This window comes from Micromonospora sp. LOL_024 (genome assembly GCF_048060415.1).
In the GTDB taxonomy this organism is placed as follows: Bacteria; Actinomycetota; Actinomycetes; order Mycobacteriales; family Micromonosporaceae; genus Micromonospora.
Genome location: NZ_JBHMIS010000008.1, coordinates 1 through 220941, shown reverse-complemented (window position 1 = coordinate 220941; position 220941 = coordinate 1). Strand labels below are relative to the sequence as shown.

The window sequence follows — 220941 nt, the reverse complement described above, 5'->3', positions numbered from 1 at the left end:
GAAGATCGGCGATATCGTCGCCGCAGCCCTGACCATCCTCCACATCGAGCACGGACGAACCACCTGAAACGGCCACTACCCACGGTTACGGCCCGTTACTCGGAATGGCTCAGTAACTGTTCGGACCCGCCAGGCGCGCTACCGACTTCGCCGATTGATCCGCCGGCAGAGTCTTCGTTCAGTGAACAGAGGAGGCGGTAGGCGCTTTCCAGATCTCCAACCAAGGCCTCGTCGTAGTTTTGCACCAACATGTCCGATATGACAGCTATCCAGCCATCTGTGCACCCGAGACGTAACGCGGCGTGTCTCGCGCACGCCACTCTGCTGCCGAAGGCGCCGATTGGTGCAAGCGCCCTCGGCGTGAGTCCCATGACCAACTTGCGAAGCGGCACCCGACCGCGACCCGGAGTGCCGGGGTTATTGCTCGGCCAGGTCCGGGCGCCACATCGTGATCTCGTCGTCGAGGTCGCCGTTGCGGATGTCGTTGAGGGCGACCATGTATCCGACCTCGGTGGCGTCGATGAGCATCCTCAGGACCTCGGTCGGTGCGTCCTGGTAGCCGTAAGCCGACCACACGTTGGCCATCGCCTCGTAGGCCCGCCGCACGTCGCCCGCGCCTTGAGCGGTATTGCCGTGGAGGTTCGTTACGGCCTCGGACCAGCCGATCACATCGCGCTCCGAATAGGACATGCATGAAGTATGCGCGAGGTGATCGCTGCGCGGGAGCCCGCCGTAAGCAATGGGCGAGCCTTCACCGCCGCGGCCGAAGCGGGGGGTTGCCAGGTCTGCCCGCCCCAACTGCCCGGCATGAGGGTTACCAGCCTCGCTGGGCCTGGTAGGGCGGTAGCTGGCCGCGGAGCACCTGCGCGAACTCTGCCCGCAGTCTCGTCAGGTCGATCGGGCGTCCGGCCATGCGTTCGCCCAGCTCGGCGATCGGCCATGTCGCGAGGTGGCCGAACCTCGCCGCGTATACCGCGACGGTGTGCAGCCCGTACCGGTCCGAGTAGTCCATCAGCGTGTACCCAAGTAGCTGGTCGAGGTCGGTGCGCGCCAGCGAGGCAGCACGAGTGCCATCCGCACGGGGCTTGCCTCCCTGGCCGGACTTGATATCGACCAGCATCCCACCAGCGATCAGGTCCGCGTCAGCCTTCAGGTCGGCACTGCCGTCGAAGGTCATGCCGGTCGTCACCGGCCCTGGCGGCAACTCCGACAGCAGCCGCTCGGCCGCCAAATCCCGCATCGCGACCAGGTCGGTCACCTCCGCGTCGGTGGCCAGCCCCAGCAGGTCCGCCGCCCTGCTCGACTCGCTCAGGTGCATGAGTCGGGAGTGCTCCACCGACGCCGCTCGATACAGCTCCACGAGAAGCGCCAGCGCATAGCACACCCGCGCCCACCATTCATCACCACGGTCAGCGAACCCTGCCGGCCGCATCCGCAGTTCCACACCGCCGCCTTCAACGCGGCGGGGTGTGTCTCCGGCCGCGAGTTCGCCAAGCAGTTCCCGACCGGCCCGCACGCACGGCGCCCGCCCCGACAACAGCCCCATCAGGGGCAGGGCGATCGACGGGTTCGGGTCGACGAGCATGCGCAGCCAGAAGTCGATCGCCGCGCCCTGAGTGCCTGGTGCGACTCCGGGCGGCATGGCCAGTCGCTGCGGGCCAGCCGCGACTCGGAACTCTGCCTGGATTTCCTTGTACGCCGGGAACCTCGTCCGCAACCAAACGGCCACCGGACTCCGGGCGTCCTTCACCTCATACGTCAACGCGGACATGACCGGAAGCTACAGAAAGCCACCGACAGAACGCCGAAGGTGATCGCCGATCGTATGCGAATGTGAACCCCATTCTTCGTCCTCACCACCTGCGGCTCCGCCAGCCCGCAGGGCTACGTCCATCCGACTCGCGCCGGCCCGCATCCTGTCGCCGCTCCCAAGATCACATCAAACTCACCATCCGCCCTGGTGTCGGAATTCGCTGTCGGACCTGCTCGACACAGGACTCATCGACTGCGCTGGAGAAAGTCTCCGGCTCTCAACGACAGGGTCGGCCGGAAGGAAGGTGGCTGGGATGGTTGCCGAACCGCCCGGCGGTCAACGGTGGACGCAGACACTGCCGGACGCGGCAGTCCGAGGAGTTGATCGGCAGCCGTCGAGCCAAGTACCTGTCTGCCCTCAACTGGACGTCGTAGGCCGCCACCGGCGAACAGTTGCCGCTGGCCGAAACCCGATGGCGGTGGGCGCGGCTCAGCATCTCGGTCGCATCCTGCTGGTGGTCACCGGTGACACCGCTGACGCGCTGGAGAGTCATAGAGGTCGTGGTGGCGACTCAACCGGGTTACGAATCATGACTATGACGAGCACCGCGGCATGTGCCGTCAACGCCGGCGTGCGGATGCCGATTCCGCCTGGCGTGGATGCGGTGCCCGGCGCGAGCCTGGCCAGCGACGGCGAGGACTTGCATGTCTGGTTCAGCGGCGTCAGCGCCGAGGGGCATCGGCGACTTCATCACGTGGTCCCCGCCCAATACCGTCGTCGGTCTGGAGCCTCTAGCTGGTCAAGTGCTCTCGCTTTCGGTGCTGCGACGGCGGGACGGCTGGTGGATGTGGTACGTCATCCACGGCAGTCGAGGGCGACGTGTGTTCGTAGCCGGCTCCGACGACGGGCTGGTGTGGCAGCGTCTTGGGGTAGCCCTCGACCATGGCGAACCAGGCAGCGCGGACGCCGACGGAGTCGACTGCCCAGCGGTTGTCGGCACCGCCGACGGCATCTTGGTCATGGCCTACGGTGCATGCAGCTCGCGCAGCGTCGCGGCGGCGGTCTCCCGTGACGGTGTCACCTGGCGCAAGCTCGGTCCGATTCTGCACCGCCGGCTCACCGGTCCGGACTCCCGCCGTGTCTGGTACCCAGTGTGGCTGCCCACCGGGCCGGACACGGCTGACTTGCTCTACGCAGGGCAGGACGATCATGGCCGCTGGAGCCTTCTCACCGCCGACCGGATCAACCCCGCGGCGCTGGCCTCCCGGCCCAGCCCTCTCCCCCTGGCCACAGCGGTCGACGCCGCGATCACCCACATCCGCGTCGCCGTCACCGCCGATTACCTGGTCGAGCCCGACTATCACCGGCCCGCTCTGGTCTACCGGTCGCCGGACGGCCGGGTCGAGCAGCTGCGACCCAGCACCAGTCCGGTGTTCGCCGTTCGAGACGGGCATGACCACCCCGCAGGTGTGGTGAAACTCGGCCGGGACCGGGCGAGCGCCGAGCGGGAGTTCTCCGGCCTGCAGACCCTTGCCCGCTTCTACCCGGTCCCTGCGGCGACACTGCACTATCGGCAGGGTCGGGCCGCACTGGTCATGGAGCACCTCGACGGGGTACCCCTTGCCGGGCTGGCCGCCACCGATCCCGACCGGTTCGAGACGGTCCTGGGCGACATTGCCGACCACCTGGCCACCGCCGCGCAGAACACCCTCATGCCGGCCTGTGACCTCGACGGGCCGCCGGATCACACCGAGGAGACCCCGGCCGTCCTCGCGGCCTGGGCGGCCGAGCTCGTCGCCCGACTCCGTCCGTGGGCCCGGCACCGGATCACTGTCGACGGTGACCCGCTCGACTCCACCCTCGCCGATCTCTTCCACCTCACCCACCACAAGCTCAGGCAGCCGCCGCTGTGGGTCGTCCACGCCAGCGGCGACCTGCATCTCAACAACGTGCTCGTCGCTCGCGACGGGCGCCGATGGTGGCTGATCGATTACGAGTACGCCGGGCTGCACGATCTCGAATACCTCCTGGCGAAACTGATCACCTCGTGTGTCAAGCACACGGGGCTGCTCATTGCCCACGCCGCGACCACTCACCATCATCTGCATCTCACCACCTGCCTCGCGCATCCGCTCGCCCGCCGGGTGCTGAGCATGGCGTGGCTGCTGGACCGGCTCGCCGGGCTTCCGGTGGATCGGGAGCGCCTGGCCGCCCATCTGCTGCCGCTGCTGTATTTCCGGTTCACTCCCGAGAACGACGCAGACCCGCCAGCGTTCGGTTTGGCCGCCCTTGTCCTGTCCGCCGACGCGATCCTCCACCGGAGTTGACCTGACGCTGCAGCCGGATCTGTCACGGGGGAAAGAGCATCCGGTTCGAGCATGCCCTCGGCCTGACCGGGTCGGTGGCCGAAGCGGGCGGCTCAGGAAACTCGCAGGTCAGGTCCTTGACTGCGGCCAGCGGCGGGGTGAGCATCAGGGGTGCGGTCCACGCATCGGGCCGTGTCGGGAGCCAGCGAGGTGATGGTCCGCGCGCTGGCCGGCATTCCCCGGCGGCAAGGTGGAACGCCCGACAGCGGCCGGGCCCGCCTCGACCGCAGACCTATCAATGAGACGTGTCGTCCCGAACCCCGTGCTGGGGCGGGGCGCGGCCACTTCCCCGGACGGGAAGTTCGAGGGCCTGCGGTGTACCCGCGTGCGACGTGGTCACCGCGCCGAGAAACGCCGCTCACTCGTGTCCCTGACGTGCGCGCACGCCCGTGAACCTCTGTCGGTAGCGCGACTGGCGTGCGCGCATGCCGGTGCTTCCCGGAGGGAGGTGCACACCATGCCGAAGGAGACCCCAATGACCCGCGAGGCGGCCGACCGGATCCGCGAGGCGGCCGAGCGAGACCCGCACTCGCCGACTGCGCAGGACGGATTCCCCGACCGCGCCGATCGGGCCGTCGACCGCAACGAGGACCAACAGGACCCAGAGGAGGAGTAACCCAACGCGTGTGGGCCCGGCCACCAGGCCGGGCCCACACCCGATGGACGCAGCGCTTACGTACGCCGGAGCACCGTGACCGTCCGTGAGCTCCGCGTCTTCTGCCCGCACGCGGCGCCTGTTGCAGCGACGATGGACGCATGATGCTGTTTCCGCCTGCGGCGCTGCTGCTGGACTTCGGTGGCGTTCTCGTCGAGTCGCCCCGCCACCAGCGGACCCTTCCACCCGACCTGGTTCAGCGGCTGCACACCCTCACGGGACACGCCGTCCCGGTCGACACGATTGTCCGGGACATCACCAACGGAGCCCGTCGGTATTCGCGCTGGCGCGATGACACTAGCCGGGAACGGGGTCCGCGGGAGGCGAGCCACGACCAGGTCTGGGACGAGTTCATCACCGTGGGCTGGCCGGAGGCGGCACGGGCTGCCGTGCGGGCGGAGGCGGTGTCGTTGAGCTACGCGTGGGCGTGGGGCGACAACTGGACCGTACGCGACGGCATCACCGAAGCACTACAGGCAGCGGCGGCGGGTGGGATTCCGATGGTCGTGGTGAGCAACGCGATCAGCGGGGCCGCTCACCGGGACTTCCTCGCCTCCGTAGGTCTCGGGGCGCTGTTCGCCGCCGAGTTGTACAGCGACGAGATCGGGGTACGCAAGCCGAACCCCGAGCTGGCCTGGCGCGCGGCGGACACGATCGCCGCACCGATCGGGAAGTGCTGGTTCGTCGGCGACATGATCGACCGTGACATCGCCTGCGCCCGCTACGCCGGAGCCGGGGCAGCGATCCTCATGCGGTCGTCCCGCACCGCACGGACGGTGCCCACGTCTGGGGTCGAGCCGGATGTCGTCGTGGACGACGGGTACGGGCTGCGAGACCTGCTACGCCAAGCTGGGCTGCGCTGACTGCCGAAGCCGCACGGGACTGCCGAGCCCACGAAACTGTCCGGCGGACACGTCGGCTACGGCGTGAGGCCGTGCAGCTCGCGGCGGGCCCGATTGAGTAAGCCCACGAGTGTGCACGTCACGTCGGCTGTCGCCTTGGGGACAGGTGGCAACGAATGGGCGTTGTCGGCTGTGGAAAGACGGTTGGCTAGGGGTGGCCGATGGTGTCCGTCAGGTGGAGAAGGAGAGCGCAGGCGAGTAGCAGGACCACGAAGCCCGTGAGTGCTCGGGTAAGGCGGCGTCGATACAGCGCCCACGTGAGCGGTGATGCGCCGCCCTTGATCAGTGCCGCGTACAGCACCAGCACCCCGACAGCTCCGGCGATCAGCTCACCCACGACCGCACCTGCTTGCTCCCAGCGGTGCAGCGAGGACGTGCACACCACCAAGGCTGGTGAGACAGCGTGTGGCGGCGGGGTGTTGGCAGCCGGCCGGCGGGGTGTCGGTGTCCGGGGTGCGGCGGCTGTCGGTGTAGAGCCGGTAGCTGTCGGCTTCAGCGGCGATCGCGTCCCGGGCGTGGGGCCCCAGGAGCGGATCTGCGGAGGGGACGGGACCGGTGATGGCGGTGAAGGCGGCGAGGAGCTGGCCGGTGTTCGGATCGATGGTGAGGACGTCGCGTCGTGCCACGCCGGAACGATCGGTGTACGGCAGGGCGAGATCAACGCCGGTCCGCCCGACGCGGTCGGTGACGCCGGTTTGGACGAGGAGGCCGGGTTGCTCGGCGAGGAGCCGGAGGAGCGCGGCACGGACCGGGCGGGTGAGGGCGTGACGTTCGTAGAGCATCGCGACGCCGCCGATGAGGTGCCCCGGGCGGTCCCGGTCGGGGCCGGCGGTGATGAGCAGGTGGGACCGCAGGTCGGTGGCCCTGGTCGGTGGTGGCTGGTCGAACCGGTCGCCCCCGCTCTGGCCTGTCCAGCTGTGGTCTGGACCGTCCGGGGTGCAGCCGGTGGTGCTGATCTGGGTGCTGACCTGCCGGCCGTTCGCGGCGTCGTCGGTGCGCCAGAGTTGGTCGACGCGGATGCGCTGCGGCCATCCGGCCGGTCCGGGTGGGCCGGTGATGTCGCGGTACCAGGTGCGGCGTTCGACGTACTGGTACCTGCCGCTGGTGGTGTCGGCGGGTGCGGTGCTAAGGCTGCTGGCCAGACGGGTCAGCACCGGGCCTGCCGGAACCCATGGCGCGCTGGTCGGGGCCGGAAGCATCGGCGACGGTGCGGCAATGTCCCCACGGTCGGAGGCCGCGTCCCAGCCTGCGGGGATCTGCGTCGCGTCAGCGGTGCGCTGGTGCGGGCCGGTGTGGATCAGATAGGTGAGGACTGGTGTCATGGCGACGGTGAGGGAGACCAACGCCGCCGTCAGTCGTACCGTTCGGGAGGTCCGCGGTCGTCCTGGCGAGGCTGGCGTACGGAGCGGAGTCACGGGGTGTTCCTCATCGTTGTTCTCGGTCGTGGTTATGGGAGTGGTGGCTCGCTGCTGCTGTGGCAGGCGTTGTCAGTCGGCCACGTCGTTCGAGAGGGTGGGCGGTAGGAGGTGAAGTAGGTCGCCGATGGCGTGGGTGACGGTGGGGTACCGGGGCACGGTCGCCGGGTGCGGTGGGATATCCGTCGGCTGGTGGGAGATCCAGATCGGAATCAGGCCGGCTGTTTGAGCGCCCTGGATGTCGGTCCGCCAGTTGTCGCCGATGTGCAGACATCGTGTGGGGTCGACGTTCAGTGCCCGGCTGCAGGCGTGGAAGGGAGCGGCGTGGGGTTTCGCAATCCCGCTGTCCGGAGCACAGATGACGGCGGTGACGAACTGGGTGAGGCCGGCCCTGCTCAGCTTCTGCTGGATCGAAGCGCGCGGCCCGTTGCTGCAGACCGCGATCGGTACGCGGTCTGCCAACGTCCGTATAAGGCGGTGGAGTTCCGGGTCCGGCTCAATTTTGGCGAGCTGGGTGGCGGCGCACGTGTGCGCCAGCCGGCCGAGGTCGATGCTGTCGAGCGTGACACCGATGCTCCGCAGCGCTGTGCCCCAGAACCGTCGACGCAGGTCGTGCAGGCTGTGGGTGCCGGTGTCGGCGGGATGCGTCCAGAAGGTTCCGAACGCTTGGTGGTAGGCAGCGGTCAGCTCGTCCGGATCGACCTGCGAGGACAGTTGAGCTGCGAGTTGGCTTCCTGCTCTGACGCCGTGGGCGAGGCTCGTACTGGTGTCGACGAGGGTGTCGTCGACATCGAAGCTGACGGCCACGGGCGGGCGCAGCGGCGGCGAACCGAGTCGCGTGCGGAGGTAGTCGGCCAGCACCGGCAGCGTGTCGGTGGAACGCCCGAGGTCGTGGGTGGGTGTAAACAGGCGACACGCTCTCGTCGCTAGCGTGGGTGTCATCGCCCCACGCTCATTGCGGATCGGCGGGGTGCGGGGGTTTTGAAGCGGGCGGACCAGGGTGGGGTGGTCGTGCCGAGGGCGTGTTCGGCGAGCCGGAGGAGTTGGATGTCGGAGGTGCCGGCCGGGGCGAAGATGTGCAGGGCGTCTCGGAGGTAGCGCTCCAAGGATGATTGCTGGGGGTGTAGGCCGTGCGCGGCGTGGATCTCCATGGCGGTGCGGGCGGAGTCGATGGCGTACTCGGCGTTGATGAGTTTGGCGTTGATGAGTTCGGCGTCGCAGGGTTGTCCGGTGTCGAGCAGGTGGGCGGCGTGGTAGACGGCCAGTCGGGCGGTCATCAGCCGGGATTGGATGGTGCCGAGGCGCTGTGTGACGACTGGTAGGTGGGCCAGCGAATCGCCGTATCGGTGCTGGCTGGTGGTGTAGGCGATGGTCGTGTCGAGGATCGCCTGGTGCAGGCCGAGGGCGACGGCGGCGAGGTTGGGTCTGCCGTACAGGATGCTGGGGGAGTAAGCGACGTCGAGACCGTCGCCGTCGGTACCGAGCCGGTTGGCCGCGGGGACGCGGCAGTTGTCGAAGACGATCTCGCCGAAGCTGAAGCCGTGCAGTCCCATCGCGGGTTGATGTGGGGTGAGGTGTACGCCGGGGCGGTCGGCTTCGATCAGGAACGCGGACAGGCCACGGGAACCGGGTCCGGTGCGGGCCACGACGCCGTGCAGGTCGCCGATGTGGCTGTTGCCGACGAAGGTTTTGGTGCCGGTGATGAGGTAGTCGTCGCCGTCGCGGACGGCGGTGGTGGTCATGCCGAGCACGTGGCTGCCGGATCCGGGTTCGGTGACGGCGATGGTGGGTAGGCAGGTGCCGGCGGCGATAGCGGGTAGCCAGGTCTGTTTCTGGTGGTCGCTGCCGAAGTGGATGATCTTCGCGGTGCCGAGGTGGGATGCCTGGATCATGGCGCCCATGGCTGCCGAGACGCGGGACAGTTCCTCAATGATGATCGTTTTGGCGAGGTGGCCGAGCCCGAGTCCGCCGTAGGTCGGGTCGATCGTGACGCCGAGCCAGCCCTGGCGGGCGATGTGTCGGGACAGTTCGTGTGCCACGGTCCGGGACGTCTCCAGGTGCGGGACGTGGGGTGCGATCTCGGTCTCGGCGAACGCGCGGACGGTGTCGCGCAGGCGGGTGTGACGGGGGGTAAGGCGGTAGCCGGTGACCATCTGCCGATCTCCTCGTGAGTCGCCCACGGCGTCCGCCAGTGGTGGCGGCGGGGTACGCCGCAGGCAGAAGGCCCGTGGTGGGGGTGCTGTCACAAGCAGTTCCGAACGGATGTGCCGCCGGTCGGGGCGGCACGACGAGGTGTGGATGTCCCGTGGGGTCGGTGGCGTGTTCGGGCTGGTGTCCCGGCTATCGCGGGTGGTGGTCGCGCCGGTTGATGTGGGTGGACAGGTCAGCGGCCCAGGCTTTGATGGTGGTGAGCCCTTCCTGGCCCCAGGTGCGGGGTTCGGGGCCGACGACGCAGATCGTGCCGAGGGTGGTGCCGGTGTGGTCGATCAGTGGAGCGCCCATGTAGGTGCGGATGCCGAGTTGGTCGACGACCGGGTTGCCGGCGAATCGGGGGTAGGCGCAGACGTCGTCGAGGACCAGGGCGCAGCGGCGGTGCACCACGTGGGGGCAGAAGCCCTGGTCTCGTGACATGCGGCGGCCCGGTTCGACTGGGGTGGGCGCCGACAATCCCGGCGGGGTGCTGCGGCCGGTGTAGAGACCAGCGAAGAACTGGCCGTGCTCGTCGAGGAAGTTCACCATCGCCCAGGGCATGTCGGTGATGTCGGCAAGGTTGCGGGCAAAGTCGTCGAAGTCGCGTTCCGGTCGGCCGAGGCCGAGCGCGCGAAGGCGCTGGAGTCGTTGTGGGGCCTGCGGGTCGGGCGGGGTGAGGGGTGGAGGTTCGAAGCTGTCGGTCATGTCGGGTTGCCTGCCTGTATCGGGTAGGTCCGGGCGGGGTGGGTGAGCAGGGTCTGCACGAGCGTCAGCAGCACGACGGTCGCGGACCGTTGGTGGCGGGCGTCGCAGGTCACGATCGGCACCTCGGGGCGTAACCCCAGGGCCTGGCGTACCTCGTGCGGTTCATAGCGGTGGGCGCCGTCGAACTCGTTCACAGCGACCAGGAATCGCATCCGGCGGGACTCGAAGAAGTCCACGGCGGCGAAGCAGTCCGGCAGGCGGCGGGTGTCGACCAGGACCACCGCGCCGAGCGCGCCGTGGCACAGTTCGTCCCACAGAAACCAGAACCGGTCCTGCCCGGGTGTGCCGAACAGGTACAGCACGGTGGCGGGGTCGATGGTGATGCGACCGAAGTCCAACGCCACCGTGGTGGTCGCCTTCGCCTCCACCCCGGCAAGGTCGTCGACGCCGGTGCCAGCGACGGTGAGCAGTTCCTCGGTACGCAGCGGCGTGATCTCGCTCGTGGCGGTGATGAAGGTGGTCTTACCGACCCCGAACCCGCCCGCGATGAGGATCTTGAGGGCATGCGGGAGGTGGTCAGAGTCGCTGTTGTAGGCCGGCAAGGAGTCTCTCCAGGATCGTTCGGTCGGTGGGGTCGGCGGCGGGGCTGGGTGGGCGGGTGCGGACCGCGCCGACCGCCACCAGGTCCGACAACACCACCTTCGTGACCGCCGCCGGCAGCCTCATCCGGGCGGCGACCTCGGCGACTGTGGTAGCCGCGCCGCACAGCCTCAGCGCCACGTCGTGGTCCGGCTCCAACCGGCCCCTGGGCCGTACGCCGGTGGCCACCACCCACGACAGCAACTCCATCGCCGTGGTGGGTCGGGTCCGCCCCGCGCTGACCGCGTACGGGCGCACCAGACGTCCGGCCGCCTCGTCGAGCCACGCCTCCTGATGCGCGCCGCCGGCCGTCATCGCAGGGCGGGGGACGGCAGTACGGTGCCCCGGGCGGGTGTCGCCAGGTACGGCCGCACGCTCTTGACCATCTGGGACATCTCGTAGCCGAGTACGCTGACGTCGGCCTGTCTGCCTGCCAGCACCGCCAGCACCGCGCCGTCGCCTGCGGCGGTGACGAACAGCAGCGTCTCGTCGAGTTCGGCCACCACCTGCCGTACGCCGGAGCCCGCGTCGAACCGGTCCGCGGCGCTGCGGGTCAGCGAGAACAGGCCGGAGGCGATCGCCGCCAGATGATCCGCGCTATCGTCGGTCATTCCGTGGGCCGCGCGAGGCAGCCCGTCGGAGGACAGCAGCAACGCGCTGCGGGTATGCGGCACCCTTTCCACCAGGCCGGACAGCAGCCAGGCCAGTTCCGATCCGGACGCACTACCAGTCATCGCACAACTCCTCTTCTCGACATCACACGGTCAGTGGTCATGAACCCGGCCGCCCGCTGTGCTGCTCGGCGTCGGCGGAAGCGGCGCCGCGCAGGAAGTCCGCCATCAGCGTCGGGCTGTGCTCACCGGACGGCTGGTTCACCGCTGCCGGACGGTGCTCCCGCAGCGGTGCCGCCAGATGCGCCTGCCGCTCGCGGCGAGGCAGCGCAGGGCGTGTCCCGCTCGCCTCCTGCATGTGCCCGGCAGTGGTGGCGTCGTACCTCGCCGGCAACGCGCCTCGGGGCGCCCCCTGCACCTGCCCCGCAGTCGGCGGCGAAGGGTGCAGTGCGCTGGCCGGGATGACCGCGACACCGAGCGTGGGTGATGAGATACCTGCCGGTCCCCCTCGCGGCGAGGGGCGGCCTGCGTCCGCGGCGGCCGGCTGGTCGGCCGTCCGATCCCCGAGCAGGTCCACCGGCAGGATGACCACCGCCTGCACCCCGCCGTAGACGTTGTTTTGCACCCTGACGGCGATGCCATGCCGGCGGGCCAGCGCCGAGACCACCCAGATCCCGATACGGCCGTCACGCAGCAGATCCGCGACCTCCACCCGGTCCGGGTCCGCCAGCAACGCGTTCACCCGATCCTGCTCCGCATGAGGCATCCCCAGGCCCCGGTCGTCGACCTCGACGGCCACCCCGGCCGCCACCCGTCGTGCGCGCACCGTCACCTCCGTATGCGGAGGCGCGAACGTGGTCGCGTTCTCGATCAACTCGGCCAGCAGATGCACCACGTCAGCGCCGGCGTGCCCGCGTACGGTGCCCTCCACCGGAGGCACCACCCGCACTCGCGCGTAGTGCTCCACCTCGACGATCGCCGAACGCAGTACCTCCATCAGCGGCAGCGGCCTGCTCCACTGCCGCCGTGGTACGGCCCCGCCCACCACCGCCAGGTTCTCGGCATAGCGGCGGATACGGGTCGCCAGATGGTCCACCTGGAACAGACCCTTTAGCAGATCAGGATCCTCGACTTGCCCTTCCAGAACGTCCAGCAGCTGAATTTCCCGATGCACCAGACCCTGCAACCGGCGGGCAAGGCCGACATACACTTCCTGCTGCGCCACCACCATCGGCAGACCCCCAGCAGGCGGGACAGCCACCACGTTGCGGGCAATGGACCGGGCCAGCCCACCAGCGCGCACCGTGGCGCCCGCGACGACCACGACGCAGGCACCGACCGCGACCATGAGCACCAGCCAAGCCACGACTGGAACAGGCCCTGCCGGCAGCGTCACCGCCCAGAACGCGACGCCCAGACCGATCACCGCCACCACCACGGCCGGTGCCACGGATGACCACAGCAACCCGCGCCGCGGGCCGTTATCGGACTGCCCGTTGGTACTGCCGAGCCGGACTCGCAACCCTGCCTCCCCCGGTAGGTGGTGAAAGCAGCTGCTCGCACCACCGGCTGCGACCGAGATCCTCCGGAGTAGCGGACCGTCCGCCGTACCGGTGGGTTCTGCCGTCGCAGCGATCGATGTCGGGTTTCAGTTATCGTCGAATCGCGTCGCCGCCGAGGAACACACCGATCGCTACGAGCACGACGGCGCCACCAGTGTGACCTGGGCGTGGCACGAGGCACCACGTCAGCCGGTCACCCACCACGTCCTCGCCCGGCTACTCGCCCCCGGCGAGCAGCCGAAACGGGTCACGCTGCTGTACCGCCCGATGACCGCCGGGCAAGCCGCCGGCGAGGTCGAGCGGCAGGTCAACGCGGCCCAGTTCCGGTCCGCCTACCGGCGAGCCCGCAAGCTCGATCCGACCGCCCGGGACATCGCCGACCACGAGCAGGCCGCTCAGGCAGCTCGCGAAGAGGCGCTCGGCGCAGGTGTCGGCCTGGTCAGCCTCTGGGTGACCACCACCGTGCTCGATCCGGCCGACCTCGGCCGGGCCGTCGCGGATGTGGAAAGCCGCGCGGAGACGTGCAAGGTGCGGCTTCGCCGCCTGTGGCGTTCCCAGGCGGCCGGGTTCGCCGTCACCCTCCCGGCCGGGATCTGCCCGCCGGTGCTGGCCCAGCAGTGGCCGAACTGACCTTCCTCCCTCTTTCAGGAGCATTCCCATGGCATTCGCAGATAGTGACGTGTCCGCGCTCGGCCCGATCCCCCCGGCCTGGGGATGGCGCCACCCGGGTGCCGGGCGCGCCGTGCATGTAACGGCCGGTACCGAGTACCAGGCCACGACCGTGCAGGCCGCCGGCTTGTACCCGTTCACCGCCGGCAGTGGCGCTCCCCTGCTGGGCGTGCCGATCGGCCGCCACCAGCTCTGGGGTGAGTCCGTGCTGCTCGACCCGTTCGAGTGGCTCAACGCCGGACTGATCACCAACACCGGGATCTTCGTGCTCGGCCAGCCAGGCGCAGGCAAGTCCGCACTAGCCAAGCGGCTAGTTGTGGGAATGGCGGCCACCGGCGCCCAGATCTTGATTCTCGGTGACACGAAGCCGGACTACAGCCGGGTCGTGCAGCACCTCGATGGTCAGGTCATTCGGGTCGGCAGGGGTCTGGACCGGATCAACCCGCTCGACGCCGGTCCGCTCGGCACCGTGCTGTCCAGGATGAGCGGACCCGACGCCGACCAGCTTCGCCTGGAGGTACGCGGGCGGCGGCTGACCCTGCTCATCGCCCTGTGCACGCTTGTGCGCGACGGTGGGCAGGTCAGCAACACCGAGGAGGTCGTCCTCGGCAGGGTCGTCGACCTGCTCGCCGAGCGGCGCACCGGAGATCCGGTGATCCCCGACGTGCTCGCGGTGCTTGATCAGGGACCGGACACGATCCGCGCCGCGGCGCGGGCTACCTCGGCGGCCGACTACCGCCGCCGGATCGACGACTTGGTCGCCACCCTGCGCCTGTTGTGCGAGGGCACGCTCGCTGGTGTCTTCGACTCCGCCACCTCCACCCCGATTGATCTGTACGCCAAGGCGGTCAGCATCGACATCTCCCGGGTGGCCGCCGCCGGCGACAAGCTGGTCGCCGCGGCGATGCTGTCCACCTGGAGTTACGGGTACGCGGTCATCGACGCTGCTGCCGTGCTCGCCGACCAGGGCCTCGCTCCCCGACGGCGACATCTGGCGATCATGGACGAGTTGTGGCGTGCGCTGCGGGGAGCGCCCGGGTTGGTCGAGCCGGCCGACGCGCTCACCCGGCTGTCGCGCAACCTCGGCGTCGCGCAGATCATGCTCACCCACTCTCTGGACGACCTGGAGGCGCTGGCCAGCGACGAGGACCGCGCCAAGGGACGCGGCATGGCCGAACGGTGCGCCATCAAGGTCCTAGCCGCGTTGCCTGGCCGGGAGCTGGACCGGATCAGCCAGATGGTCCGGCTGTCCGTGCCCGAGCGGGACATGGTCGCGTCCTGGGCCGCCCCGGAAGCAATGGTGCCTGGCGCCATGCATCCCGGTCGCGGGAAGTACCTCGTCAAGACCGGCGAGCGGGCGGGGATGCCCGTCGCGCTGCACCTGGTCGGCGAAGAACTCGCCCTCTACGACACCGACGCCGCCGTACGGGCAGGTGCCCGATGAGCGGCATCCGCAACCAGCAGCCGATCTACCCACGCGGTAACGCCGGCGGATATCCCCTAGCCCCGTGGCTGATCCTGGGAGCCTGCGCCGCCACCGCAGCCTTGACCTGGCTGGCGTGGATCGCCGGCCGCCTCGCCGCCCTGGCCGCCGGCCGCCCCTGGGACACCGGCCCATCCTTCGGCTGGGACTTCACGAAGCGCCTGCTTGACCAGGACTGGCAGCATCTGTGGCCCGGCGTGCCGCCGCTACTGGTAGCGCTGATCTACGCGCTACTGCTCACCATGACGGTCGTGCCCGGCTTCTGGGCGTGGGCGTGGTGGCAGGCCCGCCGCCCGCAGGCCGGAGACCCGCTGCCGTCCCTCGCCCGCACCCGCGACGTCGACGAACTCATCGGCGCGACCGCGCTGGCGCGGGCACAGCGGCTACGGCCAAGTCTCGCCGGACGTGGACCCAAGCAGGTGCAAGCCACCGCGATCGGCATCGCGCTGGGACGACTCGTGACCGGGGGCCGCCGCCGCGGGCCGGTCCTGCGGTCCAGTTGGGAAGACGTGCTCCTGGCCGTGATGGCGCCCCGGGCCGGCAAGACGACCAGCCTCGCCGTACCCCCGATCCTGGACGCCCCGGGACCGGTCCTCGCCACCAGCAACCGCTCCGACCTGTGGGCCGCCACCGCCCGAGCCCGCGAGCGGGTCGGCCGGGTCTGGACGTTCGACCCGCAACGGGTAACCCGTCAACCCCAAACCCTCTGGTGGAACCCCCTGGCCACCATCACCGGTGTCGAGGAAGCCGCACGGCTCGCCGACCATTTCATCCAGGAGATCCGGGGCGTCGGCTCCTCCGACCCGTTCTGGCCACTGGCCGCAGGCGACCTGCTCATGTGTCTCTTCCTCGCCGCCGCCAACTCCGGCGGCACCCTCACCGACGTGCAAGCCTGGCTGTCCGACGTGACCAGCCGCGAGCCGGTCACGCTGCTGCGGGCCGCCGGGTACCCCCAGGCCGCCCGGTCGCTCGCCGGCCGTCAAGGAGGGGCCCCGGAAACCAGAGACGGCGTCTACGAAACCGCGCGTACGGCCGCCCGGTGCCTGTCCGATCCGGAAATCATGGCCTGGGTAACACCGCCGACCAGCGCCCTGGACCGGCTCGACGTGACCACGTTCCCCGGCTCCCGCGACACCCTCTACCTCCTGAGCAAGGAGGGCGCGGGCGCCGCCGCTCCACTGGTCGCCGCGCTCACCGACGCCGTGTTCCGCACCGCTGTCGTCCACGCCGAGGCCGCCGGTGGCCGCATCGACCCGCCCGTCCTGGCGGTATTGGACGAGGCAGCCAACATCTGCAAGATCAATGACTTGCCGCAGCTCTACAGCCACCTCGGCGGTAGAGGGGTCATCCCGATTACCATCATCCAGAACATCGCCCAAGGCCAGGGCGTATGGGGCGAGCGCGGCATGACGGCCCTCTGGTCCGCCGCCACCGTCAAGCTCATCGGCGCCGGGCTCGACGACGCCCGCCACGCCGAGGACATCTCCCGCCTGATCGGCGACCACGACGTCGCGACGACCTCGATCAACCGCGACGGCAACGGTCACACCAGCTACTCCACCAGCGCCCAACGGCGCCGGATCCTCGAACCGGGCGACCTCCGCGCCCTCAAGCGGGGGCGGGCGATCCTGCTCGCGACCGGCGCCCGAGCCGCCATGATCGACCTGATGCCGTGGTATCGCGGCGACCACGCCGACATCATCGGCGCCGACACCACCGCCACTGTCGAGGCCATCACCCGCACCGCCCGCGAGGACCTGGGCACCGACCACCTCGGTCCGTCGGGTTCGGACTCAACGCCGTCCACCGACCGCGGAGACCTGTCATGAAGGGCCACTCGTCCCGGCTGTCGGCCGACCTGCGCTGGGTCGAGGCGATGCTCACCGACCTACAGCGGCAGATCGACGAGCTCGCCGGTGAGCTGCGGGCACTGTCCCACCTCGTACATGTGCACACCCTCGCAACGCTGCGGGCGGACACGGACAGCACGGTTGCGCCGGCCACGCCCACGGAGGCCGACGATGCCCGGTGAGCGGCCCGCCCCGCCGCCGGAACGCCTCTACGCGGTCAACGCCGCCGCCGCGCAGTTCTACGCCAGCCGGCTGCCTGTCTCGCGCAAGGCGGCCCGCTACCTGCACGGCCACGGCATCAACACCGCAGCGGACCCCACCGGCCCCTGGCAGGTCGGCTACGCCCCCGGACGGTGGACCGAACTGGCCACCCACCTGCGGGCAGCGGGATTCACCGACGAAGAGGTGACCAGCGCCGGTCTCGGTTTCATCCACAACAGGAGCGGACACCTACTGGACCGCTTCCGCGACCGGCTCATGTTCCCCGTCACCGACGTACACAACCGCGTCGTCGGATTCACCGCCCGCGACTTGGGCGGACGCGCCGAGGCCAAGTGGCTGAACACGCCGGAGACGGCCATCTACCGCAAACGCCTGCTGCTGTACGGTCTCGGCCAGCAGCTCGCGAACCGGCCCGCCGGTATCGGCGACCCGATCGTGTTCGTCGTCGAGGGCGCCGCCGATGTCCTCGCGATGCACCGCTTGGCCGCCGCGCACGCCGCCATCCCCGAGACGCAGCCGCTGTACGCGGTCGCACCGTGTGGCACCAACCTCACCCGAGATCAGCTCGACCTGATCCAACAAACCCTGCCAGGTGCCCACCTGATCCTGGCCTTCGACGGCGACGACGCCGGACGTCGAGCCGCCGACCGGGTGTACCCGGTCGCCTCTCGATGGCCCGGCCATGTCTCCGGAGTACGCCTGCCGGAGGGACAGGACCCTGCCGACATGCTCGGCGCCATGGATCCCGTCTGGGCGATCAGCGAAATCATCGGCGCCATCCAACCCCTCGCCCACGTCCAGATGACCAACACGCTCGACCGGCTGTTCGCCACCAAGCGGATCACCGATCCGGTCCGATTCGTCGAAGATCGGATCACCGCCTACCAGGCTATCGCCGAGCTGTTCGTCGACGCCCCACACGCCACCCGCAACATGGCCGAAGCCGCCGCCGAGCGGCTCGGCCTGGCCTCGACCGACGTCGCGCGTGGGGTCATCGAGGCATGGAGTGCCCGCACCGACACCCCCGGCGGAACCGACCCTCCTCCGGACACAGCCGCCCCGCCCTCCACCGCTGAACCGTCGGCAGGCCCACCAGCCGAGGTCCCAACGCCCTCCAGCCCTTCTCATGGCGTAGCCGAGACGGACATCACTGTCTCGGCCACAGCTCACAACACGGGGAGTCGCCGCGCCGGCACCACTGCCGCGATCACACGCCACGACCCGAGCAGCGGAATCACCGTCTGGGCACTTGCCGACGGCATCGGCCGCCACGCCCAGGCCGCGACCGCCGCGCAGATGGCGGCCGACATCGCGGCGACGGTCAGCCTGCGCTCCACGCCAGCGGCCGGGCTACACGCCGCGCGGGCAGCGATCAATGCCTTCTACAGCGGGGCCCACCCCAATCAGGCGGGTGACGCCTCCGTGCTCGTCGTCTCTGCGTACCCATCCCCGACACACCGTCACGGCGTACGGTGGGAGCTTGCCTGGGCCGGCGACTGCCGCGCCTACACCATCCGCGCCGGCCAACTTGCCCAGGTCACCGCCGATCACACCGCCGCCCGGCAACGCCGCGATCAGGGAGAGCACCCATCGCCCGGTATCGCGGACGTGCTGCTCACCTCCAGCATCCGCGCCGGCGATATCAGCGTGTGCCCTCTTGACGAAGGGCCGCTGCTGCTGTGCAACAAGGGCGTGCACCGCGCGATCCCCGAGCGCCAGCTCGCGGCAGAGCTGGCGGGCATGAGCGATGCCCAAGCCAGCGCCGACCGGCTCGCCCGCGGGGTCGGGCAGCACGACGCGCGAGATGCGACGGTCCTACTCATCCACGCCCGATCCGCACCACCGGCTCTGGTCACCACGACCAGAACCAACGCCCACGCGACGGTGACGGCGTCAGGATCCCCGGCGGCCCTGGCCAAGACCTCCTTCACAGACGCAGGAACCGGACCTGCGGCGGTCACGACGCCGCAGGCCGAGCCGGGGCGAGGGTTCGGTCAGCCGGCCGCCGGCCGGCGACGCTGACCGACTGCTGCCCTGTGAGTCCGATCGGAAAACGCAATCGGTCCCCGGGAAAGACCCGGGGACCGATTGAAAGCCTTGTTTCCGGCGTCGTAGCCGCCCTCCGCACCGCCCGCGCACCCGAGGCAGTGTTTACCATGCGTATGCAGGGAGACAACCGTGCGCGACTCGCACATCGTTCGGGCGAGCTGACAAGGCGACGGATGCCACGTTCAGGCGCCGAAGCAGGTGAACGGTGCCCACACCGATGCCGGTGCACCCGAGTCGAAGGCATGTCCGACAGCGGTACCAAGTGCTCGCGTAGGCGTGGCACTCGGTAGTTCTTCATGGAAGCGCTTCATCAGCCGGACTGTGCGTGGAGTGTCTGGCACCGGCCACAAGGCGGCGACGACGTTCCGGGCTGCCCCTGCCAGCAGGACCGCAGGGAAGCCCAGTTGCTCGCCAGGCAGATCAATGCCAATGCCCGCCAAGTCGCAGGCAGAGAGGACGACCGTGCAGCCAGGCAACAAATCCTCGGCCAGTACCGTCTCCAGGCTCAGCGCTCCGCCGAGAATCAACGCGGACTTCAGTGGTGCGTACGGGGCGATGACGCCGTGGCAGGCCAAGTGCACGACAGCGCTGCTACGAAGGCGGCTCAACAGCTCCGTGCCGGCAGATTCATCCGGCGGGCGACCGGAAACAGTACGCAGGCGACCATCCTGCGAAGCGAACACGGTCGACTCGCGAAAAATGGTGGGATCCGTGCCATAGACCGCAGCGACCGCCTTAGCCTCGTCGACAACGCAGGGCAATTCGTCGTCGCCCGAGGAAGGATCGGCTGCAACCAATACCTTCCCCTTAGCAGTTGGATACTCGCTAGCCATCACCAGGGACCGGGCGGACGGGGCAATCGTTAGATCAAGAACCGAGCAGGCAGGGCGTCCTTCCACCATGGCAGTATAAAGAGGAAGCTGAGCGAACTCGCCAAGCGGGATCACGGCTACGGGCCGCTGCGATAGATCGGGCCAGCGGTCCAGAATCGGCCGCCACACCGTGTCACCTACCCAGGCCAGCAGCTGCTCGATGTGCTGAGAAAACAGCCTTCCGCTGACCAACCGAGATCTCCGATCGGCGGCGGCCTTGTGTAGGCTAGCGACCTTACTCGCAACCACATCGACGTCGATTCCGGGCAAGCTAATGCTGCTGGATATCTGCCGAGTGGGATCGTTCAACGCGGACTCGTCGAGCAGGACGGCCACGCCCTCAAACAGCCCACCGCTCACATAAAGCAATGACCGCCCACTGAGTCGGATCGCCTCCAGGGGAGCGACAATACCGCCGACCATTGCCACTCGGCCGCCTCGCCGATCCTGGTCAATGGTGGCGAACTCGCGCCGCGCCGACTCCTCAAGCCAGCCGTTCATCTCCTCCGGTTTGCCGCGGAACTCCAGTGGGCCGAATGCAGCCGACGTCTGCGCGAGCCGCAGCCGGGTACCCATAAGGTCTTCCATATGTTCCAAGTCCGCCATGGAGCGAGAAGCCATGGCCATGAGGGACCGTTGCAGCGCCCGTTCTCCCAGGCGCAGAGAGGTGATTTGCTCCGCAATCACTGCGACGTTCATCGGTACGCCCGCCCGATGGGCGGCGTACGCAGTCATCTCCGCTCGCCGGTAGAGGTCCTTGGCGAGCACCTCCATCAGTTGAGGATCGGACTCCGGACCCTTCGCGGTCTCCAGAAACCCAATTGCGGTAGAGGCAATCCAGCCGAGCGCCATCACCCGGTGCCAGCTGCCCGACGCCATTTCTGGGACTATGGCGATCTTCGCCGTCGCATGGGCGATGATGGGCGCTTTCGGGTCGGAAACGAACAACGGTACAGCGTCCTTGAGTAGCTCCCACGCTCTGTCGCGAATCTGCCTCCACCGGTGGGTCTCTTGCGCGGCCACGGCGTGGTCGATTTGCTCCTTCAGCTCCAAATACCGGATTTCGAGCGACTTTTTGCGGCGGAAAAGTTGCATAGCTGCACCACCCCTGCCTGTCGGGTGAGGGAGTAATCACTGTACGGTTTGTTGGTGACCAAGACGCCCCTGCACCGCGAGGATGTCGACGATCTATCGGGCTTAGCGGCCCGGGTACTGCGGGCTCGGCTGACCGCCGCCGAGTGGCGCGAAGTTGCGGCGGCACTGACCAAGCTTCGATCGACACTCGACGATGGGTCCAACCAGGACGTGCTGCGGGCCGCAGGCGCGTTCGACGATCTGTTGTCCGTAAGGGTCCGAGCCGAGCCCGGCACGCCGCCAGTGGACGACCCTCCCGACGACGTGGTCGACCTAATACATGATGTAGACACGGCTGTGCGAGCGTGGCTCGCTGGCGTCCCGCCTAACGATGATCACTAAGCCCGCTCTCCTGCTCTACGCTTTCGTCGCGCTCGACGGGACACCCGAGGCGACGCGGCGTGGCTGGCACCGATTGAGCGAACTGTGGTCGGCGGCACGCACACTGGGTGCGATTACCGAGCCGAGCCTCGGTGAGTCTGCCCCAGCGCACCTTCCTGACCTTGCCACGGACGGCGGCGGGTTTCGGGTGGTGGCCTCGGCTCGGCGCGGCACCCCAGGACGGACCAGGTCGATGTTTGTGTTCACCGAGCATGGCGTGGCCGGTTTGATCGCCGCCGTCTCCGCTGACCGCGACGGCTTCGAGGGCTGGAATGACCTCGCCGACAGTTGGTCTGCTCTCGCCCAGCCCCACACAGACCTGCTCGGCACCACGGCGGTTCTGGTCGGACTTAGCTCGGACCCCAATGGCGTCGACCGGATAGGAGCCACGAGCAGACAGATTTCCAGCGTTTTCGGTGGCCTCGAACACGTCTCCCAAGAAGGAAGCGGTCCAGGTGGCGCAACCCTCTGGCGCTTCACGCCGGCGCTGGGCCCTACACAGGTGTATGCCCTCGCCGCACCGGAATCCGCCGAGGACCTGGTTGACGCCTGGGCCTGGGCCACGGACGGTAGACAGGGCCTCATGCCGTTCACCCGTTACTGCCTCAACCTCCACCGTGCGGGGCGCCAGCTCAGCATCTACCGCGCCCTTCGTCCCGCCGCGAAGCTGGTCGCCGATACCGACGAAGCCAGCGGAATTCTCCTGCGTGAACTCGGCCGCGAAGGCCGGCACGGACTGGATACCGCTGCCCTTGTCGCCGCTGATGAGCGAATGAGACTAGACCAGCTGGCCAAACCCGGCCTGGTCTGGCGAGTAACCCGAATCCTGGAAATGGCTGAGACCGTGCGTACGCTTCGGGGCAACGCACGTCGTCACCAGCTCAGCGAGCCCAGCGGCATGTTCGCCGACGACGACATGGAACTATCCCGGTTTGTCGACACACTCGAACGCGAGGTTGTCTTCCTCGAAGCCGTCAACCGCCGCATCGAAGCCGTCCACACCGCTGCGGTCTCCGCGATCACCATAGCCATGGAACGTCGCCGCGAGCGGGTCACGCTGATGCAGACCTCACTCCTTGGCGCACTGCTGATGGCCCTCGCCGCCATCCAGTCTTTTCAGTACACGGCTCCGATCGACGATCGGGCCAAAGGTCCACTTATTGGCACTCTCAGCGCCGCCGCCTTCGCGCTCCCTTTCCTTGTCGTCCGCTGGAGCGGGATGGTAACGCACCGGGACCCCTACCAGTGGGCGGATCTCCTCGCTGCCGGTCTCTTCGGCGGCACATTGGGCTGGCTGGCCACCACGATTCTCTGGACTGTCACCACCCGGGGAGTCGCTCCATTTTGGAGCACCGCGACGGCTAGTGCCATCGGTGCGGCTTTCGTTGCCTGGCTCACCTGGCAACTCCTTCGCCAGCGCCGGCCCGTCAGCAGCTCGTCAGGCTAGGCCAAGTTGACTGGTACGGCAGCTGCCATTAGCTGCCTGACCAGGGTGGACATCCGCAGGTGAGTGGGTGCAGCCGCCCTGATGGTCATGTGTTTGAAGACAACATGATCGATGGTGGCTGCGGCTGTTAGCATAGCGGCTGGTCGGGGTGCACGCGGTTGCGGGCCGAGTTGTTGGAGCGGCTGCGGTCGCGTTTCGTGTGGACGCAGACCTGACAGCAGGCAGGACAGTATGTGTGCACGGTGGTTGGTGGGTTGCCGAAACGCAACGGGTGGACTCGGACCACTGAGGCGAGCGGAACGTCACACCAACCTGTCCGGCAACATGGTCTCACCGGTGCGAGTGATCGTGGCGGCTCGGACGTGGCAGGGCCTCCCGTGCAGCCCGGTCAATCGGGCCTTTCGCCTGCTGGCTCGGTGCCGTGTGGGCGACCGCCGCAAAGGCGAGTTTCGCCAGGCGTGGTGCCGCGCGGGGTAGCTGCGACGGCGTCGATGTCAGTGCGGAGGCGCCCACAGCGGCGAGCGCTGACCTCAACCGGTAGACCTGCTCGTCGTCTGGCTGCGCAACGCACCATCGGGCGACAGCGTGGTATACGAGCGACCTGGGCACGCGTTCGAGTTGCCGGCGGCCGAGAACGAAGAAGTGGCGGTTTCGAGCGGCCGTCTGGGTTGCCACACGCAGAACCTCCGACAGTGACGGGAGCACCGCCGCCAGCTTGTCGATCGCTTCGAGTCGGGACCCACGGCTGGTGACATGGCCTGGTCGCGGTGGCCCGGGACGGACCCATCCTGTCACCAGATCAAGCTCACGCGCTGTCTGGGCTGCTGCCGGACCGTGTGGAGGCGTGCCGTGTAGCTGACCGGCCGCGTGGGCCGCTGCGCTCCACGATCGCCAGTCCGCTCCAACAGCGCCGGGTGAGGCGAGTGCGCTGACCGCGAGTGCCGCTTGGGTCGCTTTGGCCAGGTGCATGACGCGCACCTCGCCGGGGTTGCGGTGCATCCAGTCTCGCGCCGCGACCATCGAGCGCAGCGCCGACACGCCATCGCTGATCGCCCGGCGACCTGCCGGGACCGGTGGCGGCGGTTCCAGCAGGTGCAGCAGTGATGGAGCGTCGCCGGCGTCCGAGATCAGCTGGTGCACGACCTCGGTCAGGTAGCCGTTGCTGGTCCAGCGGGCCTCGTCCGCCACCGTCTCGAAAGCGCCGTACGCGAGTCGATGGCTGCCGGACAGCCACTCAGGTAGCCCTGCGTCGACGGCCAGCATGTCGGTGGTCAGTACGGCGATGTCGGCCAAGCCGGCTTTTCGCCCGGCACCGGCACGAATCGCCACGCCCTCCGCCGTCAGCGGCTCCCGGACCGGCGGCGCGTGACCGGCCAGGATCTCCCCGGCCACCGCGATCGCCTCCGCCGCCGACTCCAGATGGCGCCCGACCCGGCAGATCGGGGCCGTGGCGGGGGCAGCCTGCCGGTCGCTGCGAGCCGCGGCGGTGAGTCCCAGGTAGAGCCGTGTCGCGTGGTCCCCCGCCTGCATCCGCAGAGCGACATCGACGGTTCCGCGGTCGATGTCGGCACGAGCCGGTTGGCCGCCGACGACCAACTCCACGAGCTTGGCCAGCCGGGCATAGACCCGCTGCCGGGCCACGACGGTCGCTCCGACGTCGTCGAGGGTGACCGCCGGATCGGACGGTAGGCGTGCTTGCGCGCGGGTGAGCTCGTCGTGCGCCCGCGACAGCCAGTTTCCGTACGTCACACCAGACCTCGCACCGCAGCGTTCAATCGCTCGGCTGTCGCGGCGTAGGCGAAGCGGCGCTGGGCCGACACCTCCGGCTGCTGACTCGCCTGGTCGTAGCCGTCCCCCAGCACGGAGACGAGGCGGATGAGGGTCCGTTGCGTTGTGGTGGACGTGATCGAGGACCGCGCCGTGGTGACGGTGACGGCGATCGGTGCCGGTTCGGGGTACAGCTCGGCGAGCGCGGTGAGCAACTCGAACCCGAGCAGTGCCCACTGCTGGGAGGGCACATCCGGAGAGTCGAGGGCCAGACTGGCCAGTCGCAGGCCGGCTTGCGCCTCCGTCTCGTCGGCAATTCCCCGTTCCTTCAGAAGAGTGATGGCCTGCTGCAGCGCGGTGATGTAGTCCATTCCCGCATCCTTTCCACGGCCCAGAACTCTGTCCACAACGGCAGCGAAGCCCTGTGGATAACCGACCGAGGCGCGTCGCGTCCGCCCTCGGATGCTCGTACCGAGCAGTTGTCGGCACTGGTCAGGTGAAGCAAGAGCTGTTATCACAGAGGCCGTCGCCAGGTTCAAGGTCGAGCCCTGGCAGGGTTTGCTGCGCTTCGGGGATCGCTTCGGCGAGAGGGCGGTTGTACCGCGTCAGCCAGACCGGATCTCTGCCGAGCGTGCTCCGCCGCGCGTTCAGGAGAGTTTCCAGGTCGCAGGCCGAGTGGAAGAGGCTCGGCCGATCGCGCCGCATCTCGCCCCAGCCTCGGGGCGTCTTGAGAGGGCAGAACCAGCACGCGGACTTGGGTGGAACCGGGAGTTTCGCCCTGGCGATGATGCCCGCGCAGTCGTGGCGGCGTAGTGGAGGATCGTGGTCAAGCAGGGGGTACACCGGGATCTCGTACGGCATCGCCTGGCGTCTGTTGACCCGTTCGATCTCGTCCAGGCTGATGCCGATGCCCACCGTCGCAGGCCTGTCACGGCTCGCGCCGTGCTGCTTCAACCACTTTCCGATGACCTTGATCTTGAAGTCCGCGGTACACGATCTGGTGCCGGGTGCGCCGTTCGACATGCGAACCGGGATGGGCAGGCTTCGGGACCCTTCGCGGGTGAGTCGGCCCCACAGGGTCTCGACGGTGCCGTCGCGGCGTGTGCGGTGCAGCTCGTGAAGCTCGATGCCGTGCGCCGCCGCGTACGGCTTGGCGTACCGCTGGAGGTACTCCAGAGTTGCTGGGTCCTCCGAGTCGCGACCGGTGTTGGCGAAGAGGAATGTGGGAAAGTTAATCTTTCCGGTGGCAGCGAGGACCAGCAGCGCCGTCGACTGGACGCCGCCGCCGAACGCGACCGCTCGGATCGGGGCGGTCATCAGTCCCACCACCCGTCGGGGGCGGAGTCGGCGGTCGCTGACGGCAGGTCGATGTGGCGGGCAGCGCGGTCTTCGTCGGCGGCCCTGCACTGTTTGAAGGGTCCACTGTCGCCGAGTAGTTCGTGGATGTGTCGATCGACCTCGACCGACCAGCCGGACATGCCGGTCGGGGCGAGGCGGCTGACTTCCCAGGAGCGCCAGAGCAGTTCGAGGCGCCAGATGGCCTCTGCGTGGCGCCACCACTGCGGGCACCAGTGCCAGCGTTGCCCGTCGACGCGCCACGCGAACATCGGGAGGAACAAGCCGGTGACCCAGGCTTCGACGGTGGGAAACCTCAAGGCGGCTGGCGCCTCGGTGGCAGCGGGTGCCTGGTCGTCGAGCCGCTGAGTGAGTTCCGCGACCTGGGTCTGCAAGGTGGCGACCATTCCGGCCAGGTCCTCGTCACGGCGGCTGGTCACCAGGTCCTCCTCTGGGCGGGATGCGCGGTCGGGGTACGGGCTGGCATGGCGCTCGGGTGGGCGGTGAGTGCCCGCTGCGCGGGCAGGGCGAAGGACTCGGCTGTCAGCCGTGCCGCCGCTGGCGTGGTCGCGTCGTGGGCGCTGGCATCCGCGGCGAGGTCACCGGCGCGGCCGGTTGCCGCGGCGGCGGCGGCGCGAGCCGCCTGGTGTTCGTTGACCGCGGTGGCGGGGTCGTCAGGGGTGGCTGCGGTGGTGGCCGCGGTGCGCTGCTCGGCCTCGGCCCGGTCGAGGAGGGTCTCGATGTAAGCGAGTGACTGCGCGGACCAGCCGCTGTCTTCGAGGTTGCGCAGCAGTCGGGCCCGGCCAACCGGGTCCAGCGTGCCGGCGAGCCGGGTGATTTCCTGGTCGAGTTCTTCACCAACTTGGGTGAGAACGCCGGCGGTGGGCGCCCGGCCCCCATGTGGCCGGGCGGGGCCGGATCCGGACCAGACGTAGCGGGCCGCGTCCGCCATCGCGTCCTGGCGTGACAGACCGGCATCGCGGCCCCGGCGGTAGAAGTCGATCAGGCTCGGGGCGCGGCGGCGCAGTTCCTCTTCGGCGGCGGTCAGCACGGTGGCGTCGGTGGGATTGCGGTCGGCGTTCTGGGCCGCCTGTCCCCAGTGCCGCGCCACCTCCACGAAGGGCAGGTCCGCAAGGTAGCCGCGTAGCCGGCCCTCGTCCCCGGCGAGACGGGCCCATTCCCTTTTGCGTCGGGAGGCGTCCGCTGCGGCGAGCCGCTCGGCTTTCCGGTTCGCCTCCTGCTCGTCCTGTTCCCGGCGTGTCTGGTCACGTAGTTCCTGTTCGGCTCGGTTGGCTTTGGCGCGAGCGTTCTCAGCGGCCAGCCGCGACCCGGCCTCGACGAGTACGCCGAGGGCCATGAGCCGTTCCATCGCGCGCTGGTTGCCCTCGCTCCAGGGATCGTGATGCTCGGGTTCCATATCGGCGACGCTGAGGGGCACGGGTTGTCGGCGGCGCTACCGGGAGCGGCTATGGGCGGACGGCCGGGCCGACCGTAGCGGGGCTACGGGTAGCGGCTGGTCGGGTGCCGGTGTCGCGGGCGGACGACCGTGCCTGCCAGCCGAGGCGTGTAGGCGCGCGGCGGCATTGGAGGCCACCGCAGCTTGGCTACGGCGCTGCTGGGATTGCCGGAGAGCGGCGAGGTTGTCGGCGAAGCCGGCCAGCAGGTAGACGAGTTGCAGCGCGGTGGCGCCGGTACGGTCGCTGCTGAGTTGTCCCATCAGCCCGACCAGCCGGGCGAGGAAGCGAAGGTGCACCGCACGGGCATCCGCAGCCGGGAGCAAGGTTGGCCGCCGCCCACCGATGGCGCGGTGGAGAAGTTCTGCGGCGTCGGCCAGGCGGTGTGCCTGCGGTTGCGGGACGGTAATCGCGGTGGCGGTCAGGGTGTCGGCTACGGCATGGGCCATCTGTGCGGACAACGGTTGCGCTGGCCGGGCCAAGTCGTCGGCGGCGTTGGTGATCGCGTCGGCCGTTTCCTGCCACAGGTGTTGCCGCTGCTCCGCCGTCGTGGGCGTGGAGGTCCCGGACGGTCGGGGTGCCTGGGCCCAGCGGGCACGCAGGTGCGTCAGGGTCAGGTCGGGGGCGAGTTGACCGCCGCCGAACCAGGGCAGCGGATGGTCCCTGCCGGGCAGGGCGGAGAGGCTGACGGCGTAGCCGGTGACGCTGTTGTCGGCGCGGCTGCGCCGGAGCCGCACCCGCAACCCGGCGGCCCGTAGCCGGTGGACGAAGTCGTCTTCGTCGGCGGCGACGACCGCTGCTGAGCGGACCTGGCGGCGCAGCCGCTCATGGGCCGAGGGGGACGTGGCCCGGCGAGTCGCAGCGGCGCGCGGAGTGCCGGGCGTGGTGGTATCTGGTCCCGGCGGAGGTGTTGCGAATCCGAGTGGGTGTTCCAGGTTGCGGGTGGCGTGCGCGCAGCGGTGCCGGTCGTCGCTGGCCGGTTCGGTCCGGCCGTCCTAACGCACGAGAGTGGCGACGACGTCGACCCGTGCGTGTCCGTGCGCTACGGCGATCCACCGCACGGCGTTGCGGTCGCCGTGGGGCGCCAGGCCAGCCTCGTCGAGGAGATCCCTGACGGCGGCGGCCCACTCCTGGTGAGTGAGCCGCCGTTCGGTGGCGTCGAGTTCGAGGGTGCATCGCCAGACGGGCCGGGTCGGCGTGGTGGCGCCTGCCCTCATCGGTTCGGCGAGCAGTGCGGCCAGGCGAGTGGTGTCGTACCCGCCTGGTCGGGGCGCTGGCTCCAGATCGGCCAGCTCGCCGCTACCGGCCCACGCGGCGACCAACTGGGGTGCCGGGTCGGTCACAGTGCGGGCGGCGTACGCGCTGCGGATCGCGGCGCCTACGAAGGTGCCACGGGCGTGCACTCGGATAATCATCGAGTGATCCGGGTCGCGGCTAGTCAACCCCGAGGAGCTTGAGCAGGGCCGGGACGCTGACGAGGTAGCGGCGACCGATGCGCAGGATCTTCACCGGGAACTCGTTGGTCTTGGCCAGCTCGTACGCCTTCGTTCGGCCGATGCCGAGGATCTCCCCGGCGGTCTCGACGTCGGTGGTCATACCGAGGGCACGCACGGCCTGTTCGGTCCAGACCTGGGACTGCGGTGTGGTCGCGGTGCTGGTCGTCATCGGTGAGTCCTCCCGCTGCTGTCTGGTGCCGACCTGTGGGTCTGCGACAACAGCGACGGTGCCGATGACGGGGTGGCGCCAGGGCTACCCCCTGCGATGTCCTGCGCTAGGCGTAGCTAAGCCGGGCCAGGAGGCCCGGCACCCCAGCCAGCCGCGGTGTTACGGGCAGCTCGGGCTCATCCTCCGGCGTCCGGTTGCGCGTCCTGTTTCGGTCGACCGGTGCTCGACGCCGAACCAGTGCGGTTGTTGATCCAGCTTTCGACCCGGTGACGTTTCCAGGAGCGGATGGTCCCGCGACGGCCGGGCTCCTCCAGGTCTGGCTTGATCAGGTAGCCGTCCCGGTCCTCCTCCCAGGCCGGGACGCTCTTCTCCACGTACTTGGACCAGGCTCCGTGGGTGACTCGGATCAGGGTGCGGAATTCCTTGGCGTTGATCAGCTCGTCCGGGTCGCCCTCCAGGCTGACCTGGTGCACCCTCGCCATGCGAGCGGTCCGCTTGGCTTGGAAGTATGAGGCGTTGAACACGTCGAGATCCTCAAGCGCGTACCACTCCTGGCCGTCCACCACGTCGACCGGCTCGCGCCAGCCGGTGGTAGGACGATGCTTCGGTGAGGCGACCCGATTGATGGTCTCCAGGCTCCGGTTGAGGTACTCCGCGGCCCCGCGACGGTTCGTACAAAGGCGGTCGTTGACCACCCGTAGCTCCACGCAACCCCCTGCGTTCACGTCCCGATGTGCCCCGGCGTCGCCCGCCAGGCAGCCGTTTCCGCTTCCGCTCGCCGCAGCCGGGCGGCTCCGGTCGCGGGTAAGGGTCACTGTACCGGCAGCGACGTCACCGGTTGCTTCCGCTGCTTCCGGAAGCACCACGTCAGTACGCATCATGAACCGTCCTCTGCAAACGTGGGCAGGCGCGATAAGCATTCGCAGGAGCCCGGCGAGGTTCGGCCCTGGCCTGGCCGGGCGGCTGATCCAATGGGTCCAGCGGGGCTGTGCGGGCAGGAGATGGGGTCCGCGCTCGGTGTAAGTACGGGCAACGCCTCCCGGACTGACACCGGGAGGCGTTGCCAAAGTGCGGGGACTTGCAGATCAGGTGCCGGCGGTGACGAGTTCTTTCCGCGATGCCGCAGAAAGCACGCTCCGAACCGTCCGGTCGGTGACGCCCACCAAGGTCGCCAACTCCTGCTGCTTCGCGTCCGGGTGATCCCGGTGCGCTTCGAGCACCGCCAGCACGGTGGCCGGGCTGACCCGGTCGACCTGCGGTACCGGCCGCCCGTCGAACATCAGCGGCTCGCCCGCTGGCGCGTTCGACGTCGTCCGGCGACGGCGCGGCGACATCCGCTCCATGAGCCCGCGAAGCTGCTCCTCCGCGGCCTCGCGGCGCTGCTGTTCGTCAGCGAGGGCACGCTCAGCGGTTGCCGCCCGCACCTCCAGGTCCTTCTGTACCCGCGCCTGCTCCCTGCCCTTGAGCCGGAAGTTGGCGACCTCCGTTTCCGCCAGCTCGCCGCGCCGGCGCCACTGCTGAACTTCCGCTTCCGCCTGCCCCCGACCTCGGGCCGCCTGCTCCGCTTCCGCTCGGGCAGTCGCCGCTGCCTCCTCGGCCGCCGCCCGCAGGGCCGCTTCGTGCTCCGCCCGCCGCGTCGCTCGGTGCGCCTCCTCGGCTGCTTCCGCTCGCCGCGCTGCTTCCGCTTCCGCCGTCTGCCGAGCCGCCCGGGTTTCCGCTTCCGCCTGAGCGCGCCGCGTCGCTTCTGCGGCCAGCCGCGCTTCCGCTTCCGCCAGCGCCACGCGGGCCAGGCGGGCAGCCTCCTGCGCCGCTTCCAACTCTTTGCGCGCCGGCCCGGGTAGCGCCAGTGACGGTACCGAGGTGCCGGTCTGGGCGAGGTGCAGCAGTAGCGTCAGGGCCTTGCCGGTTTCGCCGGCACGGGCAGCGTTGCGGGCGGCGGTGCGCGCCTGCTTCCGCACGCCTGCCGCGAGCGCCTCCCGCCGTTCCCGGTCGCGCTCGACGGCGGCGACCCGGCGGCGCTCACGGCGAGCGGCATCGGCACGAGCGACCAGGGCAGCCGCGCCGGGGCTCAGCCGGTCCAGCACGTCCAGCCGCCAAGCCGTGAGGGTCGAGTGGGGGGACACCAGCCACCGCCGCCATCCGAACCGCTCCGGCGGTGGCGGCAGCATGCCCCGGTCGCGCAGCGTCGGCCTGTGCTTGGCTCCGCTGCGGACCTCGTACACGATGATGCCGAGCGCCGAAAGGAACGACAGCCCGACCGCCTTGACCGGGTCGGTGTGGTGGCCGATGGCGTTGATCGCGACCGCCGCCGCCGTGCAGATCCAGATCAGCGCCCGCGCTGCGAGCGCCCGCTCCCCGGCGAGGCGCTGCTGCTGTGCGGTCAGGGCCATCGCCAGGCCCGTGCCCTCGATGGCGACCGCCGCCACGACGCCGATCGGCGTGGGCAGACCGTTGATCCTGGCAGCGTCGACCTGCCCATACACGGCGCCAGCCACAGCGAGTCCGTAGATCACGCCGGAGTAGACCGAGGCGGCGTTGGCCCGCACGTACTCGACGCGACGCGCGTACCACGCCGCCGTGTCCTGCCGGCGGGCCTGCCGCCGCTTGCGCCTCGCCTCGCGCTTGTTCTCGCGTTCCTTGCGGCGACGCTCGGCGCGATCAGCTTTCTGCCGATCGCGCTGGTCGTCCAGGCGCAGCCGCCCTTCCTGCTCGCGCAGGCGTCGCTGCACCGCCGCGTCCTCGTCCGCGATCCGCTGCGCGCTGGCCAGCCGTTCCCGCTCAGCGGTCGCCAGCTCACGGGCGACCCGCCGGTCGGCCCTGGCCAGGTCGGTCAGGTCGGTGCTCATCGCGCCACCGGGCCTTCCAGCACCCCGCGCGCCGGCACCAACCCTGGCGGCAGGTGGTGAATCCGGGGCCGAGGGAACGGCGGTATCGGGGCCGTAAGGTCTGTCATCAGTCGGACCTCCGTTGTCCGATCAAGGTCCCGGCCGGTGGGTTGCCTCCACCGGCCGGGACCGCCTGCGTTTACGGGCCGGAAGGAGCACCAACGGTGGGTGATCATCCGGCTCATCGTGGGAGCTACGGGTTATCGGCAGCGCTACGGGTAACCCGTCTGGTGTACGGTGCCCGGATTTCCTCTCCCAGCCGGGACCGGCGGGTCGTCCTGACCGCACGCAGCGGTTGACGCCGCTCAGCGCGCCGGCGGCTGGCCGGGCGGGGGGTGGATCGGCGCGGTGAACGCCTTGACGCAGTAGCCGGAGCAGTGCTCCCGCCAGGTGGTGTCGTCGGCGTCGTCGGCGTCATCGGCGTAGAGCAGGTGCCCGGCGGCCCGGCGGGTGCCGAGCCGGTACCCGGCGGCGCGAAGCCGGGTGGCGGCGTCGGCGCGGCTGATGACGCGCCAGCCCTCCGCGTACAACACGGCTTCCACCTCGGCCGTCGTCCGCCGGGCGAAGGGATGCCCGGCCGGCAGCGGTACCGGCGTGGTCGCCGCCAGCAACCTGAACCCGCGGGCCGGGACCGGGCCGTTGTCGTGGTGGGGACGGATGCCGATCAGGCCGGCGGCCCCGGTCGGCAGGTGCAGCCACACCTCACCGAGGTCGGCGGCAGCGAGCGGGTCACCGGGCCAACCGCCGAGGCGGCCGGCCCCGTCGAGGTGGCTTGTCACGCGCGTTGTCATGAGGTCTCTCCCGAGGTCTTGACGTCGGGCACCGGCAGCACCGCCCCGACATGGCTTGTAATGATACCGCACTCAATCGGTATTGCCGCCCGGATCATCGAAAAGCGTGAGCTGGTCGGGGTGCGGAGTCCGGGGACGGGAGCGCCGGGGCGATGTTCTACGCCGGCCGCCCAGCGACGTCAGGGGCGGGACTGACGGCAGGTCGACCAGCGGTGTGGACGGCCCGGGCGTAGCGCGTGCGGCGTACCGCAGTGCGTCCATCACCTCCTCTCGGTAGGCCAAGGCGTAGCGGAAGCAGTTACGGCAGTCGGTGGGAACTCGGCAGCCGGTCAGCGGGTCCGGACGGCTCAGATGGGTGCAACCGGGCAGGCGGATGCGCTCTCTCCGGGCGGTGGCTGACCAGGCTTGGCTGTCGGAGCTGGCCAGCAGCGGGCCGACGAGCCGTAGCGCGTTGATGCTCACGCCGAATCCGTGCATCCGCATGCCGAGCGGCGCGAGGGTACCCAGGACGCGGGCCACCTCGCGCTGGGAGCCGCGCCGGCACAGGCTGCCGACGCCGACACGCATGCCGGCCAAGTCCACCCCCGTGGCCTCGTACATGCGATGGTGCTCGACGTACTCCCACGGATGCCACCCCTGCAACGTCGGCAGCCACGGGACGTGCGGGAACTGTTCGGCCAGGTAGAGGTAGTTGGCCAGGGTCGCTTCCTGGTGCTCCCGCACGGTGGCTCCGGTGCGGCGCAGGCACTGCGGTTCGCAGGGCCAGTCCTGGATGCCGACGACATCGGGCGGTCCCACGTCCTCCTGGAAGCGCGTCCACATGGCCCCGTACTCATCCGGGTGCGCGAACCAGGGGTGTCCCTCCGGGTCGGCGCGCAGGATCAGTGCGGCGTAGGCGCCGGAGTCGCCGGCCCACGGTGCCCCGTTCATCCGTACCGGAAAGTCGTCGCCGCGCCGCCGGTACCTGGACAAGGTGGTCGCCGAGAGGAACAGCGGCACAGGTGATTCGTTCAGCCGATTGGGATGCCCCACTCCGAGGTAGAAGGTGCTGCGGCGCGCGGCGTCGGGATGGAACTCGCTGATCGTCCACGGAGTGACCGGCCCCCAGGGCGTGTCCAACCGGTCGGGGCCGAGGCCGAACCGGGCCACGTGCGCGTCCCAGCGGGCGCGACGCTCCTGCGCCGTTGATGGTGGTGGGGGCCACTGCGTCAGGTTCTGCTTCCGCAGGAACGCCAGCAGTTTCGCAGCTCGTCGCGGGGACAAGCCGGAGGCTGGAACGGTGACGCGGCGGATCGTGTCGACGGTCATGCCGGCGCCCCGGCCGGCGCGTCGAAGAGCGTGAGCTGCTCGGTATCGGGCCGGAGGACGGGCACGACCTCGGCAAGAATGCGCCCCATGGTGAAGCGCAAGCTCTCCGCGTTCAGGTCCCCGCCATAGAAGCGTCGCCCGTCCTGAAGGGCTGCAACGGCGGTAGTGCCCGAGCCGAGGAACGGGTCCGCGACCAAATGGTCGAGGTCGGTGGTGGCCCGGATCACCCGGGACACCAGCGCCGGGTGTAGCGAGTTGTCGTAGCGCAGGAGGTTCCGGCGGCGCTGCTCGGGGATGTCGGTCCACAGGTCCGTGGCGTAGATCTGCCCGGTACGGCCTCGGGGCATCTCCGGCGGAAGGTGGAACACCCGGGCGGGGTCGGTGAGCGATCCCTTGCACAGCAGCGTCACCCGATGGTGTTGGTGGATGAATCGGCGCCGGGTGTAGAGACCGAAGCTGCGCGTGACGGCGATTGAGTTGACGTAGGTGAGCCCGGCGTCTTCGGCCGTCACCTGGACCCGCGCTGCCTGCTGGGCGCCGGTGACGACGGCGAGGTAGCCGCCGAGGCGAAGCGCCGCGCTGGCCGCCCCGATCCACTCCGAGGTGAACGCGGCGTACGCGGCCGGGTCAACGTCCACGTATCCCGGCATCACCTGGTCCTGGTTCCGGCCGTACGTGCGCCGGTAGGCAGAGCGGTGGTCACCTCGGCCCAGCGCCCACGGCGGGTCCGCGATGACGAGGTCGATCGGCTCGTCGGCCTCGCGCAGCACGGTGGCCGCCGCGCCGAGCACCAGCTCGACGTGCGACGGGTCGGCGGGGAGCCAGATCAGCAGTGCCCGGCGCGGCCGGGTGGTCGAGCCTTCGATCAGCCAGGCGGCTTTGCCGGTATCCGCAGGCCGGGCGCGGCCCTGCCGCTTGAAGGCGTGCAGCGCCGAGCGCAGCCGCCGCTTGTACTGGGCCTGCCCGTCCTGGATGATCCGCCGGCCGTCCGCCCGGTCGGCCAGGCCCGCCTGCTCAGCCAGCCGGTACAGCTCGGGCAGGGTGTAGCAGCCACGTTCCAGGGTGCGCAGCAGGTCGGCTTCGGTGCGCAGCGGGGTCACAGAGTCACCGCCGGGTCGGTGGCGAGCGGGTAGGGCAGTTCGACCAGGCCGATCGGGCAGCGCCTGCGCCAGCCCCTGTCCCCCACCGGCCAGGCGAAGCGGTGGCAGCCGCGATGACGGACCCTTCGAGCGCCGATCTGGGCGAGCGCGAGTTCCAGCCACTCGCCGGGGGCCAGGTCCGCCCCGGCCCGCGCGTACTCGGCCACCATCTCAGGCAGAGGTCGGGCGCCCAACGCCACAAGCCGAGCCCGGACGCCGCCAGCCCCGCGCTCCCCGGCACGCACCTTCTGCGCCGCTCGGGCTGTCAGTACGGTGCCGTCCGGCAGGATCGTGATGGTCCTGGCGGTCCCCCGCCCCAGGTACCTTCCGCGAGTCACGCGGTACACGTGCCCGACGTGGCCGGGCATGAGGACTTCCCCGCCTAGGATCCGGGGCATCGGGTCGGAGAAGGCGACGAGCCCGCGAATGCCCTGATCGGCGGCGAGCCGGAACAGCCGGCCCAGCAGCCAGCTTTCGGCGTTGGACGGCACCTCATCGAGCAGGACGAGGCGGCTGATCTCGGCAGCCCGGCCGGGGCCGAGGGTGGGGAACGGCTTGGTCAGCACGGCGGGGTGCATCGGCACGCCGAGCACGACCGCCCCGACCAGGTGGTCGCCTTCGAACAGCCCAAAGGACATCCGGGACGCGGGAAAGCTCCTGCTGTAGTGGTGCTCGGCGACGAACCGGCGGGCCGCAGCCTCCGGCACCGGTTCCAGCCGGTAGCGGCGGTGATCGAAGCCGCCCTCGTGCACCGGCCGCCAGGTGTGGTTCCCGCCCCGCCACCGCTGGCAGAAGGCAGGGTCGAACAAGGAAAGCTGTTCAAGCATGGTGTCCCCGTGGATCTGTTCGAGGGGTGTGAGCGGGCGGGTCGCCGCCCTGGGCAGGTCGACCTGGGCACCATTGGCGCGTCGCTGGTCGCCGGTTCCTCCGGCCGCCGCCATCCGGTGGCGGCCGGAAGATCGCGTCGGCTATGCCTCGTCGGCAGCGAGGGTTGCGGGGTTGGTGTCGGTGGCCGGCAGCGGTGACTCACCGCATGCCCGCAGCTCGACCGTGGACAGCTCGTACCCGTTGGCTTCGAGGTAGCGCAGGTAGCGGGTGGTGCTGTCGCTGACGGTGCGCCACGAGTTGCGGCTCGTCGCCTCCTCGTACGCGGCGAGCAGCAGGCCCAGCGCGACCATCTGGGCGCGCTCGTCGCTGGCCTTCCCGACGAGTTCGACCATCGCCGGGGCTCGCCGGCCGAGCGTGGGAGCCTGGTCCGGCAGCCCGAGCAGGTCATGGGCCAGCCGGTTGCCCCCGGTCAGCGCCGACGTGACGGCGTGGTCGGTACGGGCGAGACTGCCGGCGATGAAGCCGGCGGCCGTCTTCGGCGCGGCCTTGCGAGCGAGGAACGTACGCAGCCAGTTCCGGCGTACCGTCTCGGCGCTGTCCCACGCCTTGTTGGACTGGATCACGTCACGGCGCTGGGCGCGGGCTTCCTCCCGTTCGGCGTCGGTCATCTCCGCGACGGTCTTGCGCCCGCTGCCGGAGTCGTGCCCCCGCCAGCGCAACGCGTGTCTGTGCGCGGCGAAGTCGGTGCACACGTACTCAGGCACCCAGATCCGGTACGGGCGAGCATGCTCCGGCTCCTGCGCGTCCTCGTCTGCCTCGGTCGACGTGTCATCGCCCCACGGGTCCTCCTCCTCGTCGGCGTCGCCCTCGTCCGGGTGGACCCATTCGTCGTCGAGAAAGGCAGCGTGCCCGGGGCAGGATGCGTGGTTCTCTTCGGTGAGCTGTTCCTCGCCGTGCTTCAGCTCCGACAGCCGCTTGACCTTCTCGTCGTTCCACGCCGGCCGGTCAACCACACTGATCCCGGCAGCAGCGAGGGCAGCGGCAGTCTCGGCCTTCGCCGCCTCCTCCGCGCGAGCGTCACGCAACTTCTGCGCCTCGTGGTCGAACCCGCCGCGCTGAGCGGCGACCACGAGCCGCTTGACCGCCTCCGCGTCGTCCTCGAACTCCGCGACCACCGCGGCCTGGTCGATGGTGAGGAACTCCCACCGCTGCGTCGCCCCCCGAGCGAGCTTGCTGCGAGCCACCGACAGCGCCTTGTCGACCACGGGCCGGCTCGTGGACATCCGCTTGGCGATCTCCCCGGCCGGGACACCGCACAGGGCGAGCTGGTCGTACGCGGCCACACGTTCAGCGACGGTGAGGGGTTCCCGGTGATCGTTCTCGTTCACCTGGTCGGTCAGCCGATCGGCCTCGTCCGGCTTCGGAACGACCATCACCCGCACCCACGGGCGCTGGGCTTGCACGGCGGCCAGGGTCCGGCGTTGCCCGCGCAGCACCACCAAGCGGTCGTTGTCGTCGCGGTAGGCGATGACCGGCTCCAGAACGCCACGCTGGCGGACGTTGTCGACGTAGGTCTTGCGCAACCGGGGGTCCAGTCGCACGTTGGCGCCCACGACCAGGGTCGCGGGGTCGACGCGGAGTAGCTCCTCCTCGAACTCCTCGTCATCGAGGGCATGAGGTGCCGTGGCCGTGGCCGTCGTGGGAGCAGAGAGCGTCACGGTGAAGTCCTTCCAAGGGATGTACGAGCAGCGGGCACGGCTGGCCCACCGCGTCGGCGGCGGTTGGTGAAAGGGGGGTGGTGTGGCGACGAGCGGCGCTACGGGTAGCCGCAGCGGCTACGCTGGCCGGTGCGGACCGTCTGGCGGTACGTCGGGCTCGGGTTGTAGCGGCCTGGAGCCCCGGTGGCCGGCCCGCGTGTCACGAGACCGCGCGGGCCGGCGCTGTCACCTCCGGCGCAACGGAGTCTCCAGCTCGCACTGACTGATCAGTTGCTGTCCCAGCCACGTACGAATCTGGTACCGGGCCAGCCCGTCGACAGCGGGTAGCTCGATGGTCTCCACGTCGACCGGCACCAGTTCGTCGGCCAGCCGGACGTAGGCAGCGACCAGGGCGTCACGGCTGCTGGGGCCACCCAGCCGTCGAAAGATCTCCGCCTGGGCGACCGCCCGCACGCTTCCGAGGATCAGGCCGGAGTCGGGGCGCAGCGTGGTCAGGATGATGTAGGTCACGGACTGCCGGGTGGGCGTGGGATTCTCAGCCGGCACGAGGCCCGGCTCCCCGGCGTCGCCCGGCTGCTGGCCGGTCACTGCGCACCGCCGGGCTGTTCGCCACCGGTCATGGCATCCGCTGCCGCCTCAGCCGGCTCAGGTGAGTGGGCCGGCGGGGCGAGCAGGAACGTCTGTCCACCGGACAGGTCCAGGACCGTGCCGGTGTCGGTGACGACGTTGTACCGGGTGCGCCGGCCGGAGAGGGCCTGCTTGTCGAGGACGGTCGCGGCGGTCGCGCCGGTCTTGACCCGGCTCGGGTGCCAGGTGCCTGGGTTACGGGTCGATGCCTTGGTCGCGTCGTCGGTGATGAGGATTCGGTCGCCCCGCGTCAAGCGGGCCGTGGTCTTCTTTCCTTGGGCAGTCACGGAGCTTCCTTCGATCAATCTGGCGGTTGTCGATGACGACGTGCGCCGGGTGGTAGCGACACCCGAGGGCCACACGTCGAAGAGTCAGGGTCGGCGCGAGTCCGGCGAGGCGATTCGCCGGCAGGAGAGCCACGGGTCCGAGCGGCCGGGTACCCGTGGCCTCTCCTCGTCGCGCCGCAAGCGACGCTGGTCGTCGCCCACCCACCTCACTACTTGCAATGATGCCGCATTAAGTTTTCAGGGCTGGTCCGCGACGGTCTCGTCGGAGGCGGTTGCGGCCTCAGCTCGCGCACGGTGCCAGTCGAGGATCGCCAGCCGGCGCAGGCCGGTCGTCGTGGCGTCCCGCTTGGTGCGATGCCAGGTGGGAACACCGCCGCCCGGCAGCGTGAGCTGCCAGACCCCGGGCTCCCCATAAGGCATCTCCGCTCGGGTGCGCCTGGCGACGGAGACCCGTGCGTCCTTGCCCGGAATCGGAGTGTCAGCGGGGGCGACGCGCTCCGGCTCGCACTTGCGAACCGGTAGACCGCCGGCGAGCAACGCGAAGCTCAGGGTGGTCCAAGGGCCACCGTCACCCCCGCCGTACTCCACCAGGTCATCGTCGTACCACGAGATCACGCGATCACCGACGGCCGGCAACCCGGCGGCACCGCTGACGACACCGGCGTCGGCAGTCTCGAATTGATCGCGCAGGTCGCTCCCCCTCCCGCGATCGGAGGAAGGCAGAAGCTCCCCAGGCTCGACGTCGGCCGATGGGCCGGACACCCGAGCGATACGCCCCGGAAGCATCTCCAACAGCCCTTCGATGTGGTTGGTCCAACCAGGCACCGACTCGATGCGCGAACGGCCGGCGTTGATGAGCTGGTACCAGGAGTAGCAGAGTTCGTAGACAGCCACAGCAGCCTTCGAGCCGTGCGCGCATGCGGACCGCGCAGCAACCCAGGCCGCAGCCCTACTGCCATTGGCGGTGAAGAGGTTGGCATACAGCGCGGAAGAGGCGACAGCGAAGCCGTTGACGTCCGGCACGACCAGTTCGGGCATCGGAAGGCACTCAGCGGCAGCCGGGTGCACGGTTTCGATGGCAGTCGTGATCATGTGTCGAGCGTCGACCAGGACCGGACGGATGGCGTTGAAGCGCTCCTCGGGAGTCAAAGAGCTAGGGGGCACGTGAACCTCCATGAGGGTCTGGGTTCTATCCGGAAGGGGTTCGATCTCCTTCACTTGTAATGATACCGCATTAGCCTCGGAAATGGCAGCCACCGACCTACTTGGCCTGCAAGAACGGGGGGAGCGAGGACGCCATCGGCCCGCTGCCTTCTGGGCCGACAACCGAACTGCCCAGGAGCGCGGTCCAAGATCAAGATGATGAACGCTCACCGCCCTATCGGTGAATCGAGTCAACGCTGCCTCGCCCCGGTCCGGAGCCCGGGTGCGTGGAGGGGCAAGCAAGTTGTAGTACCGGTCACCGGATGTGCCGACCGAGCGCGGTCGGCACATCCGGCAACCGACAAGAGCACTGACCCAGCGGGGTCAGTGGACAAGGTAACGCGACCACGTCGCGCGCCGACAGCGGCCACGCCGACACTCCGGCAGGCTTCCGCCTTCGAGGGCGAGTTGCCACACCTCGCGCCCAAGCGGTTCCGACTGGTTCCGCTTCCGCAGCCGGCAGGTCCGGCACGTGTGCTTCCGGTCGCGGCTCTTGCTTCCGCCGTCACCGGCAACGGGAACCGCATGCAACGTCGCGCGGAGTCGCTACCCGTAGCGTCGCCGATAACCCCGCCGTCGCACGTTCGGACGCAGGAACAGGCGAAGCGGAGGCGACGACGGTGGACACCCGTACGCGAACAGCGACCAGCGGCACGCCAAGCCCACGTGGCGTCGACCGGCGTCACCAGTTCCCCGGCCGGCGGCAACGGATCAACCTCCGACTCGACGAGGCCGAGCACAACGACGTCGTGACCGCCGCGAACCGCGCCGGACTGACCCCGACCGGCTTCTGCGCCGACGCCGCGTTGGCCGCCGCCAGGAGCACCACCGCCCCCGGCGCCCTGATCGCCGGAACCGGCGTCACCCGCGCAGAACTCGCCGCCATGCAGCGGGAACTCTTCGCTGCACGGACCGCCATCACGCGCACCGGCACCAACCTCAACCAAGCCACCGCAGCACTCAACGCCACCGGCGAAGCGCCGGTCTGGCTCGACCACGCCGTCAAGCGGTGCGTGCAGGCACTCGACAGACTCGACGCCCTCGTGGCCGACATCGACCGGCGGCTACGCTGATCCCCGCCATCCATCCCCGCGGCACGAACGTAGGCGGCCTGCTCCGCTACCTGTTCGGGCCAGGGAAGGCTGAGGAACACGTCAACCCCCACCTCATCGCTGCGTGGTCCGGACCCAGCCAGCTACCTTCGCTGGAACCCCCAACCCACGCCTCCGGGCGCCACGACATCCGGGCCCTGGCCCGCCTGCTCGAACAGCCCGTACGGGCCGGCAGGAACCCGCCCCAGAAGTTCGTCTGGCACACCTCCGTCCGCAACCACACCACCGACCGCGTCCTCAGCGACAGCCAATGGGCGCACATCGCCGCCGAGATCGTCGCCGCCGTCGGCATCGCCCCGCACGGCGACCCGGACGCCGTGCGATGGGTGGCCGTCCGCCACGCCGACGACCACATCCACATCGTGGCCACGCTCGTCCGGCAGGACGGCGAGACCGTCTGGGCCTGGAACGAACGCCTCAAGGCACAAATGGCCGCCCGAGACCTCGAACAACGCTACAGGCTGCACCAGGTCGGCCCGGTTGACCACACCAGCCACCGCCGGCCCACCGCCGCAGAGCAGAACAAGAGCCACCGGCAGGGCCGCCCAGAAATCCCGCGCGACAGGCTCCGCCGCGAGGTACGTGCGGCCGCTGCGGCGGCCGTTGACGAGGACGACTTCCTCAGCCGGCTTCAATCCGCCGGTGTCCTCGTGCGGCTGCGGCACAGCACGATCAACCCAGACGAGGTCACGGGTTATGCCGTCGGACTCCCCGACCACCACACCAGTTCCGGCGACACCGTCTGGTACAGCGGTGGCAGGCTTGCTCCAGACCTCACCCTCCCGCAGCTACGACAACGCTGGGGCATGGTTCCCGGCACCACCTCACGCGCCGGGATGAGGCGCCCAGAAGCTCGACACCGGAGGGACACCTTCCGCCGGGCCACGGCAGCGGCGGATCGCGGGGCCCGTCTTCTCGCGGAGGACCCAACCGGCGGCGAAGACGACATCGCGTCCCTCGCCTACGCCGCTGCTGACGTCCTCGCGTCGACGGCGCGGGCCTTCGAGGGCCGCAGAGGCGGACCCCTCACCGACACCTCGGAAACCTTCGACAGAGCAGTCCGGGAACCGCATGGTCGACGCCTGAGCCAGTGGCACCCGGTCGCGGGTCAACTTCTATCCATGTCCCGACTGATCTCGGCTGCAGGCCGACTCAGCAACGATGACGACACCGCCGCAGCACTGCAACTGGTACTGCGTGTATCGATGATCGCGAACAACCTCGCGATCCTCCGCGAGGCACAAGACAGAATCCACCAGGCCAGCGCGGCGCGACTCGCCGCTGACCGACTACAGGCGATTGCTACCGCCTCACTTTCTCATGCTCCCGCCCCAGCGGTCACCGTCTCTGCAGCGACCGTACGTTCAACCGGTGAGCGGGCATCACGGCGGAATGCATGATCAATCGCGAGTCGAGGCACGAGAACGGAAACGGCAAGGGCGAGGTCCCATTCGACCTCGCCCAGCCGCCTTGTCGTCGCCCTACTCGTCGTGGCCGAGCGGCCCCAAGATCGTCTCTTCCATGATCTCAGCAGATCGCCGCTCCGACTCCGGTAGGACATGGGTGTAGATCTCGTCCGTCATCCGCGCCCGCGCGTGCCCCAGACGCTTCTGCATCGCATGTCGCGGCACTCCATGGTCAGCACCAACGGTCGCGGACGTGTGGCGCCCGTCATGCAGCACGATCACCGGTACGCCGGCCGCGATGCAGAGAGCCCGGAACCGGTCCGTGAAGTATTTCGGATGGTACGGCGCACCGTCCTCCTTACAGAAGACGTAGCCGAGCTCCTTGTACAGCAGACCAGCTTCGGCCATTTCCTTCTGCTGTCGGCGCTGGTGTTCCGACAACACCGTACTCAAGGCGGAGCCGAAGAGGATGGACCTCTTGCTCTTGCCCTTCGGCGCCTTTTCGACAACGCCGCCCTCGACTTCGCCGGATGCAACAGCGCGCTGCCAGTGGACGTGGAGGATCTTGCGATCTAGATCGATCTTCGACCACTTCAACCCGGCCACCTCGCCGCGACGCATGCCGCACACGACGACGAGCACCCAGGCCGCGTAGAGGCGGTCATCGGCGATGTGCGCCAAGAATTGACCACACTGCTTCGCCGTCCAAATCCCCTTTCGGCCATGCTCCTCACGGTCGTCGGGGCGAGGCTGCCGGACGCCATCGATGACGACGCCAAGGTCCTTGAGCGCCTTCATCAGTGTCCGGTGGACGTGCCTGACCGTCTCCGCCGACAACCCCGTGCCCCTCCGGCCGCCCTTCCTCAACAGATGACGGTAGAAGTCGTTGATCGTTTGCCTGTCCAGGTCATACAGTCGCCGAGCACCCAGCCGCGGAATGATGTACTTCATGATCGCGTTGCGGTAGTTGCTCAGCGTTGTCACCGCAACATCCAGTTCGCGCTCTTCCAGCCACTTCACCAGTTCAGCGGCCATCGTGCCGTCTGCCGCCAACTCGCTTTGGCCGAACTGCTTGCGAGCCAGTTCCTCGGCCTTTAGTGCCTCCTTCTCCGTCTCGAACCCGCGAACGAACTTCTGCTTACGCTTGCCGTCATCTCCACGCGGCAGATCGATGACGTAGTACCAGGTGTTCCGTTTCGGGTCTTGTCGGACGCTCATCGCCGGACGCCGTTCAGCGGGATTCGGGGCGCAGAAATGCGCATCCGTGCTTGCCCGGCAGGCAACGACCGGCCCTTCGCATACGATCGGCGCACAGGGCTCGTGGCCTCGCCTCTTGCGAGACGGCTCGCTTGGACGATCGCTAGCGCCACCGGCCGGGCAGGCTGCGATCGTCGGGTCTTAGGGTGGTTCATGGGTTGGACCTCCTGCGTCCAATCAAGGTCCCGGTCAAGTGGTGGAGCACGTGGCCGGGACCGCCATCCATACCTGGGCGCGACGATCCGGAGCACGGTGATCTCACCGCGCTCATCGTGAGCGGCCAGGGTTATCGGGAGCGCTACGGCTGAGAAGGCTGTCCCACGCAGGCACCGCAGAAGAAGCGGCGTGCAGAGGCGTTCCGGAGAGACAGACGGAAGTCTGACCTCGATGCGGCCCCACTCATCGTTGACGAGCGTCGGACCGTCGAGGTGCTACGCGTTGGGCACGGCAGGGCGTCAGGAACTAGCCCCACACCTGAATCGCGGACCGCCATCTTTTCCTCCCGTGCTCACAGCCGAGCGACATGGGAGTCAGCGTAACGGATCATTGTGAGCACAGCTGTGATCACAAGATCACGGGAGATCGGCCTCTGCCGATGAAATCCACCCTTCCACCTGCGGTGGAAGATGGTGGAGCCGAGGGGACTCGAACCCCTGACCCCCACACTGCCAGTGTGGTGCGCTACCAGCTGCGCCACGGCCCCTTGCTGTCGCACCCGGCATCCCGGGCACTTGGAGAACTATACACACGCCTGACGGCATGGTCATCTTGCGGGGGCCTACCGGCCCGGGGTCAGTTCAGGGCCACGTCCGGCGGGAAGTGTGCGACCGCGGCCATCATGCCGCCCTGCCGGCGCAGCACCATCGGCCACAGGTCGTCGGGCCGTTCGACGAAGGCGTCGCCGGGCAGCGCGTCCAGCACGAACCAGGAACCGCCCTCGATCTCCTGCTCCAGCTGCCCGGTGCCCCAGCCGGCGTACCCGGCGAAGACCCGGATGCTTTGTACGTTGTCCCGCATCCGTTGCGGGTCGACCGACAGGTCGAGCGTGCCGACCGCGCCGGAGACCTGCTGGAAGCCCCTGAGCCGGCGTACCGGGGGGCGCATCCGGGCCAGGCAGATCGCTGAGTCGGGCTGGACCGGGCCGCCCTCGAACAGCACCGCCGGGTGGCGGGCAAGATCGCCCCAGTCGCGCAGCACGTCCCCCACCGGCACTTCGGTGGCCCGGTTGAGCACCACGCCGAGCGCGCCGCCGGGCTCGTGCGCGACCAGCAGCACGACCGTGCGGTCGAAGTTCGGGTCCTTCAGCGCGGGCGTCGCCACCAGCAGCTTCCCGGTCATCGACTCTGTCGCCCGCCCGCCGATCGCCTGCCCCTCTCCCTGCATCACGCGCACCCGTCAGTCGTGTACCGGGCGGCGGAACCGGTCACACATACCGGCGGGACCAACCGGTGCGATCCGCGCTGTCATTGCCATGTCTGGCACCATAGCTTGCGTCCCCGACCCTGGCGAAGGGGTGAAGGCGGGTGATCGACTGACTCGGCGAGGGCTACCGCCGTCGCCTCGGGCACGTGGGTTCGAGCGCTGGGAGAGCCGCCGCCGGAACCAGGCCGAAATGCCCGCTACGCCCGGGTTACCCCGATACATTCAGTGGCGATGGCAACGGTCCGCGACACCACTTACGACCTGCTCCGGGCCCTGGGCATGACCACCGTATTCGGTAATCCCGGTTCCACCGAGGAGCCGTTCCTGCATGCCTTCCCGGACGACTTCCACTACGTGCTCGCGCTGCACGAGGCATCTGCCGTCGGCATGGCCGATGGTTACACCCAGGTCACCGGTGCGCCCGCCCACGTCAACCTGCACACGGCCCCGGGTACCGGCAACGCCATGGGCAACATCGTCACCGCCTGGCACAACCGGGCCCCGCTGATCGTCACCGCCGGCCAGCAGACCCGGGAGATGCTGCTGCTCGAACCTCGGCTCACCGCCCGACACCCCACCGAACTTCCCCGGCCGTACGTCAAGTGGGCCCACGAGCCGGTTCGGGCGCAGGACGTGCCGGCGGCGTTCATGCGGGCGTACGCGACCGCGATCCAGCCACCGGCCGGACCGGTCTTCCTCTCCCTGCCGCTGGACGACTGGGCGCAACCCGCCGACCCGCCCCCACCGACCCGTACGGTCGCCACCCGGTTCGCTCCCGACCCGGAGCGACTGCGCGAGTTCGCGGCGGCGCTGGCGACCAGTCGGTCACCGGTGCTGGTGTTCGGCGCGGCCGTGGACCGCGCCGGTGCCTGGCCGGCCGCGGTCGCCCTGGCCGAGCGACTGGTCGCCCCGGTCTGGTCGGCGCCCGCGCCCGAGCGCACCGCCTTTCCCGAGGATCATCCGCACTTCCAGGGGGTGTTGACGTTCGCGATCGGCCCGCTGGCCGAACAGTTGCGGGGGCACGACCTGGTGCTGGTGGTCGGCGCCCCGGTGTTCCGCTACTACCCGCACGTGCCGGGTGAGACGTTGCCGGACGGCGCCCGGCTGCTGCACGTGACCGACGATCCCGAGGAGGCGGCCCGCGCGCCGGTCGGTGACAGCCTGCTCGGCGAGGCCGGCCTCGCCCTCGCCGCGCTGGCCGACCTGATGCCCCCGGCGGACCGGCCGCCTCCGCCGACCCGGCCGGCTCCGCCGCCGGTGGAGGACACGGTACCGCTCAGCGCGGACGCGCTGTTCGCCGCGCTGGCCCGGCACTGGCCCGAAGACGGGGTGCTGGTGCAGGAGTCGCCGTCCAATCTGTCGGCGCTGCGCCGCCGGCTGCGGTTGAGGACGCCCGGCTCGTACTTCACCATGGCCAGCGGCGGCCTCGGCTACGGGCTGCCGGCTGCCGTCGGCATCGCGCTCGCGCAGCGCGACACCGGGCGGCACCGGCCGGTGGTGGCGGTGATCGGCGACGGTTCGTTCCACTATTCGGTGCAGGCCCTCTGGACAGCGGCCCAGTTGCGGCTGCCACTGGTCGTCGTGGTCCCGGTGAACCAGCAGTACGCCATCCTGAAGGCGTTCGCCGAGCTCAAGCACACCCCGGGGGTACCCGGGCTGGACCTGCCCGGGCTCGACATCGCCTCGATCGCCACCGGCTACGGTTGCGCGACCGGGGTGGTGGAGGCGCCCGACCACCTCGGCACTGCCCTGGCCACGGCTTTGCGGGCGGACCGGCCGACGGTGCTGCCGGTGCCGATCCGCACGGACGTACCGCCGATCCTCTGAGCCACCGAGGCGGTCAGCCGGCGGCGAGCCGCAGCGGCGTGCCACTGAGCACGTCCAGGACCGGGCGGACGCCCAGTGGAGCGCGCAGCGTCACCGTGACCGGTTCGAACTTCAGCATGTCGTCGCAGACGCCGCTGGACCGCTGGACCGAGCCGCCGACGACCACCAGGTGATCGTGCTCCTGCACCAACGGGGTGATTTCGGTGTCGCAGCTGCCTATGCCGAGCCGGTAGGTCAGCGACGCTCCGTCGATGGCCCCGATGTCCTGGGCACCGACCAGGTCCGGTGGTACCGGCGCGGTGGGCGCGACCGGCTCGGGCAGGGCACCGACCGAGTGCGGTGCGACCGCGGCGCGGGCAACCACAGCGCCGATCTCCTGGACGGTGAACAACCACGCCGGCACCTGTGCGGCCCCTCGGCTGGTGTGGACCGGCGCGTGGCCCAGTTCGACGCCGGTGACGGTGAGCGGGACGCACGCGGCCTGCGGTGCGCTGCTCACCGGGTCGTCCGGTCCGGCCGGCGCGTCCGGCGGGTTTGCCGGCGGCGGCGTGCCGGGCTCCTTGGGCCGGCCCGGGCAGGGCGGCGGGTCGCCCTGGTCGAGCTGCTGGTACGCCTCGGCTGCGGTGATCAGCGGGACGCGCAGTTCTCCGTCCGGGAAGCGAATCGTGCCGTCGTCGGGCTGCCCAGCCGGTAGGACAGCCTGCTCGCGGTACCAGCCGGCGTTGAAGGCCAGCTTGGTTTCGTCGGTGAACGCCGCTTCGCCGACGAGCACCGTGACCTCCTGGAGCGGCACGTAGCCGGTGGTCCACGCCGTAGGTGGCCGCCACCCGTCGGCGACCACTGTGGCCCGCTGGTCGAACGCCACGTGCCGGTCGAGCCGTGGGCCGGTGTCTGCCGGCTCGGTATCCACCTGGGCGCAACCGGCGACGATGATCAGCAGCGGCAGGCCCAGCAGGGCGGGAGATCGGCGCATGCCTGTTGGACGGGCCCGCGCCGCGGTGGGTTCCCGGGGACGTACCTCTCGTGGCCTGGCGGTCTGGCCCGCCCGTCGTAGGTGTGGGTGCAGACGACTGCGCGCCCTGGTCGGATGACCGGGGCGCGCAGTTCAGGTGGTGGAGGTGCCGGGAATCGAACCCGGGTCCTTCGCCGGTTTGTCAGGGCTTCTCCGAGCGCAGCTCGCTGTGCCTCTACTCGGCCCCACCGCTCACGCGAGCAAGTTGGTGTGACGGGCCCAGTCGCTGATTGATCTCGCCGCACGGACCCCGCGACCGGGTCCGATTGGCCAGCCTTCTAGCTGATGCCGGCTACTGGGTCGAAGGCGCTCCCAGGCCGACAGACTTAGCTACTCGCCTCAGGCGGCGAGAGCGAAGTCAGCGCGATTGCTCTTGGCGCTTATAAGTTTCCGACGACCGATTTTCGAGACGACGTCGGCTTCCTCGGCTCGCTTCCCCTGTCGCTGCGTACGAAGTCGAAACCAGTCACCCCCTCGACGGGCCGCCGGTGTGGCGGCACTGACAAGCCTAACGCCTGCCGCAACCGGATTCATCCTGAGCCTGAGTCGACCAGCCAGAATGAGGCAATCCGGACAAACGCTAATAGTCCATCCCCTTGCCTCGCCGTCCGGCCGCCCGGGCGATTTCCCGGTCGGCGTCCCGCTTGGCGAGGTCCTGCCGCTTGTCGTACGACTTCTTGCCCCGGGCCAGGCCAATTTCCACCTTGGCCCACCCGTCGGAGAAGTAGACCTGCAACGGCACCAGGGTCAGCCCACTCTCCCGGAGCTTGCCGACCAGCCGGTCGATTTCCAGCCGCTTGAGCAGCAACTTGCGGGTACGCCGAGGCTCGTGGTTGGTCCAGGTGCCCTGGGTGTACTCCGGGATGTGCATGCTGTGCAGGTAGAGTTCGCCGTCCCGCTCCTGGGCGAACGCGTCGACCAGCGACGCCCGCCCGGCCCGCAGCGACTTGACCTCGGTGCCGGTCAGCGCCATTCCCGCCTCGTAGGTGTCGAGGATGGCGTAGTCGTGACGCGCCTTTTTGTTGGAGGCGACGACCTTGCGCCCCTTCTCCCGTGGCATCGCCGCGCCACCCCCTTCCGGTTGCCGCCCTCGACCGGTGTGTGGGCCGCCGAAGAGCGAAGATCATGCTACCCGAATGACAGGGGCCCTCCCGCACCGTTTGTTCCGGCGATGGAAGGGCCCCTGACCGGCAGGCTAGACCCGCAGGTAGAAGCGGAGAGTGACCCAGGCGGTGACCGCACTGATCACACCACCGATGCCGGCCATCAACGGGAAGGTCAGGAACACCTCGCCCCAGCTCACCGGCGCGAACAGCCCCTGCAGGGCGCTCAGTGCGCCGTCGAACAGGAAGACCTTGAGGGCTATCAGGGCTCCGAGGCCGAGCACCGACCCGATCAGGCCGGCGACCACCGCCTCCAGCACGAACGGCGCCTGGATGAACCAGTTCGAGGCGCCGACCAGCTTCATCACCGCGACCTCACGCCGCTTGCTGTACGCGGCCACCTGGATGGTGTTCGCCACCAGCAGCAGGGCCGCGACAGCCATCGCGATCGCGGCGACCAGGGCGATGTTCTGCCCGGCGGTGAACAGGTTGAAGATCTTGTCGAGCACCTGGCTCTGGTCGACGACCTGATCGACCCCCTCGATCGCGACGTACTGGTCGGAGATGGTCTTGTACTCCTCCGGGTTCACCAACTTGAGCCGGTACGACTCGGGCAACTGGTCCGCCTTCACCGCGCTCAGCAGGTCCGGCGAATCCCGGAACATCTCCTGGAAACGCTGGAACGCCTCGTCCTTGTTGACGTAGGTGACCTGTGAGATCAGCGGATCGGCTTCCAGCCGGCCGGCGATGTCGGTGCGCTGCTCGTCGGTGACGTCGGCGTTCAGGAAGATCGAGACCTCGATGTTCTCGAAGTACAGCTGCTTCATGTCGGCGACCTTGGTGTAGATCAGGCCGCTGGCGCCGAGCATGGTCAACGAGACCGCCAACGTGATGATCATCGCGATGGTCATGGTCACGTTGCGCCACAGTCCGACCAGTACCTCGGACAGGACGTATTTCATCCGCATCGGGTTTTCCTCCGGCTCTCCGGCGTGCTGTGTTCGTCGTCAGATCAGGGTGCGGTGGGTCGGTCTCGTCACCCGTAGACGCCGCGGGCCTGGTCGCGAACGATGCGGCCGCTCTCGATCTCGATGACCCGGCGGCGCATCTGGTTCACGATGTTGGAGTCGTGCGTGACCATCACGACGGTCGTGCCGGTGCGGTTGATCCGGTCCAGCAGGCGCATGATCTCGATGGAGGTGTCCGGGTCCAGGTTTCCGGTCGGCTCGTCCGCCAGCAGGATCAGCGGCCGGTTCACGAACGCCCGGGCCACCGCCACGCGCTGCTGCTCACCACCGGACAGCTCGTGCGGGTAGCGGTGCTCCTTGCCGCCGAGGCCGACCAGTTCCAGCACCTCCGGCACGACCCGGCGGGCCACCGCCTTGGTCTTGCCGATCACCTCCAGCGCGAACGCGACGTTCTCGTAGGCGGTGCGGTTGGGCAGGAGCCGGAAGTCCTGGAAGACACAGCCGATCGACCGGCGGAAGTGCGGGCGCTTCCAGGACCGCATCGACGTGACGTCTTTGCCGTTCACCACGACACGACCCTTGTTGGGGATCACCTCGTGCAGCAGCATCTTGACGATGGTGGACTTGCCGGAGCCGGATGGGCCGATGAAGAAGACGAACTCGCCCTTGTCGATCGACACGGACACGTTGTCGAGCGAAGGCCGCGACGCCTTCGGGTACGTCTTCGTCACTTGCTCAAGCTGAATCACGGGTGGTGAGTCTACGCGGTGTAACTGCCGTGCCAAGTGCTACGCCCCGCCGTTGCGGGGCAAGTCGTTGAATCAGCACGTCAGGTGGAGATCCACGACGCGCTCCGCCAACAAGCGATCACGCACCGTCGCCGGCGAGTTGCTGCTGCTTGCGCCACCGGATCCCCGCCTCGATGAAGGAGTCCAGCTCACCGTCGAAGACGGCGCTCGGGTTGCCGGTCTCCTGCTCGGTACGCAAATCCTTCACCATCTGATAGGGGTGCAGGACGTACGAACGCATCTGGTCACCCCAGGAGCCGGCGGCGTCGGTCTTGAGGCCCTGAAGTTTGGCCTGCTCCTCCTGGCGCTTGCGCTCGAGCAGCCGGGCCTGCAGTACCCGCAGCGCTGAGGCCTTGTTCTGCAACTGCGACTTCTCGTTCTGGCAGGTCACCACGATGCCGGTCGGGATGTGCGTGAGCCGCACCGCCGAGTCGGTGGTGTTGACGCTCTGACCGCCGGGGCCCGAGGATCGATAGACGTCGACCCGCATCTCGTTCTCGGGGATGTCGATGCTGTCGGTCTGCTCCACCACCGGCAGCACCTCGACGCCGGCGAAGCTGGTCTGCCGGCGGCCCTGGTTGTCGAAGGGGCTGATCCGGACCAGCCGGTGAGTGCCGGACTCCACGCTGAGCGTGCCGTAGGCGTACGGCACCTTCACCGTGAAGGTGGCCGATTTCAGGCCCGCCTCCTCGGCGTACGAGGTTTCGAAGACCTCCGTGGGGTAGCCGTGCCGTTCGGCCCACCGCAGGTACATCCGCAGCAGCATCTCGGCGAAATCGGCCGCGTCCACACCGCCAGCGCCAGCCCGGATGGCCACCAGCGCCTCCCGGGAGTCGTACTCGCCGGAAAGCAGGGTGCGGACCTCCATGTCCTGGATGGCCCTGGTCAGCCTGCTGATCTCCAACTCGACCTCGGCGAGCACCCCCGAGTCGGATTCGTCCTCGGCCAACTCCAGCAGCACGTGCGCGTCATCCAGTCGCGAGCGCAGGCTGCCGAGCTTGTCGATCTCGCTGTTGACGTACGACAGTTGCGAGGTGACCAGTTGGGCCCGGGCCTGGTCGTCCCAGAGGTCCGGGGCGGACGCCTCCTGCTCCAGGCGGGCCTTGTCCGAGCGGAGGCGGTCGAAGTCGAGCACCGCCTCGATGTTGCGCAGGGTGGCGTCGAGTTCCTTGAGCTGTTCGGCGAAATCGGCAGCGGTCACGACAGACAAGGGTACTGCTCGGGCGAGGAGTGAGCTTGCGAGCCCCGCAGACCGAGCCAGGAAAGCCCAGGTGAGGCTCAGCCGGCGGGGGCGCTCTTGAGCCAGGAGAGCGCGGCACGGTGGTACGCCACGGCGAATTCGAGCGCGCTCGCGTCGTACGTGTCGCCTTCCTTCTTGGCGTTCTTGACCTGCTCGCGGACCCGGGCCAGCGCATCGGTGTGGTACTCGTTGGCTGCGGCCTGGAGGTTCTTGAGCTGGCTCGGGGAGTGTAGGTTTCCGAACGCGATGCGTAGGGCGATCGGGTTTCGGATGGTGTCCCGCCCCGGGTCCTCGGCCAGCCATCGGGTGAAGGTTCGTTTGCCGGCGGCCGTGAGCGCGTACGGTTGACTCATCCGCGGTCCGGGCTTACCCAACCGGACGAAACCCCGCTCGGCCAGCACCGGCAACTCCCGGTAGACCTGGCTGCGGGTCATTGACCAGTACGGCGCCAGTCGGCGCTCGGCGGCGGCCATCAACTGGCCACCTGTCATGGGACCCTCGTGGAGCAGCCCAAGCAGGGCCGCCGCCGTGGGGTTCACTCCGGTTTCCGCCATGCCCCTCACGCTGCCACTTTGCCGGGCCGGCGTCCAGGATTTCACCGTTTCGCCACCCAATGGGGTTTCCTATGTGCACTGTCGGTGCCCGACGGTGCGTCGGCCCTGCTCAGCCTGACGACGAGTTGAGAAGGGGCCCCTTCTGTACGCGAGGCGTTGACAAGGGGCCCCGCCTACCCTCAGCCCATGTGGGGGTAGGTGTGGTCGGTGGGCGGGACGAAGGTCTCCTTTATGGTCCGGGGCGACGTCCAGCGGATCAGGTTGTGCCAGGAGCCGGCCTTGTCGTTGGTGCCGCTGGCCCGCGCGCCACCGAAGGGCTGCTGCCCGACCACCGCACCGGTCGGCTTGTCGTTGATGTAGAAGTTCCCCGCCGCGTAGCGCATCTTCTCCGCCACCGCGTCGACCACCCGGCGGTCGGTGGCGAAGATCGACCCGGTGAGCGCGTACGGGGCGATCGACTCGGCCTGGGTGACGACCTCGTCGAAGCGGGCGTCGTCGAAGACGTGCACGCCGAGGATCGGCCCGAAGTACTCGGTGGTGAACGTCTCGTGGGCCGGATCGCCGCATTCGAAGATCGTCGGACGGACGAACCAGCCGATCGAGTCGTCGGCGGTGCCGCCGGCGACGACCCGGCAACTGTCGTCGTAGGAGATCAACTTCAACGCGGCGGTGTGCCGGGAGAACGCCTTGTCGTCGATCACCGCCCCGCCGAAGTTGCGGAAGTCGGTGACGTCGCCGTAGGCCAGCCCGTCCGTGGTGGCGGCCAGCCGGTCGCGCAGGCCGCCCTCCCAGAGCGAGCGCGGGACGTACGCCCGGGAGGCCGCCGAGCACTTCTGGCCCTGGTACTCGAAGGCACCCCGGATCAGCGCGGTGTGCAGGGCGTCGACGTCCGCGCTGGGGTGCGCGACCACGAAGTCCTTTCCCCCGGTCTCGCCGACCAGCCTCGGGTAGCCCCGGTAGGTCGCGATGTTCTCGCCCACCGTGCGCCAGAGGTGCTGGAAGACCTTGGTGGACCCGGTGAAGTGGATGCCAGCCAGGTCTGGGTCGGCCAGCACTACGTCGGAGACCTGTTCACCCCGGCCGGTGACCATGTTGATCACACCGGGCGGGAGACCGGCCGCCTCGAACAGTCGCATGGTGAAGTGCGCCGCGAACTGCTGGGTCGGGCCCGGCTTCCAGACGACCGTGTTGCCGAGCAGGGCCGGCGCCGAGGGCAGGTTGCCGGCGATCGCGGTGAAGTTGAACGGGGTGACCGCGTAGACGAAGCCCTCCAGCGGTCGGTGGTCGAACCGGTTCCACACACCGGCGGACGACAACGGCTGCTCGGCGAGGAGCCGGCGGGCGAAGTGCACGTTGAAGCGCAGGAAGTCGATGAACTCGCAGGCGGCGTCGATTTCGGCCTGCACCGCGGTCTTCGACTGGCCGAGCATGGTGGCCGCGTTGAGCGTGTCCCGCCAGGGGCCGGCGAGCAGTTCGGCGGCGCGTAGGAGGATCGCGGCCCGTTCCTCGAAGGGTAGCGCGCGCCACCCGGGTGCCGCGTCCTTGGCCGCCTTGACGGCGGCCCGCGCGTCGTCGTGGGTGGCGTGCCCGGTGATACCGAGCACCTCGGCACGCCGGTGCGGCTGCACCACCTGGATGGACTCGCCGCCGGCCATCCGCTGCTCGCCCGCGATGGTCATCGGCAGGTCGATGCGCTCGGCGGCCAGCTCGGTGAGCCGCCGCCGGAGCCGCTCGCGGTCAGCGCTGCCCGGCTCGTAGCTTCGCACCGCCTCGTTGTGCGGCTCGGGTACGGAGAACACGGCGTCCATCAGGGCTCCTGGCGATCTCGACGGCGATGGCGAAACCGGCCCCACGGTGGCGGGACCTCATCCCGATCCTCCCATGTCCGGCGCCGCTCGATCACAGCCAGGCCACACCGAAACCGCCGATCAAGAGGCTGTCGATGAACTTCGGCATGCATTCGTGCCTGAGATCGGCAAACACCCGAAGGAACGCAGGTGCCGCGGTTTTGGACCTCCGTGCAACCTGGCCGCGTACGCTGGGTTGCCGGTAACGTTCCGGCCCGGTCGGGCCTGGCGGCGAAGGGGAGACGATGAGCAACGAGCCCGGTGGGCCGACCGCCGCGCAACCCGACCCTCCGGTGACAGTCGACCCGTCGCCCGCGGGAGCCATCGACATCGGGCGACCGACACCCGCACCCGGGACGTTGGCGCTGGCGGTGCTCGCGGCGGGCTGGCTGGCGGCGATGCTCTGGTCGACCCGCGAGGCGATCAGCTCGGCGACCGCCGGCGTCACCGCGGTCAGCCTGTCGGCCTTCGCGCTGCCCGGCGTGATCTCGGCCGCGCTGGTGGCCGGCGCGGCGGTGGGGTTGGCCGTCGGCGAGCCGGTCGCCCGGCGAGGTGACCGGACGACCCTGCGATTCGTGGTCGCGGTCGGCACCGGCCTGCTGGTAGGGCTCCTTGCCGCGCTCGCGATCGACCTCAGCTACGCCGGCGACACGGTCACCCGGACGATCGCCGGTACCACCGCAGCCGCAGCCGTCATCGGCGGTGCGCTCGCGGGTGCCCGAAACGGGGCGGTGGTCGGGGCGGTGGCCTACGCCGCACTGGTCACCCTGCTCTTCGTGGTGGCCTTCAGCCTGGTCCGGGACCCGCTGTTCGACCTCTTCGGTGCCGGCGACAGCCAGCAGTCGCTGGTCGACGCGGCCAGCTGGGTCTCCCGGACCGAGTCCCTGCTGGCCGGGCTCGTCGCCGGCGTCCTGGCGTTCGGCTACCTCAGCTGGGCACGACGGCGGGCCGCCCACAGCGGCACGGGAGCCGAGCTGCGCTGGCCGGCCTACCTCGTCGCCGGGGCGGGTCCGGGGCTGCTGCTGTTGCTCACCGAGGTGATCATCAGGGTCGGTGGGCGTTCCCTGATCGACCTGGCCGCCGCGCTCAGCGAGGCGGACGCGGTGGCGCAGACATCCCTCGGCACCACACGGGTGGACAACGCCATCTGGGTGCTCTTCGTCGGCGCGCTGACCGCCATGGTCACCTTCGGTCGCACGCTCGCCTCGCCACCAGCCGAGGACGAGGCGTCCGAGCCGGACGACTCAGGCGTCGACGAGGCGAGCACCCGCAGCGCCGGCCGCTGACCGGGGCCGGGGCCGGGGCCGGGGTGGGTTCGCGTGGACCGGCGGTCACTCCTCGGCGGCGGCACCGGTACCGAGCAACGTCTCCAACTCGCTCGGGTCGTACCACTCCAGTTCGTGGTCCTCGGCGCCGTCGACGGTGAACTGCGCGTCGGGATCGCCGGCCAGCGCCTCCATCACCACCTGCGCGGCTGCGGCGACGTCGGTCGCGGCGTCCACACCGTCCACGTGGATGGCCGCCACGGCGGAGGCCGGCACCGGCCCGCGCAGCTCCACCGTGCTGGCGCCCAACTCGCCGTCGCCCCGACCGATCCTCGTCGCCGGCAGGTCCGCCGAGATCACCACCCGCCGGGGCGGCACGGCCGGGTCGCGGCCGATCAGTTGCAGGGCGTCCTGGGCGGCCCGGGTGAAGGCGACGTACTCCAACTCCTCCTCGTCGCCCTCCGCGTACCACTCGCGCAGCGTCGGAGTCACCGCGTGCGCCTGCGTCGCGGAGAGGCCCTGCTCAGGCAGCCCGGCCAGCATTGGCACGGTCGCCGGCACGTAGACCCGAACAAGCTCGTCAGTCACCGGTGATCTCCCCCGCTCTGTTCCGTTCGTCGGCTACGCCACCGGCCGGGCGTACGACCGCGTCGTGCGCCGTGACCGTCATACACCCCGGACCGCTCCGGTGGAAGTTCCGGCTACGTCCGGTGTGTCCGGCTGTGCCGGCGTGCCGCTCGACATCGGTGGCCTGACCACACCATCGATGGCAAACTGAGGCAAACGACATCAACCCTGGGAGTTTCCGTGGAGCCGAGGTTCCTGCTCCTGTCCGACGTGGCCACCGAGCTGAACGTGTCGGACTCGCAGGTCTACCACATGGTACGCAGCGGCGAACTACCCGCGATCAAGGTCGGCGGACGGGGCCAGTGGCGGGTCGAGCGGGCCCGGCTGGAGGAGTACATCCAGCACAAGTACGCGGAGACCGCCGAGTGGGTTCGCGGCAACCCGCTGGCCGAACGCGAGCCCGAGTAGCCAGGACGTCACGGCGGCATTGACCGATGCCTTCATCATGTCGGAGAATCGACGCTGTCGAAGGCAAACGAAGGCAAACGCACGCGATTGCGGTTGAGTGAGGGGCGGTCTGATGACGGATCTCCGGCGACCCGGGCCGGCACACCCGCCCGTGCGGCTGCGCCCCGTGCCCGCATCCGATCCACCCTTCGTGGACGAGGACACCGCTGGCTGGCCCGCCAAGACCGACGGGCAACTCGCGCTCGACCTATTCGCTGGCAACCCACGCTGGTCCAGCGAGCGCCCATCCGATCGGCCCCCCGCCCGGTGGAACGCCACCCGCACCGGCAGACGTGCCGGCGCGCCGGGCACCCCCACGGCGGACGAGCGACGTTCCCTCGGTCGACCCACGCCGGCCGGGCCCGGCGACGACGCCATCCGGCACCTGCCGCTAGAGGCCCTGGCGACGGCCACCCCGGCGGCCACCCGCGTCGCCCACCGGTTCGTCACCACCTGCCTCGAGGTGCTCAACGGCTTCCGGCCGCCGGTGCAGCTCCGGCAGCAACTCGACCCGGCCCGGTCCGCCCAACTGCTGCACGAACTCGCCCGCGCCGCCGCCCGCGGGGTGCCCGCGCGGCGCCGCTCGACCCGACCCGGCCTCCGGCTGCGTCGGCTCCGTGTCTGCGAGCCACATTCCGCCGCCATCGAGGCCGCCGCGGTGCTCACCGGAGCCGCCGGCCGCAGCTGGGCGCTGGCTCTACGCCTGGAGTACCGGCGTGGCAACTGGCTCTGCACCGACCTGCGGGTCCTCTGACCCGCCCTCGTCACTCACCTGCTCAAGGCTGACTGCCAGACCTGCCTGGCGGTCAGCCTGATGGCGGCCGGACGTACTCGATCCAGGATCGAGTGGCCGTGTTCGTGGCCGCTCGTTCCTGGACCGAGTGGTGATCCTGTGGGCGCGTCGGCCTAGCCGGCCGAGTTGCCGCCGGGGGCACCGTGGCAGCGCTTGTACTTACGACCCGAGCCGCAGGGGCACGGTGCGTTGCGGGACGGTCCGTTGCCGGCGCTCGCCTGGCCGGGCGCGACCTGGCGGGCCGCGCCCGCCGGAACCGCCGGGTCACGCAGGCCAGCGGCCGGGCGCTGCGACACCGGGCGTCCCGGCGCCGCCGGGACAGTCGGATCCGGCTGCCCGATGCCCAGCGCCGGAGCGCGCTGGTCGCCGCGTTGCACGGCGACTCCGCCGGCTCCGGCCTCGCCGTCGATGGTCGGCGCGGAGTACTGCAGCCCCTGCTGCTGCGGCGCCCTAACCAGGCCCTTGGCCCGGATCTCCACCGGCTTGTCCAGCAGCTGGACCTCCTCGGCCGCCTCCGGCTCGTCGACCTGCACCTCAAGGTTGTAGAGGAAGCCGACCGTCTCTTCCTTGATGCCGTCCATCATGGTGGCGAACATGTCGAAGCCCTCGCGCTGGTACTCCACCACCGGGTCGCGCTGGGCGTACGCCCGCAGCGAAATGCCCTCCTGGAGGTAGTCCATCTCGTAGAGGTGCTCACGCCACTTGCGGTCGATGACCTGGAGCAGCACCATCCGCTCCAGCTGCCGGGCGCCCTCGACGCCAAGCTGCTCCTCGCGCCGGTCGTACGCAGCGTTCGCGTCGTCCCTGAGCCGGGCGACCAGGAAGTCGCCGTCGATGCTAGCCCGTGACCCGCCGGCTTCCTCCTCCATCTCCTCGATGGTGATGCCCACCGGGTAGAGCTGCTTGAGGTTGGTCCACAGCTGGTCGAGGTCCCAGTCCTCGGCGTAGCCGTCGGCGGTGGCTCCCCGCACGTACTCCTCGACCACTGTACTGATCATGGTGCGTACCTGCTCGGAGAGGTCCTCGCCGTTGAGCACCCGCAGCCGCTCGGCGTAGACCACCTGGCGCTGCTTGTTCATCACCTCGTCGTACTTGAGGACGTTCTTGCGGATCTCGGCGTTCTGCCCCTCGATCTGGGCCTGCGCGTTCTTGATCTGGCGGGTGACCATCTTCGACTCGATGGGCACGTCCTCCGGAATGTTGAAGCGGTCCATGACCGCCTCCACCGCGCCGGAACGGAACCGCTTCATCAACTCGTCCTGCAGCGACAGGTAGAACCGCGACTCGCCCGGGTCGCCCTGCCGGCCGGACCGACCCCGCAGCTGGTTGTCGATCCGCCGGGACTCGTGCCGCTCGGTGCCGAGCACATAGAGCCCACCGGCGTCGGCGACCTCATCCGCCTCGGCGTCACACGCCTGCTTCCACTTGGGCATGACCTCTTCGAGGGCCTTGTCGTACTCCTCGGCGTTCTCCAGCGGGTCGAGCCCGCGCTGGCGCAGTTCACTCGCGGCAAGGAACTCGGGGTTGCCACCGAGCAGGATGTCGGTGCCCCGGCCGGCCATGTTGGTGGCCACCGTGACCGCGCCCTTACGACCGGCCTGGGCGACGATCTCCGCCTCCCGGGCATGGAACTTCGCGTTGAGTACCGAGTGCGGAATGCCCCGGCGGCGCAGCAGCGTGGACAGGATCTCGGAATTCTCCACCGAGACCGTGCCTACCAGCACCGGCTGCCCGGCCTGGTGCCGCTCGGCGATGTCCTCGATGACGGCGTTGAACTTGGCCTGCTCGGTCTTGTAGATCACGTCGGCCCGGTCCTCGCGGACCATCGGCCGGTGGGTCGGGATGGTCACCACGCCGACCTTGTAGACCTTGTTGAACTCGCCCGCCTCGGTCTGCGCGGTACCGGTCATGCCGGAGAGCTTGTCGTAGAGGCGGAAGTAGTTCTGCAGGGTGATGGTGGCAAGCGTCTGATTCTCCTGCTTGATCTCCACCCCCTCCTTGGCCTCGATCGCCTGGTGCATGCCCTCGTTGTAGCGGCGGCCGTGCAGGATCCGGCCGGTGAACTCGTCGACGATCAGGACCTCGCCGTCGTTGACGATGTAGTCCTTGTCGCGCTTGTACAGCTCCTTGGCCTTGATCGCGTTGTTCAGGTAGCCGACCAGCGGAGTGTTCACCGACTCGTAGAGGTTGTCGATGCCGAGCCGGTCCTCGACCTTGGCCACGCCACGCTCGGTGACCGCGATGGTGCGCTTGGAGTAGTCGACCTCGTAGTCGCCCTCGCCGTCCTTGCCGGACTGCAGCCGGGCCACCACGGCGGCGAACTCGCCGTACCAGCGGGCGGAGTGCTCGGCCGGACCGGAGATGATCAGCGGGGTGCGGGCCTCGTCGATCAGGATCGAGTCGACCTCGTCTACCACAGCGAAGTTGTGGCCACGCTGGACCAGCTCGTCCTTGGACCATGCCATGTTGTCGCGCAGGTAGTCGAAGCCGAACTCGTTGTTCGTGCCGTAGGTGATGTCGCACTCGTAGGCCGCACGGTGCTCGACGGACGGCCGGTTGGGCAGCACCACGCCGACGGTCAGCCCGAGGAACTCGTGCACCCGGCCCATCCAGGCGGCGTCGCGCTGGGCCAGATAGTCGTTGACGGTGATCACGTGCACGCCCTTTGCGGACAGCGCGTTGAGGTAGACCGGCATCACCGAGGTCAGGGTCTTGCCCTCACCTGTCTTCATCTCGGCGATGTTGCCGAAGTGCAGCGCCGCGCCACCCATCACCTGCACGTCGTACGGCCGCTGGCCGAGCACCCGCGCCGCTGCCTCCCGGCAGACCGCGAATGCCTCGGGCAGCAGGTCGTCCAGGGTCTCGCCCTCGGCGATCCGCTCCCGGAACTGCTCGGTCATGTCGCGCAACTCGTCATCGGTGAGATTGACGTAGTCGTCCTCGATCGAGCTGACGGCGGCGGCGATCGCCTTGAGGCGACGCACCATGCGCCCCTCGCCCGCACGGAGGACCTTTTCAAGAATCGACACGGATCAACGCTCCCCTAGACAGTCTCCGAACCATCGTAGGCGTTCCGGCGGGCCGGTGGTCACTGGTGGAGGTGGTCGAGTGCCGCGAACCTGACATAACACGCTCCATGCCTACCCGCGTCCCGGTTATCGGTTACGCCGTCGGCGAACGATCCGGCACGATGGTGCCGATGGAGCCCGTGGAGATCACCGAAGACGGCCTGCTGCTACGGCCATGGCGGGCCGCCGACGCCGACACCGTCCACCGCGCCTGCCAGGATCCGGACATCCAGCGCTGGACCAGAGTTCCCCGCCCGTACCGGCCCGAACACGCCCAGAAGTTCGTGGCCGACGGGGCGCGCCAGTGGGAACTCGGCACCGGCGCGCCGTTCGCGGTCTGCGACGCCGCCAGCGGCGAGCTGCTCGGCGCCTGCGGGCTGAACACGATCAACCGCCAGCACGAACTCAGTGAGATCGGCTACTGGACCGCGCCGTGGGCGCGCCGGCGGGGCGTCGCCGTGGGCGCCGTCCGGGCCACCGCCCGGTGGGCCTTCGACGAACTGAAGGTACGGCGGCTGCTCTGGACGGCCCTGGTGGGCAACCACGCCTCCCGGCTCGTCGCCCTCCGGGCCGGTTTCCACGTCGAGGGGCGACTGCGGGCCGCCGACCCGGAGCAGGACGGCTGTCACGAATGGGTCGGTTCGCTGCTGCCCGGCGACGTGCCGGCCCCCGCCGGGGTGAGCCCCGCCGGCCCCGGCACGCTGGCGGCCCGCCGGGCGGGCGTCTTCGGCCGGGAACAGCCCACCCTGTTCGCCACCGCCGGCAGGCACGAGCTGATCCTGCGCCCGATGGAGGTTCGCGACCTCGACCAGCTTGTCGCCACCTGCCGCGACCCGGAGACGCTGCGCTGGACGACAGTCCCGGAGAGCTACCAGCGCACGGACGCCGAACACTTCCTCACGTTGGTGCAGGGCACCTGGGCCGCCGGCACAAGCGCCAGCTTCGTCGTCGCCGACCCCGCCGACCGGTACGCCGGCTCGATCGACCTGCGGCTGTCGGCCACCGACCCGCTCCTGGCCGACGTCGGCTTCATGACCGCGCCGCACGCCCGAGGCCGGGGCTACCAACCGGCCGCGCTGGCCGCGGTCTGCGCCTGGGGCTTCACCACGCTCGGGCTGGCCCGCGTCGAATGGCGGGCCAACGTCGGCAACGTCGCCTCCCGCCGGGTCGCCGAGAAGGCCGGCTTCACCCTCGAAGGCACCGCCCGCAGGGCACTGCACCACCGCGGCACCCGGGTGGACGCCTGGCTGGGCGCCCTGCTCGCGGAGGACCTGACGTGACACCGCAGCCGGTCGAGGCGCCCGGGATCAGGCTGCGCGCGTTCCACCTGGACGACGTCGCCGACATCACCGCCGGCTGTGCCGACCCGCTCGTCCAGCGGTTCCTCGACGGCCTGCCCGACCCGTACACCGAGGCCGAGGCCCGGCGGTGGGTAACCGAGAGCGCCCCCGCCGCCTTTGCCAGCGGAGGGGCCGCGTACGCCGTCACCGACCCGGCCACCGACCGGCTGCTCGGCACCGTGGGACTGAGCCACCCGGTGCCGCAGCGCGGCCAGGCCGAGATCGGCTACTGGGTCGCGCCGTGGGCGCGCGGCCGGGGCGTGGCCACCACCGCCACCCGGGCCCTGGCAGAGCACGCCTTCGCCACCGGCACCGCCCGATTGGAGCTGCTCACCCACGTCGAGAACGCCGCCAGCCAGCGGGTCGCGTTGGCCGCCGGGTTCCGGTCGGAGGGGGTACGCCGCGGGGCCACGCCGGTACGGGACGGCCGCCGGCGCGACCTGACGCTGTGGGTACGCCTCGCCGACGATCCGCCCGGGCCGGTCGAGCGACCGTTGCCGGACCTACCCGACGGCCGACTCACCGACGGCGTCGTCCTCCTGCGTCGACTGGGTCCGCTGGACGCCGACCAGATGTACCGCCTGCACACCGATCCGGCGGTGGTGCGGACCCGGGTACCCCCGACGCCGGCCGGCTGCGACGAGATCGACCGGCGCTGTCGTGGCGCGGAGAGTCAGTGGCTGGTCGGCGGCGCCGCAGCGATGGCCGTCCTCGACGTGGCGTCCGGCGATTTCGCGGGCAACTGCATGCTGCTGTACGACCAGCCCGCGTCCGGACAGGCGATGGTCGGGTACAGCCTGCTGCCCCGGTGGCGCGGGCACGGCTACGCGACCCGGGCGGTTCGGCTGCTGGCCCGGTGGGGGTTCGACCAGGTCGGCCTGGCCCGCCTCTGGGCCGGCACCCTGCCGGAGAACGTGGCTTCCCAGCGGGTGCTGGAGAAGGCCGGGTTCCGACGGGAGGGGCTGCTGCGGGGGCGGCTACCCGGCACGGCCGGCGGGAGGGTCGACTCGACGGTCTTCGGGCTGCTGCCGACGGACCTTGCGGACTGACTCGGCGCGGGCGTCCGCCGGCGGGCTGGCGCGGCGCGCAGGGCAGGCGTGACGGCTCGGGCCGGGAGGACCCCGACCCGAGACGCCGGCACCGGATCAGATGTCCAGCGAGATGATGCCGTAGTCGTAGGCGTGCCGTCGGTACACGACGCTCGGCCGGCCGGACTCCTTGTCGTGGAACAGGTAGAAGTCGTGGCCGACGAGTTCCATCTGGAACAGGGCGTCGTCGATCGTCATCGGCTCGGCGGAGTGCACCTTCTCCCGCGCGATGTGCCACGGCTGGTTGTCCGCGTACTCCTCGTCGGGCCGCTCGGCCACGGCGGTGGCGGTGCCGTTCGGCGCGGGTGCGGTCAGCGCGGGCAGGTCGGTCACCGGCAGCCCGGCGGTCGCGGCCGAAACCGACAGCGGCGCGTGCCGGCCACGGTGGACCCGGCGCCGGTCGGCGGCGCGGCGCAACCGGGCGTCGAGCTTGGCGATCGCCGCGTCCAGCGCGCTGTAGAAGTCGTTCGTGCAGGCCTCCGCCCGGATGACCGGGCCACGCGAGACGCAGGTTATCTCCACCCGCTGGCAGTGATCGGCCTGGCGCGGATTGCGCTCGTGAAACAGTTCGACATCGACACGGATAAGTTTGTGGTCGTAGCGTTCGATCTTGGCGAGCTTGTCTGCTACGTGCACCCGGTAATGGTCCGGCACTTCGACGTTACGGCCCTTGACCACGATGTCCACGTGACCTCCCTCGTACGGACGGTCCTCGATCCGAAAACTCCGGTCGTGCCCGGGATGGCCCCGCTCGGCGTCGACCGGTCGATACGGCTACGCCTCCCTTCACCGCCGGGGACTGGCTGGGGTGACCTTCCTACCCCCGACAACCAAACGCTAACTCCTGTTCGCCCGGCCGTCACCCCCGGTCGCCAAGACCACCGGGGAATTTCCACACCACATACACGAAGGGGTTAAATGGAAACACAACCAGTCACCGATGATGTCTCTTCTCGGTCGCCGCCAGCACCGCCGCCACCGAAGGCGGCAACCCACGCGCGGTCAGCACCTGACTGACCGCCGCCAGGGTCGACCCGGTGGTGACGATGTCGTCCAGCAGCACCACGGTCGATCCCCGGGGTGCCGCGACGACACCCGGCCGGGCCCGGAACGCGCTCGCGGCCACCGCGGCCCGACCGGCGCTGTCCAGCGTCACCGAGTCCGGCCGCGGCAGGGCCCGCACCGGCCGGTGTACCCGCACCGGCCAGCCCGCCGTTCGCAGCCGTCGCGCGCAGTGCCGGGCCAGCCGGCCGAGATGGTCGCCGTAGCGGGCCCGCGCCGCCTCCGGGGTGTCCGGTACCGGCACCAGCAGCACCGGACGCACCGGACCGACCGCCGCCGCGACCACCTCGGCGAGCAGGGCACCGAGCGGCCCGGCGACGGCGTGCCGACCATGTTCCTTGTACGCCAGCAGCACCTCCCGCAACGGACCGCCGTACGTTCCGAGGGCGTGGCAGGGTGGCAGTCCCGGCGGGGCGGGAACGGGCCGCACCGGCCGGGGGCGCAACGCCCGCAGCGCGGTCACGCAGTCAGGGCAGACCCCGTGCCGTAGTCCCGACCGGCGGGCCCGGCAGCCGGCACACTCGGCGGGCAGCACCAGGTCGGCCAGGTCCGCCCAGATCCCGCCCAGCACGGCGACTCAGTAGAGGAAGATCGGCGCGGTGGGGTCGCCCGGGCGTACTCCCGCCGGCGGCAAAGTCACGTCCTGAACCTGCTCCCGGTTGATTCGCTCGAATGGGTTGAGGCGGTAGGCGACACCGTTGGCCTCGTACATGAACGAGCCGGCCAGCGGGGACAACTGGGTCGTGGGATACGCGGCCAGGTGATTGACCTGGGAGCCGGTGTCCTCCCGCAGCGGGGTCTCCAGGGCGCCGTCGACGCTCACGTCGTAGATCGCCGGACGGCCGGCCGCACCAGCCACCAGCAGCCGGTTCTCCGCCCACCACTCCACGGCCGTGACGTTGGTCAGGGAGGTGACCAGTCGCCGGGCCGGGCCGACCGCGGGAACCCCGGCCTCCCAGTTGATCGCGGCGACGTACAGCGCGCCGTCGACGACGAGCGCGACCCGCTGCCCGTCCAGGGCAGCCGCCACCGCACCGACCCGGCCGGGCAGGCCGAGAGGCACCTGCCGCATGGAGGCTAGGTCGTCGAAGCGGTACAGGCTACCGTCGGCGACCACCAACCCGGCCGGACGGCCACCGTCGATACCGATCCAGGCCGGCCGCCCGATGGCGGTGTGTGTGGTGGAACCGCGCAGCAGGTGCTCCACCATCGAGCGGCCACGGCCGATGGCCAGTCGCTGCCGCTCGTCCTCGCCGGTCACCACCAGGGCGGCCAGGGTTTCCTCACCGGCGCGGCGTAGCCCCGCGGTGACGATGTCGCGGTTGACCTCGGAAGCCACCGGCACCAGGCCGGCCGGCTCGTTGGCCACGGTCAGCGCGTGGATGGCCCCGTCGTAGACGCAGTACCGCCGGGCGTTCGGGTCGATCTCGTACAGCTGGTTCAACCTCCGCCGTTCGCCGAGGTCGACCACCTTGCGGGACTGGTTGAGGATCTTGATTTCGAGAGTGCCGTCCAGCTCCGGCAACGACCACGCCAGCTGGGTGGCGAGTTGCTCCAGCCGCTGTTCATCGACGCCGGGCATATCCAGGTTGACCTCCCAGCGCCCGTCCGAGCCGGTGGCATTGTTGATCATCTCGGTCCGGTCGGGCAGGCCGGACACCCCGACCCGCAACCACTCCGAGGGGCCGGCGGTCAACCACCGGACCACCTCGCTGACCCGACGCTCCGCCGGCACCACCGAGGAGAGATACCGCTGGTCCGGTACCAGCCGGGTGCGGTCCGAGGCCCAAAAGTAGATCGACTTCGACTGGTAGTAGCGGCGCAGGGCATCGTCGCTGAGCAGCAGCACGTTCGGCGGGTCGCTGACGAAGAAGCCGGCGTCCTCGTCACCCAGCGGACCGGCGCTGACCAGTCGAAACTCGTAGGTCGACTCGGTCGCGACCGGGGGCACCAGCACGCCGCTGGCCCGGAGCAGGCCAACCTGCTGCACGGCGATGGTCACCTTCATGCTGTCGACGTCCGGTTCGATCACCGGATCGTCGGTGAGCCGCACCACGGACAGCGCCACCTCGCTGCCCTGCTTCTCCTGCAACCCGGCCCGGTCCGAGGTCGTGATGAACCGCTTCACCCGCTCGTACGCCCGATCCGGCTCGCCCGCCGCCGCGGAGAGGAAATTCCGCACGAACGCCTCGGCGTCGCTGCCGGCGGCCTCCCGGGGCGGCGGTTCGGTGCCCCGGCCCAGCGAGAGGTTCGTCTCCGCAGCCGGTCCACGCTGCTCGATCTGCACCTCGCTGCGGTCGGGAATGCCGCAGCCGGCGGCGACGGCGACCGCCATCGTCCCGCCGAGCACACCCATCAGCAGCCGCCGCCTCACGAACCCACCTCCACGCGCGGCGGTGTCGCCGCCGGACCGACCGCGAGCGTGCCGTTCGGGCCGGGGCAGATGGCCAGCGGGCCGCCAGCCGGGGGAACGCCGAACGGCAGCGTCACGTCCGCCGGCACCAGCCGCAACGGCGAGGTGGTCAGCCGGTCACCGGCCCGCGCCGGCAGGGTCAGCCGGAACTGCGCGCCCTGACCCGGCGCGCCCCACGCCTCCAGCCAGCCGCCGTGCAGCCGCGCGTCCTCCACGCTGATCGACAGCCCCAAACCCGTCCCGCCAGTCTGCCGGGCCCGGGACGGATCGGCCCGCCAGAACCGGTTGAACACCAACTTCTCCTCGCCCGGCTTGAGCCCGACGCCGTGGTCGCGCACGGTCAGCGCGACGGCCGTCTCGTCCATCCCGAGCGTGATCCGCACCGGCCGGCCCTCGCCGTGCTCGACGGCGTTGCCAACAAGGTTGCGCAGCACCCGCTCGACCCGCCGAGGGTCGATCTCGGCGATCACCGGGGTGGCGGGGACGTCCAGCTCGATGTCCACCCCGACCCGCTCGGCCAGCCCGGACAGCCGGTCCACCACCCGATGGACTACCGGCACCAAATCGGTCGGCTCGGCGTCGAGCACCGCGAACCCCGCGTCGAACCGGCTGATCTCCAGCAGGTCGGTCAGCAACTCCTCGAACCGGTCCAGCTCGGCCTGGAGCAGTTCGGCGCTGCGGGCCACCGCCGGGTCGAACTCGGCACGCTCCGCGAAGATCAGATCGGCGGCCATCCGTACCGTCGTCAGCGGCGTGCGCAGCTCGTGCGAGACGTCCGAGGTGAACCTGCGTTGTAGCCGCGACATCTCCTCCAGCCGCAGGATCTGCCGTTGCAGGTTGGTGGCCATCTGGTTGAACGACGCGGCGAGCAGGGCAAGGTCGTCCTCGCCGTTGACGGCCATCCGCTGGTCCAGCAGACCGGCCGAGAGCCGCTGCGCGGTGCGGGCGGCCACCCGCACCGGGATCACCACCAGCCTGGTCACCAGCGCGGCGAGCAGGCCGAGCAGCAGCACCAGGGCGACCCCGGTGGCCACCACGGTGGCCCGCGCCTGGGCCGCCGTCGTGTCCTGCAGGGTCAGCGGCACGAAGTAGTAGAGCTCCACCTGACCGAACCGGGTCGGCACCGGTGACCCGTAGACCAGGTACTTGCGCTCGGACTCGCCGGTGAGCCGGCCGGTGCGGATCTGGTTGGCCACGTTGCCGCCGGCCACCGCGGCGCGCAGCTCGGGGCTGATCAGCGGTCGGACGTTCGCCGCCGGCGAGGTACGCGGCTCGATGACTCCGGGCCAGCTCTCCGCAGTGAGCGCCACGACCACCCCGCTGTTCTGCTGCGGGTCACCGCCGGCCAGGTAGTTGACCGTGCCGTCGATGGTCTCCTGGAGTTGGGCCTCCTGCGGCTGGCCGTAGAGGCTGAACTGCTTGGCCGCGTACTCCGCCCCGTTGAGCAGCCGGAGCTGGACGTCGGTCTTGGCGTTCTCCAGCAGGATATTCGTGATCTTGTCCGCGATCAGGTACGCGAAGCCGCCGACCAGCAGGCTGGACGTCACCAACGTGATGGTCACCACCCGGGCCTGCAGCGAGCGACGCCAGGTCTGGTGCAGGCCGGCCAGCAACCGGGCCGCCCGATCACCAACCGCATGCCACAGCTCCCGCGCGGCACCACGGCGGCGGGACGTCGACTCGAGATCCTTCAGCGGGGAGGTGGTCACAGTCCGACCAGGCTATCCGGTACCCGCCTTGTATCCCACGCCGCGAACGGTCAGGATGATTTCCGGTCGCTCCGGATCTGGTTCGATCTTGGCACGTAGCCGCTGCACATGGACGTTCACCAGCCGGGTGTCCGCCGCGTGCCGGTACCCCCAGACCTGCTCCAGCAGCACCTCCCGGGTGAAGACCTGACGCGGCTTGCGGGCCAGCGCGACCAGCAGGTCGAACTCCAGCGGCGTCAACTTCACCTCCTCGTCGTTGCGGCTGACGGTGTGCGCCGGGACGTCGATGGAGATCTGGTTTTCGGGCGGGCCGATGGTGAGCATCTCCGGCGCGGCGTCCTCGCCCCGCCGCAGCCGCGCCCTCATCCGGGCCACCAGTTCCTTGGGCTTGAACGGCTTCACCACGTAGTCGTCGGCCCCCGACTCCAGACCGAGCACGACGTCCACCGTGTCGTTTTTCGCGGTCAGCATGACGATCGGCACCCCGGACTCGCCCCGGATCGCCCGCGCCACGTCGATACCGCTCATTCCGGGCAGCATGAGGTCGAGCAGGACGATATCGGGACGATTCTCCCGGAACGCGGCCAGTGCCCGTTCTCCGTCCGCGACAAAGGAGGGCATGAAACCTTCACTACGCAGCACGATGCCGAGCATCTCGGCGAGCGCAGGGTCGTCGTCGACCACCAGTACCCGAGCTCTCATGGGGTTAATGTTTCCATCCCGTCAGTTCGGTGGGATCGGCGTCACCCGGCACGCTACTGCCGCCAGGCGGGCGCTGCCCAGCACCGGCCGGTTCCGCCCCCACATGAGCCGCCCCCGGAGCGGGACTGCACCCGGGAGGATCGCGCGTGTCAACATGATCCCCGGGTGCGCCGCAGCGCGCCACCACCCGCCGCTTCCCAGGAGTACGCGTGCCCGAGACCGGCCCGACCGTCGTGCTCCCCGGCCGCCCGCTCACCATCGGCGAAACGCTCGACTCCGCCGTCCTGCTGCTGCGCGGCCAGGCAGCTCTCCTGATCCCACTCGCCGCCGCCCTGGCTGCCGGCGAACAACTCCTGCTGCTGCCGCTGCGCGACGTCGCGGGTGCCACCCCGCCGCTGTGGTGGGCGCCCAGCCTGAGCGCCTTCGCCCCGTTCTGGGTCTTGCTGTCCGTTGGTGCCGCGACCGAGGCAATGATCATCCTGCTGCTCGGCAACCCGGCCGCCCGCGCCGCCGGCAACGCGTTGCTCGGCCAGCGGACAACCGCCCGAGAGCTGCTGCGTGCCCCCGATGGCCGCTGGGGCTCCACCGTCGGGCTCTGCGCGCTGGTCGGTGCCGTCATGCTGTTCCTCTCCCTGATCGGCCCCACCTGGCTCGTCGGCTTCGCCCTGCTCGGCGCGGTGGCCCCGGCACTGGTGATCGACCGCGTCGCACCGAGCCGCGCCATCCGCCGCTCCGCCACCCTCGCGCTGCGGGTCGACGGCCGCGGCGCCGCCCTGCGGGTGCTGGGTTACCTCGTCTGGTGGATCCTGCGGGTCGGGCTCGGCTGGGGTCTCCTCACCGCGCTGAGCACACTCGGCCTGGTCTCCGACCGCTGGGCGGCAGGCGCCGCCATGCTGGTCTGGGCGATGGTGAACGCGGGTGCCTACGCCGCGCTCGCCTGCCTGGACGCCGTGGTGCATCTGGAGACCCGGATCCGCAGCGAAGGGCTGGACATCCACCTTTCCCGGGCCGCCACCCCGCGTACCCCGGCAGACCTGCTGGCGGTCGGCGGATGAGCCTCAGCCGCTGGTGGACCGAGAGCACGGCGGCGCTCGGCGACCACCTGCCGCTGCCGCTGGCCCTGCTGCTGGTGGTGCTGGCGACGGCGCTGGCCGCCGCCGGCTGGTACACCTTCCCCGCCTGGCTGCCCCGGCGACGCCGCACCCGACCGGCCCGCCCGAAGCCCGGCGTCGCCGCGCCGGGACCGACCACGCCCACTCCCACACCGGACCAAGCACCCGCCGCCACCCGCACAGTGGCCGACCGGCTGGCCGCCGAGGGCCGACACGACGAGGCGGTCCGCGAACGCCTGCGTGTGATGCTCCACGACCTGGCCGACCGCCACCTGGTGCGGATTCGGCCAGGCATGACCGTCACCGAGGTCGTCGCCGTGGCCGCCGCCCACCGGCCGCCGGCCGGCCCGCCCCTGGCCGCCGCCGCCACCATCTTCTCCGAGGTGTGGTACGCGCAGCGCCCGGCGACGGCGGAGCACGACCACCGGATGCGCGAGCATGCCGACCGGCTGCGGCAGGTACTCGCCGACGGGCCTGCCGACGCCGACCCACCCGACGCGGGCGGGGCGGTGGCACGATGACGGCCCAACCGGCAAGGCGTCGTCACCGGGTCCTGATTCCGGTGCTGCTGGGCGCACTGCTGATCGCCGTCACACTGGTCAGCCGCGAGGTCGACCAACCGGACCAGGCCGACCGGGGTTTCCTATCCCCGGTGGTGACCGGTGACGACGGCGGCAGCCGGCTCGCCGAGAGCCTGGCCCGGCGCGGGATCGTGGTGCAGCGGGAGACCGACACTATCCAGGCGCTGCTGGCCACCCGGCCCGGGGCGGCCACCCTCTTCGTGCCGGCACCCGGGCTGCTACACCCACGGACCGTCAGCTACCTGGGCCTGTTGCCCGCCGGCACCCGACTGGTGCTGGTGGATCCGCCCCGGCGGGTGCTGGACGCCGCCGGGCTGTCGCTTCGGCCAGCCGGGCGGCGGTGGGCGACCAGGGCGCTCACCCCGCACGTCGGCGACCGGCCCTGTCCCCTGGCCGACGTCGCCCCCGCAGCCACGGCCGCGGTCGCCCGGCAGCGGTACGCCCCGACCGGTCCGCCGGGGAGCGTCGACCTCTGCTTCGCCGGCGGCCTGGCCCGCCTCCCCGGCCCCGCCGAGAGCATCGTGGTGGGAGCCAGCGATCCGTTCCGCAACGACCGGATCGGCGAGTGGGACAACCACGCCTTCGCCACCGGGCTGCTCGCCACCGCCGGCCGGGTGGTCTGGCTCGACCTCGACGGCCCCGCGCCGCCCCCACCCGAGCCCAGCCGCGCCCCGACCTCGCAACTGCCGGAGTCCTCTGGCGACGGCTTCGGCGAGCCCGACGACCAGGAGGAACTGGGCGGCGGCGAGCGTGAGCAGCCCACGCCCGACAGCCGGCCGGGCGGCGACGCGTCCGGTCCCGGCGGGCCGGACCGGGACGGCAGCGCCAACCCGCTCTGGTCTGCCTTCCCGCCCTGGTTCTGGGCACTGCTGCTGCAACTCGCCCTGGCCGTGCTACTGATCGCCGCCGGGTGTGCCCGGCGTCTCGGCCCGCCCACGCCGGAGCCGTTGCCAGTGACCGTGCCCGGCGCCGAGACGGTGCTCGGCCGGGCCCGGCTCTACCGGCGGGCGCGAGCCCGGAACAGCGCGGCGCAGACCCTGCGCGAGGCCGCCCGGTCCCGGCTCACGGGTCGGCTGCACCTGCCGGCCGACGCGCCACCGGACGACGTCGCCGCCGCGGTGGCCTCCGCCACCGGCGACCGCACCGACACCATTCGACAACTGCTCTACGGCGACGTGCCGGAAACCGACCGCGACCTGCTGGCGCTGGCCGGAGACCTGAACCGCACGGGCCGTGACACCACGCCGTCGTCCGCCACGCAACCGCCATCGCCCGCGCCACCGCAGCCCGCCGGCACCGCGACCGATCCGGCGTACCAGGCCCGGCTGCCGAAGCCGCGATCCGAAGGAGACACCCGGTGACCCGACCCGCCATGACCCTCGACCCGACCGCCGCCGATCCCGCCCGGGCCGCGCTGCACCGCCTGCGTTCCGAGGTCGCCAAGGCCGTCGTGGGGCAGGACGCCGTGGTCACCGGGCTGATCGTCGCCCTGGTCTGCCGTGGCCACGTGCTGCTGGAGGGCGTGCCGGGGGTGGCCAAGACCCTGCTGGTGCGAACGGTGGCCGCCGCACTCGACCTGACCGCACGGCGGGTGCAGTTCACCCCCGACCTGATGCCCGGTGACGTCACCGGCTCCATGGTCTTCGACGCGCGGACCGCGGCGTTCACCTTCCGCGCGGGGCCCGTCTTCACCAACCTGCTGCTCGCCGACGAGATCAACCGAACCCCGCCGAAGACGCAGTCCGCCCTGTTGGAGGTCATGGAGGAGCGGCAGGTCACCGTCGAGGGTGAGCAGCGGCTGCTGCCCGACCCGTTCATCGTCGCCGCCACCCAGAACCCGGTTGAGTACGAGGGCACGTATCCGCTGCCGGAAGCCCAGCTTGACCGGTTCCTGCTCAAGCTCACCGTGCCACTGCCGGCCCGCGAGGAGGAGTTGGGCGTGCTCCGCGCCCACCACGCCGGCTTCGACCCTCGGGACCTGACCGCCGCCGGGGTACGACCGGTGGCCGACGCGGCCGACCTGGCTGCCGCGCGGTCCGCGGTGGGCCGGGTGCACGTGGCCGAGTCCCTGCTGGGCTACGTCGTGGACCTGTGTCGGGCCACCCGTGCCACCCCGACCCTGGAACTGGGTGCCTCGCCCCGCGGGGCGACAGCCCTGCTCGGCACCGCGAAGGCGTGGGCCTGGCTGACCGGCCGCGACCACGTGGTGCCGGACGACGTCAAGGCGATGGCCCGGCCCACCCTGCGTCACCGGCTGCGGCTACGCCCCGAGGCCGAGCTGGAGGGCGTCGGGGTGGACGCGGTACTGGACACGGTGCTGGCCACCGTGCCGACCCCGCGATGACCTGGCGGGCGGCGGCGCTACTCGCGGCGGGCGCGCTGACCCTGCCCGCATGGCCGTCGCCACTGGCCGGAGTGGCAGTGATGACCGTCGCGGTCCTGCTGCTGCTCGCCGTGGATCTCGCGCTCGCCGCACCGCTGCGGGCGCTCACCGCGCAGCGCACCGGCGATCCCAGCGTCCGGCTCGGCGGCACCGCCACGGTCACCCTGCACCTGGGTAACGCCTCCGGTCGGCCGCTGCGGGCCCAGGTCCGCGACGCCTGGGTGCCGTCGGCCGGGGCCCAACCGGACGTACCGACGACCCGGCTGGTCCATGTCGCCGCCGGTGAGGTGATCACGCTGACCAGCCGCCTCACCCCCACCCGCCGTGGCGACCGGCCCACGGCGGAGCTGACCGTCCGCTCGTTCGGGCCCCTCGGGCTGGCCTTCCGGCAGCGTGCCGGCCGACCGAGAACCCCGCCGTGGACGCTGCGGGTGCTGCCCCGCTTCGACTCCCGCCGGCACCTGCCCGAGAAGCTGGCCCGGCTGCGGCTCATCGCCGGTACGCAGGTCGGCCACGGCCGTGGCCCGGGTACCGAATTCGACACGCTGCGTGAGTACGTGTCGGGTGACGACGTGCGCTCCGTCGACTGGCGGGCCAGCGCCCGCATCGCCGAGGTGCTGGTGCGGACCTGGCGGCCGGAACGGGACCGGCGCCTGGTCTGCGTGGTGGACACCGGTCGCACCTCGGCGGTGCGACTCGGGGACGAACCCCGGCTGGACGCGTCGATCGACGCGGCTCTGCTGCTCACCGCGCTGGCGGCACGGGCCGGCGACCGGGTGGACGTGCTCGCCGCCGACGTCGTACCACGTGCCTCGGTCGGCGGGGCCGAGCGGCCGGCGCAGTGGAGTCGGCTGGCGCACGCGTTGGCCCCACTGCAACCCGCGCTGGTCGAGACGGACTTTCGCCTGATCGCGGGCGAGCTGTTACGCCGGCACCGGCCACGAAGCCTGGTGGTGCTCCTCACCGCCTTGGAGCCCGGTGCGCTCGGCGAGGGTCTGCTGCCCGTGCTGCCTCGGCTGGCCGCCCGGCACCGGGTGGTGGTGGCCGCGGCCCAGGACCCGGTGCTGACGGCGCTCACCACCGAGCCGCCACGCCGCGCCGCGGACGCCTACGCCGCAGCGGCCGCCTGGCGTACGCTCGCCGAACGCGACCACCTTACGGCCGCCCTGGCCAGGCACGACGTCACCGTCGTCGACGTCACCGCCGCGCGCCTGGCCCCCGCCCTGGCCGACACCTACCTCCACCTGAAATCAACCGCTCAACTCTGACCATCCCCCACCCCACTCCCCAGTTCGATCGGTGGGCAGGGGTACGGGGGCCGAGGACCATGACGTAGGCGAGGAAGGCGAGCCAGGCGGCGGCACCTGCGGCGATCCTCACCGGCGCCGGCACCGGAGCCGGGGTCACGAACGCCTCGATCGCCGCCGACACGGCGAACAGCACCACCAGCCCGAGGGCCACCAGGACGGCTTCCCGCCCCGCACGGGCCACTGCCTGCCCTCGGGTGAGCTGCTCCGGTGGCGCGATCCACGCCCACCCGACCCGCAGACCCACCCCCGCGGCCACGAACACTCCGGTCAACTCCAGCAGCCCGTGGGGAGTGATCAGGCCGAAGAAGACATCCGCCCGACCGTAGGAGACCATCACCCCGCCGACCACACCGATGTTCACCACGTTCTGCCACAGCAGGTAGGCGACCGGCACGATCAGCACTCCCGCCGCCAGGCACTTGGCGGCCAGCCACGCGTTGTGCGTCCACAGGTGGAAGGCGAACGTCGGGGCGGAGAACTCCGTGTAGTAGCCGGCGAAGCCCGACTCCACCAACTCGGCCGCGTCCTCCTCGCCGATGAAGGCCGCCGCCGTCTCCGGGTTGTCCGACACGAACGCGATCAGGGCGAAGGTGAGCAGGGTGAAGGCGGTCGCCACCGCACACCACCACGGTGCCGCCCGCCAGACCGCACCGGGAAAATCCACCAGCAGGAACCGCCGCACCGTGGCCCAGGACGGCCGAGGTCGCCCGGTGAGCCGGGCCCGCGCCCGGAGGACCACCTGGGACAGCTCGCTGACCAGGGCCGGGTCGGGTGAGCGGCTGCGCAGCACCGACAGTTGGGTGGTGGCCCGCTGGTAGAGCGCGACCAATTCGTCGACCTCGGCGGTGTCGAGCCGCCGTTGGCGACAGAGCTGGTCCAGGCGACGCCACTGGCCGCCATACTCCGCGACGTACGCGTCGAGATCCACCGACCACCTCCGACCGGGCGATCATAGTGTTCACTGTCGGGGTGAGCACAGCGCCGCGACCGTGGGCCGCCCCGTCCTGGGGCGACGCCGGTCTGGTCAGCGGTGAAGCCGTGCAGTTGGACGTGCGGGCCGCCCGAATCGGCTCCCGGGTGCTCGCGCTGCTGCTCGACGTGCTGGTCCAACTGGCATTCGGCCTGCTGCTCGCCGCGCTGGCCGGCCTGACACTGGCCGTGCTGCCGTACGGAGTGATCGACGCGGCGCTGGAGCGGGCACTGCTCACCGTCGGGCTCGTCCTGCTGCTGGTCGGCTACCCGGTGCTCTTCGAACGACTCAATCAGGGCCGCACCCTGGGCAAGGCCGCGGTCGGGCTGCGGGTGGTGAGCGTCGACGGTGCGCCGGTCGGGTTCCGGCAGTCGGTGAGCCGGGCGCTGGTCGGGGTCGCCGTGGAGTGGCCGGGCCTGGTACTGCCACTGCTGTCCTGGGTCGCCGGGGTGACCGTGATGCTCAGCGACCCGCGTGGCCGACGGCTGGGCGACCTGGTGGCGGGCACCATGGTGGTGCACACCCGGATCGCGGCCAGGTGGCGACCGGTTCCGGACGTCGTGCCGGCGCTGGTCGGCTGGGCGTACACACTCGACCTGAGCCGCTTGGACGCACCGCTGGCACTCGCCACCCGGCAGTACCTGGCCCGGGCCCACCGGTTCAGCGAACCGGCGCGAGGTGAGTTGGCCCGGCGGCTGTGGCACCAGGTGGCGGCGGTGACCGCCCCACCGCCACCTCCCGGGCTACCGGAGCCGGTCTACCTGGCCGCCGTCCTCAGCGAGAGGCACCGGCGGGCCCGTGATCTCCTGGCCGGCGATCGCGCACTCGCCGCCGTGCTGTGGCCACAGCTCGCTTGCCCGCCGGTAGCGGGTCGACCGGACGAGCCGGTGACCGATCCGCTGGCGCGGGGCGGGGCGGGGCGGGAACGACCACCGACGCCGGTGGGCGGCGTCGAACGGACACCGGGGAGGCCGGTTTGAGGGGTTTCGGGCCATGGTTGGCCGTGCTCGCGTTGGTGCTGCTGCTCAGCGCGCTGCGGCTGCGTACCCTGGCGGCGCTGGTGTCGGTGGCCTGGCTGGTGTGGTGCGCATGGACCTGGGTCCGCCCCAGCCGACGCCGCGACCAACCGCGCTGACGGACCAGCCCTCGTACCGGGTGCGTGACGCACTGCCACTCCCGAGCGTGCTGTCACGTCGGCGTAACATGCCCGGTGACATCACGCTCGGGAGTGGCAGTGCTTCCCGAGGCGGGACTGGACAACCGTCCCCAGCCGGCCAGTTCGGTCAGTAGCGGTAGTGGTCCGGCTTGAACGGGCCTCCGGTGGAGACGCCGAGGTAGGCGGCCTGCTCCTTGGTCAGCGTGGTCAGCCTGGCGCCGAGCGCGCCCAGGTGCAGCCGGGCGACCTTCTCGTCCAGGTGCTTCGGCAGCACGTAGACGCCGACCGGGTAGTCGGCGGTCTTGGTGAACAGCTCGATCTGGGCGATCGTCTGGTTGGCGAACGAGTTCGACATCACGAAGCTCGGGTGGCCGGTGGCGTTGCCCAGGTTCAGCAGGCGGCCCTCGGAGAGCAGGATGATGGCGTGGCCGTCGTCGAAGCGCCAGACGTCGACCTGCGGCTTGATGTTCTCCCGCGTGACGTCCGAGCGCTTCGCCAGGCCGGCCATGTCGATCTCATTGTCGAAGTGACCGATGTTGCCGACGATGGCCTGGTGCTTCATCCGGGCCATGTGCTCGTTGGTGATCACGTCGAAGCAACCGGTGGCGGTGATGAAGATGTCGGCCTGCTCGACCACATCCTCCAGGGTGGCCACCTGGTAGCCGTCCATCGCCGCCTGGAGTGCGCAGATCGGGTCGACCTCGGTCACCACGACCCGGGCGCCCTGACCGCGCAGCGACTCGGCGCAGCCCTTACCCACGTCGCCGTAGCCGAGCACGACGGCCATCTTGCCGCCGATCAGCACGTCCGTGGCGCGGTTGATGCCGTCGATCAACGAGTGACGGCAGCCGTACTTGTTGTCGAACTTGCTCTTGGTCACCGAGTCGTTGACGTTGATGGCCGGGAAGAGCAGGGTGCCGGCGCGGTGCATCTCGTAGAGACGGTGTACGCCGGTGGTGGTCTCCTCGGTGACGCCCTGGATGTCGGCGGCGATCCGCGTCCAGCGCTGGTTGTCCTCGCTGAGCGAACGGTGTAGCAGGCCGAGGACGACCGCGTACTCTTCGGAGTCGGCGGACTCGACCGGCGGGACGGCACCGGCCTTCTCGAACTCGGCGCCCCGGTGGACGAGCAGGGTCGCGTCACCGCCGTCGTCCAGGATCATGTTCGGGCCGGCACCGTCGGGCCAGTCGAGCACCTGCTCCGTGCACCACCAGTACTCCTGGAGGGTTTCGCCCTTCCAGGCGTAGACCGGAATACCTGCGGGCGCTTCGGGGGTACCGTCGGGGCCGACGACGATCGCGGCGGCGGCGTGGTCCTGGGTGGAGAAGATGTTGCAGGAGGCCCAGCGGACCTGCGCGCCGAGCGCGGCCAGGGTCTCGATCAGGACGGCGGTCTGGATCGTCATGTGCAGCGAGCCGGTGATCCGCGCACCCGCGAGGGGTTGCGTCTCGGCGAACTCGCGACGAATCGCCATCAGACCGGGCATCTCGTGCTCGGCGAGGCGGATTTCCTTGCGCCCGAACTCGGCGAGCGACAGATCCGCCACCTTGTAGTCGCCCTCGGCGAGAGTGCGTGGCCGTGCCTCGGACGGCGTGCCGCTGGCGGACGCCGGGAGGGTGCTGGTCATGAAAGCTCCTGTCGGACGATGTTGCTGCGCAACCTCCCACCTTACGCGCGCACGCACGGTATGGCTGGCACGATTGCGGACAGCACACGGGGCGGCCGACCGTGGACGCGTACCGTCCATGGCCGTCCGCCCCGTGCATCCCCCCGGTTTGGTTCCCCCGCGCGCTCCCGGACCTTCGTCGCGTTAACGCTGCGCATCCATAGCGTCACACTAAGCAAGAAATGAGTCAAGCCATTTCGGGAAAGTCGGACTTGTCGGCCCGAGCGGTCCGGTCGACTCCCCCTCGCCAAGGCACTCGGATCAAACCGGTCGGGCTCAGATCTCGCCGGTCGAGGCAACGTACGCCGCACCGGCGCCGGCGAAGGTGAGCGAATCGACACCCGCCGGCCCCACCGCGGCCCGTCCCGAGCGCAGCGCCACCGGCGCCACCCCGTCGGACACCGTCACCTCGCCGGAGGTGCAGAGCACCACCCGGGGACCCGGCACCCTCAGCGTCACCTCGGGCCGGCGGTCGGTCACCGTCACCCGATGCAACGCGAAGTCGTTGACGGGTACCGGCCAGGTGACCACCCCGTCGGCGACCGTCCGGGGCGCGACCACCGGCTCGTCGAGCACCTCGAAGCGGAGCACGTCGAGCAGTTCGCCCACGTCCACATGCTTCGGGGTCAACCCGCCACGCAGCACGTTGTCGCTGGCGGCCATAACCTCGACCCCGGTACCGCGCAGATAGGCGTGCAGGTTTCCGGCCGGCATCCAGATCGCCTCCCCCGGAACCAACGTCACCCGGTTGAGCAGCAACGCCACCAGCACGCCGGGATCATCGGGGTACGCCTCGGCGAGCCGGGCGACCAACTCCGCGTCCGGGCCGGTGACCGCGGCCCCGGCCGCCGCCACCAGCCCCGCGCGGCGCGCCGCCGGCCATTCCAACAACAGGCGTACGGCGTCGGCGAGCCCCGCCGGCCCGGTGGCCAACGCGTGGAGCACCGGCCGCAACTCCGGGATGCCCAAACCGGCGAGCACCGGCGCCGAGATGTCCGGAGACCGGAATCCACACAGCGCCTCCATCGGCCCGAGCGCCACCAGCAGCTCCGGCTTGTGGAACGGGTCGGCGTAGTTGCGGTGCCCAGCGGCCCGGCCGTACTCGGCGGCGTAGCCGGCCCGGGCCTGCTCGGCGTCCGGATGGGCCTGCAAGCTCAACGGGGCATCCGCGGCGAGCACCTTGAGCAGGAACGGCAGCCGGGCCCCGAAGCGGTCGACCACCGGCTGACCGAGCCAGGCAACGGGGTCGTCCGCCAACACCTCGGTCAGCGCGACCGGCACGCCGCTCCGCTCCACGGCGGCCGGCGCGCCGGGATGAGCCCCGAGCCAGAGCTCGGCCTCGGGGCCGGCACTTGGCGTCGGCCGCCCCTGAAGTTCGGCGATCGCCGAGCGGGATCCCCAGGCGTAGTCCTTGGTCGGGCCGTACAGCGGTTCCACCGATCAGCTCCCAGGCTGCCCAGACACCGACGGCGGCTCGGTCCTGGCGTGGTAGATGTCCGGTTTCAGGTTGATCTCCGGTCCCAGGTGGACGGCCCGGGCCACCGACACCGCGGCCCGCAGCCGCACCTTGACCTCGTCGGCTCCCCGGGCCACCTTCTCGGCGCTGGCGAGCAACGCAGCGATGGTCGCCTTCGTGCGGCCCTGGACACTCACGCCGCCGCACCGCTCACTGGTTGGACAGCTCCTTCATCTCCGTGATCGCCGGCACCGCCATCGGGTCCAGGCCGTGCGCCAGCGCCAGGTAGATCGACGCGAAGTCCGGCACCGCCACCAGGGAGGCGAGCCGTTCCAACGCCGAACCGCCCTCAGCGGTGACCACGTCGCACCGCACGCCCCGCCGTTCGGCGAGGGTCTGCACCGCCTCCGCGCGCCGCTCCTCGACGGCGAGGGGCTCGTCGGCGTCGTCCTCGGCGTTCAGGCCGCCGTCGCGTAGCAGCACCAACCGCAGTCGGGTGCCCTCCGCGACCGGCTCCTCCGTGTCGGCGAAGATGTCGCGCTCACCCTCCGCCAGGCCGCCGAAGACGCCATCGAGCAGACCGACCCGGCCCCGGCCCGCCTCACCGAGCGCTCCGGTGACCACCGGATACCGGGCGTTCGCCGAGAGGGTGTCGCCGAACCGGCGGGCGGCCACCGACGCCAGCGGCGACGAACCCCACACGATCGGCACCGAACCGGCCAGGCCGAGCGCGAGGGACTTCGCCGGGTTGACGAAGGACTCGGCGGTCGGCCGGCAGCGATCCGCGTCGGCGTCCAGCCGGGCCGCCGTCTCCGCCAGATCCGCCTCGTTGACCTTCACCAGCCCGAGTGCGCGGGCCGCCAGCAGCACGGGCACGGTCAGCCCCCAGAGGCTGGCCCGGGCGGGGGCCCGTCGGGGCACCGGGATGAACGGGGCCCGCGCCCGCTCGGCCACCGACTGCAACTGCGAGTCCGGTGGGCCGACCGCTACCAGCCGCGCACCACGACGGTGAGCGGCCTCCGCGGCACCCAACGCCTCGGGGCTGCGACCGGAGGCACTGATGGCGATCACCATGTCGGCGGCACCGACCCAGCCGGGTACCCCCGCGCTGCGGTGCGCGATGACCGGCACCGGGCACCGCGGCCCGGCGACCGTTGCCAGCACGTCACCGGTACGCCCGGCCGTGCCGATGCCGGCGATCACGACCGCCCGGGGACGCCCGTCGTCGGCGAGCACGGACAGGTTGGCCTCGGCGGCCAGCGCTGCCGACTCACGCACCTGCGCCCCCGCCGAGGCGGTGTGCCGCAACATGCCGCCCGGATCACGCTCGACCAACGCCTGCGGGTCGTCGAGCAGCCGCTCGTCGGCGTGCCGGTGGCCGCTGACGCCGGCCGTCCCGTCGATCACGACTGCTCCGCGGGGTCACGGGCCTCGTCGAGCAGCAGCACCGGTACGTCGTCGCGGACCTCGAAGATCCGGCCGCACTCGGTGCAGGTCAACGTCTGCACCTGGGCGTCGTAGTCAAGTGGGGCATGATGCGTGTCCGGGCAGGCGAGGATTTCCAGCAACTGCGGGTCCAGGGCCACTGCGCGGCTCCTTCCACGTATGCGGCTTCACCGATCGGCGGTGCCGGCCGGCGCGAGCGATCTTATCGGCGAACCCGGTCGAGCACCTCGTCGCGCAGCTCGATCATCCGCTCCGCGGTGGGTGCCTCGACGTTGAGCCGCAGCAGCGGCTCGGTGTTCGAGGCGCGCAGGTTGAACCACGCCCCGTCGGGAAAGCGCAGGGTGAGGCCGTCCATTTCGTCGGCCTCGGCGTCCGGGTACGCGGCCCGCACTTCGGTCACCTTGGCCGCCTGGTCCGCGACCGTTGAGTTGATCTCGCCGGAGGCGGCGTACCGTTCGTACTCGGCGGCCAGCGTGGACAGCGGCAGCGGCTGCTCGCCGAGCGCCGCCAGGGTGTGCATGGCCGCCAGCATGCCGGTGTCGGCGAACCAGAAATCCCGGAAGTAGTAGTGCGCCGAGTGCTCGCCACCGAAGACGGCGTTGGTGCGGGCCATCTCTGCCTTGATGAACGAGTGTCCCACCCGGGCCACCACCGGCTCACCACCGTGCTCCCGGATGATTTCCGGCACCGCGCTGGAGGTGATCAGATTGTGGATCACCGTCGAGCCCGGATGCTTGGCCAGTTCCCGGGCCGCGACCAACGCGGTTATCGCCGACGGCGAGACCGGTTCGCCCCGCTCGTCGACCACGAAACAGCGGTCGGCGTCGCCGTCGAACGCCAGTCCGATGTCCGCGCCGTGCGCCACCACGGCACGTTGCAGGTCGACCAGGTTCGCCGGGTCCAGCGGGTTCGCCTCGTGATTGGGGAACGTGCCGTCCAGTTCGAAGAACAGCGGGACGATGCGCAGCGGCAGGGCCGGCCACGCGGCGTTGCCGAGCACGCTGGGCACGGTGTGCCCGCCCATGCCGTTGCCCGCGTCCACCACGACGGTCAACGGCCGGATGCCGGACAGGTCCACCAGCGTGCGCAGGTGTGCCGCATAGTCGGCCAGCAGGTCACGCCGCTCGATCGGCGCGGTCGGCGTGCCGATCGCCTCGTCCTTGTCGAGCAGGGCCTGTGCCCGGTCACGTACCTCCGCCAACCCGGTGTCCTGCCCGACGGGGCGGGCTCCGGCGTGGCACATCTTGATGCCGTTGTACTGCGCCGGGTTGTGGCTGGCGGTGAACATCGCCCCGGGCAGCCCGAGCGCACCGGAGGCGTAGTAGACCATGTCCGTCGAGGCGAGCCCGATCTCGACGACCGGGCGCCCCTCGGCGCGTACGCCGGCGGCGAAGGCGGTGGCCAGCGCCGGCCCGGATGCGCGCATGTCGTGCCCGATCAGCACGGCCTGGCCCGGCTCTCCGGCGCCGTCGAGCACCTCGGCGAAGGCGGCTCCCAGGGCACCGGCGACACGTTCGTCCCACTGGTCCGGCACCGTCCCCCGGACGTCGTACGCCTTCACGATCTGGGACAGATCAGACACCGGTTCCACTCCTCGGACAGCAGGTCGTCAACGAACCTGAGCGTATCGGAGTGGCAGGCGTTACCCCGGCTCAGCCGGGGAGCCCGCGCCCGTTCCCCGACTCGTCGGCCTCACCGGTGGCCGACGGCACGGCTGGGTGGACGTCGGGGCGGGGCAGTTCCGCTGAGTCGCCGGACCGCGCGCCGTACAGCCCGCCGGAGGTGCGGGCCGCCGGTGAGCCGCCGTAGACCCGGGGCGCACCGGGCCGGCCCGTCCCGTATACCTGACCGGGCGGCACGGCAGTCGCAACACCCGGCCCGGGCGGGACCGGCGCGGCACCATGACCACCACCGGCACGGTAGGTGGTACCGCCCGGACCACGCGGCGACGGAACCTCGCCGACGCCGGTGGGCTCCTTGCGGTCCTTGCCGGAACGGTGGACAAGAAGCCCGATGAGCAGGATCCCGCCAGCGACCATGGCGATGCCGAAGTACATCACCGGCGACCCGCCGGAGGACTCACCGGCGGTCTGCGCGAGATCACCTGACCCATCCACGGCCAGCGCCACGCTCGGCGTGGCCCCGGCCGCCGGCTCCTCGACCGCCTCCGCGCTCGGTGTCGACGACGGAGACGGAGACGGAGACGGAGACGCCGGGGCTCGTCCGCCGGCCACCCGGGACGGCACCGCGGCCCGCCCCAGCACGGTGCCTCCCGCCCCAGTGGCTTCGCCCGTCACCACCAGCCGGCCGCCGGGCGCCTCGGCGGCGAAGGCGACGCGGTACCGCACCGTCACACTCTTGCCCTCACAGAGTTGGTCCTTGGCCGGTGCGACCGGCGCGGTGGTCACCAGTCCGGCGTCGCCGGTGGCGGCCAGCGGCACCCAGCGGCCATCCATGTTGGCCTGCACCACCACCTGGTCGGCCCGCACACCGGGCAGGCTCAGACCCAACGCGCCGCGTACCCGCACGCAACCGTCGGTGCGCTTGCGTACCTCGATGGTCACGCCGGCGGCGGAACGGCCCGCGGTGAAGGTGCCCGCCGCGCGAACCCGCACCCGGTCCTCGGCTGCGTGAGCGGGCGTGCCGCCGAGCACCACCAGGCCGCCCAGGAACACGCAGACCGCCGCGAGAGGCGCCAGCTGGCGACGTAACGACATCACTACCCACCGTTCCTCCCCCGGCGGGGGACCGCCGGTCAGGCTACTACCGGTGCCGGACATCGGCTGGTCGTCGAAGCCCGGGTGCGTTCCTCGCCACCCAGGGCCGGCCTCGCCAGGTGGGTCACTGATCCCGGTGGCCGGCCCGAGGCCCAGCAGGATCGCCGGCCCATCAGTGGGTCTCCCGTGACGACGGCACGTGGTGACCGCTTATCGCGTGTCAATAGGGCCCCTGCTCTACCGGAGGCGCTGACAGGGGGCCCTTCCCTAGAGCTCGATGCCGGTGAGGACGGTGACGCGGGGGGCGGTGTAGTCGTCCATGGCGCTGCTCAACCCCTCCCGGCCGACGCCGCTGCCCTTCATCCCGCCGTAGGGCATCTGGTCGGCCCGGTACGACGGGACGTCACCGACGATGACACCGCCCACCTCCAGGGTCCGCGCCGCCGCGAAGGCGACGTCGAGGCGCCGGGTGAAGACGCCGGCCTGGAGCCCGTACGCCGAGTCGTTGACGGCGGCGAAGCCGGCCGCATCGTCCGCCACCGGGTCGACCACGAGCACCGGGCCGAAGACCTCCTCGGTGCGGACCCTGGCGTCCCGTGGCACTGCGCTGAGGACGGTGGGAGGGTAGGTCGCGCCGACGCGCCGACCGCCGGTCTCGATGGTGGCGCCGGCCGTCACCGCCTCGTCCACCCAGGCCGCCACGCGGCGGGCGGCAGCCTCGGAGACCAGCGGGCCGACGTCGGTCAGCGGGTCGGCCGGATCGCCGGTACGCAGTTCGCGCACGGCCGCGACCAGCCGGGGCAGGAAGCCGTCGTAGCGGCTTCCGTGCACGTAGACCCGCTGCACGGCGATGCAGGACTGCCCGGCCTGGTAGTTGGAGAAGGTGGCGATCCGGTGCGCCGCGAAGGTCAGGTCCTCGTCGTCGGCCCAGTCGTGGCAGATCAGGGCTGCCGCGTTGCCGCCCAGCTCCAGGGTCACGTGTTTCTCCGGCACCGACCGGCGGATGGCCGCGCCGACCGGCCCCGAGCCGGTGAACGACACGACCGGTAGCCGGGGGTCGGTGACCAGCTCGGCGGCGCGCTCGTTGGGCAGCGGCAGCACCGAGAACATCCCGGCCGGCAGCTCGGTCTCGGCCAGGATCTCACCGAGCAGCAGCGCCGACAGCGGGGTGGCGGGGGCCGGCTTGACCACGATGGGCGCGCCGACCGCGATCGCCGGTGCGACCTTGTGCGCCACCAGGTTGAGCGGAAAGTTGAACGGCGTGATGCCGAGCACCGGACCCTTGGGCACCCGGCGCACCAGGGCGATGCGCCCGGAGGCGGCCGGATCGGTGTCGAGCCGTTGCAGCTCACCGGAGAAGCGGCGGGCCTCCTCGGCCGCCCACCGGAAGGTGGCGATCGCCCGGCCGACCTCGGCGCGGGCCCACTTGACCGGCTTGCCGTTCTCGGCGGTGATGACGGCGGCGACCTCCTCGGCCCGCTCGGCGAGCCGGCGCGAGACGTGGTCCAGGGCAGCCGTGCGGGCGTACGCGGGCAGCGCGGCGGCCGTTGCGGCCACCCCGGCCGCCGCCGCCACGGCCGCCTCGACCTGCTCGGCGGTGGCGAGGGTGGTACGCCCGACGGTGCGGCCGTCGTACGGGTGTTGGACGATTACCTCGCCGGCACCGTGGCTCCGAAGACCGGCGACGAAGAACGGGGTGGGCTCCACATCCGGCAGCCTAGACCACCAATTTGCCCACGGAAACAGTCGCCTCAGCCCTTGTCTGCCGCGGATTCAGTAGCCAAGATGGCATACCGATTGCGATAACCGCCGCAGCGCACCCCCGGACCCCTCGGAGTGTTCCAGCCATGAGTGACCAGCAGAAGCTGCGCAACTTCGTCAATGGCGCGTACGTCGAGCCAGTCGACGGTGGCTACGCCGACCTGATCGACCCGTGCACCGGAGCGGCCTTCACCGCGGCTCCGGTCTCCGGCGCGGCCGACGTCGACGTGGCGATGAGGGCCGCCGCCGCCTTCGACAGCTGGCGGGACAGCACCCCGGCGCAGCGGCAGCGGGCGCTGCTCAAGTTCGCCGACGCGGTCGAGGCCCGCGCCGCCGACCTGGTCGACGCCGAAGTGCGCAACACGGGCAAACCTCGTCAGCTCACCGCCGAGGAGGAGCTGCCGCCCGCCGTCGACGAGCTGCGATTCTTCGCCGGTGCCGCCCGCCTGTTGGAGGGCCGCTCGGCCGGCGAGTACCTGGCCGGGCACACCTCGTACGTGCGGCGCGAGCCGATCGGCGTCTGCGCCCAGGTCACCCCCTGGAACTATCCGCTGATGATGGCGGTCTGGAAGATCGCTCCGGCGCTCGCCGCCGGCAACACCGTCGTGCTCAAGCCCTCGGACACCACGCCGGTCTCCACGTTGCTGTTGGCCGAGATCGCCGCCGTGCCGGGCACCCTGACCCCCGACCCGGCCCGCCACGGCGGCGGTGTCGGCGGCCTGCCACGCCGCCGGCCTACTCACCCTCACCTGCGGCACCTACGCCAACCTGCTGCGCTTCCCGCCCCTACTGGTGATCTCCGACGACGAGCTGAGCCGCGGCCTGGACATCCTCGACGCGGCCTTCGGCTGAGACACGGCCTTCGGCTGACCGGGCGGCCGGGTGGTTGCCGCGTCCGCACCGCGCGGCAGCCACCCGACCACGATCAGCGCAGCATCTCGACGGTGTTGTTGCGCACCAGGTTCTTGCCCGGCTCGCGAATCTGCTCCATGGCGGCGGAGTTGAGCAGCACGCAGCTTCCCGAGGGACCGGTGATCGTCACCGAGGTCGCCCTGCCGTTGTCCAGGTTGGTCACCCGCAGCCGGGTACCCACCGGGAACTGGTTGCTGGTGGCAGCCGGCCCGGCGGCCTCCTCGAAGAAGGTGATCGCGCCCCGGCAGGCCGATCCCTCGGCGCGGCCCGCCGGCGGCGAGGCCGATCCGGGACGGTCGCCGACCGTGCCCGGCTGCCCGGCGCCGGGTTGCGTCCGGGCGTCGCCCACCCGCTCGACCACGTTGCGTCGGATCACGTTCCGGCCCGGCTCGCGGACGAGTTCCATCGCGGCGGAGTTGAGCAGCACGCAACTGCCCGACGGCCCGACCACGGTCACCTCCGCCGACCTGTCGTTGTCCAGGTTGGTCACCCGCAGTCGGGTACCCACCGGGAACTGGTTGCTGGTGGCGGCCGGCTCGCCGCCCTCGGCCGAGAACGTGATCGAACCCGAACAGGCGCTCTGCCGCGTCGGCGCGCTGTCGGCGAATCCGAGTCCGGTGCCCACCGCCACGGTCGCTGCGGCGACCACCGCCATCCCCGCCGCCAGCACATGCTTACGCTGCAGCCTCACCTGGTGCCTCCTGTTCGTCCCAACCTGCCTTCACGTGCTGGTACGGCCTGGGAGCGCTCTCCAGTTCACCGATGTGACACGGTTCGTAAACAAGGATTCATAAAAGGTCGGCCGACCCTCAAACGGGTCCGTAACGGGTACGCGCCGCACCGGTCAGCAACGCCCAATAACGATCTCCGTACGACCAGTGCCACCACTCGGTCGGGTAGTTCACCAGACCCACGCGGGGCAGCGCGTCCACCAGGATCTGCCGGTGCTGGCGGACGGTGGCGCCGATCGACGGTGCGGCGGTGAAGCAGGCGTCGCCGCTGGCCTCCGGGGTGGCGTCCACGGCGGTGCCCATGTCCAGCTCGACACCGTCGGCGCTGCGGAGCGTCAGGTCCACCGCGCCGCCGGTGCTGTGCGGCGCCACCTCGACCGGTGAGACGAACTTGGTGGTCTCGACGAGCGGTTCACCGTCGTCCAAGCCGGACACCGCCGCGATGCGCGGATCGCAGAGGAGGATCATCGCCGCTCCGCCTCGCCGGCCGGGCGGGGTCGGTCCGCGTGCCGCGCGAACGCCAATGCGACCAACCGGTCCAGGATCTCCCGGTACCCGACGCCGGCTGCCGCCCACACCTTCGGGTACATCGAGTGCGCGGTGAAGCCCGGCATCGTGTTCAACTCGTTGACATACAGCTCACCGGCCTTCTCGTCGTAGAGGAAGTCCACCCGGGCCAGCCCCCAGCAACCGATCGCCGCGAACGCGCGCACCGACAGCTCCCGGATCCGCTCGGCCACGTCGTCCGCCAACTGCGCCGGGACGACCATCGGATCGGTGTCACCGAGGTACTTCTGCCGATAGTCGAACCAGCCACCGGTCACCCGCACCTCGCCGACCGCCGACGCCTCCGGCCGGATCCCGCCGAGTACCCCGCACTCCAACTCGCGGCCGGTCACCCCCTGCTCCACCACGGCCACGGTGTCGTACCGCAGCGCCACCTCGACCGCCGCCGCCAGGTCGTCGCCGTCGGCCACCCGGGACATGCCGATCGAGGAGCCCATCCGGGCCGGCTTGACGAACAGCGGCCGGCGCAGCCCGACCACCAGCTTCTCCGGATCCTCGGCCGCCCGGTAGGTTGCCGCGTCGAACGAGACCTGTGGCGTGATCGGCACCCCCTCGGCCCGCAGCGCCCGCTTCGTCGCCACCTTGTCCATCCCGAGGGCGGAGGCGAGGACGCCGCAACCCACGTACGGCACGCCCAGGGATTCGAGCAGCCCCTGAACGACGCCGTCCTCCCCGAACGGCCCGTGCAGCACCGGGAAGACCACGTCCAGCTCGGCATGTACCGCGCCGGGCGCGTCCGCCGCGGTGACCACCGCCGTACCCGGTCGCGGCCCCACCCGAAGTTCCACGGCCGGGCCGGTCACCGACAGCCGGTCGTCGATGGCCCGGGTGGCACCCGTGCCTTCGATGGCCCCGGACAGCGTCGCCTCCGGTACGAGCCGCAGCCCACCGGCCCGGCTGACCCCGATGGCCACCGTGCGGTACCCGCCGCCGGCCAGCGTCCGAGCCACCCCGAGCGCGGAGGCGCAGGAGACTTCGTGCTCTGCCGACGGGCCTCCGAACAGGACCCCGATCCGCACCGGCGTGCTCATACCGCCACCTCTTCTCTGCCTCGGACGGGGGCCGCCAGCCGGGCAACCAACTCCGCTTCCACGTTTCCGCCGGTCAGCACCACGCCAACCGTGCGCTGTCGCCGCGCCACCGCACCGAGCACCGGCGGTGCCCCGTCCTCGGCGGAGCGCGGTATCCCGCCCTCGGCCAGCCGGAGCGCGCCAGCCAGTCCGGCCGCTCCGGACGGCTCGGCCAGCAGCTTCAGCTCCATCAGGAGCAGCCGGAACGCCTCGGCGATCTCGTCGTCGTCCACCCGGATCACCCCGCTCAGGCGGGTACGCAGGATGGCGAACGGCAACTCGCCCACGCAGGACGGGCGTAGCCCGTCGGCGATCGTCGGCGCCGGCGACACCGAGGTGGGCCGGCCGGCGGCCAAGCTGCGGCCCAACGAGTCGCAACCGACGGGCTCCACGCCGTACACGCCGATCGGTCGGTCGGCCGCGGCCAGGCAGGCACCGGCCGCGCCGCCGCCCCCACCGACCGGCAGCACCAGCGCGTCCAGCGGGGTGCCGGCCCGCTCGGCCTGCTCGATCAGTTCGAGGCTGGCACTGCCCTGCCCCGCGATCACGTCCGGATGGTCGTACGCGTCGAGGATCGGATACCCGGTCTCGTCGCTGATCCGGCGGGCCACGGCCAACCGCTCGTCGACGCTGGTGCCGACCAGAACCACCCGGGCCCCCGCCGCACGGGCCCGGGCGATCTTCGTCAGCGCGGCGTCGACCGGCAGCACCACGGTCGCTGACAGGTCGTGGCACTGGGCCGCCAGCGCCACCGCGACGGCGTGGTTGCCGGTACTCTGCGCGATCACCCCGGCATGCCCGGCCGCCGCCAGCCGGCTCACCGCGAACAGCCCGCCACGCATCTTGTAGGAGCCCCCGAGCTGCAGGTTCTCCGCCTTCAGCAGCGTTCGGGCACCGACCAACCGGTCGATCACCGGCGAGTGCAGCACCGGAGTACGCAGCACCCGGCCGGTCAGCCAGCGAGCGGCTTCGGTCACGTCGACGAGTGCCGGGGCTGGCCCGGGTAAGTCGGTGCGGGACATGTCGTCTCCTTTGTCGAACAGCTCGGAGGTGGGCCGTTCCGGCGGCCGGCGGTACGCCCCACCGGCAGGTCGAACAGCCATGTCGCGCGGACCGCCAGCAGCACCCGGTGCACGCCCAGGCTGAGCGCCAGCACCAGGACGGTGAGCGAGAACGGGAGGCCGAGGGCGAGCGCCAACCGGGCGGAGTCGCCCAGGCCGGCGATCGGGCCGGCGATCAGCAGGTGCAGCAGCGCCAGCACCGGCATGTGGATCACGTAGATCGGGAGTGTCCGGCGGCCGAGGGCGGCGAGCGGCTCGGCGAACGTCGGCCAACTGGCGAGCCGGACCGCGATGGCGATCCCGAACAGCACCGCGACGACGGACACCAGCGGCGCCACGCCGGGCAGCCGCGCCGTGTCGGTCACCCCCACCACGCCCAGCACCACGACGTACACCGCAGCCATCAGCAGCAGGCGCCGCCCGGTCATCGTGTCCGCCCAGCGTTGGAGGTGCTGCCGCAGGTGCAGGCCGGCGAGGAAGAACACCAGATTCTGGTAGAGCCCGGCCCGGTTGCCGGGGGTGTCGAGCAACCCCGCCGCCGCGACGGCGCTCAGCACGCCCGCCGCTGTCAGCAACACCGCCGGGTGGACCCGGCGCAGCGCCTTGGCCAGGACGAAGTAGAGCGCCAGCGCGTAGAGGTACCAGAGGTTGGAGGGGCTGATCGTCAGTTGTGCCAGCAGGTCACCGAGGCTGGTAGCCCGGTCGGTCGGAAAGTCCGGGGCGAGGGCCAGGACGGCGGTGTGGATCAGCAACCAGACGCCGTACAGGTAGAGGAATCGGGCGATCCGCGGCCGGCCGACCGCACGCCAGGGGCGCTGCACGGCGCTCGCCGCGAACATCCCGGAGATGGCGAAGAACAGCGGCATCCGCATCGGCAACAGCAGCTCGCCGAGCGTCCCCCAGGCGCCGGGCACCGGCACGTCGAGCCGCCAGTCGATCTGAAGGTAGTCCTTCATGATCACATGCCAGGACAGCACCAGGACGATGCAGCCGCCCTTGGCTACGTCCGCCCAGGCCAACCTGCCGCCGGCCGGTTGCGTGCCACCCGTGCCATCGGCACCTGCCGGGCCGCTTCCGGAGGACCGACCACCGGCGGTAACCACGACCGCGGGCTGGTCACTTCCAGTCACAGAACCTCCTCTGTCAGTAGGATTTGCGGGCCGGACGGCTCTGTTCTGGGCACGCCGAGGACCGGCGTGCCGCTGGCTGCGACGTCGAGTCCGATGTGCCCGGTGGGCCAGGCCGGGGCAGCATGCCGGTACGGTCCGGCAGGTCAGTCTGTCGTGGGTAGCCGGACGTCCACCCGAAGCCCGCCACCGGAGTCGGCGGGCTGGGCGGCGATGAGACCGTCGTGGGCCTGGGTGATCGAGCGGGCAATCGCCAGACCCAGACCTGCGCCACCGCTGTGGTTCGTACGATCCCGGGTTAGTCGGCGGAACGGCTCGAACAGCCCGGCAACCGCCTCGGCCGGCACCGCCTGCCCGGTGTTGACCACGGTCAGCGTCGGGTCCCGGCCGACGCTCACGGTGACCGTGCCGCCGGGTCGGTTGTACTTGATCGCGTTTTCCACCAGGTTCGTCACCAGTCGTTCCAGCAACACCCGCTCGCCCATCACCAGCCGGGGTTCGAGGTGGCCCTGCATGATCACTCCGGCTGCCGAGGCCCGATCCTGGTAGGCGGCCAGCACGTGGGTGGCGATCTCGTCGAGGCGCTGCGGGATGCGGGAGCGCAGGCCCTGGTCACTCTCGCTGAGCGCGAGCAGCCCCTCGATGAGCCGCTCGTTGCGCTCGTTGGTCTCCAACAGCTGGCCGGTGAGCAGCTCCAACTGCTCGGTGGTGAGCGACCGGGCCATGCCGACCTCGATCAACGTCCGCTGCACCGCCAACGGCGTACGCAACTCGTGCGAGGCGTTCGCCGCGAATCGCCGCTGCCCCTCGTAGCCGGCGGCGATGCGCTCCATCATCTCGTCGATCGACCCGGCGAGCTGGGCCAACTCGTCCTTGCCGCGCGGCCGGATCCGGTAGCCGAGGTTCTGCGGCCCGACCTGCGAAACCGGTCCGGCAAGGTCGTGGACCGGCCGAAGGCACCACCGCGCGGCGGCCCAGGTTCCGGCTACGGTGAGCAGGAGTACGCCGAGCCCGGTCAGCGCGTAGAGCTGTCCGGTGAGCGTACGCGCCGACCCACACACGAGGCTGGCCCCCGGCACCCCGAAGTCACACACGCCTGGGCCGTAGAACCACAGCGTGCCGAGCACCGACCTGGTCAGGGTGGGCAGGGTGAACCCGATCAGGAGGGTGATCGCGCCGACCAGGACGATCCGCCGACGTGGTGTCACGACTTATCGCCGATCCGGTAGCCGGTCCGCGGCACGGTGTGGATGATCTGCGGCACGTCGAGCTTCTTCCGCAGCGTCATCACGGTCACCCGGACCGCGTTGGTGAACGGGTCGGCGAACTCGTCCCACGCCTGTTCGAGCAGCTCCTCCGCGCTGACAACCCGCCCGCCGGCGCGCATCAGCACGTGCAGCACAGCGAACTCCTTGGGGCTCAGACCGATTGGCCGGCCGTCCCGGCTGACCGTGTGCCGGGCCACGTCCAGCACCACACCGTGCTGCTCCAGCACCGGCGGCACGGCCGGAGCGGACCGCCGGCCCAACGCCTGCACCCGGGCGACCAGTTCGGCGAAGGCGAACGGTTTGGTCAGGTAGTCGTCGGCGCCCAGCCCGAGACCCTCCACCCGGTCCCGGATGCCGGCGGCGGCGGTCAGCAGCAGCACCCTCGTACCGGAGCCGGAGCCGGCGAGACTACGGCACACCTCGTCGCCGGTATGGCCGGGCATGTCCCGGTCCAGCACCGCCACGTCGTACCGGTTCACCCCAACCCGCTCCAGAGCAGCGTCGCCGTCGTAGCAGACATCTACTGCCATCGAGAGGCGGCGCAACCCCTCGGCCACCGTGTCGGCCAACAGCCGCTCGTCGTCCGCCACCAGCACCCGCACACTCGCACTCCCCCGTGATCCGTCGTTGCCGGCCCTACGCTCCCAGGCAACAGATAAGGGTTTCGTAAGCGCCCGCCGCAGCAATCTTCCACGCCAAACCCGCCCCCCTCCACCCCACCCACCAGCCCGCGATCATGCAGTCATGGCACGCGAAAAGAGCCTCAAGCCGCTTTAGCTGGTGCCCTGACTGCATGACTGGCGCGTGCGTGGGGTCAGTCGCAGCCGTAGCCGTCGTTGTCTCGGTCGAGGTCGTAGATGTCGGCGCCGATCACCTTGACCGGGCCGGTGACGTAGGCGGGGCCGTCACCGCTGCCGCCGGCACAGTCGACATCGCTGGCGATCGGAACGCAGGGCGTGTAGTTCGGGTCACAGCGGGAGGCGGGCTTGGTGCCCTCGGCGACGACCTCGGTGACCGGTTTTCTCGTCACCGCCGAGTCGAGCAGTTCCTTCTCCGTCTGCACGCCGTCGATGACGGTCACCTGGTAGGTCAGGGTGCGTACCCCATCCACACCCCGGGTGCGGACCACTCGCTTCCCCTCGGCCATCGAGGAGTCCTTCACCGTACGGCTGCCATGTCGGACGGGCTTCTTCTCGACGACGGTTCGCTTCTGCACCACAGGGGACGGAGCAGACGTCGGGCTCAGCGTGGTATCGGACGGTCCGGTAGATTCGGCAGGTGCAGGCTCACCACCCACGGAGTCGGCAGTGGACTCGCCCGGGGCGGGCTGCGCGGTAGCTGCGATGGCCGGGGCGGGTTGCTCGTCGGCGGCGGTGCCCGTGCGTACCGGGTCCGGATCGCCCGCCAGGGCGCCCAGGATGGTGCCGCCGGCACAGCACATGAGAACGAACGACACGAACCCTCCGCCCAGGATCAGGGCGACTCGTTTGCCGGGGCTGAGCCGGACGAACCAGTTCGACCGCGGGACGGGCTGGAAGGGGTTCGGAAAGTATGTCGGCTGTGTCACACCCACGAGTCTCGTCGGCGGGACCCGCTTGGCCATCCCCTGTCACGCCGGTCACTCCCTGCTCAATGCACTGAGCTGGTCACCGTGCGGACCGTGGCCCGACCTCGATCGTCACCCGAATGACACAACAGGCCTCCAGCCTCATCGGACCCGACACCACGCGCCGGCGGAAAGTACGACATTCCCTGTCGACCACGTCCACGTCCACGTCGACGGAGAGGAAGACGTTCTCGCACTCGTCGGTCGCGATGCTGAACGCCTCGGTGAGGCAGGGATCCAGGCCGCGTGCCACGATCTCGGTCATCTCGTACGAACGCATCCGCTGCCGCGCCATCCATTCCAGCGTCGAAGGTCCCGGCCAGTAGCCACGCAGGCCGATCTGGAGGAAGCGGTCGCCGCGTACCGCGCCGGACTCGATGAGCCGGCGCATCGGCTGGCCGTGCCCGTGCAGTGACCCGAACTCGATGTCACCGGTGTCGGCGTGCGCGTCGAAGGGCACCAACACCGGCTCCTGGATGGTGCAGGGCGGCACGCCGAGGAAGGTCGTGTCTGGCCCCGAACATCGGGCCGTAACGGGTCGTCATGCCGTCCCTCCGGTCGAGCGTTCCTCCATGCCCCAGGGCGAGCCGTAGCCGGCCAGCAGGTCGAGGAACGGCCTGGGTGGCAGCGCCTCCGGACCGAGCACCCCGGCACCCGACCACGCGCCGGTGGCGAGCAGTTCCAGGGCGACGACCGGGTTCACCGCGGTCTGCCAGACCACCGCCTGGTGACCGTACTCGCTCATCGACCACTTCGGCGAGTTCACCTCGGCACGTACCTCCTCGCGGTCGAGCAGGGTGACATCTTGGCCGTACCGGCGAGCCAGCGCGGCGTTCTCGGCCAGCCCGGCGAGCAGGTACGGCTCGACGGCCACGGCCAGTTCGCCGGTGCGCTCGAAGTCGCAGTCGATCCGGTGCTCTGCCACGGTGGTCCCGATCGCGGCGAGGTTCGCCCGGCCGAGCCACTCCAACTCGTCGATCTCTTCGGGGAATCGCCGCGCCCCGTTGGCCAGCCCGTGGGTCAGTGAGGCCGCGCAGAACCCGCCGTTGCGCCCGGATGCCGCCCAGCCGCAGGTCCCCGCCTCGACCAGCAGCACCTCCCGCCCGGGGTCGGCCTGCCGGGCGAGCAGCGCCGCCCACAGGCCGCTGTAGCCACCACCGACGACCAGCAGGTCGGCCGCGCCAGCGCCGTCCAGCGGCGGCAAGCGGGTCGGGACGCTCGCGCCGGTCCAGCCAGTACGGCACGCGCGCCGCGTCGGCCAGGGCGGGATGCGCGGCGGTCATGGCCAGCTTGTCGACTTGGGCGCGGCAGTCGGGATCGCCGCCTGCCGGGCCCGTCGGCCACCAATCGAGCTGGCCAGCACCAGCAGCAACGCGATCCCGAACATCGCCGTGCCGATGACGTTCACCTGCGCTGGGATGCCGCGCTGGGCGGCACCCCAGACGTACATCGGGAACGTCACGGTGGTCCCCGAGTTGAAGTTCGTGATGATGAAGTCGTCAAAACTGAGCGAGAAGGCGAGCAGGGCGGCGGCCACGATGCCGGGCAGCACCAGCGGCAGGGTGATCCGCCGGAAGGTCTGCCACTCGCTGGCGTACAGGTCCAGGGCGGCCTCTTCCAGCCGCCGGTCCATGCCGGACAGCCGCGCCTTCACGGTGACCACCACGAATGACACGCAGAACATCACGTGGGCGACGACGATGGTCCAGAAGCCGAGTGGCACCCCGCCAGAGACGAAGAGGGCGAGCAGTGAGGTGCCCATCACCAACTCCGGCGTCGCCATCGGCAGGAAGATCAGCACGTTGAGCCCGGACCGGCCACGGAACCGGTGTCGGACCAGGGCGAACGCCATCAGCGTGCCGAGCACGGTGGCGGCCACGGTGGCGAGGAAGCCGATCTGCACGCTGCGCAGCACCGCATCGCACATGTCGGAGGTGGCGCACGGGTTGCGCCAGTTGTCGAGGGTGAACTCGTTGAAGTCGTACGACAGCCGGCTGGACGGGCGGTTGAACGACAGCGCGGCGACCACGGCGATCGGCAGGAAGAGGTAGCCGAGCACCAGCAGCGCCACGCCCATCACCCAGTGCCGGGCGAACCAGCGCCAGATCCTCAACTGCGCCGCCTTTCGTTCGCGACTGCGGGGCTCCGCTGCGCTGCACTCCTCGCGCTCACAGGACGTCCTCCGTGCCGGCGCGACGCAGGTAGACGAAGACCACCACGAGGATCGCCGACATCAGCAGGAACGACAGCGCCGCGCCCTGCGGGTAGTCCAGCCGGACCAGGAACGCCGAGTCGATGACGTTGCCGATCATGTATTCCTTCGGCGTGCCCAGAAGTTCGGCGTTGATGTAGTCGCCGGTCGCCGGGATGAAGAAGAGCAGGGTTCCGGCGACCAGGCCGGGCATCGACAGCGGCAGGGTGACCCGACGGAACGTCCTCAGCGGGCTGGCGTACAGGTCGCTGGCGGCCTCCAGCAGTCGGTAGTCGAGCCGCTCCAGGCTGGCGTACAGCGGCAGGACCAGGAACGGAAGGAAGTTGTACGTCAGGCCGAGCACCACCGCGATCGGGGTTGCCAGCAGCCGCCCGTCGGGGCCGAGCAGGTGCACGTCGCGTAGCAGCCCGACGAGCCAGCCGTTGTCCGACAGGATCGTCTTCCAGGCGAGCGTGCGTACCAGGAAGCTGGTGAACATCGGGGCGATCACGCAGACCAGCAGCAGGTTCTTCCACCGGCCGGCCTTCTGCGCGATCGCGTACGCCAGCGGGTAGCCCATCAGCAGCGCCAGCACCAACGCGATACCGGCGTAGAGGAACGACCGGCCGAACTGCGGCCAGTACGCCTGTAGTGCGGTCGGGTAGTTGCCGAAGGCCCAGGTCAGCGCGTATCCGGTGGAGAGCGAGCCGCTGGGATCGTAGAGGCTGGCGGCGGCGAGCTGTACCAGTGGCACCGCGAAGAAGAGGAACAGCCAGGCCGCGCCGGGCAACAGCAGCAGGTACGGCAGCAGCCGGTGCCTGCTCCGGCGGGCAGCCGGCGGCGACGCCGGCTGCCCCTGGGCGGTGGGTACGTGAGCCAACACGCTCATGAGGACGTGCCCACCGGCTCGTCGAGGACTGCGGTGGTGCGGTCGTCTTCGTCGGTGTGCCGGCCGAGCAGGAAGGCGTGCTCCGGGTCCCAGTACGCCACGGCCTGTTCGCCTGGGGTGAACCGCTGCTGGCTGCCGCTGCTGGCGGCGAACACGCTCAACTCGGTGCCCGATCCGGTGCGCAGCAGGTACTGCGTGCTGACCCCGACGTAGGAGGCGTCGATGATGGTCCCGTCGAGGTGCTGGCTGCCGGCGGGCACCTCGTCGACGGTGCGGATCAGGTGCAGTTTCTCGGGGCGTACCCCCAGGTGGACCGGACCACGGTCGGCGCGGGACCGGCGGGCGGGCACCGAGAACCGCGCCCCGTGCACGGTGACCAGCAGGTCGCCGTCGGTGCCGCCGGAGACGTCACCGGCGATCAGGTTGGACTGGCCGAGAAAGTTCGCCACGAACGCGGTCGCCGGGAACTCGTAGATCTCGGCCGGCGCGCCGAGCTGCTCGATCCGCCCGGCGTTCATCACCGCGACCGTGTCGGCCATCGTCATGGCTTCCTCCTGGTCGTGGGTGACGTGTACGAAGGTGATGCCGACCTCGGTCTGGATGCGCTTGAGTTCGATCTGCATCTGGCGGCGCAGTTTCAGGTCGAGCGCGCCGAGCGGCTCGTCGAGCAGCAGCACCTGCGGCTGGTTGATCAGTGCCCGGGCCAGCGCGACGCGCTGCTGCTGGCCGCCGGAGAGCTGGGCGGGTCGCCGCCGCTCGTACCCGTCGAGCTGCACCAGCGACAGCATCTGACGGACCTGCCCGTCGACCGGACGGATACCGCGCCGCCGCAGCCCGAAGGCCACGTTCTCGAAGATGTCCAGGTGTGGGAAGAGCGCGTAGCTCTGGAACACCGTGTTGACCGGCCGCTTGTACGGGCGGAGTCGGGCGATGTCCCGGTCGGCGAGCAGCACCTGCCCGCTGGTCGGCTCCTCCAGGCCGGCGACCATCCGCAGGGTGGTGGTCTTGCCGCAGCCGGACGCGCCGAGCAGGGCGAAGAACGAGCCTTGTGCAACGGTCAGGCTCAGGTCGTCGACCGCGGTGAAGGCGCCGAAGGTCTTGGTGAGGTTGGCCAGCCGCAGGTCGCCGGCCGGAGTCTCCGGTGGCATCGTCAGGCTCCGATGACCTGCTGGAACTTGCCCTCGTACTCACGCTCCTGCTGCTCGTCCAGTGCCATGAAGACGCGCGCCTTGCTGAGCATGGCCTCGTCCGGGAAGATCAGCGGGTTGGCGGCCAGCTCGGGGTCGAGCTTCTCCATCTCCGCCTGCGCGCCCTGGACCGGGCAGATGTAGTTGACGTAGGCGGCGAGTTGCGCGGCGACCGCCGGATCGTAGTAATAGTTGATCATTTCTTCGGCGTTGGCCTTGTGGGTGGCCCGGTTAGGCACGAGCATGTTGTCCGACCAGAGCATCATCCCGGTCTCGGGCACCACGAACGTGATCTGGTCGTCGTCGAAGCCGAGCTGGACGACGTCGCCGGACCAGCCGATGCACGCGGCGATGTCCCCCTTGGCCAGGTCCGGGGCGTAGTCGTTGCCGGTGAACCGGCGGATCTGCCCGGAGTCGACGGCCCGCTTGAGCTTGTTGAGGGCGTCGTCGAACTGGCTGGCGGTGAAGTCGGCCGGGTTGTGGCCGTTCGACATCATCAGCAGGCCCATGGTGTCCCGCATCTCGCTCAGCGCGGTCACCTTGCCTTTGAGGTCGGCGCGGTTGAGTAGTTCGTCAACGGTACGGATCTCCTTGGCCACCCGGCCGTTGTAGGCGAGCCCGGCCAGGCCGGACTGCCACGGGATGGCCAGCTGGTTGGCCGCGTCGAAGGAGCGGTTGCGAAGCGAGGACAGCAGGTTGGCCTCGACGTTGGGCAGCCTCGCCTTGTCGAGCTTCTGGATCCAGCCGAGTCGGATCATCCGGGCGGCCATCCAGTCGGAGAGCACCATGACATCCCGCCCGGTGCTCTGGCAGGCGGCGAGTTGGTTCTGCACCTTCCCGAAGAACTCGTTGTTGTCGTTGACGTCCTCGGTGTAGGTCACCTGGATGCCCGTCCTGCTGACGAACCCGTCCTGCGTGGGACGCTTCGACTCGTCGTCGGAGTCCACGTCCATGTACTGCGGCCAGTTGGAGAAGGCCAACGTCTGCTCCGTGCCGGAGAGGTCATCGCTGACGCAACCGGTCTCGGTCTGCTGCGCCCCGGGAGTGCCGCAGCCGGCCAGGGTGCCACCGGTGGCGAGCAGCGCGGCCGAGCCGAGGGTGCCGGTGAGCAGACCCCGCCGGGTCAACGGCCGGGAGACACTACGCATGTGACGACTCCTATGGGTGATCGCCGGCGGGACGGGGTGGCGCGCCGACTGGAGGTCAATGGCGATGGACGACTGATCCTGACATGATCAACCCTCACTAACAAGGGATTCCGTTGCAGGATTAGCTCTGGACGACGAATTACGCCAGACTGCCCGTTGGCACTAGGCTCAGGCCGGTGACGGACATGGGGAGCGGTCGATGACGAGCCGGCAACAGGACAGCGGCAACGGTGGACGCCGGGTGAATGTGCGCGAGGGTGCCAGCCACGCTCTCCTCGACGACGTGGCAAAACAGATCATCGAGCAGTTACAGGAGGACGGTCGCCGCCCGTACGCCACCATCGGCAAGGCGGTGGGGCTCTCCGAGGCGGCGGTACGCCAGCGCGTACAGCGTCTGCTCGATGCCGGGGTGATGCAGATCGTCGCGGTGACCGATCCGCTCCAGCTCGGTTTCCCCCGGCAGGCCATGATCGGCCTGCGCACCGACGGCGACCTGGAGAGCGTCGCCGACCGCATCGCCGAACTCGACGAGGTCGACTACGTGGTGATCACCGCCGGGTCGTTCGACCTGCTGGCAGAGGTGGTCTGCCGTAACGACGAACACCTGCTGGAGATCCTGCAACGGCTGCGCGCGGTCCCCGGGGTGCTGTCCACCGAGGCGTTCGTCTACCTCAAGCTGCGCAAGCAGACCTACACCTGGGGCACCGCCTGACGCCGAACAGCCGGCTCGCCGACCGGCTGGCTTGATCAACGCCAGTTCGGCGGGATGGCGGTAACCCGTCGCCAAAGACCCCGCCATTTCGGCGGAACGGAGTCGGTCAACCAGGGCGGGTGATCAGTCGGTGGACTGGTGCGCGGCGGTGGCGACGAAGGCGCGCCAGGCGTCGGGGGCGAACGCCAGGGTGCCGCCGTCGCGGGCCTTGCTGTCGCGCACCAGCACCCGGCCGGGCAGGTTGTCGGCCACCTCGACACAGTCGCCGCCGTTGTTGCTGCTGCGGGTGGCGGTGCGCCAGCGGGCGCCGGTCATCTCCATGTCGTCGCCACTTCCCTGATCAGCTCGGAGCAGTGGCTGGTACGACCGGAGGACCCTGGCGTCCTGCTCCAGCTCCGCCCACTCCCGGAACCAGGGCAGGTCCCGGCGGCGGAACGGCTCCGGCCATAGCTCCTTGGCCTTGCGCCCGAGGGTGTTGGCCACGGCGATCCTGGTCCGGGGGTGCGGTATCCGCCCGTCCGCCAGCCAGCGAGCCGCCGTCTTCGGGTCGACACCCATCTTCCCGGCCAACGACTCGGCCGCCTCGCCCCGCTCCACCATCGCCACCCGCAACGCCTCGTTACCCATCGCGCCCTCCCGACTCACGTCACACTTCGGCGCAGGCTAGTCACCATCGGTTGCCGTGTCCGCCCGCTGTCGGCGTGTTGCGGCCAGGACTGTTTCGCGCATCCGGTGTGCGACCCGGATGCCCCCGAAGCGCCCTGGACACGGTGGCGCCGGGAGCCCCACAGGCACCCGGGCCGGTCCGCCAGACGCCCGACCAACCCACCAAGCAGCGCTCCGGTCTACCCGCCGTCGACCACGGCACGACGGTGCGGATTCCGTTGCACGAGGCCAGCCTACGCGCTAAATCCGTTGCATTAAGCCACAGCGTCAACCGATTGCACTTGCCTTCCGCCATGGGACTGTGGGATAACCGTGGGCAGAGCGGCCGGTGACCCTGACCGGCCCGAGAACCGATGGGGCTGACATGGCCAACGCCACCGACCACCTCTGGATGCACTTCACCCGGATGGCGAGCTACTCCGCCGCTGAGGTGCCGACCATCGTGCGCGGCGAGGGCCCGTACGTCTGGGACGCGCAGGGCCGCCGCTACCTCGACGGGCTCGCCGGCCTCTTCGTCGTCAACGTCGGTCACGGCCGCACCGAGCTGGCGGAGGCCGCCGCGAAGCAGGCCGGCGAGCTGGCGTACTTCCCCCTCTGGTCGTACGCCCACCCGAAGGCGGTGGAGCTGGCCGAGAAGATCGCCACGCTGGCTCCCGGCGACCTGAACCGGGTCTTCTTCACCACCGGCGGTTCCGAGGCGGTAGAGGCGGCCTGGAAGCTGGCCCGCGCCTACTTCAAGCGGACCGGCAAGCCGACCAAGCACAAGGTGGTCAGCCGGTACATCGCCTACCACGGCACCTCGATGGGAGCTTTGTCGATCACCGGGCTGCCCGGCATCAAGACCGACTTCGAGCCGCTGGTGCCCGGCGGCATCAAGGTGCCGAACACGAACTTCTACCGGGCCCCGGAGCACGGTGACGACCCGGTGGCGTTCGGCCGATGGGCCGCAGAGGAGATCCGCCGCGCCATCGAGCGGGAGGGGCCGGAGACCGTCGCCGCGGTCTTCCTGGAGCCGGTGCAGAACTCCGGCGGCTGCTTCCCGCCGCCGCCCGGCTACTTCGAGCGGGTACGCGAGATCTGCGACGCGTACGACGTGCTGCTCATCAGCGACGAGGTGATCTGCTCGTGGGGCCGGCTCGGTGAGTACTTCGGTGCGGTCCGCTACGGCTACCAGCCCGACATAATCACCACCGCCAAGGGCATCACCTCGGGTTACGCCCCGCTCGGCGCGATGATCGCCAGCGACCGGCTGATGGAGCCGTTCCTCACCGAGACCGGCATGTTCGCCCACGGGGTGACCTTCGGCGGCCACGCGGTCTCCTGCGCGGTGGCCCTGGCCAACCTGGAGGTCTTCGCCCGCGAGGATCTCATCGGCCACGTACGCGCCAACGAGGCGGCATTCCGCGCCACCCTGGAGAAACTGCACGACCTGCCGATCGTCGGCGACGTCCGGGGCGACGGCTACTTCTACGGCATCGAGCTGGTGAAGGACAAGACGACCCGGGAGACGTTCGACGAGGCCGAGTCGGAGCGGCTGCTGCGCGGCTTCCTCTCCGACGCCCTCTTCTCCGCCGGGCTCTACTGCCGCGCCGACGACCGAGGTGACCCGGTGGTGCAGCTCGCCCCGCCACTGATCGCCGGCCAGGAGCAGTTCGACGAGATCGAGCAGATCCTGCGAGTCGTACTCACCGAGGCGTGGTCCCGCCTCTAACCCCACCCCCACCCGCGTCGATCTAGGAACGATCGCCGCTAGTCGATCTCCAGCAACGACGAAGAGCCCTAGATCGACGGAGGAGGGTCAGTGGGTGGGGGGGATTACGCGGAGGTGGCCGCGGCGGGAGGTGGGCGGGGTGCGGTGCTGGTCCTCGTCCTGCGGAGGGCGGGGGGCGGGGCGGGCGGCCTCGCGAACCGCCTCGGCGAGGGCCACCAGGTCATCGGTGGTGGGCGGCGGTGGCTCGAACTCGCCCTCGTGCCGGACCACCTCCCAGCCACGCGGGGCGGTCAGACTGCGGGCGTGCGGTTCACAGAGGTCGTACGTGTGTGGCTCGGCGAAGGCGGCCAGCGGTCCCACCACCGCGGTCGACTCGTTGTAGACATAGGTCAGCGTGGCGACCGCTTGCCGGGGGCAGCCGTTACGGGTACAGCGCCGTGGTGACCTCACGGGCGCAGGGTATCTCCATTACCGGCTTCGGCGCACTGGTTCGCGTTCCGACACGCCCGCCTCGGTGATCACATTTCTTCCCGGTGCTGCGGCGCGCCGCACTGCCAACACTGATGCGGCGCGGAGCCGCCCGGACGCTACCCTTTGGCTCATGACGAGCCCGGAGAACCGCCGCCCCGGCCCCGGCCGGCGCGCCCACCGCGACCGGCACGGGCGCGGTCTGCGCGGGCGGTTGGTGCCGGCCACCGTGCCACTGGCGCGAACCAAGGCGGAGATCTTCGACGACCTGGTGCTGGACACCGTCGAGGCGCTCGAACGCCGGTTCGCCAAGGAGTTGGCCGGCGTCGAGTTCGCCGTCGAGGACGTGCCGCCCGACCTGAACGTCTACGACTCCGACGTGCTTGAGGACGGCGAGGTGCCGCTCGCCCGACTGCTGCCTGGCCGACCGGGTCGTCAGGAGGTGCCACCGCGGATCGTGTTGTACCGGCGACCGCTGGAGTTCCGGGCCATGGATCGGGAGGATCTCGCCGACCTGGTGCACGATGTGATCATCGAGCAGGTGGCGAACCTGCTCGGTGTCGACCCGGACGAACTGGCCTGAGCGTCGGCCAACCTCGGGCGGGACGGCCCTCAACCGTCCCCACCCGACGACGCGTCAGGCCACCCGGCGCTTGAGCTTACGCCGCTCCCGCTCGGATAGCCCACCCCAGATCCCGAACCGCTCGTCGTGCCCGAGAGCGTATTCGAGGCATTCCGTCTTGACCTCGCACCGCGAGCAGATCCGCTTCGCCTCGCGGGTCGAACCGCCCTTCTCGGGAAAAAACGCCTCCGGGTCGGTCTGCGAGCACAACGCCCGCTCCTGCCACTCCGGCGCGTTTCCGAGCAGGTCGGCCGCCTCAAGCTGGCCGTCCATCTGTTGCCTCCTTGTCGCGCACCGACGTCTTCGCCGCTGCAACCCCCCACGCGAAAGGCGTGCTTTGTCCGTCCGGTCCGAAGTGATACGTTCCGCGCGAACAACCCCATTCAAATTACACGCGTGTAATACGTGCGTCGTCAAGCCAAACTTGATAATGGAGTCGCCCTCCCGACACGCACCCGACCGGACCGGCCGGACCACCCCGCCTCGTCCTGCCCCTATCGATTCAGACCCCGGCCGAGTAACGCCCTCCCCGGCGAGTTGCCCGAGTTTTCTCCCGTGGCGCATGGTGCGCGGCGGGCGGATCACCCCTCCCCCGACCCCGGGAGGACCTCCCGTCGAGATCTATTGATCTTGAGCCGCAAGATTAACCCGACTTCGCCAACCTCGCCCGTCGGCCCCACGCACAACGACCGCGTCCCGCCCACATCGTGGACGGGACACGGTCGTGAAGTAGGCGACGAGATCAGTCAGTCGCCACGGGTGCCCTGGCCGGCAAGGCGAACTCGGCAACGAAGCCGCCGGCCACAGTGACCGATCCGACCGGCGTGTCGTTGTCCCACCAGACGGTATAGGGGCCTGCCGGCAGATCCGGGTAGACGGCACTGTGGAAGGTGCCGTCCCGGACCTGCCGCTCCCGCACTGCCGAATGCGTGCGCGGCTCGCCGTCACGGTCGGACCGGCTCACCTCAATCTCCCGGCCGAGCAACTGACGTCCCGTATAGATGATCAGGGCGCCGGTGTCACCACCAAGATCGAGAACGACGGTCGCGGTCCCCGAGGGCCCGTACGTGTGCGAATGCTCGTGTCCGGCCATGTCCCCGCCTCCTGGTCAGGAATCCACCGACGGGTTGTTGAACCCGTCATAGGGCGAGCCGAGGAACGGAAAGCTGCGGAGGAAGGGCGCGGTCACGTCCGCGGCACTCAACCCCGGCGTCACCGCCGCCGCCGCGGCGTCCGGCTGGAAGTTCCGGTCCACCAGCGGCACGGTCAGCCCGGCGATGGCCCGCAGTGCGATCGTCACCACGTCGTCGGTGACCCGCCGGCCGTTCGGGAAGCCCGCCAGGTCACCACCGAGCAGACCGAACTGGTTGGGGCGGCTCGCCGGTGGGATCGCCGTGTTCAACCGCAGCATGTCGGCCTGGACGTCCCCGGTCACATTGGTGAACCCGTCGATCAACCCCTCCGGAATGCCGGTGAGCAGGATGGCGACCAGGTCCGCCCGCGCCTGCTCCGAGCTGTTCAGCTCCTCCAGATTGGGAAAGACATCCGGGTAGAGCACCGGGAGCAGGGCAGCCAACTCCGGCCGCTCGACGAACTGCGCGAACCGCTTGTCCTCCGAGGGCGGCAGGGTGTTCCACAGGTCCTTCTGCGCCATCGGCACAATGACCTCGTTGAACAACGGATTACCCAACCTGGACACCTGGGTGAAAGGTCCGGCGTTGGTGTCCGCCGCCGACCGGTCACCAAGCACCCGCACCTGCCGGCGGGACGCCGAGGTCCACACGCCGATCACCGAGGCGGGTTCCTGCCAGTGGTAGCGGTCCGCGCGACGACGCACCCGGTCCAGCGGCACCTGGAGCGCCAGGCTGTGCACGTTCATCCGGTCGGTGGCGTTGACCGGCTCGCCAGCCTCCTTGAAAATCTTCTTCCCGGCCACGTGCAGCTGCTGGAACGGTCGCAGCGTACCCAGATCGAAGATCGCGCCCAGGTCGACGAAGAAGCCGTCCGCGCGCTGCCCGGCGAAGACCCGCTCCCCGGTGGAGAGCTTGAACGTGGCCTGACGCACCAGCTCGCCGTACTTCGGGGTGGACAGTGGACCCACGTTGCAGGGCGGGCAGGGCAGCTTGCGCGCCAACCGCTCCTCCCGGCCCCCGATGATCCGGGTCAGGCTGTAGAACTGTCGCCGGTTCCAGTTCTCGCTGTCCAGAGCATCGATCGGCCCGGTGTTGTAGAGAAAACTGTTCGGGTTCGTGATCTCGGTGGTGAACTCGAATCGGTAGGTGACATCCGGTCGACCGTCACCGTTGTTGTCGAGATGGATCTCGTATCGCACGTCGTCACCGAACTCGAAGAAGTTCGGCCCGCCGGAGGGCAGCTGCAGCGGTACGTAGTTGGCGATCAGCGTCACCGTGTCCGGGCGGTCCGGGGTGACGAACGCGTATAGATCAGATGAGTCGGCAACCGGATCCTTGGCGATTTCCGGTGCCTCGCGGTGTGAAGACATGAAGGACCCACCTCACTGGCGAAAAAGTGAAATCAACGGCCGGCCGGGCGCCGAGAACCTGCGCCGGGCCGGAAGACGCCGGCCCGCACGGTGTGCCGGGCGGGCGGAGCACGCTCAACGCCGGCGGCAGGGCCAGTCGGGGCAAACACCACGGCCGGTGCGGCGTGGCAGGGTCGGACGGGCATCCGCTCAGCGCCGGGCGGCTCGGCGCAACCGGTCAGCCAGACCCCGGTCCCGTACCTCGATGCGGGACTCGCCGACGAACACGTCCATAGCGCCGGACCGCACGTCCCGCAGGTGCACGACGATCGTCTCGTCGACGCCGGCCGCCGCCTGGTCGTCGCCGTCCCCGGCGAGCGAGAGCCCCGGTACCGCGAGGGCGGCGGCGCCGAGTGTGGCACTCGCCGCCGCCGTCAACGTCTGCCGACGGGACAGCTTCGGCCAACGCCGCTTCCGCTTGTCAGTAATCATGGCAACCTTTCCGGCGGCGGCGCGCACGCGCCCGCCTCAGGGAACGGGGCTCACGACAGCGCTCGCCAGCCCCGATTGAGGGGTGCCGGCGGCGGTCTCGCCGCTACCGTCGCCGGCATCGACAGGTACGGGCGGCGACGGAGAATGGTTCGACGCTACGAGGTTAGGTAACCGTACGCAGTCGTGCGCTCACGCGCGGGCCGTCCCGCCGCCGCCGCGATCGCCCGCAGCTGCTCCTCGGTACGCGCCGAACCGTTGCCGGAGCCCGCCATCCGGGAAATGGTCTCCTCCATCAGGGTGCCCCCCAGGTCGTTGCAGCCACTACGCAGCAGCTCCGCCGTTCCCAAGTCACCGAGCTTGACCCAGGAGCACTGGATGTTGTCGATCCGGCCGTGCAGCAGTACCCGCGCCATCGCGTGCACCACCCGGTTCTCTCGCCAGGTCGGCCCCGGTCGGGCGATTCCCGCGAGGTAGATCGGGGCGTTGGTGTGCACGAACGGCAGCGCCACGAACTCGGTGAAGCCGCCGGTGCGGTCCTGCACCCCGGCCAGCACCCGAAAGTGCGCCAGCCACTGGCCAGGATGGTCGACGTGGCCGTACATCATCGTGGAGCTGGACCGGATCCCCAGCTCATGGGCGGTGCTGACCACCTCGACCCAGGCGGCGGCCGGCAGTTTGCCCTTGGTCAGCACCCAGCGCACGTCGTCGTCGAGAATCTCCGCCGCGGTACCCGGAATGGTGTCCAGCCCCGCCTCGCGCAGCCCGGTCAGCCACTCCCGCACCGACGCGCCGGCCTTGGCCGCGGCGGTCACGATCTCCATCGGCGAGAAGGCGTGCACGTGCATCTGTGGCACCCGCGCCTTGATTGCCCGGACCAGGTCGGCGTAGATGGTCACCGGCAGCTTCGGGTCGATGCCACCCTGAAGGCATACTTCGCTGGCGCCGGCCTCCCACGCCTCCTGCGCCCGGTCGGCGACCTGCTCCACCGACAGCCGGTAGGCGTCGGCGTCGCGTTCCCGCTGGGCGAAGGCACAGAACCGGCAGCCCACGTAGCAGACGTTGCTAAAGTTGATGTTGCGGTTGACCACGTAGGTGATGTCGTCGCCGACCGCCGCCTGACGCAGCCCGTCGGCGGTGCGACACAACTCGTCCAGCGCCGGGCCGTCCGCGGCGAGCAGGGCGAGCACGGCATCGACGTGCCGGGGCTCCAGCAACGCCGCCGGGTCGTCCGCGGCCAGCCGCAGCCCGGCCCGCAGGTCGACGTCACCGAAACCCGCGGTCGCCTGCCGCCCGACCTTCGCGGCCACCTCCGACCAGTCGCCGTAGACGTGGTCGAAGTCGCCCCGCCGATCCGCCGTCCGACCGACGGTGTCGATGGTGGCGTGCAGGTCACTCCGACCGCCGTACGTCTCGTCGGGCTCCTGCCACGGCCGGCCCACCGGCCGGGCCGACTCCACGGCCAGCCCGGTCTCCGGGTCCGCCAGCGCCGTCACGTGTGGCAGCAGGCGGGGATCCAGCCACGGTTCGCCGGCGGTGACATACTCCGGGTAGACGGTCAGCCGCTCCCGCAGGGTGAAGCCGGCGGCGGCGGTACGCTCCGCCAACTCATCCAGTTCCGGCCAGGGACGCTCCGGGTTGACATGATCCGGGGTCACCGGGGACACCCCGCCCCAGTCGTCGATGCCGGCCCGCAGCAGCAGGTCGTACTCTCCGGCGATCAGGTTCGGGGGCGCCTGGATCCGGGCCTTCGGCCCGAGCAGCACGCGCGCCACCGCCACGGTGGCGGCCAGGTCGTGTAGCTCAGCGTCGGGCATACCGCGCATCGCCGTGTCGGGCTTGGCACGGAAGTTCTGCACGATCACCTCCTGGAGGTGGCCGTACTCCCGGTGCGCCCGCCGCATCGCGAAGATGGCGTCGACCCGCTCGCCGAGGGTCTCACCGATGCCGATCAGGATGCCCGTGGTGAACGGCACGCCGACCCGACCGGCGTCGTCCAACACCCGCAACCGCACCGCCGGTTCCTTGTCCGGCGAACCGTGGTGCGGGCCGCCCGGCGTGGACCAGAGCCTCGTCGCCGTGGTCTCCAGCATCATTCCCATGCTGGGCGCGACCGGCTTGAGTCGTTGCAGCTCCGACCAGGAGAGCACGCCCGGGTTGAGGTGCGGCAGCAGGCCGGTCTCCTCCAGCACCGCCACCGCACAGGCACGCAGGTAGTCCAGGGTGGACTCGTAGCCCCGTTCGTCCAGCCACTGCCGGGCCGCCGGCCAGCGCGCCTCCGGCCGGTCACCGAGGGTGAACAGAGCCTCCTTGCAGCCCTGTGCCGCGCCGGCCCGGGCGATGGCGAGCACCTCGTCGCGGTCGAGGAAAGCCACCGGCAACCGGTGCGGCACGGTGGCGAAGGTGCAGTAGTGGCAGCGGTCCCGGCACAGCCGGGTCAGCGGGATGAAGACCTTCTTCGAGTACGTCACCACGTTGGGCCGGCCGGCGTCACGCAGACCCGCGTCGCGGACCGCACCGGCGATGCCGAGCAGCTCCTGCAAGGCCGATCCCCGGGCGGTCAGCAGTGCCGACGCCTCATCGACGTCGAGCGCCCGCCCGGCGGCGGCCCGGCGCAGCGCCCGCCGTACGCCCGCGTCGCCCGGCCCAGGCTCGCTCCGATCAACCATCCGCCCAGCCTATGCGTTACCACCGGGTGCAGTCTGCGCCCCGTGGCCAACCGCACGCTAGTACGGCCCGCCGGTCGTCATCGGGGATCGTCACCCGGGTCGATCCGCTGGGTGCGATCGGCGTCGCCGTCCGCCGGTCGCGGAACCACCTGGGTCGGCTCGGCACCCTGACGCGGGATGCTCTGGGTCGGATCCGCTGCGGCGGGCTGCCCGAACGGCGGCGGAGCCGACTGGCCGTGCAACGGCGGAGCCGACTGGCCGTGCAACGGCGGAGCCGGCGAGGACGGCGCGGCCGGTGGCACCGCCGGCTGACCGTGCGGCGGCCAGGTGTGCGGTGCCGCCGGCGGCCCTCCGGCCGGGTTTGCCTGGCCGGCCGTCGGCCACCCCGGCTGGCCACCGGACTGGCCCGGGCTCGGGTAGCCGCCGGTCGCCTGTTCGCCGGACCGGCCGCCGCTCGGATGGTAGCCGGCGGGCTGGCCGGCACCAGGGTGACCAGGCTGCGCAGGGTGACCAGGCCGCGCAGGGTGACCAGGCTGCGCGCCGCCGTAGCCGGCGGACTGATCGCCGCCCGGCCAGCCGCCCGGCTGGACCGGCGGCCACCCGCCGGTCTGGTAACCGGCCTGACCCGGGCCACCCGGGTGCGGCCAGCCCGGCTGCGGCGTGCCGTACAGGCCGGGCTCCGCCCTGGGCCGGGGCACGTGGTACAGCCGCTGCCAGACGCTCCACACCACATACGCCGCCACCGCGAAGAGCGCCACCCAGGCCGCCCGGCTGAGCATGCCGGTCATCGCGTCGAAGACCTGACCCTCGGCCAGCCGGCCGACCACCCAGATCAACAGCGTCAGGCCGCCCAGCACGGCACTGGCCGCGTACTCGCCGAGCGCCACCTGAGTGATCAGCTTCGCCCGCGCAACGACCGGCGCCAGGTGGGTGGCGAGCAACACGGCCAGCACCGGCAGGACGACGGCCTCCACCCCGATGAAGGCGGAGAACGAGCTCTCGGCACGCCCGGTCACCGTGCTGTGGGCGCCCTGCGGCGTGAGCAGCCGGATCAGCCCGACGAAGAGGAAGACGGCATTCGCGCCCAGAAGCACGACGGCGACGAGTTCACGCAGCGGCCCGGTCACCTGGCGGGCCGGGGTCGGGTCGGTGGGCGGGGGCTCGGCGGGGCTGGTCACGAACTCTCCCTGGGGCGAAAGCGGACAGATGCCGACGTGAGCCTAGTCTCCCGGGGCATCCCGGTGCCGCAGGCGTCACGTAGGCGAGGATGAGCGGATGCGGATCGTGGTTCTGACCGGGGGAATCGGCGGTGCCCGGTTCCTGCTCGGAGTGCGGGCGTACGCCCGCGAGGTGGGTGCCGAGGTGACCGCCGTCGTCAACGTCGGCGACGACCTGCGGCTGCACGGGCTGCGGATCTGCCCAGATCTGGACAGCGTGCTGTACACCCTCGGTGGTGGCGCCGACCCGGAGCGGGGCTGGGGCCGGGCCGGAGAGACCTGGACGATCAAGACGGAACTGGCCACGTACGGGATCGAGCCGAGCTGGTTCGGACTCGGCGACAAGGACATCGCCACCCACCTGGTACGCACCACCATGCTGGACGCCGGATACCCGCTGCACCAGGTCGTCGACGCGCTGGCGACCCGCTGGCAGCCCGGCGTACGTCTGCTGCCGGCGACCGACGACCGCCTGGAGACCCACGCTGTCACCGAGGTCGACGATGGCCAGCGGGCGATCCACTTCCAGGAGTGGTGGGTGCGGCACCGGGCACAGCTGCCCACCCGACGGTTCGTCTTCGTCGGCGCGGAGGCGGCGAAGCCCGCACCCGGTGTGACCGAGGCGATTGCCGGCGCCGACGTGGTGCTGCTCGCGCCGAGCAACCCGGTGGTCAGCATCGCGCCGATTCTGGCCGTGCCGGGCCTGCGGGAGGCGTTGGTGGACGGCACCGCTCCGGTGGTGGGCGTGTCTCCGATCATCGGTGGCGCACCGGTACGCGGCATGGCCGACCGCTGCCTGGCGGTGGTCGGCGTCGAGTGCAGCGCCGCCGGGGTCGGCGGGCTGTACGGGGGCCGGGCCGTCGGCGGCCTGCTCGACGGATGGCTGGTGGCGGAGGAGGATGCGGACGCGATGGTGCCGGACGTGACCGTCCGCGCGGTGCCGCTGAGGATGACCGACGAGGCGACGACGGCGGCGATGGTCCGCGCGGCGGTGGAGTTGACGTGAGGCTGGAGATTCTTCCGGTGCCCGGCATCGGGCATGTGACCGAGGGCGACGACCTGGCGGCGTTGATCGGCGGCGCGGCACCCTGGCTGCGTGACGGCGATGTGCTGGTGGTCACCAGCAAGATCGTTTCCAAGGCTGAGGGGCAGTTGGTGGACGTCCCGGCTGACGGCCCGGACCGGCAGGCCGCCCGGGACGAGGCGCTGGCGGCGGAGACCGTCCGGGTGGTGGCCGCCCGGGGGGGCACCCGGATCGTGCAGACCCGCCACGGCTTCGTGATGGCCGCGGCCGGGATCGACGCCTCCAACGTCGACAAGACCCGGTTGGTGCTGCTTCCGAGGGATCCGGACGCCTCGGCCCGGGCGCTCCGTGCCGCACTGCGCGAGCGGAACGGCGTGGACGTGGCGGTGGTGATCAGCGACACGATGGGCCGCCCCTGGCGCAACGGGCTGACCGACGTCGCCCTCGGCGTCGCCGGGATAGACGCCATCCGCGACCACCGGGGCGAGGTCGACCCGTACGGCAACGAGCTGACGCTGACCCAGATGGCTGTGGTCGACGAGTTGGCCGCCGCGGGCGAACTGATCAAGGGCAAGTGCGACCAGATGCCGGTGGCGGTGGTCCGCGGCTACCTGTCGGCGCCGCTCACGGAGAACCCCGACGGGGCCAGGGCGTTGATCCGGGACGCGTCGATGGACCTCTTCTCGCTCGGCACCGCGGAGGCGAAGGCCGCCGGTCTACTCACCGCCGCCACCCTGCCGGATCAGCCGGGCGCCGTAGCAGCCGACCCGGCGGCGGTGGACCGGGCGATCGCCATCGTCGCCAAGGTGGTCGCCCCCGGCACGGTCTTCACCCAGGTCACCGACGACGACGTGCGGACCGGGCTGGTCACCATCGTGCCGGGCTGGCCGGCACACGCCACCGGTCTGCTGCTCTGCTCACCGCCGACCCCCGTGGGGCCGGTCCAACTGGTCCGCTTCGGCACGGACGTACAGCGCCTGCGTACCGCCCTCGCCGCGCAGGGCGTACCCACCCAACTCCTGCCCCCGCCTGGCGACACCACCGCCGCCGCCACCCTCGCCCTCTGAGTCAGTGGTTGAGGACGGCACGGCCGAGGGGGGTCAGGGTGTGCAGCACGGTGTTGCGGTCGCGGTGGCTGACCAGCAGGCCCGCGTTACGTAGCACGGTGGTGTGCTGGCTGGCGGCGGCCGGTGAGATGCTCAGCCGGCGCGCCAACTCGCCGGTGGTGCAGCCGTCGTCGCTGGCGGCCAGGACCGCAGCCCGGTTACGACCGAGCAGCGCGGCCAACGCCGACCGGCTGGCGCCGCCCGACCCGGCCCCGTCGGCGGCGGTCAGCCCGCCCAGCCGGTCCACCGGGTAGACCAGTACTGGGGGCAGCTTCGGGTCGACCAGCGCCACCGGCGTATTCGAGCAGAAGAACGACGGCACCAGTAACAGCCCCCGACCCCGCAGGTACAGCTCGCGGGTGCTCGGGTAGGCGGGGACCGCCAGCACGCCGGGCTCCCACCGCACGCCCGGCAGAAGATTGGCCAGCAGCCCTTCGATGCCACCGTCGAGCATGGTCCGCGCCCGCCTGGCCCGGTCTGCTTCCACCGCACCCTGGACCTGCGGCCAGTACGGCCCGAGGGCCAGTTCGCGGTAGCGGCCGATCGTCGTTGCCAGGTACTCCAGCGCCTCCGGTTCGCCCCGGGCCAAGGCGGCGGCACCGGGCGGCAGGCCCCGGCTCCTGGCGAGCAACGTCAGGTCGCGTTGCAGCAGCGCGACCGGCGTACGCCGCAGCGCTTCCATCCCCGCCTCGAACCCGTGCACGCTGTCGTAGGGGGTGAGGAAGTCGGGGAAGTAGCCACGCGGCGGGCTCAACGAGGAGAGGAGTCGCAGGGCGCCGACGTCCTCCTGCTGGCGCATCCCGCGCGACACCTCGCGCCGCCAGCCGGCCAGCAGCGGGTCACGACTGCGCCCGGGTAGCAGGTGCAGGCTCAGCACCACTTCCCAGAACGGATCAGCCGCCGGAGCCACCCTGGTCCGGCGGATGTCCTCGCCGGAGAAATGGATCTTCAGCATGGAACAGCTCCCCGTCACCTGGCTGGAGGGGCGCCCGGCAACCTCAGAACTCTACCCGGCCACCACGACCTCGGATTGTTAAGCCTGAGCTGAAACACCTCGACGCCCGCATGCCGTTTCCGCCATGCTTCCCATGCCGGAGGGGGCGACGCGCGTTGGACAGGCGTCCGCTCCTTCAGGTGCCCGAGGACGGGACGATCGGCCGGGCGGCACATACGAGGGTCTGCGGCTCATGAATTCCGCAGGGGTGCCGCCCCGCCATCGTCCCCGTACCTCGTTGACCTGTGCGACCCCGCCTCCCCGTTCGCCGGTGTACCGGATCCGTGCCCCTACGCTGTACGGAGCCGGAAGGAGGGGCCGCTTGTCAACGCCTCAAGTATCGGAGGAGTCCCCGCTCGACAGCGCGGGACAATGGGCCGACCTGCACGCCGACGCGACGTCGGTGCTCAGCGACTGGACACCGACGAGCCCCGACGCGGCCGCTGCCCGCGATCGAACTCTCGGGCTGCTGACCGACGGTCCGGTCGGGCTGAGACGCGAGCACCGGGTCGGCCACGTCACCGCCAGCGCGCTGGTGTTCGACGCGACCGGTTCCCGGGTGTTGCTCTGCCTGCACGGCAAGTTCCACCTATGGGTGCAGCTAGGCGGGCACTGCGAGCCGGGCGACCGGACCCTGGCCGAGGCGGCACTGCGCGAGGCCACTGAGGAGTCCGGCATCACCGGACTGCGCATCGATCCGGTGCCGGTCGACGTGGACGTGCACACGGTGGGCTGCCAGGGCGGTTCACTGCATCACGACGTCCGCTTCGCGGTCTTCGCTCCGGCTGGAGCGGTGGAACAGGTGAGCGCGGAGTCAGCGGCGCTGGGTTGGTTCCCGCCGGACCAGCTGCCGCACCCGCTGGCCGGCGGAACGGCCCGGCTCGTCGCGCCCGGTCTGGCGGCCTTCAGACGAGCTTCTCCTCGCCGCGCGCCTTGAGCTCGTCCACGATCGACTTGACGTCCTGGGCCCGGTCGCGCGGGCAGACCAGCAGCGCATCCGCGGTATCGACCACGATCAGATCCCGTAGGCCGACACCGGCCACGAACCGGCCGGACTGCGAGACCACCACGGTGCCGCTGGTGTCGCGCAGCAGCACCTCGGCCTTGACGTCGCCGCCAAGCACCACGTTGCCGTCGGCGTCCGCCGGCAGGACCTCGCCGAGGGTGTGGAAGTCACCCACGTCGTTCCACCGGAAGTCACCCGGCACGGTCGCCACCCGCCCGGCACCGGCCGCGCCCTCCATCACCGCGTAGTCGACCGAGATCTTCGTCAACGTCGGCCAGATCGCGCCGAGCGCGTCGTCCTGCTCGTCGGTGCCCCAGGCCGCCGCGATCGTGGTGACACCGGCGTGCAGGGCGGGCTGCTGGCGGGCCAGTTCGGCGAGGAATGCCGACACCCGCCAGACGAACATGCCGGCATTCCAGAGGTACTGTCCGGAGCGCAGGTACGCCTCGGCCACCTCGGCGCTGGGCTTCTCCTTGAACTCGACGACCGGGCGCAACGGGCCGTCACCGACCGGTTCGCCGGTCCGGAGGTATCCGTAACCGGTCTCCGGCCGGGTCGGGGTGATCCCGACGGTCATCAGCAGCCCCTGCTCGGCCCCCCGGACCGCCTGCTGGACCGTGGCCACCCACCGCTGCGGTTCGCCGATCAAATGGTCGGCGGCGAACGAGCCCATGACCGCGTCCGGGTCACGCACGGCGATCACCGCCGCGGCCAACGCGATGGCCGCGCAGGAGTCCCGGGGCGAGGGCTCGACGAGGATGTTCTCCTCCGGCAGACCGGTCAGTTGACGGGCCACGGCTGCCGCATGGGCGGCGCCGGTGACCACCATGGTGCGCGCGGGGGTGGTCAGCGGCTCCAGCCGCTGCACCGTCGCCTGGAGCAGCGACGCGGCGGTGCCGGTGAGTGGGTGGAGAAACTTGGGATGACCGGCGCGGGACAGCGGCCACAACCTCGTACCGCTGCCACCCGCCGGAATGACGACATAGATCACCAGGACATCATGCCCGAACTGTCCCGACCGGACGTCACGGTTGCGGCCTCAGGCCCGCGCCCTGGCCCACGCCGAGATGTGCACCTCGGCGCTGGACTCCCAGGTGAACTCCTTGGCCCGGTCGAAGCCGGCCTTGGCCAGCGACAGCCGGCGCGGTTCGTCGTCGAGCAGCGCGGCCAGGTCGGTGGCGATCTGCTCCGGGTCCTCGCTGGTGTACGCGACCGCGTCGCCGCCCACCTCAGGCAGCGACAGGCGGGGCGTGGTGAGCACCGGGGCGGCGCAGGCCATCGCCTCCAGGATCGGCAGGCCGAACCCCTCCCCGTACGACGGGTAGGCGGCCACCAGGGCTCCGCCCAGAAATCCGGGCAGGTCGCCGTAGCGCAGGTAACCGGGGCGCAGCAGCCGCAGGTGCGATGGCACCTCGGCGACCGCCCGGTCGATGTCGTCGTCGTGCCCCTGCCCACCGGCCACCACCAGGGCCGGCGGGTCCTGCCGGCCGGCCACCGCCCGCGCCCAGCCCCGGATCAGGTTCGGCACGTTCTTGCGTGGCTCCTTGGCGCCGAGGAACGCGATGTAGCTGCTACTGCCTAGCCCGAGGCGGGCACGCACCCGGGCCTTCTCCTCGTCGCCGGGGGCGTGGAAGGCGGCCTGGTCCACCCCGTGGTACGCCACGTCGATCCGGGTCGGGTCGGCGTCCAGCAGCCGGATCAGCTCGTCGCGGGTCGCCTTGCTGGGCACGATCACCCGGTCCGCGCGCCGCAGCGAGGTCTTGATGGCGCTGCGGAAGAAGGTGCGGCGGGACTTGTCGTAGTGCTCCGGTTCGGTGAAGAAGGTGGCGTCGTGCACGGTCACCGTGATCGGACAGCCGGCCCGCAGCGGGCAGGTGTAGAAGGGCGAGTGCAGCACCTCGGCACCCACCTGCTGGGCCAGGAGGGGCAGGCCGGTCTGCTCCCAGGCGAGCCTGGCGGGCCGGTGCGCGACCGCCGCGGGGGCCGGGACGATCTCCGCGCCGGGCAGCGTCCTGCGGTACCGCTCCAGGTCCGTGCGAAGACTGACCACGACCAGGTCGACCGCCGATCCGCACACCTTGTCGAGGGCACCGAGCAGCCCATCGACGTATCTACCGACGCCGCCGCGATCGACGGGGACACTCGTGGCGTCGATGAGCACGCGGGGCGGGCGACCGGCGGTCACTTGGCGACTCCTTGCGGTGGCGAGACTGTGGGGAACGACACTCCGGCCAAGCCTACGCCGGAGCCGGGTACGGGCGCTGACTGCGACCCGACGGTACGCCGACTTGTCGCTGTCATCGAATACGGCCGTCAGAGGCGTATCGTTCGCGTCGATGGCCGACAACATTGCCCGGGTTTTCGTCGACGCGATCGCGACCGATCCCACCCGACCGCTGCTGACCTGGTACGACGACGCGACGGGCGAGCGCACCGAACTTTCCGGCGCGACGCTGGCGAACTGGGTGGCCAAGACGGCCAATCTGCTCGTCGACGACCTGGCCATCGGTCCCGGCGAGACCGCGGCGGTGCTGCTGCCGCCACACTGGCAGACCGCGGCGGTGCTGCTCGGCTGCTGGTCGGCCGGATTGACGGTGTCCGGGAAGCCGGGCGACGTGGACGTGCTCTTTGCCGCCGCGGACCGGGCCGCCGAGGCGGACGCCTGGTCGGCCGCCGACCGGTACGCGCTCGCCCTGCACCCGTTCGCGCTACCACTGCGCGAGGTTCCGACCGGCTTCGCCGACTACGTCACCGAGGTGCGCGTCCACGGCGACCACTTCGGGGCGTACCCGGGCGGCGGCCCGGCGCACGCCGCCCTGCGCGCCCGGGCTGCCGACCGCGCCACCGAGCTGAACATCGCCCCGGGTGACCGGGTGCTCGTGGACGTCGACCGGCATCCGGACCCGCTCGACTGGCTGCTGGCCCCGCTCAGCGCCGGTGCCAGCCTGGTGCTCTGCGCCCACCCGGACCCGGCCCGGCTCGCCGACCGTCGAACGACCGAGAAGGTCACCCGCGCCCTCTGCTGACTCGCCCCGCGATGATCGGCGGGGCCCGCCGCTGCGCCGATGAGACCGTCAGGTGGCCGACCCGGTGTCGGGGGCGCGACGGTGGGCCAGGGCGGCGAAGGCGGTGAGGGACTCGGGGTTGGTCAGGGCGCCCTTGGCGGCGGCCTGGTCGACCGGGGTGCCGGTGAGGATCTTTTTTACCGGCACCTCGAGCTTCTTCGCCGACAGGGTGCGCGGAACCGCGCGGACCTGGTGGATCTCGTCGGGCACGTGCCGGGGCGACAGTGCGGTACGCAGCTCGCGGCAGATCTTCCGCCGCAGCTCGTCGTCGAGGTTCACGCCGTCGGTGGGCACCACGAACAACAACAACTCGCCGGCACCGCCCTCGTCGTCCTCCAGGTGCACCACCACCGAGTCTACGACCTCGTCCAGCCCCTCCACCACGGAGTAGAACTCGGCGGTGCCCAGCCGCACGCCGCCCCGGTTGAGGGTGGCGTCGGAGCGGCCGGTGATCACACAGCCGCCCCGGGAGTTGACGGTGATCCAGTCGCCGTGCCGCCACACCCCCGGGTAGAGGTCGAAGTACGCCTCCCGGTAACGGACGCCGTCCGGGTCGTTCCAGAAGCCCACCGGCATGCTCGGCATCGGTTCGGTGATGACCAGTTCGCCCAGCTCCCCCACGACGGAGGTACCGTCGGTCGCGCGGGCCTCGACCTTGGCGCCGAGGGCCCGGCAGGTGATCTCACCGGCGTGCACCGGCAGCAGCGGCACACCGCCGACGAAGCCGGTGCACACGTCGGTGCCGCCGGACAGTGACTGGAGCTGGAGGTCCGCGCCGACCCTGTCGTACACCCAGGTGAAGCCCTCGGCGGGCAGCGGCGCACCGGTGGAGCCGAGCCCACGCAGCGCGGCGAGGTCCGCGATGTCGCGCGGCACCAGCCCGGCCTTGCGGCAGGCCAGCAGGAACGGGGCCGAGGTACCGAGGTACGTGGTGCCGGTTTCCTCGGCCAGCCGCCACAGCGCACCCAGGTCCGGGTGGCCCGGGTTGCCGTCGAACAGCACGATCGTCGCGCCCACCGCCGGCCCGGAGACCAGGAAGTTCCACATCATCCAGCCGGTGGTGGTGAACCAGAAGAACCGGTCGGCCGGGCCCAGGTCGTGATGCAGGGCGAGCATCTTCAGATGTTCCAGCAGGATGCCGCCGTGGCCGTGGACGATCGGCTTGGGCAGCCCGGTGGTGCCGGATGAGTACAGCACGTAGAGCGGATGGTCGAACGGCACCGGAGCGAAGGTCTGCGGCTCGTCGGTCGCGGCGGCCAGTTCGGCCCAGGAGATCGCGCCCGGCGGCGGCGTGGCCCCCGGATCGAGGTAGGGGACGGTCACGGTGTGCCGCAGGGACGGCAACGCGGCCCGGATCGCGGCCACCTCGGCCCGCCGGTCCACCGGCTTGGCGCCGTAGCGGTAGCCGTCGACGGCGACCAACACCTTCGGCTCGATCTGCTGCCAGCGGTCGGTGACGCTGCGGGTGCCGAACTCGGGGGCACAGGAGGAGAAGATCGCGCCGAGACTCGCCGTAGCCAGCAGCAGCACATACGTCTCGGGGATGTTGGGCGCGTATGCGGCCACCCGGTCGCCGGTGGTGACGCCGAGCCGGCGCAGTCCGGCGGCCACCCGGCGGACCTGCTCACGCAGCTCGGCGGCGGTGAGGGCGACCGACGACCGGGTCTGCCCGGTGGCGATCACCACCTGGTCGTCGTCGGCCCGGCCGGGCATCCGGAGCACGTTCTCGGCGTAGTTGAGGGTGGCACCGGGGAACCATCGGGCGCCCGGCATGTGCCGCCCGGCCAGGGTGGCGGTCGGCGGGGTGTGCGCGACGACGTCGAAGTGGTCCCAGATCGAGCGCCAGAAGGCGTCCAGGTCGGTGACCGACCACCGCCACAGCGCGTCGTAGTCGGCGAACTCCAGGCCGCGGTGCTCGGCGAGCCAGCGCAGGTACGCCCCGATCCGTGACCGCTGGAGTACGTCCGCCGGTGGCGTCCACAGCACGTCAGTCACTGGTCCACTCCTCCCCTGGCCCGGCACGACGCTGTGCGGTGGGCCGTGGCGCCATCTTGCCCTACCTCGAAGCGCCATTCTCCGTAGCCGACCCCCACCAGCGCATGTGCCCGTCCCACACGCCCCACCCCAATCCAGTGTGGGCCGGTGGGCACGTTACGGCACGGGGACGTTCAGCGCGGCTCGCCGCGCGCCGCCTGGATGGCGCGGCGACGGGCCAGCCGGTGGGCGCGGCGAATTTCCGCCTCCCGCCAGCGACCCTCGTCCTCCGGCGTCTGCGGCAGCACCGGTCGCACAGGACGGGGAGCGCCGCCCACCTCGACGCCGACGAAGACGAGGTACGCGGTGGCCACCCGTACCGGCGTCTCCTCGGCCGAGTCCCAGCGCTCCGCCATCACCCTCACACCGACCTCCATCGAGGTCTGCCCGGTCCAGTTGACCTGGGCGTAGGCGTGCACCAGGTCACCCACCCGGACCGCCTCGGAGAAGACGATCTCGTCGATCGCCGCGGTTACCGCGGTGCCACCGCTGTGTCGGGCCGCCGCCGCTCCCGCGACGTCGTCGACGAACTTCATCAGCACCCCGCCGTGCACGGTCCCGTAGAGGTTGACGTCGACGGCGGTCATGATCCGACTGAGGGTTACCCGGGAGTACGACGTCGGCTTGCCCGGCAGGGCGGTGGCGAGGTGCTCGGTCATGTCGAAAAAGGTACGGTGCGCGGATGCGACATCTGTGGAGCTTCCTCGCAGGGCTGGTGGTGGTGCCGGTCACCTGGGTACTGGTCGCCCTGGGGCAGGGCGGGTCGGCCAGCACCCTCGACCGGTGGGTCGAGATCGGCACAGCCAACACGGCCAACCTCATCGAACCGGCCGTCTACCTCGCCGTCGGCGGCGTCGTGCTGGGCCTGCTCGGCACGCTGCGCATCTCACCGCTCGGACCGCTGGTCGCCGGGCTACTGCTGGTCACCCCGTACGTCGGGCTGTTCGTCGCGCCGTTTCGGGTCCGCGAACGTATTCCGGACAGTTGGAAGTTCCTCGGTGACCCGCTGCCGCTGCGACTGCCGGTGGAGAACGGCACGCTGTTCCTGATCGGCGTGCTGCTGCTGGTGGCGACGTTCAGCGGGCAGCGCTGGCGACGCTGGCCGGCACCCGTGGCGGCATCGGCACCGGTGGCCGACGACGCGTCCGGGGGCGACTCGACCGCGAACGACTGGCCGCCGGCCACCCCGTCGGCGGAACGGGACAACAACCCGCTGACCCTGGGCTACCCGGATCCGACACCGACCGAGCCGCTGCCCCGGCGCACCGGGGGTGGGTCACCCTGGTCGGCACCGCCGGGCAACCTGCCGCGCCGCGACGACGCCACCAACTGACCGACGCCACCGAACGACTCCTGCGGGCCGAACACGCCGGCCGCCCCTCCGCCCGACGGCAGCCCGCCGGGCGGAGGGGCGACGGTCAGCCCTTGAGCAACTGGCGGGCCATCACGATGCGCTGCACCTGGTTGGTGCCCTCGTAGATCTGGGTGATCTTCGCGTCGCGCATCATCCGCTCGACGGGGTAGTCCCGGGTGTAGCCGTAGCCGCCGAGCAGCTGCACCGCGTCTGTGGTGATCTCCATCGCGGCGTCCGAGGCGAAGCACTTCGCCGCCGCGCCGAAGTACGTGAGGTCGGCGTCGCCGCGCTCGGACCGGCCGGCCGCGGCGTACGTCAACTGCCGGGCCGCCTCCAGTTTCATGCCCATGTCCGCGAGCATGAACTGCACGCCCTGGAACTCGGCGACCGCCTTGCCGAACTGCCTGCGCTCGGCGACGTACCCCTTGGCGTAGTCGAGCGCGCCCTGGGCGATGCCGACGGCCTGCGCGGCGATGGTGACCCGGGTGTGGTCCAGGGTCGCCATCGCGGTGGCGAAACCGGTGCCCTCGGTGCCGATCATCCGCTCCGCCGGGATCCGGACGTTGTCCAGGTAGACCTCGCGGGTCGGGGAACCCTTGATGCCCAGCTTCTTCTCCGGCGCTCCGAAGCTCACCCCCGGATCGGACTTCTCGACCACGAAGGCGGAGATACCCCGCGAGCGGGCGGCCGGGTCGGTCACCGCGAAGACGGTGTAGAACTCCGAGACGCCGGCGTTGGTGATCCAGCGCTTCACGCCGTTGAGCACCCAGTGATCGTCGTCACGTACCGCACGAGTGCTCATCGACACCGCGTCGCTGCCGGCCTCCGGCTCGGACAGGCAGTACGAGAACATCGCCTCGCCGCTGGCGACGGGAGTCAGGTAGCGGCGCTTGATGTCATCTGACCCGGCCAGCAGGAGCGGCATGGTCCCCAGCTTGTTCACCGCCGGAATGAGTGAGGACGAGGCGCAGGCCCGTGCCACCTCCTCGATCACGATCGCCGTGGCCAGCGCGTCCGCCCCGGCCCCGCCGTACTCGACGGGAACGTGCGGTGCGTGGAAGTCGGCGGAACGCAGGGCGTCGTACGACGCCTTCGGAAACTCGCCGGTCTCGTCGGCCTCGGCGGCGTGCGGAGCCACCTTCGCCGTACAGACCTCACGGACCGCCTCCCGGATGGCCTCGTGCTCCTCGGGCAACCGGTACACGTCGAACGACTGATCTGCGGCCATGTCGGCCCCTCCCCTTCACCGCTATCATGCGCAGTCTGTAGCGTCACCGGGACGCCCACCGCGCAGACTGAAGGATAACGACCACAGTTCAGGCGATGTTACCGGCGCGTAGGCTCGGCCATGACGGAGCTCCGACGCCGCTCGGCGATGATGGAACAGATTGGGAACGAACCCTCCGGCGCCCCGTCCTGGCGCCGCAGCGGAACGCGACGCGAACATGCGGAGCCAGTGCGAGCGGAGAGACAGGCGTGACCATTCCGTACCCGAACACCCAGCCGGTACCCGCGATCGCGACGGTGACACCTCCCTCAGGCGCCTCCCGGCCGCAGGTCGCCTTCCTGGGCACCGGCTACCTCGGTGCGACCTACGCCATCTGCTACGCCGAGCTCGGGTACGAGGTGCTCGGGTACGACGTCGACGCGGACAAGATCGCCAAACTCAACGCGGGTGAGGTGCCGATCCACGAACCCGGCCTGGACGAACTGCTGCGCCGCAACCTGGCGGCCGGACGACTACGGTTCAGCACCGACATCACCGAGACCGCCGAATTCGGCGACGTGCACTTCATCTGCGTCGGCACCCCACAACGCGCCGACGGAATGGGCGCCGACCTGTCCTACGTCGAAGCGTCGGTCACCAGCCTCGCCCAACACCTGACCCGTAAGGCACTGATCGTCGGCAAGTCCACCGTCCCGGTCGGCACCGCTGACTGGGTCGAACAACTCGTCGGCAAACACACCCCCACCGACCTCGGTGTGGAGGTCGCCTGGAGCCCCGAGTTCCTCCAGGAGGGCTTCGCCGTCGACGACGTGCTCCGCCCCAACCGCATCGTCGTCGGCGTCAAGAGCGAATGGGCCAACGGCATGCTCTACGCCGCCCACAAGGGCGTGTTCGACCTCGCCGCCACCGAGGACCGCGAGGTTCCCCTGGTGGTCACCGACTTCGCCACCGCCGAACTGGTCAAGGTCGCCGCCAACGCCTTCCTCGCCACCAAGATCTCCTTCATCAACGCGATGGCCGAAGTCTGCGAGGCCTCCGGCGGCGACGTCACCCAACTCGCCAAAGCCATCGGCTACGACCCCCGCATCGGCAACCGTTTCCTCCAGGCCGGCCTCGGCTTCGGCGGCGCCTGCCTGCCCAAGGACATCCGCGCCTTCCAGGCCCGCGCCCAGGAACTCGGCGCCGGCGAAGCACTCCGCTTCCTCCACGAAGTCGACCTGATCAACCTGCGCCGCCGCACCCGCGTCCTGCAACTCGCCGCCGACCTCCTCGGCCGCCGCTCCGGCCCCGCCGGCCCCGACCTGTCCGGCACCCGCATCGCCGTCCTCGGCGCCACCTTCAAACCCAACACCGACGACGTACGCGACGCACCCGCCCTCTCCGTCGCCGCCCTGCTCCACAAAGCCGGCGCCGACGTCCACGTCTACGACCCACAGGGCATGACGAACGCCGGCCGGGCAGCACCCGAACTCAGCTACGAGCCCGGCATCACCGAAGCAGTAGCCGGCGCCGACCTCGTCTGCGTCCTCACCGAATGGGCCGACTTCCGCAACGCCGACCCCACCGTCCTCGGCGAACTCGTCACCGGCCGACGAGTGGTCGACGCCCGCAACTGCCTCGACTCCACCCTGTGGACGCAGGCCGGCTGGGAGTACCGGGGCATGGGACGGCCCTGATCGGATGTGTGGTCGGGTCGGCGACGCCGGCGCTTGACCCGCCGACAACTGTCGAATTCTCGGCTCGCATTGGGCATGCTGCGACAGTGGAAATCCACAGTGCGGGTGGAGGGGTGTCGTGGCGACTTTTCAGTGCTCCTCGTGCGACCGGGAGATCAAGCCGGCGATTCGCTGCCCGCACTGCGGTGCGCACCAGGCACAGTGGGCCGAACACCTGGGTGAGATCGAGCGGTCCATCGCGGAGATAAAGGCCCGCGAGGCCGCCATCGCCAGCGAACAGCGGCAACTCGCCGCCAAGATGCAGGCCGCGGTCTTCCAGCGGGACACCCTCGCGCACGCGGGCAACGCCGGTGACGAACGTCTCAAACAGGCCACCCGGCCCCGCCGGGTGTTACGCCGCCGGCTGGCGCGCCGTCCCTCGTCCGACGGGGCCGCTGCCCCGCCGCGTGACCTCTCCGGTGACAGTTCCGCGCCACCGCCACGGGTGCCTCGGCAGGGGCCCGGCAGCGGTCCACCGGACCCACCACCACCGACCGCACCCGTGTGGCTTGACGCCGACGACCCGGAGCATCCGCCGGAGGCATCCTCGCGGGAGGTGCAGAACATCCCGCTCGGTCTCGGTGCGCTGCTGCTCGGCGTCGCCGCGGTGGTCTTCGCCGTCGTCGCCACCAGCTCGATGGACGCACTCACCCGCCTCGGCATCCTGCTGCTCGCGACCGTGCTGATGCTCGTCGCCCCGCCGGTACTGGTCCGGCGGGGGCTGACCAGCACCGCCGAGACCATCGCCGCGGTGGGCCTGCTCCTGGTCCCACTCACGGGGTACGCGCTGTGGGCGGTGGACCGGGTCGGCGACGGCGTCGTCTCCGGCACGGCCTTCGCCGGTGTGATCTTCGCGTTGACCGCCACCGTCGCCGTGGGCTACGCGGGGTGGACCAGGCTACGGGCGCCCCGGTTCGCCACCGTGCTGGCCGCCCAACCGGTGGTGCCGCTGCTCGCGTACGACCGGATCACCGGCGCGGCCGGCTGGGCGCTGGTACTGACCCTGGTGGCCCTGCTCGATCTGTGGCTGGCCCGCTCCCCGGTGACCGTGGAGCAGCCGCCCACCGATTCCCCGACCGCCCCCGGCCGGCCGAACGCGCCCCGGCGGCAGGCCGACGGGCGGCCTGAGGGAGCGCCGGAGGAGTCCGGCGAGGTGCTGGACCCGACGGCCGGCCACACGACGGGTCCGCCGAGCCGACCGGTACCGGGGCTGCGGGAACTGACCTGGGCGCTGCACGGCGCGGCGGTGGCGGTCGCCTTGGCGTACGCGGTGACCGCCCTGCTCAAGACCAGCACCGTGGGGGGCGCGACCGGCGCGGGAATGGTGCTGCTCCTCGCCGCAGCCGCGTGCCTGGCGGGCACGCTGGCGCTGCGCCGCCCACCGCTGCCCGACATCGGCGCGGGAGTGCTCACCCTCGCAGTGATCGGTGCCCTGGGCCGGATCGCCTCGGTCGCGCTGCCCGGCCGCGCGCTGCTGCTCATCGCAGCGGTCATCACGGTCACCGGCCTCGCGGTACGCGCGGTTCCCGAGTCCGCCCGCCGCGGCCCGCAGCTGGCCTCCACGGTGGCGCTGACGGTCAGCGGGGTGGTGGTCGCCGGCAGTGCCCTACGGGCCGGCATCGCCCCGGTCCAGGCCGCCCTGCCGGCCTGGGCGGCGAATCTCGACCGGTACCCGGCCGAACTGGCCGCCGCCGTCGGGCCGGCCGCCTGGCAGCTCGCCGTCAGCGCCTTCCTGCTGACCGTGGCCGCGGTGGTGGCCCTGCCTCCAGAGATCCGCCGCGAGTTCGCGGTGACCGGCGCCGCGCTGACCGCGCTCGCCGTGCCGGCCTCCTTCGCCCTGTCCTGGGCGCTGGCGCCCTGGCCGATGGTGCTGGCCGCGTTCGGCATCGGGGCGGTCGGCCTGTCCGCCCGAACCAATCGGGCGGCGCTGGCGCACGCGGTCGCCGCCGCGGTCGTCGGGCTGGCCGGTGCCGGCGCCGCCCTGGCCCATCCCGCGCTGACCGCGGCGGTGCTGGTCACCATCGTGGTGGCCGGCGCGCTGATCGCCGCCGCCCCCCGGATCCGGCTCGCCCCGGCCACCGCGGACATCGTCTCGGCCTGGGCCGCCGGAGGCGCCGCCTTCGCCCTGCCCGGGGCGGTGGCCGCCTTCGTCGCCGCCACCCTGCCCGCCGGCGCCACGCTGACCCCGGCGAGCCTGCGCGAGGCGACCGTGCCGATCCTGGCGGCCAGTTTCCTCGCCGTCTGCGTCACCCTCGGCTATGCCGCCGTCGTCCAGGTGTCGCAGCGGCAGATCCCGGCACCGCTGGCGGTGGGCACCGGACTGGGCGCGCTGGTGGTCGCCGCTGCCGCATTCGGTGCCCCGGGCGCCACCGTGGCCGACGCCTGGGTCGGTGCGCTGCTGCTGGTCTCGGCGGTGCTGCTCTTCCTGGCCCCATCGATCGACACCGGCCGCCGTTCCGACCTGGCGCTGGACGGTTCCGACCTGGCGGCCGCCGCGGTGACCGCCGCGCTGGTCGCCACCCTGCTGCGGATTGGCGCCGTACTCGCGCCCGGTGGGCAACTCGCCGTGGCCGCCGCGCTGGTCCTGGTGGTCGCCGTGGCCGCCCGGGCGATGCCCGAGCAGTGGCGGCGTGGACCGGTGCTCGGTCTCACGGTCGGCGGAGTGCTGATCGGACTGCTGGCCGGCTGGATGGCCCTGCGCGGTGGCGTCGGGGTCCTGGCCACTCCGGGCCCGATCTGGGACGGTGACCTCACCGGCTGGCCGGCCGCGCCGACCGGTGGGCCGACCTGGCAGGGCCCGATCGCTCTGGCTCTGCTCGCGGTCGCCGCCGGCATCCTGCTGCCGCCGCCCTGGCGCTATGACGTGGCCGGCGTGGCGGCCTGGCTCGCCACCATCGGCGCTCCCGCCGCGTTCGACCTCGCGTGGTGGACGCCGGTCCTGATCGGCGGCATGGTGGCCACCATCTTCGGGATGGCGGCGGTCGCCTCGATCGACCCCCGGGCGGCGCTGTCCCGGATCACGGTGGCCGGTGTCATGGCGCTGCACGCCGCCGGTGCCGGCCTGGTCCGGCCGTGGACCACCGCACTCGCCCTGACCAGCATCGTGCTGATCGGCGCGGTGGTCGCGACGCTGGCCCGCAGCATGGCCGAGCCACTCGTCGAGGACATCGGGTCCGAGGGGATGCCCCCACACCTGGCACAGATCGGCGGTGCGGGTGTCGGAGCGGCACTGCTGGCGCTGCCGGGTGCCACGGCTGCCCTCGCCGCCGAGTTCGGCCACTCGCCCCAGGTGGTGCTGACCGCCGGCCTGGCCTCGTCCAGCCTCGGGCTGGCCGCCGTGGCGGCGGTCCGGCGGCAGGTTCCGCAGTACCTGCCGTGGGCCAGCGCCGGACTGGTCGGTGGCGCGAGCGTGACCGCGCTGGCCGCCGTACCCCTTCATCTACCGGTCGGCGTGTACGCCGCGGCGGCGGCGCTGCTCGGTGTGCTCGCCGAACTGATCCGGGGGGCGACCGAGCCGCCGGTCGACGCGGCCCAGCCGGTCCGCCGCTGGTCCGTGCTGCTGAACGGCGCACGGCGCCGGTGGCGGGTCAGCCCGGCGGCCGGTGCGCTCGCCGCCGCCGCGCTGCCGACCGTCCTGGCGCTCGTCTCCATCGCTCCGGCACTGGTGGCCGCCCTCGTCGACCCGCACCGCGCCCTCAGCCGGATCTGGCAGGGGCCACCACCGACCCTGCTCGACCCGCCGCCCGCTGCGGTCAATTCGACCCACGTGCTGACCGCGTTGTTGCTCACCGCGACGGCGGCCCTGGCGGCCACCGGGTTCAGCGGTGGCCGCCGGTCCCGGGCCATACCGGTGGTGCTGCCCGGTGCCGCGGTGACCCTGCTGATCGCCCCGATCGCGCTCGGCGGCGGCTGGCCGGCCAGCACGCTCTCGGCACTGACCGTGTTCACCATCTCGATGCTGGGGCTGGCGCTGACCGCGCCCCCGTCGCTGATGGAGCCGGCCCGGTCGTTGCGGCTGGCGCGCGTACTGGTCTTCGTGATCGGGCTGGCCGCCGGCGGCGCGGGCCTGGCCGGCAGCCTCACCACCCGGGAACTCACCCTGTTCACCCTCGGCGGCGCGGTCGGGGTCGGCCTGCTGGCCGCGTTGTACGGCATCACTTCCCGGGCCCGCATTCTCGGCTGGCTGTTCGCCTCGCTGATGGCGCAGCTGTTCGTGCTCACCGCCGGACTGGTGGCCGGGCTCGCCCCGGTCTGGTCGGCGTTCGGGGTGCTGGCGGTGGGCGCGGCGTTGCAGGTCTTCGCCGCCACCCTGCCCCGACTGCGCCGCCCGGAGGCACAACGCGAGGCGGCGACGGTGGAATGGAGCGGGTACGCCGCCGCGCTGATCGCCTTGGCGTTGGCCTTCGACTCGCCCCGACACATCGCCGCGCTGCTCGCCGCCTGGGGCGCGGTCCTCGGTCTCGCCGCGGCTCGACCCGGACGCCGACCGATGGAGCGACGGATCCTGTTCTGGGCGGTGGTGGTCTTCGAGATCACCGCCTGGTGGATCCTGATGCGGGTCGCCGAGGTGGCCCTGCCCGAGGCGTACACGCTGCCGTTCGCCGCGCTGGCGTTGCTCGTCGGTGTGCTGGAGCTACGGCAGCGACCCGAACTCAGCAGCTGGGTGGCGTACGGTCCGGCGCTGGTTGCCGCCTTCGTGCCGACCCTGGCGATCGTGCTGGCGACTGATTCGAGCACGATGCGTCAGGTGCTCCTGCTGCTCGGTGCGGTCGCCGTACTGGTCTTCGGGTCGACGAGTCAGCAGCAGGCTCCGGTCATCGTCGGCGCGGTGGTCACCGCCATCGCGGCGGTCCACGCCCTGTTCAGCCTCGGACCGTGGCTGGCGTTGATCCCGGTCGGTTTCCTGCTGCTGATCCTCGGAGCCAGCAACGAGCGCCGGCGCCGGGCGCAGGAGCGCCTCCAGACCGCGCTGCGCGGCATGCGGTGAGGGGGCCGGCGGAGGTCGCCGACGGCGTGCATAGGGGCCCTGCTATGCGCCAGACGTTGAGCGGGGCCCTTCCTCACGCCAGGGAGGCGCGCAGTGCGGCGTCCTTCTCGGCGACGAGTCGCTCCAGGTCGGCCTGGTACGCCGACATCCGGTCGAGCAGGGCGCGGTCGGCAGCGGCCAGGATGCGGACGGCGAGCAGCCCGGCATTGCGGGCGTTGCCGATCGACACGGTGGCCACCGGAACGCCGGCCGGCATCTGCACGATGGACAGCAGCGAGTCCATACCGTCGAGATGCTTCAACGGCACCGGTACGCCGATCACCGGCAGCGGGGTCACCGAGGCGACCATGCCGGGCAGGGCCGCCGCACCGCCGGCCCCGGCAATGATCACCTTGAGGCCACGGTCGGCGGCGGCCCGCCCGTAGTCGATCATCTTGACCGGGGTGCGGTGCGCCGAGACCACCTCGACCTCGTACGGCACCTCGAACTCGGCGAGCACCTCGGCGGCGGCCTTCATCGTCGGCCAGTCCGAGTCGCTGCCCATGATCACACCGATTGTGCTCACCCTGCTCGTTCCTCCGCCGTTCCATCGCGCAGCCAGCGGACCGCACGAGCGGCCCGGGCGCGTACCTCGTCCAGGTCGTCACCGAGCACGGTGACATGGCCGATCTTGCGGCCGGGGCGTACCTGCTTGCCGTAGAGGTGCACCCGGGCCGCCGGCTCGGCGGCGAAGAGATGATGCAGCCGCTCGTCGACCGGCATGCCGCCGGACTCCCCGCCGAGCACGTTCGCCATCACCACCACCGGCGCGGTCAACGAGGTGTCACCCATCGGGTAGTCCAGCACCGCCCGCAGGTGTTGCTCGAACTGCGACGTACGGGCGCCCTCGATGGTCCAGTGCCCGGAGTTGTGCGGGCGCATCGCCAGCTCGTTGACCACCAGCCGGCTGCTCTCCGGCGCGGCCGGGTCGGCCACCTCGAACAGCTCCACCGCCAGCAGGCCCACCACGCCCAGCGCGGTGGCCAGGTCGATGGCGAGCTGCTGTGCGGCGACCGCCAGCTCCTCGGCGAGGCCGGGGGCCGGGGCCACCACCTCGACGCAGGTCCCGTCGCGTTGCACCGTCTCCACCACCGGGTACACGGCCACCTGACCGAACGGTGAGCGGGCCACCTGCACGGCCAACTCCCGACGCAGCGCCACCCGCTCCTCGACGAGGAGCTTCGTGCCGCCGGCCAGCAGGGTCCGGGTCAGCTCGTCGGCCTGCACGGCGTCGCCGACCGGCCAGACCCCCCGCCCGTCGTACCCGCCACGCGCCGCCTTGAGCACGACCGGCCAGCCCACCTCGTCGCCGAAGCCGACCACGTCGACCGGGGACGCGACCACCCGCCACCGGAGGTTCGGCCCGCCCAGCGCTGCGAGCCGCTCCCGCATCACCTGCTTGTCCTGGGCGTGAACCAGGGCGTCGGCGGGCGGGAACACCTTCACCCCCTCGCCGATCAGGGCCCGGATGTGTTCGGTCGGAACGTGCTCGTGGTCGAAGGTGACCACGTCGCAGCCCTTGGCGAAGGTGCGCAGCGCGGCGAGGTCGGCGTGGTCGCCGTACTGGACGTCGGCGGCGACCAGGGCAGCGCCGTCATCCGGCGTCAGCGCGAGCACGCGCAGCGACTGGCCGAGGGAGATGGCGGCCTGGTGGGTCATCCGGGCCAGTTGGCCGCCGCCCACCATGCCGACAATGGGCAGACCGGTACGGGAATCCATAGCGGCGCCAGCCTATCCGGGCCGGACGCGGCGCCGACCAGCGGATCCCGTTCAGCGCAGCTGCGCCACCAGGTCGTCGACGACGGTCACCGGCCGTTGGCAGACGAAGCTCCGGCAGACGTACGCGGCGGCGTGCCCGTCGAGCAGCGGGCGGCCCGCCAGCAGCGGCACTCCCGGCTGGTCCGGCTCGCCGGACACGACCACCGCGCCGGGCGGGGCGTGCCGGTGGGCCGCGGCCACCAACGGGCCACCGCCCGGATCCCTGGTGGCGACCGCGATCTCGTACGGCCCGGAGAGCAGCGCCTCGCCCGCTGTCGCCGCGTACCCGGCGAACCGGGCGTGCCGCCCGACGATCGGCGCGATGGTGGACAGGGCCGCCTCGCCTGCCTCCCGGTAGCGGTTCTCCCCGGTCAACGCCGCGTACGTGACCAGGGCCGCGACGATGGCGGAGCGCCCGGAGGGGGTGGCGTTGTCCGTCGGGTCCGCCGGTCGGGTCACCAGTTGCTCCGCGTCGTCGGCGGTGTCGTAGAACGCCCCACCGGGTGCGGCGAAGTGCGCCAGGGCGACGTCGAGCAGCTGGCCGGCCAGTTCCAGCCACCGTCCTTCGCCGGTGACCTGGTGCATGGCGCAGAACGCCTCTGCCACACAGCCGTAGTCCTCCAGCACGCCGGCCGGCTCGCCGACCCGGCCGTCGCGGGACGCGCGGCGCAGCCGCCCGTCGACCAGGTGCACCCGGGCAAGGTGCTCGGCGGTAGCCCGCATCGCCCCGTCGGCGACGATGGTGACCCCTTCCAGCAGGTTCGCCTCTCCCTCGGTGCCGATCCGGCCGGCGGTCTCCACGAGCCGGACGAACTCGGCGAGCGCGGTGACTGCCAGGCCGTTCCAGGCCGCCACCACCTTGTCGTCGCGCGCCGGCTGGGGCCGGGTGTCCCGGGCGGCCAGCAGCCGCCGTGTCACGTCCTGCCAGCGGCCGCGTACCTCCGGGTCGGCGTCGTCGACGTCGCGGGCCAGCCGCAGCACGCTCATGCCGTGCTCGAAGGTTCCGGCCTCGGTCACCGCGAACAGGTCGGCGGCCCACCGGCCGTCGGAGTCGCCGAGCGCCTCGACGAGTTGGGCCGGGGTCCAGGCGTAGGTGAGTCCTTCGACGCCCTCGGTGTCGGCGTCCAGCGCGGAGGCGAAGCCCTGCCCGGGGCGGTGCATCTCGTCGGCGAGGAACCGGGCGATGTCCCGGGCCACCCGCAACGCCAGCGCGTCGCCGGTGAGCCGCCACAGCTGGGTGTATACCCGCAGCAGAAGGGCGTTGTCGTAGAGCATCTTCTCGAAGTGCGGCACGGTCCAGTGCCCGTCCACGGAGTAGCGGGCGAACCCTCCGGCGAGCTGGTCGTGGATACCTCCGCGGGCCATCGCCTCACAGGTGTGCCGGACGATCTCCAGGCTCCGCGCCGAGCCGGTGCGCTGGTGGTGCCGCAGCAGGAAGAGCAGGTTCATGTGCGGCGGGAACTTCGGTGCCCCACCGAATCCGCCGTTGGTCTCGTCGTACTCGCCGGCCAGCTGGTCGGCGGCGGCGTCGAGCAGCTCGGCGGTGAGCGGGACGGTGGGGCCGCCGACGGCCTGGGCGCCGCCGATCGCCTCCACCACCGCGGCGCCCTGCCGCAGGACGGCGTCGCGCTGGTCCCGCCAGGCCGTGCCGACCGACTGGAGCAGTTGGACGAAGTTGGGTCGGGGGAAGTACGTCCCGCAGAAGAACGGGGTGCCGTCAGGTGTGGCGAAGACCGTCATCGGCCAGCCGCCCTGGCCGGTCATCGCCTGGGTGGCGGTCATGTAGACCGCATCGACGTCGGGCCGCTCCTCACGGTCCACCTTGATCGACACGAAGCCGTCGTTGAGCAGCTTGCCGACCGCCTCGTCCTCGAACGACTCGTGCGCCATCACGTGACACCAGTGGCAGGCCGAATAGCCGACCGAGATCAGCACCGGCGTGTCCCGCCGTTTTGCCTCGGCGAACGCCTCGTCGCACCAGGGCCACCAGTCCACCGGGTTGTCCGCGTGCTGGAGCAGGTACGGGCTGGTGGCCTCCGCTAGTCGATTCACCCAACGACCCTATCCACTCGACCGCCCGACCGCCGCTCCCCCACCACCTGCGGCCTGGGGGGGGTGGTGGGGTCAGGAGGCGCCGTCGACGCGGAGGGGGAGGACGTTGGTGGGGGCCTGGCGGGCCATCGAAGCGAGCACGGCGGCGATCTTGTCGGCCGGCATCGGCTTGAAGAAGTGGTAGCCCTGGGCGGAGGTGCAGCCCAGCTCGGCCAGCGCGGAGCGCTGGGCGGCCGTCTCCACACCCTCGGCCACCACCCGTAAGCCCAGCTCCTGGGCCAGCCCCACGGTGCTACGCACGATGGCCGCCGCCTTCGGAGAATCCGCCATCCGCAACACGAAGGACCGGTCCACCTTGAGCTCGTCCACCGCAATCCGGTCGAGGAAGGCAAGCGAGGAGAAGCCGGTGCCGAAGTCGTCCACCGCCAGCTGTACGCCCATCGACCGTAGCGTGGTGAGTACCTGGTCGATGACCTCCAGTTCGCTCATCACCACCGTCTCGGTGATTTCCAGGACCAGCCGCTCCGCTGGCACCTGGTGCCGGCGCAGCGCCTCGCCGATCTCTGCCGGCAACCTCGGGTCCAGCAGGCTGCGGGCCGAGAGGTTGACCGAGATGGGGACGTCCAGTCCTTCCCGGGCCCACTCGGCGGCGACCGCGAGCGCCTTGTCCAGCACATACCTCGTGAACGGGCCGAGCTGCTCGCTGTTCTCCACCGGCCGGACGAAGTCGCCCGGCCCGAGCCAGCCCCGACGCGGGTGCCGCCACCGGATCAACGCCTCCACCCCGGTGGGTGCGCCGGTGGCCAGGTCCACGGCCGGCTGCAACACCAGCACCAGTTGGTCGTCGGCCTGCAACGCCTCCCGCAGCTCGGCGAGCAACGCCAGCTGATCGGTGCTGGCCGCGTCCCGTGAGCTGTCGTACGCGGCCACGTTGCCGCCACCCGACTTGGCCTGGTACATCGCGATGTCGGCGCGGCGTAGCAGCTCGGTCAGGTCGGCGGTGCCGGCCGGGGCCACCACCACCCCGACGGAGACCTCGACGGAGATCCGTACCCCGGCAACCTCGGTCGGCGCGGCCAGCCGCTCGGCGATGTCCCGGGCCTGCCGCAGCGCGTACGCCATCGGGGCGGCGAGGTCGCCGACCACCGGGACCGACGTCAACAGCAGCGCGAACTCGTCGCCGCCGAGCCGCGCCAACAGGTCACCGGAACGACCGATCGTGCCCAGCCGGTTGGCGGTCAACCGCAGTAGCTGGTCCCCGGCGGCATGCCCGAGGGTGTCGTTGACCTCTTTGAACTGGTCGATGTCGAGCAACAACAGGGCGACCGGATGGTCATGGGCCAGTTGCCGCAACGCCAGGTCGCCCTTGCCGAGCATGGCGGCCCGGTTGGCCAGGCCGGTCACCGGGTCGTGCACCGCCTCGTAGGAGGAACGCGCGGTGACCAGGCGCAACTCCCGGTGCGTCGCCGCGTCGTGCAGGGCGGCGGCCAGCGCGTCCGCGAAGGCGGCATGGGCGTCCCGCTCCCGGCCGGTGGGCACCGCCGTGCGCGGAAAACGCACCCGCAGCCGGCCGACCCGGCTGTCACCCACGAAAAGGTCGCGAACCAGTTCCTCCGGTTCGGGTTCCTCGTCGCCCGGCGGCGCGATCTCCCGGTCGACCAGTTGGCCACCGGGGTCGCCCCGGTAGCGGCGCCACCTGCCGTCGCCCCGGACGACCTCCACCTCGACGATCTCCGCCTCGAAGAGTGTGAGAGCGCCGCTGACACCCGCGGTGGCCACGCCACGCTCGTCGAGTTGGTTGAGCGCCGCCGTCGCCTCCGCGAACGATCGCCAGGTGCGTCGCTCGCGGTCCTCGTTCAGCCGTTGCCGATAGGTCTGTTGGAACAGCCACAGTGGGGCGGGTAGTAGCAGCAGCCACCGCGGATCGACCTCGATCAGCGCCACCACCAGCAGGCCGACCACGACGTTCCCGACGAACATCAGCAGCTTGCCGCGCAGCGCGACGAGCAGCGGACGCCCGATCGGCAACCCGTGTCGCAGTGCCAGCAGGAACCCGCCGAGCCCGGCACCGGCCAGCAGGTACGCGACAGCGCCAGCGACCACCGCGAGGGTGAGCGACGGGGTGGGAGCGGTCAGCGACGGCTGTCCCAGCGCGGTGGTGACGGCCACCGCCAGTGCGGTGGCGGCGGTCTGCACGCCGGCGATCCGGATGATGTCCGAGGGGGACCGGCCCTCGTCCACCACCGACAACGCCGTCCAGGCCAGCGTCACACCGATCAACGCGGCGGCGGGCAGCCAGCCGGGCGGTACCAGGTAGAGACAGACGATCAGCGCCGCCTCGGCCCAGGTGACGCTGACCATGCCGGCGGCAGCACGGAACCGCAGCCGGGCCAGCTGCGCGAGGGCGAACAGGGCAACGGCGATGCCGAACCGGGCCAGCCCGCCGAGCGGGCCGAGGGCATCGTCGGCCGGCAGCCGCGCCGGCAGGCTCAACCCCACCACCGCGGCGACCAGCGCGGTGGCCACCACGGCGGCGGTGAGCAGGTGCAGCCCGAACCGGGTACCACGGCTCGCGAGCCGGTCGAGCGATCGACCGGTCCGACCGGAGGTCACCGGCCCACTCCCGCCGACCGGGAATTGGACACGCTGCGGGCGGACACGTTTGCGGTGGTCATCGGCGCCCCCTCCCGCGCGCAGCTCGAGGACTTCTGGTCCCCCGGCGGAAGGCTAAGCCAAACCCGATGGCCGCAACAGGGGGCGACCATCCGGTTCCACGTGAATCATTCCCCGATCAGCCGTCTCGGCGCTGCTGGTACCCATTGGGAGAGTCAGCGGATGAATCCGCCGTCACGTTCCCATCTGTCGGGTCACCGACCGTGCGTCCCACCGAACCCGCTTCCGGATCGGCGGGCTCATCGGTCGGGAACCGGTCGGGCAGTCGCCGCAGCCGGGAGTTCATGTTGCGGATCAGCAGCACGGTGGCGGCACCGAGCAGCAGGATGAGGAAGAGCCCCATAGGCCCGGCGAGGCCACCGGTCCGGGTGTCACCGAAATTGTTCTGGGCGAGCACCTGGGCAGCGGTCAACATGGCATTCCTCCGGGTCGCGGTATGCGGCCAGGGTAGCCCGCCGCCGGTTCAGCGGGCATCCGCCGTCTCCCGTACGCCAGCGAACAGGTCGGACTCGGGCAGTGGGCTCTCCACCAGCGACCGGACCAGCTGGAAATCCTCCGTCGGCCAGGCACGCCGCTGCAGCTCCATCGGCACCTGGAACCAGAAGCCGTCCGGGTCCACCTGGGTGGCGTGGGCACGCAGCGCGTCGTCGCGGACCGGGAAGTACTCCGCGCAGTCCACCCTGGTGGTGATCCGGGGACCCTTGTCCGGCCGGTCTTCCCACCGGGTCAGCCACTCCGCGTAGGGGGATTCCACGCCGCTGGCCAGGATCGCCTCGTGCAGCGCCAGAATCTTGCCCTTGGAGAAGCCGATGTCGTAGTAGAGCTTGAGCGGCTGCCAGGGCTCGCCCAGCTCCGGGTACCGTTCGGCGTCGCCGGCCGCCTCGAAGGCCGCCATGCTGACCTTGTGGCACATGATGTGGTCGGGGTGGGGGTAGCCACCCTCCTCGTCGTAGGTGGTGACCACGTGCGGGCGGAACTGCCGCATCAGCCGCACCAGCGGGCCGGCGGCCACCGCGACGTCCTGTAGGGCGAAGCAGCCCTCGGGCAGCGGCGGCAGCGGGTCACCCTCGGGCAGGCCGGAGTCGACGAAACCCAGCCACGCCTGCTCGATGCCGAGGATGGCTCGCGCCGCGTCCATCTCGGCCCGACGGATATCGGCGATGTTGGCCCACACGTCCGGCCGGTCGAGCTTGGGATTGAGCACGCTGCCGCGCTCCCCCCCGGTACAGGTCACCACCAGTACGTCGACACCTTCGGCGACGTACTTCGCCATCGTCGCGGCGCCCTTGCTCGACTCGTCGTCGGGGTGCGCGTGTACCGCCATGAGTCGAAGTTGCTCTGCCAAGGTGGCGCTCCTCGTCTCCGCCCACCGACGGCGCCCGCCGTGGGCCACGTGACCTGCCGGAATCCTCCCGAAGCGGCTCTGGACCGCGCCGGCCTGCCATATTTGACTCCGGTCACGTTCGGCACCGTGTCGAGCCAGACACCGAGCCGAGCCAGACACCGAGCCGGACCAGACACCGAGCCGGACAGGCATTCGGGACTCTGCCATTCTTGCCGATACCGCTGACAACAACGCCAGGGAGATACCCGCCGGTGACCGAGACGCACGCCACACTTGAACCTGACGCGCCGGTCTTCCCGCCCGGCCGGTACGGCCGCCGCCGGAAGCCGGGGGGCCGCCGGCCGGTGTTGACGGCGCTGCTGGCGCTCGCCGTGGTCGCGATGCTCGGCGTCGTCTCGGTCCGGCTCTACCAGCAGTACGGCGATCCGGCGTACGACGCCCAGCTGATCAGCTACGGCGACATCGCCGACAGCCAGGTCGTGGTCAACTTCCGGGTCAACCTGCCCGACGGCGGCTCGGCGGTCTGCGTGCTGCGTGCCCGGGACCACGCCGGCGCCGAGGTGGCCCGCGAGGAGGTGCCGGTGACCGGCGCGGCGGGGCAGCGCCACATCACCGTCCAGCACCGTCTCGCCACCAGTGCGCGACCGTTCATAGGCGAGGTCGTTCGCTGCCGACCGGCCCTCTGAGGCCGCCACCTGCAATGGCTGCCACCTGTAGAGGCCGCCACCCCTGCGGTCGCCGCCGGTCGGCCGCCGGATGTCCGCGACGTGATCGCCGACACTCCTTGTCGTGGGGCACTGGTAACTTGGAGGTTCACCTGCCGGCCAGCACGCACAACCGAGGAGGACCGCCTGTGTCCAATGGCAACGAGGCGCCCGCCACCTGGCTGTCCCAGGACGCGCACGACCGCCTGAAGGCCGAGCTCGACGAGTTGATCGCCAACCGGCCGGCCATGGCCGCCGAGATCAACGCCCGGCGCGAGGAGGGCGACCTGCGCGAGAACGGCGGCTACCACGCCGCCCGCGAGGAGCAGGGCAAGGCCGAGGGACGCATCCTCTACCTGAAGGAACTGCTCCGCACGGCTCAGGTCGGCGAGGCGCCGACCGTCGACGCCGTAGCGCCCGGGATGGTCGTGACGATTTACTTCGACGACGACGCAGACGACACAGAGACCTTCCTGCTCGGCTCCCGCGAGATCGCCGCGACCACAGACCTGACGGTCTACAGCCCCGAGTCTGCGCTCGGGCAGGCGATCCTGGGCGGCAAGGCCGGTCAGGCCTGCACCTACACCGCGCCCAGCGGCGCGGACATCAAGGTGACCGTGGTCAGCTTCGAGCCGTTCTCCGGCTGACTCCCGCCGGTTCGCACCGCCAACCCCGCTCGGCCAGAGGCGTGACGCCGTGTCGTGTCACGCCTCTGGTCCGATCGTCACCTGGTAACCGCTGGCCCGTAACGCGCTGATCAGCGTGTCCGAGTGCTCCACTCCGCGGGTCTCCACCGACAGCGCCACCTCGACCTCGCCGAGACGCAGGTGTGGATTCGCCCGCTGGTGCACCACGTCCACCACGTTGGCCCGGCGCTCGGCGATCTCACCGAGCAGCGAGGCGAGCTGCCCGGGGCGGTCCGAACAGCGGACGGTCACCCGCAGGTAACGCCCCGCCGCCGCCAAACCGTGCTCGATCACCCGCAGCATCAGCAGCGGGTCGATGTTGCCGCCGGAGAGCACTGCCACCACCGGCGTCTGCACCTCGACGGCCCCCGCCAGCAGCGCCGCCACCCCTACCGCTCCGGCCGGCTCCACCACCTGCTTGCCCCGCTCCAGCAGCATGAGCAACGCCCGGGAGATGTCCTCCTCGGAGACGGTGACGACCTCGTCGACGAGCCTGCGGACATGGGTGAACGTGACGTCGCCCGGCCGGCCGACGGCGATGCCGTCCGCGATGGTGGCGAACGCGGGCAGCCGGACGGGCTCCCCGGCGACCAGTGACGGCGGAAAGGCCGCCGCGCCGTCCGCCTGCACCCCGATCACCCGGACGTCCGGCCGCAACGCCTTGACGACCACCGACATCCCGGAGATAAGCCCACCCCCGCCGACGCCGGTGACGATCGTCCTGACCTCCGGGCACTGCTCCAGGATTTCCAGCGCCACCGTGCCCTGCCCGGCGATCACGTCCCGGTGGTCGAACGGGTGGATCAGGACCGCGCCGGTCCGTTCGGCGAAGGTCTGCGCCGCCACCAGTGCCTCGTCCACGTTGGCACCGGCCAACTCGACCTGGGCGCCGTACCCCTTGGTGGCCGCAACCTTGGGCAGCGGCGCGTTCACCGGCATGAAGACGGTGGCGTGGGTGCCGACCAGCCCGGCGGCCAGCGCCACCCCCTGGGCGTGGTTGCCGGCACTGGCCGCGACCACTCCCCGGGCGCGTTCCGCCGCGGACAGCCGCGAAATCCGCACGTACGCGCCGCGCACCTTGTACGACCCCGCACGTTGGAGGTTCTCGCACTTCAGCCAGGCCGGCCCGCCGAGAGCGGCGTGCAGTGGACGGGAGGGCTCCAGCGGGGTGACGCGGACGATCCCGGCGAGCAGATCCCGCGCCGTCCACACTTCGTCCAGGCTGACCAGTTCAGTCATGCCTAGATCGTGCCACCCGCCCCGTCCGGCACCGGCGACGCCTGGCCTGGCACGGCCGGTTCGGGCGCACCACCAGGCGACGCTGTCAGCCCCGTCGGCGCCTGCGGGTAGGGCAGCGTCTCGTACTCGGTGCCGGACGTTGACGAACCGCACCGGCCACCCGGAGTTCCTCCGGTTGGCCGGCGGGAGCGTAGATGATCACGAGCTGGCTGGCGACCCCGTTCCGACACGCGGGTATCCGGGAGCGTGCCGAGACCACGGGGCCGCCATCTCGAACTGGCCGGCGATGCCGAGCAGCAGCAGTTCCGCACCGGGCGGGCCGATCAGCTGCACGGCCAGCGGCAGCCCGTCCGGGCGGCGGCCCACCGGCACCACCAGGGCGGGCAGCCCGGCGATGTTCCACGGTGCGGCGTACGGGGCGTACCGGATGTTGGTCAGCATGTTGGCCTGCCACGACCGGGCCGACCAGCTGGCGGCCGGCGGGGGCGCGCTCGCCAGCGCCGGGGTGAGCAGCAGGTCCACCGAGCGGTCGGTGAAGAACCCGATCGACCGCTCACGCCAGCCGAGCCGGTCGGCCTCCCGCACGTACCCGCGACGCCACGCCCACTCGCCGAGAGCGACATGCCGACGGCTGCGGCGTTGCAGCGCACTCCGCTCGACCCCGGCGGCGCGCACGTCCGCCGCGGCGGCGGCGAACCAGGTGGCGATGCCCTGCAGACCCAGAGCCGTCGGGTAGACCGGCTCGGTCGGTACGGTGTCGTGTCCGGCCGCGGCGAGCAGCCGGCCCGCGGCGGCGACCGCGTCCCGGTTCGGCGCGTCGGGCGAGACACCCCGAACGGGGGACCGCAGTGACACCCCGACCCGCAGCCGCTGCGGTGGGACGAGCTTGCCCTGGGCCCGGCCGGCGAGCACCTGGAAGCCGACCGCCGCGTCGGCGACGGTGGTGGTGAGCATGCCGTGTTCGGTCAGGCCGAACCAGTCCTCGGCGCCGAGCTGGCGGGGCACCACACCGCGTCCCGGCTTCAGGCCGACCAGACCGCAGCAGGCCGCCGGGATGCGGATCGAGCCGAGACCGTCGTTGCCGTGGGCGATCGGTACCAGGCCGGCGGCCACCGCCGCGGCGGCACCGCCGGAGGAGCCGCCGGGGGTACGCGAGATGTCCCACGGGTTGCGGGTCACGGCCGTCTCGTCGTCGGTGATGCCCCACAGGCCCAGCTCGGGCATCCGGGTCACGCCGAGGATCACCGCACCGGCGCCGCGCAACCGGCGGACCACCTCGTGGTCGGCCTCGGCCACGGGAGTACGCATCGCGGCGGAGCCGTTCCAGGTGGGCATGCCGGCGACCGGGGTGTTCTCCTTGATCGCGACGGGCACCCCGGCCAGTGGCAGGTTGGCCAGGTTCTCCTGCTCGTCGACCTTCTCGGCCTCGGTGACCGCCTCCCCGCCGCGTACCGTGCGGAACGCGGCGAGGTCGACGTCGCCCTTGACGACGTGGTCGAGGTGGTCGGCCAGCACCTGGGTGGCCGAAACGTCGCCACGGCGTACGGCCCGGGCGATCTGTTTGGCGGTCGTCCCGACCCAGGTCGGCATGATGTCCTGCACGGCCATCCTCCCCAGCCAGCGGTCAGCCCAGCGCCTGCTCCAGATCGGCGAGCAGATCTTCGACCGTCTCGATGCCGACAGACAGTCGCACGAGATCGCCGGGAACTTCAAGCGGCGAGCCGGCAGCACTCGCGTGTGTCATCCGGCCCGGGTGCTCGATCAGGGATTCCACGCCGCCGAGCGACTCGGCGAGCACGAAAAGTTCGGCCCGGTTGCAGATCTCGACCGCGTGTTCCTCACCGCCGGCGGCCCGGAAGGAGATCATGCCGCCGAATCTGCGCATCTGCTTGGCGGCCACCTCGTGGCCGGGGTGCGACGGAAGCCCCGGGTAGAGCACCTGGCCGACCTTGGCGTGCCCGTTCAGGTAAGCGGCGATCCGCTCGGCGTTGTCGCAGTGCCGGTCCATGCGTACGCCCAGGGTTTTGATGCCCCGCAGGGTGAGCCAGGCGTCGAACGGGCCGTTGACCGCGCCCATCGCGTTCTGGTGGTAGCGCAGTTCCTCGCCGAGGGTGGCGTCGGCCGCCACCACCGCGCCACCGACCACGTCGGAGTGCCCGCCGATGTACTTGGTGGTGGAGTGGACCACCACGTCCGCGCCGAGCGCGATCGGCTGTTGCAGGTACGGCGAGGCGAACGTGTTGTCGACCACCAGCAGCGCACCGGCCTCGTGCGCCACGGCGGCCAGCGCGGCGATGTCGGCGATGCCGAGCAGCGGGTTCGTCGGCGTCTCCACCCAGACCACCTTCGTGGTGCCCGGTCGGATCGCGGCCCGCACCGCGTCCGCGTCGGAGACCTTGGCCGGGGTGTACGCGAGCCCCCACCGCTGCGTGACCTTGGCGAAGAGCCGGTACGTGCCACCGTACGCGTCGTCGGGGATGACCACATGGTCGCCGGGGGCGCAGACGGTACGCAGCAGCGCGTCCTCGGCGGCCAGACCGCTGGCGAAGGCGAGCCCCACCGGGCCGCCTTCCAGCGCGGCCAGGCACTCCTGGAGCGCGTCCCGGGTCGGGTTGCCGGAGCGGCTGTACTCGTAGCCGAGCCGGGGCGCGCCGACGGCGTCCTGCGCGTACGTGCTGGTCTGGTATATCGGTGGGATCACCGCGCCGGTGCGGGCCTCGGGGTCCTGCCCGGCGTGGATGGCGAGTGTGTCGAAGCCGTGGTTCATTCCGCAGACGTTAGTCCTTCGCCTCGTCCCACCTTGTGAACCCACCCTGCCGGGCAGCCAGGTCGACTTCCTGCGTGTCGGCGTTCGCTGCCGGCGGCGATCCCCGTCCGGCCCTAGCCTGGCCCGGTGGCGGGATGCGTGTTCTGTGGGATCGTGGCGGGCGAGGTGCCGGCGTTCCGGGTGACCGACGAGCCCGACGGGGTGGCGTTCCTGGACACCCGGCCGGTGTTCAAGGGGCACGTGCTGGTGGTGCCCCGCGCCCACCTGGTCACCCTCGCCGAGCTGCCACCGGCGTCGCTGCCCGGCTACTTCGGGCTGGTCCGCCGGCTCGCGGTCGCGGTCGAGGGCGGCCTGGGCGCGGGCGGCACGTTCGTGGCGATGAACAACCGGGTGTCCCAGTCGGTGCCGCACCTGCACACCCATGTGGTGCCCCGGACGAAGGGTGACGGCCTGCGCGGGTTCTTCTGGCCACGTACCCGTTACGCCGACGACGCCGAGGCCGCCTCCTACGCCCAGCGCGTCCACACGGCCCTGTCCCCGGATGCCGACTGATCCGCCGGCGCTCCGGCGGGCGTTGGCGCCGGGACCGGGCCTGAGCGGAGGAGGGGCGGGTAAGGAAGTGGAGTCCGCCGGTGTTGCACGCGGAGAAGGTACGAAAGGAGCTCCACCGTGTTCCTCCGCCGCATGAAGGCCGAGATGATCTCCCCCGACCGGGCCCTGCCCGGCCGTCCGATCGCGATGCCGGTGGCCGACCGGCACGAGGTGCTCGGCACCCCGCTACAGGGACCGTTCCCCGAGGGCTCCCAGGTCGCCGTCTTCGGCATGGGTTGTTTCTGGGGCGCCGAGCGACTGTTCTGGACCCTGCCCGGCGTGTTCACCACCTCAGTCGGGTACGCCGGTGGTTTCACCCCGCACCCGACCTACGAGGAGGTCTGCTCCGGGATGACCGGGCACACCGAGGCGGTCGAGGTGGTCTACGACCCCACGAAGATCAGCTACGAGGATCTACTCAAGGTCTTCTGGGAGAACCACGACCCGACCCAGGGCATGCGCCAGGGCAACGACGTCGGCACCCAGTACCGGTCGACGATCTACACCACGACCGACGAGCAGCTCGCCACCGCGCAGGCTTCCCGTGACGCGTTCGCGCCGATCGTGGCCCGCGCCGGGAAGGGCGAGATCACCACGGAGATCGGTCGGCTCGGTGACTACTACCTGGCCGAGGACCACCACCAGCAATACCTGGCACCGACCAAGAACCCGGGCGGCTACTGCAATCACGGCCCGAACGGGCTGAGCTGCCCGGTCGGTGTCGCCCGGACCGCTGGCTGAGCAGATCGTGACGACGACCGGAGGCCGGCTCGCTCGGGTGGCCCGCCGGCGACTGACATACCCCGAGATCGGCGCGGGCCTCGACACGTTCCGGCACGCCGGTGCGGCACTCGACTACTGGGCGGTTCGGCGACCCCGCGACATTTTTACCCGATATCGGCGCACAGTCATAGAACGCACTGTGGCCCTCTTCCGTGATGACAGCAATGCACGCGGGACTTCGACGCAGCCCTGTGTTCGGCAGGGGCTCCGCCTGTTCAACTCTTGTATATGGCGGGAAGCAGCAGAACTGCTCGTCATCACCCCCGAAGCGCTGCTGCGGGCCGAAACGGTTCGCCACATACTGCGGCATCCGTCACATCGCGAGCGGGCTGCCGACTAGGACAAAGGCATACAAACTGGCGTGAAGCACACTGGCTTTGACGCGGTTATGTCACCCGGTCGACCGAAAGGGCGCGGATTCTAGCAATCCTGTTACACGACCGTCATAGCCTCAACAGGCCAATCGCAACATCCTCTGGCAGCATGGGCTCACATGTGCGGACTGGCTGGAGAGTTCCGACGGGACGCGACGCGTGCCGACGTCGCCGTGGTGGAGCGGATGGCCGCCACGATGTGCGACCGAGGGCCTGACGGCAGCGGGGTGTGGTCGCAGGGCCCGACCGCCCTCGGCCACCGACGACTGAAGATCATTGACCTGTCGGCCGCGAGCGGCCAACCGATCGTCGACTCCGCCGCCGGCCTGGCCGGCGTCTTCAACGGCTGCATCTACAACTACCGCGAGCTGCGCGCCGAGTTGCAGGCCAAAGGCCACCACTTCTTCTCAAGCGGAGACAGCGAGGTCGTCGTCAAGGCGTACGCCGAGTGGGGGCTCGACTTCGTCGACCACCTGGTCGGCATGTTCGCCGTGGCGATCAGCGAACGGGACTCCGGTCGCCTGGTGCTCGCCCGGGACCGGCTCGGCATCAAGCCGCTCTACCTCGCCGAGTCCTCCGGCGTGGTGCGCTTCGCCAGCACCCTGCCCGCCCTGGTGGCCGGCGGCGGGGTGGACACCACGATAGATTCGGTCGCGCTGGCCCACTACCTCAGCTTCCACAGCATCGTGCCGCCGCCACGCACCATCCTGCGTGGCGTGAGCAAGCTTCCCCCGGCCACCGTCCGGGTCTACGAGGCCGACGGCCGCAGCCACGAGCGGGTCTACTGGGACCCGCCGTTCCTGCGCCGGCCCGAGCACGACGGCTGGTCCGAGCGGGACTGGCAGGACGCGCTGCACGAGTCGCTGACCACCGCCGTACGCCGCCGGATGGTCGCTGATGTGCCGGTCGGCGTACTGCTCTCCGGCGGGCTCGACTCCAGTCTGGTGGTCGCGCTGCTCGCCGGTGAGGGGCAACGTGGTCTCTCCACCTTCTCCATCGGCTTCGACGCCGTCGGCGGCCGGGAGGGCGACGAGTTCCGCTACTCCGACGTGGTCGCCAAGACCTTCGACACCGACCACCACCAGATCCGGGTCGCCGCGCAGGATCTGGTCCCGCCGCTGGAAGCCGCCGTGGCGTCGATGAGCGAACCCATGGTCAGCCACGACTGCGTCGCGTTCTACCTGCTCAGCCAGGAGGTTTCGCGGCACGTCAAGGTGGTCCAGTCCGGCCAGGGCGCCGACGAGATCCTGGGTGGCTACCACTGGTATCCGCCACTGGCGCAGGTCGGCCGGGAGCAGGCCCTCGACACGTACGCGCGGGCCTTCTTCGACCGGGACGGCGCCGGTCTGGCCCGGGCGCTGAACCCCGACTGGCTCACCGACGGCGATCCGGCGCGGGAGTTCGTCGCCGCCCACCTGGCGCGGTCCGGCGCGCAGACCGCGATCGACGCCGGCCTGCGCATCGACACGCAGATCATGCTGACCGACGACCCGGTCAAGCGGGTCGACAACATGACCATGGCGCACGGGCTGGAGGCCCGGGTGCCCTTCCTGGACCACGAGTTCGTGGAGCTGGCCGCCGCCTGCCCGCCGGAGCTGAAGCTGGCGCAGGGCGGCAAGGGAGTACTCAAGGACATCGGCCGACGAGTGCTGCCACACGAGGTCATCGACCGGCCGAAGGGCTACTTCCCCGTGCCGGGCCTCACCCATCTGGAGGGCAAGCTCCTCGACCGGGTACGCGACGCGCTGTCCGCACCCGAGGCCCGCCGCCGCGACCTGTTCCGCACCGATTACGTCAACGCCCTGCTCGACGCCCCAAACGCCGAACTGACCCCGTTGAACGGAAACAAGCTGTGGCAACTCGGACTCCTGGAAATGTGGCTCCAGAGCCACGGAATCGACTGACCGTGACCGACACTCTGGCCACCGGCGTCGCCCGGACCGACCGGAGTCGGGGCGCGGGACGGCGGTACGAGCGGGTCGGGCCGGGAGGTGATCCGATCGCCACGGGCGGCAACGCCGACCCGACCGACGACGAACGTCCGGGTGCCGGCGCGGACGTCATCCTCGACTGCGGCTGGGGGCGGCTCGTCTTCGGCCAGACCTTCACCGACCAGTCCGCGGTCGCCGACGTGCTGCGCTCCGAGGCGGCCGGTGCCCGGGACATCTGCATCTACCTCCGCGACCCGCACGTGCTGGTCTCCCGGCTTCCCGACGAGCTGTTCATCGACCCGTCGCTGACCTTCCGGTTGCCGCTGAGCGACAACCGGTTAGGTCCCCGCCCGCCCGCCGGGACCACCGAGGAGGCCGGCACGGCCCACACGCCGTCGCCTATCGGCGACCGGGCCGAGCTGCCCGGGGTACGCATCCGTCGGCTGCGCGACGCCGCCGACGCGGACGCGGTCAACCGGATCTACGCGGCCAACGGCATGGTCACCGCCCCGGTCGACGTGCTGGTCGCCAACGCCGCCACCGACCGCTTCCTGCACCTGGTCGCGGAGGCCACCACCGGCGAAATCGTGGGCACCATCACCGGCGTCGACCACGTCGCGGTCTTCGACGACCCGGACAACGGGGCCAGCCTCTGGTGCCTGACCGTCGACTTCAACCAGGCCCCACCCGGCACCGGGCAGGCGTTGATCACCGAGCTGGTCGCCCGACTGGTCGCCCGTGGCCGGGCGTACGTCGACCTGTCCGTACTCGCCGAGAACGCCGGGGCGATCCGGCTCTACGAACGGCTCGGCTTCTACCGCACCGCCACGCTCTGTGTGAAGCGGAAGAATCCGATCAACGAACGGCTCTTCCTGCCGGCCATGCCGATCGGCTACGACGGGCTCAACCCGTACGCGAGGATCGTCGCCGACGAGGCGATGCGGCGGGGCATCCGGGTCGAGGTCACCGACCCGGAGTGGGGTGAGCTGCGGCTGACCAGCGGAGGCCGGACGATCCTCACCCGGGAGTCACTCTCGGAGCTGACCTCGGCGGTGGCGATGAGCCGCTGCGACGACAAGCGGGTGACCCGGCGGATCCTCGCCGAGGCGGGCCTGTCGGTGCCGCGCGGACGCACCGCAGCCGGCGCCGCAGCCGACGCGGAGTTCCTGGCCGAGGTGGGTCAGCTGGTGGTCAAGCCGACCCGGGGCGAGCAGGGCAACGGCATCACCGTGGGGGTACGCACGCCCGAGGCGCTGACCACCGCCGTCGAGCTGGCCGCCCGGTTCTGCCCGGAGGTGCTGCTGGAGGAGCTGTGCACCGGTGAGGACCTGCGGGTCATCATGATCGACCACGAGGTGGCGGCCGCCGCGGTTCGCCGACCGGCATCGATCACCGGCGACGGCGTGCACGACGTCGCCGAACTGATCGACCGGCAGAGCCGCCGCCGGGCCGCCGCCACCGGCGGCGAGTCCCGCATTCCGCTGGACGAGATGACCCGGGACGTGGTCACCGAAGCCGGCTACGAGTTGCACGACGTGCTGCCCGAGGGGCAGGTGCTGGCGGTCCGGCGCACCGCGAACCTGCACACCGGCGGCACCATCCACGACGTCACGGGGGAGCTGCACCCGGTGGTCGCCGAGGCGTGCGTGGCCGCCAGCCGCGCCATCGACATCCCGGTCACCGGTCTCGACCTGCTCGTTCCGGCACCGGACCGGCCCGGGCACGTCTTCATCGAGGCCAACGAGCGGCCCGGGCTGGCCAACCACGAGCCGCAGCCCACCGCCGAACGCTTCGTCGACCTACTCTTCCCTGGGACTCGGGCACCGCAACGGCTCTGGACCCCGGCGGGTGCGGCACCATCTGGGGCATGACCGCACGCAAGACCACTCCACTCCCCATCGACCTGGACTATCTACGCCAGGTCCTGATGGAACTGCTCCACATCCCGAGCCCGTCGGGACGGACCGACCACGTTCAGCAGTACGTGGGCGAGCGCCTCTCGGCGCTCGGCATCCCGTCGACGCTGACCCGCCGCGGGGCGCTAAGCGCCTGCCTGCCCGGCCCCCGGGAGACCGGCGCGGACCGGGCCATCGTGGTACACACCGACACCATCGGCGGGATGGTGAAGCGGCTGAAGGAGAACGGCCGGCTGGAGTTGAAACCGATCGGCACCCACAGCGCCCGATTCGCCGAGGGTGCCCACGTACGGATCTTCACCGACGACCTGGAACGGGTGGTCACCGGCCAGATTCTGCCGCTCAAGGCCAGCGGCCACCGCTACAACGACGGCGTCGACCTCCAGGGCTTCGGCTGGGAGCAGGTAGAGGTCCGCGTCGACGAGCCGGTGGAGGACATCTCCGGGCTGCGGGCTCTCGGCATCGACGCGGGCGACTTCGTCGCGTTCCTGCCCAACCCGACGGTCACCTCCAGCGGGTACGTCAAGTCCCGCCACCTGGACGACAAGGCCGGCGTGGCCGCGGTGCTCAGCGCCTTGAAGGCAATGGTCGAGGCCGGGGTGAAGCCGGCGGTCACCGCACATCTGCTGGTCACCGTAACCGAGGAGATCGGCCATGGCGCCTCCCATGGTCTAGACCCGGACGTCGCCGAGATCGTCTCGGTGGACGCGGCGGTGGTCGCCCCCGGGCAGCAGTCCCGGGAGCACTCCGCCACCCTGGCCATGGGCGACGGGGTCGGACCGTTCGACTACCACCTCACCCGGAACCTGGCGGCGATCGCCCGGGAACACGACGTGGATCTCGTCCGGGACGTCTTCGACTACTACCGCTCGGACGTGGCGGCGGCGGTGGAGGCGGGTGCGCACGCCCGGGTGGCGCTGCTCGGCTTCGGCGTCGACGCCACCCACGGCCACGAGCGCACCCACCTGGACGGGCTGCAGCAGCTGGCCCGACTGCTCTGCCTCTACCTCCAGAGCGACCTGGTGTTCCCCGAATGGGACGCCGAGCCGGAGGGCGACCTGGCCGACTTCCCGTCGCTGTCGGTGCAGCCGGCCAACGCGGGGGGCCCTCGCGAAGGCCCGATAGGGATCGTCCGGCCGTCCTGAGCGGGCTGTCGCCGGCGCACCGACCAGATCGGCACCGGATGTGATCGAAATCCGTTGCCGGGGGGCCTGGCGCTGGATAACGTGGCCCTACACGGGAAAGGAGGTGGTCCAGACTTGTATAGCAATCGGACTCGTGAGGTGGCTGTCCGCTAGCCGCTGTCCTCGACAGTGATCCGACCCTCCTGGGGCGGGCAGTAAGAATTCGTCGAGACCGTGTGGCAGCGGTGCGGCGAAACCACGACAGCCACCCGGCCCCCGGGGTGCCGACCCAGTCCAGTCGGCCCGCGTCAGCGCGGAATCCCCGGGGGTCGCTTCATACCCACCGGAGGCGGCGTGTCAATGCGCGAGCTGGTGGTTCTCGGCACGGCCAGCCAGACCCCGACCCGGGCCCGCAACCACAACGGGTACGCGCTGCGTTGGGACGACGAGGTGATCCTCTTCGACCCGGGCGAGGGCAGCCAGCGGCAACTGCTGCACACCGGCGTCACCGCCAGCGACCTGACCCGGATCTGCGTCACCCACTTCCACGGCGACCACTGCCTCGGTCTGCCCGGCATCATCCAGCGACTCTCCCTGGACCGGGTGGCACACCCGGTGACGGTGCACTTTCCTGCCGAGGGCACCGACTACTTCGCCCGGCTGCGGCACGCCAGATCCTTCCACGAGACCGCCGAACTGGCCGTCGAACCGGTCAGGGCGGACGGGCAGCGGATCGGGCTGCGCAGCGGCACACTGGAGGCCCGCCGGCTGCGGCACCCCATCGCCACGTACGGCTATCGGCTGGTGGAGCCGGACGGCTACCGGATGATGCCGGAGAAGCTGGCCGGGTACGGCATCGCCGGGCCGGCGGTCGGCGAGTTGCAGCGCGTCGGCCACCTCGATCTCGACGGGCGTCGTGTCACCCGGGAGGAGGTGAGCGTGCCGCGTCCGGGGCAGCGGTTCGCCTTCGTGATGGACACCGGCCTCTGCGACGGGGTGTACGCGCTGGCCGAGCAGGCCGACCTGCTGGTGATCGAGTCAACGTTCCTGGAGTCCGAGGCCGCGCTCGCCGCCGAGGTCGGGCACCTCACCGCCGGGCAGGCCGCGCGGGTGGCCACCGAGTCGGGGGTACGCCGGCTGGTGCTCAGCCACTTCTCCCAGCGGTACCACGACCCGGCCCGCTTCGCCGACGAGGCCCGCGCCCACTTCGACGGCGACCTGGTGATCGCCGTGGACCTGGCCACCGTGCAGGTTCCACCACGGCGGGTACCCTCGGTCGAGTGACCGTCACGCTCCGTGCCGCGAACGGCGACGACCTGATGGCGGTAGGACAGCTCCACCAGCGGTCGAGAGTCGCGGCGTACTCGCCGTTCCTGCCGGTAGAGTCGCTGGCGGACCCGACGCCGGATGCGATGGGCCGGTACTGGGCCGAGCGGTGGTCCTGGGAGCAGGCCGACCACCTGATGACGGTGGCCGAGCGGGACGGCGTGCTGGTTGGCTTCAGCTACGTCGGCCCGGACGATGAGGGTGACCCGGCGACCGGGCTGCTCAACGCCATCCACCTGGAACCAGCTGAGCGAGGCCGGGGCGTCGGCCGGGCATTGATGATCGACGCGCTGGCCAGCATGCGTGCGCGGGGCCGGTGGCGCGCCGTTCTCTGGGTGCTGCGGGACAACGCTTCCGCCCGCCGCTTCTACGAAAGCGGCGGCTGGCTGCCGACCGGCATCGAGCGGGACGAACACGTCGGCACAGCCCGCACCCCCCAGCTCCGCTACGCCCGTCAGCTGTGAAGGAAGGCCCCTGCCGTGCATGAGGCGTCGACAGGGGCCTTCCTTCTCAGCGGGCGCCGAGGTTGGCGAGCAGGTCCTGGCGGGTGAGCACGCCCTTGGGCTTGCCGTCGATCAACACCAGTGCGGCATCGGACTTCGCCAGCAGCTCGACCGCCTCGCTGACCGGCTGGCCGCCACCGATCATGGGCAGCGGCGGCACCATGTGCCGCTCGATCGTGTCGTGCAGCTGGGCCTGCCCGGTGAAGAGCGCGTCGAGCAGGTCCTTCTCCGCGATCGAGCCGGCCACCTCGCCGGTGACCACGGGTGGCTCAGCCTTGAGTACCGGCAGCTGCGAGACGCCGTACTCGCGCATGTAGTCGATGGCGTCGCGGACCGTCTCGGTGGGGTGCACGTGCACCAACTCGGGCAGCCCGCCCTGCTTGGCACCGAGCGCCTCCGCCACGGTCGGCTCGGAGCCGGAGTTGTCGAGGAAGCCGTAACGAGCCATCCAGGCGTCATTGAAGATCTTGGAGAGGTAACCTCGGCCACCGTCCGGCAGCAGCACCACCACGACGTCGTCCGGCTTGGCCGAGCGGGCCACCTCCAGCGCCGCCACGGCCGCCATTCCGCAGGAGCCACCGACCAGCAGCCCCTCCTCGCGAGCCAGCCGTCGGGTCATCTCGAAGGACTGCTTGTCCGACACCTCGACGATCTGGTCGGCGACGCTCCGGTCGTACGTCTCGGGCCAGAAATCCTCGCCGACCCCCTCAACGAGGTACGGGCGGCCAGTGCCACCGGAGTAGACCGAGCCCTCCGGGTCCGCACCGATGATTTTGACCGTCCCGCCCGACGCCTCCTTCAGGTACCGCCCGATGCCGGAGATCGTGCCGCCGGTGCCCACCCCGGCGACGAAGTGGGTGATCCGACCTTCGGTCTGTTTCCACAGCTCCGGGCCGGTCGTCTCGTAGTGCGAGCGCGGATTCGCCGGGTTGGCGTACTGGTTCGGCTTCCACGCGCCGGGGATCTCCCGGGCCAGCCGGTCGGAGACGTTGTAGTAGGAACGGGGGTCCTCCGGCGCGACGGCGGTCGGGCAGACCACCACCTCCGCGCCGTACGCCCGCAGCACGTCCTGCTTGTCCTGACTGACCTTGTCCGGGCAGACGAAGACACACCTGTAGCCCCTGAGCTGGGCCACCAGAGCCAGGCCGACACCCGTGTTACCGCTGGTCGGCTCGACGATGGTGCCACCTGGTCGGAGGATCCCGGCGGCCTCCGCGTCCTCCACCATGCGCAGCGCGATCCGGTCCTTCACCGACCCGCCGGGGTTGAGGTACTCCACCTTCGCCAGCACGGTCGCCTGGATGCCCTCGGCGACGTTGCGTAGCCGTACCAGGGGGGTGTTGCCGATCATCTCGACGACGTTGTCGTAGTACTGCACCTCGTTGTGCCCTTCTGCTCCGGCCCCGGCGCCGGTGGCGGGGCGGGGTTGCTCAAGGAGAATTCCCGCGCCCAGGGTACGTGGGTCAGGGCACCACCTGACCGGGGACCACGGAGCTGCGGCGCGTCTCCCACTCCAGGAACCGCTCGGTCTCGGCCAGCACCGACCCGGCCAGCCAGGTGACCATCACCGCATCGTCCAGCAGCCCGAACACCGTGAGGAACAGCTCCGGAACCGCGTCGATCGGCGAGACGATGTACGCCGTCGCCGCCGTCATCATGGCCAGTCGTAGGCCACCGTCGTACTCGCCTCGTGCGGTGGCCGCGATCATCCTGGGCAGCGCCCCGATCCGAGCACCGAGCGACGGGCCGCCGCGGGCACCGGCGGTCAGCGCCCGCCCCAGCGCCACGAAGGCCGCACCCCGCTTCAACGTCTTAGCCATCGTTGTACTCCTCTCCATCGTGCAGCGTGACGACCCGTCGCAACCCACCCCCATCCAAGTACCCCGCACGATCGATTTCCAGGCACCTGGGTGCCGTCCCGACGACAGCGGTCCGTCAGACCGACGCGCTAGTGTCGCGTCATGGGGGTCGCTGGTTCCGTCGTGTCGGGTCGTCTGCGCTGGCAGCGCGCCTGGCGGGTCGCCCGCCTGGCAGCGCTCGGCACAGGTGCCGCAGTGACGGCTGCGGCGGCGACCACCGGCGTGCTCTTCGGTCAGGCCAGGCAGGCGCGACGCACCATCCCGATGGCCGAGGCACCGCCGCCACGCTGCGACGGAACCTACGGCGCGAAGTTCCCCGGTTCCGCGATCACCATGGTCGTGCTCGGTGACTCTTCGGCCGCCGGATACGGCGTGCACCGGCGCCGGGAGACGCCCGGCGCGCTGCTGGCCACGGGATTGTCCCGGCGGCTCCAACGGCCGGTCCGATTGCACCGCTTCGCGGTGGTGGGCGCCATCTCGGCAGGGCTGCGCTTCCAGGTGGAGGCGGCCCTGGAGTGCGACCCTGACGTGGCGGTCATCCTGATCGGCGGCAACGACGTCACCAACCGCACGCCGGCCGCCCTGGCCGTGCGCTACCTCGTCGAGGGGGTCCGCGCGCTGCGTGCGTCCGGTGCCGAGGTGGTCGTGGGCACCTGTCCCGACCTGGGTGCGATTCGTCCCATCCAGCCGCCGCTGCGGTGGCTGGCCCGCCGGTGGAGCCGCCAGCTCGCCGCCGCGCAGACGGTCGCCGTGGTGTCCGCCGGCGGTTGGACGGTTTCGCTCGGTGACCTGCTTGGCCCCAGGTTCACCGCCGAGCCGGGCCGGATGTTCGCCTGGGACCGGTTCCACCCTTCCGGCGACGGCTACGCCGTGGTCGCCGCCGCACTGCTGCCCACGGTGCTCTCCGCGTTGGGGTACGGCGCCGAGCACCGGCCTTCGGAGGCACGCCCCGAGGGCGTACGGTCGTTGCCGAAGGCCGCTCAGGTAGCGGCCCGGCACCCGGGAACGGAGGTCAGCGGCACACAGGTCCACGGCAGCGAGAGCGGCCCGGCCGGCCGCTGGGCGCAACTGCGTCGGCGGGGATTCTTCGGTGTCGCCGCCACGCCGCAGTCTGCTCCCGCCGCCGACACCCCCGCAGTGGAGGGACTCACATGAGCGAGCGGATCAAGGTCCCGTCCGGGTCGCGGAGCGGCTCCGGCCCCCGGGTGAGGGCGGCGTCATGACCGGCCTGCCGACCGGTGCCCGGCTCGCCGCGCTGGCGGCCCGTACCGCCGCGGTCTCCCTGGTCGCCGGCACGGTCGGCGCTGCGGCGGTGCTCGCCGGCCAAGCCGTCGCGGCGCGCAGTCGTCGCTACGCCCAGCCGGAGATCGGGCTCGCCCTGCGCGCGACCGTCGGCCGGTCCGGCGCACCGCCGTTGCGGCTGGTGCTGCTCGGCGACTCCGCCGCCCTCGGCGTCGGGGTGGATCGCCTCGGCGACACCATCGGCGGGCAACTGGCCGAACTGCTCGCCACCGGCTCCGCCGGGCGACGCGTTCACCTGTCCAGCGTCGGTGTCTCCGGGTCCCGCTCCACCGACCTGGCCACCCAGGTGGCCCGGGCTCTGCTCGGCGTACGACCCGACATCGCGGTCATCCTGGTCGGCGCGAACGACGTCACCGACCTGCGCCGCCCCGCCGAAGCCGCCGCCTACCTGGGCGCGGCCGTGCACCGGCTGCGCCAGACCGGGGTCGAGGTCGTGGTCGGCACCTGCCCGGATCTCGGCGCCGTCCGCGCGATCGCACCGCCGCTACGGCAGATCGTCGGCTGGGCGGGCCGCCAGGTCGCCCGGGCCCAGACCGGTGCGGTGCTCGACGCCGGCGGGACGGTGGTCGACCTGGCGAACGAGACGGGACCGGTGTTCCGGGCCGACGCCGGCACCTTCTGCCGCGACGGCTACCACCCCTCCGCCGACGGATACCGGGTCTGGGCACACGCTCTGCTGCCCGCGGTGGCCGCTGCGGCGGCGGTCACTCCCCGCCGCTGACCAGTCCCCGCTCGACGGGTGCGGCCCCAACCGTGGCGGGTGACATTTCCCGGCGGCCGGAAAACTTCCGCCGCTAGTTACCATCGAGTTAACGTGGGCGCATGCCGATTGAGTCGCCGCGCGACGCCGTGATCGTCGCCACCGCCCGTTCCCCCATCGGCCGGGCCCACAAGGGGTCCCTGCGCGACCTCCGCCCGGACGACCTCGCCGCGAAGATCGTGCGGACCGCCCTGGACAAGGTCCCCCAGCTCGATCCGCAGCAGATCGACGATCTCTACCTCGGTTGCGGCCTGCCCGGCGGCGAGCAGGGCTTCAACATGGCCCGCGTGGTCGCCGTGCTGATGGGCCTCGACAGCCTGCCGGGCGCCACCCTCACCCGCTACTGCGCCTCCTCCTTGCAGACCACCCGGATGGCGATGCACGCGATCCGGGCCGGCGAGGGCGACGTCTTCGTCTCCGCCGGGGTCGAGGCCGTCTCCCGGTACGCCCGCGGCAACTCCGACGGCCTGCCCCCGGAGGCGCAGGCGCTGATCGGCCGGTGGGAGAACCCACGTTTCGCCCAGGCGCGCGAGCGGTCCAAGGCGCGCGGCGAAGCCGACGTACCGGTCTGGACCGACCCGCGCGAGAAGAACACGCTTCCGGACGTCTACCTGGCGATGGGGCAGACCGCCGAGAACCTCGCCCAGATCCACGACGTCAGCCGCGCGGACATGGACGCCTTCGGCGTACGCAGCCAGAACCTGACCGAGAAGGCGATCAACGACGGCTTTTGGGCCCGCGAGATCACCCCGGTCACCACGCCCGACGGCACAGTGGTCAGCGCCGACGACGGCCCCCGCGCCGGGGTCACCCTGGAGGCCGTCTCTGCCCTCAAGCCGGTCTTCCGCCCCGACGGCCGGATCACCGCCGGCAACTGCTGCCCGCTCAACGACGGTGCCGCCGCCGTGGTGGTGATGAGCGCTCAGCGCGCCGACGAACTGGGCATCACCCCGCTGGCCAGGATCGTCTCCACGGGTGTGACCGCCCTGTCGCCGGAGATCATGGGCCTCGGTCCGGTGGAGGCGAGCCGGCAGGCGCTGGCACGGGCCGGCATGACCATCGGCGACGTGGATCTGGTCGAGATCAACGAGGCGTTCGCCGCCCAGGTGATCCCGTCGTACCGCCAGCTCGGCATCCCGGAGGAGAAGCTGAACGTGATGGGCGGCGCGATCGCCGTCGGCCATCCCTTCGGCATGACGGGTGCCCGGATCACCGGCACGTTGCTCAACGCCCTGCAGTGGCACGACAAGACCATCGGTTTGGAGACGATGTGCGTCGGCGGCGGCCAGGGCATGGCGATGGTCGTGGAGCGCCTCAGCTGAGACCGGCTACAGCACGGCCCGGGTCGCGGCCACCTCGGCGGCGGCCCGGGTCAGCGCCCCGTCGTCCGGCCCGGCGGCGAGCAGGTCGGCCACGACCACCCGCAGCTGGTCGGGCAGAGCCAGGTCGTTGTCGAGCCGGGGTACGGTGCGGCGGGGCTCCCCCTCCGCGTCGGCGGCAAGGTTGGCGATCTCCTGCACCAGCCGGTGCACCAGGTCCGCCCGGGAGACGTTGCCGCCCGACGTGCCGGCCGCCCAGCGCGGCTGCTGCCAGTGGGCCACCTGCCGCACCAGCAACTCCACCGCCCGCCCCAACTCCTCTCCCCGCACCCCCAAACCCTACCCACCCCCAGGGGTGCAAATGACGACGGCGCCCGCCCGGGGTGGGGCGGGCGCCGGTCGGCGGTGGGCTGTCAGTCGTCGCCTTGGAAGTAGCTCAGCAGGCGCAGCATCTCGATGTAGAGCCAGATCAGGCTGACCAGGATGCCGAACGCGGCCACCCAGGAATAGCGCTGCGGCAGGCCCAGCCGGATGCCCTCCTCGACCTCGTTGAAGCTCAGCACGAAGCTCAGCGAGGCGACCACGATGCAGATCACGCTGAACCCGATGGCCAGCGCGTTAGCACCACCTTCACCATCACCACGCAGGCCGGTGTTGACGCCGACCATCGCCAGCACGAAGTTGATCAGCATGACGGCGAACAGCCCGGCCATCACCGCGATCAGACCCTTGGTGAACTTCGGCGTGGCCCGGATGACGCGCGCCTTGTAGAGCATTGTCATCACGAAGAAGACACCGAAGGTGGCGACGACCGCCTGGATGACGATGCCCGGGTAGCGCAATTCGAAAAACTTGCTGACCGCGCCGACCAGAACGCCCTCGACGAGGGCGTACGCGACCACCAGCGCCGGGTTCGCCATCCGGGAGAACGAGATGATCAGGCCGATGACCAGGCCGACGACGGCCGCGCCGATCCAGGCGGCACCGAGCAGCGCGTTGGGCACCAGCGCCCAGGCCGCCGCGGCGGTGACGCCGAGGATGGCTAGGAGCGTGACCGTCTTGACCACCACGTCGTCGATCGACATGGGGGTGACCGCCGGTGGGGCGGACGGGGAACCCGGCGCACCGGGGTAACCGGCCTGCGGCGGGTACTGCTGCGGATAGCCGGGCTGTCCGTACGGCCCGGTCGGGGCGTACCCGGCGGCACGCTCCCGCTCGGCCGCCTGGCCGAGCCGGGCGAGCACCGGGTTCGAAGTCTTCACTGTCTGGCCTCCCTCAGGGGGTCTCATTGCACGTCAACGTGCATCACAAGAGTAGACGTCCCGACCAGCCCTCGGAGATCGCCAAGCTGAGGGAAAGCTGAGAGCTGAGCCGAACCGGCACAGCGGCCGCGAGGTGGTGCCCGGGGCGGGGGTCGAACCCGCATGCCTTGCGGCAGCCGCTTTTAAGGCGGCCGTGTCTACCGTTCCACCACCCGGGCGGGTGACCACGACGCGCACGCACGCACGGTGCAGTGCCACGGTAGCGGGTTCGTCGCCACTGCGGCGTCCCCCCGTGGATCACCGCCACTATGGTCGAGGCCGTGAACAGCGCCACATCCACCGCCCCCTGCGACGACACGGTCGAGCAGACCGCCGACTCCCGACAGGTACGCCTCCCGTGGCGGTCCCGGCTGACCGACGCCGTCACCCGGCACCGCGTCGACCTGCTCGTAGGGCTGCTGTTCGTGGCGTTGGCCGGCTGGCTCACCCACGGGCTCTGGCCCGACCCGGCGGGGCGGGTGCTCGCCCTCAACCCAGAGGATCAGGTCCTCTACGAGTGGTTCCTGGCAGTCGACGCGCGAGCGGCACTGGGTGACATCGGGCTGTCCACCGACCGCCTCAACGCCCCCACGGGGGTGAACCTGATGGCCAACACGTCGATCATCGCGCTCGGCGTGCTGTTCGCGCCGGTCACCCTGCTGCTCGGAGCCCCGGTCACCTTCGCCCTGCTGGTGGCGGGCAACCTCGCCGGCACCGCGATCGCCTGGTACCTCCTCTTCAGCCGTACCCTGCGGGCTCATCGGGCGGCGGCACTGCTGGGTGGCGCGCTGTGCGGCTTCGGGCCGGGGATGCTCTCGCAGAGCAACAGCCACCTGCACATGACCGCCCAGTGGCTGCTCCCCGTCATCATCTGGCTGGTCGTCCGTACGCTCAGAGCCGCCGACCCCACCGCCGGGCGACCCGGCCCGGGCGCCGGCCGTGACCGGGCGGCCAGCGGTGAGGACAGCCCTCGGCCGGACCGCCGACGTCTACTCACCTCGGCGGTGGGGCTCGCCGCCGCCGTCTCAGCCCAGGTGTTCATCGGCGAGGAGGTGCTTTTCCTCGGCGCGCTCACCCTGTCGGTGCTGGCGGTGACGATGATCACCGTGGACCGCGACCAGGTCCGACGTGCGCTGCCCGCCTTCGTCGGTGGGATGGCGCTCGCCACCGGGCTGGCCCTGCTTGCGCTCGCCCGCCCGCTGTGGCTCCAGTTCGCCGGCCCACTGGGCGTCGCGGACGGCATGTTCAGCCCGCACTACTTCTCGGCCGACCTGCGCAGCTGGTGGGCGATCTCGCCGCTGAGCCTCGTCGGGAACGACCACTCGGCCGAGCTGACCACCGGCCCCGCCGAGTACAACACCTTCCTCGGCTGGCCGCTGCTGCTGGTCACCGCCGGCTGCGTGTTCTGGCTGGGCCGGCGCCCGCTCGTGCTGGCCTGTGTCGTCGGCATCCTGGTGATGGCCGGGCTCTCGCTCGGACCCGAGGTGGTCTTCGATCGGGAAACAACCGGCATACCCGGGCCCTACGCGCTGTTGTCGGACCTTCCCGTGGTGGACGGCGCGCTGCCGATGCGGTTCGCCCTGGCTGTGCCGCCACTGGTGGCGACGATCCTGGTGCTGGCGTTGGATCGGGCACTACGGGCCGGCGGCCGGTCGCGGCGGCTGGCGCTGACGGCCGTCGCAGTGGCCCTACTGCCACTGATCCCGACGCCGCTGCCGACCGCACACCGTCCCCCTGTGCCGGAGTTCATCACGGCCGGCCACTGGCGGACGTGCGTCGAGCCGGGCGGCGTACTGGTGCCGGTGCCGCTGGCGACACCGAAGGAGCCATGGCCGATGCGTTGGGCGACCGCCGCGGACGCCGGATTCGCCATGCCGGAAGGCTTCTTCATCGGCCCGCACGACCGGGGCGGCAGCGCCGTGATGGGTGTCGCCCCACGACCCACCTCCACGCTGCTGGCCGGGGTGGCCAAGACCGGCCTACGGCCGGTCGTCGGCGAGGATCAGCGCCGCCGCGCCGCCGCGGACATCACGTACTGGGACGCCTCGTGTGTGGTCCTGGCGGACGCCACACCACACGCCGACAGCCTGCGCCTGACGCTCGAGTCGCTCTACGGCCCGTCGGCGCGGATCGCCGACGCCTGGATCTGGCGCGTCTGAGGTCCTACACCTTGGCCGGCGGCTGGGACGCCTCGGCGAACTCCTCACGCGGATCGTGCAGCTGGCCGAGGGCGACCACCTCACGCTTGAGGAAGAACGCCAGCGTCCAGTCGACCAGGACACGGACCTTACGGTTGATCGAGGGAATGCGACTCATGTGGTAGGTCCGGTGCATGAACCACGCCGGCCACCCGGTCATCTTGACGCCGTAGACCTGGGCCACGCCCTTGTGCAGGCCGAGGCTGGCCACGCTGCCGGCATGCTTGTGCCTGTAGTCCACCGGCTCCCGGCCGCGGATCACAGCCACGATGTTCTCGGCCATCCGCTGGGCCTGGCGCACCGCGTGCTGGGCGCTCGGCGAGCAGTACTCGCCCGGCGGCTTGGTCAGGTCCGGCACGGCAGCACAGTCACCCGCGCTCCAGGCACCCTCGACCACCCGGTCGCCGTCGACCACCTGGAGGGTCGGCAGGCAGGTGACCCGACGCCGCTCCTCGCGGGGGAAATCGGTCGCGTCCAGCATCGGCGACGGCTTCACCCCCGCCGTCCAGACGATGGTGTCGGAGCTGAAGCTGTCGCCGTCGGAGAGCTCCACCACGCCGTCGACGCAGGACTCCAGCCGGGTGCCCAGCCGGATGTCCATGTCCCGCTTCAGCAACTGCTGCACCGTGTAGGCGCCCATGTCCCGGTCGACCTCGGGCAGCACCCGCTGGGTGGCCTCGACCAGCACCCACCGCATGTCCGAGGTCTTCAGCTCCGGGTAGTACTTCAGGGCGTGCCGGGCCATGTCCTCCATCTCGGCGAGCGCCTCGATGCCGGCGTACCCGCCGCCGACGAAGACGAAGGTCAGCGCCCGGCGGCGTACCTCGGTGTCGGTCGTCGCCGCAGCCACGTCCAGCTGTTCGAGTACGTGGTTGCGCAGGTAGATGGCCTCACCGATGGTCTTGAAGCCGATGCCGTGCTCGTGCAGACCCGCAATGGGCAGGGTCCGCGAGACCGAACCGGGCGCGATCACGACGTGGTCGTACCCGATGTGCCTGGGCGGACCGATGATCGGCTGCACGGTGGCGGTCCGGCTGCCGTGGTCGATCCGGGTCACCGCTCCAGCCACCACGGTGCAACGGCGCAACTCGCGACGCAGCGGCACCACCGAGTGTCGTGGGGAGATGTTTCCCGCCGCGGCCTCCGGCAGGAACGGCTGGTACGTCATGTGCGGCTGCGGGTCGACGACGATGACCTCGGCCTCACGGGAACTCAGCTTCTTAGACAGGCGCAGCGCCGCGTAGAGACCGACGTGCCCGGCACCCACCACAAGGATCCGCTTCGGAGTCACCCCTCCATCATTCCCCTAGCGGCTGCGGTAATCCCGTCCGCGACCCCTTCTGTGACCGAGCACAACACGGCTGTGACCTGCGCAACCTCCGCCCACGCAGACCACCGCAGCGCACCCCCGGCAGTACCGTGAGCCACCCCGACGTCATGCGGCCCGCAGGTCACCTGCGTCGCAGCAGCCAGGCCAACAACGCGGTCACCCCGACGGAGAGCAGCAGACCGGCGATCGTGACCACCTGCCAGCCGCTGCCACCGGCGCCTGTCGCGGAGAGTTCGAGCAGCAGCACCCCGAGCACCGACGTCGCGAGCAGCACGCCGGCGGCCCGGGTGAGCCACCGCACCAGCACGTCCGGATCCACCACGGCGTCGTACGGCAGCACCGCGACCAGCGCGCAGAGGGTGTGCGTGAGATAGAGCGCCGCCGCCACCGCAATCAGCCGCCACAACGCGATCGGCCGGCCGTACCCGTCGGTGGCGAGCAGCCAGCCGGCGATCGTGACCAGCGCCGCGAAGGTAGGCCAGAACCGGCGGGGCGCCACCGCAGGCAGCACCGCGACCGCGACGAGGGGACCAAACGCCTCCGCCGCGACGACCTCGGCGGGAAACGCCAGCAGCAACCCCACCTGCGTGCTGAGGAAGATCCCCACCCGGACCAGTACGGGAGCCAGGGAGATGCGTCCCGCGGCCGTGCGCAACGCTCGCGCCCGCCCGTTAACCGCTTCGATCATGGTGTCGACCTTCTGTTCGCGGCTGCGGGACTCCGCTGCGCCGCACTCCTCGCGCTCACCGGCCACCGACCCTGGGGGCGGTGGCCAGCCTGGCCACGTCGCGCAACACCTGATCGAGGCTGCCCGCACCGGCCCACGGCACCACCGGCACGCCGTGTTCACGCAACTGCGCGATCATGGTGTCCCGGTCCAGCCGCCACAGCCGATACGCCACCTCGGCCCAGCCCCGGTCCTTCGGCGGTGACAGGTCGACCGGGAGGGTGTCCACGGCCACCACGAACCGTCCCGAGCGGGCCAGCCGGGCCAACATCTGCGCCGACCGCTCCTCCAACAGTGGCGTCAGCACCACCACCAGCGCGTCGGCGGAAAGCAACTGTGGCCCGAACACCTGGTCGTACGGCTCGTGTGGGGAGGACTGTGCCCTGACCTCCAGCAGCCACTCCAGGACGGTCAGGTACTGCCGGCGTCCGGTCGCCGGTCGCAGCCGGCGGGCGCTCGGACCGTACTCCAGCAGCGCCACCCGGTCGCCGCGGTGCAGGTAGTGCTCGGCGATGGCGGCGGCTGCCCGGACCGTGGTGTCCAGCACCGACGCGGTACCGGCGATCCCACCGGAACGGCCCGCCTCGGCCAGCACGTCGAGCAGCACCACCACCTCGGCGTCCCGGTCGGAGAGGGTGGACGCCACGTGCAGTTGCCGGGCCCGCAGCGACACCCGCCAGTCGATCCGGCGCAGCCGGTCACCGGGGGCGAAGACCCGCACCCCGGCCAGCTCGCCGCCCTCGCCGGGACGTCGCGAGTGGTGCGCGCCGACCAGGCCGGCGGCCCGGGGCATCGCCTCGACCGCCTCGAACGGTTCGGTCCTCGGGTACACCTTGGCGCGGATCGGCTCGGCGATCACCGCGCGCGAGACCAGAAGTCCCTGCGCCACCGCGACCCGGGCACCCGCCGGGCCGAACAGATGCCGCCCCCAACGCAGCGCGGTGCCGGCCAACTCCAGGTCGACGGCGGTTTCCTGCGCAACCGAGGTCACGAACGGCCGGTCCGCCACCACCGATCGATCCGCCGCGCGACCGTCGCCGACGGACTGGTCGGCACCGGCGACGCGACCGGCACCGGCCACGGTGCCACCGGCGAGAGTCACCCGCTCGATACGCAGCCAGGGCGAGACCCGGGCACGCAGTACCGCCACGTCGTAGCTGACCGCACCGGGGTTGCCGACGCTGACCGTGCCCGCCACGTCGCCGCCCTCCACAAGGTGCCCGTCGTCGCCGCTGATCCAGACCCGGGGCGGCTCGGTGGGGCGGCGGCGCACCGCGTACGCGGTGCCGAGCGCGAACGGGGTTGCCAGCACGACCAGGTCCACCCGCCCCAACACCACCGCGGCGACAAGGAGCAGGCCGGTGAGCAGCACCGCCCGGCCGAACGCCCAGGTGGGCGTCCAGTTGGGCGGTGCCGGCCGGTCCGGGTTGCGCACGACGGGTCAGTTCCCCTGCCGGCCGGCGGCGTAGCTGGGCAGCGCACCGCTGGCCGGCGCCGGGGTTCCGTCGAGGACCTCACCGACCACGAAGGACGGATCCACCCGACGCAGCCACATCTCCGGCCGCAGGGTGATCCGGTGCGACAGCGCCGGTGCCGCGACGTCCTTGACGTCCTCGGGCACCACGTAGTCCCGCCCGGAGAACACGGCGCGCACCCGGGCCAGCAACAGCAACGCCAGCGAGCCGCGGGGTGAGGCACCCACCAACACCGACGGGTGTTCCCGGGTGGCCGCGGTGAGCGCCACGATGTACCGGCCGACCGAGTCCTCGACCACCACATCCTCCAGCGCCGCCTGCATGGCGCGCAGCGTGCCCGCGTCGACGACCGGCTTGATGTCGGCCTCCTCGCGACGGCGTGCCATCCGCCGACGCAGCACCTCCCACTCCTCGTCCTGATTCGGGTAGCCGAACGACACCCGCAGCAGGAACCGGTCCAGCTGCGCCTCCGGCAGCGGGTAGGTGCCCTCGTACTCGATGGGGTTGGCGGTGGCGAGCACGTGGAACGGCTCGTCCAGCCGGTACGTCACGCCCTCCACCGAGACCTGCTTCTCCTGCATCGCCTCCAGCAACGCCGACTGGGTCTTCGGCGGAGTCCGGTTGATCTCGTCGGCGAGCAGCAGGTTGGTGAAGACCGGCCCGGCCCGGAACGTGAAGTCACCGGTGCGCTGGTCGTAGAGGAACGAACCGGTGACGTCGGCGGGCAGCAGGTCGGGGGTGAACTGGAGACGCCGGAAGTCCAGCCCGAGCGCCTGGGCGAAGGATCGCGCGGTGAGCGTCTTACCCAACCCGGGCAGGTCCTCCAGCAGGACGTGCCCGCCGGCGAGAATGCCGGCGAGGACCAGCTCCAGGGAGTCCCGCTTGCCGACCACGACCTGGCCCACCGCGTCGAGTACCGCCTCGGCGAGGCGGCCGACCTCGGTGGGGGGCATGATCTGGCCGACGTCGTTCATCAGATCTTCTCCAGTTCGGCGACGATCGCCGCGAGGTGGCGCGGCGAAGGGGTGCGGCGGGGCGGGGTCTCCAGGAACGTCCACAGCCGGTCGCCCAGCAGGACCTGTGCCCGAGCCGGATCCGACTCGCGGGTCACGCCATGCTTGAGGCGCATCCGCTCGTCGGCCAGTTCCACGAGGCGGGGCAGGACAACGTGGCTGAACCGATCGGACCGCGTCCTGGACCACTCCAGGGGCAGTTCCCAGCCGTTGATAGCGGTTCGCAGCGCGTCTCGGGCGTCCCAGTTGTACATGCCGTCCTCCTCCCCGCTGCGGGAACGTGACCCGGGGAGCGTGGACTTCGGCGGCGGGGCGAGTGAGGTGACGATACGGCGTATCACGAGCAGCGTGAGCACCGCGGCGACCAGCACCAGCAGCGACACCCGCAGCCCGACCACCCGCAGCCCGGCGACCGCCACTGCGGTCACGGCCGCGGCCACGGCAAGAACACCGACGACGGTACGCAACCGCCCGCCGTGGACCTGTTCCGGCTGGACCGGCTGGACCGGCCGATCCTCTTCGAACCTGAGCAGGTCGTCGATGCTGGTGCTGCTCATGCCTTCACTCGCTGCTGTCCGGTCACGGCGTCACCGCCGCGGTGAGTTCGCCACGCAGCCGGCGCAGGGCGGCTCGGGCCTGGTCACGGGTCTGCTCGTCGACTGGACGGGTCGCGTACCGGGCCTCACGGTAGACGTGCGCCAACTCGGCCAGCACGTGGGCGCTGGCGATCGCCGGTACCCCGGTGGACGGGTCACCGCTCAGCAGCCGGGTGACCAGGTCGGTGGGTGTGTCACCGGCCAGCCGGGGCACACCGGCAGCGGCTGCGGCCTCTTCGAGGCGTACCCAGCACGCGATCACCGCGGTTCGCGGGTCGGTGGCGTGATCGTCCAGGTCGACCAGACCGGCGTCGACGGCCGCCGCCACCTCGGCGGCGGTGCCTTCGGCGCTGCGCCGGGCCGGCCGCGACGGCAGCGCCCTGGTGACCCGACGCGCCGCTCCTCGCACCAGCGTCCAGGCCAGGTAGCCGAAAACGACGAGCAGCACCAGCCCGAGCAGCACCAGAGTCGCCGTGCCGAGCCAGGACGGAATGTCGGTGCGGGTCTGTTCGGCGGCTTCCCGTGGCTCTGCCGGGATGGACGGCCGAGGCTCCTCGCTCGGGTATTCGAGCACGAAGGGCGCGTCCTTCGCGGCGGGTGGGATCTGGCTGGCGCCGATCGACGAGTGCGCGGCGGCCAGCGTGACGGCGGCGAGCAGGACAATCATGACCGAGACCGGCCACCACCTGCGCACGAGATCCATCCGGCTACCTCCGGGCCATCGGGGCGTGCGGCCGGCTGCCACCCGTACCGTCCGCCATCGTCACCGCCCCGCAGCCTCAGTCGATCGCGGCCAACTGTTTCGCCCGGGCGAACACATCGTCCAGCATCCCTGGTGTCAGCCGCCCGGTGAAGGTGTTCTGCTGGCTGACGTGGTAACAGCCGAGCAAATCCGGTGCGGCCGTGCCGGACCAGTGTGCCCCATGACCGAAGGCGGGACGCGGGCTGGGCGGACGGAGACCGTACGCGGAGCGCAACGCAGGCCACCAGGCGGCCCAGGCGAAGGCACCCAGCGCCACCACCACCCGCAGCGTCGGCCGGATAAGTTCGACTTCCCGGTGCGACCACGGTGCGCAGGTGTCCCGCTCGGCCGGGGTGGGCTTGTTGTCCGGTGGGGCGCAGCGTACGGCCGCGAAGATCCGCGTCGACCGCAACGCCAGTCCGTCGTCGGCGGCCACACTGGTCGGCTGGTTGGCCAGGCCGGCGCGGTGCAACGCGGCGAAGAGAACATCGCCGGAGCGGTCACCGGTGAGGATCCGGCCGGTGCGGTTGCCGCCGTGCGCGGCCGGAGCAAGGCCGAGTATCGCGATCCGGGCGGCCGGGTCGCCGAAGCCGGGCACCGGGCGGCCCCAGTAGTCCTGGTCGCGGAAGGACGCCCGCTTGGTCCGGGCGACCTCGGTGCGCCAGTCGACCAACCGGGGGCAGGCGAAGCAGTCCGCGGTGGCCGCGTCGAGATCGGCCAGGTCGGCCGCCCGCGCGGCGCGGGCGGCCACCTCCGGGGCGGCGTGCGACTCAGCCAAGCTTGGCCCGGAACAGTTCGAGGGTACGAGCCCAGGCGCTGGCGGCGGCCCGCTGGTCGAACCTCTCCGGCCGATCCTCGTTGAAGAAGGCGTGCGCGGTGCCCGGATAGTCGTGCAACTGGCAGGTGCCACCGGCGCCTTCGATGGCTCGGCGGACCGACTGGACGCCCGGGTCGGCGGAGGTGCCGTCCGCCGAGCAGTGCACGAGCGCGTCCTTGCCCCCGTAGTCGGTCCACTCGGCGCGCATTCCCTCCCACGGCAGCCTGGGGTAGAAGGCGGCGGTGGCGACGATCCGTTCGGAGAAGTTGGCCGACCACAATGCGAGGCTGGCCCCGGCGCAGAAGCCGGCGCAGCCGACCTTGCCGGTGACCTCCATGCGACCGGCGAGGTAGTCGGCGGCGGTGGCGATATCACGCGCGGTCTGGTCCATCTGCGGCCCGTTCAGCAGTCGCCGGGGCTCGCTCGGCTCACCGGCCGGCTCACCGTGCCGGAAGTCCGGCGCGAGCGCGACGAAGCCCGCCTCGGCGAAGCGGTCCACCACCGACCGGATGTGGGGCACCAGGCCCCACCAGTCCTGAATCACGATCACCGCGGGGCTGGCCGCGCCGGTGGCGGGTATCGCGAGATATCCGTCACCCGTACCGCCACTGCCACGGTAGGTCACCATCTCGCCCATTCGGCCGTCCTCCTAGCGGTCAGTCATCGTTGGCTGGTCGCCCAGTGGTCTTACGTGCCGGTAGCCTGCCACGCGGTGACCGCCGCCGGGAAGATGCCGGAACAGTGGCATTCACCTCCCGTTCGCGTCTGACCGTCGACCCGACCGGCCACGTTTGTACACGGCGGCGGAGGCGGTGCAGGAGACCACCTTCGCGCCGTCGACCTCGGTCTCCTCGTCCCCGATGGTTTCGGACAGCTCGGCGATGCAGTCACCTGCCTTCGCCTCCGCCGCCTCATCCGAGTCGAAGAGGCTGGCGAGGCCGAACTTCAGGCCGGCCACCACGGCGAAGGCGACGATCGCGCCCACGATGCCGAGTAGCTTCTACCGCCGGGCTTCTTCTCCGGCTCGACCGACGATGCCGGCGGCGGTGCGACTTGCTCTGACACGGATTGTCCTCCCAAGGGGCAGCTGAGCAGACGACACCGTAAGCGATCATGGGCGTCGCCCGTTGCCCCGCGAACCTCATCCGTTCAGCTATTCCCAGGATCACGTGCGCGGTCAGGTTGGCCTGGCCAGGCTCCAGGCGATGCCGTCGAGGATGTCGTGCTCGGAGGCGACCACCGCGTCCAGGCCCGCCCGTTCCATGATCACGCGAAGTACCAGGGCGCCCGCGCCGATCACATCAGCGCGGCCGGGGTGCATCACCGGGATCGCCAGCCGCTGTTCCCGGGTCATCGCCAGCAGGTCGGCGGTGATCTCCGCGACCCGCTCGTACGACACCCGGGCGTGCTGGATGCGGGCCGGGTCGTACCCGGTGAGGCCCTGGGCGATCGCGACCACGGTGGTGACCGAGCCGGCGAGCCCGACCAGGGTGGCCGCCTCCCGCCCCCGCACGGCGGCCAGCGCCCGATCCACCGCGGCCGAGATGTCCGCCTGCGCAGCAGCTGTCTCGTCCAGGCCGGGCGGGTCGCCGTGCAGGTGGCGCTCGGTCATCCGGACGCAGCCGACGTCCACCGAGATGGCCGCGTCGACACCGGTTTCCCGGCCGACGACGAACTCGGTCGAACCTCCGCCGATGTCGACCACCAGGTACGGCGAGGTCGCGTCAGCCGGCAGCCCGCGCACCGCACCGGCGAACGAGAGTCGGGCCTCCTCGTCGCCGCTGACCACCTCCGGCGTGACGCCGAGAGTCTGCTCCACCATGGTCCGGAACTCCGCCGCGTTCTCGGCGTCCCTGGTGGCCGACGTGGCACACATCCGCACCCCCTTGGCATCCAGCTTCTCGATCTCGGTGACGTAGTCGGCCAGGGCGATCCGGGTCCGCTCGATCGCCTCCGGGGCGAGGCGACCCGTCGCGTCGACGCCCTGCCCCAGTCGGACGATCTCCATCCGGCGGCACAGATCGACCAGCGGCACGGTCGGCCCTGCCGCCGGGTCGGGCAGGTCGGCGACCAGCAGCCTGATGGAGTTGGTGCCGCAGTCGATGGCGGCCACGCGCGTCGTCACGTCGAAACCCTACAGCGGGGGCCCGGACCACCCGGCCGGGTCAGAGGCGCAGCAGCATCCGGGTGTTACCCAGAGTGTTCGGCTTGACCCGCTCCAGGTCGAGGAACTCGGCGACGCCCTCGTCATAGGAACGCAGCAGTTGCTCGTAGACCGGGTGCGGCACGGGTGCACCGTCGATCTCAGTGAAGCCGAACGAGGTGAAGAACCGGGTCTCGAAGGTCAGCACGAAAATGCGTGACACACCCAGCCCGCGCGCCGCGTCAATCAGCTCGGCGACGATCCGGTGCCCGATCCGCTGCCCCCGGCAACTCGGGTCGACCGCCACCGTACGGATCTCGGCCAGGTCCTCCCACATCACGTGCAGCGCGCCGCAGCCCACCACCGTGTCGTCGGAGACCCGGCTGGCCACCCGGAACTCCTGCACGTCCTCGTAGAGCGTGACCGTCGCCTTGCTGAGCAGGCGGCGATCATCGGTGTAGGTGTCGACCAGCCGCCGGATCGCCCGCACGTCGGCGGTCCGGGCCCGCCGGACCACCACCTCACCCGGCACGACCGTCGGCGGGGCGGGCTCGGCGCTCACTCGGCGTCCGGCACGTCGACGCAGCGGCCCGCCGTCCACCAGGGCCCGACGAGCTCCAGTGTCTCGTCGCCGAACGGGTTCACTCCGGAACCGGCGCCGAGCGCGTGGCCCAACTGCACGTGCAGGCACTTCACCCGACCGGGCATCCCGCCGGCCGAGATGCCGGCGATCTCGGGCACCTCGGCGACAGCCGCCCGGCGGGTCAGGTAGTCCTCGTGTGCGGTGCGGTACCGGACGGCCAGCTCCGGATCGGTGGCCAGCCGGTCGGCCATCTCCCGCATCAGCCCGGCCGACTCCAGTCGGCTGCACGCCGCGGTGGCCCGGGGGCAGGTCAGATAGAACAGCGTCGGGAACGGTGTGCCGTCGGCCAGTCGGGGAGTCGTCTCCACCACGTCGGGCAGGCCGCACGGGCAACGGTGGGCCACCGCCCGGGTACCCCGCGGCGGGCGGCCGAGCTGCGCGGCCACTGCGGCCAGGTCGGCCTCGGTGGCCACCTCCCGCGCCGGTGGGGGTACGGAGGTCGCCGCCGGCTCCTGCGGTGGTAGGCCAGTCACGGTGCCATCTCTCGTTCGGTGCTCAGGTGGTGCTCACTCGTCGGTCTGGTTGGCGTCGGCGGCGCGCACGCTCGACCAGAGGGTGTCGTACCAGGTGTCCGGTGTGACCGGTGCCGTCGGGTCGGCGATTCCCGTGTCCCGGGCCGCACCGGACGGGTCGTCGAGCAGCAACACCATCTTCTCGCCGCGCCGGGTCATGAAGAACCGCTCCCGCGCCATCGCCTCGATGTACGCGTCGTCCTGCCACTTCTCCGCCTTGGTGGTCAGCTCGGCGATCAGCTTCCGCTGGGCGGCCTGCGACGCCTCCATCCGCTCGATGTCGGCCTGCTGGTCGAGGTAGACCCGGACGGGATAGGTGTAGGCGAGTGCGAGCGCGATCAGCACCGCGATCAGCACGGTGGCGCGCCCGGTGAGACCTCGGGGTCGGGGTGCGTCCAGCCGGGTGACCGCGCCGCCGGCCGCCCGACGGGCGACGGCGGGCCGCTTGGCGGAGCGCACGGCCTCGGTGCCCCGGCCGGCCGACGGAGCCCGACCGGCCGCGGCGCGCGGCTCGGCACGGACACCGCCGTCGCGGACGGTGCCGGGCCGCCCGGCGCGACCCGGGCGGCGGGCCGGACGCTGACCACCCGGCGTGCGGCGCTGTTGCATCACACCCCTCCCCGAGGTACGGCGTTCAGGCGGAACGGTAGCGCGGGAAGGCGCCCGCTCCGGCGTACCGCGCCGCGTCGGCCAGTTCCTCCTCGATGCGCAGGAGCTGGTTGTACTTGGCGACGCGGTCCGACCGGGCCGGGGCACCGGTCTTGATCTGGCCGCAGCCGGTGGCCACCGCCAGGTCGGCGATGGTGGTGTCCTCGGTCTCGCCGGAGCGGTGGCTCATCATGCACTTGAAGCCTGCCCGGTGGGCCAGGTCCACCGCGTCCAGCGTCTCGGTCAACGAGCCGATCTGGTTGACCTTGACCAGTACTGCGTTCGCCGACTTCTCGGCGATGCCCCGGGCGATGCGCTGCGGGTTGGTGACGAACAGGTCGTCACCGACGATCTGGACCCGGTCGCCGATCGCGGCGGTCAGCGTCTGCCACCCGGTCCAGTCGTCCTCCGCCAGCGGGTCCTCGATGGAGACGATCGGGTACGCGTCGGCGAGCTTCGTGTAGTACTCGCTCATCTCCTCGGCGTTCTTCGCAACGCCTTCAAAGGTGTAGCTGCCGCCCGCGAAGAATTCGGTGGCGGCCACGTCGAGAGCGAAGACGATGTCGGTGCCCAGCCGGTAGCCGGCCTTCTCCACCGCCTCGGCGATAAGGTCCAGCGCCGCGGCGTTGGTCGGCAGGTTCGGCGCGAAGCCACCCTCGTCACCGAGCCCGGTCGACAGGTCCTTCTTCTTCAGCACCGACTTCAGCGCGTGGTAGACCTCGGCACCGGAGCGCAGCGCCTCGCGGAAGCTGGGCGCGCCGATCGGCGCGATCATGAACTCCTGGATGTCGACGTTGCTGTCGGCGTGTGCGCCGCCGTTGAGGATGTTCATCATCGGCACCGGCAGCAGGTGCGCGTTCGGCCCGCCCAGATAGCGGAACAGGCTAAGGTCGGCGCTGCCGGCAGCGGCCTTGGCGACCGCCAGGGAGATCCCGAGGATGGCGTTGGCGCCCAACTCGGCCTTGTTGTCGGTGCCGTCGATGTCGAGCATCCGCTGGTCGATCGCCCGCTGCTCGCTGGCCTCGTAGCCGATCAGCTGGTCGACGATCCGGTCCTCGATGTTGGCGACCGCCTTCTCCACACCCTTGCCCAGGTAGCGGCTCTTGTCACCGTCGCGCAGCTCGATCGCCTCGAAGGCGCCGGTGGAGGCGCCGGAGGGCACCGCCGCCCGCGAGATCGTCCCGTCGTCGAGCCCGACCTCGACCTCGACCGTCGGGTTGCCCCGCGAGTCCAGGATCTCCCGAGCCTCGATTACCTCGATGGTTGCCACTGAGTTGCTCCTCGTTCGTGGGGTCTCGTCCGGTATCGGCCGCGACGGTGCGGCTGAGGCAGGTGTTGAACGCAGCGTATCGGTCTTCGCCCCGGCGCACTGCGACCGGGCGGCCCAACCACTACGCTCCGAGTTCTAACGAGTCGGACATTCCCGGATTCTCGGGCGTCAACCGGCAGCGAGTTTGCACGAGTGGGACCTCATCGATCAGGCTGGTCGCCATGCCCGCCGCCTCGACCACTCTCCGTACGCTCGCTGTGTCGGTCATCACGTTGCTCACCGTCACTGGCTGTCAAACTCTCCACGACGCCGGGCGGACCATGGGTCGTGCCGACATCGTCAATGACCTCGCCGCCCGGATGGACCGGGCGCTGGAGTTGACCTACTCGGCGGAGTACCGGCTCCACGGCGGGCAGACCGCCTCGTTCGTCCAGTCCCAGGAACCGGCCCGCTCCAGCTACACGTGGCCCGGCGGCAAGCTGACGGTGACCGACGACGCGACCACCCGATGCGACGTGGACGGCGCGCGGACGGTCTGCACGCTGGAGGAGCCCCCCGCACCCAACAGCAAACCCTCGGTGGTGGTCTTCGCTGAGGCCGAGCTGCAAGGGGTGATCACGCCGCCGATGGTGATGGGCCGGCTGACCAGTGCAGCGCTGGATCCGGGCGCGGTCATCACCGAACGCAGCAGCACCGTCGCCGGTCACCACGCCACCTGCGTCGACGTACGCCAGGACACCGACAGCTTCACCACCTGTGTGACCGGTGAGGGTGCGCTGGGCAGCTTCACCGGTCAACTCGACGGCCAGCCGGTCGAGCTGGCGTTGAGCCGCTACGACGACCAGGTCGACGGAGGCGCGTTCGACCTGCCGGCGGGCGCCGGAGTGGTGGACCGGCGAACAGCCGAACCCTGATCCCCGCGCCGCCTCATCGGCCGAGCAGGGTGCGCAGATGGCGCGGCGGCGGGCTGCCATGGGCGAGCATCTCGTCGTGCCAGTCGCGCAGCGACACGTGCTGCGGCCGGTCGGCGGCGACCTCGGCCAGCTCGCTGTAGCCGACGAAGTACGTGGACAGCTGGGTCGAGGTGAGCAGTGCGCGCCGCCACTTTCCGGCGGCCTCGCCCTCTTCCTGGAAACCGCGCCCGGTCAGCAGGGCCATCGCCTCGACCTCGGAGAGCCCGTCGGCGTGCACCAACTGGTCGAGCAGCGCGTTGAGGGTCATCCGGAGCTGCATCTTCAGCTGCTGCAGCCGCACCGGTAGGCCGCCGAAGCCGTACCCGGCCATCAGCTCCTCGGCATAGACCGCCCAGCCCTCGACGAACGGGCCGGAGCGGGAAAGCGCCCGCACCCGGGTGGCCCCGGCGTACCGGCGGGCGTGCGCGAGCTGAAGGAAGTGACCGGGCATCGCCTCGTGCACCGTCAGATTACGGATCATGTGGTCGTTGTACTCGCGGTAGAACGACTCGACCCGGGGCGCCGGCCAGTCCGCCGGGGTGGGTGCGATGCAGTAGAACGTCGGCACGTCAGCGATTTCCAACCCGCCGGGAGCGTCGCAGTAGGCCACCGCGACACCCCGGGCGAACTGCGGCATCACCTGGATGACGCACCGGTCGTCCGGCACGGTCACCAGGTCGTGGGCACGGACGAAGTCGCTCGCCTCGTCGAGCGTTATCGAGGCCAGCTCGACGATGGTGTGGTCGTCGGGATGTTCGGCGGCGAGCAGACCGAGCGCCCGGCGTACCGTGTCGTCGTCGGCCGGGCCCCCGACCAGCTCGACCGCCACCGCGCGGATCTCGTCGGTGATCCGGTCGAGGTTGGCCCAGGCCCGGCGTTGGATCTCGGCCGCACCCAGTTCGGTGTCGAGTGCGTGCCAGAGCCGTGCCTCCCAGCGCCGTCGGCCCAGCCGGGGATCGCGGCCCGGCCCGGCCTCGGCGGTCAGGCCGGTGCGCAGCCAGGCGACGAACTCGTCCAGCGCGGCGAGGGCCGCGGTGGCGGCCGGCCCGACCTGGTCAAGAAGCGCGGGGGCCTGCGCCAGCAGTACCGGCACCTCGTCCCGGACCAACGTCGCCGCGCCGGTGAACTGCCCGACCGCGGTCTCGGCATGGACGCGGGGGACGTCGCGCAGCGTCGCGCGCGCGGTGGCCAACGCGTCCGGTACGGCGGCGAGCCGCCCCGCGAGAGCGGTCAGCCGGACGTCTGCCGGGGCGTACGGGCGGGCGAGGATGGCGTGCAACAGTGGGCCGGGATGGTAGGCGAGCGGGTTCCACTCGTGCGCCCGGATCTCGGTCAGCTCGAACAGCTCGCGGTCGACGAGGCCGGCGAGCATGGCATGATCCACCTGTTCCTCGATGTCGAGGGCATCGGCGTCGATCTCGCACAACACGCTGGCCGCGTCGGTGAGCATCGCCCGGTCGGCCGCGACCGCATCGGCCGAGAAATCCGGCAACCGGTCGTCGAAGCGATGGTCCCCCGCCGCCCTGGCCAACCCCGGCCGACTGGCCAGCAGCGCCTCGACGATCCGCTCCCCAACCACCTGGAACCGTTCCACCCCACCGACCCTACCCACCCCGTTCGGCGGTGCGGATGGCCTGGGCGTGGGTGAGGGTGGCGCGGCGCAGGGCGGCTTCCGGGTCCAGCCCCGCCTCGCGGGCCTGGGCGACCATGCCGAGCAGGCTGGTGCCCAGGGCGGCCTCGGCGTCGGGCTGCGCCTTCGGCACCGGCAACGGCACCGTGATGCCGACCCGACCGGCCCGCTCCAGGATCTTCGCGGCCAGCGCGAGCGCGGGCTGACTCAGCGCGATGCCGTCGAGCACCGAGTCGCGCGCCTTCTCGGCCTGCTTGATCCGTTCCCAGTCAGCGGTGATCTCCTCCAGCGTGCCCGCCTCGGCACCGGCGAACACGTGCGGGTTGCGCCGGATCATCTTGTCGACCAGCCCACCGGCCACGTCGTCCACGGTCCACCGCTCGCCCTCGGGCAGCGCCTCGGCCAGCCGGGCGTGCAGCACCACCTGGAGCAGCACGTCACCCAACTCCTCACGCAACGCGTCGGTGTCACCGGCGCCGATCGCGTCGTACGCCTCGTAGCACTCCTCCAGCAGGAACCCGGCGAGGCTCTGATGGGTCTGCGACCGCTTCCACGGGTCACCGCCCGGCGACAGCAGCCGGTCGAGCACGGCCACCGCGTCGAGCAACCGTGCCCCCGGCGGATCCCACGAGCCGTACATCAGCTCCAGCTCCGCCAGCCCTGGTTCCCGCGCCAGCCGCAGGCCGAGCTCCCGGGCCAGCGACTCGTCGCCGGCCGGGCCGGCCAGCCAGACCACCGTGTCGTGTGCCGCCGCCGCGTCCAGCAACGCGGGCACCGCCGGGCCGTCGAGCACCCGCACCTGCGCGCCCGCCACCCGCAGGGCCGTGGTCAGCTCACTCTCCGCGCCGGCCAGCACCGGGGCGGCGCGTACGACATCCCAGGCGGTCGCCGTCAGCAGGCCGGCCGGCAGCCGGGGCGAGGTCACCAGCAGCACGATCCGGCGCATGCTCAGCCGTCGGTCGGCTCGGTCGGCTCGGTCGACGTCACCTGCGGCTTCGGGGTGGAGATGTCGGTGACCGCGTCGGAGGCCGGCTCGCCCAGCGGCACACCCACCGCGATGTTCTGCCCGGTGAAGCTCAGCACCGGGAACACCAGCGGACGGTACCGTGGGTTGACCGTGACGTCGTACGCCTCGACCGCCCCGCTGAGCGAGTCGCGGCTGGCCAGGGCCTGGCGCAGCTGATCGCCGTCGAGCTGGGAGGCGGCCTGCTCGACGGTCACCTCGGCGGGTACGGCACCGGCCCGCTTGCCGGCCGCCACCAGGTCGATGAGCTCCTGCTCGGTCGGTGCCACCGGCGCGCCGACCGGGATGCCGGACAGGCAGGTGTACAGCTCGGCCACCTGCCGCACGTACCCGGTCTCAGGGTCCAGTCCGACGCCCTGGGCGACCTGCGCCGGTTCGACCCGGCCCTGCGACTGGTAGCCCTCGGCGGCGGAGATCCGCGCACAGACCTCGGTGAGCACCAGGGTGCTCACCACCTGGCTGCGCGCCGGCAACTGCGGCTGCTGACCCGGCAGCTGCGGCTCCTGCCCGGGCAGCGGCTCGGCCGTCTCGGTAGGCGTCGGGTTCTTCGACCGCGCGTCCTCGATCACCGCGGTGACCGCGTCCTCGGTGATCCGGTGGTCACCGACGTAGGCGGCGACGCCAGGCCCGGAACGGCAACCGGCGAGGGCGACGAGGCCGACCGCCACGCTGGCGACGGCGACTAGACGGCGAGCACGCATGCCGGTCACTCTCTCATGCCCCCTACCCACCGGTGACACCGGCGGGTACGCCGAGGACGTCGGAGAGCAACTGGGCACACCACTCCAGCAAGGCCTGGTCGCGCAGCGGCTCGCCGCCGACCCGGCGGGTCGTCGGACGGGGCACGCTGACCTGGTCGAGCGCCACCTTGTAGACCGAGTCGGGGTGGTAGCGCTTGAGCCGCAACTGCTTCGAGTCCGGCAGTGGCAGCGGGCCGAACCGGAGGTGCTTGCCCTGCATGCTGACGTCGGTGAGGCCGTAACGGCGGGCCAGCAGCCGGAACCGGGCCACCGCGATCAGGTTCTGCACCGTGGCCGGCGGCTCGCCGTACCGGTCGGTCATCTCGGCGGCCACCTCGCGCAGCCGCTCGTCGTCGCGGGCCTCGGCCAGCTTGCGGTACATCTCCAGGCGCAGCCGTTCCACACTCACGTAGTCGTGCGGCAGGTGCGCGTCCACCGGGAGGTCGATCTTGACGTCGCTCTCCTCCTCCGGTCGTTCACCCTTGAACGCCTGCACCGCCTCGCCGACCATCCGCACGTAGAGGTCGAACCCGACGCCTTCGATGTGCCCGGACTGCTCACCGCCGAGCAGGTTGCCGGCACCCCGGATCTCCAGGTCCTTCATCGCCACGTACATGCCGGCGCCCAGCTCGGTGTGCTGGGCGATGGTGGCCAGCCGCTCGTGTGCGTGCTCGGTGAGCGGCTTTTCCGGCGGGTAGAGGAAGTACGCGTACGCCCGCTCCCGGCCCCGGCCCACCCGGCCCCGGATCTGGTGCAACTGCGCCAGGCCGAGCAGGTCGGCCCGCTCGACGATCAGCGTGTTCGCGTTCGGGATGTCGATGCCGGACTCCACGATCGTGGTGCAGACCAGGACGTCGAACTCCTTCTCCCAGAAGCCGACCATGACCTTCTCCAGGGCGTCCTCGCCCATCTGGCCGTGCGCCACCGCCACCCGGGCCTCGGGCACCAGCTCCCGCAGCCGGCGCGCCGTCCGGTCGATCGACTCGACCCGGTTGTGCAGGTAGAAGACCTGGCCGTCGCGGAGCAACTCGCGGTGGATCGCGGCGGCCACCTGCCGGTCGTCGTGCGCCCCGACCGCGGTGAGCACCGGATGCCGCTCCTCCGGCGGCGTGGCGATGGTGGACATCTCCCGGATCCCGGTGATCGCCATCTCCAGGGTGCGCGGGATCGGGGTGGCCGACATGCTCAGCACGTCGACCGCGGCCCGCATCGACTTGAGGTGCTCCTTGTGCTCGACGCCGAAGCGCTGCTCCTCGTCGACGATCACCAGACCCAGCGACTTGAACCGGGTCGCCGCCGCCAGCAGGCGGTGCGTGCCGATCACGATGTCGGCGGTGCCGTCGGCGACCGCCGCGAGCGTCTGCTCGGACTCCTTCGGCGTCTGGAACCGGGACAGCTGCCGGATGCTGACCGGGAACTGGTTCATCCGCTCGGCGAAGGTGTTGTAGTGCTGCTGCACCAGCAGCGTCGTCGGCACCAGCACGGCCACCTGCTTACCGTCCTGCACCGCCTTGAACGCCGCCCGTACCGCGATCTCGGTCTTGCCGTAGCCGACGTCGCCGCAGATCAGCCGGTCCATCGGGACGCCCTGCTCCATGTCCCGCTTGACCTCTTCGATGGCCGCGAGCTGGTCGGGCGTCTCCTGCCAGGGAAAGGCGTCCTCCAGCTCCCGCTGCCACGGGGTGTCCGGACCGAAGTTGTGACCCCTGGACGCCTTGCGCGCGGCGTAGAGCTGGATCAGCTGGGCGGCGATCTCGCGGACCGCCTTGCGGGCCCGGGCCTTGGACTTCTGCCAGTCCGAGCCGCCCATCTTGTGCAGGGTCGGCTGCTCACCGCCGACGTAGCGGCTCAGCTGGTCGAGCTGGTCGGTGGGGACGAAGAGACGGTCACCCGGCTGGCCGCGCTTACTCGGCGCGTACTCGATGACGAGGTACTCCCGGGAGGCGCCGTTCACGGTGCGCTGCACCAGCTCGACGTACCGGCCGATGCCGTGCTGCTCGTGCACCACGTGGTCGCCGGCGCGCAGCTCCAGCGGGTCGATGGTGTTGCGCCGCCGGCTCGGCATCTTCCGCATGTCACGGGTCGAGACGCCCCGGCCGCCGGTGACGTCGCTGCCGGTTAGCAGCACGAACCGGGCAGCCTCGTCGACGAAACCGCCGGTCAGGCTGCCGCAGGTGACCAGCACCTCGCCCGGGGCGGGAGCTTCCGGCACCTCCTCGGTCAGCCGGGCGCCCAGGCCACCGTCGCGCAGCACCTCGACCGCCCGCTGGGCGGGGCCGTGCCCCTCGAAAACCAGCACGATCGACCATCCCGCGGCCGTCCACCGCAACAGGTCGTCGACCACCCGGGCGCTCTCGCCGTGGTAGAGCGGTGCGGGCTGGGCGGCCAAGGCCACCGCGATCGCATCGTCGGGGGTGACGTCGACCGCTTCCGGTTCGTCTTCCCACGGCTGCCGGGTGGCGGCGACGTCTGGCTCTGCCAGCCCGAACGGGGAGACCGTCCACCAGGGCTGGCGTAGCGTGGCGGCGGTCGCGCGTACCTCGGCGAGGGTGCGGAACGCGGCAGCCCCGAGGTCGATCGGGGCCTGGCCACCGACGGCCGCCGCGGCCCAACTGGCCTGGAGGAACTCGTCCGAGGTACGCACCAGATCGTGTGCCCGGGTGCGGATGCGCTCCGGGTCGCAGAGCAGTACGTGGGTGCTGGCCGGCATGCAGTCCAGCAGCAGCTCCATCGAGTCGCCGCCGATCAGCGCCGGGGCGAGCGACTCCATCCCCTCCACAGGTACGCCTCCGGCCAGCTTGTCGAGGATCTCGGCCAGCTCGGGATGCTGCCGGGCCAACTCGGCAGCCTGTTCGCGGACCGCCGGGGTGAGCAGCAGCTCCCGGCAGGGCGGCGCCCAGAGCAGGGCGACCTGCTCGATGGTGCGCTGGTCGGCCACGGCGAAGGTGCGGATCTCCTCCACCTCGTCGCCCCAGAACTCGACCCGGGAAGGGTGCTCGTCGGTGGGCGGGAAGACGTCGAGGATGCCGCCGCGCACGGCGAACTCCCCCCGCTTGGTGACCAGGTCGACCCGCGCGTACGCCATGTCGGTGAGCCGGCGCACCACCTGCTCCAGGTCGGCCTCGTCACCGGCGGCGAGCCGCACCGGTTCGAGGTTTCCAAGCCCCTTGAGCTGCGGTTGCAGCACCGAGCGGACCGGCGCGACCACCACCCGCAGCGGGCCGGTACGCCCGTGCGCGTCGGCCGAGTCCGGATGGGCCAGCCGGCGCAGCACGGCCAGCCGGCGGCCGACGGTGTCGGAGCGGGGCGAGAGCCGCTCGTGTGGCAGCGTCTCCCAGCTGGGAAAGATCGCCACCTGCGCGGGCGGCAGCAGGCTACCCAGCGCGGCGGCGAGGTCATCGGCCTCCCGGCTGGTGGCCGTCACCGCGAGCACCGGCCGGCCCGCGCCGCCGGTTGTCAGGTGGCCGTTGCCCGGATCCGCCGCGACTGCGGCGACCGCGAATGAACGCAGCGCCGGCGGGGCGGTCAGGTCCAGCCCGTCGACCTGGGCCGCGCCGGAGCGCGCCAGGTCACGGACGCGGGCCAGGCCCGGGTCGGCCAGGGCTGCGGCGAACAGTCCGGTGAGCGCAGTCATGATCACTTCCGAGACGGGGACACGACGATCACCCCACGTCCGGACCGGACGGGGGGTCGTTACCGATTGACACTATCTCCCCGGACCGACCAATCACCGCCGCCCGGGCGAGCACGGCGGGCCGGCGGCGCCGGGGTGCTGGTTGCGGGTGCCCCTTCGGGCTGACAGCGCAGACGGTTCACGCCTACCACGCCCGGGTCGGGAGCCGAGCTGCCCCCGGCCGGGACACCCGAACGAGATTGACGCCGATGCCAGGGCTGTGATCGGCTGCCCGGATGAACGGGGAATTCCGCGCGCAGTTCGACGCCGACGTCGTCTTCGACGACGGCGGCGGCCTGAGCGCCGAGGGGTTCCGGCTGGACATCCCCGGTGACGGAATCGACGACGGCGACCTGGCGGCGCTGTTCGTCCGACATCTCGGCCTGCTGATGGTTTCCGACGTACGGATCAAGAGCAAGAGAATCGTCGAGGAGCCGCACAAGGGCGGTCGCGCCGTCCCGGGTGCCGCAGACCGCACCGCCGGCCGGCGGCTGATCGAGTTGAGTCACCTGGTCACCGACGGGATGACCACCCTGCCCGGCTGGCCGGCGCCGCGGATCACCGAGTGGCTGACCCGCGCGGCGTCGAGGAAGCACTACGCCCCGGGCACCGAGTTCCACGTGGCGCGGATCGACATGATCGCCAACACCGGCACCTACCTGGACACCCCCGCCCACCGGTACGCCGACGGTGCCGACCTGTCCGGCTTCCCGCTGGACCGTCTCGCCGACCTGCCCGGACTCGTCGTACGGCTGCCCGCCGGCATCCGCGCAATTGACCGGCTGCTGCTGGCGCCGTACGACGTCGCCGGCAAGGCGGTGTTGCTGCACACCGGCTGGGACGCCTACTTCGACACCGACGGGTACGGCGCCCCGGAAGCGCCCCACCTGACCGACGCCGGCGCGAAGGCGCTGGTGGACGCTGGCGCTGCCCTGGTCGGCATCGACTCGATCAACATTGACGACATGGGCCCGGCGGCCGGAGGTGAACGGCCCGCGCACAGCATTCTGCTGGCCGCCGGCATCCCGATCGTGGAGCACCTGACCGGGCTGGGCGCCCTCCCGCCGGACGGCTTCCGGTTCACCGCCGCCCCACCGAGAGTGGCCGGCATGGGCACCTTCCCCGTCCGCGCCTTCGCCGTCGTCGACTGACAGGCCCGGTCAGGTTCCTCCGCCAGGCACCGGGTCGTTCCGTCGGCCTCACATCCGGCCGCCACCGTCAACGCCCTCGGGACATGATGAAGGCGACAACCCGGGGCCCCTCCTTCTGGGCGGGTGCACGTGGATACGATCGGGGAAGTCGGACAGCGCTGTCCTTCGTACTTGACGTGAGGAGCGCATGGTGACCGACCAGCATGATCATGACGGCCCCGACGCCGCCCTGCGCGCCGACATCCGCCGCCTGGGCACGCTGCTCGGGCAGACGCTGGCCCGCCAGGAGGGGCGTCCCCTGCTCGACCTCGTCGAGGAGATCCGCGCCCAGGTCCGCACCGACGCCCCGGCCGCCGCCCGGCGACTCGGCGGACTCGATGTGACCACCGGCACCAAGCTGGCCCGCGCCTTCTCCACCTACTTTCACCTGGCCAACATCACCGAGCAGGTACACCGGGCCCGTGACCTGCGCCGCCGCCGCGCTATCCAGGGCGGCTGGCTGGACCAGGCGGCCAAGATGATCGCCGAGCGGGGGGTGCCGGCCGAGGAGATCGCGTCGGTGGCCCGCCGGCTGGCGGTACGCCCGGTCTTCACCGCCCATCCGACCGAGGCGGCCCGCCGGTCGATCCTGTCCAAGCTGCGGGCAATCGCCGACGAACTGGACGCCGAGACCGCCAACGCGATCCTCTACGGCGCCAGCGACGAGGGCCCGGCGAACCGGCGGCTGGCCGAGCTGCTCGACCTGATGTGGCAGACCGACGAGCTGCGGCTGGACCGGCCGGACCCGACCGACGAGGCCCGCAACGCCATCTACTACCTGCGCGACCTGTACGCGGAGGCGGCCCCGCAGGTGCTCGACGACCTCGCCGAGACGCTGCGTACCCTCGGCGTCGAGACCTCGCCGACGGCCCGGCCGCTGACCTTCGGCACCTGGATCGGCGGTGACCGGGACGGCAATCCGTTCGTCACCCCGACGGTGACCCGCGAGGTGCTGGCCATCCAGCACGAGCACGGGCTGACCGCCACCGAGGCGGCGATGGAAGAGCTGATCAACGAGGTGTCGGTGTCCCGCCGGCTGCGCGGAGTGTCGCTCGACCTCTCCGCCAGCCTCGCCGCCGACCTCGACGCGCTGCCCGAGGTGGCGGCCCGGTTCCGGCGGGTCAACGCCGAGGAGCCGTACCGACTCAAGGCCCGCTGTGTTCGCGCCAAGCTCGCGAACACCCGGGCCCGACTGCGGCAGGACACCCCGCACGTGCCGGGGCGGGACTACCGCGGCTCGGCCGAGCTGATCGCCGACCTGGACCTGCTGCGCGCCTCGCTGGCCCGCAACTCCGGTCAGCTCACCGCCGTCGGCCGGCTCGCCTCGACCATCCGTACCGTCTCAGCGTTCGGCCTGCATCTGGCGACCATGGACGTCCGCGAGCACGCCGAGAAGCACCACGAGGTGCTCGCCCAGTTCTACCGGGCGGTGGGTGAGGTCGACGACTACCCCTCGTTGACCCGGCTGGAGCGCGCCAAGCTGCTCGCCGACGAGTTGACCGGTCGCCGTCCGCTGTCGACAGCGGACACGCCGCTGACCCCGTCGGCCCGCAAGACGTTCGACGTGTTCGGCACCATCCGCGACACGCAGGACCGGTTCGGCTCCGAGGTGATCGAGTCGTACATCATCTCGATGACCCTCGGTGTGGACGACGTGCTCGCCGCGGTGGTGCTCGCCCGCGAGGCCGGGCTGGTCGACGTGCACACCGGCCGGGCCCGGATCGGCCTGGTGCCGCTGCTGGAGACGCCGGCCGAGCTGAAGTCCGGTGGTGAGCTGCTCGACGAGCTGCTGTCGTTGCCGGCGTACCGGGCGCTGGTGGCGGCCCGGGGTGACGTGCAGGAGGTGATGCTCGGTTACTCCGACTCGAACAAGGAGGCCGGCATCACCACCAGCCAGTGGTCCATCCACCGCGCCCAACGCTCGCTGCGGGACGTGGCCGCCCGACACGGCGTGCAGCTACGGCTGTTCCACGGCCGGGGCGGCACGGTCGGCCGCGGTGGCGGCCCCACCCACGAGGCGATCCTGGCCCAGCCGTACGGCACGCTCGACGGCGCGATCAAGGTGACCGAGCAGGGCGAGGTCATCTCCGACAAGTACACGCTACCCGCGCTGGCCCGGGAGAACCTGGAGCTGAGCGTGGCCGCCGTGCTCCAGTCGACGCTGCTGCACACCGCGCCCCGGCAGCCCGCCGAGATGCTGGAGCGCTGGGACGCGACGATGGACGTGGTGTCGGAGTCAGCGTTCCGGTCGTACCGGTCACTGGTGGAGGATCCGGACCTGCCCGCGTACTTCTGGGCGTCCACCCCGACGGAACTGCTCGGCGCGCTGAACATCGGTTCCCGGCCAGCGAAGCGACCCGACACCGGTGCCGGGTTGTCCGGGCTGCGTGCCATTCCCTGGGTCTTCGGCTGGACCCAGACCCGGCAGATCGTGCCCGGTTGGTTCGGGGTGGGCGCCGGCCTCGCCGCCGCCCGGGAGGCCGGGCTGGCCGATGTACTGGCCGAGATGCACCGCAACTGGCACTTCTTCCGCACGTTCCTGTCGAACGTGGAGATGATGCTGACCAAGACCGACCTAGGCATCGCCCGCCGGTACGTGGAGACCCTGGTGCCGAAGAAGTTGCACCCGATTTTCGACAAGATCGAGCAGGAGTACGAGCTGACCCGGCGGGAGGTCCTCGCAGTCACCGACTCACCGGACCTACTGGAGAACTCCCCGGTGCTGCAACGCACCCTCGCGGTACGCGACACCTACCTGGAGCCGCTGCACCACCTTCAGGTGGCGCTGCTGCGGCAGTACCGCGACTCCGGTGCCGCCGGGCGGGCGGTGGCCACCGCGCCCGGCGGGCGGCGCGCACCCAGTGACGGCACGGCGCTCGAACGCGCCCTGCTCACCACGGTCAACGGCATCGCCGCCGGCATGCGCAACACCGGCTGAGGATAGGGAAGGCTGGCACCGGCGAGACAGCCAACTCGGCCGGCGAGGCGCGGGTACCCGTCGAGGCGCGAGCGGCTCATCTTTGGCAAGCTCGTGAGGATGGAGCTCTCGACCCTCGCGGTTGTCGTCGTCTGCCTCGGTGCCGGCGGCGCGGTCGGCTGGTTCGCCGCCCGGGCCCGCTCGGCGACTGAGATCGCCCGGCTGGACGCCACGCTGCACGCCACCCGCGAGGGCGAGGGGCGGCTGGAGCAGTCGATGCGGGCGTTGAACTACGAGGCGACGGCACAGTCCCAGGAGGCGGTGGCCCGGGCGGTGGCCCCGTTGCACGAGACCCTGCGCCGTTACGAGCAGCGGGTGTCCGAGCTGGAGCGGGACCGGGTCGACGCTTACTCCGAGCTGCGCGAACAGGTCCGCTCGATGAGCGTGGTCTCCGGTGAGCTGCGCACCGAGACGAAACAGCTGGTGGCGGCGTTGCGGGCGCCGCAGGTACGCGGCCGGTGGGGCGAGCACCAGTTGCGCCGGATCGTCGAGGCCGCCGGCATGCTGGAGCACTGCGACTTCTCCGAACAGGTCACCGCCGCCACCGACGACCAGACGGTACGCCCCGACCTGGTGGTCAGGCTGCACGGCGGGCGTAGCGTGGTGGTGGACGCCAAGGCGCCGTTCGACGCGTACCTCACCGCGATGGAGGCGCGTGACGAACGCGGCCGGGACACCCAGCTCGACGCGCACGCGAGGCACCTTCGGGCGCACGTCGACGCGCTGGCTGCCAAGTCGTACTGGGCGGCGTTCGAGTCCACACCGGAGTTCGTGGTGCTCTTCGTGCCGGCTGACACCTTCCTCGACGTCGCCCTGCAACGCGACCCGACGCTGCTGGAGCACGCGTTCACCCGCAACGTGGTGTTGGCGACCCCGGCCACCCTGGTCGCCCTGCTGCGTACGGTGGCCTGGTCGTGGCGGCAGGAGCACCTGACCCGCAACGCGATGGCCGTGCACACGCTGGCGCGGGAACTGTACGGACGGTTGTCGACGCTCGGTGACCATGTCGGCAAGCTCGGCGCCTCGCTCGGCGGTGCGGTGACGGCGTACAACCGGGCGGTGGGGTCGTTGGAGGCGCGGGTGCTGGTGAGCGCCCGCAAGTTGGCCGAACTGGGGGTGTCGGATCAGGAACTGACAACACCGGGTCAGGTGGAGTTGGCGCCCCGGCAGCCCCAAGCGCCGGAACTGGTGGCGGAGTCCACATCAGATGGTCGAACTCGGTCGAACTGACAACACCTTTACCACCTTCGATGTGACAATGAGCGTCTCGCATATCACGAGATGGTCACAACGTACCTGCCGGTAGTGACATTGACCGTCGACACCGCGAAGGATGCGCTCACGCGCGCCCTGCATCTGAGGGCCCTGTTCTCTGGAGGAAAGAGAACGTGAGTAAACCCCGAAACCTGAGCCGGCGTACCTCCGCTGCGCTCTTCGCCTCGGTCATGGCGGCCAGCGCCGTGACCGTGGCAGGCGGTGCCGCCACCGCGAGCGCCGCTCCTGCCGGATCCGACGCCGCGCAGGCCACCCCCGCCGAGGCGCTGGGCCAGCACGACGCCAAGCTACTCGCCGAGGCGGAGGCGAAGAAAACCCCTACCGTCACAATGATCGTCGCCACCGACAAGGGTAAGGCGAAGGAGGTCGCGGACGACCTCGCCGACCTGGGCGCGGCGGTAACCGAACGCTACGACACCATCGGCTACGTGCTCGCCACAGTGCCGACCGGCAAGGCGCTCAAGGCTGCCGGGCTGCCCGGCGTCGCCGCCGTCGACCTGGACGAGAAGATCCAGCTGCCGGACCCGAAGCCCGAGGCCGTCCAGGGCGGCCAGAAGGCTGCCAAGCAGGGCAGCACGTTCAGCGGCCCGAGCGCCAAGACCCGCGCCGACAACCCCTACATGCCGACGAACGAGACCGGCGCGGTCAAGTTCGTCAAGCAGCACAAGAAGTGGGACGGCCGCGGCGTCACCATCGGCATCATGGACTCCGGTGTGGACCTGGAGCACCCGGCACTACAGAAGACCACCACCGGCGAACGCAAGATCGTCGACTGGGTGACCGCGACCGACCCGTTCGAGGACGCCACCTGGCGGCCGATGATCAACCAGGTGACCGGTCCGTCCTTCACCCTGGCCGGTCGCACCTGGACCGCGCCGGCCGGCACCTACCGGTTCAACCTGTTCACCGAGAACATCACCGCCAACAGCGAGCCGGGCGGTGATGTCAACCGCGACGGTGACACCACCGACCAGTGGGGGATCCTTTTCGACCCCGCCACGAACAACAGCTGGGTCGACACCGACCAGGACGGCGACTTCACCGACGAGGCCGTGATGCGGCCGTACAAGGAGAAGTTCGACGTCGGCTACTTCGGCACCGACAACCCGGCGACTCCGGTCACCGAACGGATGTCGTTCGTCGTCGAGTACCGCAAGAACGTCAATACCACTCCGGTCGGCGGACCGGGCCTGGTCGACTACGTCAACATCGGCATCATCGAGGGCGCGCACGGCACGCACGTCGCCGGCATCACCGCCGCCAACGACATGCTGGGCAACAGCGCGTTCGACGGCGCCGCACCCGGAGCCAAGATCGTCTCCTCCCGTGCCTGCTCCTGGGGCGGCGGCTGCACAGCCGCCGCGCTCACCACCGGCATGGCCGATCTGGTGATCAACCGCGGGGTCGACGTCATCAACATGTCGATCGGTGGCCTGCCGGCACTCAACGACGGCAACAACGCCCGCGCCACCCTCTACGACAACCTGATCACCACATACGGGGTGCAGATGTTCATCTCGGCCGGCAACTCCGGCCCGGGCGTGAACACCATCGGCGACCCGTCGGTGTCGAGCAACGTGGTCAGCGTCGCCGCCAGCGTCAGCAAGGACACCTGGCTGGCCAACTACGGCGCGGTGGTCAAGAAGAAGAACGCGCTGTTCAACTTCTCCTCACGCGGCCCGCGTGAGGACGGCGGCGCCAAGCCGAACATCGCCGCCCCCGGCTCGGCCATCTCCACCACCCCGGTCTGGCAGGCCGGCAGCCCGGTCGCCGAGGCCGGCTACGCGCTGCCGTCGGGTTACGGCATGTTCAACGGCACGTCGATGGCCTCGCCGCAGGCCGCCGGCGCCGCAGCGCTGCTGCTCTCGGCCGCCAGGGCCACCGACAAGGGCATCACCCCGGAGATGCTGCGCCGGGCGATCTACACCTCGGCCAAGCCGATCGCCGACACCCCCACCCAGGGGCAGGGCTACGGCATGTTCAACGTGTCGGGTGCCTGGAAGCTGCTCAAGAAGGGTGTGCAGACCCGCTCGTACACCTCCGACGCCCCGGTGTGCACGGTGCTCTCCGACCAGTTGGCCACCCCGAACCACGGCACCGGCCTCTACAATCGCTGCGGCTCCGCCGACGGCGGCCACAAGGTCAACCAGTCGAAGAAGTACCAGGTCAAGCTGGTGCGGACCAGCGGCCCGACAGGCAACGTCAGGCACAACGTCGGCCTGCGCGGCAACGACGGCACCTTCTCGGCGCCGAAGAAGGTCACGCTGCCGCTGAACAAGACGGTCACCATCACGGTCACCGCCAAGCCCAAGACCGCGGGCGCGCACGGCACGATCGTGACCGTCGACGACCCGGCCACCAGAACGATCGACTTCGAGTTCTCCGCCGTAGTGGTGGCCTCGAACGATGTCAGCAAGCCCAACTTCACCTACTCGGCGCAGGGCTCGGTCGATCGGAACAGCACCACGTCGTACTTCGTGACGGTTCCCCCGGGTGCCGGTGCGTTGCAGGTGAACCTCGGCGGCATCGCCACCGGGTCGCAGACCCGCTTCATCGCGATCAACCCGTGGGGCGTCCCGGTGGAGAGCACCTCCAGCCTGGCCTGCTTCACGAATCACATCAGCACGGTCGTCTGCAACGCGTTCGAGCGGGACTACCAGAACCCGCTGCCGGGCGTCTGGGAAATCGAGGTGGAGTCCCGGCGGACCTCGCCGTCGCTGAACAACCCGTACCAGATCACGGCACGGGTCCAGGGCGTAGCGGTCGAGCCGGCCGTGGTCGAGCTGCCGTCGGTCACCGCCGGCACCGCGACCCCGGTCACCTGGACGCTGAAGAACACCTTCGGTCCGGTCTCCGTGACCGGCCAGGGCGGTCCGCTGTCCAGCACGCACTCGGAGCGGCCGACCATCGTCGAGTACGCGACGCAGGAGTTCACCGTCGATGTGCCGGCGGGCGTCAGCAGCTTCACCGCCCGCATCGGTAACACGTCGAACGCCGGCGCCGACCTCGACCTGTTCGTCTACCGGGGCGGCAGCCTGATCGCCTACAACGCCGACGGTGACTCGGAGGAGTCTGTGACCCTGGCCAACCCGGCCGCGGGCACCTACACCGTCGTCGTCGAGGCGTACTCGGTCGACGGTGCCGGTGGCAGCACCGAGTACGACTACCGGGACTCATTCTCGTCCCCGGCGCTCGGCACCCTCTCGGCGTCGAGCAGCACCCTCGCCCTGGCCCACGGTGCCACCGGCACCATCTCGGGTACGGTGACGGCCCAGTCCGCCCCGTCCGCGGCCCGGGCGCTCTACGGTGAGCTGACCGTGGTGACCACCGAAGGCGCGGTCGTCGGCCGCGGCGAGGTCTCCATCGGCGCGGTGAACTGACACCCCGCACCACCAGGGAGCCCGTCTCCGGATCTTTCGGAGACGGGCTCCCGTCTGTCTACGACCGTTTCGAGGGCACGCCCACCAGACTCGCCCGCCTGCTACCGGACCGGCCCGACAGCCTCCGCCCGTTGCTCACGGCTCGCGCACAAACCCACCACCAGCAGCAGGTACGCGGTCAGCTCGGCGGCGACGGCCACCGCCACGCCCGGCGCGGCGAAACTCCCGCCGGAGTGAAACGTGAAGCTGAACAGGTAGCCGCGTTCCAGGGTGTGCAGCGGTAGCCACACGGTGCCGAGGACCCCGTCCAGCTGTGTCAGGGCGACCAGTGCCAGCAGGGCGGCACCCCCTGCGGCAAGCCGCCGCCGGTGCCCGGCCAGCAGGGCCACCAGGACGAGCGCGCCGACTACGAGCGCGAGGGGCGCCAGCACGGCCGGCACAAGTCGGGCCAGGTCCACACCGGACGGCCCGGCCGTACCGGGGCCTAGCCGCTCAGCCTCCCGCAACGTGAGGTGGATACCGACCAGCCGGACAGCCGTGTGACCGGTCACCAGCGCCACCGCCAACCCGGCCCCGACGAGGACGCCCCGACCCGGCCGGGCTTCACGCCGCCGCACGGTCAACATCAGCACCAGGACGACGACCAGGGCCGCCCAGCTCAGCCGGAGGCCGGTGACGAACTCCACGGTCGCGTCGACCGGGCCGGGCTTCATCATCTGCCGGTCCTGACGTTCGGCGACGGGCATCGTGGCCACCGCGTCGATGACCAGCACGGTGAGCGCCAGCGGTACCGCCCAGACGGGGAACGGCGCCCGGGCGGTCAGCGCGTACGCCGCCAGCAGCAACAGCGCGGCGACCTCAGCCTGACGCAGCAGCGGGACGCCGGTGCCGATGCCGACGACGTGGACGGCGGCCAGGAATCCGGCCGCCGCGGGGAGGACCGGTCGGTACCGCACTGAGGCATCCTGCCACCGTGCGGTGCCGGTGGTCATCCCTTGCCGTCGGTCGGTGGCGGCGCCAGGGCCGGTCAGCCGCGCTTGGCCGACGCCACCACGAACGGGGTGCCCTGCTGGCAGGTGGTCATCATGGTCGGGTCGGCGCGACCGGTCACCGTCACCGTCGCGCCGGCGGTGAGCACGTCGCGGGGCCCGCCGAGCAGCAGGTAGCCGTTCAGCAGCAGGCAGCCGGGCTCGACCCCGGAGTCGATCCGGCCGGTCAGGGTCACCTCGCCGGTCGTGGGTGGCTTTGTCGGGCTGCTCGGCCGGAGGGTCGGGGATGTCGGGTCCGTCGGGGATGTCGGGTCCACCGGGTCGGAGGGTGGGGGCGCGGATCCGGTCGGATCCGGGGTCGGCAGCTCGGTCACGGATGGCGCTCCCGTCGGGGTCAGGGTCGGGGTGGCGGAGCCGTCCCCCACGTCCTGACCGCCACAGGCGGCGAGCGCCGTGCAGACGATCAGCGCGGCGGCGACTTTCCGAAGGGTCCTCATGCCCAACTCTGACGCAGCGGGCCGGTCAACCGTTCCATCGGGCGGGTCAGCCCTGGGCCGCGGCAGCGGCCTTCATGTCGCGTTTGAGCTCCTGGGGCAGCGAGAAAGTGAGCCGCTCGTTGGCGGTCACCACCTCCTCCACGTCGGCGAAGCCGCGCTCGGCGAGGTACGCGAGCACCTCCCGGACCAACTCCTCCGGCACGCTGGCACCGGAGGTCAGGCCCACCGTACGCGCGTCGGCCAGCCAGGCATCGTCGATCTCGTGGGCGAAGTCGACCAGGTGCCCGGCGCGGGCGCCGGCGCCCAGCGCCACCTCCACCAGGCGCACCGAGTTGGAGGAGTTGCGCGAACCGACGACGATCACCACGTCGCACTCTGCCGCGATCTCCTTGATGACGTGCTGCCGGTTGCTGGTGGCGTAGCAGATGTCGTCGCTCGGCGGCGACTGGAGCATCGGCAGCCGCTTCTTGAGCCGGGCAACCGTCTCCATGGTCTCGTCCACCGACAGGGTCGTCTGCGACAGCCAGACCACCTTGTTCGGGTCGCGCACGGTGATCCGGTCGGCGTCCTCCGGGCCGTCCACCAGCTGGATGTGCGCCGGGGCCTCCCCGGCGGTGCCGATGACCTCCTCGTGGCCCTCGTGGCCGATGAGCAGGATGTCGTAGTCCTCGGCGGCGAACCGCTTCGCCTCGTGGTGCACCTTGGTTACCAACGGGCAGGTCGCGTCGATCGCCTTGAGCGAACGTTCCCTTGCCTGCTCGTAGACCTCGGGGGCCACACCGTGGGCGGAGAAGATCACCGTGGCGCCCTCGGGCACCTCCTCGTTCTCCTCCACGAAGATCGCGCCCTGCGCCTCCAGCGTCCCTACCACGTGCTTGTTGTGCACGATCTGCTTGCGCACGTAGATCGGGGCACCGTAGAGCTTCAGCGCCTCCTCGACGGTCTGCACCGCCCGGTCGACGCCCGCGCAGTACCCGCGGGGCTTGGCCAGGATCACGCGCTTGCCGGTCCGGGAAGTCCTCTGCGCCTCAGTCACCCGTTCATCGTACGTGCCGGGGCAGTCGGCGGCAGTGGCTGCGACCCGGACCACAGCTCCCGCCGCCCAGCCACCAGCCCCGTCGATCTAGGGCTGCATGTCGTTGCTGGAGATCGACTAACCACGTACGTCCCTAGATCGACCCGCAGGCGGACCGGGTAGGCGTCCGTCGCGACCGTAGGGTGGGTGGGTGGATTCTGGTACGGGCGGGAAGAGCAGCTCGGAGGAGCCGTGGCCGGTGCGGGTGGTCAGCCAGAAGGTCGGCGCCTGGGTCGCCCGGCTCGGCTGGGTGTGGGTGGACGGGCAGGTCGCGCAGATCAGCCGGCGGCCGGGCGCCAGCACCGTCTTCCTGACGCTGCGTGACCCGGCGGCCGACCTGAGCCTCACCGTCACCACCAACCGGGACGTGCTCGACTCCGGCGCACCGGAACTGCGTGAGGGCGCTCGCGTCGTGCTGCACGCCAAGCCGGAGTTCTACGCCGCCCGCGGGACGCTCAGCCTGCGCGCGGACGAGATCCGCCAGGTCGGGCTCGGAGAGTTGCTGGCCCGGCTGGAGAAGCTCAAGAAGCTGCTCGCCGCCGAGGGGTTGTTCGACCGGTCCCGCAAGCGCCGGCCTCCGTTCCTGCCGCAGCGGATCGGGCTGATAACCGGCCGGGCCAGCGCCGCCGAACGGGACGTGCTGACCAACGCCCGCCGGCGGTGGCCGGCCGTGGAGTTCCGGACGGTGAACGTGGCCGTCCAGGGCTCCGGCGCGGTCCCACAGATCGTGGACGCCCTCAAGGTGCTGGACGCCGATCCGAGCATCGACGTGATCATCCTCGCCAGGGGCGGGGGTGGCATCGAGGATCTGCTCCCCTTCTCCGACGAGGCGCTCTGCCGGGCCGTCTTCGCCTGCCGTACCCCGGTGGTCAGCGCGATCGGTCACGAGACAGACGCGCCGCTGGTCGACTACGTGGCTGACATCCGCGCATCCACCCCCACCGACGCGGCCAAGCGGGTGGTACCCGACCTGGCCGACGAGACACGCCTGATCAGCCAGGCCCGGCACCGCCTGCACCGGGCCGTGCACAATCTGGTTGACCGCGAGTCACACCGCATCGACGCGCTGCGCTCCCGGCCGGTGCTGGCCCGCCCACAGGTGATGGTCGAGCAGCGGGCGACCGACCTGGCCGCCCTACGCCAACGCGCCGGGCGCTGCCTGGACCACCGACTCAACGCCGCCGACGACGGCCTGCGGCACACCCTGGCCCGGCTGCGCGCGCTCTCACCGGCAGCCACCCTCGACCGCGGCTACGCGATCGTGCAGCGAGCCGACGGCCACGTCGTACGCGCGGCCACCGAGATCGCTCCCGGCGACCCGCTGCGGGTACGCCTCGCCGACGGTGAACTGTCCGCCACCGTCGAGGAACAGCCCTCACCCGTCGCCTAGGCCGATCTCGTTCGCGGGCAGGGCCCCGTGGTCAGCGCGGCGGGCCCGTTCCGCAGGTGGGCGGCGCCCTCGGAGGGCGGTGCGGTGGGCGGGGGTGTCGGTCGGTTGTGCTGAGATGGGTGCGATGACAGACGAGAAGACGAGCGGGTCGGACGAGCGGCTCAGCTACGAACAGGCCCGCGCCGAGCTGGCGTCGGTGGTGGAGCGGCTGGAGGCCGGCGGCACGTCGCTGGAGGAGTCACTGGCGTTGTGGGAACGCGGCGAGGTGTTGGCGGTCATCTGCCAGCGTTGGCTCGACGGTGCCCGCGCCCGCATCGACGGCGCCCGGCAGGACAACACCAGCTGACATCAGCCCGCGCCAGGGCAGGACCCAGCCGTCGCCGGGCAGCCCCACGGCCAGCGGTCCCGGACGGCCAGCACGGCGGAAGCCGCCAGAACCCCCGCCGCGATCCGCCGTCCTCGGTCGGGCGGGGCTGTCCGCCGTACTCAGTCGAATAGGTTGTACAGCTCCGGCGGTGCCTCGACGACCTGATCGGCCGTCGGTTTGGTCGCCGCGCCGCCCGTAAGGTCCAGATTAACCCAACTGTCCGGCTTCGCATGGACGAGGTCGAGGCTGATCGCCAGGTCGTCGGTCGGCTCGCCGAGGCGTACCCGCATCTCAGCGCTCCGGCTCGGCTGGTGGACCTGTCCTCGGCGACGGAGCCAGCACCGGACATGGTGAACCGGAAGTTGCCGTTGCTGATCTCTCGAGTGAAGTCCAGCATCACCCGCCTGGCGTCGCTGTCGACTCCCGACGCGGCACCGGAGGCGGTGGCGGTCGGCGTGGCGGTGGAGCCAGCGTCGCTGGTGGTGGCACAGGCGGGGACTCCGGGCGTGAACAGGGCGGCGGCCACGAGGCCGGCACCGGGTCGTCGAACGGTCATCGGTGTCTCCCAGCAGGGTCGCCGACGCATGTCGTGTCGGAGGCTCCCCCTTTCCTGTGCCCGCTGCACCGCCCGCGCAATCCTCCGGACCTCCACCTGAGGCCCGGTACACGAAAGGGGGTGGGCCGCGGCCCACCCCCTTTTTCGGCGCTTGCTGGTGCGACCTACTTGAACATCTCGTAGGTCTGCTCGCTCGCCTCGACGACCTGGTCAGCCGGCGGCTTCTGCACGGCGGTCGCGGCACCGTAGTCTGCGTAGGTGACCTTGAAGTCCTGCGCCTTGATCTCACCGGCCGCGGGCACGGACATGACCAGCTCGGTGAGCCGACCCTCGGCGTCCAGCTTCGCGCTGAACGGGATCGCCTTGGCCCTGTCGCCCAACGCCTTGAGCAGGTCCTCGTCGGCGGCGATCGAGTCCTGGACCGTGGAGAGGTCGAAGGTGCCGCTGTAGGCGCCCTCGCCGGTCTTCTGCACGTCGGTGAGGGCCTCGAACATCGCCGCGGCGTCGGCCGGGTCGGTGCCCTCCTTGAACACGTCCAGGCTCTTGGCCTCACTGGCCTTCGCGGCGTCGAGGTGCTGGTACTTGTCCTTGAACGCCTCCATCCCCGGAACGCCGGCGAACAGGTCACCCAGATCGACCTTCACCCACGTGTCGGGCTGGATCTGGATGAGGTCGAAATCCATGGTGAAGTCTTCGCCGCCCATGTTCATGGTCATCTGGGCGCTGTTGCTGGGCTTGTGGAGGGTGCCCTTGCCCGTCATCGAGTCGGCCGCGATGGTGAAGGTGAAGTTGCCGTCGGCCAGCCCCTTGGTGGAGGCGACCAGCGCCGCCTTGGGGTCTGCCGGAACGGCCGACTCGGGCGAGGAGCCCGTGGACGACGAGTCGGTAGCGCTGGAGTCGCAGGCGGCCAGGCCGGAAACGAGCAGCGTGGCGGCGATGACGCCCACGCTCCACCGTCGAATCTTCACAGATCGTTCTCTCTTCGAACAGGAGAGCCACACCGGTTCGGGCCGGCAGGCATCGAACCCGGGGAGCGTAGCGGATCCGGGCGACAACCTGGGGCGCCTTTCAGGCGACGGCGGTGGCGAACGCCCGCAGTTCGTTGTCCCGGGCGTCACCGACGACGATCACCGTACGCTCCGGCTGGAGCAGCACCAGCGCCTGCTCATTGCCGCGTGCCGTGTACCGCTGCCAGGTGCTGGTCCCGAGGTCGGTCTGCCCCTGCCGGCGCCCCTCGGCGGTCAACTCGGCCGGTAGCAGCCGTTCCGGCGGCACGTTGCTCTGCACCAGTTGCAGGCCACGCCCTTCCGGGGTGATGTAGCCCACGCGCAGGATCGCGCCGTCCTCGGCGGTGCGGTAGGCCGCGCGCACCGGCTTCCACCCGTCGCCCAGTCCGGCGGGCTCGCTGACCGGAAACACGCCAGCCGACTTCGCCTGGTCGAAGGCCGGTGCCGGGTCGACCGTGTTCGCCTCGTCCCCGCCGAGGAACCCCCGGTAGAAGGCGAGCAGCAGGGCGATCGGGATCAGCAGCACCAGCAGCGAGATCGCCATGTCCCGGGGCGATCGTGCTGACCTCTCGGCACCAGCCGCGCCCGGCGTCACCGCCTCTGCGGCCGGTAACGGCGGCTCCGGCCGTTGCGGGGGTATGTCCGACCCGTCAGCCCGGCCGGCGGTCGGCCGGTCACCGGTCGAGGGCTCGTCTGCGGGTGTGCGGTCGGCAGGCTGTGCGGGTTCCACCTCGCCATTCTCGCAGCCGCCCGACCGGCGGTATCCGGCCCATCACCGCCCCGCCCTGCCCCGGTGTCCGCCATCGTGTGAGGATCAGGAACAAAGCCGGCAACGCCGGCCCGCCCCGCACCGCCGCGAGGAGGAGCCGCTTCATGACGACCACCAGGACGCGAACCCCACAGAACCTCGACCGTAACCTCGCCCTCGACCTGGTACGGGTCACCGAGGCGGCGGCGATGGCTGCTGGCCGGTGGGTCGGCCGGGGTGACAAGGAGGGCGGCGACGGCGCCGCCGTCGACGCCATGCGCAAGCTGATCAACTCGATCCCGATGACGGGCATCGTGGTGATCGGCGAGGGTGAGAAGGACAACGCTCCGATGCTCTTCAACGGTGAAGAGGTCGGTGACGGCACCGGTCCGGCGGTGGACGTCGCGGTCGACCCGATCGACGGCACCACCCTGATGGCCAAGGGGATGCCGAACGCCCTCGCCGTGCTCGCGGTGGCCGAGCGCGGGGCGATGTTCGACCCGAGCGCCGTGTTCTACATGGACAAGCTCGCCGTCGGACCGAACTACGCGGACGTGGTGGACATCGACGCCGGCACCGCCGAGAACCTGCGGCGGATCGCGAAGGCCAAGGGCACCAGCATCTCCGAGGTCACCGTCTGCGTGCTCGACCGGCCCCGGCACGAGGAGCTGGTCGGTCAGATCCGTCGGGCCGGAGCTGGTATCCGCTTCATCTCCGACGGGGACATCGCCGGTGCCATCGCCGCGGCGCGCGACGAGTCGGAGGTGGACGTCCTGATGGGCATCGGCGGCACGCCGGAGGGGATCACCGCAGCCTGTGCCCTCAAGTGCATGGGCGGGATGCTACAGGCCAAGCTCTGGCCGCAGGACGAGGCCGAGCGGGAGAAGGCGCTCGCGGCGGGACACGACCTGGACCGGGTACTCACCACCGACGACCTGGTCACCGGGGACAACTGCTTTTTCGTGGCCACCGGCATCACCTCCGGTGACCTGCTGCGCGGGGTGCGGTACCGGGCCGGTGGGGCGTACACCCAGTCGATCGTGATGCGCTCCAAGAGCGGCACCATCCGCGTGATCGACTCGTACCACCGGTTGGAGAAGCTGGCGCTCTACTCGGCGGTGGACTTCGACGGCCGGCCGCTGGACGAGCAGGCTTGAGCGAGCGAACCACCAGGCACAGCGGGGTGGGGTGAGGGGAACGGTCGCAGCGGCGACCCGGACGACGGTTTCGGCGGGCCGCCGCGCCGGTGCGGTGGGGCTGGCGGCGTTCGCCGGGGTCGCCGTGGCCACCCAGTCACGGATCAACGGCGAGTTGGGCGGGCGCCTCGGTGACGGCGTCGCCGCCGCCGTCGTCTCGTTCGGTTCGGGCCTGCTGCTGCTGATACTGCTGGTGCCTGCCACCGCCAGCGGTCGGCTGGGTCTGGTCACGCTGCGCACCGCACTGTCACGGGGCACACTACGGCCCTGGCAGTGCCTGGGCGGCGGGTGCGGTGCGTTCCTGGTGTTCACCCAGGGAGCCACCGTCGGCGCACTGGGCGTCGCGGTGTTCACCGTGGCGATCGTGGCCGGCCAGTCCGCCAGCAGTCTGGCCGTCGACCGGGCTGGGATCGGCCCGGGCGGCCGGCAGCCGGTGACCGCCGCCCGGCTGGCCGGGGCGGCGCTGACCGTGGCGGCGGTGCTGCTGGCCGTCAGCGACCGGCTCCGGGAGCCGGCGACGCTGGGTCTGGCCCTGCTGCCGCTGCTGGCCGGTGTGGCAGTGGCGTGGCAGCAGGCGGTGAACGGGTGGGTCCGGGTGGTGACGGGTAGCACGCTGACCGCCACCCTGGTCAACTTCGCCGCCGGTACGGCGGTCCTGCTGGCCGCGTTCGCCGTCAGTCTCGCGCTGCGCGGGCTCCCTTCCGGTGACCTGCCCGCCGAGCCCTGGCTCTATCTGGGCGGACCGATCGGCGTGGCGTTCATCGCGGTGGCGGCGGCGGTCGTCCGGCTCACCGGCGTACTGCTGCTCGGCCTGGCCACCGTCGCCGGCCAGGTCGTCGGCGCGTTGCTGCTGGATCTGGCGTTGCCGTCGGCGGCTTCGCACCCCGACGCGACCACCGTGCTCGGCGCCGTTCTCACCCTCGTCGCCGTGGCGGTCGCCGCGCTCGGCGGGCGGTTCATGGCATGGTCATCGGGGATTCGGAGCGGTACGGCCCGTCGAGGTCGGATCGGCGGCGGCGAAAGATGACCGCGGCCACGATGCCGCCGAGCAGCCCGAAGAGGTGGCCCTGCCAGGAGATCCGTTCGTCGGTGGGCAGCACACCGACCAACTGGCCGCCGTAGAGCAGACCGACCAGCAGGAAGACGGCGAAGTTCCACCAGCTCCGCTCGACGATGCCGCGGGTGAGCAGGATGCCGAGGTAGCCGAAGATCACCCCGCTGGCACCGACCACGATCGTGCTGGGCGAGCCGGTGAACCACACGCCCAGGCCGCTGACCAGGACGATCACCAGGGTGGACCAAAGGAACCGGCGCGCACCCGCGGCCAACACGAAGGTGCCGAGCAGGATCAGCGGGATGCTGTTGCTGTAGAGATGGTCGAAGCCGTGGTGCAGGAAGGGTGAGAAGAAGACCCCGTCCAGCCCGTCGATACGCTGCGGGATGATGCCGGCGGCGGAGTCGAAGCCGGCACCGAGCCACTGGTCCAGGCCCTCGATCAGGAACAGGACCGGCACCACGGCACACATGGCGACGAAGGCACGGCCGATGGACGCGTAGAAGGCCGCGGTGCCGAACCGGTCGGGGTCACCGCTTCCGGGGTGCAGGGTCACCTGTCAACAGCTATCAGCAATTGTCGGCAGGCGCCACTTTTCACCCTCGTGGACCTGACCTGGTCCATCGCCCGTCCGGGGAGTCGAAAGACGCGGTGGGGAAGGTCGACCGACTGCCGATCTCCCCCACCGCGTCGTTCAGGTCAGTAGGAGCCCGTGTTCTGCGACTTCGCCCACGCGCCGCAAGGGTTGCCGTACCGGCCCTTGATATAGCCGAGCCCCCACTTGATCTGGGTGACCGGGTTGGTCTCCCAGTCGGCGCCGACCGACGACATCTTGTTGCCCGGGTATGACTGCGGGATGCCGTAGGCCCCGGAGGAGGGATTGCGGGCCTTGTGGTTCCAGCCGCTCTCCTTGTTCCAGAGCTTGTTGAGGCAGGGGAACTGGTCGATCTTGAATCCTGCGTCGATCATCATCGCGCAGCCGACCTTCCGGTTGCCGCTGAATTCCTCGCAGGACTCGGGGATCGGCCCGTCGTACGGCTTCGCGATCCGGGCCGCGGCCTCCCTGGCCTTTTCTTCGGCGGCCTTCTTCCGCGCCGCCTCCTCAGCCTTGCGGGCCTTCTCGGCGGCGGCCCGGGCCTGTTTCCTGACCTCGGTTGCCTGCTGTCGGGCGGCCCGAACCTGGCGGGAGACCGCCTGTTCCTGCCGATAGTCGACGTCGATCTCGGTGACGCTTCCGGCCACCTGCGCGCCCAGGCCCGGGCGCTGGGACTGGCGGTCCTCGCTGAGGTAGAAACCACCGGCTACGCCCACGGAGAGCAGCGCGAAAGCTGCGGTGCGGGCGGCGAACCGGCGCCACGGCCGACTCACGAAGTAATCCCTTCGTCGGGGGCAGGGTCACGGCGGGACCACGACCGCAGGGGTCGAAGCGCGCCGCGAGCGCCCGCGACCGGCGTGCCGATCGCCGTTGACGCACCGCGTCCGCCTGCCGGAGGCGTCCGCTCCCTCGTGGGGTGACGAACGATCACCAACGATGCGTCGGGTGCGTGGGCGCCCGTGGGACACCATCGCGCACAGTGAGGCTGATGGGAAACCGCCAGTCTTTATTGTGACGTGGGTCACATTTAGAACGTCATTGAACACGCCCTAAACGGGCATCAGCTTGGGATGTCCTCCAGCAGGTCCGTCACCATTGCGGCAATTGGCGAACGCTCTGAACGGCTGAGTGTGACGTGCGCGAAGAGCTGATGACCCTTGAGCGCCTCGATCACGGCGGTGACCCCGTCGTGTCGCCCGACCCGCAGATTGTCCCGCTGGGCGACGTCGTGGGTCAGCACCACCCGTGAGCCCTGACCGATCCTGGAGAGCACGGTCAGCAGTACGCCGCGCTCCAGGGACTGCGCCTCGTCGACGATCACGAAGGCGTCGTGCAGGCTGCGCCCGCGGATGTGGGTCAGCGGCAGCACCTCCAGCAGGCCGCGCGAGGTGACCTCCTCCAGGACGTTCTCGTGCATCACCGCGCCGAGCGTGTCGAAGACCGCCTGGGCCCACGGCGACATCTTCTCCGACTCCGAGCCCGGCAGGTAGCCCAGTTCCTGGCCACCGACGGCGTACAGCGGACGGAAGACGATCACTTTCTTGTGCCGGCGACGCTCCATCACCGCCTCCAGCCCCGCGCAGAGCGCCAGGGCGGACTTCCCGGTGCCGGCCCGGCCGCCGAGCGAGACAATCCCGATCGACTCGTCGAGCAGCAGGTCGAGGGCGATCCGCTGCTCGGCGGAGCGCCCGTGTACGCCGAACGCCTCACGGTCACCACGGACCAGCCGGACGGTCTTGTCCGGCATCACCCGGCCGAGCGCCGAGCCCCGCGACGAATGCAGCACCAGGCCGGTGTGGCAGACAAGGCCGGCCGCCGCGTCCACGTCGATGGCCTCCCCGGCGTACAGCCGGCCAATGTCGTCATCACCCAGCTCCAGCTCGGCCATCCCGGTCCACGTCGGGTCGCTCGCCTGCCCGTGCCGGTACTCGTCAGCCCGCAGTCCCACCGAGGCGGCCTTGACCCGCAACGGCATGTCCTTGCTGACCAGCGTCACCTCCCGCCCCTCGGCGGCGAGGTTCAGCGCGACGGAGAGGATCCGCGCGTCGTTGGACTCGTTGCGGAACCCGGGCGGCAGCACGCCGTCGTCGGTGTGGTTCAACTCCACGCGCAGGGTGCCACCGACGTCGTTGGCGGGTATCGGCCGGTCGAGCCGGCCATGGCGCACCCGCAACTCGTCCAGCATGCGTAGCGACTGTCGGGCGAACCAGCCCAGCTCCGGGTGTTGACGCTTGCCCTCCAACTCGGAGATCACCACCAGCGGGAGCACCACCTCGTGCTCGGCGAAGCGGTGGAACGCCGCCGGGTCGCTGAGCAGGACGGAAGTGTCCAGGACGAAGGATTGGCCCGCTGGTCGGGGCTCCCTGGTGTCGGCCGAACCCGCGGCCGCGGTACGGCGGCTCCGGGTGCTGCGGCGGATCGTGGCAGTCGCGGCCGGGCCCTGGTCGGTACCGGTGGTCGTACGGCGAGTCGTCACAGGCCTGCTCCGGCGGATGGGCACCCAGCCATCCGCGGTCCGCCTCCTCCGGATGCCCGGCGGACACGGGGTCGGATGCGGGCCCCGTGCGCGAGGTCGCAGGCCGGGCGGGCCGGCTGGCTCGGGACAACCCCGCGCCATGCCTAGACGCTAGCTCCCCGTACCCGTCCCGGCTAGGGCCTGTGCCGAAGTCCCCGGTCGAGCCGAGGCGGCGGTCCGGGCGGCGTTGTGGAACCGGCCGGGATGCATGCCCCCTGCGCGCATCCCGGCCGGTGGGACCACCGTCACCGGTCTGACGTGGCCCGGCGACGCCGCCCGAAGGGGGTACGCGTCGCGGTCTGCAGGACGGGCCCGGCCCGTCGGCCGGTTCAGCCCGTACGTCGGACGAGGGTGCCGGTCGAGTGCCGACCGGTGACCGGAGCGGCCGGCTCCGCGAAGGACGATCCGGTGTACGTGGTACCCGGCCGGTCCACCGTGGCGGCCACCCGGGTGGGGGCCGGGGAGGGCGCCGCGACCGCCAGTGCGGACGCGATCGCGGCCTGGGCGTCCCGGCGGCGGCGGTTCCACGCGCCACGGTCGCCGTCGAAGTAGCCCTGCCGGTAGCCGAAGCGGTACCCGATCCGGTAGCTGAGTTGCCCGTGCAGCCGCCCAGCGGCATAGCTCGTGGCGGCGAGCACGAGGACGAGGAAGATCGCGAGGAACGGGCTCATCCGGCTACTCCCCTCCGTCGCGCGCCCCTCATCGCTCCTCCGGTTCGATGGCGGTGGGGTCGGCGACCAGGAGCCGGTCGAGGTCGTCGGTGCCGACCTCCTCCACCAGCTCGACGCTGATGCGGCAGCCGTCCATGACCACCTCGGCCACCGACGACCGGCGGATCTCGCCGCCGGCATCGTAGACCCGGACGCTCAGCTCCGGACAGCCGAGGTGGGTTCGCCAGGCGTTCCACTCGGCCCGGTCGGCGACGCTCAACGACAGGTACCGGCAGCCCCGGGCGAGGTACAGGCGCCATGGCGCGCTCAGCCCGGCGGCGACCCCCTCTGCCACCAGACCGAATGCCTGGGCACGGGTGGCAAGTTCGGTCACCGCATCCCCCTCGCAACGGACGCGTGACGCAGGTGAGCATTGATCGTCTCAGGCGCGTGACACACCGCGGATTGTCCCATGAGCGTGACAGTATCAGCTTTTCGTTCGTTTGCCTCCGCACCCACGTACATCTATCCTTCGCAGGTGACACCCCTCAGGAAGAGTGCCGGAACGCCCTCCGGCCACATCGGCATGACGTCACGCAAGCGTGACAGAAGCGTGGCAGGATCCCCTACCAGGGCACGACGGTCGTACGGTCACGAGGTGACCGAGACGGCCAATGCGCGGAAGATCGCCTTCGCCACCTTCGTCCGGCGGGCTCTCGACGAGGCCCGCGCGACCCGGGCCTGGAGTGGCACCGAGGTCTCCCGGCGCACCGGCGTCTCCCGTCAGACCATCAACCGCTGGGTACGCGGCGACTGGGCCAGCGACCCGGAGGCCGAACGGGTGGTGGCGTTCTGCGAGGGCCTGGGGCTCGACCCGGCCGCCGCCTTCGCGGCGCTGGGCTGGGACCGGACGGCCTCCCGCCGGACGCCTCCGTCGCCACCACCGATGGACCCCGACGTGGAGGCGCTGCTACGCCGGCTAATCGACCCGGACGTCTCGGACGCCGAGAAGTTCCACATCCGAGAAACCATTCGTTATCTCGCATACCGCCCGACGCTTCCGCTCGGTGTCCGAAAACGAGATGGCGCGGCTGGCTAGATCCTCAGATGGCGAAAGAACGGCAGGTCAGCCTCATTCGTTTCGCTACGGGGCGGGAACGGGCGCGCTAGCGTCCGTATTCGTACTGCTTGGGCTCGTCGTCGGCGGGGGGACGGGACAAGGCCGAACCCAGCCCTGCGGGACAGAAGGGGGTCTCTCCATGACCCTGAAATGGTTTGCAGTCGTGGTCGCCACGGTCTCGGTGACGCTGTGCGTAACCGGAAACGCGGTGACCCTGGCCCTGAACGGCGGGCAGCTGCCGCTGCTCGTCAACCTATTCGCGCTCGCCACGGCGGGCACCGCGATCGTCCTGGCCGTCGTCGCCGAGTTGCACGACCGGCTCGACGACCGACTCACCGCACTCACCGAATTCCTGGTGGAGCGGCTGCGGGAGATCGAGACGCACACCGGCGACCGGAACTCCGGCTTCGTGGAGGGCTACCTGCTCAGCCACGGGCAGGAGGCGGCCGTAGTGCCGTTCGGACGCCGGGGACGTGGGGCCGCCGAACGCTGATCACGCCTGTCAACGGTCCGGGTTCCGCGCCAGGATTGAGCCGCCGAAGCCGGGGTACGCTGTCGCGCGTGCCGCCGTTGAATCTGGGCAACCAGCAGCCTAAGACCCCCCTTGACGCCGACCAGGCATGGCGGGCAACCGCCGACCGGGCGGCCGAGACCGTGCTCTTCTTCGACTTCGACGGCACCCTCGCGCCGGTCGCCGACGATCCGACACAGGTACAGCCCGCGCCGAAGGTGCTGGCCGCGATCGAGGCCCTGGCCCCGGCGGTACGCCGCGTCGCCATCGTCTCCGCCCGACCGGTGGCGTTCCTGCGTGAGCACTTCGACGGGCTCGTCGGCGTCGACCTGTACGGCCTCTACGGCTTGGAACACAGCCATTCCGGCGGCACCACCGTCACTGAGCCGGCCGCGCTGCCATGGGTACCGACAATGGCCGAACTCGCCGGCCTCGGCCGCGCCGAACTACCGCCCGGCACCCTGGTCGAATACAAGCGGCTCTCCGTTGCCCTGCACTGGCGTACCGCCCCGCAGCTCGCCGCCACCGTCGAGCAGTGGGGCCGCGACCAGGCCGAGCGTCTCGGCCTGCGGGTACAGATCGGGCGGATGGTGCTGGAGATCAAACCACCGGTCGACCGGGACAAGGGCATGGTGATCGACGAGCTGGTGCAGGGGGCGCGCGGAGCCTGGTACTTCGGTGACGACGTCTCCGACATCAAGGCGTTCGCCGCGCTGCGGGCCCGCGCCGCGGGCGATCCCGACTTCCTCGGCGTCTGTGTCGCCGTCGCCAATCCGGAGACCGGTGACGAGGTCGCCGGGGCCGCCGACCTCACCATCGACTCACCGGCCGCCCTGGGTGACTTCCTCACCGAGGCCACCCACCACCTCGCCTGAACCCTCGTCCTGGCGGACCGGTCCGACTCAGACTCCGTAGCGGCGCTGGCGGGTGGCGTACGAGCGCAGGGCGCGGAGAAAGTCGACACGCCGGAAGTCCGGCCAGTTCAGCTCGCAGAAGTAGAACTCCGAGTGTGCCGACTGCCAGAGCATGAAACCCGAGAGGCGCTGCTCACCGCTGGTCCGGATGATCAGATCCGGATCCGGCAGCCCGCGCGTGTAGAGGTGCTCCGAGATGTCGTCGACGTCGAGCGAGCCGGCCAACTCTTCCAGCGTGCCGCCGTTCGCCGCGTGTTCCGTCAGCAGCGAGCGCACCGCGTCAGCGATCTCCCGCCGGCCGCCGTAGCCGACCGCGATGTTGACCTGCGCGCCGCCGCCGCGCTCCCGGGTCCGCTCCTCCGCCGTCTTGAGCGCGGTCGCGAGCCGCGTCGGCAGCACGTCGAGCGCACCGACCATCCGTAGCCGCCAGGGATTGCCCTCCTCGGCCAACTCGGTGGTCAGATCCTCGATTATCTGCAGCAGCGGATCAAGTTCCGCCGCCGGACGCGACAGGTTGTCGGTGGAGAGCAGCCACAGCGTCACATGTCGCACCCCGGCGGCCTCGCACCAGCGCAGCAACTCCTTGATCCGCTCGGCACCCATCCGGTGCCCGTCGTTCGGGTCGACGAGGCCCATCTCCCGGGCCCACCTACGGTTGCCGTCGCACATCACACCCACGTGGTGGGGAACCGGGCAGCCCGCGAGCTTGGCGGTCAGCCGCCGCTCGTAGACGGAGTAGAGAAGTTTCCGCAGAGTCATCACCCTGCAGCGTAGCGAGCCGCCGCGCCGATCAGTGTGCCGGTGGCCGTTGCCGCGCCGGCAGGCCGAGGGCGATAAGTCCGAGCGTACGGCCGTTCAGTAGACCGTCGCCCAGTCCCAACTCGGCGACGGTACCGAAGGCACGCTCGTCCCGGCTGGCGGCGCGCACCGTCGCGTCCACGATCCGGCGGTGGCGGGCCAGCCAGGCCGCCGCCGAGCTGTGCCTCAGGTGCCGGCCCAGCCGGCGGCGTAACGCAGCCGCATACCGACGCGCGGCCTGTTCGGGCACGCCCGTCGCGGCGGCCCCCGCCAGTGCGCCGGAGCGCAGTGCGTAGAAGATTCCCTCGCCGGTGAGCGGATTTATCAGCGAGAGCGCGTCACCGGCCAGCAGCATCCGGCCCCGCCCCGGCACCGGCCGGAACGTGGACAGCGGCAGGTGATGGGCGCGCAACCCGCTCACGGTCGCCGGATCGGTGCCGGGCAGCAGCGCCGCGAGCCGGTCGAGCAGCTGTGCGCGGGTCAGCGGGTCACCGCGCAGGACCTCCCCGTACCCGACGTTCGCGCGGCCGTCACCGATCGGGAACGCCCAGGCGTACGCCGGCCAGCGGGCGGCCGAGGTGACGATGAGCTGCGTCGGCGGTCCGGGTAGGGCGGGCGCGTACCCCCGGATGGCCAACGCCAGGTGGCGATCCGGATTGTTCCGCTGGCCCAGCGCTCGGCGGACGACGGAGGCGGCGCCGTCCGCGCCGACCACCACCCCGGCGGCGATCTCGCCGTCCAGCACCACCCGGTCGCCGCGCACCTCGACCCGGCGGACCGCCCGCCGGGCCAGCACCGCGCCGGCATCGACCGCCGCCGCCACCAGCCGGGCGTCGAAGACCTCCCGCGGCACGGTGAACGCGGGCCTCGGCAGCCGCCGCGTCACCGCACCGCCGTCGGGTGCGACGAGCCGAAGCGTCGGCACGGGTGGATAGCCGGCCACCGCGTCGGTCACCCCCAGCTCGGCGAGTACGTCCAGGGCGCCCACGGCGATCCCGTCACCGCACGCCTTGTCGCGGGGAAAGTCGGCGCGGTCCAGCAGCAACACCCCCGCCCCCGCCCGGCGGGCCGCCAGGGCCGCTCCCACCCCCGCCGGTCCCGCACCGACCACCACCACATCGAACTCGTCGCGCACAGCCTCTCCTCCCCGGCCAAGACCAGCACCCCCGCCCCGACGCGGCCACCGCCGCGCCACCGCACCGCCGTCGGATGCGACGAACCGGAGCGCCGGCACCTTCGGAGGCTGTCGCGCGCCTCCTCTGCACTGCCTCAGACCCAACGCACCGCTATCCTCCCGGAATCGTTGCGCCCGGTGAAGCAGAGCGAAGGGGCCAGGCCAGCGGAGGGGCCAGGCCAGCGGAGGGGCCAGGCCGCAGTACGGCCCCGCGCCGCGTGTACGCGTGCGGCCCGGCGGCGGCGCAGGCGGCTGCTGCAGAACTGCGACGGGAGAGAGATCAGCCGGCGACCGGGGCGGTCCGGGCGGCGCGACGGATGCCGTAGACGACGAGCACGGCGGCCGCGACCAGCGGCGCGCCGTCGCGGACCAGGCCGTCGACGCCGAGCAGCCACCAGCACAGCGGCAGGTCAACGGCGAGCACCGCGGCGGTGACCACGATCAGCAGCGTGCCCGCCCACCGCCGACCACGCATCAGGAACGCGGTGCAGAACAGCACCAGGTAGGTGGCCGCGATGCCGGCGCCCAGCCAGAACAGCGCCGCGGGCACGGCGAGCAGTCGCCCGTCCAGGGTCGCGGCGCTGGCGACCAGCGCCGGCACCAGCATCAGCGGGCCGTAGGTGAAGGCGGCCACCCGGCTGGTCAACAGCCAGGCGCTCGCCTCCGGCCGGCTCGGCGGCGTCCCCCGCCAGGAGATCCCGGAGCGGTCGATGACCAGTCGGGGGCGGTGCCGCACCAGATGGTCGGCGAGCGCCGGGGAGCGGTACAGCAGCCAGACCACGGCGATACAGAGCGCGGTGAGCAGGGCGAATCCGAGTACGCCGGGCAGCGGCGGCACCCCTTGGCGGGGCACGATCAGCTGACCGACCGCGAAGACCGTGGTCACGGCGAGGATCAGGCCGAACGGACGGGCCACCGTCCGGCCGCGGCGCACATGCCCGATGAGCAGCAGGAAGCCGAACGAGCGCAGCATCGCCCAACCGGTCCGAACGGCGAGCCCGAAACCCTGCTCCGGCGCGTACCACCAGTTGAGCACCTCGACCACGACCGTGGCCGCCGCGGTCACCGCCAGCAAGGTGGTCAGCGCCCGGACGGCGGACGGCCGCCGGACCTCGGTCTCGGCGGCCGTCCTCATGAGATCCGATGATGCCCGGATCCGGCGTGGATCACACCCCCCGCTGTGGCTGGGCCGCGTCGAGCCGGGCGCGCAGGGCGTCCAGTTCCGCCCAGAGGACGCCCGGAAGCTTGTCGCCGAACTTCTCGAACCACTCGGTGACCAGCGGCAGTTCGTCCCGCCACTCGTCCGGGTCTACCTTCAGCGCGATCCGTACGTCCTCCGGGGTCATGTCCAGGCCGTCGACGTCGAGGGCGTCCGGGGCCGGCACCATGCCGATCGGCGTTTCGACAGCCTCCGCCCGGCCCTCGATCCGCTCGACGATCCACTTGAGCACCCGCGAGTTCTCGCCGAAGCCCGGCCACAGGAAGTTGCCCTCCGGGTCCTTACGGAACCAGTTGACGTAGTAGATGCCGGGCAGCTTCGACTCGTCGCCGTCAGCGCCCTTGGCCATCTCGATCCAGTGCCGGAAGTAGTCGCCACCGTGGTAGCCGATGAACGGCAGCATCGCCATCGGGTCCCGGCGAACCACGCCGACCGCGCCGGACGCGGCGGCGGTGGTCTCCGAGGAGAGGGTGGCCCCCAGGTAGACGCCGTGCACCCAGTCGCGGGCCTCGGTGACCAGTGGGACGGTGTCCCGACGCCGGCCGCCGAACAGGATGGCGTCGATCGGCACCCCGTTGGGGTCGTAGTAGTCCTCGGCGAGGATCGGGCACTGGGTGATCGGGGTACAGAACCGGCTATTCGCGTGCGAGGAGAGGCTGTCGCTCTCCGGCGTCCAGTCGTTGCCCTTCCAGTCCGTCAGGTGGGCCGGCGGCTCGCCCATGCCCTCCCACCAGATGTCACCGTCGTCGGTGAGGGCGACGTTGGTGAAGACGGAGTTGCCCCGGTCGAGCGTCCGCATGGCGTTGGCGTTGGTCTTCCAGTCGGTGCCGGGCGCGACACCGAAGAGGCCGTACTCGGGGTTGATCGCGTAGAGGCGACCGTCCGGACCGAACCGCATCCAGGCGATGTCGTCGCCGATCGTCTCGACCTTCCAGCCCGGGATCGTCGGCTCCACCATGGCCAGGTTGGTCTTGCCGCAGGCCGACGGGAACGCACCGGCGACGTGGTAGACCCTGCCCTCCGGAGAGGTGATCTTCAGGATCAGCATGTGCTCGGCGAGCCAGCCCTCGTCGCGCCCCATCACGCTGGCGATCCGCAACGAGTAGCACTTCTTGCCGAGCAGCGAGTTGCCGCCGTAGCCGGAGCCGAAGGACCAGATCTCCCGGGTCTCCGGAAAGTGCGAGATGTACTTGGTGTCGTTACACGGCCAGGCCACGTCCTGCTGGCCCGGTGCCAGCGGCGCGCCGATCGAGTGCAGGGCGTGCACGAACTCTGCGTCGTCGCCCATCGCCTCCAGGATCGCCGCACCCATCCGGGTCATGATCCGCATCGAGGCGACCACGTACGGGCTGTCGGTGATCTCGATGCCGAACATCGGCTTCTCCGCCTCGACCGGACCCATGACGAACGGGATGACGTACATCGTCCGGCCGCGCATCGAACCGCGGTACAGCTCCGTCATGGTCCGCTTCATCTCGGCTGGGGCCATCCAGTTGTTGGTGGGCCCGGCGTCGGATTCGTCTACGGAGCAGATGAAGGTGCGCTCCTCGACCCGGGCGACGTCCGTCGGGTCGGTGCGCGCGTAGAACGAGTTGGGCTTCTTCTCCGGGTTCAACCGGATGAGGGTGCCGGCCTCGACCAGCTCGTCGGTGAGGCGACGCCATTCCTGGTCGGACCCGTCCACCCAGACAACCTGGTCAGGGGTGGTCAGTTCAGCGACCTCACGGACCCAGGCGAGCAGCTTCGGGTGGGACGTAGGGGCCTGATCGATACCCCGAACGGTGGCCGGAGCAACCATGACACATCTCCTTGTGGTCGACGCTGACCGGTCTATGGAGTGCACGAGTTTCGGCGCCGCCTGCGCGTCGCCTTCGTGGAAACCTGGGATTGGCCTCAGCGTAAACTGATGGACCTCTCCAGTCAGTGATACTGGTTGTGAAGAACTGCACAAGGTGCGGCCGTGCTGCGGTATCACGAGCCTTTACCCGCTTTCACGCGCAGTTTCACGCAAATCCTCCGGGCAACCTGCGGTCAACGGACAGCGGTGGAGAGATTTTCGACCGCCAGCGCGGAAGCGGAAAAGGATGCCCGATTGCACGGATCCGGTTACGGTCCGTTCCGCGCCCGCCGACCCTCCGCAGCGGCGTACCCCGCTGGTCGTTGCTACCCGTCCAGCGGGCCGCCAACCGGTAGGCTCGCACGGTGGCCGCGACGATGACCGGGGAGCCAGGCTCCCGGCAGACCCGCCCGGGTCTGGTCCACTCCCTGATGGACCGTTTCGGTCACCTCGTCAAGGAGCTGAGCAAGTTCGCAACCGTGGGCGGCTTCGCCTTCCTCGTGGACTTCGCCCTGTTCAACTATCTGATCGGCCCACAGGGCGTGGAGCAGATCACCGCCAAGACCATCTCGACGGTGATCGCGGCGACCTTCGCCTTCCTCGGCAACCGGTTCTGGACGTGGCGACACCGCCAGCGCTCAAACCCGGCGCGCGAGTACGCCCTGTTCTTCTTCTTCAACGCGGTTGGCCTGGGCATCGCGGTGGCCTGCCTGGCCATCAGTCACTACGGGCTCGGCAGCATCTGGCCGGCGGTCTTCCAGACCCGGCTGGCCGACAATCTCGCCAGCTTCGTCGTGGGTACCGGGCTCGGCACGCTGTTCCGATTCTGGTCGTACCGACGGTTCGTCTTCGTGGATGCGGGAACCCCAACCGCTGCGGAAGCGGGCCCGGACCGCAGCGCGTGACCTGCCGCGCACTCGGATCGATCGAAACAGCCGACCCTGACCCAAGGCCCTAAGGTGTTGCGCATGCCTCTCGTCCGTCTGCTACCCGAGCGCTGGCAGAAGTTCATCCATGAGGCGCTTAAATTTGGCCTGGTCGGCGGCGTCAACACGGTCATCAATTACGCGGTGTTCAACGCACTCGCACTCACGGTCTTCGTCGACGGCCAGCTGAAGGCGACCGTGGTCGCCACGATCGTGGCGACCATCACGTCGTATCTGATGAATCGCCACTGGACGTACCGGGATCGTCCGAAATCAGCTATGCAGCGCGAGTACGCCCTGTTCTTCCTCTTCAACGGGGTGGGTCTGCTCATCGAACTCGGCGTACTCGCCGCCGCGAAGTATGGTCTGGGCGTAACCGGCCTGCTGGCCCTCAACATCGCCAAGACCGGCGGCGTGGTGCTGGCCACCCTGTTCCGCTTCTGGTCCTACCGGACCTTCGTCTTCCAGCCCGCGGCGCCCACGCAGGCAACCCAACGCTGGCACGGCCTGCCACGTGACGAGTGGGACACGATGGCCGGCATGGACCCGGTGGCCGAGTTCGCCGAGTCCGTCACAGAGTTGGCGGAGAAGGAGGCCGCTTCCACCCGGCCGATGCAACCGAGACCGGCCCAGGTACGCCGGGAGGCCGAGCTGACGGCGGCGTTCGACGCCGAACTGGAGGCCGAGTTGGCCGCACAGCTACAACCGGCCCCGATTCCCCGCCGCCCCCGCCGCCGCTAGCCCCGCCGCCACTAGGCCCCGGCGCCCTTGTCACGCTCGGCGAGGATCTCGCGCAGTTCACCGTCACCGAGCGAATGCTTGTCGTGGAACGCCTCGACCAGCTCGTAGAGCTTCGTCTGGACCCGGTCCACCTTCGGCACGTCGGGCAACACGGACTGGCCACGCTCACCGGCCGACTCGATGGTGAGGGTTCCATAGCCCAACACCCGCCCGACGAACCGCTGGCCCATCGAGTGGTCGTTGACCCGGCTGAGCGGAATGTCCCGGCGTTCCCTGGAGAACACGCCGTGCTGGAGCACCACCCGCTCGTTGGTGAAAAGGTAGTGCGTGGTGCGCCAGACGACATAGGGCCACACCGCCAACCAGACGGCCGCCAGCAGCGCCAGCCCGCCGATCACCGCGAGCGTGATCGAACCGCCCCCGCCCGAAGGCAGGAACAGCACGCCGGTCGCCACTGCGGCGACGGCGAACACCAGCACCGCCACCGGGCCCATCAGGGCCTTCCAGTGCGGATGCAGGTGCAGCACGACGTGCTCATCTTCGGTCAGCACGTCTTCGGGGAACGCCACGGAAACCTCCTCGCAGGAACGGACGCGCAGACCGTAACCTCCCACCGCCACCCCCTCACATCCGCCACGCGGCTCGTTACCCGCAGGCCGGCGCAGGGCTAGCGGAGGTGTTTGAGATCCGCGGCGGCCAGGGGACGCTCACCGCTGGGTGTGGCGAGAATCAGCTGACCGTCGCGGTCGATGGCGGTGGCGGTGCCGGTCAGCTCCGTGCCGTCGGGCAGCAGCGCCCGCACCTCCCGCCCGATCGTGCCGCAGACCGCCAGGTACGCGTCCCGCAGGCCGCTGGCCACCGCGTCCCCACCGGCGGAACGCCATCGGGCGTACCAGTCGGCCACCGAGCGGAGCAGGGCCCGCAGCAGCGGATCCCGGTCGGTGGCCGCCGCGCCGGCCAGGTGCAGCGAGGTGGCCGTCAGGCCGGTCGGATGTTCCGGCAACTCGTCGGCGCGCAACGTGACGTTCAGCCCGATGCCGAGCACCACCGCGGGCGGATCACCCAGGCCCGGGCCGGGCACCCCCTCGGCGAGGATCCCGGCGCACTTGGCGCCCCCCACCAGCAGGTCGTTGGGCCACTTCAGGGTGGCGTCCAGCTCGGCCAACCGGGTCACCGCCTCGACCAGCGCCACACCGGCCAGCAACGGCAACCAGCCGTACCCGGCCGCAGGTGCCGGCAACCAACCCTGCTCCAACGCGGTCTCGCCGGGCCGCAGCAGCACACTGGTCGCGATGCCGGCACGCGGCGGCGACTGCCAGACCCGCCCGCGCCGCCCACGCCCGGCGGTCTGCCGCTCGGCGACCACCACCAGGCCCTCCGGCTCGCCCGCCCGGGCCGCCTCGGCGACGTCGGCGTTGGTGGAACCGGTCTCCACCCGCAGCTCCAACCGCGCCCACGGGCCGTAGGGCGCGATTAACGCCCGACGCAGCCGCACCGCCGACAACGGCGGCCGTTCAAGATCGGTGTACGGCGAACCTGGCATTCCGCCAGCCTACGGGCGAGCCGGTGAGGCGAACTGCACAGCGGCCACCACCTGAACCATCGTTATATTCCCAGGGTGACTACCGAGACCGGGACCAACATCCACAGCACCGCGGGCAAGCTGGCGGACCTGGCGCACCGGGTCGACGAGGCGGTGAACGCCGGGTCGGCCCGCGCCGTGGAGAAGCAGCACTCACGGGGCAAGAAGACCGCCCGGGAACGCATCGGGATGCTGCTCGACGAGGGCTCCTTCGTCGAGTTGGACGAGTTCGCCCGGCACCGGTCCACCAACTTCGGCCTGGCGAGAACCCGGCCCTACGGCGACGGCGTGATCACCGGCTACGGCACCGTCGACGGCCGGCAGGTCTGCGTCTTCGCCCAGGACTTCACCGTCTTCGGCGGCTCCCTCGGCGAAGTCTTCGGCGAGAAAATCGTCAAGGTGATGGACCTGGCCATGAAGATCGGCTGCCCGGTCGTCGGCATCAACGACTCCGGCGGCGCCCGGATCCAGGAGGGCGTGGCCTCGCTCGGCCTCTACGGTGAGATCTTCTTCCGCAACGTGCGGGCCAGCGGCGTGATCCCGCAGATCTCGCTCATCATGGGCCCGTGTGCGGGTGGCGCGGTCTACTCCCCCGCCGTCACCGACTTCACTGTGATGGTCGACCAGACCTCGCACATGTTCATCACCGGCCCGGACGTCATCAAGACCGTCACCGGCGAGGACGTCGGCATGGAAAAGCTGGGCGGTGCCCGTACCCACAACGCCCGCAGCGGCAACGCGCACTACCTCGCCACCGACGAGGCCGACGCGATCGACTACGTCAGGGCGCTGCTTTCGCACCTGCCGTCGAACAACCTGGACGAGCCACCGGTCTTCGACGCGCTGGCCGACCTGGAGATCAGCGACTCCGACCGGGAGTTGGACACCCTCATCCCGGACTCGGCGAACCAGCCCTACGACATGCACCGGGTGATCGAGCACGTGCTGGACGACGGGGACTTCCTGGAGGTCCAGCCGCTCTACGCGCAGAACATGGTGGTCGGCTTCGGCCGGGTCGAGGGCCGGCCGATCGGCGTGGTGGCCAACCAGCCGATGCACTTCGCCGGCACACTGGACATCGCGGCAAGCGAGAAGGCCGCCCGCTTCGTGCGTACCTGCGACGCGTTCAACATCCCGGTACTGACCTTCGTGGACGTTCCCGGCTTCCTGCCCGGCACCGGTCAGGAGTGGGACGGCATCATCCGCCGAGGCGCCAAGCTGATCTACGCGTACGCCGAGGCAACCGTCCCGAAGGTCACCGTCATCACCCGCAAGGCCTACGGCGGCGCGTACGACGTGATGGGCTCCAAGCACCTGGGGGCCGACCTCAACTTCGCCTGGCCGACCGCGCAGATCGCGGTGATGGGCGCGCAGGGCGCGGTGAACATCCTCCACCGGCAGGAGCTGGCCGCCGCCGAGGATCCGGCCGCCGTCCGGGCCGAGAAGATCGCCGAGTACGAGGACACCCTGGCCAACCCTTACGTGGCCGCCGAACGCGGTTACGTCGACGCGGTGATCCCGCCGCACGAGACCCGTACCCAGATCGTCCGGGCGCTGCGGGTGCTGCGGACCAAGCGCGAGACCCTCCCGCCGAAGAAGCACGGCAACATCCCGCTCTAGGTGTGAGGAAGGGTCTGTCACGCCTGGCGCGATCTCCACCGGGCCCGGAGAAACGGTCGACCGGTCCGCGGATGCCACTCCCTACCGTAGGCTAGCTCGGCATGATGCCGGCCTCGGCGAGCAGTGGACCGGCCAGCATCAGGCCACCCACCACCAGCACGGCGGCGTTGACCAGGCCGAAGAGGACCACCCAGAAGAACGCCGGGAGCGGGGTGATCCCCGCCAGCTGGTCCGCGTCGGAGGCCGGCATCCCCCGCCGGGAACGCAGCCGCTGCAACTCCACCACTGGGCGTACGCCGCCGAGCAGCAGGAACCACACGCAGGTCCAGGCGAAGGCAGCCTGCACCTGCGGGGTGGCGTACCAGGAGACGGCGAGCACCACGCCGCCGGTGACCAGCAGCGAGAGCATCCCGAACACGTTGCGGATCATGATCAGCATGGCCAGCAGCAGGGCCACGGCGACCCAGAGCAGCAGGGTGATCCGGTTGCCGGCGAGCAGCCACGCCCCACCCAGGCCGACCAGGGGCGGGGCGACATAGCCGGCGAGCAGGGTCAGCACCATGCCGGGGCCGGTGGGGTGGCCGGCGGAGAGCGTCAGCCCCGAGGTGTCCGAGTGGAGCCGGATGCCGCGCAGCTTGCGTCCGGTGAGCACGGCGACCAGCGCGTGACCGCCCTCGTGCGCGATGGTGATCGCGTTGCGGGCGATCCGCCACGGCAACCGGGTGAGCACGACCAGCAGCGCGACGAGGCCGGTGAGGAGCACCAGCAGCGGCGGCGGGTCGGGCTGCGCGCCGAGCAGGCGGTCCCAGAACTCGGTCATGCCCTCGATCGACACCATGGGGCGGGAGCCTACCGCCCCCGCGTTGCTCACCAGGTGGGCCCACACCACACCAACCACACAGAGAGTTCTTTACATCTCTTGCCTCGGAGGGCCACGCCTGCCGATCAGTCCTGGCGGTCCGGCACGAACTCACGGAAGATCATCTCGAAGTTGTCGAGGTTGGCCGCCCAGTCCTTGTTCGCGACCTCCCAGCGCAGGGCGAAGCCCCGGTTGCTGGCGGGGACGAAAGCCCGGTTGCGGACCCGGATCCGGGTGTTGTCGCGGTCTTCGAGCCAGTCCCAGTCGGCACAGGTCCGCCACTTGCAGTCGAGCGGCGAGATACCGATGAACTCGTAGTTGCGCACCAGGTTCTTCCGGGCCGGCTCGATGCTTCGCCAGTCTGCTTCGGCGTCCCGCTTGGGCGTGTCGGTACGGTCGATCAGCAACTCCCGGACGCCGTCCGGTTCCTGGTAGATGACCGAGGTGCCGTTGGTGCTGCGCCGCCAGCCGTCCGGCACCGGCACCTTGAAGCCCACCGGGTCGGTCCGCAGCGTCCACCCCGGCGGCACGCCACCGGCCGGCTGGGTGGGGCTGGGGGAGATCGACGGGCTGGCCGAGGCGGACGGGCTCAGGGTGCCGGTCGGTGGCGGGGCGGCCGGTTCGGAGGACGCCGACGCGGGGGCGGTCGGCGTGCCCGCGCCGCCCTGCGGAGTCTCGTCTCCATCGTTGCCGCTGGTCAGCAGCGGCACCCCCACCACCAAACCGAGCAGCAGCACCGCGACCAACGCGCCGACGAGCACGACGCGGCGGGTCCGCTCCGACCGAAACTGCCCGGCGGTGAAGAGGGAGCCGCGCACCGGTCCCGGGCTGACCGGTGCCGCCGGCATGAGCGAGGTCGGCTGCTGAGGCGCCGCGCCGGTGGACTCGCCCGTCGACAGGCCAGTGACGTCCGGGGTCGCCTGGTCGCCCGTCGCGGTTGCCGGCGTGGTCTGCGTGTTCCGCAGCCCGGCCTGACCTTTGGGTGCCGCAGCCGCATTGCCCGGCGCGCTACCGCCGGACGAAGGGGGCTCCGTCTGCACTACAGGTGGGGTGGCGGAATCGGCTGGTCTACTGCCCGACTCAGCCGGCTGGCCGTCGGTCTGGGCGGCTCCGTCCGACGGGCCGTCGGTCTGAGCGGACCTGGTGGTCCCGGCGCTTGACTCCGTTGCCGTCGAGGTCCCGTCAGCACCGGTGACGGCGGCGTCGACCTTCGCTGTCGGCTCGGCATCCGAGCCGCCAGCCAGGGCGACCTTGGCAGTCGCGGCGGCCTCCGAGCTGTGCTGGGTACCGGTCGACTGGTCCTGACCGGAGTCATCCGCTGCGGCTGCGGCCAGCGGTCCGGAAGCTGGTGGCGTGCGCGGCGCTGGCGGGGTGACCGGCGTCGCCGGCCGCTCACCGGACGGGCGCGGCGCCGGCACCAGCGTTGGGCGCGGCTCGCGTGGCCCGTTCGGCCCGGGCCGGCGTACGCCGCCGAGCAGTGAGATTCCCCGGGCACGCCGGCCGCTGGCCTTACGCAGCATCCGCTCGGCCGACTCGGCGGTGATCCGCTCCTGCGGGTCCTTGCGGAGCAGCCCGGCGAGCACCTGCTTGAGCGGCCCGGCGTTACGGGCCGGCGGCACCGCCTCGGTGGCGAGAGCGGCCAGGGTGCCGATCGCCGACGGCCGCGCGAACGGGGACTTGCCCTCCACGGCGGCGTAGAGCGTGGCGCCCAGCGACCACAGGTCGGCCTCCGGCCCGGCGGTGCCGTCGCGGGCCCGTTCCGGCGCGATGTACGCCGGCGAGCCCAGCACCATGCCGGTGCGGGTGACGTTGGGGTCACCGGGAATCGTGGCCAGCCCGAAATCGGTCAGCACCACCCGGCCGTCGTCGCCGAGCAGCACGTTACCGGGCTTGACGTCGCGGTGCATGATGCCGGCCTTGTGCGCGGCTTTCAGCGCGTTCAGCACCCCCAGCCCGATTTCGACGGCCTGGTCAGACGGGACCGGACCATCCGCGGCGAGGGCGTCCTGCAACGACCGGGACGCCACGTACTCCATGACGATCCACGGGTCGCCGTCGGTGCGGAGCACGTCGAAGATGCGTACCACGTTGACGTTGTTGAGTCGGGCGATGGCGCGGGCCTCGCGCAACGAGCGCTCGCGCATCTCGCGGCGCTCGTCGTTGGTCAGGCCCGGCGGCGGAACCAACTCCTTGATCGCGACATCGCGGTGCAGCACCTCGTCGCGCGCCCTCCATACCCGACCCATGCCGCCCTGACCGAGCGGCGAGATGAGCCGGTACCGGTCGGCGACGAGTTGGGGGGCTGGTTCTGACATCGCTGAGACGGTACCCGGCAGGGCCGACGGTCACACCGCCGGCACGCCACTGTACGAAAAGGTCACGTCCATCCGGCGTACGCTGGGTGCCATGTATGTCGAGGAGCCGCTGTTCCGGGTGGTGCGCGGCGTGCCGACGGCCGAGGAACTGGCCGCGCTGGTGGGCACGATCGTCGTCCGGGCCCACCCGTCGGCGGAGCCCGCACCGATGCCGACATCGTCGTGGGCGCGCAGTGGACGCCCGGCGGGCCGGGCGCTGACACCCGGTGCCGGAGCGTGGCGCGCCTCCGGTCTGCCCCGCTGACAATCCGGTACACCACCTCGCCACCGGCCAGCAGGCGACGGCGCCACGCGGGGGCTGCCGGGGCGACATCCAGCGTCTAACCTCACTCAGGGGAACGGGGCCGTGACAGGTGGGAGGGCCGATGATCCCTGCGGAGGATCGACCAGCGTCCTGGTTGGGCAGTTACGGCGGCGTCGAGGCGGACATCCGCAAGATGCGGGAGTTCGCCGACAGGCTACGTGCCGAGGTGGAGAGCAACTATGCACCATCCCTGCGCTACATCGCCGACGACATGGTCACCGAGGTACCCAATCCGGCCGACGCGTTCATCGAGCTGGTGCATTTCATGCGGGCACACCAGGAGACCCAGCAGGCGGCAACCAACGCGGTCTGGGGCGTCGGCGACACGACCGGCCACCTGGCGGAAGCCGCCAAGATCGTGGCCGACCAGTACGGCGACGCCGACGCCTTCTCGGCGGCCCGGCTAGCCGACATCCAGCGGGCGTTCGGGCGGGCCGGTGTGCTACCCGCCCAGCCCGCATCCTCGCCGTCGCCGACCGGACCAACCGGCGGCGACACCACGGGTCAGGTGGTGCTCCCATGAGAGATCCGGGTCTCGGCCGCAGCGGCGGCCTCACCGACTGGTACCTGATGAACGTGGCCGACATGTGGGCCTGCCTCCAGGACCACGACACCGAGAACCACTGGCGGCACGTCGCCGGTTGGCGCAAGGTCGGCGAGCTTGCCGGACAACACCTCGGACGACTCAGGACGTACCGCGAAAGCCTCGCCGACGCCTGGCCCCCCGAGACCAACGCAGCGTCCCGCGCGTACCTCGCCGAACTGGATGCGCTGATCGATCAGACACAGCGCACCCACGACGTCGCCGCCAGCAACCAGACCGCCCTGTCCGTGGCGACCCAGGCCCTCACCAGCACCCGCGCCAAAATCAAGAAGATATACGACGAGTACGCCGGCAAACTACAACTGAAACGAGCCTGGGAAGAAACGGCAGCCGACCCCAAAGCCGCCGCCGGCAGCCGCGCGAGCCAACCACCGGTGACCGACTCCGACCTGGAACACCTGAACGTCCAGGCACGCGGAATCATGTACGGACTCAGCGGCGAACTACAACAAGCCCAAGCCCAACTCCGCTACCCCCGAACCCCGACCTCTATTTATCCCGCCAGAGATCAGCCTTCCTTCGAGCATCATTCCATTTCAGGGAACTCTGCCCCGATCATTCCGCCTATCGTGCCAGCACCTTCGTACACACCCGCAAAATTTGCCAAGACTCTACCACCCACGGCAGGTCAATCGGTTCCAACTCCCATCCCCCTGAATGCAGGACCGATACTTACTGGCGCTAGCCCCAGTCCCGCTCCCGCCGTCTCCAATCCCACCCTTCCGACTACGATTCCGGCCCTTACGTCCCCAAACGTAGCCACTCCGCCAACGCGAATTCTTTCTACGCCGCAGGACCCTATACGACCCGGCCGAGTCAGCCAACCGACCAGTCGTGGACCGAATGCGACGCCTCGGGTGACGCCACCCGGAGGACTAATCGGCGGAAGTTCAGGGCCAGGACTCAGTCAACCTACAGCAGATGGGGGGCAACTTCGAAGAGGCAATCCCATAGGTGGTGTAATCGGCGGTGGTAGCGCCGGCACCGGCCCTAGTGGCGCCGCTGGTTCACGCCCAGGTAGTGGCCGGGGAATCGGCGGCTCTTACACTTCACCCATCGGCGGCTCCCCGCACTTAGGCTTTTCAAACACCAGCACAATTGGCCGCCTACCGAAAGAATCATATCGACGCAGCAGCAACGAGCCACGTCGCTGGGATCCGGACGACCCGTGGCAAACAGACAAAGGCGTTGATCCTGTAATCCTGCCGCCCGATGAGGACGGTCCAACGGACCCGGGACCAGCAATTGGCTTAGACAGGTGAGATTTCATGGCGAGAAGGCACTTTGCCTGTCGTTGTTCATTGCAATGCTGACCGCACCAACAATTTCCCGCCCCCCCGCCGAGACGGAGGCCCTATCGCCGCGCGCCAACATTTATGATATTCGTGGCAGGCAGTGGCATCTCGACTATCTATCAGTGCGCCAGGTGCATAAATTAAGCCAGGGCGAAGGCGTTATGGTTGCCGTAGTAGACACCGGAGTCCATCCACATCCCGACTTGCGCGGCAATCTCGTTGCGGGCACATCCGTATTGCACGGAGACAGAAGCAACGGGCAACAAGATAGAGACGGCCACGGAACAGGCATGGCAGGGCTTATATCCAGCCACGGACGCCCTGCCGGGAAAGGCGCCCTAGGGATCGCACCCAAAGCGAAAATTTTGCCGGTCCGCTTCAAGCTAGACGGCCCACTAGGAACAGCTACAGACCTTAGTCAGGCCATTGAGTACGCGATTAGCCGAAAGGCCCAGATAATTAGCATTTCTTCTGCCGGAGCCGCCAACCTTGCCTTACAGCGGGCAATACAGTCAGCCGCCCGAGCCGACGTGGTAGTTGTGGCAGCCGCCGGCAACATACCAGCCGACCGGCATGTCGGATTTCCTGCGGCTTATCCGAATGTTATTGCCATTGGCGGGATCGATCGGGGCGGAAAACATACGAGAATATCCGTAAGCGGGCCAGAAGTCGACCTGGTCGCGCCAGCGGTTGAGATCTATAGCACCAACTTCGACGGCGGATATCGAGCGGGCACGGGGACGTCGGGGGCGGCGGCGATTGTGGCTGGGGCGGCGGCCTTGATTCGGGCGAAGTATCCATATCTGCCGGCTGATGAGGTGGCGCACCGATTGACTGCGACGGCGATCGACAAGGGGCCGCCGGGGCGGGACGACCAGTACGGGTACGGGGTCATCGACCTGGTGGCGGCGTTGACGGCAGACGTACCGCCGAGGGGTTTCGGGTCGGTGCCGGCGACGCCTGGCGGCGGTGGCCCGACTACGGCGGAGGCCGGCGGGCCGCGAACTGGCGAGAATCGGGCGGCTACGGTGCGCGGGCTGGTCACGCTCGGCGTCCTGCTCGCGGCGGGCGGCGCCTGGGCGTTGGTTTTGCGCCGACGACGCAGATCCGCCGATCCGCCGCCGCGGATCAGCCGGTGAGGCGCCGGAAGCCTGGCGCGGCTGACTGCCGGGCGACGTCGGTTGGTGCGGCAAGGGGACGTCGGTGGATCAACGAGAGCGGCGGGTACGTGTTGTCTTCTGAATTATGCATCGCCCCGAGGCCGAGCCGGTGGTCTCCAGAGAGCAGCAGCGGAACCGGGGGTCTCGATCGGGGCGGGGCGTGCGGCCGGGGGGCCAGTAGCCGGTAACGTCGGAGGGTGCCTGATGTCATGCCGCTCCGTATCGTGCTCGCCTCGGCGAGCCCGGCCCGCCGCAAGTCCCTCCAGAATGCTGGTATCGAGCCGGACGTGCTGGTCAGCGGCGTCAACGAGTCCCTGGTGGTGGCCGAGCAGGCGGAGGATCTCTGCCTGGAGTTGGCCCGGCTGAAGGCGCAGGCCGTGCTGGGCCGGCTACGGACCACCGACTACGAGCGCACCCTCGTGCTGGGATGCGACTCTGTGCTCGCCTTCGACGGAGAGATTCTTGGCAAACCCGACGATTCGGCGGAGGCCGTCCGGCGGTGGGAGCGAATGCGAGGGCGCAGCGGAGTGCTGCACAGCGGCCACTGTCTCATCGACATTGACGCGGGGCGTCGTGCGGAGGCTGTGGCCTCCACGGTGGTCCACTTTGCCGACATCAGCGACCACGAGATCGCAACCTACGTGGCTACCGGCGAGCCGCTGGCGGTAGCCGGCGCATTCACGATCGACGGGCTGGGCGGGCCGTTCGTGGAACGAATCGAGGGCGACCCGGGCACAGTCGTCGGGCTGTCCCTGCCCCTGCTGCGGCACCTGATCGCCGAACTTGACCTACAAATCACCGATCTATGGACGAAGATCGCGCCCGGTAACCAGATGGTCGAACCACTCAGTTAGTTTTCGAGCATGACACTCAAGTCGATTCCGCTCACCGACGATCTACACACCTACCTTGTCGCGCACGGCGCGCCACCGGACGAGGTCGTCCGCGACCTCACCGAGGAGACGCTGGCCGTGCTGCCGGAGCACGCGTCGATGCAGGTCGCCCCGGAGCCAGGGCCGTTGCGTTCTCGCTCGGCAAGCCGGTGAGCTGGGATGATGCTGGGTGATTGGCCTGTGTGGAGGCGGTTGAAGCGGGTGAAGCCCTCAAGGTGATCATGGAGTTTCTCTAG

The 220941-nt window shown here is 70.7% G+C and carries 201 protein-coding genes, 2 tRNA genes, 1 other RNA gene and 1 pseudogene; 70 read left to right on the top strand and 135 right to left on the bottom strand.

What is annotated here, in order from left to right:
* Nucleotides 1-417: 417 nt before the first annotated feature.
* Both ACFHWY_RS12535 and ACFHWY_RS12530 read right to left on the bottom strand, forming a co-directional pair.
* A complete protein-coding gene (locus ACFHWY_RS12535; RefSeq protein WP_416580329.1) occupies nt 418-690 on the bottom strand; it encodes a hypothetical protein in 273 nt (90 codons plus the stop codon).
* Between the two features lie 124 nt (nt 691-814).
* Nucleotides 815-1771 (bottom strand): hypothetical protein, encoded by a 957-nt coding sequence (locus tag ACFHWY_RS12530; RefSeq protein ID WP_416580328.1) that lies wholly within the window; start codon nt 1769-1771, stop codon nt 815-817.
* Between the two features lie 785 nt (nt 1772-2556).
* On the opposite strand from ACFHWY_RS12530, the gene ACFHWY_RS12525 reads away from it, so the two are divergent.
* The 3 genes from ACFHWY_RS12525 to ACFHWY_RS12515 all read left to right on the top strand — a co-directional run bounded on the left by ACFHWY_RS12525 (nt 2557) and on the right by ACFHWY_RS12515 (nt 5637).
* Complete coding sequence (locus ACFHWY_RS12525) at nt 2557-4080, top strand: phosphotransferase (protein WP_416580327.1); 1524 nt, start codon at nt 2557-2559, stop codon at nt 4078-4080.
* A gap of 514 nt (nt 4081-4594) precedes the next feature.
* Nucleotides 4595-4735, top strand: coding sequence for a hypothetical protein (locus tag ACFHWY_RS12520; protein ID WP_416580326.1), 141 nt, complete (start codon nt 4595-4597; stop codon nt 4733-4735).
* A 143-nt stretch (nt 4736-4878) separates the two neighbouring features.
* Entirely contained in the window at nt 4879-5637 is a 759-nt protein-coding gene (locus ACFHWY_RS12515; RefSeq protein ID WP_416580338.1) for an HAD family hydrolase, read from the top strand.
* A 187-nt stretch (nt 5638-5824) separates the two neighbouring features.
* Here the strand turns inward: ACFHWY_RS12515 and ACFHWY_RS12510 are convergent, their stop codons facing one another.
* The 9 genes from ACFHWY_RS12510 to ACFHWY_RS12470 form a co-directional block, all read right to left on the bottom strand.
* Nucleotides 5825-6013 (bottom strand): hypothetical protein, encoded by a 189-nt coding sequence (locus tag ACFHWY_RS12510; RefSeq protein WP_416580325.1) that lies wholly within the window; start codon nt 6011-6013, stop codon nt 5825-5827.
* Entirely contained in the window at nt 6006-6998 is a 993-nt protein-coding gene (locus ACFHWY_RS12505) for a hypothetical protein (RefSeq protein WP_416580324.1), read from the bottom strand. Before ACFHWY_RS12505 ends, ACFHWY_RS12510 begins: the two co-directional genes overlap by 8 nt.
* Before the next feature lie 165 nt (nt 6999-7163).
* Nucleotides 7164-8033, bottom strand: a complete 870-nt coding sequence (locus ACFHWY_RS12500; protein WP_416580323.1) for an HAD family hydrolase — start codon at nt 8031-8033, stop codon at nt 7164-7166.
* Nucleotides 8030-9244 (bottom strand): acyl-CoA dehydrogenase family protein, encoded by a 1215-nt coding sequence (locus ACFHWY_RS12495; RefSeq protein WP_416580322.1) that lies wholly within the window; start codon nt 9242-9244, stop codon nt 8030-8032. The genes ACFHWY_RS12500 and ACFHWY_RS12495 overlap by 4 nt, the downstream gene beginning before the upstream one ends.
* 187 nt (nt 9245-9431) lie before the next feature.
* Nucleotides 9432-9986, bottom strand: a complete 555-nt coding sequence (locus tag ACFHWY_RS12490) for a GAF domain-containing protein (protein WP_416580321.1) — start codon at nt 9984-9986, stop codon at nt 9432-9434.
* Nucleotides 9983-10588: a GTP-binding protein gene (locus tag ACFHWY_RS12485; RefSeq protein WP_416580320.1), complete on the bottom strand. Its 606-nt coding sequence runs from the start codon at nt 10586-10588 to the stop codon at nt 9983-9985. Before ACFHWY_RS12485 ends, ACFHWY_RS12490 begins: the two co-directional genes overlap by 4 nt.
* Entirely contained in the window at nt 10563-10940 is a 378-nt protein-coding gene (locus ACFHWY_RS12480) for a DUF742 domain-containing protein (RefSeq protein ID WP_416580319.1), read from the bottom strand. The genes ACFHWY_RS12485 and ACFHWY_RS12480 overlap by 26 nt, the downstream gene beginning before the upstream one ends.
* Nucleotides 10937-11359 carry a roadblock/LC7 domain-containing protein gene (locus ACFHWY_RS12475; protein WP_091330044.1) on the bottom strand — a complete coding sequence of 141 codons (423 nt, stop codon included), beginning with the start codon at nt 11357-11359 and terminating at the stop codon, nt 10937-10939. The genes ACFHWY_RS12480 and ACFHWY_RS12475 overlap by 4 nt, the downstream gene beginning before the upstream one ends.
* A gap of 37 nt (nt 11360-11396) precedes the next feature.
* Nucleotides 11397-12686 (bottom strand): sensor histidine kinase, encoded by a 1290-nt coding sequence (locus tag ACFHWY_RS12470; RefSeq protein ID WP_416580318.1) that lies wholly within the window; start codon nt 12684-12686, stop codon nt 11397-11399.
* A 163-nt stretch (nt 12687-12849) separates the two neighbouring features.
* On the opposite strand from ACFHWY_RS12470, the gene ACFHWY_RS12465 reads away from it, so the two are divergent.
* The 5 genes from ACFHWY_RS12465 to ACFHWY_RS12445 are packed head-to-tail and all read left to right on the top strand — an operon-like array spanning nt 12850 to nt 19044.
* Nucleotides 12850-13428, top strand: coding sequence for an SCO6880 family protein (locus ACFHWY_RS12465; protein ID WP_416580317.1), 579 nt, complete (start codon nt 12850-12852; stop codon nt 13426-13428).
* 28 nt (nt 13429-13456) lie between these two features.
* A complete protein-coding gene (locus tag ACFHWY_RS12460; RefSeq protein ID WP_416580316.1) occupies nt 13457-14911 on the top strand; it encodes a hypothetical protein in 1455 nt (484 codons plus the stop codon).
* Nucleotides 14908-16779: a type IV secretory system conjugative DNA transfer family protein gene (locus ACFHWY_RS12455; RefSeq protein WP_416580315.1), complete on the top strand. Its 1872-nt coding sequence runs from the start codon at nt 14908-14910 to the stop codon at nt 16777-16779. Before ACFHWY_RS12460 ends, ACFHWY_RS12455 begins: the two co-directional genes overlap by 4 nt.
* On the top strand, nt 16776-16982 hold the full coding sequence (locus ACFHWY_RS12450; protein WP_416580314.1) for a hypothetical protein: 207 nt from the start codon (nt 16776-16778) through the stop codon (nt 16980-16982). The genes ACFHWY_RS12455 and ACFHWY_RS12450 overlap by 4 nt, the downstream gene beginning before the upstream one ends.
* Nucleotides 16972-19044, top strand: a complete 2073-nt coding sequence (locus ACFHWY_RS12445; protein WP_416580313.1) for a toprim domain-containing protein — start codon at nt 16972-16974, stop codon at nt 19042-19044. Before ACFHWY_RS12450 ends, ACFHWY_RS12445 begins: the two co-directional genes overlap by 11 nt.
* Nucleotides 19045-19253: 209 nt before the next feature.
* Here the strand turns inward: ACFHWY_RS12445 and ACFHWY_RS12440 are convergent, their stop codons facing one another.
* Complete coding sequence (locus ACFHWY_RS12440; RefSeq protein ID WP_416580312.1) at nt 19254-21038, bottom strand: CHAT domain-containing protein; 1785 nt, start codon at nt 21036-21038, stop codon at nt 19254-19256.
* Between the two features lie 54 nt (nt 21039-21092).
* Between ACFHWY_RS12440 and ACFHWY_RS12435 the strand changes: the two genes are divergently transcribed.
* Nucleotides 21093-21419, top strand: a complete 327-nt coding sequence (locus ACFHWY_RS12435; RefSeq protein WP_327039565.1) for a CATRA system-associated protein — start codon at nt 21093-21095, stop codon at nt 21417-21419.
* Nucleotides 21409-22905, top strand: coding sequence for a CATRA conflict system CASPASE/TPR repeat-associated protein (locus ACFHWY_RS12430; RefSeq protein WP_416580311.1), 1497 nt, complete (start codon nt 21409-21411; stop codon nt 22903-22905). Before ACFHWY_RS12435 ends, ACFHWY_RS12430 begins: the two co-directional genes overlap by 11 nt.
* 330 nt (nt 22906-23235) lie before the next feature.
* Here the strand turns inward: ACFHWY_RS12430 and ACFHWY_RS12425 are convergent, their stop codons facing one another.
* From ACFHWY_RS12425 to ACFHWY_RS12340, 18 genes are all read right to left on the bottom strand, one after another.
* The gene (locus tag ACFHWY_RS12425) at nt 23236-24654 is read right to left on the bottom strand and encodes a hypothetical protein (RefSeq protein ID WP_416580310.1); all 1419 of its coding nucleotides are present in this window, start codon (nt 24652-24654) and stop codon (nt 23236-23238) included.
* Entirely contained in the window at nt 24651-25043 is a 393-nt protein-coding gene (locus tag ACFHWY_RS12420) for a hypothetical protein (protein ID WP_416580309.1), read from the bottom strand. Before ACFHWY_RS12420 ends, ACFHWY_RS12425 begins: the two co-directional genes overlap by 4 nt.
* 121 nt (nt 25044-25164) lie before the next feature.
* Nucleotides 25165-25989 (bottom strand): phosphoadenosine phosphosulfate reductase, encoded by an 825-nt coding sequence (locus ACFHWY_RS12415; protein ID WP_416580308.1) that lies wholly within the window; start codon nt 25987-25989, stop codon nt 25165-25167.
* Entirely contained in the window at nt 25989-26447 is a 459-nt protein-coding gene (locus ACFHWY_RS12410; RefSeq protein WP_416580307.1) for a DUF4913 domain-containing protein, read from the bottom strand. The genes ACFHWY_RS12415 and ACFHWY_RS12410 overlap by 1 nt, the downstream gene beginning before the upstream one ends.
* Nucleotides 26444-27424 (bottom strand): hypothetical protein, encoded by a 981-nt coding sequence (locus tag ACFHWY_RS12405; protein WP_416580306.1) that lies wholly within the window; start codon nt 27422-27424, stop codon nt 26444-26446. The genes ACFHWY_RS12410 and ACFHWY_RS12405 overlap by 4 nt, the downstream gene beginning before the upstream one ends.
* A 36-nt stretch (nt 27425-27460) precedes the next feature.
* Entirely contained in the window at nt 27461-28204 is a 744-nt protein-coding gene (locus ACFHWY_RS12400; RefSeq protein WP_416580305.1) for a hypothetical protein, read from the bottom strand.
* Nucleotides 28205-28456: 252 nt separating this feature from the next.
* Nucleotides 28457-28876, bottom strand: a complete 420-nt coding sequence (locus tag ACFHWY_RS12395; protein WP_416580304.1) for a hypothetical protein — start codon at nt 28874-28876, stop codon at nt 28457-28459.
* A 19-nt stretch (nt 28877-28895) separates the two neighbouring features.
* Nucleotides 28896-29126: a helix-turn-helix domain-containing protein gene (locus ACFHWY_RS12390; protein WP_018790599.1), complete on the bottom strand. Its 231-nt coding sequence runs from the start codon at nt 29124-29126 to the stop codon at nt 28896-28898.
* A gap of 176 nt (nt 29127-29302) precedes the next feature.
* A complete protein-coding gene (locus tag ACFHWY_RS12385) occupies nt 29303-29821 on the bottom strand; it encodes a hypothetical protein (protein WP_416580303.1) in 519 nt (172 codons plus the stop codon).
* A gap of 390 nt (nt 29822-30211) precedes the next feature.
* Complete coding sequence (locus ACFHWY_RS12380) at nt 30212-31972, bottom strand: DUF2637 domain-containing protein (protein WP_416580302.1); 1761 nt, start codon at nt 31970-31972, stop codon at nt 30212-30214.
* 344 nt (nt 31973-32316) lie between these two features.
* Nucleotides 32317-32802 (bottom strand): hypothetical protein, encoded by a 486-nt coding sequence (locus ACFHWY_RS12375; protein WP_416580301.1) that lies wholly within the window; start codon nt 32800-32802, stop codon nt 32317-32319.
* 72 nt (nt 32803-32874) lie between these two features.
* Nucleotides 32875-34110: a hypothetical protein gene (locus tag ACFHWY_RS12370; protein ID WP_416580300.1), complete on the bottom strand. Its 1236-nt coding sequence runs from the start codon at nt 34108-34110 to the stop codon at nt 32875-32877.
* Nucleotides 34107-35210 (bottom strand): DNA-methyltransferase, encoded by a 1104-nt coding sequence (locus ACFHWY_RS12365; RefSeq protein WP_416580299.1) that lies wholly within the window; start codon nt 35208-35210, stop codon nt 34107-34109. Before ACFHWY_RS12365 ends, ACFHWY_RS12370 begins: the two co-directional genes overlap by 4 nt.
* Nucleotides 35207-36076 (bottom strand): hypothetical protein, encoded by an 870-nt coding sequence (locus ACFHWY_RS12360; RefSeq protein ID WP_416580298.1) that lies wholly within the window; start codon nt 36074-36076, stop codon nt 35207-35209. Before ACFHWY_RS12360 ends, ACFHWY_RS12365 begins: the two co-directional genes overlap by 4 nt.
* Before the next feature lie 141 nt (nt 36077-36217).
* On the bottom strand, nt 36218-37795 hold the full coding sequence (locus ACFHWY_RS12355) for a ParB/RepB/Spo0J family partition protein (protein WP_416580297.1): 1578 nt from the start codon (nt 37793-37795) through the stop codon (nt 36218-36220).
* 225 nt (nt 37796-38020) lie between these two features.
* Nucleotides 38021-38383: a hypothetical protein gene (locus tag ACFHWY_RS12350; protein WP_416580296.1), complete on the bottom strand. Its 363-nt coding sequence runs from the start codon at nt 38381-38383 to the stop codon at nt 38021-38023.
* Complete coding sequence (locus ACFHWY_RS12345) at nt 38380-38709, bottom strand: hypothetical protein (RefSeq protein WP_416580295.1); 330 nt, start codon at nt 38707-38709, stop codon at nt 38380-38382. The genes ACFHWY_RS12350 and ACFHWY_RS12345 overlap by 4 nt, the downstream gene beginning before the upstream one ends.
* 237 nt (nt 38710-38946) lie before the next feature.
* Nucleotides 38947-39927, bottom strand: a complete 981-nt coding sequence (locus tag ACFHWY_RS12340) for a hypothetical protein (protein WP_416580294.1) — start codon at nt 39925-39927, stop codon at nt 38947-38949.
* 605 nt (nt 39928-40532) lie between these two features.
* On the opposite strand from ACFHWY_RS12340, the gene ACFHWY_RS12335 reads away from it, so the two are divergent.
* Nucleotides 40533-40985 carry a hypothetical protein gene (locus ACFHWY_RS12335; RefSeq protein ID WP_416580293.1) on the top strand — a complete coding sequence of 151 codons (453 nt, stop codon included), beginning with the start codon at nt 40533-40535 and terminating at the stop codon, nt 40983-40985.
* The gene (locus ACFHWY_RS12330; protein ID WP_416580292.1) at nt 40922-42424 is read left to right on the top strand and encodes a relaxase/mobilization nuclease domain-containing protein; all 1503 of its coding nucleotides are present in this window, start codon (nt 40922-40924) and stop codon (nt 42422-42424) included. Before ACFHWY_RS12335 ends, ACFHWY_RS12330 begins: the two co-directional genes overlap by 64 nt.
* 81 nt (nt 42425-42505) lie before the next feature.
* On the opposite strand, the gene ACFHWY_RS12325 is transcribed toward ACFHWY_RS12330, so the two are convergent.
* From ACFHWY_RS12325 to ACFHWY_RS12315, 3 genes are all read right to left on the bottom strand, one after another.
* Nucleotides 42506-43648, bottom strand: coding sequence for a tyrosine-type recombinase/integrase (locus tag ACFHWY_RS12325; RefSeq protein ID WP_416580291.1), 1143 nt, complete (start codon nt 43646-43648; stop codon nt 42506-42508).
* Nucleotides 43649-44314: 666 nt separating this feature from the next.
* Nucleotides 44315-44390: transfer RNA gene (locus ACFHWY_RS12320), tRNA-Ala, on the bottom strand.
* 89 nt (nt 44391-44479) lie between these two features.
* Nucleotides 44480-45070 carry a YqgE/AlgH family protein gene (locus ACFHWY_RS12315; RefSeq protein ID WP_416580337.1) on the bottom strand — a complete coding sequence of 197 codons (591 nt, stop codon included), beginning with the start codon at nt 45068-45070 and terminating at the stop codon, nt 44480-44482.
* 270 nt (nt 45071-45340) lie between these two features.
* Between ACFHWY_RS12315 and mdlC the strand changes: the two genes are divergently transcribed.
* Nucleotides 45341-46936 carry a benzoylformate decarboxylase gene (mdlC, locus tag ACFHWY_RS12310; protein ID WP_416580290.1) on the top strand — a complete coding sequence of 532 codons (1596 nt, stop codon included), beginning with the start codon at nt 45341-45343 and terminating at the stop codon, nt 46934-46936.
* Between the two features lie 13 nt (nt 46937-46949).
* Here the strand turns inward: mdlC and ACFHWY_RS12305 are convergent, their stop codons facing one another.
* From ACFHWY_RS12305 to pruA, 8 genes are all read right to left on the bottom strand, one after another.
* The gene (locus tag ACFHWY_RS12305) at nt 46950-47909 is read right to left on the bottom strand and encodes a hypothetical protein (protein ID WP_416580289.1); all 960 of its coding nucleotides are present in this window, start codon (nt 47907-47909) and stop codon (nt 46950-46952) included.
* Nucleotides 47910-48046: 137 nt separating this feature from the next.
* Nucleotides 48047-48422: a transfer-messenger RNA gene (gene ssrA, locus ACFHWY_RS12300) on the bottom strand.
* Nucleotides 48423-48528: 106 nt separating this feature from the next.
* On the bottom strand, nt 48529-49008 hold the full coding sequence (gene smpB / locus ACFHWY_RS12295; protein ID WP_416580288.1) for an SsrA-binding protein SmpB: 480 nt from the start codon (nt 49006-49008) through the stop codon (nt 48529-48531).
* A gap of 135 nt (nt 49009-49143) precedes the next feature.
* Nucleotides 49144-50019, bottom strand: a complete 876-nt coding sequence (gene ftsX / locus ACFHWY_RS12290) for a permease-like cell division protein FtsX (protein WP_416580287.1) — start codon at nt 50017-50019, stop codon at nt 49144-49146.
* 68 nt (nt 50020-50087) lie between these two features.
* The gene (ftsE, locus tag ACFHWY_RS12285; protein WP_416580286.1) at nt 50088-50768 is read right to left on the bottom strand and encodes a cell division ATP-binding protein FtsE; all 681 of its coding nucleotides are present in this window, start codon (nt 50766-50768) and stop codon (nt 50088-50090) included.
* A 118-nt stretch (nt 50769-50886) separates the two neighbouring features.
* Nucleotides 50887-52008, bottom strand: coding sequence for a peptide chain release factor 2 (gene prfB / locus ACFHWY_RS12280; protein ID WP_416580285.1), 1122 nt, complete (start codon nt 52006-52008; stop codon nt 50887-50889).
* A gap of 77 nt (nt 52009-52085) precedes the next feature.
* Complete coding sequence (locus ACFHWY_RS12275; RefSeq protein ID WP_416580284.1) at nt 52086-52601, bottom strand: helix-turn-helix transcriptional regulator; 516 nt, start codon at nt 52599-52601, stop codon at nt 52086-52088.
* Between the two features lie 179 nt (nt 52602-52780).
* Nucleotides 52781-54409, bottom strand: a complete 1629-nt coding sequence (gene pruA, locus ACFHWY_RS12270; RefSeq protein WP_416580283.1) for an L-glutamate gamma-semialdehyde dehydrogenase — start codon at nt 54407-54409, stop codon at nt 52781-52783.
* A gap of 284 nt (nt 54410-54693) precedes the next feature.
* Between pruA and ACFHWY_RS12265 the strand changes: the two genes are divergently transcribed.
* Complete coding sequence (locus ACFHWY_RS12265) at nt 54694-55734, top strand: hypothetical protein (RefSeq protein ID WP_416580282.1); 1041 nt, start codon at nt 54694-54696, stop codon at nt 55732-55734.
* A gap of 45 nt (nt 55735-55779) precedes the next feature.
* Here ACFHWY_RS12265 and ACFHWY_RS12260 read toward each other — a convergent pair whose 3' ends face one another.
* Nucleotides 55780-56301, bottom strand: coding sequence for a DUF6912 family protein (locus ACFHWY_RS12260; RefSeq protein WP_416580281.1), 522 nt, complete (start codon nt 56299-56301; stop codon nt 55780-55782).
* 219 nt (nt 56302-56520) lie between these two features.
* Here ACFHWY_RS12260 and ACFHWY_RS12255 point away from each other — a divergent pair, with 219 nt between their 5' ends.
* Nucleotides 56521-56748, top strand: a complete 228-nt coding sequence (locus ACFHWY_RS12255; protein WP_416580280.1) for a helix-turn-helix domain-containing protein — start codon at nt 56521-56523, stop codon at nt 56746-56748.
* 112 nt (nt 56749-56860) lie between these two features.
* Nucleotides 56861-57541 (top strand): Rv3235 family protein, encoded by a 681-nt coding sequence (locus ACFHWY_RS12250; RefSeq protein ID WP_416580279.1) that lies wholly within the window; start codon nt 56861-56863, stop codon nt 57539-57541.
* A gap of 152 nt (nt 57542-57693) precedes the next feature.
* Here the strand turns inward: ACFHWY_RS12250 and secA are convergent, their stop codons facing one another.
* Nucleotides 57694-60609, bottom strand: a complete 2916-nt coding sequence (secA, locus tag ACFHWY_RS12245) for a preprotein translocase subunit SecA (RefSeq protein ID WP_416580278.1) — start codon at nt 60607-60609, stop codon at nt 57694-57696.
* A gap of 170 nt (nt 60610-60779) precedes the next feature.
* Here secA and ACFHWY_RS12240 point away from each other — a divergent pair, with 170 nt between their 5' ends.
* Both ACFHWY_RS12240 and ACFHWY_RS12235 read left to right on the top strand, forming a co-directional pair.
* Complete coding sequence (locus ACFHWY_RS12240; protein WP_416580277.1) at nt 60780-61928, top strand: GNAT family N-acetyltransferase; 1149 nt, start codon at nt 60780-60782, stop codon at nt 61926-61928.
* Nucleotides 61925-63037 carry a GNAT family N-acetyltransferase gene (locus ACFHWY_RS12235; protein ID WP_416580276.1) on the top strand — a complete coding sequence of 371 codons (1113 nt, stop codon included), beginning with the start codon at nt 61925-61927 and terminating at the stop codon, nt 63035-63037. The genes ACFHWY_RS12240 and ACFHWY_RS12235 overlap by 4 nt, the downstream gene beginning before the upstream one ends.
* 96 nt (nt 63038-63133) lie before the next feature.
* On the opposite strand, the gene hpf is transcribed toward ACFHWY_RS12235, so the two are convergent.
* The 5 genes from hpf to mtrA form a co-directional block, all read right to left on the bottom strand.
* Nucleotides 63134-63763 (bottom strand): ribosome hibernation-promoting factor, HPF/YfiA family, encoded by a 630-nt coding sequence (gene hpf, locus ACFHWY_RS12230; protein ID WP_416580275.1) that lies wholly within the window; start codon nt 63761-63763, stop codon nt 63134-63136.
* Nucleotides 63764-64010: 247 nt separating this feature from the next.
* The gene (locus ACFHWY_RS12225) at nt 64011-64709 is read right to left on the bottom strand and encodes a ComF family protein (RefSeq protein ID WP_416580274.1); all 699 of its coding nucleotides are present in this window, start codon (nt 64707-64709) and stop codon (nt 64011-64013) included.
* A 6-nt stretch (nt 64710-64715) separates the two neighbouring features.
* Complete coding sequence (locus tag ACFHWY_RS12220; RefSeq protein WP_416580273.1) at nt 64716-66512, bottom strand: LpqB family beta-propeller domain-containing protein; 1797 nt, start codon at nt 66510-66512, stop codon at nt 64716-64718.
* A complete protein-coding gene (gene mtrB, locus ACFHWY_RS12215; RefSeq protein ID WP_416580272.1) occupies nt 66509-68260 on the bottom strand; it encodes an MtrAB system histidine kinase MtrB in 1752 nt (583 codons plus the stop codon). The genes ACFHWY_RS12220 and mtrB overlap by 4 nt, the downstream gene beginning before the upstream one ends.
* Before the next feature lie 12 nt (nt 68261-68272).
* Nucleotides 68273-68962 (bottom strand): MtrAB system response regulator MtrA, encoded by a 690-nt coding sequence (gene mtrA, locus ACFHWY_RS12210; RefSeq protein WP_416580271.1) that lies wholly within the window; start codon nt 68960-68962, stop codon nt 68273-68275.
* A gap of 209 nt (nt 68963-69171) precedes the next feature.
* On the opposite strand from mtrA, the gene ACFHWY_RS12205 reads away from it, so the two are divergent.
* The 5 genes from ACFHWY_RS12205 to ACFHWY_RS12185 are packed head-to-tail and all read left to right on the top strand — an operon-like array spanning nt 69172 to nt 74306.
* On the top strand, nt 69172-70017 hold the full coding sequence (locus ACFHWY_RS12205; RefSeq protein ID WP_416580270.1) for a hypothetical protein: 846 nt from the start codon (nt 69172-69174) through the stop codon (nt 70015-70017).
* Entirely contained in the window at nt 70014-70595 is a 582-nt protein-coding gene (locus tag ACFHWY_RS12200; protein ID WP_416580269.1) for a DUF4129 domain-containing protein, read from the top strand. The genes ACFHWY_RS12205 and ACFHWY_RS12200 overlap by 4 nt, the downstream gene beginning before the upstream one ends.
* Nucleotides 70592-72016, top strand: coding sequence for a DUF4350 domain-containing protein (locus ACFHWY_RS12195; protein ID WP_416580268.1), 1425 nt, complete (start codon nt 70592-70594; stop codon nt 72014-72016). The genes ACFHWY_RS12200 and ACFHWY_RS12195 overlap by 4 nt, the downstream gene beginning before the upstream one ends.
* An 11-nt stretch (nt 72017-72027) precedes the next feature.
* Nucleotides 72028-72999, top strand: coding sequence for an AAA family ATPase (locus ACFHWY_RS12190; protein ID WP_416580336.1), 972 nt, complete (start codon nt 72028-72030; stop codon nt 72997-72999).
* Nucleotides 72996-74306 carry a DUF58 domain-containing protein gene (locus ACFHWY_RS12185; protein ID WP_416580267.1) on the top strand — a complete coding sequence of 437 codons (1311 nt, stop codon included), beginning with the start codon at nt 72996-72998 and terminating at the stop codon, nt 74304-74306. The genes ACFHWY_RS12190 and ACFHWY_RS12185 overlap by 4 nt, the downstream gene beginning before the upstream one ends.
* Here ACFHWY_RS12185 and ACFHWY_RS12180 read toward each other — a convergent pair.
* On the bottom strand, nt 74236-75276 hold the full coding sequence (locus tag ACFHWY_RS12180) for a stage II sporulation protein M (RefSeq protein WP_416580266.1): 1041 nt from the start codon (nt 75274-75276) through the stop codon (nt 74236-74238). The two genes, ACFHWY_RS12185 and ACFHWY_RS12180, sit on opposite strands and share 71 nt — an antisense overlap.
* Nucleotides 75277-75317: 41 nt before the next feature.
* Here ACFHWY_RS12180 and ACFHWY_RS12175 point away from each other — a divergent pair, with 41 nt between their 5' ends.
* Both ACFHWY_RS12175 and ACFHWY_RS12170 read left to right on the top strand, forming a co-directional pair.
* Nucleotides 75318-76298, top strand: a complete 981-nt coding sequence (locus tag ACFHWY_RS12175) for an RDD family protein (protein WP_416580265.1) — start codon at nt 75318-75320, stop codon at nt 76296-76298.
* Nucleotides 76295-76453, top strand: coding sequence for a hypothetical protein (locus ACFHWY_RS12170; RefSeq protein WP_416580264.1), 159 nt, complete (start codon nt 76295-76297; stop codon nt 76451-76453). The genes ACFHWY_RS12175 and ACFHWY_RS12170 overlap by 4 nt, the downstream gene beginning before the upstream one ends.
* 148 nt (nt 76454-76601) lie before the next feature.
* On the opposite strand, the gene ahcY is transcribed toward ACFHWY_RS12170, so the two are convergent.
* From ahcY to ACFHWY_RS12130, 8 genes are all read right to left on the bottom strand, one after another.
* The gene (gene ahcY / locus ACFHWY_RS12165) at nt 76602-78101 is read right to left on the bottom strand and encodes an adenosylhomocysteinase (RefSeq protein WP_416580263.1); all 1500 of its coding nucleotides are present in this window, start codon (nt 78099-78101) and stop codon (nt 76602-76604) included.
* A gap of 315 nt (nt 78102-78416) precedes the next feature.
* Nucleotides 78417-79577, bottom strand: a complete 1161-nt coding sequence (gene manA / locus ACFHWY_RS12160; RefSeq protein WP_416580262.1) for a mannose-6-phosphate isomerase, class I — start codon at nt 79575-79577, stop codon at nt 78417-78419.
* A gap of 3 nt (nt 79578-79580) precedes the next feature.
* Nucleotides 79581-79793, bottom strand: a complete 213-nt coding sequence (locus ACFHWY_RS12155) for a hypothetical protein (RefSeq protein WP_416580261.1) — start codon at nt 79791-79793, stop codon at nt 79581-79583.
* Between the two features lie 13 nt (nt 79794-79806).
* Nucleotides 79807-81003, bottom strand: coding sequence for an SIS domain-containing protein (locus ACFHWY_RS12150; protein ID WP_416580260.1), 1197 nt, complete (start codon nt 81001-81003; stop codon nt 79807-79809).
* Entirely contained in the window at nt 81000-81182 is a 183-nt protein-coding gene (locus ACFHWY_RS12145) for a Trm112 family protein (protein ID WP_416580259.1), read from the bottom strand. Before ACFHWY_RS12145 ends, ACFHWY_RS12150 begins: the two co-directional genes overlap by 4 nt.
* Before the next feature lie 62 nt (nt 81183-81244).
* Nucleotides 81245-82624, bottom strand: coding sequence for a phosphomannomutase/phosphoglucomutase (locus ACFHWY_RS12140; protein ID WP_416580258.1), 1380 nt, complete (start codon nt 82622-82624; stop codon nt 81245-81247).
* A gap of 70 nt (nt 82625-82694) precedes the next feature.
* Nucleotides 82695-83759 (bottom strand): hypothetical protein, encoded by a 1065-nt coding sequence (locus ACFHWY_RS12135; RefSeq protein WP_416580257.1) that lies wholly within the window; start codon nt 83757-83759, stop codon nt 82695-82697.
* Nucleotides 83760-84026: 267 nt separating this feature from the next.
* A complete protein-coding gene (locus tag ACFHWY_RS12130; RefSeq protein WP_416580256.1) occupies nt 84027-85466 on the bottom strand; it encodes an aldehyde dehydrogenase family protein in 1440 nt (479 codons plus the stop codon).
* 140 nt (nt 85467-85606) lie between these two features.
* Between ACFHWY_RS12130 and ACFHWY_RS12125 the strand changes: the two genes are divergently transcribed.
* Nucleotides 85607-87226: an aldehyde dehydrogenase family protein gene (locus ACFHWY_RS12125; RefSeq protein WP_416580255.1), complete on the top strand. Its 1620-nt coding sequence runs from the start codon at nt 85607-85609 to the stop codon at nt 87224-87226.
* A 15-nt stretch (nt 87227-87241) separates the two neighbouring features.
* On the opposite strand, the gene ACFHWY_RS12120 is transcribed toward ACFHWY_RS12125, so the two are convergent.
* From ACFHWY_RS12120 to ACFHWY_RS12060, 13 genes are all read right to left on the bottom strand, one after another.
* Complete coding sequence (locus ACFHWY_RS12120; RefSeq protein WP_416580254.1) at nt 87242-87631, bottom strand: M15 family metallopeptidase; 390 nt, start codon at nt 87629-87631, stop codon at nt 87242-87244.
* On the bottom strand, nt 87628-88761 hold the full coding sequence (locus ACFHWY_RS12115) for a D-alanine--D-alanine ligase family protein (RefSeq protein WP_416580253.1): 1134 nt from the start codon (nt 88759-88761) through the stop codon (nt 87628-87630). The genes ACFHWY_RS12120 and ACFHWY_RS12115 overlap by 4 nt, the downstream gene beginning before the upstream one ends.
* Nucleotides 88758-89822 (bottom strand): threonine ammonia-lyase, encoded by a 1065-nt coding sequence (locus ACFHWY_RS12110; RefSeq protein ID WP_416580252.1) that lies wholly within the window; start codon nt 89820-89822, stop codon nt 88758-88760. Before ACFHWY_RS12110 ends, ACFHWY_RS12115 begins: the two co-directional genes overlap by 4 nt.
* Nucleotides 89774-90991: an acyltransferase family protein gene (locus tag ACFHWY_RS12105; RefSeq protein ID WP_416580251.1), complete on the bottom strand. Its 1218-nt coding sequence runs from the start codon at nt 90989-90991 to the stop codon at nt 89774-89776. The genes ACFHWY_RS12110 and ACFHWY_RS12105 overlap by 49 nt, the downstream gene beginning before the upstream one ends.
* A gap of 143 nt (nt 90992-91134) precedes the next feature.
* Nucleotides 91135-92196: an ATP-binding protein gene (locus ACFHWY_RS12100; RefSeq protein ID WP_416580250.1), complete on the bottom strand. Its 1062-nt coding sequence runs from the start codon at nt 92194-92196 to the stop codon at nt 91135-91137.
* Complete coding sequence (locus tag ACFHWY_RS12095) at nt 92193-92858, bottom strand: response regulator transcription factor (protein WP_416580249.1); 666 nt, start codon at nt 92856-92858, stop codon at nt 92193-92195. Before ACFHWY_RS12095 ends, ACFHWY_RS12100 begins: the two co-directional genes overlap by 4 nt.
* Nucleotides 92859-93070: 212 nt before the next feature.
* Nucleotides 93071-93712, bottom strand: coding sequence for a G5 domain-containing protein (locus tag ACFHWY_RS12090; protein ID WP_416580248.1), 642 nt, complete (start codon nt 93710-93712; stop codon nt 93071-93073).
* Nucleotides 93713-93902: 190 nt separating this feature from the next.
* Nucleotides 93903-94355 carry an arginase family protein gene (locus ACFHWY_RS12085; RefSeq protein WP_416580247.1) on the bottom strand — a complete coding sequence of 151 codons (453 nt, stop codon included), beginning with the start codon at nt 94353-94355 and terminating at the stop codon, nt 93903-93905.
* Nucleotides 94356-94403: 48 nt separating this feature from the next.
* Entirely contained in the window at nt 94404-95066 is a 663-nt protein-coding gene (locus ACFHWY_RS12080) for an FAD-dependent oxidoreductase (RefSeq protein WP_416580246.1), read from the bottom strand.
* A gap of 75 nt (nt 95067-95141) precedes the next feature.
* Nucleotides 95142-95975, bottom strand: a complete 834-nt coding sequence (locus ACFHWY_RS12075; protein WP_416580245.1) for an ABC transporter permease — start codon at nt 95973-95975, stop codon at nt 95142-95144.
* A 55-nt stretch (nt 95976-96030) separates the two neighbouring features.
* Nucleotides 96031-96942: an ABC transporter permease gene (locus tag ACFHWY_RS12070; protein ID WP_416580244.1), complete on the bottom strand. Its 912-nt coding sequence runs from the start codon at nt 96940-96942 to the stop codon at nt 96031-96033.
* Nucleotides 96939-98090, bottom strand: a complete 1152-nt coding sequence (locus ACFHWY_RS12065) for an ABC transporter ATP-binding protein (protein WP_416580243.1) — start codon at nt 98088-98090, stop codon at nt 96939-96941. Before ACFHWY_RS12065 ends, ACFHWY_RS12070 begins: the two co-directional genes overlap by 4 nt.
* A gap of 2 nt (nt 98091-98092) precedes the next feature.
* Complete coding sequence (locus ACFHWY_RS12060) at nt 98093-99277, bottom strand: extracellular solute-binding protein (RefSeq protein WP_416580242.1); 1185 nt, start codon at nt 99275-99277, stop codon at nt 98093-98095.
* Between the two features lie 199 nt (nt 99278-99476).
* Between ACFHWY_RS12060 and ACFHWY_RS12055 the strand changes: the two genes are divergently transcribed.
* The gene (locus ACFHWY_RS12055; RefSeq protein WP_416580241.1) at nt 99477-99989 is read left to right on the top strand and encodes an Lrp/AsnC family transcriptional regulator; all 513 of its coding nucleotides are present in this window, start codon (nt 99477-99479) and stop codon (nt 99987-99989) included.
* Between the two features lie 123 nt (nt 99990-100112).
* Here the strand turns inward: ACFHWY_RS12055 and ACFHWY_RS12050 are convergent, their stop codons facing one another.
* Nucleotides 100113-100310 (bottom strand): DUF397 domain-containing protein, encoded by a 198-nt coding sequence (locus ACFHWY_RS12050; protein ID WP_416580335.1) that lies wholly within the window; start codon nt 100308-100310, stop codon nt 100113-100115.
* Between the two features lie 709 nt (nt 100311-101019).
* Between ACFHWY_RS12050 and ACFHWY_RS12045 the strand changes: the two genes are divergently transcribed.
* Nucleotides 101020-102366, top strand: coding sequence for an aspartate aminotransferase family protein (locus tag ACFHWY_RS12045; RefSeq protein WP_416580240.1), 1347 nt, complete (start codon nt 101020-101022; stop codon nt 102364-102366).
* Nucleotides 102367-102453: 87 nt separating this feature from the next.
* On the opposite strand, the gene ACFHWY_RS12040 is transcribed toward ACFHWY_RS12045, so the two are convergent.
* On the bottom strand, nt 102454-102816 hold the full coding sequence (locus ACFHWY_RS12040; RefSeq protein ID WP_416580239.1) for a DUF3499 domain-containing protein: 363 nt from the start codon (nt 102814-102816) through the stop codon (nt 102454-102456).
* 151 nt (nt 102817-102967) lie between these two features.
* Here ACFHWY_RS12040 and ACFHWY_RS12035 point away from each other — a divergent pair, with 151 nt between their 5' ends.
* Nucleotides 102968-103417, top strand: a complete 450-nt coding sequence (locus ACFHWY_RS12035) for a metallopeptidase family protein (RefSeq protein WP_092380744.1) — start codon at nt 102968-102970, stop codon at nt 103415-103417.
* Nucleotides 103418-103471: 54 nt separating this feature from the next.
* Here ACFHWY_RS12035 and ACFHWY_RS12030 read toward each other — a convergent pair whose 3' ends face one another.
* From ACFHWY_RS12030 to ACFHWY_RS12005, 6 genes are all read right to left on the bottom strand, one after another.
* Nucleotides 103472-103729, bottom strand: a complete 258-nt coding sequence (locus tag ACFHWY_RS12030) for a WhiB family transcriptional regulator (protein ID WP_092380743.1) — start codon at nt 103727-103729, stop codon at nt 103472-103474.
* Between the two features lie 469 nt (nt 103730-104198).
* The gene (locus ACFHWY_RS12025; protein WP_416580238.1) at nt 104199-104549 is read right to left on the bottom strand and encodes a phospholipase; all 351 of its coding nucleotides are present in this window, start codon (nt 104547-104549) and stop codon (nt 104199-104201) included.
* 15 nt (nt 104550-104564) lie between these two features.
* Complete coding sequence (locus ACFHWY_RS12020) at nt 104565-105959, bottom strand: DUF4331 domain-containing protein (protein WP_416580237.1); 1395 nt, start codon at nt 105957-105959, stop codon at nt 104565-104567.
* A gap of 189 nt (nt 105960-106148) precedes the next feature.
* On the bottom strand, nt 106149-106430 hold the full coding sequence (locus ACFHWY_RS12015) for a hypothetical protein (RefSeq protein WP_416580236.1): 282 nt from the start codon (nt 106428-106430) through the stop codon (nt 106149-106151).
* A 155-nt stretch (nt 106431-106585) separates the two neighbouring features.
* On the bottom strand, nt 106586-109096 hold the full coding sequence (locus ACFHWY_RS12010) for a bifunctional FO biosynthesis protein CofGH (RefSeq protein ID WP_416580235.1): 2511 nt from the start codon (nt 109094-109096) through the stop codon (nt 106586-106588).
* 77 nt (nt 109097-109173) lie between these two features.
* Nucleotides 109174-110274, bottom strand: a complete 1101-nt coding sequence (locus ACFHWY_RS12005) for a hypothetical protein (protein WP_416580234.1) — start codon at nt 110272-110274, stop codon at nt 109174-109176.
* A gap of 97 nt (nt 110275-110371) precedes the next feature.
* Here ACFHWY_RS12005 and cofD point away from each other — a divergent pair, with 97 nt between their 5' ends.
* Both cofD and ACFHWY_RS11995 read left to right on the top strand, forming a co-directional pair.
* Entirely contained in the window at nt 110372-111319 is a 948-nt protein-coding gene (cofD, locus tag ACFHWY_RS12000; protein WP_416580233.1) for a 2-phospho-L-lactate transferase, read from the top strand.
* Nucleotides 111316-112404 (top strand): coenzyme F420-0:L-glutamate ligase, encoded by a 1089-nt coding sequence (locus ACFHWY_RS11995; protein WP_416580232.1) that lies wholly within the window; start codon nt 111316-111318, stop codon nt 112402-112404. The genes cofD and ACFHWY_RS11995 overlap by 4 nt, the downstream gene beginning before the upstream one ends.
* 1 nt (nt 112405) lies before the next feature.
* Here the strand turns inward: ACFHWY_RS11995 and ACFHWY_RS11990 are convergent, their stop codons facing one another.
* On the bottom strand, nt 112406-113398 hold the full coding sequence (locus ACFHWY_RS11990) for an ArsR/SmtB family transcription factor (RefSeq protein ID WP_416580231.1): 993 nt from the start codon (nt 113396-113398) through the stop codon (nt 112406-112408).
* A gap of 361 nt (nt 113399-113759) precedes the next feature.
* On the opposite strand from ACFHWY_RS11990, the gene ACFHWY_RS11985 reads away from it, so the two are divergent.
* On the top strand, nt 113760-114374 hold the full coding sequence (locus ACFHWY_RS11985; protein ID WP_416580230.1) for an NUDIX hydrolase: 615 nt from the start codon (nt 113760-113762) through the stop codon (nt 114372-114374).
* On the opposite strand, the gene ACFHWY_RS11980 is transcribed toward ACFHWY_RS11985, so the two are convergent.
* Nucleotides 114343-115434 (bottom strand): mannose-1-phosphate guanylyltransferase, encoded by a 1092-nt coding sequence (locus tag ACFHWY_RS11980; RefSeq protein ID WP_416580229.1) that lies wholly within the window; start codon nt 115432-115434, stop codon nt 114343-114345. The genes ACFHWY_RS11985 and ACFHWY_RS11980 overlap by 32 nt on opposite strands.
* 48 nt (nt 115435-115482) lie before the next feature.
* Nucleotides 115483-116628, bottom strand: coding sequence for a glycosyltransferase family 4 protein (locus ACFHWY_RS11975; RefSeq protein ID WP_416580228.1), 1146 nt, complete (start codon nt 116626-116628; stop codon nt 115483-115485).
* A 151-nt stretch (nt 116629-116779) separates the two neighbouring features.
* Between ACFHWY_RS11975 and ACFHWY_RS11970 the strand changes: the two genes are divergently transcribed.
* Entirely contained in the window at nt 116780-117469 is a 690-nt protein-coding gene (locus tag ACFHWY_RS11970; protein ID WP_416580227.1) for a TIGR03089 family protein, read from the top strand.
* A 48-nt stretch (nt 117470-117517) separates the two neighbouring features.
* On the opposite strand, the gene ACFHWY_RS11965 is transcribed toward ACFHWY_RS11970, so the two are convergent.
* Nucleotides 117518-119503 (bottom strand): acetoacetate--CoA ligase, encoded by a 1986-nt coding sequence (locus tag ACFHWY_RS11965; RefSeq protein ID WP_416580226.1) that lies wholly within the window; start codon nt 119501-119503, stop codon nt 117518-117520.
* Nucleotides 119504-119676: 173 nt separating this feature from the next.
* A complete protein-coding gene (locus ACFHWY_RS11960; protein ID WP_416580225.1) occupies nt 119677-120201 on the bottom strand; it encodes an acyl-CoA thioesterase in 525 nt (174 codons plus the stop codon).
* Between the two features lie 23 nt (nt 120202-120224).
* Here ACFHWY_RS11960 and ACFHWY_RS11955 point away from each other — a divergent pair, with 23 nt between their 5' ends.
* On the top strand, nt 120225-120875 hold the full coding sequence (locus tag ACFHWY_RS11955; RefSeq protein WP_416580224.1) for a hypothetical protein: 651 nt from the start codon (nt 120225-120227) through the stop codon (nt 120873-120875).
* A gap of 85 nt (nt 120876-120960) precedes the next feature.
* Here the strand turns inward: ACFHWY_RS11955 and ACFHWY_RS11950 are convergent, their stop codons facing one another.
* On the bottom strand, nt 120961-122124 hold the full coding sequence (locus ACFHWY_RS11950; protein WP_416580223.1) for an acyl-CoA dehydrogenase family protein: 1164 nt from the start codon (nt 122122-122124) through the stop codon (nt 120961-120963).
* A 248-nt stretch (nt 122125-122372) separates the two neighbouring features.
* Here ACFHWY_RS11950 and ACFHWY_RS11945 point away from each other — a divergent pair, with 248 nt between their 5' ends.
* Both ACFHWY_RS11945 and ACFHWY_RS11940 read left to right on the top strand, forming a co-directional pair.
* Nucleotides 122373-123800, top strand: a complete 1428-nt coding sequence (locus ACFHWY_RS11945) for a UDP-glucose dehydrogenase family protein (protein WP_416580222.1) — start codon at nt 122373-122375, stop codon at nt 123798-123800.
* A gap of 118 nt (nt 123801-123918) precedes the next feature.
* Nucleotides 123919-128826 (top strand): SCO7613 C-terminal domain-containing membrane protein, encoded by a 4908-nt coding sequence (locus tag ACFHWY_RS11940; RefSeq protein ID WP_416580221.1) that lies wholly within the window; start codon nt 123919-123921, stop codon nt 128824-128826.
* Nucleotides 128827-128899: 73 nt separating this feature from the next.
* On the opposite strand, the gene purE is transcribed toward ACFHWY_RS11940, so the two are convergent.
* The 6 genes from purE to mca all read right to left on the bottom strand — a co-directional run bounded on the left by purE (nt 128900) and on the right by mca (nt 136693).
* The gene (purE, locus tag ACFHWY_RS11935; protein WP_416580220.1) at nt 128900-129391 is read right to left on the bottom strand and encodes a 5-(carboxyamino)imidazole ribonucleotide mutase; all 492 of its coding nucleotides are present in this window, start codon (nt 129389-129391) and stop codon (nt 128900-128902) included.
* Nucleotides 129388-130584 (bottom strand): 5-(carboxyamino)imidazole ribonucleotide synthase, encoded by a 1197-nt coding sequence (locus ACFHWY_RS11930; RefSeq protein WP_416580219.1) that lies wholly within the window; start codon nt 130582-130584, stop codon nt 129388-129390. The genes purE and ACFHWY_RS11930 overlap by 4 nt, the downstream gene beginning before the upstream one ends.
* A 51-nt stretch (nt 130585-130635) precedes the next feature.
* Entirely contained in the window at nt 130636-132675 is a 2040-nt protein-coding gene (locus ACFHWY_RS11925; protein ID WP_416580218.1) for a thioredoxin domain-containing protein, read from the bottom strand.
* A gap of 72 nt (nt 132676-132747) precedes the next feature.
* Nucleotides 132748-135288 carry a putative bifunctional diguanylate cyclase/phosphodiesterase gene (locus ACFHWY_RS11920; protein ID WP_416580217.1) on the bottom strand — a complete coding sequence of 847 codons (2541 nt, stop codon included), beginning with the start codon at nt 135286-135288 and terminating at the stop codon, nt 132748-132750.
* A 178-nt stretch (nt 135289-135466) separates the two neighbouring features.
* Nucleotides 135467-135763: a hypothetical protein gene (locus ACFHWY_RS11915; RefSeq protein ID WP_416580216.1), complete on the bottom strand. Its 297-nt coding sequence runs from the start codon at nt 135761-135763 to the stop codon at nt 135467-135469.
* A gap of 48 nt (nt 135764-135811) precedes the next feature.
* Nucleotides 135812-136693, bottom strand: a complete 882-nt coding sequence (gene mca / locus ACFHWY_RS11910; RefSeq protein WP_416580215.1) for a mycothiol conjugate amidase Mca — start codon at nt 136691-136693, stop codon at nt 135812-135814.
* 251 nt (nt 136694-136944) lie between these two features.
* Between mca and ACFHWY_RS11905 the strand changes: the two genes are divergently transcribed.
* Together ACFHWY_RS11905 and greA are read left to right on the top strand one after the other, a co-directional pair.
* Complete coding sequence (locus ACFHWY_RS11905) at nt 136945-137379, top strand: DUF4307 domain-containing protein (RefSeq protein ID WP_416580214.1); 435 nt, start codon at nt 136945-136947, stop codon at nt 137377-137379.
* Between the two features lie 167 nt (nt 137380-137546).
* Nucleotides 137547-138044 (top strand): transcription elongation factor GreA, encoded by a 498-nt coding sequence (gene greA, locus ACFHWY_RS11900; RefSeq protein ID WP_416580213.1) that lies wholly within the window; start codon nt 137547-137549, stop codon nt 138042-138044.
* Nucleotides 138045-138101: 57 nt separating this feature from the next.
* On the opposite strand, the gene ilvA is transcribed toward greA, so the two are convergent.
* The 3 genes from ilvA to ACFHWY_RS11885 all read right to left on the bottom strand — a co-directional run bounded on the left by ilvA (nt 138102) and on the right by ACFHWY_RS11885 (nt 142089).
* Nucleotides 138102-139322 (bottom strand): threonine ammonia-lyase, encoded by a 1221-nt coding sequence (ilvA, locus tag ACFHWY_RS11895; protein WP_416580212.1) that lies wholly within the window; start codon nt 139320-139322, stop codon nt 138102-138104.
* A gap of 198 nt (nt 139323-139520) precedes the next feature.
* Nucleotides 139521-140930: an amidase gene (locus ACFHWY_RS11890; protein ID WP_416580211.1), complete on the bottom strand. Its 1410-nt coding sequence runs from the start codon at nt 140928-140930 to the stop codon at nt 139521-139523.
* A gap of 16 nt (nt 140931-140946) precedes the next feature.
* A complete protein-coding gene (locus ACFHWY_RS11885; protein ID WP_416580210.1) occupies nt 140947-142089 on the bottom strand; it encodes a cystathionine gamma-synthase in 1143 nt (380 codons plus the stop codon).
* A 126-nt stretch (nt 142090-142215) separates the two neighbouring features.
* Here ACFHWY_RS11885 and ACFHWY_RS11880 point away from each other — a divergent pair, with 126 nt between their 5' ends.
* The 8 genes from ACFHWY_RS11880 to ACFHWY_RS11845 all read left to right on the top strand — a co-directional run bounded on the left by ACFHWY_RS11880 (nt 142216) and on the right by ACFHWY_RS11845 (nt 150598).
* Nucleotides 142216-142641, top strand: coding sequence for an HIT family protein (locus ACFHWY_RS11880; RefSeq protein WP_416580209.1), 426 nt, complete (start codon nt 142216-142218; stop codon nt 142639-142641).
* A gap of 117 nt (nt 142642-142758) precedes the next feature.
* Complete coding sequence (msrA, locus tag ACFHWY_RS11875) at nt 142759-143421, top strand: peptide-methionine (S)-S-oxide reductase MsrA (RefSeq protein WP_416580208.1); 663 nt, start codon at nt 142759-142761, stop codon at nt 143419-143421.
* Nucleotides 143399-143803, top strand: coding sequence for a hypothetical protein (locus ACFHWY_RS11870; protein WP_416580207.1), 405 nt, complete (start codon nt 143399-143401; stop codon nt 143801-143803). Before msrA ends, ACFHWY_RS11870 begins: the two co-directional genes overlap by 23 nt.
* 153 nt (nt 143804-143956) lie before the next feature.
* Nucleotides 143957-145741, top strand: coding sequence for an N-acetylglutaminylglutamine amidotransferase (locus ACFHWY_RS11865; RefSeq protein ID WP_416580206.1), 1785 nt, complete (start codon nt 143957-143959; stop codon nt 145739-145741).
* A gap of 2 nt (nt 145742-145743) precedes the next feature.
* A complete protein-coding gene (gene ngg / locus ACFHWY_RS11860) occupies nt 145744-147639 on the top strand; it encodes an N-acetylglutaminylglutamine synthetase (protein WP_416580205.1) in 1896 nt (631 codons plus the stop codon).
* Entirely contained in the window at nt 147636-148829 is a 1194-nt protein-coding gene (locus tag ACFHWY_RS11855; protein WP_416580204.1) for an osmoprotectant NAGGN system M42 family peptidase, read from the top strand. Before ngg ends, ACFHWY_RS11855 begins: the two co-directional genes overlap by 4 nt.
* Before the next feature lie 333 nt (nt 148830-149162).
* Nucleotides 149163-150092 (top strand): ribonuclease Z, encoded by a 930-nt coding sequence (locus ACFHWY_RS11850; protein WP_416580203.1) that lies wholly within the window; start codon nt 149163-149165, stop codon nt 150090-150092.
* Complete coding sequence (locus tag ACFHWY_RS11845) at nt 150089-150598, top strand: GNAT family N-acetyltransferase (RefSeq protein WP_416580202.1); 510 nt, start codon at nt 150089-150091, stop codon at nt 150596-150598. The genes ACFHWY_RS11850 and ACFHWY_RS11845 overlap by 4 nt, the downstream gene beginning before the upstream one ends.
* A gap of 46 nt (nt 150599-150644) precedes the next feature.
* On the opposite strand, the gene ACFHWY_RS11840 is transcribed toward ACFHWY_RS11845, so the two are convergent.
* Both ACFHWY_RS11840 and ACFHWY_RS11835 read right to left on the bottom strand, forming a co-directional pair.
* A complete protein-coding gene (locus ACFHWY_RS11840) occupies nt 150645-152015 on the bottom strand; it encodes a cystathionine beta-synthase (protein ID WP_416580201.1) in 1371 nt (456 codons plus the stop codon).
* Nucleotides 152016-152100: 85 nt separating this feature from the next.
* Nucleotides 152101-152457 carry a YkvA family protein gene (locus ACFHWY_RS11835; protein WP_416580200.1) on the bottom strand — a complete coding sequence of 119 codons (357 nt, stop codon included), beginning with the start codon at nt 152455-152457 and terminating at the stop codon, nt 152101-152103.
* 141 nt (nt 152458-152598) lie between these two features.
* Here ACFHWY_RS11835 and ACFHWY_RS11830 point away from each other — a divergent pair, with 141 nt between their 5' ends.
* The 3 genes from ACFHWY_RS11830 (at nt 152599) to ACFHWY_RS11820 (ending at nt 155880) form a co-directional block, all read left to right on the top strand.
* Nucleotides 152599-153651 (top strand): SGNH/GDSL hydrolase family protein, encoded by a 1053-nt coding sequence (locus ACFHWY_RS11830; RefSeq protein WP_416580199.1) that lies wholly within the window; start codon nt 152599-152601, stop codon nt 153649-153651.
* Nucleotides 153652-153715: 64 nt separating this feature from the next.
* Nucleotides 153716-154519 carry an SGNH/GDSL hydrolase family protein gene (locus ACFHWY_RS11825; protein ID WP_416580198.1) on the top strand — a complete coding sequence of 268 codons (804 nt, stop codon included), beginning with the start codon at nt 153716-153718 and terminating at the stop codon, nt 154517-154519.
* Between the two features lie 101 nt (nt 154520-154620).
* Nucleotides 154621-155880 carry an acetyl-CoA C-acetyltransferase gene (locus ACFHWY_RS11820; RefSeq protein ID WP_416580197.1) on the top strand — a complete coding sequence of 420 codons (1260 nt, stop codon included), beginning with the start codon at nt 154621-154623 and terminating at the stop codon, nt 155878-155880.
* Between the two features lie 6 nt (nt 155881-155886).
* On the opposite strand, the gene ACFHWY_RS11815 is transcribed toward ACFHWY_RS11820, so the two are convergent.
* From ACFHWY_RS11815 to ACFHWY_RS11805, 3 genes are all read right to left on the bottom strand, one after another.
* The gene (locus ACFHWY_RS11815) at nt 155887-156207 is read right to left on the bottom strand and encodes a hypothetical protein (RefSeq protein ID WP_416580196.1); all 321 of its coding nucleotides are present in this window, start codon (nt 156205-156207) and stop codon (nt 155887-155889) included.
* An 83-nt stretch (nt 156208-156290) separates the two neighbouring features.
* The gene (locus tag ACFHWY_RS11810; RefSeq protein WP_416580195.1) at nt 156291-157139 is read right to left on the bottom strand and encodes a Bax inhibitor-1/YccA family membrane protein; all 849 of its coding nucleotides are present in this window, start codon (nt 157137-157139) and stop codon (nt 156291-156293) included.
* Between the two features lie 134 nt (nt 157140-157273).
* A tRNA-Leu gene (locus tag ACFHWY_RS11805) sits at nt 157274-157357 on the bottom strand.
* A gap of 102 nt (nt 157358-157459) precedes the next feature.
* Between ACFHWY_RS11805 and ACFHWY_RS11800 the strand changes: the two genes are divergently transcribed.
* Nucleotides 157460-159337 carry a hypothetical protein gene (locus ACFHWY_RS11800; RefSeq protein WP_416580194.1) on the top strand — a complete coding sequence of 626 codons (1878 nt, stop codon included), beginning with the start codon at nt 157460-157462 and terminating at the stop codon, nt 159335-159337.
* Between the two features lie 4 nt (nt 159338-159341).
* Here ACFHWY_RS11800 and ACFHWY_RS11795 read toward each other — a convergent pair whose 3' ends face one another.
* The 14 genes from ACFHWY_RS11795 to eno all read right to left on the bottom strand — a co-directional run bounded on the left by ACFHWY_RS11795 (nt 159342) and on the right by eno (nt 171292).
* Entirely contained in the window at nt 159342-160667 is a 1326-nt protein-coding gene (locus ACFHWY_RS11795) for an NAD(P)/FAD-dependent oxidoreductase (RefSeq protein WP_416580193.1), read from the bottom strand.
* A gap of 160 nt (nt 160668-160827) precedes the next feature.
* A complete protein-coding gene (locus ACFHWY_RS11790; RefSeq protein ID WP_416580334.1) occupies nt 160828-161391 on the bottom strand; it encodes a hypothetical protein in 564 nt (187 codons plus the stop codon).
* Between the two features lie 58 nt (nt 161392-161449).
* Entirely contained in the window at nt 161450-162868 is a 1419-nt protein-coding gene (locus ACFHWY_RS11785; RefSeq protein WP_416580192.1) for a DUF58 domain-containing protein, read from the bottom strand.
* A gap of 6 nt (nt 162869-162874) precedes the next feature.
* Nucleotides 162875-163882: an AAA family ATPase gene (locus ACFHWY_RS11780; RefSeq protein WP_416580191.1), complete on the bottom strand. Its 1008-nt coding sequence runs from the start codon at nt 163880-163882 to the stop codon at nt 162875-162877.
* Nucleotides 163882-164478, bottom strand: a complete 597-nt coding sequence (locus ACFHWY_RS11775) for a hypothetical protein (RefSeq protein WP_416580190.1) — start codon at nt 164476-164478, stop codon at nt 163882-163884. The genes ACFHWY_RS11780 and ACFHWY_RS11775 overlap by 1 nt, the downstream gene beginning before the upstream one ends.
* A 22-nt stretch (nt 164479-164500) precedes the next feature.
* A complete protein-coding gene (locus tag ACFHWY_RS11770; protein ID WP_416580189.1) occupies nt 164501-165220 on the bottom strand; it encodes a DUF4129 domain-containing protein in 720 nt (239 codons plus the stop codon).
* Between the two features lie 76 nt (nt 165221-165296).
* Nucleotides 165297-166037: a uracil-DNA glycosylase gene (locus tag ACFHWY_RS11765; RefSeq protein ID WP_416580188.1), complete on the bottom strand. Its 741-nt coding sequence runs from the start codon at nt 166035-166037 to the stop codon at nt 165297-165299.
* Nucleotides 166030-166713: a dienelactone hydrolase family protein gene (locus tag ACFHWY_RS11760; protein WP_416580187.1), complete on the bottom strand. Its 684-nt coding sequence runs from the start codon at nt 166711-166713 to the stop codon at nt 166030-166032. Before ACFHWY_RS11760 ends, ACFHWY_RS11765 begins: the two co-directional genes overlap by 8 nt.
* Before the next feature lie 111 nt (nt 166714-166824).
* Nucleotides 166825-167061, bottom strand: coding sequence for a hypothetical protein (locus ACFHWY_RS11755; protein ID WP_416580186.1), 237 nt, complete (start codon nt 167059-167061; stop codon nt 166825-166827).
* A 192-nt stretch (nt 167062-167253) separates the two neighbouring features.
* Nucleotides 167254-168189 (bottom strand): exopolyphosphatase, encoded by a 936-nt coding sequence (locus ACFHWY_RS11750; RefSeq protein WP_416580333.1) that lies wholly within the window; start codon nt 168187-168189, stop codon nt 167254-167256.
* A 52-nt stretch (nt 168190-168241) separates the two neighbouring features.
* The gene (locus ACFHWY_RS11745; protein ID WP_416580332.1) at nt 168242-168751 is read right to left on the bottom strand and encodes an amino-acid N-acetyltransferase; all 510 of its coding nucleotides are present in this window, start codon (nt 168749-168751) and stop codon (nt 168242-168244) included.
* Between the two features lie 26 nt (nt 168752-168777).
* On the bottom strand, nt 168778-169335 hold the full coding sequence (locus ACFHWY_RS11740) for a DUF501 domain-containing protein (protein ID WP_416580185.1): 558 nt from the start codon (nt 169333-169335) through the stop codon (nt 168778-168780).
* A 33-nt stretch (nt 169336-169368) separates the two neighbouring features.
* Nucleotides 169369-169983, bottom strand: a complete 615-nt coding sequence (locus ACFHWY_RS11735) for an FtsB family cell division protein (RefSeq protein ID WP_416580184.1) — start codon at nt 169981-169983, stop codon at nt 169369-169371.
* A gap of 25 nt (nt 169984-170008) precedes the next feature.
* The gene (gene eno, locus ACFHWY_RS11730) at nt 170009-171292 is read right to left on the bottom strand and encodes a phosphopyruvate hydratase (protein WP_416580183.1); all 1284 of its coding nucleotides are present in this window, start codon (nt 171290-171292) and stop codon (nt 170009-170011) included.
* 221 nt (nt 171293-171513) lie between these two features.
* Between eno and ACFHWY_RS11725 the strand changes: the two genes are divergently transcribed.
* Nucleotides 171514-172206, top strand: a complete 693-nt coding sequence (locus tag ACFHWY_RS11725; RefSeq protein WP_416580182.1) for a hypothetical protein — start codon at nt 171514-171516, stop codon at nt 172204-172206.
* Between the two features lie 13 nt (nt 172207-172219).
* Here the strand turns inward: ACFHWY_RS11725 and ACFHWY_RS11720 are convergent, their stop codons facing one another.
* The 4 genes from ACFHWY_RS11720 to mfd are packed head-to-tail and all read right to left on the bottom strand — an operon-like array spanning nt 172220 to nt 179273.
* Nucleotides 172220-173839, bottom strand: a complete 1620-nt coding sequence (locus ACFHWY_RS11720; RefSeq protein ID WP_416580181.1) for a DUF885 domain-containing protein — start codon at nt 173837-173839, stop codon at nt 172220-172222.
* 10 nt (nt 173840-173849) lie between these two features.
* The gene (locus ACFHWY_RS11715; RefSeq protein WP_416580180.1) at nt 173850-174821 is read right to left on the bottom strand and encodes a nucleoside triphosphate pyrophosphohydrolase; all 972 of its coding nucleotides are present in this window, start codon (nt 174819-174821) and stop codon (nt 173850-173852) included.
* Nucleotides 174822-174823: 2 nt separating this feature from the next.
* A complete protein-coding gene (locus ACFHWY_RS11710; protein WP_416580179.1) occupies nt 174824-175600 on the bottom strand; it encodes a hypothetical protein in 777 nt (258 codons plus the stop codon).
* 22 nt (nt 175601-175622) lie between these two features.
* Complete coding sequence (gene mfd, locus ACFHWY_RS11705) at nt 175623-179273, bottom strand: transcription-repair coupling factor (RefSeq protein WP_416580178.1); 3651 nt, start codon at nt 179271-179273, stop codon at nt 175623-175625.
* Between the two features lie 275 nt (nt 179274-179548).
* Between mfd and ACFHWY_RS11700 the strand changes: the two genes are divergently transcribed.
* From ACFHWY_RS11700 to ACFHWY_RS11685, 4 genes are all read left to right on the top strand, one after another.
* Entirely contained in the window at nt 179549-180463 is a 915-nt protein-coding gene (locus ACFHWY_RS11700) for a cyclase family protein (protein ID WP_416580177.1), read from the top strand.
* A gap of 190 nt (nt 180464-180653) precedes the next feature.
* The gene (gene ppc, locus ACFHWY_RS11695; protein ID WP_416580176.1) at nt 180654-183440 is read left to right on the top strand and encodes a phosphoenolpyruvate carboxylase; all 2787 of its coding nucleotides are present in this window, start codon (nt 180654-180656) and stop codon (nt 183438-183440) included.
* Between the two features lie 99 nt (nt 183441-183539).
* Nucleotides 183540-184709: a DNA recombination protein RmuC gene (locus ACFHWY_RS11690; RefSeq protein WP_416580175.1), complete on the top strand. Its 1170-nt coding sequence runs from the start codon at nt 183540-183542 to the stop codon at nt 184707-184709.
* Nucleotides 184710-184867: 158 nt separating this feature from the next.
* Nucleotides 184868-188134 carry a S8 family serine peptidase gene (locus ACFHWY_RS11685; protein WP_416580174.1) on the top strand — a complete coding sequence of 1089 codons (3267 nt, stop codon included), beginning with the start codon at nt 184868-184870 and terminating at the stop codon, nt 188132-188134.
* A 101-nt stretch (nt 188135-188235) separates the two neighbouring features.
* Here ACFHWY_RS11685 and ACFHWY_RS11680 read toward each other — a convergent pair whose 3' ends face one another.
* The 3 genes from ACFHWY_RS11680 to ACFHWY_RS11670 all read right to left on the bottom strand — a co-directional run bounded on the left by ACFHWY_RS11680 (nt 188236) and on the right by ACFHWY_RS11670 (nt 190656).
* Nucleotides 188236-189090: a hypothetical protein gene (locus tag ACFHWY_RS11680; protein WP_416580173.1), complete on the bottom strand. Its 855-nt coding sequence runs from the start codon at nt 189088-189090 to the stop codon at nt 188236-188238.
* Nucleotides 189091-189161: 71 nt separating this feature from the next.
* Entirely contained in the window at nt 189162-189620 is a 459-nt protein-coding gene (locus tag ACFHWY_RS11675) for a hypothetical protein (protein ID WP_416580172.1), read from the bottom strand.
* 46 nt (nt 189621-189666) lie between these two features.
* Nucleotides 189667-190656 carry a 4-hydroxy-3-methylbut-2-enyl diphosphate reductase gene (locus ACFHWY_RS11670; protein WP_416580171.1) on the bottom strand — a complete coding sequence of 330 codons (990 nt, stop codon included), beginning with the start codon at nt 190654-190656 and terminating at the stop codon, nt 189667-189669.
* A gap of 190 nt (nt 190657-190846) precedes the next feature.
* Here ACFHWY_RS11670 and xseA point away from each other — a divergent pair, with 190 nt between their 5' ends.
* Both xseA and ACFHWY_RS11660 read left to right on the top strand, forming a co-directional pair.
* Nucleotides 190847-192085 carry an exodeoxyribonuclease VII large subunit gene (gene xseA / locus ACFHWY_RS11665; RefSeq protein ID WP_416580170.1) on the top strand — a complete coding sequence of 413 codons (1239 nt, stop codon included), beginning with the start codon at nt 190847-190849 and terminating at the stop codon, nt 192083-192085.
* Between the two features lie 124 nt (nt 192086-192209).
* The gene (locus ACFHWY_RS11660) at nt 192210-192431 is read left to right on the top strand and encodes an exodeoxyribonuclease VII small subunit (protein ID WP_416580169.1); all 222 of its coding nucleotides are present in this window, start codon (nt 192210-192212) and stop codon (nt 192429-192431) included.
* Nucleotides 192432-192571: 140 nt separating this feature from the next.
* On the opposite strand, the gene ACFHWY_RS11655 is transcribed toward ACFHWY_RS11660, so the two are convergent.
* From ACFHWY_RS11655 to ACFHWY_RS11645, 3 genes are all read right to left on the bottom strand, one after another.
* Nucleotides 192572-192742 (bottom strand): hypothetical protein, encoded by a 171-nt coding sequence (locus ACFHWY_RS11655; protein WP_416580168.1) that lies wholly within the window; start codon nt 192740-192742, stop codon nt 192572-192574.
* Nucleotides 192743-193172: 430 nt separating this feature from the next.
* Nucleotides 193173-193976, bottom strand: a complete 804-nt coding sequence (locus ACFHWY_RS11650) for a hypothetical protein (protein WP_416580167.1) — start codon at nt 193974-193976, stop codon at nt 193173-193175.
* 100 nt (nt 193977-194076) lie between these two features.
* Nucleotides 194077-194745, bottom strand: a complete 669-nt coding sequence (locus ACFHWY_RS11645) for a DUF4245 domain-containing protein (protein ID WP_416580166.1) — start codon at nt 194743-194745, stop codon at nt 194077-194079.
* Between the two features lie 143 nt (nt 194746-194888).
* On the opposite strand from ACFHWY_RS11645, the gene glpX reads away from it, so the two are divergent.
* Together glpX and ACFHWY_RS11635 are read left to right on the top strand one after the other, a co-directional pair.
* Nucleotides 194889-195920, top strand: coding sequence for a class II fructose-bisphosphatase (gene glpX, locus ACFHWY_RS11640; RefSeq protein WP_416580165.1), 1032 nt, complete (start codon nt 194889-194891; stop codon nt 195918-195920).
* 31 nt (nt 195921-195951) lie between these two features.
* A complete protein-coding gene (locus ACFHWY_RS11635) occupies nt 195952-196986 on the top strand; it encodes a DMT family transporter (protein ID WP_416580164.1) in 1035 nt (344 codons plus the stop codon).
* Here the strand turns inward: ACFHWY_RS11635 and ACFHWY_RS11630 are convergent.
* From ACFHWY_RS11630 to ACFHWY_RS11610, 5 genes are all read right to left on the bottom strand, one after another.
* Nucleotides 196916-197569 (bottom strand): rhomboid family intramembrane serine protease, encoded by a 654-nt coding sequence (locus ACFHWY_RS11630; RefSeq protein ID WP_416580163.1) that lies wholly within the window; start codon nt 197567-197569, stop codon nt 196916-196918. The two genes, ACFHWY_RS11635 and ACFHWY_RS11630, sit on opposite strands and share 71 nt — an antisense overlap.
* A gap of 143 nt (nt 197570-197712) precedes the next feature.
* Complete coding sequence (locus ACFHWY_RS11625; protein ID WP_416580162.1) at nt 197713-198381, bottom strand: lytic transglycosylase domain-containing protein; 669 nt, start codon at nt 198379-198381, stop codon at nt 197713-197715.
* 287 nt (nt 198382-198668) lie between these two features.
* Nucleotides 198669-200084: a PhoH family protein gene (locus ACFHWY_RS11620; protein WP_416580161.1), complete on the bottom strand. Its 1416-nt coding sequence runs from the start codon at nt 200082-200084 to the stop codon at nt 198669-198671.
* A gap of 368 nt (nt 200085-200452) precedes the next feature.
* A complete protein-coding gene (locus ACFHWY_RS11615; protein ID WP_416580160.1) occupies nt 200453-200794 on the bottom strand; it encodes a hypothetical protein in 342 nt (113 codons plus the stop codon).
* Between the two features lie 28 nt (nt 200795-200822).
* Complete coding sequence (locus ACFHWY_RS11610) at nt 200823-201167, bottom strand: hypothetical protein (RefSeq protein WP_416580159.1); 345 nt, start codon at nt 201165-201167, stop codon at nt 200823-200825.
* A gap of 264 nt (nt 201168-201431) precedes the next feature.
* Here ACFHWY_RS11610 and ACFHWY_RS11605 point away from each other — a divergent pair, with 264 nt between their 5' ends.
* The 3 genes from ACFHWY_RS11605 to otsB all read left to right on the top strand — a co-directional run bounded on the left by ACFHWY_RS11605 (nt 201432) and on the right by otsB (nt 203279).
* A complete protein-coding gene (locus tag ACFHWY_RS11605) occupies nt 201432-201872 on the top strand; it encodes a helix-turn-helix domain-containing protein (RefSeq protein ID WP_416580158.1) in 441 nt (146 codons plus the stop codon).
* A 160-nt stretch (nt 201873-202032) separates the two neighbouring features.
* The gene (locus ACFHWY_RS11600) at nt 202033-202386 is read left to right on the top strand and encodes a hypothetical protein (RefSeq protein ID WP_416580157.1); all 354 of its coding nucleotides are present in this window, start codon (nt 202033-202035) and stop codon (nt 202384-202386) included.
* Nucleotides 202387-202454: 68 nt separating this feature from the next.
* Nucleotides 202455-203279 (top strand): trehalose-phosphatase, encoded by an 825-nt coding sequence (otsB, locus tag ACFHWY_RS11595; RefSeq protein WP_416580156.1) that lies wholly within the window; start codon nt 202455-202457, stop codon nt 203277-203279.
* A 27-nt stretch (nt 203280-203306) separates the two neighbouring features.
* Here otsB and ACFHWY_RS11590 read toward each other — a convergent pair whose 3' ends face one another.
* From ACFHWY_RS11590 to ACFHWY_RS11575, 4 genes are all read right to left on the bottom strand, one after another.
* Nucleotides 203307-204077, bottom strand: coding sequence for an isoprenyl transferase (locus ACFHWY_RS11590; protein WP_416580155.1), 771 nt, complete (start codon nt 204075-204077; stop codon nt 203307-203309).
* 31 nt (nt 204078-204108) lie between these two features.
* On the bottom strand, nt 204109-205251 hold the full coding sequence (locus tag ACFHWY_RS11585) for a geranylgeranyl reductase family protein (protein WP_416580154.1): 1143 nt from the start codon (nt 205249-205251) through the stop codon (nt 204109-204111).
* Between the two features lie 319 nt (nt 205252-205570).
* Nucleotides 205571-206425 (bottom strand): hypothetical protein, encoded by an 855-nt coding sequence (locus tag ACFHWY_RS11580; protein WP_416580153.1) that lies wholly within the window; start codon nt 206423-206425, stop codon nt 205571-205573.
* A gap of 31 nt (nt 206426-206456) precedes the next feature.
* The gene (locus tag ACFHWY_RS11575) at nt 206457-208307 is read right to left on the bottom strand and encodes a phosphoenolpyruvate carboxykinase (GTP) (protein WP_416580152.1); all 1851 of its coding nucleotides are present in this window, start codon (nt 208305-208307) and stop codon (nt 206457-206459) included.
* A 416-nt stretch (nt 208308-208723) separates the two neighbouring features.
* Here ACFHWY_RS11575 and ACFHWY_RS11570 point away from each other — a divergent pair, with 416 nt between their 5' ends.
* The gene (locus ACFHWY_RS11570) at nt 208724-209251 is read left to right on the top strand and encodes a GtrA family protein (protein WP_416580331.1); all 528 of its coding nucleotides are present in this window, start codon (nt 208724-208726) and stop codon (nt 209249-209251) included.
* 63 nt (nt 209252-209314) lie between these two features.
* Nucleotides 209315-210013 carry a GtrA family protein gene (locus tag ACFHWY_RS11565; RefSeq protein ID WP_416580151.1) on the top strand — a complete coding sequence of 233 codons (699 nt, stop codon included), beginning with the start codon at nt 209315-209317 and terminating at the stop codon, nt 210011-210013.
* Nucleotides 210014-210024: 11 nt separating this feature from the next.
* Here ACFHWY_RS11565 and ACFHWY_RS11560 read toward each other — a convergent pair whose 3' ends face one another.
* Both ACFHWY_RS11560 and ACFHWY_RS11555 read right to left on the bottom strand, forming a co-directional pair.
* Nucleotides 210025-210582: a PH domain-containing protein gene (locus ACFHWY_RS11560; protein ID WP_416580150.1), complete on the bottom strand. Its 558-nt coding sequence runs from the start codon at nt 210580-210582 to the stop codon at nt 210025-210027.
* Nucleotides 210583-210680: 98 nt separating this feature from the next.
* The gene (locus ACFHWY_RS11555) at nt 210681-211556 is read right to left on the bottom strand and encodes a biotin--[acetyl-CoA-carboxylase] ligase (protein WP_416580149.1); all 876 of its coding nucleotides are present in this window, start codon (nt 211554-211556) and stop codon (nt 210681-210683) included.
* A 75-nt stretch (nt 211557-211631) separates the two neighbouring features.
* Here ACFHWY_RS11555 and ACFHWY_RS11550 point away from each other — a divergent pair, with 75 nt between their 5' ends.
* Complete coding sequence (locus ACFHWY_RS11550; protein ID WP_416580148.1) at nt 211632-213215, top strand: acyl-CoA carboxylase subunit beta; 1584 nt, start codon at nt 211632-211634, stop codon at nt 213213-213215.
* Between the two features lie 91 nt (nt 213216-213306).
* Here the strand turns inward: ACFHWY_RS11550 and ACFHWY_RS11545 are convergent, their stop codons facing one another.
* Together ACFHWY_RS11545 and ACFHWY_RS11540 are read right to left on the bottom strand one after the other, a co-directional pair.
* Nucleotides 213307-214053: a M50 family metallopeptidase gene (locus ACFHWY_RS11545; protein ID WP_416580147.1), complete on the bottom strand. Its 747-nt coding sequence runs from the start codon at nt 214051-214053 to the stop codon at nt 213307-213309.
* Nucleotides 214054-214160: 107 nt separating this feature from the next.
* Nucleotides 214161-216389 (bottom strand): protein kinase domain-containing protein, encoded by a 2229-nt coding sequence (locus ACFHWY_RS11540; RefSeq protein WP_416580146.1) that lies wholly within the window; start codon nt 216387-216389, stop codon nt 214161-214163.
* A gap of 91 nt (nt 216390-216480) precedes the next feature.
* On the opposite strand from ACFHWY_RS11540, the gene ACFHWY_RS11535 reads away from it, so the two are divergent.
* From ACFHWY_RS11535 to ACFHWY_RS11515, 5 genes and pseudogenes are all read left to right on the top strand, one after another.
* The gene (locus ACFHWY_RS11535; protein WP_416580145.1) at nt 216481-216693 is read left to right on the top strand and encodes an acyl-CoA carboxylase subunit epsilon; all 213 of its coding nucleotides are present in this window, start codon (nt 216481-216483) and stop codon (nt 216691-216693) included.
* Nucleotides 216694-216814: 121 nt separating this feature from the next.
* A complete protein-coding gene (locus ACFHWY_RS11530; RefSeq protein WP_416580144.1) occupies nt 216815-217276 on the top strand; it encodes a hypothetical protein in 462 nt (153 codons plus the stop codon).
* Between the two features lie 1387 nt (nt 217277-218663).
* Nucleotides 218664-219791 (top strand): S8 family serine peptidase, encoded by a 1128-nt coding sequence (locus ACFHWY_RS11525; RefSeq protein ID WP_416580330.1) that lies wholly within the window; start codon nt 218664-218666, stop codon nt 219789-219791.
* Between the two features lie 230 nt (nt 219792-220021).
* Complete coding sequence (locus ACFHWY_RS11520; protein ID WP_416580143.1) at nt 220022-220666, top strand: Maf family protein; 645 nt, start codon at nt 220022-220024, stop codon at nt 220664-220666.
* Nucleotides 220667-220675: 9 nt separating this feature from the next.
* Nucleotides 220676-220822: pseudogene (locus ACFHWY_RS11515) on the top strand (SAM-dependent methyltransferase); the annotation flags it as partial.
* Nucleotides 220823-220941: the final 119 nt, after the last annotated feature.

Excerpts from the sequence above, each read along its gene's own strand:
- ACFHWY_RS12535 (WP_416580329.1), bottom strand. The coding sequence starts at position 690 with ATGTCCTATTCGGAGCGCGATGTGATCGGCTGGTCCGAGGCCGTAACG.
- ACFHWY_RS12530 (WP_416580328.1), bottom strand. The coding sequence starts at position 1,771 with ATGTCCGCGTTGACGTATGAGGTGAAGGACGCCCGGAGTCCGGTGGCC.
- ACFHWY_RS12520 (WP_416580326.1), top strand. The coding sequence starts at position 4,595 with ATGACCCGCGAGGCGGCCGACCGGATCCGCGAGGCGGCCGAGCGAGAC.
- ACFHWY_RS12515 (WP_416580338.1), top strand. The coding sequence starts at position 4,879 with ATGCTGTTTCCGCCTGCGGCGCTGCTGCTGGACTTCGGTGGCGTTCTC.
- ACFHWY_RS12505 (WP_416580324.1), bottom strand. The coding sequence starts at position 6,998 with ATGACACCAGTCCTCACCTATCTGATCCACACCGGCCCGCACCAGCGC.
- ACFHWY_RS12500 (WP_416580323.1), bottom strand. The coding sequence starts at position 8,033 with ATGACACCCACGCTAGCGACGAGAGCGTGTCGCCTGTTTACACCCACC.
- ACFHWY_RS12495 (WP_416580322.1), bottom strand. The coding sequence starts at position 9,244 with ATGGTCACCGGCTACCGCCTTACCCCCCGTCACACCCGCCTGCGCGAC.
- ACFHWY_RS12490 (WP_416580321.1), bottom strand. The coding sequence starts at position 9,986 with ATGACCGACAGCTTCGAACCTCCACCCCTCACCCCGCCCGACCCGCAG.
- ACFHWY_RS12480 (WP_416580319.1), bottom strand. The coding sequence starts at position 10,940 with ATGACGGCCGGCGGCGCGCATCAGGAGGCGTGGCTCGACGAGGCGGCC.
- ACFHWY_RS12475 (WP_091330044.1), bottom strand. The coding sequence starts at position 11,359 with ATGACTGGTAGTGCGTCCGGATCGGAACTGGCCTGGCTGCTGTCCGGC.
- ACFHWY_RS12460 (WP_416580316.1), top strand. The coding sequence starts at position 13,457 with ATGGCATTCGCAGATAGTGACGTGTCCGCGCTCGGCCCGATCCCCCCG.
- ACFHWY_RS12455 (WP_416580315.1), top strand. The coding sequence starts at position 14,908 with ATGAGCGGCATCCGCAACCAGCAGCCGATCTACCCACGCGGTAACGCC.
- ACFHWY_RS12450 (WP_416580314.1), top strand. The coding sequence starts at position 16,776 with ATGAAGGGCCACTCGTCCCGGCTGTCGGCCGACCTGCGCTGGGTCGAG.
- ACFHWY_RS12445 (WP_416580313.1), top strand. The coding sequence starts at position 16,972 with ATGCCCGGTGAGCGGCCCGCCCCGCCGCCGGAACGCCTCTACGCGGTC.
- ACFHWY_RS12440 (WP_416580312.1), bottom strand. The coding sequence starts at position 21,038 with ATGCAACTTTTCCGCCGCAAAAAGTCGCTCGAAATCCGGTATTTGGAG.
- ACFHWY_RS12430 (WP_416580311.1), top strand. The coding sequence starts at position 21,409 with ATGATCACTAAGCCCGCTCTCCTGCTCTACGCTTTCGTCGCGCTCGAC.
- ACFHWY_RS12420 (WP_416580309.1), bottom strand. The coding sequence starts at position 25,043 with ATGGACTACATCACCGCGCTGCAGCAGGCCATCACTCTTCTGAAGGAA.
- ACFHWY_RS12415 (WP_416580308.1), bottom strand. The coding sequence starts at position 25,989 with ATGACCGCCCCGATCCGAGCGGTCGCGTTCGGCGGCGGCGTCCAGTCG.
- ACFHWY_RS12405 (WP_416580306.1), bottom strand. The coding sequence starts at position 27,424 with ATGGAACCCGAGCATCACGATCCCTGGAGCGAGGGCAACCAGCGCGCG.
- ACFHWY_RS12395 (WP_416580304.1), bottom strand. The coding sequence starts at position 28,876 with ATGATTATCCGAGTGCACGCCCGTGGCACCTTCGTAGGCGCCGCGATC.
- ACFHWY_RS12390 (WP_018790599.1), bottom strand. The coding sequence starts at position 29,126 with ATGACGACCAGCACCGCGACCACACCGCAGTCCCAGGTCTGGACCGAA.
- ACFHWY_RS12380 (WP_416580302.1), bottom strand. The coding sequence starts at position 31,972 with ATGAGCACCGACCTGACCGACCTGGCCAGGGCCGACCGGCGGGTCGCC.
- ACFHWY_RS12375 (WP_416580301.1), bottom strand. The coding sequence starts at position 32,802 with ATGACAACGCGCGTGACAAGCCACCTCGACGGGGCCGGCCGCCTCGGC.
- ACFHWY_RS12370 (WP_416580300.1), bottom strand. The coding sequence starts at position 34,110 with ATGACCGTCGACACGATCCGCCGCGTCACCGTTCCAGCCTCCGGCTTG.
- ACFHWY_RS12360 (WP_416580298.1), bottom strand. The coding sequence starts at position 36,076 with ATGCTTGAACAGCTTTCCTTGTTCGACCCTGCCTTCTGCCAGCGGTGG.
- ACFHWY_RS12325 (WP_416580291.1), bottom strand. The coding sequence starts at position 43,648 with ATGAGCGTCCGACAAGACCCGAAACGGAACACCTGGTACTACGTCATC.
- ACFHWY_RS12315 (WP_416580337.1), bottom strand. The coding sequence starts at position 45,070 with ATGCAGGGAGAGGGGCAGGCGATCGGCGGGCGGGCGACAGAGTCGATG.
- mdlC (WP_416580290.1), top strand. The coding sequence starts at position 45,341 with ATGGCAACGGTCCGCGACACCACTTACGACCTGCTCCGGGCCCTGGGC.
- ACFHWY_RS12305 (WP_416580289.1), bottom strand. The coding sequence starts at position 47,909 with ATGCGCCGATCTCCCGCCCTGCTGGGCCTGCCGCTGCTGATCATCGTC.
- smpB (WP_416580288.1), bottom strand. The coding sequence starts at position 49,008 with ATGCCACGGGAGAAGGGGCGCAAGGTCGTCGCCTCCAACAAAAAGGCG.
- ftsX (WP_416580287.1), bottom strand. The coding sequence starts at position 50,019 with ATGCGGATGAAATACGTCCTGTCCGAGGTACTGGTCGGACTGTGGCGC.
- ACFHWY_RS12275 (WP_416580284.1), bottom strand. The coding sequence starts at position 52,601 with ATGGCGGAAACCGGAGTGAACCCCACGGCGGCGGCCCTGCTTGGGCTG.
- pruA (WP_416580283.1), bottom strand. The coding sequence starts at position 54,409 with ATGGACGCCGTGTTCTCCGTACCCGAGCCGCACAACGAGGCGGTGCGA.
- ACFHWY_RS12265 (WP_416580282.1), top strand. The coding sequence starts at position 54,694 with ATGAGCAACGAGCCCGGTGGGCCGACCGCCGCGCAACCCGACCCTCCG.
- ACFHWY_RS12250 (WP_416580279.1), top strand. The coding sequence starts at position 56,861 with ATGACGGATCTCCGGCGACCCGGGCCGGCACACCCGCCCGTGCGGCTG.
- ACFHWY_RS12240 (WP_416580277.1), top strand. The coding sequence starts at position 60,780 with ATGGAGCCCGTGGAGATCACCGAAGACGGCCTGCTGCTACGGCCATGG.
- mtrA (WP_416580271.1), bottom strand. The coding sequence starts at position 68,962 with ATGAGAGCTCGGGTACTGGTGGTCGACGACGACCCTGCGCTCGCCGAG.
- ACFHWY_RS12200 (WP_416580269.1), top strand. The coding sequence starts at position 70,014 with ATGAGCCTCAGCCGCTGGTGGACCGAGAGCACGGCGGCGCTCGGCGAC.
- ACFHWY_RS12195 (WP_416580268.1), top strand. The coding sequence starts at position 70,592 with ATGACGGCCCAACCGGCAAGGCGTCGTCACCGGGTCCTGATTCCGGTG.
- ACFHWY_RS12190 (WP_416580336.1), top strand. The coding sequence starts at position 72,028 with ATGACCCTCGACCCGACCGCCGCCGATCCCGCCCGGGCCGCGCTGCAC.
- ACFHWY_RS12185 (WP_416580267.1), top strand. The coding sequence starts at position 72,996 with ATGACCTGGCGGGCGGCGGCGCTACTCGCGGCGGGCGCGCTGACCCTG.
- ahcY (WP_416580263.1), bottom strand. The coding sequence starts at position 78,101 with ATGACCAGCACCCTCCCGGCGTCCGCCAGCGGCACGCCGTCCGAGGCA.
- ACFHWY_RS12135 (WP_416580257.1), bottom strand. The coding sequence starts at position 83,759 with ATGTCGTTACGTCGCCAGCTGGCGCCTCTCGCGGCGGTCTGCGTGTTC.
- ACFHWY_RS12125 (WP_416580255.1), top strand. The coding sequence starts at position 85,607 with ATGAGTGACCAGCAGAAGCTGCGCAACTTCGTCAATGGCGCGTACGTC.
- ACFHWY_RS12120 (WP_416580254.1), bottom strand. The coding sequence starts at position 87,631 with ATGATCCTCCTCTGCGATCCGCGCATCGCGGCGGTGTCCGGCTTGGAC.
- ACFHWY_RS12115 (WP_416580253.1), bottom strand. The coding sequence starts at position 88,761 with ATGAGCACGCCGGTGCGGATCGGGGTCCTGTTCGGAGGCCCGTCGGCA.
- ACFHWY_RS12110 (WP_416580252.1), bottom strand. The coding sequence starts at position 89,822 with ATGTCCCGCACCGACTTACCCGGGCCAGCCCCGGCACTCGTCGACGTG.
- ACFHWY_RS12070 (WP_416580244.1), bottom strand. The coding sequence starts at position 96,942 with ATGAGCGTGTTGGCTCACGTACCCACCGCCCAGGGGCAGCCGGCGTCG.
- ACFHWY_RS12065 (WP_416580243.1), bottom strand. The coding sequence starts at position 98,090 with ATGCCACCGGAGACTCCGGCCGGCGACCTGCGGCTGGCCAACCTCACC.
- ACFHWY_RS12060 (WP_416580242.1), bottom strand. The coding sequence starts at position 99,277 with ATGCGTAGTGTCTCCCGGCCGTTGACCCGGCGGGGTCTGCTCACCGGC.
- ACFHWY_RS12055 (WP_416580241.1), top strand. The coding sequence starts at position 99,477 with ATGACGAGCCGGCAACAGGACAGCGGCAACGGTGGACGCCGGGTGAAT.
- ACFHWY_RS12050 (WP_416580335.1), bottom strand. The coding sequence starts at position 100,310 with ATGGAGATGACCGGCGCCCGCTGGCGCACCGCCACCCGCAGCAGCAAC.
- ACFHWY_RS12045 (WP_416580240.1), top strand. The coding sequence starts at position 101,020 with ATGGCCAACGCCACCGACCACCTCTGGATGCACTTCACCCGGATGGCG.
- ACFHWY_RS12035 (WP_092380744.1), top strand. The coding sequence starts at position 102,968 with ATGACGAGCCCGGAGAACCGCCGCCCCGGCCCCGGCCGGCGCGCCCAC.
- ACFHWY_RS12030 (WP_092380743.1), bottom strand. The coding sequence starts at position 103,729 with ATGGACGGCCAGCTTGAGGCGGCCGACCTGCTCGGAAACGCGCCGGAG.
- ACFHWY_RS12025 (WP_416580238.1), bottom strand. The coding sequence starts at position 104,549 with ATGGCCGGACACGAGCATTCGCACACGTACGGGCCCTCGGGGACCGCG.
- ACFHWY_RS12020 (WP_416580237.1), bottom strand. The coding sequence starts at position 105,959 with ATGTCTTCACACCGCGAGGCACCGGAAATCGCCAAGGATCCGGTTGCC.
- ACFHWY_RS12015 (WP_416580236.1), bottom strand. The coding sequence starts at position 106,430 with ATGATTACTGACAAGCGGAAGCGGCGTTGGCCGAAGCTGTCCCGTCGG.
- ACFHWY_RS12010 (WP_416580235.1), bottom strand. The coding sequence starts at position 109,096 with ATGGTTGATCGGAGCGAGCCTGGGCCGGGCGACGCGGGCGTACGGCGG.
- cofD (WP_416580233.1), top strand. The coding sequence starts at position 110,372 with ATGCGGATCGTGGTTCTGACCGGGGGAATCGGCGGTGCCCGGTTCCTG.
- ACFHWY_RS11990 (WP_416580231.1), bottom strand. The coding sequence starts at position 113,398 with ATGCTGAAGATCCATTTCTCCGGCGAGGACATCCGCCGGACCAGGGTG.
- ACFHWY_RS11970 (WP_416580227.1), top strand. The coding sequence starts at position 116,780 with ATGGCCGACAACATTGCCCGGGTTTTCGTCGACGCGATCGCGACCGAT.
- ACFHWY_RS11960 (WP_416580225.1), bottom strand. The coding sequence starts at position 120,201 with ATGACCGAGCACCTCGCCACCGCCCTGCCGGGCAAGCCGACGTCGTAC.
- ACFHWY_RS11955 (WP_416580224.1), top strand. The coding sequence starts at position 120,225 with ATGCGACATCTGTGGAGCTTCCTCGCAGGGCTGGTGGTGGTGCCGGTC.
- ACFHWY_RS11950 (WP_416580223.1), bottom strand. The coding sequence starts at position 122,124 with ATGGCCGCAGATCAGTCGTTCGACGTGTACCGGTTGCCCGAGGAGCAC.
- ACFHWY_RS11930 (WP_416580219.1), bottom strand. The coding sequence starts at position 130,584 with ATGGATTCCCGTACCGGTCTGCCCATTGTCGGCATGGTGGGCGGCGGC.
- ACFHWY_RS11915 (WP_416580216.1), bottom strand. The coding sequence starts at position 135,763 with ATGTTGACCGCTGCCCAGGTGCTCGCCCAGAACAATTTCGGTGACACC.
- ilvA (WP_416580212.1), bottom strand. The coding sequence starts at position 139,322 with ATGACTGAACTGGTCAGCCTGGACGAAGTGTGGACGGCGCGGGATCTG.
- ACFHWY_RS11890 (WP_416580211.1), bottom strand. The coding sequence starts at position 140,930 with ATGGCCGTGCAGGACATCATGCCGACCTGGGTCGGGACGACCGCCAAA.
- ACFHWY_RS11885 (WP_416580210.1), bottom strand. The coding sequence starts at position 142,089 with ATGAACCACGGCTTCGACACACTCGCCATCCACGCCGGGCAGGACCCC.
- ACFHWY_RS11865 (WP_416580206.1), top strand. The coding sequence starts at position 143,957 with ATGTGCGGACTGGCTGGAGAGTTCCGACGGGACGCGACGCGTGCCGAC.
- ACFHWY_RS11855 (WP_416580204.1), top strand. The coding sequence starts at position 147,636 with ATGACCGCACGCAAGACCACTCCACTCCCCATCGACCTGGACTATCTA.
- ACFHWY_RS11835 (WP_416580200.1), bottom strand. The coding sequence starts at position 152,457 with ATGGCTAAGACGTTGAAGCGGGGTGCGGCCTTCGTGGCGCTGGGGCGG.
- ACFHWY_RS11830 (WP_416580199.1), top strand. The coding sequence starts at position 152,599 with ATGGGGGTCGCTGGTTCCGTCGTGTCGGGTCGTCTGCGCTGGCAGCGC.
- ACFHWY_RS11825 (WP_416580198.1), top strand. The coding sequence starts at position 153,716 with ATGACCGGCCTGCCGACCGGTGCCCGGCTCGCCGCGCTGGCGGCCCGT.
- ACFHWY_RS11820 (WP_416580197.1), top strand. The coding sequence starts at position 154,621 with ATGCCGATTGAGTCGCCGCGCGACGCCGTGATCGTCGCCACCGCCCGT.
- ACFHWY_RS11780 (WP_416580191.1), bottom strand. The coding sequence starts at position 163,882 with ATGAACGACGTCGGCCAGATCATGCCCCCCACCGAGGTCGGCCGCCTC.
- ACFHWY_RS11775 (WP_416580190.1), bottom strand. The coding sequence starts at position 164,478 with ATGAGCAGCACCAGCATCGACGACCTGCTCAGGTTCGAAGAGGATCGG.
- ACFHWY_RS11770 (WP_416580189.1), bottom strand. The coding sequence starts at position 165,220 with ATGGATCTCGTGCGCAGGTGGTGGCCGGTCTCGGTCATGATTGTCCTG.
- ACFHWY_RS11760 (WP_416580187.1), bottom strand. The coding sequence starts at position 166,713 with ATGGGCGAGATGGTGACCTACCGTGGCAGTGGCGGTACGGGTGACGGA.
- ACFHWY_RS11735 (WP_416580184.1), bottom strand. The coding sequence starts at position 169,983 with ATGCAACAGCGCCGCACGCCGGGTGGTCAGCGTCCGGCCCGCCGCCCG.
- ACFHWY_RS11725 (WP_416580182.1), top strand. The coding sequence starts at position 171,514 with ATGCCCGCCGCCTCGACCACTCTCCGTACGCTCGCTGTGTCGGTCATC.
- ACFHWY_RS11715 (WP_416580180.1), bottom strand. The coding sequence starts at position 174,821 with ATGCGCCGGATCGTGCTGCTGGTGACCTCGCCCCGGCTGCCGGCCGGC.
- ACFHWY_RS11710 (WP_416580179.1), bottom strand. The coding sequence starts at position 175,600 with ATGCGTGCTCGCCGTCTAGTCGCCGTCGCCAGCGTGGCGGTCGGCCTC.
- mfd (WP_416580178.1), bottom strand. The coding sequence starts at position 179,273 with ATGACTGCGCTCACCGGACTGTTCGCCGCAGCCCTGGCCGACCCGGGC.
- ACFHWY_RS11700 (WP_416580177.1), top strand. The coding sequence starts at position 179,549 with ATGAACGGGGAATTCCGCGCGCAGTTCGACGCCGACGTCGTCTTCGAC.
- ACFHWY_RS11690 (WP_416580175.1), top strand. The coding sequence starts at position 183,540 with ATGGAGCTCTCGACCCTCGCGGTTGTCGTCGTCTGCCTCGGTGCCGGC.
- ACFHWY_RS11675 (WP_416580172.1), bottom strand. The coding sequence starts at position 189,620 with ATGAGGACCCTTCGGAAAGTCGCCGCCGCGCTGATCGTCTGCACGGCG.
- ACFHWY_RS11660 (WP_416580169.1), top strand. The coding sequence starts at position 192,210 with ATGACAGACGAGAAGACGAGCGGGTCGGACGAGCGGCTCAGCTACGAA.
- ACFHWY_RS11655 (WP_416580168.1), bottom strand. The coding sequence starts at position 192,742 with ATGCGGGTACGCCTCGGCGAGCCGACCGACGACCTGGCGATCAGCCTC.
- glpX (WP_416580165.1), top strand. The coding sequence starts at position 194,889 with ATGACGACCACCAGGACGCGAACCCCACAGAACCTCGACCGTAACCTC.
- ACFHWY_RS11615 (WP_416580160.1), bottom strand. The coding sequence starts at position 200,794 with ATGAGCCCGTTCCTCGCGATCTTCCTCGTCCTCGTGCTCGCCGCCACG.
- ACFHWY_RS11600 (WP_416580157.1), top strand. The coding sequence starts at position 202,033 with ATGACCCTGAAATGGTTTGCAGTCGTGGTCGCCACGGTCTCGGTGACG.
- ACFHWY_RS11590 (WP_416580155.1), bottom strand. The coding sequence starts at position 204,077 with ATGACTCTGCGGAAACTTCTCTACTCCGTCTACGAGCGGCGGCTGACC.
- ACFHWY_RS11580 (WP_416580153.1), bottom strand. The coding sequence starts at position 206,425 with ATGAGGACGGCCGCCGAGACCGAGGTCCGGCGGCCGTCCGCCGTCCGG.
- ACFHWY_RS11575 (WP_416580152.1), bottom strand. The coding sequence starts at position 208,307 with ATGGTTGCTCCGGCCACCGTTCGGGGTATCGATCAGGCCCCTACGTCC.
- ACFHWY_RS11570 (WP_416580331.1), top strand. The coding sequence starts at position 208,724 with ATGACCGGGGAGCCAGGCTCCCGGCAGACCCGCCCGGGTCTGGTCCAC.
- ACFHWY_RS11565 (WP_416580151.1), top strand. The coding sequence starts at position 209,315 with ATGCCTCTCGTCCGTCTGCTACCCGAGCGCTGGCAGAAGTTCATCCAT.
- ACFHWY_RS11555 (WP_416580149.1), bottom strand. The coding sequence starts at position 211,556 with ATGCCAGGTTCGCCGTACACCGATCTTGAACGGCCGCCGTTGTCGGCG.
- ACFHWY_RS11545 (WP_416580147.1), bottom strand. The coding sequence starts at position 214,053 with ATGGTGTCGATCGAGGGCATGACCGAGTTCTGGGACCGCCTGCTCGGC.
- ACFHWY_RS11540 (WP_416580146.1), bottom strand. The coding sequence starts at position 216,389 with ATGTCAGAACCAGCCCCCCAACTCGTCGCCGACCGGTACCGGCTCATC.
- ACFHWY_RS11535 (WP_416580145.1), top strand. The coding sequence starts at position 216,481 with ATGTATGTCGAGGAGCCGCTGTTCCGGGTGGTGCGCGGCGTGCCGACG.
- ACFHWY_RS11530 (WP_416580144.1), top strand. The coding sequence starts at position 216,815 with ATGATCCCTGCGGAGGATCGACCAGCGTCCTGGTTGGGCAGTTACGGC.
- ACFHWY_RS11525 (WP_416580330.1), top strand. The coding sequence starts at position 218,664 with ATGCTGACCGCACCAACAATTTCCCGCCCCCCCGCCGAGACGGAGGCC.
- ACFHWY_RS11520 (WP_416580143.1), top strand. The coding sequence starts at position 220,022 with ATGCCGCTCCGTATCGTGCTCGCCTCGGCGAGCCCGGCCCGCCGCAAG.